Below are 230,686 nucleotides of genomic sequence, written 5' to 3' on the forward strand. Positions count from 1 at the left end.
CACGACCCAGATAGTCCACCAACTGGCGGGCGGCACCCTCCTCCAGCTCATAGGCCGCGCCGATGCGGGCGATGGCCGGTTCCGGTGGCTCGTCGGTGCCGGGCAGCAGCGGTTCGAGTTCCGCCCGCAGCCGCGCCAGGCCCGCCGACAACTCGTCGCTGCGCCCCGGCGCCTCACCGTGCCAGAAGGGAATGTTGGGCGGCTGCCCCTTGGCGTCTTCCACCCGCACCTTGCTGCCTTCGATCTTGATGATGCGGTAAGCAGTGTTGCCAAGCTGAAAGACGTCGCCTACCAGGCTTTCGAAGGCGAAATCCTCGTTGACGCTGCCCACCGTATGGCCCTGGGGCTCCAACAGCACGCTGAAATCACCACTCTCGGGGATGGTGCCGCCGCTCATCACCGCCGTGGCCTTGCCGCCGCGCCGACCGCGTAGCAGGCCATTGACCGCATCCCGGTGCACATAGGCGGCACGCGGCCCGCGGCGATCCGTATAGCCCTGGCTGAGCATCTCCACGACCGCGGTATAGTCCGCCTCTTCGAGAGCGGCATAGGGTTCGGCCTGGCGTAGCACGGCCAGCAGCGCTGTCTCCGACCACTCCTGGCAGGCCACCTCGGCCACCAGTTGCTGGGCCAGGACATCCAGCGGTGCCTGGGGGATGTGCAGGGTGTCCAGTTCGCCCCGGCGCACGCAATCAAGCAGCGCGACGCATTCCACCAGATCGTCGCGCGAGGTGGGAAACAGTCGTCCCTTGGGCAGGCCGCCGACCTGGTGATTGGCGCGCCCGACCCGCTGCAGAAAGGCGGCGATGGAGCCTGGCGAGCCGATCTGGCAGACCAGGTCGACATCACCGATGTCGATGCCCAGTTCCAGGGAAGCGGTCGCCAGCAGCAGGCGCAATTCGCCGCGCTTGAGGCGCTGCTCCGCATCCAGCCGCTGCTCCTTGGCCAGGCTGCCATGGTGGGCGGCGACCTGGCCATTACCGAGGCGATCCGAGAGCTGACGCGCCATGCGCTCGGCCAGGCGCCGCGTGTTGACGAACACCAGGGTGGTGCGGTGTGCCTCGGCCAGTTCGGCGAGGCGGTCGTAGACCAGCTCCCAGGCGTGGGTGGAGAGCATCGCCTCCAGGGGAACGGGGGGCACCTCCAGGGCCAGATCGCGAGCACGCTGGTGGCCGATGTCGACCACCGTACAGGGTCGTGCCTGCCCCTTGGCATCGCGCCCGACCAGAAAGGCGGCGACGGCGGCCAGGGGTTTCTGGGTAGCGGACAAGCCGATGCGTTGCAGTGGACGCCCCGCCAAGGCCTCCAGTCGCGCCAGGCTCAGCGTCAGGTGACTGCCGCGCTTGCCGTCGGCAATGGCGTGGATCTCGTCGACGATCACACCGCGGACGCTACCCAGCATCCGCCGCCCGGAATCCGAGCCGAGCAGCACATAGAGGGACTCGGGCGTGGTGACCAGGAGGTGCGGCGGCCGCCGACGCATCGCCGCCCGCTCCTTTTGTGGCGTATCCCCCGTCCGCACCGCCGTGCGTAACCCCAAGGGCGGTAAATCCCGCGCCTCCAGCGCTGCACTGATGCCGGCCAGGGGTTCTTCGAGATTGAGACGGATGTCGTTGGACAGAGCCTTGAGCGGTGACACATAGAGCCAGAGGCAGGTCTCGGGCAGGCCGCCTTCCCGCAACGCCTCCTGCACCAGGCCATCCAGCACGGCGAAGAAGGCGGTCAGCGTCTTGCCCGAGCCGGTGGGGGCCGCCACCAGCACCGAGGCGCCGGCGCGAATGGCCGGCCAGGCCTGCAGCTGCGCCTCGGTCGGAGCGGGAAAGCGCGTCGTGAACCAGCTGCGCGGCGCGTCGTGAAAGTCCGCCAGGACGGCGGCAGGCGATATCGAGGTCATGAGCCAAATATGGGAGTGGCCATCAGGGGCCACAACCCAAGCCGACCGGCGGCGAATAAGAGCCTGTTTAAAGTCTAGTGAGCTAGAGCCAAACAAGGCGAAGAGACCTGAGGAAGCGGACCGGGCTCGCGTGCGAGTTTACGAGTGGTAAATGAGCATTCCGACCGGGCTGGCGATCCAGGGTGTATTCAACGCCGTTTGGCCGACGCGCAGCAGACTTTTAACAGGCTCTCAGGCGATGCGATTGCGCAACTCGCCCCCCTCCAGCATGGCTTCGAGGTTGGCCAGCATCACCTGTTGCTGGGCCTGTTGGGCCGAAGCCGCATTGGCCGCGACATGGGGGCTGAGCACCAGGTTGGGCTGCTGGCGCAGGCGCTCGGGCACCTCGGGTTCGCGGGCGAAGACATCCAGCGCCGCGCCGGCGATCACCCCCTGCTCCAAGGCGTCGGCCAGGGCCTCTTCGTCGACCACGCTGCCACGAGAGATATTGACCAGGTGGCCTTCGGCGCCGAGTGCGACCAGGACCTCGGTATCCACCGCGCCCACAGTCTCGGCGCTGGCGCGGACCGCTACCACCAGCACATCGCTCCAGCGCGCCAGCTCCAATAGGCTGCCGTGGTAGGCATAGTCCAGCCCCGTGCGTGGCGAGCGATTGAAGTAGCCGATCTCCATGTCGAAAGCCTCGCCGCGGCGGGCGATGCGCCGACCGATCTCGCCCAGGCCATAGATGCCCAGTCGGCGCCCGGCCAGGCCCGGAACCTGGGGCATGCGCTCGACGGCGTTGCCCTGCCAGCGGCCGCTGCGGACGAAGGCATCGCCCTGCAACAGGCGGCGAGCGCTGGCCAGGATCAGGCCAAAGGTGAATTCAGCCACGGCGGTGGCATTGGCGTCACCGGCGGTGGTCACGGCGATGCCACGTTCGCGACAGGCTGCCAGCTCCACGCCCTCGTAGCCGGTGCCATAGCAGGCTACCAGGCGCAGTGCCGGAAGCGCGTCCAGCAAAGCCGCGCGGGTCGGCAGGCCGCCAATGGTCAGCAGGGCCACCGCCTCCTGGGCGCCGGCAGGCAAAGCGGCGGGATCCGCGGAAGGAAAGGGGCCCAGTACCCGGTAGCGGGCTTCGAGCTGGGTAACCAGTCCCTGGGGCAATTGCGGGGCCATCAGCAGCGTCGGTTTCATCTTGTAATACTTTACCTGGCCAAAAAACCCAGCGTCGCCAGCGGAGGGCATGGTCGTCAACCATTCTCTTTAGGCCGCCGCTTTCAGCCTGGCCCACCATGGCATCGACGCTACTCCAAGTCCTTGATAGGAGTAGCTTTTCGCGCAACTTGTCGACCTGACGCCAGGTCCGATCGGCGTTCGCCAACCACAGAGGGATTTTTTGGGATGAGTAGAGTTCTCCGCCAGGCCGGCACCGCCTCCTGCCTTGCCTTGCTTGCCAGCAGCCTGCCGCTGACCGCCATGGCGCTGGAATTCAACGGCTACGGACGGGTAGGCGTCGGTGGCGCCGACACGGGCGGCAAGCAGAGCTGCTTCCAACTGCCCGGCGCACCGGCCAAGTACCGTTTGGGTAACGAATGCGAGACCTACTGGGAACTCGAACTGCACCAGACGCTGTACAAGGGCGTCGATGGCACCGAACTCAAGGTGCACGGCATGGCCAGCCTCTACAACGTCTACGACCAGACGCCCACCTTCAGCGGCGACAACGGCAACGTGCGCCTGCCGCAGATCTGGACCAGCCTCAGCCTGCCGGCGCTCAACGGTGGCGGCGTCTGGGCCGGCCGGCGCTACTACAAGCGCCACGACATCCATATCAACGACTTCTACTACTGGAATCCGAGTGGCACCGGCTTCGGCATCGAGGACTACGGCCTGGGCGACAGCGGTGTGCGGTTGAGCTACGCCTTCAGTCGGGAAGACAACATCAACCAGCCGGACAAGGCCAACCGCCATGACCTCAACCTCGGCGGCATCAAGACCAACCCTGGCGGCGAAATCGAACTGGGGTTGTCCTATATCCAGCGCGCCGGCCAGGTAGAGGGCGCTCACAGCGGCCGGTCAGCCACCGCCGAGCACAAGCAGGCGCAATTCTTCGGTGGGGTCAACGTCTTCACCGTGCAGTATGGTCGTGGCCCCGGAACCGGGCTGGGCGCCACCGGTAGCCTGACCGCGGATCAGGAATATGAAAGCCTGCGTATCCTCGAATCGCCGCGCTGGCAGATCACGCCACGCTTCGGCGGCCAATTGCTGGCGCTCTACCAGCGCGACCGGGCGCCGGGCGACGGTGGCCAGACCTGGTATTCCTTCGGCGTGCGCCCCAGCTATGCCTTCACCCGGCTGTTCAAGCTGCAGGTGGAATTCGGCCATGACCAGATCCATCCGGACAGCGGCGCCACCCGTACCCTGAACAAGGTCACCGTCGCGCCGACGCTGGCCCTGGGCGGCATGGGCCTGATGGACCGCCCGGAGATCCGCCTCTACTGGACCTATGCCAGCTGGAACCGTGGCGCCCAGGACGCTGCGGTAGCCGGCACGGCACTATCCGACAGCGGTGCCTTCGGCGATGCCCGCCACGGCAACAACTTCGGCGTGCAGCTGGAAACCTGGTGGTAGAGACCGGCAAGCGAGACCGCCCGTCATAACCGGGCGAACTAAACTTATGCCGCCCGGTCGGTTTCCTGACCACAGGAAGACCGATCAGGGAGACCGTCATGAATCCTCTCGCCCGCGAACTGCCCGCCGCGAGCCATACCGCTGCCACCCCGCTGGAGCGTTTTCGGCGGGTCCGGGCCGCCAGCGAGGCGCTCTGTGCGCCCCTGACCACCGAAGACTACGTGATCCAGAGCATGGCCGACGTCAGCCCGCCGAAATGGCATCTGGCGCACGTTACCTGGTTCTTCGAGGCCTTTATCCTCAAGCCCTTCCTGAAGGGCTACCAGACGCTCAATCCCGCCTACGACTACCTGTTCAACTCCTACTACGAAACCCACGGCAAGCCCTTTCCCCGGGCGGCTCGTGGGCATCTGTCACGCCCAGGCGTGGACGACGTCTATCGCTTCCGCGCGGCCGTGGACGAGGCCATGGCCGAGCTGCTCAGCGCCCCGCCGGCCGAACACGCCGCCGAGATCGCGCGGCGCCTGGAACTGGGGCTGCACCACGAGCAGCAGCACCAGGAACTGCTGCTCATGGACATCAAGCACATCCTGGCGCAGAACCCGTTGCATCCGGTCTATCGCGCCGACCTGGCCGAGGGCAGCACGCGCCAGGTCACGTCCCTGGGCTGGGAGACGCACCCGGGTGGCGTCCGTCATGTCGGCCATGGCGGCGAAGGCTTCGCCTTCGATTGCGAGACCCCGGTCCACCGGCAGTTCGTCGATGACTTCCAGCTGGCCGATCGCCTGGTCACCAATGCCGAATACCTGGCGTTCATCGAAGACAACGGCTATGGCCGCAGCGACCTCTGGCTGTCCGACGGCGCGGCGGCCATCCGCAGCCTCGGCTGGCAGGCGCCGCTGTACTGGCAGAAGCTGGATGGTGTCTGGCACCACTTCACCCTGGGCGGCCTGACCCCCGTCGACCCCGCGGCGCCGGTCTGCCACCTGAGTTTCTACGAAGCCGATGCCTATGCCAGTTGGGCCGGTGCCCGCCTGCCCACCGAGGCGGAGTGGGAAACCGTGGCAGCCCGCCAGCCGATCCTGGGCAATTTCGTCGAGCAGGACCGTCTGCAACCGGTCGCCAGCGAAGGCCAGGGCATGCGCCAACTGTTCGGCGATGTCTGGGAATGGACCGGCAGCGCCTTCCGCCCCTACCCCGGCTTTAAGCCACTTCCAGGTAGCCTGGGCGAATACAACGGCAAGTTCATGTCCGGTCAGATGGTGCTGCGCGGTGGCTGTTGCGCCACCCCACAGGACCATGTGCGTGCCACCTACCGCAACTTCTTCTATCCCACCATGCGCTGGCAGTTCTCCGGCCTGCGTCTGGCCAGAGAGGTCTGACCCATGGCCCTTGCCGTGCGCTTCTTCGATCAGCAGCCGGTGGCCAGCGCCGGCACCTCGCTGCGGGACGATGTGCTCCAGGGCTTCGCCCAGACCCCCAAGGCGTTGTCGCCCAAGTACTTCTACGATCAGCGCGGCTCGGAGCTGTTCGAGGCAATCACCCAGCAGCCCGAGTACTACCCTACCCGTACCGAAGAGAAAATCCTCGCCACGGCGGCCGGCGAGATCGCTCGGCTGGCCGGCCGGGACGCCGCGCTGGTCGAGCTGGGCAGTGGCGCCAGTCGCAAGGTGCGCCTGCTGCTGGAAGCCATGCGCCCGGCGGGTTACCTGGGCATCGACATCTCGCGGGAATTCCTGCTCAGCAGCACGCAGCGCCTGGCTGCTGACTATCCCTGGCTGGATGTGAGTGCCGCTTGCGCCGATTTCAGTCGGCCGATGACCCTGCCCGACAGCCTCGACGGCCTGCGGCCCATCGCTTTTTTTCCGGGTTCGAGCATCGGCAATTTCACCCCCGAGGAAGCCGGCGTTTTCCTCGGCAATCTGCACCGGATGCTGCCGGCTACTGGCGGCCTGCTGATCGGGGTGGACCTGATCAAGGACCGGGCCCGACTGGATGCGGCCTACAACGACGCCGCCGGAGTCACCGCGGACTTCAATCTCAACCTGCTGCGGCGCATCCGCCGTGAACTGGATACCGACCTGGATCCGGCACGCTTTCGCCATCTGGCCTTCTTCGAGCCCATCGCCTCGCGCATCGAGATGCATCTGGTCAGTACCCGCGACCAGACCGTGCGTCTGGAAGGCGAGAGCTTCACCTTCCACGAAGGCGAACGGCTCCATACCGAAAACTCCTACAAATACAGCCTGGAAAGCTTTCGCGCCCTCGCCGAAAACGCCGGCTTCAGACAGATACAGGTATGGACCGACCCGGCCCGGTTGTTCGCCGTTTTCTACTTCGCCGCCTAGACCGCTGGAGGTACCGGCGGTCGTGATGCAACCAACAAGGGAACTCTCGATCCGATCACGCTCTAAGTAGCAATCTGCTACTACAGCGCACCGAGACGTTGCTATGGAGCCTGCTCCACTCACTGCGGCCAATGAACGCCAGCGTCTTGCACTGCTGCGTGATCTTGCCTTGATCGATCGTCCCTCCGACCGTGCCTTCCAGGATCTCACCGACCTCTGCGCACGACTGTTCGACGTCCCCTACGCCATGATCTGCTTTCTCGATGGCCAGCAGGTCCACTGCCGGGCCACGGTGGGCTGCATGCCCTTTACCGTGCCGCGCTCCCAGTCGTTCTGCCAGCACCTGCAGGAAACCTCCCTGCCGCTGCAGGTGGAAGACGCCCGCAGCGATGCGCGCTTCGCCGATCTGAAGGTGGTCAAGGAGGAGCCGAACATCCGTTTCTATCTGGGCGCACCGCTACGCACGGCCGAAGGCCTGATGCTGGGCAGCCTGTGCCTGTTCGATTCGGCACCCCGGGCCGCCCTGCCTCAGGACCGCCTGCTGGCACTGCAGCAACTGGCGGCGCTGGCGGCCCAGCACATCGAGCTGCTGCGTACCGAGGCCTTCTGGGACCCGGTCACCCAGCTGCCCAATGGCCAGCGCTTCATCGAGGACGCCGAAGCCCTGACCCGCCAGGGCACCCGGGTGGTCGCGGTGGCGGCCGACCTGTTCGCCCAGAGCTATCTCAACGACTTCATCAAGGCCATGGGCCAGGCGCACTTCGATGGCCTGCAGCGCGCCATCAAGCAGCACCTGCGCCGCCTGCTGCCGTCCGACCAGCCGCTGTATCGGCTGGGCGCCGCGCGCTTCGGCTTTCTCCTGCACGACGCCGACGAGGCCGCCCAACGGGACCTGCTCGAACGTCTGCAGCACGAGCTGACCGGGGTGCTGGATTACAACGGCATTCCTATCCAGAGCCGCCTCGGTCTGGGGGTGATGTCCCTGACCGACGACCATCCTACCGACTGGCTACGCGCCCTGATCGCCACCGCGGATGACGCCCGCGCCGAAATGCGCGGCTGCCGGCACTTCGATCCGCAACACGACGCCAGCTACCGCCGCGCCTTCGCCCTGCTCAGCGCCCTGCCCCAGGCCCTGCGTGCGGATGACCAGTTGAGCCTGGTCTATCAGCCGCGTATCGACCTGTCCACGGGGCGCTGCCAGAGCGTCGAGGCCCTGCTGCGCTGGGAGCATCCGCACCTGGGACCGATCAGCCCAGCGGAATTCATTCCCCTGGCGGAAAAGACCGCGCTGATCACCGCCTTGAGTCGCTGGGTGATGCAGAACGCCATCAGCCAGGCCTATGCCTGGCAGCGCGAGGGTCGCGGCCTGGGTGTGGCGATCAACATCTCCGCCCATGACCTCAACGATCCGGACTTCACCGACCAGACCACCGCGCTGTTGCGGCGCTATCCGGTCAATGCTCGGCGTCTGGAGCTGGAGGTCACCGAGAATGCCCTGCTGGGCGATGCGGCGCTGATCCACCGCCAACTGGCCGCCTTGCGCGAGCTGGGCATAGGGATCGCCATCGATGACTTCGGCACCGGCTACAACAACCTCTCGCACCTGCGTGAACTGCCGGCCGATACCATCAAGATCGACCGCAGCTTCATCCGCGAGCTAACCCATCGCACCAAGGACCGGCTGATCGTGAGTTCCCTGATCGAGCTGTCCCATCAGCTGGGCTTTCGCATCACCGCCGAAGGGATCGAGACCGCAGAAGCGCTGGCCAGCCTGCTGGCCATGGGCTGCGACGAGGGCCAGGGCTTCTGGATCGGCAAACCCATGCCAGAACCGGAGCTACAGGCCTGGCTGCTGGTCCAGCAACCGGATCTGCAGCGGCCGACCCGTCGCGCGACGGTCTTCCAGCTGTTCGACAACACCGCCAAGCACTAGCCTGCCCTGCCGTGCGTGAGCGGTACCCGCCTCACGCACGGCGCCGGATCACTCCTGGGTGCGCTTGCGCGGCGGCGCGAAGCCGTCGGCCGAGGTCGGCACCAGGGCACCGGGACGACGCTCGGACTTGGGTTTGGCCTTGGTCTTGGCCTTGCCGTCCTTCTTGCCCTCGGTCTTTTTCTTCTTGACGCCAGCGGCCTTGCCCGAGGCCTTGAGCTTTTTCGGACCGTTGTAGCTGGCCTTGAGGCCTGGCAGCTGACGACGCTCGAATCTCAGCTTGAGATAGCGCTCGATGCTGGACATCAGGTTCCAGTCGCCATGGGTGACGAAGGAGATCGCCGTACCCGCCTCGCCCGCGCGACCAGTACGGCCGATGCGGTGGACGTATTCGTCGCCACTGCGCGGCAGGTCGTAGTTGATCACCAGGTCGAGGCCTTCGACGTCCAGGCCGCGGGCGGCCACGTCGGTGGCGATCAGCACCTTGACCGCACCGCTCTGCAGCCGCTCGACGGCCAGCTTGCGGTCCTTGGTGTCCTTGTCGCCATGCAGCACGAAGACCTTGAGGCCCTCGGCCACCAGGCGGCCGGTCAGGCGATCGGCCTGCACCTTGGTGTTGGTGAAGACGATGGCCTTGCGGTAGGTCTCGTTGGCCAGCAGCCACTGCAGCAGGCGCTCCTTGTGCGGCGGCTCGTCGGCCAGGATCACCTGTTGCACCACGGCTTCGTTCAGTTCGCCGGTACGGTCCAGCATGAGATTCTGCGGCTCGCGCAGGACCTGCTCGACCACCTGGCGCAGACTGTTGCCGCCGCTGGTAGCGGAGAACAGCAGGGTCTGGCGACCCTCGCGCTCGCAGCTCGCGGCGATCTGCAGCACGTCCTCGGAGAAGCCCATGTCGAGCATGCGGTCGGCTTCGTCGAGCACCAGCATCTCGATGTCTTTCAGGTTCACGTTGCCGGCGTTGCGCTGCTCCAGCAGGCGACCGGGGGTGGCCACCAGGATCTCCGGATTCTTGCGCAGGCCGGCGGCCTGGACGCGGAAGTCCTCGCCGCCGATCACCACGCCGGCCTTGAGAAAGGTGAACTGGCCGAAGCGTTCGATTTCCTTGGCGGTCTGCTGGGCCAGCTCGCGGGTCGGCAGCAGGATCAGCGCACGGGCCCCCGACCGGGGTTGGGGATCCTTGAGCAGGCGATCCAGCAGCGGCAACAGAAAGGCCGCGGTCTTGCCGCTGCCGGTCCGGGCGGTGACACGCAGGTCGTGACCTTCCAGGGCCGGGCCGACGGCAGCGGCCTGGACCGGAGTGGGCGTCTTGAAGCCCAGGGTATCGAGGGCCTTGAGCAGGCGCTCGTGCAGAGCGAGTTCGGTAAACACGGGTAGACCTCGGTAAAGAAAGGGCGGCCGCCGCGGGGCGACCGCGGGTGATCAGGGGACCAGACGGCTGCGGAACAGCGCCTGGTGCTCGCGGCATTGGGCGGCGGCGAGCAGGAAGACGCCATGGCCGCCGCGCTCGAATTCGAGCCAGGTGAAATCGACTTCCGGATAGAGCGCCTCGACGTGGACCTGGCTGTTGCCCACCTCCACGATCAGGATGCCCTGCTCGGTGAGGTGATCGGCCGCTTCGGCCAGCATGCGTCGCACCAGGTCCAGGCCGTCGTCGCCACAGGCCAGGCCCAGCGCGGGTTCGTGCTGGTACTCGGCCGGCATGTCGGCGAAGTCCTCGGCATCCACATAGGGCGGGTTGCTGACGATCAGGTCGAAGCGCTGCCCCGGCAGGCCGGCGAAGCCATCGCCCTGCACGGTATAGACGCGTTCCTCCAGCCCGTGCCGCTCGATGTTCTGCCAGGCCACTTCCAGGGCGTCGTAGGACAGATCACCCAAGGCCACCTCGGCCTCGGGGAAGGCATAGGCGCAGGCGATGCCGATGCAGCCCGAGCCGGTGCAGAGATCGAGGATGCGCGCCGGCGTGGCTGGTAGCCAGGGCGCGAATTGCGCTTCGATCAGCTCGCCGATGGGCGAGCGCGGCACCAACACCCGCTCGTCGACGGTGAACGGCAAGCCGCAGAACCAGGCCTCGCCAAGCAGATAGGCGGTGGGCACCCGCTCCTGGATGCGCTTGTGCAGCAGCACGCCCAGTTCGTAGCGCTCGTCGTCTTCCAGGGCGCAGTCCAGGTAGCGGTCGGCGGTGTCCCAGGGCAGATGCACGGCGCCCAGCACCAGGGCGCGGGCCTCGTCCCAGGCGTTGTCATGGCCATGGCCGAAGAACAGCTCTTCGGCATGGAAGCGGCTGACGGCCCAGCGGATGTGGTCGCGCAAGGTGCGCAGGCGGGATTCGCTCATGAAAGGCTCCGGATGATCAGCCGCGCATTCTAACCCGCGCCCGGTCCGGCTGCAGGAACTTAACGTCCGGGCCCTTCTTCCTAAGCCTAGACCTTCAACGAGGAGAACGACATGAGCAAGACCGTAGCCGACCATCTCTGGGAACGTCTCGGCCAGTGGAACGTCGAGCGCATCTTTGGTTATCCCGGCGATGGCATCAACGGCATCATGGGCGCCCTGGGCCGGGTGGCCGACCAGTTCGACTATGTGCGGGTACGCCATGAAGAGATGGCCGCCTTCATGGCCTGTGCCCATGCCAAGTTCACCGGCGAGGTGGGCGTCTGCCTGGCCACCTCAGGCCCCGGCGCCATCCACCTGCTCAACGGCCTGTACGATGCCAAGATGGACCACATGCCGGTGGTTGCCCTGGTGGGCCAGCAGGCCGCCTCTTCGCTTGGCAGCGACTACCAGCAGGAAGTCGACCTGCATACCCTGTTCAAGGACGTCTCCGCCTATGTGGAGACGGTGGTGCACCCGGCGCAACTGCGACATGTCATCGACCGCGCCTTCCGCGTGGCCATCGCCGAGCGCCAGGTGGCCACGGTGATCATCCCCAACGACATCCAGCAGCTGCCGGCAGTGGAAAGCCCACCACACCAGCACGCCAATGTGCTGTCTGGCGCAGGGGCCATTCCACCCCGGCCCTATGCCCAGGAAGACGATCTGCAGTCTGCCGCCGATATCCTCAATGCCGGCAAGAAGGTCGCCATGCTGGTAGGCGCTGGCGCCCTGCAGGCACGTAGCGAGGTCATGGCGGTAGCGGAAAAGCTCAGCGCCGGGGTGGCCAAGGCGCTGCTGGGCAAGGGCGTGGTCTCCGACGAACTGCCCTACGTCACCGGCTCCATCGGCCTGCTCGGGACCGAGGCCAGCGATGTGCTGATGAAGGAATGCGACACCCTGCTGATCGTTGGCTCGACCTTTCCCTATACCGAATTCCTGCCCAAGGAAGGCCAGGCGCGGGCGGTACAGATCGATCTGCATGCGCGCAACATCAGCATGAGGTATCCCATCGAGCAGCCGCTGCTGGGCGATGCCGCGGAAACCCTGCGCCGACTGCTGCCGCTGCTGGAGAGCAAGCCCCACGATGGTTGGCGCACGCGCATCGAAAAGAGCGTCGCGGAATCCTGGCACTCGATCAAGCAGCGCGCCCTGGCGCCGGCTGATCCGATCAATCCGCAGCGGGTGTTCTTCGAGCTGTCCAGCCAGTTGCCACGCGACGCCATCCTTTGCGGCGACAGCGGCTCCCACACCAACTGGTACGCCCGCGACATCCGCATGAGCGGCCAGATGATGGGCTCGCTGTCGGGCAAGCTGGCGACCATGGGCTGCGGCATTCCCTACGCCATCGCCGCCAAGTTCGCCCACCCGGATCGCCCGGTGATCGCCCTGGTGGGTGATGGCGCCATGCAGATGAACGGCAACGCCGAGCTGGTTACCCTGCAGCAGTACTGGAAGAGATTCAGCAACCCGACCTTCATCGTCATGGTGCTCAACAATGGCGACCTCAACCAGGTGACCTGGGAGCAGCGCGCCCTGGCTGGTGATCCCAAGTTCGCGCCGGCCCAGGACGTGCTCGACTTCCCCTATGCGCGCTATGGCGAGCTGCTGGGCTTCAAGGGCCTGCGCATCCATCGACCGGACGAGGTGGCGGATGCCTGGCAGCAGGCCTTCGAGGCGGATCGCCCGGTCGTGCTGGAGTTCGTCACCGATCCCAGCGTGCCGCCGTTGCCGCCACATATCAGCTTCGAACAGGCGCGGGCCTTCCTTGGCTCCATCGCCAGCGGCGATCCGAACGGCTGGGACATGCTCAAGCAGGGTGCGCGGCAGTTGCTGCGCTAGCCCGGGCTTTTCAGGCTCGCCAAGGCACGTCGAGGCGTATAACCTCGGCGGCCTGATAAAAAGCCTGGGGTATGAGCATGCAGTTGCCCGAGCACGACCATTTCGATCCGCCGCCACTGCGCTTGCGGCGGCCCTTTCTGACCTCCCTGACCGCTGGCGTGGGGACGCTCTCCGCACTCACTGGCCTCGCCGCGTTGCTTGTCGGCACCGTGGCCTGGTTGCAGTTGCCGCAGGTGACGCCTTACCTGCCAATGGCACGCGAGACGGCCCAGGGTTTCCTGGGCGGGGGTATCCTGTCTTTGTTGATCGGGCTCTGGCTCCGCCGACGCAGCCAGCACCGTGGGCGCTATCGCAACGCCCTGAGCCTGGCCCCGGAACTCAAGCGGCGGCGCTGATCAGCGCTGGCGCAGACGCGCCAGCGCACCGCCCAGCAAGCCGGTAAGGCAGCCCAGCACCAGGCCGCCGACATGGGCGCCATTGGCGATGGAGCCGAAACCGAGCAGGTCGAAGACCCCGGTGAGGCAGATCAACAGCCAGATCAGCATCATGGCCACCACGCCGCGCGGCATGCGATAGGCCGGATTGGGTGACAGCCACTGGAACAGCCAGCAATGGCCGAGCAGGCCATAGAGCACGCCGGACAGGCCGCCGAACAGCGCCGGCCCGGTCCAGGCGTACTGCACGAGGTTGGAGCTGGTGGCGAAGACCAGGGTCAGGAGCAGCAGCATCAGGCCGCCCTGACGGAATTCGATGCGCCGGCCCAGTTCCCAGAACCAGAGGGCGTTCATCGCCAGGTGCAGCAGGCCGAAGTGCAGGAAGATCGGCGTGACCAGGCGCCACCATTGCCCTCGGGACAGGCTGACGTCGAGATCGAGAAAGGCGATGTGCTCGGCATCGATCAGGCGGAATTCCTGCAGCGTCAGGTAATGGATCAGCGCCAGGTTGTCGCCCAGTTCGGTGACCAGGCCCAGGACCAGGGTGACAATGAGGAAAACCGCGGAGACCGGGCTGGCCTTGAGCTGCGCCAGCAGGCCGAAGCCGCGTGGCCGACGGGTGATCTGGACTTCGCCCTGGGGATCGCCATCGGGATAGCGCTCATAGAGGCTGCGGGTTTCCTCGACGCGCAGAGGGTCCAGCACCCAGACCACCTGGCTGTCGCCCTCTTCCACCACGCGATGGCGGATCTGCAGCCGGCGCAGCAGGCGGGTGAAGCCCAGCAGATCGCGGCCCAGCGGCACGCGTAGCACGGGTTGCGGCTGGTTCATCGGCCCTCCTCGCGCTGCACGTCGATCCAGACGAACTTGTCCGGGTCGATCTGGCGCTCGTCATCGAGGCGATAGGCGACCAGCTTGCCGTACTTGACCGCGCTGTAGTCCAGACAGGCCAGGTTGGGCCGCAGGGGTTCGGGATGACCATCGCGCCAATAGTGACCGACGAACAGCAGCGGCTCACCTTCGCCATAGCAGAGCAGCCCGGCCTTTTCCTCGTCGCTCAGACGCTCACAGGCGATTTCCGCCGGCAAGGCATCGGGCTGGAAGACCACGTCGCCGTAGGTCTGGGGATCGCTCTCCCAGAACTTGGTGCGAAAGCGCGCTCGCACATAGCCATCGCTGCCGGTGAGGCGCAGACCATGGGGCAAGGGCAGTGACACACCGTTGAGCAGTCGCGAAGCGACCCGACTTGGCAGGCTGCCGGCGATGATGGACTGGCGCACGAAATCCTCGTCGATGCAGGCATCGGGATAGTGATGCAGGAATTCGTCGATCAGCGGCTGATCCCAGCAGGCGTGGACGATGCGGAAGTGGCCGAAGTCCTTGCACAGCGGCAGGGTGTACAGCCAGCGCAGGTGGTCCTGCCACTCCTGGGGATGATCGGCGAAGGCGGCCAGGGTCTCCTGGATCAGCTGGCGGTGCCGGGGCGTGTGTTCACGCACCCAGGTCTGGCCGGTACCGGGACTGGCCGGGGTGTGCCAGGCCAGGGCGTTGAGTTCGTGGTTGCCGAGGATGCAGTGGGCATGACCGCCCTCGACCATGGCGCGCACTCGGCGCAGGGAGCCGCGGATGCGCGGCCCGCGGTCGACCAGGTCGCCGAGAAAGATCGCCTGGCGCTCGGGATGCTGCCAGACGCCGTCCACCTGCCGGTAGTCGAGGCGCTCCAGCAGCAGGTCCAGGGTATGGGCGCAGCCATGGATGTCGCCGATCAGATCGTAGCCCAGGGGCATCAGTCGTCTCCCAGCCGACTGCCCCAGCCGAGCTTGGTCCGGCAGATCTCGTAGTAGTTGTGATCCAGCGGATGGATCAGCCTGAGCTTGTGGGGCTTCTTCTGAATGGTCACGGTATCGCCGGGTGCGCAGGTGAAATGATTCTGGCCATCACATGAGACCTGCGGATAGATCGTCATGTTCGGCGATACCAGGATCGACAGGGTGCTGTCGCCGGACACCACGATGGGCCGGCTGGACAGGGTGTGGGGGTACATGGGCACCACCACGATGGCATCCAGCTTGGGATGCATGATGGGGCCGCCGGCCGACAGCGAGTAGGCGGTGGAGCCGGTGGGCGTGGCGACGATCAGGCCATCGGCGCGCTGGCTGCAGACGAATTGCCCATCGATGTACAGCTCGAACTCGATCATCCGGGTGGACTTGCCGGGGTGCAGCACCACGTCGTTGAGCGCATCGCCCTGGCCGATCATCTCGCCGCCGCGCTCGACGAAGGCGTCGAGCAGAAAGCGCGTCTCCATCAGGTACTGGCCGTCGAGCACCTCGGCGACCTTGGTCTCCAGCTCGTCGGGACGGATGTCGGTGAGAAACCCCAGCTTGCCACGGTTGATGCCCAGCACCGGCACCCGTGGACGGACCAGGGCGCGGGCGGCGCCGAGCAGGCTGCCGTCGCCGCCGACCACGATCACCAGGTCGCAGATCTCGCCCATGAGCTTGCGCGACACCGTCTGCAGACCATGCCCGGGCAGCACCTCGGCAATGGTGTTTTCCAGGATGACGTTGCACCCGCGTTGCAGCAGAAAGGTCTTGAGCCGGCGGATGGTATCCAGCACCTGGGTGCTGCCGAGTCGACCGATGATGCCGATGTTACGAAAGGAGTCCATGACGCGCCGGCGGCCCCGTTGACTGGATTGGGCGGAAAGTATGGGCGAAAGCCCGTGGCAGCGGCAAACCGCCTCCATCCGACCACGGGTCGCCCGAGGTGATCCGCAGGGGCCTCGCCTGGCCTATGCTGGCACCATGACGCCCTTCGCCGAGCTGCACGCCCTGCCCCGCCGCCTGAGCCAGCCCCAGGTGCGTGCGCTCGCCTGGACCCTGGTCGCTCCGCCGCTGCTGACGACCACCGATACCCGTCATCCGCTGCGCGCCAGCGACTGGGCGCGCGAGCCGGCACGACTGGCCGACTGGCTGCGGCAACAGGACGCGGCGCCCGCCGAGCTGGCCGCATGGCTCGCCCAGGGCAGCGACCGCCGCCTGGGCCGGCAGTATGAAAGACTCTGGCAATTCGCCCTGGCGCGCGCACCTGGCGTACGGCTGCGCGCGGCCAACCTGCCCTTGCGCGAAGGCGAGCGCACCCTGGGTGAACTGGATCTCCTGGTGGAGGATGCCGAGGGCGTTCATCACCTGGAGCTGGCAGTGAAGTTCTACCTGGGTGAAGGCCCACCGGACGCGCCGCGCTGGTTGGGTCCCGGCGGCGAGGACCAGCTGGCGCGCAAGCTCGCCCATCTGCGCCAGCGCCAGCTGCCGCTGTCGGCCACGCCCCTGGCCCAGGCCAGTCTGGCGGCGCTGGACATAGCGCCCCCACGGGCAGCGCTGTGGATGGGTGGGTATCTGTTCCAGCCACTCGCCAATCCCCTCCCCTGGCCGACCGGCGCCCTGCCACCCCCACAGCCCCAGCTATGGTGCGAGCGAAGGCTGATGCCTGAGGGGCACTGGGAGGTGCTGCCCAAGGGACATTGGTTGGCGCCAGCGGTGGCCGACACCCCCTGCCTGCCGGTGCCGGAGGACGAACCGATCTGGCCGCAGCTGCTGGTGCGCCGCGACCTCGCGGGTGAGGAGGAAGCCCGCCTGTTCCTGGTGCCCGAAGGTTGGCCAACTCAGTCTGCCGCCAGCCTGGCCAGCTGAGCCTCCAGCGCACGGCGACCCTGGAGGCCGCCGCTGTGGATCAGCACCAGGCGACTGCCCGCCGCCACCGCGCCGCGCTCGATCTCCTGCCACAGGGCGAGCCAGAGCTTGCCGGTATAGAGCGGATCCAGAGGGATGCCCGTCTGGTCCTCGAACGCCGCCATGGCCCTGGCCAATTCGGCGTCGATCCGACCGAAGCCGCCGCGACTGGCATCCACCAGGCGCCAGTTCGAGGCGGCCTGCCCAGCCAGTAGCGTGTCGAGAGTGCCCTCGACGCCATGCCCGGGTGGCACCGCCAGGCCACCTACCACCCGCCAGCCGGCAGCGGCGGCGCGGATCACCCCGGCCAGGGTGGTGCCGGTGCCGGCGGCCAGCCAGAGTTGCTGGCAATCGGGCCAGCCCAGCACGGCGAGGCCCCGGCGCACGTCCGCGACGATTCCCGCGCAGGCCTGGGCGGCTCGCTCATCGCAACCGCCCTCGGGAATGGGCAGCAGGTGTGGATAGCGCACCTGCCAGGGCTGCCAGAAGTCGGCGTCGTGGCGACGACGATAACCACCATAGCCTAGCCAGTGCAGGGTCATGCCACTGTCCTGGAGATCCTGGACGGTAGGCGTCAGGCAGGCTTCGCCGCGCAAGAGGCCGACGGTCACGAAGCCCTCCTCCCGTCCAGCCGCCGCCAGGGCGTGCAAATGGTTGGAATGGGCGCCGCCCAGGCTGATCAGGCCACGGCCCTCACCCCGCGCCAGGCATTCGCGCCAGGGCCGCAGCTTGTAACCCTTGTTGCCGTTCTGGCCGGCCGGGCGCTGATCCAGGCGCAACACGGCGAGACGCAGGCCACGCGCGGCCAGGGGTGCAAGATGCACCTCCTGAAGCACGGCGGGTGAAGGACAGGTCATCGGAAGAGCCGTAGGGATCAGAGCGCGACCGCGTCGCCACCGCTGTCATCGCCGCGATGCTCGGCGCAACGGGTCGAGCGCAGGGGATCGAACTGGGCGGGATGCTCCACGCGGACCACTGGCCGGCCGCAGCGCTCGCCGTCCACCTCGGCCTGGCACACCGGCTGCTGGTGATGCTCCAGCCAGCGCTGGTACTGCTCCCGGCTGACCTTGCAGTGGTCGGCGACGAAACCCAGCGGATCGGCGCTGAAGCGCGGAACGTCCTGGCGGCTGAGGATGAGGTGCCCGGCACCCGGCTGGAAGGTGACGAAGAGGATGCCCTGGCGAGCCAGGCGCTCCAGCTGACCCTCGTTGCTGTCGCCGACCAGTTGGGCGCAGCGTTCGCGCAGCTGGCGGATGTCGTCCTGCAACTGGCCGTCCAGCTCGTCGCGGTACTTGAGCTCTACCTCGCGGATGGTCAGCTGGTTCTTCAGCTCGCCTACCGCGGCGGCTACCCGGGCCTCGCTTTCGGCCTCGGCCTGGATGCGCAGCGCCTCGATCTTGTAGAGGGCGTTTCTTTCCAGGGTGTGCATCTGTTCGTTGAGTTCTTCGCGCTGCTGACGAGCCAGCTCGTGCTGCTGCTCCAGGTGCTGGGCCAGGGCCGCGTAGCGCACCTCCAGCTCGGCCTTGGCGGTGCGCAACTCGTCGGCGTCGCGTTGCAGGCGCGCCAGGTCTTCCTGGTGCTGACGGGTCAGGGTGAGCAGGCGGGTGCGCTGGCCGGCGATCAGCTTGTCCAGCGCCTCCTGATGCTCCTGGGCGAGGATGCGGCGGACCCGTTCGAGACGGGCCTCGACGTCGATGCCGTCAGCGGCGCTGGGATGGTATTCGCCGGCCAGCTCGACCTCGCCATCGCGGGGCGCGACCAGCCCAAGGCAGTCACGGATCGCCTGCCAGTCGTCGTGTTCGGCATCGCTGCGTGGATCCCAGAGATCGCCCTGGTGCCAGGAAAGGGGACATTGGCTGCGGCTGGCCAGCCGGATTGGTCCGGCGCCCAGATCGGGACCAACGCCGCCGCGCTCGGCCAGCTCCCCCAGCGGCAGGTCCCATTCCGGCAGCGGACTGCCCTGGGCATCGAAGGCCAGCAGAAAGAACACCGCGGCCTTGACCCGGCGATGGTCATCCAGCAGCAGATAGACGAAGCGATGGCGCCGTCCGGCACAGTCGAGCAGTCCCTGCTCGCCCTGCCAGAGCGCCTGGAAATCGGGAAACAACAGGGCGCGGTTCACGCCCTGGTCGCCGAACCCCAGCACCACCGGGGTCAGTACCGCCTCTTCGTTCAACGTCTCTGCCATCTGTAGCCGCGTGCTCTGTCGATCCCACATGAATTCCGAGGCTGGCGCCAGGTGCCCGCTTGGGCATGGGCATGCCAGGGTCGAAGCGACCGGACAGGCCCCTACCGCCAACCTCCAGGCGACGACGCGCTCGTGCTGCGTCCCGCCCGACGTCTCCGAAACGCCAGGCCCCCACCCGGCGCATCAGGACGGCAGCTTAGCCAATCCTGGTCGACGGGATGGAAGAGAGACCGGACATTGGGACGAGGGTCGGCCCAGAGAAGATGTTATGCGGAGCGCGTCACAGAAATCATCCCTGATTGCAACGAAGAGTTACAGCTGAGCGGCAAGTCGGGTGGCCTGGTCGATGGCGCGCTTGGCATCGAGCTCGGCCGCGACATCCGCGCCACCAACCCGGTGCACCGCCATGCCAGCGCCAACCAGCTCGTCTTCCAGCTCACGCAGGGATTCCTGACCGGCGCAGAGCACCACGTTATCCACCTCAAGCAGCTGCTCGGTGCCATCGGGCAGGCGCAGGTGCAGGCCGGCATCGTCGATGCGCAGATACTCCACGCCGCCCACCGCCTGGACGCCGCGCTGCTGTAGCCGCGCGCGATGGATCCAGCCGGTGGTCTTGCCGAGGCCCTTGCCGGGCTTGCCGGGCTTGCGCTGCAACAGCCAGACCTCACGCGGCACTGCCGGCGGCGCGGCCGGGGCCAGGCCACCGCGGTTGCTGAAGCTGGGATCTATGCCCCACTCCTGGTAGAAGGCGGTGATGGGGTCGGCGTCCTGGTGCCCATGGGTAAGGAAATCCGCCACGTCGAAGCCGATGCCGCCGGCACCGATCAGGGCCACCCGCCGCCCTACCGGCTTGCGTTCCAGCAGCACGTCCAGATAGCCCAGCACCTTGGGATGGTCGACGCCGGGGATGGGTGGAACGCGCGGGGTCACCCCGGTGGCCAGCAGCACGGCCTCGAAGTCACCGGCTTGCAGCTCGGCGGCGGTGACCCGGTGATTGAGACGGATTTCGACGCCGAGCCGCTCCAGGCGGCGCTGGAAATACCTCAGGGTCTCGCCGAACTCCTCCTTGCCGGGGATGCGCTTGGCGACATTGAACTGGCCTCCAATGCGCTCGCTTGACTCGAACAGCACCACGCCATGGCCCCGCTCGGCCAGGGTGCAGGCGGCGGCCAGGCCAGCCGGTCCGGCACCGACCACGGCGAAGGTGCGAGGCTGAGCCGTGGGCAGGATCTGCAATTCGGTTTCGTGGCAGGCACGCGGATTGACCAGGCAGCTGGTCAGCTTGCCGGCGAAGGTATGGTCCAGGCAGGCCTGGTTGCAGGCGATGCAGGTATTGATCTCGTCGGCCCGGCCGGCGGCGGCCTTGGCGACGAACTCAGGATCGGCCAGCAGCGGGCGCGCCATGGACACCAGGTCGGCCTGGCCGGCGGCAAGGATGGCCTCGGCCACCTCCGGGGTATTGATGCGGTTGGTGGCGATCAGCGGCACCCTGACGTGGCCCTTGAGCTGGGCGGTGACCGCAGCGAAGGCACCACGCGGCACCAGGGTCGCGATGGTGGGAATGCGCGCCTCGTGCCAGCCGATACCGGTATTGATCAGGCTCACCCCGGCGGCCTCCAGCCAGCGCGCCAGCTGCAGGCATTCCTCGGGCGTGCTGCCCTGCTCCACCAGATCCAGCAGCGAGAGGCGGAAGATGATGAGGAAGTCCGGACCGGTGGCCGCACGGATGCCCTCGACGATGGCCAGCGCCAGGCGGCAGCGACTGGCGAAATCGCCACCCCAGCGATCCGTGCGGTGGTTGGTCCGTGCGGCGATGAACTGGTTGATGAAATAGCCTTCGGAGCCCATCACCTCGACGCCATCGTAGCCGGCCTGCTGCGCCAGCTGGGCACACCGGATGAAGGCGGCGATCTGCGCCTCGACCTCGGCATCCTGCAACTCACGCGGGGTGAAGGGATTGATCGGCGCCTGCAACGCCGAGGGCGCCACCAGCAGTGGGTTATAGGCATAGCGACCGGCATGCAGGATCTGCAGGCAGATGCGACCACCCGCGGCGTGTACGGCCTCGGTCACCGGGCGGTGGTGCTCGGCTTCCTCGGCGGTGGTCAGCTTGGCCGCGCCCTTGGCCACGGCGCCTTCCTCATTGGGCGCGATGCCACCGGTGACGATCAGGCCCACGCCACCGCGGGCCCGCTCGGCGAAAAAGGCCGCCATTCGTGCGAAACCACCCGGCCGCTCTTCCAGCCCGGTATGCATGGAGCCCATCACCACGCGATTGCGCAACGTGATCGCTCCCACTGGCAGGGGTTCGAGCAGATGCGGATAGCTGTTCACAGGGGTGGTATTACGAGGGGCAAGCTCAATCATGGCGGTCTCCGGTCATTGGCCTTTCTAGGAAAGCCTGGCGCCACGATAGGAGCAGCAGGGCCGGGCCTCAATCACCAGAAATGACAACCTCTTTACCCAAATGCACAGCCACCCCTTGGCAGTGACGGCGCGGTCTCCTACCCTGAGCACCTTTATTCCGCCCGGCCAAGGGGGCCGGGACCGCTCTGGAGTGCCGATGCGCAAGCTCGTGTTCCTGGTGCTGATCGCCCTGTTCGCCGTGCTGGCGGGCTGGGTGGCCCAGCGGCCAGCCTTCCATTACCTGTCTGATCTGCGCAGCAGCCTGGCGGTGGATCTGACCACCACGCCGGCCGCGGCTGCCACCGGCAACCTGCTGGGAATCGAACCCGAGCTGGTGGCCTTGGACTATGGCAATCCCGAGCGGCTGCGTCTCAAGCTCGACGCCTACCTGGCCAATGCCCGCCGGCTGGGCCTGATCGGCGCCCAGACCATCGTGGTGCTGCCCGAGCACCTGGGCACGCCCCTGGCGCTGATGGGCGAAAAGCCCGAGGTCTACGCCGCCGCTCAGAGCAAGGAAGCCATCGAATGGCTGGTCCTGGGCAACCCGCTGCGGGTCGCCCGGGCCTGGTTCCAGAGCGCAGGGGATCGCCGCCTGGCCGATAGCTTGCTGCGCATGAAGGCCTGGGACATGGCGAGTGCCTATCAGCAGCTCTTCGCCGGCCTCGCCCGCGAGTACGGCGTCACCCTGGTGGCCGGCTCCATCGTCCTGCCCGGTCCGGCGCTAGTCGACGGCGAATTGCAGGTGGGCAGCGGACCGCTACGCAATGTCACCCTTGTGTTTGGCCCTGATGGCAAACCACTGGGCGAGCCGCTGGTGCGACCGCTGACGGCCAGCGAGGTAGGCGATGACCTCAGTCCGCCGCTGCTGCGGCTGGATACGCCGCTGGGCCGCCTGGGCGTCATCCAGGGTAGTGATACCGGACGCACTGGCGTGCTGGACGCCCCCCAGGTCGATCTACTGGCCATTCCCGCCCTTGCCTCGGAGGCCACCCCGGCACCCGCGCCCTTCGATCCTCAGCGTCTGCGCGCCGCCGGTATCCGCGCCGCGCTGGAAGTTCACCTGCGGGGACGCCTCTGGGAATGGCAGGCCAGCGGCCCCAGTCAGGCCTTCACGCCGGACGGAGAATCGGCGACCGACCCCGCCCGCAGCGGCAGCAAGCTGCTCAATCTGCGGCTATGAGCGCACCCGCGCTGCGCCTGGGCGACCTCTCCACCGGTTTCGTGCTGGCGCTGGCCGCCGCGGTGGCCACTCGCGGGGCGGACGCCACGGGTCTGCTCGATCGCTTTGGCCTGACGGCGGCGCGGCTGGCCGAACCCGGTGGACGGCTGTCGATCCCCCACTACATGCGTCTTGGTCATGCCGCCCTGGAGCTGACCGGCGATCCGGCGCTGGGTCTGGCCATGGGCCAGGCGATGCGTCCGGCCTTCCTCGGGCTCGCGGGGGTGACGGTGGCCCAGGCACCGGATGTCCGCCATGCCGCGGAAACGCTGCTGGCGCTGGAGCCGCTCTATGGCCGTAACTACCGTGGCCAGTCGCGCTATGCGGCCCAGGGGCGCGACGCCTGGCTGCACTTCTATAGCATCAGCCCCTACAACGCCTACAACAGCTTCGTGGTCGACGTGGTGCTCAGCGCCTGGCTGGCGTTGCTGGGCACCGTGGCCGGTGGTCCCCTGCAGCCCCGCCGTGTGCTCATCGAATACCCGGCGCCGGCGGACCTGGCGCCCTACGAGGCCGCCTTCGGTTGCCCGGTGGAATTCGGCGCCGCCGAGAACGCCCTCTTGCTCGACGCCCGCGCCCTGAGCCTGACCGGCCCCGAGCACTGCCCCGCCACCTGGCGCCAGTTGCTGGCGCTTAGCGAAGCCGAGCGTGCCCGCCTGACGCGTACCCGTGGCCTCAGCGAGCGGGTGATCGAGGTCATGGGGCCCTTGCTGCGCCATGGCGAGCCGACCCTGGAGCAGATCGCCGTACGGTTGCGCCTGCCCTCCTGGACCCTCAGGCGCAAGCTCGCCGAGGAAGGCACCCAGTACCGCACCCTGCTCAATCTCACCCGCCGCGACCTGGCGTTGGCCTATATCCGCGATACCGAGGCCAGTTTCGGCGAGATCGCCTATCTCCTGGGTTTTGCCTCGCCGGCTGCCTTCCAGCGCGCGTTCAAGCGCTGGACCGAGCAGACGCCCGGCGACTGGCGCCGCCTGCAGCGGCAGACGATCGCAGGTTGAAGGGAGCATAGGCGGCGATAGAAGGTCCTAACTGGCTGACTCCTGGCCATGACCGCTGCCCTGCCCATGCCGACTCTCCTGCTCTCCCTGTTGCTGCTGTTCCTCGCCCTACCCCTGCGGGCTGCCGAAACCCCTGCCAACGCCCCTGCCGGACTCGACCCGCAGCAGGCGCGCCAGGTCGCGGCCCTGTTGCAGGATCCGCAACGTCGCCAGGAGCTGATCCTGACGCTTCAGGCCATCGCCAGCCAGCCGGCGAGCGCCAGCGGAACGCCTGCCGCCGCGGCGCCGGCCACGGCGGCTGCCCCAGCCCCCGCTCCGGCAGCCAGCGAGGAAAAGGCGCTGGTACCCCTGGAGGCCAACGGCCTTATCGCCCAGACGCTCAATCGCGTCGGTCGCTGGGCCGACCACCTGGGCGCCGAGCTGAATCAGGTGCAGCGGGCGATACGCACCTTGCCGGACTGGTCACGTGCCAGCTTTACCTCCGAAGCGGGCCGCCGCGCCCTGTTGCAGGCCCTGCTGACCCTTGGCACCCTTTTCGCCGCCGGCCTGCTCGGCGAATGGCTGGTGCACCGGCTACTCCAACGCCCGCGGCAAAACCTGCAGCGTCATGCCGATCAGGCCGACAGCCACGCTCGGCACCAGGCCCAGCAGGCGGCCACTCAGCAGCCTTCCCCCGCTGCCACCGCCGCCGATGAAGAAGCCGCTACCCGTCCAGCCGAATCTGCCGTGGCGCTGGTCAAGATCCAGCGCGATGGGGTGGACCAGCTGGAAGAGGTGCCCATCGCGCCAGCCGACAGCGCCGCGCCGCCACAGAGCGAGCCTGTCGCCGAGTCCGCCAGCCCCGACGCCAGCGCTGCCGCGCGCGCCCGGCCCAGCGCCGAGGAACACTGGACCACGCTGCGTCACCTGCCCTTCGCCCTGGGCCTGCTGCTGCTGGAACTGCTACCGCTGCTGGTGTTCTGGACGGTCGCGGCACTGCTCATCCACTACCTGGTGGGGACGGACGCCAGCCAGCGCGAACTGGTCGGAGGCTTCATCGGTGCCTATCTCACCACCCGCCTCGCGCTGATCGTCGTCCGCCTGTTGATCGATCCCGCCGCCCACGGCATCCGCCTGCTCAAGGTACGGACGGGACTGGCCTGCACGCTGCTGCGCTGGCTGCATGCCTTCGTCGCCCTGGTCACCTTTGGCCTGGCGCTGGCGCAGGCGGCGGACATCCTCGGCGCCAGCGAGGCTGGGCGCGAAGCCATCGTCAAACTGGTTTCGCTGCTCGCGCATCTGCTGGTGGTCGGCCTGATCTTTCACGTCCGCCGACCGGTGGCCATGCGCATCGCCGGGCGCCAGGACGGCAATGGCGCCCTGACCGTGCTGCGCGCCTGGCTGGGTCAGGTGTGGGCCCTGTTCGCCGCGGTCTTCGTGCTGGGCGGCTGGACCATGTGGGCGCTCGACATCGAAGACGGCCTGCCACGGCTGATGAATTTCGTCGCCCTTTCGGCCGGCATCGTCATCCTTGGCCGCCTGGCGGCGGTTTTCCTGCTCGGCCTGCTCGGCCGCCTGTTCCAGCCTGCGCCGAGCGAAGGCGCCAGCAGCATCGATCTGCACCTGCAGCGCTACTATCCGCTGGCCCGCTGGCTGGTGGGGGTGATCGTCACCCTGGTCACGGTCCTGGCGCTGTTCCAGTCCTGGGGCTGGAGCGTGCTGGACTGGTTCGGTGACGGCAGCATCGGGCGCAGCCTGCTGTCCGCCTTCCTCACCATCCTCATTGCCGCCATCATCGCCGTGGTGGTCTGGGAAGGCGCCAATGTCACGGTGAATCGGCGCCTAAGCAGCTGGACCGAGCGTGGTGACACGGTACGCGCGGCCCGTCTGCGCACCCTGCTGCCCATGTTGCGCACCGGCCTGTTCATCCTGGTCGCACTCATCGTCGGCCTGACCGCCCTGAGCGAACTGGGCATCAACACCACGCCCCTGCTGGCCAGCGCCAGCATCATCGGCGTGGCCCTGGGCTTCGGCTCGCAGAAGCTGGTGCAGGACTTCATCACCGGCATCTTTCTGCTGCTGGAAAATGCCATGCAGGTCGGCGACTGGGTCACCGTGGCCGGGGTCTCGGGCACCGTGGAATACCTGTCGATTCGCACCGTGCGCCTGCGCGCCGGGGACGGCTCCCTGCACATCGTGCCCTTCAGCTCGGTGTCGGCGGTCAACAACATCAACCGCGGCCTGGGCAACGCCGCCTTGCGCATCAGCGTGGGCTACGCCGAAGACATCGAGCGTGCCATCGCCGAACTCAAGGATATCGGTGCCGGCATGCGCGCCGACGACGCCTTCAAGGACCTGATCCTCGCCGATCTGGAAATCTGGGGCGTGGATGCCGTCGATGGCTCCATGGTGACCATCGCCGGCCAGATGAGATGCATCGACAAGGGCCGCTGGGGTGTGCAGCGCGAACTCAACCGCCGCATCCTCGAACGCTTCCGCGAGCGCGGCATCGAGATCGCCAACCCGCGTGCCAGCCTGTTGCTGCCCAGCGAAGCCGGTATCGTACCCTCCACGCCCATCCAGCCACGTCCCGCGGAGTAGACCTCGTGCAGTTTCGCCAAGATGCCTTCAATGGCCTGATCATCGACGCCGCCTCGCTGCCCACCACCCGCGAGGCCTTCGCCCCAGCCCTGGCGGAGCTGCTCGACGGGGCCCGGCGCGAAGGTCGCAACCTGATCTGGCTGACCCTGCCCCTGGCCCTGGGCGAACTGGTCGGCGTGGCGACCGCTGCCGGCTTCGTCTTTCACAACTGTCTCGAACAGGAACTGACCCTGGTCTGGCGCGGCACGCCCACGGCCTTCGCGCCCTTCGTGCCGACCCACAGCCTGGGTGTGGGCGGACTGGTACTGAACGGCCACGGCGAACTCCTGGCGATCCGCGAACGCGGCAGCCAGGGCTACAAGCTACCGGGTGGCCACGTCGAGCTGGGTGAGGACCTGGGTCCTGCGGTGATCCGCGAGGTCTGGGAAGAAACCGGCATCCACAGCGCCTTTCGCAGCATCGCCGGCCTGGTGACCACCCATCCCTACCGTTTCGGCAAGTCCAATCTCTATGTGGTCTGCCGCCTCGACCCGCTGGATGTCGACATCGCCATCCAGGATCCCGAGGAGATTGAGGACGCCCGCTGGCTACCGCTGCCCGACTACCTGGCCGATCCGGGCAACAGCGCCTTCAATCGCGAGCTGGTGCGCAGCCTGGTCCAGGCCGAGGGCCTGCTGCCCAGCGCCCTGAACAGCGAGCGCTATCCCAAGGCAGAAGTCTTTCTGGCTCAGCCGTCGAAGGACTGATCCATGCTCTCGGCCGGATGGGCGTCGCGCGGGCGGCCCACCGGCCGGGCGGGAATGCCCACCACCGTGGTATGGGGCGCCACGGGGCGCAGCACCACGCTGTTGGCACCGATCTTGGCGCCTTCGCCGATCTCCAGATTGCCAAGGATCTTGACCCCGGCGCCGATCATCACGCCGCGACGCACCTTGGGATGACGATCGCCCTGCTCCTTGCCGGTACCGCCCAGGGTCACCTGCTGCAGGATGGACACTTCATCCTCCACCACCGCGGTCTCACCAATGACGATGCCGGTGCCGTGGTCGAGCATGATGCCGCAGCCCAGCCGTGCGGCCGGGTGGATGTCGATGGCCAGCAGGCGATTGCAGCGCGCCTGCAGGTGCAGCGCCAGCAGACGCTCGTCGTGGGCCCAGAGGGCATGTCCCAGGCGATGGGCCTGCAGCGCCAGGAAGCCCTTAGAAAAGAGAAATATCTCCAGCAGGCTGGCATAGGCCGGATCCCGTGCCAGCACCGCCTCTAGGTCCGCGCAGGCGGACGCGACCAGCGCCGGACGCTCGGCATGCAGGGCGGCGAAGCGCTGGGCGAGTCGGTCGGCCTGTTGCGGATCTTCGGCCAGGGCCTCGGCGCAGCGCCGGCCTAGGGCCGCAGCCAGGTCCTCCGGTTCGAGCAGCGCACGCGTCAGCCCAGCGGCCAGGGCAGGCGCCTCACGGCACCCGGCCTCGGCCTGGGCGCGCAGGAGTTGCCAGAGTTGGGTAGCGGAGCGAAGGCGCATGGCGAGGGGTGTCTTTCAGCGAGGGGCGCCAAGCTTAGCGGGCCTGGCGGACAGCGTCTTGTACATCAGGGTGGTGCTGTCACGGCGCTCGGGTTGCCGGGCATCCAGGGCGTAGCCAGGAATCCTGCCGACCACCTGATAGCCGAGGGACAGATAGAGCGGCTCGGCATGGTCATCACTGCGGGTATCCAGGGTCAGCAACTCACGCCTCTGGGCCTGGGCGGCCGCTTCCACCGCCTGCATCAGCCGACGGGCCAGGCCCTGCCGGCGGTACGCCGGATGCACCAGCAGCTTGACCACTTCCGCGCGGTGCGGCTGATTGGCCGGGGTATCCAGCACCAGTTGCACGCTGCCGACCACACGCCCGGCCTGGAGGGCGGCGAACAGCAGGCGATCGCCGCGGGCCAGGCCCGGCGCGACTCCTTCGGTCCAGAAGCGATGATTCACGGCGTCGGTGAGCGGCAGGATGAAGCCGATGCTCGCCCCCTCCAGCACACAGGCGGCCAGCAGCTGCTGGAATTCGTCCAGGTGCGCCTTGAGGTCGGCGACCTCCAGCCGTTCGATGCGACAAGCAGTGGTCATGGCAGCTCCTCAGATCATGAACAAGAGATAGCGAGCGCCGGCAGCGCCGCTGAGAAAACGACTGCTGCCCCACAGGCGATAGCGCAGGCAATCGCCACTGCTCAGCCGATAGGGCTGCTCCTCGATCCAGAGCTGCAACTCGCCCTCCAGCATCAGCAGATGGTGTTCGAGGCCTGGTCGAGGGGAGGCCTCATAGCGGATATCGACGCCGGGGCCCAACTGACTCTCGATCACCTCACCCGCCAGCGCCTGGGCCGGCGGTGACACGGAGCGGCGGCTAAAGGCCTGCGCGGGATCCGTCCAGACCTGCTGGGCCTGGCGCTGGACCTGTGCCGGAAAAGACTGCTCCACGCTATGCAGCAGGCGCGTCAGGGTCAGGCCGTAGGCCGAACAGAGCTGGCCAAGCACCGCCGTCGTCGGGCTGACCTCGGCATTTTCCAGCCGTGACAGGGTTGCGCGACTCACTCCGCTGAGGGTCGCCAGCTGTTCGAGTGACAGACCACTTTCGAGGCGCAAGGCCTTGAGTCTGAGTGCCAGGCGTTCATCGAGCATCGTCCACCTCCCATTTTCGGGATTTTTTCTCACAAAAGAGAAAATCGAGCAACCCGTTTTTTGGGAAACTTGCTATCCAGTCTATAACTATCGCATTAAACTTTATCGGAAAACCCTTCAACCCCTGGCTATCATATTAGGGACCCGGCGTCCGTTAATAAGGCAACCAGAGGCTCTGGAAAGAGTGCCTGAACAATTTTGCTTATTGAGAGGCCACTAAACCACCGCGCTAAATACGGAACCTTGGAATGACATCTTCCATGTCCAAAAAGAACGCGACGGCAGAATAGACGTCTCAGTTATTGACCGCGCCGGACACCAGCCTGGGCGCGCCTTTCTGCGATCTATTTCAAAAAATGTCGGCACTCCAGGGTTATTGCCCAGACATTGGCAGTAAAACCGCTGAAATCCTTTACAACCCCTGTACAACTTTCTTTTCAGGGGCTCTAGCCCGGCCAGTAGAAACTCAAGCCTTGTATTCAAATTAAACGTCGTCCAATAAAACGCCCTCCTATCAGCCTGCTCGAACTCGCTCGTTAAACTCCTACTCTCAATAAGCGAACCGCCTGGCCTTTGGGGGGCACGGCGCTCGACTCGTGAGTAACCTGAAGTGGGAGAAGTTCTTATGGCTAACAAGAGCAGCAATCCAGGCAACTTCGCCAACAATCGCGAACGTGCCGCCGATGCCGGACGCAAGGGTGGACGAGCCAGTGGTGGAAACTTCGCCAACAATCCCGCGCGAGCCTCTGAAGCCGGGCGCAAGGGTGGCCAGAACAGCCACGGTACCCGTAAGACCGAGGCTGAAAGCGACGCTGTCTCCTCCTGACAACCGCCCATCGGGCCGGCAGCCGCCTGGTAGTCGCTACCCTTGGCAGGCTGCCCTTGGCGTTGAGCCTGGGCACCCCTCCGCCCCACTTTACTCAGCCTGTCCAGAACTGAGCTTCAACTCACATAAATGTATGGCCGTGCTACTTTTAGCGGACAGCCCGAGTGGCCCGCAGGGCTCACTCCCCCAGCCCTCGTCCGCCAGCACCGGTGCCCATGCTCAACAACATTCGCATCCAGAACAAACTCTTCGCCGGCTTCGCCGCCATCATTGCCCTGGTGGTCCTGCTGCTCTGGTTGACCTATGCGTCGTTGCAGAGCCTGGTCGATGCCAATCGCTGGGACCGGCATACCGCCGAGGTACTGCTGTCCGTCACGGCGCTGGACAACAACCTCCTCGAAGCCCGTGCCAAGGTGCGCAACTACTGGTATTCCGGAGCCGCCGCCGACGCCGAGGTTGCCCGCCAGGCGCTGCCTCTGCTGATGGCAGCGGTGCGCGTGCCCCAGCGGCTGACCCAGGACAATCCCGAGCAACAGCAGCGCCTCGCGCGGCTGACCGCGGATCTCGACAGTTGGCGGCAACAGACTTTCGAACCCCTGCTGCGGCTGCGTGACACCGGCAATCTCTCTCCAGCGCAGTTGGCCAACGAGCCGCTGATCACCGCCTTGATCAGCCAGGTCGCAGCCATGCGCCAGCAGATCCAGAGCATCGCCGATGACGAGCGCCACCTGTCCGCCCAGCGCGCCGACCATACCGAAGAGGTACGTAGCCAGCTGACCTGGACCCTGGTCGCGGGCGGCTCCTTCTGCGTACTGTTGGCCGCGCTCATCGCCTGGTTGCTCTCCCATCACCTGCTGCGCTCGATTCGTGCCCTGACCGACACGGTGGCACGGATCTCCGCGGGCGAAAGCAGCGCCCGGGTGAAGGTGCAGGGCCGGGACGAACTGGGCCAGGTAGGGCTGGCCTTCAATCAGATGGCCCAGCAGATCCAGGACGACCATGCCCGCGAGCAGGCATTGATGCAGCGTCTGCGTGCTGACGTCGACGACCTGCTCGGGGTGGTCAACAAGGCCGCAGCGGGAGACCTCACCGGGCGCACCGCGGTCAGTGGCGACGATGCCATCGGCCAACTGGCCCGCGGCCTGGGCAAGATGATCGAGGACCTGCGCGGCATGATCGCCAAGGTCCAGCGCGCCGGCATCCAGGTGACCTCTTCCACGACGGAAATTGCCGCGTCCTCGCGCCAGCAGGAAGCCACCAGCATCGAACAGGCCCAGACCAGCGTGGAGGTGCTGAGCACCACACGGGAAATCGCCGCCAACGCCAATGCCCTGGTCCGCACCATGGAAGAAGCCGTGCAGGTGGCGGACGAGACCACCAATGGCGCGGTACAGGCGCGCACCAGCCTGACGAGCATGGATGGCACCATGCAGCGCATGGTGGCGGCGACCGACTCCATCAACGCCAAGCTCGCCGCCCTGTCGGAGAAATCCAGCCACATCAACAAGGTGCTGACCACCATCACCAAAGTGGCCGACCAGACCAATCTGCTGTCGCTCAACGCCGCCATCGAGGCGGAAAAGGCCGGTGAGGCGGGTCGCGGCTTCTCGGTGGTGGCGACCGAGATCCGCCGCCTGTCGGACCAGACCACCGCCGCGACCGACGATATCGAGCAGATGCTCAAGGACATGAATTCCGCGGTATCCGCCAGCGTCATGGGCATGGACAAGTTCTCCGAGGAAATCCGCCGCAGCGTGCAGGAAGTGGCAAGCGTCAGCGATCAGCTGGCCGAGGTGATCGAAGACGTACAGAAATTGCCGGCGCGCTTCGACATCGTCCTGGAAGGCATGCAGTCCCAGGCGATAGGCGCTGGCCAGATCGCCGAGACCATCACCCAGCTCAACGACAGCACCCAGCAGACCACCGAGGCGCTCAAGGCCACCAGTGAGGCCGTCCAGTATCTCCAGCAGGCGGCGCAGGACCTGCAGAGCAGCGTCGCTACCTTCTCGGTCACCCGTTGAGCATGCAGATCCTGGTCTTTCAACTGGCCGATACCGCCGCGGCCCTGCCCACGGCGGTCATCCGCCAGGTGCTGCCCTTTCTCCAGCTCTCCCGGTTTCCCGCCGCGCCGCCCGGGGTCGCCGGCCTGATGAACCTGCACGGTGAAGCGATCCCGGTGGTGGACGTCGCCGCCATGAGCGGTGCCCCGGGCGCTCGGGCGCGGCAGGACACGCGCATCCTGCTGGTGGACTATCCCCTGCCCACCAGTGGCCATCGGCCGCTCGGCCTGGTGGTGGAAGGCGTCGCTGGCGTACACCGGATCAGCGCCACCTCGCGGCGTCCGGCCGGTATCCGCCTGCCCGACTATCCCTGGCTCGGCGACGTGCTGGAAACACCCGAAGGCCTCTGGTTGTGGCTGGACCTGGACCGGCTGCTCTCGCCGGCCCTGGCCGCCCTGCTGTTCCAGGAGGCCGCGTGACGCTCGATCCCCGTCTTGCCCCCCTGGTGCGGGCGCGCACCGGCCTGGCCATCGCCGACGACATGCTGGCCCGCGCCATCCGCCAGCGGCTGCGCGAGCGCCAGGAAAACGACGCGGAGTCCTATGTCGCGCGTATCCTCGAAGACGAGGCCGAATTCGCCGATCTGCTGGACCTGCTGGTCATTCCCGAGACCTGGTTCTTTCGCGATCCCCAGGCGATCGCCCACGCCGCCCGCTTTGCCCAGGAGCGCCATGCCCGGACCGGTTTGCCGGTACGCCTGCTCAGCCTGCCCTGCTCCACCGGCGAAGAGCCCTACACCCTGGCGATGGCCCTGTTCGATACCGGGCTGCCAGCCACCGCGTTCCAGGTCACTGCGGTGGATATCAACGAACCGTCGCTGGAGCGTGCCCGCCGTGGGCTCTATGGGCGCAACTCCTTTCGCGCGCGGGATCTCGCCTTTCGCGAGCGCTACTTCGACCCCGAAGGCGATCGCCACCGCCTGGCCGAGGCGGTGCGCAACCAGGTGCGCTTTCGCCAGGGCAATATCCTTCAGCTGGGCAGCCTGCGCGACGGCGCCGCCTTCGACGTGGTGCTCTGCCGCAATCTGCTGATCTACTTCGATGACCAGACCCAGGGCCGTGCGCTTAGCCACCTGGCCGCGCTGATGCACGACGACGGCCTGCTCTGCGTTGGCAGTTCGGAAATGGTGAGCGCCATGCGCCATGGCTTCGCCAGCCTGGGCGTCGCCCACGCCTCGGCGCTGATCAAGCGGCAGGCGGCCACGCCCGAGCTGGTGCGGTCTCCAGCCACGGTGCCGGCGCCTCGCCGCAAGACCACCACCCGCTCGCCCTGGCCCAGCCACCCGCTGCCTGCGCGCCTGCGGTCCAGAAGCGCGCCAGCGTCCGAGCCGGCCGCGCCCGTCGCCCCCCAACGCCCGGCACTGGAGGAGGCCCAGCGCCTCGCCGATGCGGGGCGCGGCGCCGAAGCCGAAGCCCTGCTGCGCCGCCTGTTGGAGGCAGACCGCGGCCAGGCGGGCGCCCACTTCCTGCTGGCGCTCATCCTGCCCGACGACCGCGCCGCCGAGGCCGAGCGGGCGCTGCGCCAGGCACTCTATCTGGAGCCCGGCCACTATCCGGCGCTCTGTCGCCTGGCGTTGATCTGCGAAAGAGCCGGTCGCCTGGACGAAGCCGGTCGCCTGCGCGAACGCGCCGCCCGCATCCAGACCCGCGGAGGTGAGGACGCATGAGTCTGACGCGCGACCTCACCTCTGCGGAGCGCCTCGACTGGGCCGAACGCTATGCCCAGCCACCGGATGATCGTCAGGCCCGCTCGGCCAGCGCCCTGGTCTTCCGCCTCGGTGCGGAATGGCTGGGTCTGCCCGGCAGTTGCCTGGTCACGGCCAGCGAACCCACCGTGGCGCACCGCATCCCCCACCGACGCTCGCCGCTGCTGCGCGGCATCGTGCCGGTGCGCGGCCAGCTGCATCCCTGTATCGCCCTGGATCTCCTCTTGGCGGTGGCCCCGGCAGGCCAGACCGGCGGCTTTCCACGCCTGTTGCTGCTGCGCGTCGGTCGCCGTGACTGGGCCGTGCAGGTGGACGAGGTCCTGGGCCTGCAGCGCTATGCGCCGAGCGACGTGCAGCCGCCGCCGGCCACCTTGGGCGGCGAACTGCTCAGCTATCTCGGCGGCGTCTATCGCGAAGGTCCGCATCAGGTCGGCCTGATCGATCTGGCGCGGCTGGAGCGGGCCCTGGAAGAGGCGCTGCGATGAGCCAGCCACCGCGCGATGTGCGCGAGATGTCGCTCTATGATCTCTTCGCCAGCGAGGTGCAGAGTCATCTGCAGGCGCTGGATGCCGGCCTGCTGCGGCTGGAGCGTGATCCCACCGATACCTCGGTGATCGAACCCATGATGCGTGCGGCCCATTCCATCAAGGGCGCGGCGCGTATCGTCGACCTGGACGGACTGGTCGAACTCACCCACGCCATGGAGGATTGTCTGGTGGCGGTGCAGACCGGGCGCCGTCAGCTCGGCGCCGGGGATCTGGATCAGCTGTTTCGCTGCGTCGATTTCCTCGGCGAGGTCAGCCGCCTGGACGAAGCCGCCAGCCAGCGCTGGCAGGTCGAACAGCGCGATGCCCAGCGCGCACTGGCGCAAGCCCTCAGCGCCGGTGACAGCGCCCCGGCCTCGCCCGCCCCGGTGGTCCCGCGCGATCCGCCGCCCGCACCGACCGCGCCGGAAGAACCCGCTGCCGACGCCGAACGCACTCGTGACCTTCTGCGGGTCGATAGCGGCCGCTTCAACCAGATTCTCGCCCTGACCAGCGAGGCCCGCGTGATGGGCCTTGGGCTGCACGGCCTGGTCCAGGGTTTCCAGGGTTATCGCGGGGAGCTGCAGGGCCTGTTCGGTCAGGCATCGGCGGCCAGCAGCGAACTGCGCCAGCGCCAGGAGAGCCTGCTCGATCGCTATCAGCAGCAGCTGCAGGCCCTGGAAGCCTATGAACGACGCCTGCTGGGAGTCTGCCAGGGCCTGCTGGACGAGGTGCTCGGGGTACGGATGCGCCCGCTGCGCGACGCGGTCCAGGGTTTTCCCCGCTTGGTACGGGATCTGGCCCGCGGCCTGGACAAGGAAGCGGTGCTGCAGGTGGACGGCGCCGATACCCTGATCGACCGCGAGGTGCTCACGCGCCTGGAGAGTCCGCTCAACCATCTGTTGCGCAATGCCGTGGACCACGGTCTGGAGTTACCTGCCGAACGCCGCGCCCTGGGCAAGCCCGACTGCGGTCAGATCCGTCTCGAGGCCCGCCATGTCGCCGGCCGCCTGCAGGTCAGCCTGCACGACGATGGTCGCGGCCTGGACCTGGAGCGCATTCGCGCCGCGGTCATCGCCCGGCGGCTGAGTCCACCCCAGGTCGCCGCCGAGTTGAGCCCGGCCGAACTGCTGGAATTCCTGCTGCTGCCAGGCTTCAGCCTCAAGGAAACGGTTACCGAGTTGTCCGGGCGCGGCGTGGGGCTCGACGTGGTAGCCGACGCCATCCGCGCCCTGGATGGCGAGGTGCGCCTGGAAACCCGTCCCGGTGAAGGCTTCAGCACCCATCTGCTGGTGCCGGTCAGCCGCTCCATCGTCCGCGCCCTCATCGTCGACATTGCCGGCGAGGCCTATGCCCTGCCGGTCAATCGCATCGAACGAGTGCTGCGCCTGGAAGCGGCCGAGGTCCATTCGCTGGAGGGCAAGGCCTTCTTCCTGCTGGGCGACGATCGCCTGGGCCTGGTCGCCGCCCACCAGCTGCTGGAACTGGAGGGCGCTCCGCCCAGCGGTGATCTGGCGGTGCTAGTGATCGGCGGCGGCGAGCGGCGTTATGGCCTGGTGGTGGATCGCCTGCGTGGCGAGCAGGGCCTGGCGCTCAAGCCGCTCGACGAGATCTTCGGCAAGCTGCGCTCGGTCACCGCGGGCGCCCTGCTCGACGATGGCAGCCCGGTGCTCCTGCTGGACGTCGCCGACCTGCTGACGGGTATCGAGCGTCTGCTCGGCGAAGGCCGCCTGCGCCAGGTGCAGGGTGGTACCGTCGCCGCCAGTCGCCGAGTCAAGCGAATCCTGGTGGTGGACGATTCCCTTACCGTGCGCGAGATGGAGCGCAAGCTGCTGGAAGGCCAGGGTTACGAGGTAGAGGTCGCGGTCGATGGCATGGACGGCTGGAACGCGGTGCGCGCCGGCGAATTCGACATGCTGCTGTCGGACATCGACATGCCGCGCATGAACGGCATCGAACTGGTGGAGCTGGTACGCCGCGATCCGCGGCTGCATGCCCTGCCGGTCATGATCGTGTCCTACAAGGACCGTCCGGAGGATCGGCTCAAGGGCATGCAGGCTGGTGCCGACTACTATCTGACCAAGGGCAGTTTCCACGACGACGCCCTCATCACCGCCGTGCAGGACCTCATCGGAGCGCCATGAGAATCGCCATCGTCAACGATCTGCTGCTGGCCACCGAAGCCCTGCGCCGCCTGCTGGCGAGCGACGGGCGCCATACGGTCGCCTGGATCGCCCACGACGGCGAGGAAGCCGTGGCACGCTGCGCCGAAGACCGCCCCGACCTCATCCTCATGGATCTGCAGATGCCGCGTCTGGATGGCATCGAGGCGACGCGCCGGATCATGGCCCGATCGCCTTGCGCCATCCTCATGGTGACCGCCACCCCCGACGATTGCGAAGGGGTGTTTCGCGCCATGGGCGCGGGCGCCCTGGACGTGACCGCCACCCCGGCACTGAGCGGCGGCGCCGATGGCGGCGCCCTGCTGCGCAAGATCGCCCGGATCGAGCCGCTGGTGCGCCTGCCAGAGCGCGCCGCCCGCCCCGCGCCCTTCACCGCGCCGGCGCCCGCCGGCACGGTTTCCTCACCCACGGACACCCTGGTCGCCATCGGTGCCTCCACCGGCGGCCCGGCGGCCCTGGTGAGTCTGTTCGACGCCTGGACGCCAACGCCCCAGGCGAGTGTGGTGCTGGTGCAGCACATCGACCGGCGCTTCGCCCCCAGCTTCATTGGCTGGCTCGGTACGCAACTCGCCTGGCCGGTCACGGCGGCCATGCCCGGCGCCCTGCCGCAGCCTGGCCAGGTCTGCGTGGCCCTGGGCGATGACCACCTGCTGCTGGACGAACAGGGACGCTTCGCCTACACCGCCGAACCGCTCGACTATCCCTATCGTCCCTCGGTGGATGTGTTCTTCACCCACCTCGCCAGCCACCCGCTAAGGTCGGGCAAGGCGCTGGGTATCCTGCTGACCGGCATGGGACGCGACGGTGCCAGCGGCCTCTATGCCCTGCGCCAGAGCGGCTCTCCGACGCTGGCCCAGGATGAAGCCAGTTGCGCCGTATACGGCATGCCCGCGGCTGCGGTTAGAATGGGCGCCGCGGAGCGCGTCCTCAGCCCCACCCAGATCGGTGCCTGGCTGCAAAGGCGCTTCGGCGCAGGCTCACGGAGCTCGACATGACAGGTCGCCAACAGGAGCGTTGGACGATGCAGCGGCAGGGACTGGCCAAGATGAGACTCGGGACGCCCGACCCCGCTCGCAGAAGGACTCGCAGTAATGGCCACAGACGAGGGTAACGCCCTGGACAGCCTGACCGCCCCCAAGGTGCGCCTGCTGCTGGTGGATGATCAGCTGATCATCATCGAAGCCCTGCGCCGGATGGTCGCGGATCAGCCCGACATCGAACTGCATTACTGCCTGGATGCCAACCAGGCGGTCAACATGGCCCTGCAACTCAAGCCCACGGTGGTCTTGCAGGACCTGATCATGCCCGAGATCGACGGCCTGGAAACGGTCAAGCGCTTCCGTGCCGAGCCGGCGCTGCGCGATGTCCCCATCGTGGTGCTCTCGTCCAAGGAAGACCCCCAGGTCAAGGCGCAGAGCTTCGCCACGGGCGCCAACGACTACCTGGTCAAGCTGCCCGACAAGCTGGAACTGCTGGCGCGGGTGCGCTACCACTCCGAGGCCCATGTATTGCGGGCCCAGCGCGACGAAGCGTTCCGCTTCCTGCGCGAAAGCCAACGCCAGCTCGCCGAGGCCAACATCCAGCTGCAAAAGCTGGTGGCCATCGACAGCCTCACCGGCATCAACAACCGTCGTCACTTCGACCAGACCTACGAAGGCGAATGGCTGCGTGCCCGGCGCAATCGCCAGCCGCTGGCCCTGCTGCTGTGCGACGTCGACCACTTCAAGCGCTACAACGACACCTATGGCCATCTCAGCGGCGACCTCTGCCTGAAGAAGGTGGCCGCGGTGCTGACCGAGCAACTCAAGCGCCCGGCGGATCTGGTAGCCCGCTACGGTGGCGAGGAATTCGCCATGGTGCTGCCGGAGACCGACGCCGAAGGTGCGCGCAAGGTTGCCGAAGCCTGCCGCGCGGGCGTCGAGCGACTGCAGGTCGCCCACTCCGGCAGTGACCTGGGCTTCGTCACCATTTCCATCGGCGTTGGCAGCATCCAGCCGCAAAGCGGCGATGACCACGAAGCCTTCATCGAACAGACCGACCAGGCGCTGTATCAGGCCAAGGCCGAAGGCCGTAACCGGGTGCATCTGCTGCCAAGCCCCGGCAAGGACGCCTAGCCAGCCCTTCGGCAGGACTAGAAGCTGCGACTGACCAGGCGATCGCGACCTTCCGCCTTGGCCTGATAGAGCAGGTTGTCGGCGGCCTTGAGCATCTCTTCCGGGGTCTGCTCGGGCGTCGGATTGCAGCACGCCAGACCCATGCTCATGGTCAGCCAGAGGCGGTCCTCCGCCAGCGGGTGAGCGATGCGCAATTCGGCGATGCCCTGGCGGCAGCGCTCCAGCACCGCTTCGGCCGCGGTACGCGAGGCGCCCGGCAGCAACAGCACGAACTCCTCCCCACCATAACGCGCCAGGCAGTCCCGCTCACGGATGCGCTGTTCCAGCACCTGGGCCACCCGCGCCAGCGCCTGATCGCCCGCACCATGGCCGTGGGTATCGTTGTACTGCTTGAAGTAGTCGATATCGAGCATGGCGATAGCCAGGGAACCACGGCGGGAGACCGCCAGCTGCCATTCGATCGCCAGTTGCTCATCGAAGCGGCGGCGGTTGCCCACCGCCGTCAGCGGATCCATGTGCGCCAGCTCTTCCAGCAGCCGGCGCTGCCGGGCCAGTTGCAGGTGCAGCCGTACCCGCGCCAGCACGGCGAGCGGATTGAAGGGCTTCTGGATGAAATCGCTGGCGCCCAGCTCGAAACACTCGACCTCGCGGTGCAGGTCGTTGGCGGCGGTGATGAAGATCACCGGGATGGCACTGGTCTCGGCGCGGCGCTTGAACAGCTGGATCAGCTGCAGGCCGTCGATGCCTGGCATCACCACGTCCAGCAGGATCAGATCGGGATGCTCGCGGGCCGCTTTGGTCAGCGCCTGGACGCCACTCTTGGCCAGCATGATGCGCGCCTCGTTGCGCAGCAGATCACCGAGGACACGCAGGTTGCTCTTCTGATCGTCGACGATGAGGATCAACGGCAATTCGGGACGACGCCCCTCCATCGGCCGCTATCCCGACCGTTGTCCGGCCTGACGCACCCGCCGCAGCAGATCCGCGGTGGCATCGGCGGCATGCTCGAACTCGACGTCGTTCACCCACTCCCGGATCCGCGCCACGTCGGCGCCATGGGTGTTACTTACGCAGGCCCGCAGCAGGGTATCGAGCAGCTCTTCAGCGGCGAAGTCCGAGGTCTGCAGAAGCCCGACCAGCCGTTCGAGCAAGACCTCGAAGGCTTCCGTGGAGGCCTCCACATCCTGGTCGACCGGCAGCAGGATCTCGTCGAGCGCCGTCAGGCAGCGCTCGGCTTCCACCTGTAGCCGGCGCACGTCGTCACCGATGGGCTGAGCCAGACGAATCCGCTGGGTGAGACGCTGGGCGGCCTCCTGCAAGGCGCTGGCCCCGACATAGGCCGCCGTGGCCTGCAGACTGTGGGCACACTCGAAGAGGGCGGTGACATCGTCCGCCGCGCGCCAGGCGGCGACCTTCTCGGGCAATTCGGCCTGCTGCAGGCGGAAATCCCGGAGCAGCTGTTCATAGAGCTCGGCACTGCCGCGCAGCAGGTGCAACGCTGGCTCGGGTTCGAGTACCGCACTGGCGCGGGCCCGGGCCAGCACGCCGACGTCCTTGCTCTCCTCGACCTCTTCCACCGCCTTGCGCTCGGCACGCTGCAGTTGTTCGAGGTTGGCCCAGGCGGCGATGATGCGGAACAATTCGGCGGGATCGAGCGGCTTCACCAGGTGATCGTTCATGCCCGCGTCCAGGCAGCGTTCCCGATCCCCTGGGAGGCCATTGGCGGTCATGGCGATGACCGGCAGCCCTGCCAGCGCCGGGCGGGTACGCAGCTCGCGGGTCGCCGACAGGCCATCCAGTCGCGGCATGTGCACATCCATCAGCACCAGGTCGTAGCGCTCGCGCTCCAGCTGATCCAGCGCCGCCTGGCCGTCCTCGGCCACGTCGATGAGAATGCCGCTGCCCTGCAGGAAGCCGATGACCACCTGACGATTGATGGCATTGTCGTCCACCAGCAGCAGGCGGATGCCCTGCAGGTCCACCACGCTCTGGCCCATGGTCGGCGAGGCGACGGGCGCCATGCCCAGGCCGGCCAGCAGGCGCTGCAAGGCCGGCCCGGTGACCGGCTTGTCCAGCAACTCCAGCCCTGGCAGATCCTCGCCCAGGCTGCGCACCTCCTCCGCCTCATAGGGTGAGGCCAGCAGGGTCAGCGCCAGCTGCGGCTGGCATTCGCGCAGACGCCGTGCCAGCACCAGGCCATCCTCGGCGCCGAGACGCCAGTCGACGATGGCCAGTTCGAAGGCCGCGGCGTGATCGATCATCGCCCCCAAGGCCTGCTCGCCGGACTCCGCTTCCACCACCTGCATGCCCAGTTCGCGCAGGCGCTGGCCGAGGGTACGCCGGGCCAGGCCATGATCGTCCACCAGCAGCACTTGACGCGGGGTCTGGCTGGGCAGCCGCTCGGGCTCGCCGACCATTGGCAACGTCAGGCGCAGGGTGAAGCAGGAGCCCCGTCCCGCCTCGCTGTGAACCTCCAAGGTGCCGCCCATGAGCTCGGTGAGCTGGCGCGAGATCGCCAGGCCCAGGCCGGTGCCACCATAGCGGCGACTGATGGAGCCATCGGCCTGGGTAAAGGGCTGGAAGAGCTGCGCCTGCTGTGCCTCGGTCAGGCCGATACCGGTGTCTTCCACCGCCAGGCTGAAATGCGCGCGACCCTCTTCGCAGACGGCGCCGACGCGAATCAGCACATGGCCCCGCTCGGTGAACTTGACCGCGTTGCTCAACAGATTGACCAGCACCTGCTGCAGCCGCAGCGGATCCCCTTCCAGCGCCAGGGGAATGTCCGGGCTGCAATCCAGGATCAGTTCGACCCCCTTCTCGTGGGCCTTGAGCGCGCAGAGATTGAGCGTGCGTTCGAGTACCTTGGCCAGGTTGAAGCCCAACCGTTCGAGCTGGGTACCACCAGCTTCGTTACGCGAGTAGTCGAGCACGTCGTTGATCACGCCCAGCAGGGTCTCGCCGGAATCGAGGATCTTGCCGACATGGCCGCGCTGCTCGCCGGACAGCCGGGTACCCAGCGTCAGGCGACTCAGACCGATCACCGCATTGAGTGGCGTGCGGATCTCGTGGCTCATGGTCGCCAGGAACAGCGACTTCGCCGCCGCCGCTTCCTCGGCGCGGATCCGCGCCTGGTCCAGCTCGAGGGTCCGTTCGGCGACGCGATGCTCCAGGGTCTCGTAGATCTGCGCGTGTTCCAGGGAAATGGCCGCCTGCGTGGCCAGGATGCCCAGCACCTGCAGGCGACCCGGGGTAAAGGCCTGGGCCAGCAGGTTGTTTTCCAGATAGAGGATGCCGATCAAGCGCCCCTGGCGCAGCACCGGCAGGCAGCAGATCGAGCGCGGACGGCGCGCACGGATATAGGCATCGCGGACGAAACGCCCGGCACGGGCGGCATCGTCGAGAATCACCGGCTCCCGATGACGGATGACGTGGGCCACCAGGGTCAGGGGCACCAGCCCTTCGCCGGCGTCCTGCTCGTTCAGCGCCAGGGGCAGGCCCTGCAGCACCCTGGGCTCCGTCGCGCCGCTGCTCACCGAGGCCTGGACCAGCCAGCGCCCGCCTTCGGGCAGCAGCAACAGGCCCTGCTGGGCCCCGCCCTCCTCCAGGATGATGCGCATCATCCGCGCCAGCAGCTGATCCAGCGCCAGTTCGTTGGAGATGGTCTGTAGCGACTTCAGCACCGACAGCCAGTCCAGGCGCATCATCTCGCTGGTGGACTGGCCCTGGGTACGCTGCATCGTCAGGGCGCTGGTCTCGGCCACGCGCAGCCAGTGTGGGAATTCGTCTTCCAGCGCCTGGGCCTTGGCCGCCGCGCCCCAGTGCAGGTAGCTGCGCTGGGCATCCTGCAGATAGGTCCGGGCCAGACGCGGTCGCTGCCGCTCCAGCCAGAAGCGGCCATAGAGCTCTTCGGCCAGCGCCGCGCCCTGCCGGAAACCGTGCAGGCGAGCGGACTCCAGCGCCTGCTCATAGAGATCCATGGCAGCCTCGACGCGTCCGTCGCGCCGGGCCAGCTCGGCGTCCACCAGGTCACGCTTGTGCGCGAAGTTCTCCGGGCAGTGCTCCGCCCACCCGGCCAGACGCTCGCGGGCGCTCTGGACCTTTGCCAGGTCCTCGTCCACCAGTTCGCCTTCCGCGAGCAGGATCAGCGCCTGATAGAAGGCATGTTCGGCGATGCTGAACCAGCCGAAGCTCGCCGCCAGCGATGCCTCCATGGCTTCGGCATGGTGCCGAGCCTGGGGTAGCCGGCGGAACAGCAGCGCCGCCTGCATCTTGTTGAAGTCGTAGTAGTTCAGGCAGAGGACATGACCACTGTCCTGCATCTGCTGCACCAGTGCCGCCTCGTCCTGTCCCTCTTCGTCCCAGCGCTCCTGCCCCGGCGTGAGGCCCTGCAGCAGGCGCAGTGACTGACGCAGAATGGTGAAGACCTCGAGGGTGTTGGGATCGCCGATCCCCAGCAGGATCCGCTCGATCTCCTCGGTTTCGGCCAGGATGTCGTCCAGCGGTGCGCCGGCATGCTGCAGGTGCTTGAGGATGTGGAAGGCACTATAGGCGGTAAAGATGATCTCGCCGGTGCGTTGCCCGGCTGCCAGGGCTTCGCGCAGCAGGGTGACGTTGTCCGCGATGGGGCTCGACCAGGGACTGTTGGTCACCGCGAACATGGTGTAGACCTTGCACTTGAGCGGCAGATTGCCGGTGCGGTCCACCAGGTCGACGGCCAGTCGGCCGATCTGATAACCCAGTTCGTAGCGGCCATGAAAGGCCGACAGCACAGAGCCGTAGTTGGCGTAGCCGAAAGGCGACAGATCGCCGTTGCCGTACCGGATCGACAGTTTGACGATGCGCATGATCGCCAGCAGGCTCATGGCCAGGTCGACGTTGGTGGCCGGTCCCCAGAGCAGGCCCAGCAAGCGGATCAGCAACTGGGCGCGGGGATCTTCCATGCGCGGTAGGTCGAGCAGTGCCGCCGGGGTGTGCTCGGCCAGCCAGGCCTCGACCTCGGCACTGTCGCTGCCGATGGCCTGGTTGATCGCCTCTGGCGCCTCCGGCCAGGGTTCGTCCAGCGCCTGGATACCGGCCACCGCGACGGCCACGGCCTCGGTGAAGCGACCCAGGCCGCTGTACAGGTCGATCTGCAGGGCCCGGACCCCGGCCTCTTCGAAGGTGGTAAGGGCTCGCGGCAGCAAGAGTTCGCAGATGCGCAACGCTTCGCTGGCATCGCCACAGAGATGGGCCACTTCGGCCCATTCCCGATGCACCTGGAACAGCAGCGCGTGGCGGCTGCCCCAGGCCGCCTCGTCGATCAGCTCGACGGCCGTGCGCAGGAAGTCCAGCGCAGCGGGATAGGCATTGGCCTGACGCGCCTTGCGTGCGGCCTCCAGGTTGAGTTCCAGCAGTTGCAGGCGCTCGGCGGGCGATTCGATCAATGCCAGCGCCAGATTGAGATGACTCACGGCGTCCAGCCGCTGGCCGCTGCCCTCGGCGAGGTACAGCTGACCGGCGCGCAGATGGACCCGCTCGCGTTCGGCGGGCGCCAGCAGCGAGTAGGCGGCGTGCCGCACCTGATCGTGGGGGAAGCTGTAGCGGGTGGGCGTCGCCTCGCCCGTCTGGCCGCCGTCGGTTTCGGTGAGCAGGCCTTCCTGCACCAGCGATTGGCAGAGCCGGCGGATATCCGCCGGTGATTCGGCCATCAGCGCGGCGAGACGGTCGCTGGAGAAATGCGTGCCCAGGCAGGCCGCCCATTGCAGCAGCTGCGAGGTCGCCGCTGGCAGTTCCTTGAGCTTGCCGACCATGAAGTCGACGACATTGTCATAGACGTCCAGTGCCTGAAGACGCTGCAGCTCCCAGTGCCACTGCCCGCGTTCACCATCGAATTCCAGCAGGCCATCCTGCTGCAGGCTACGCAGCAGCTGTTCGATGAAGAAGGGATTGCCGAGGGTCTTGTCCAGGCACAGGCCAGCCAGGGCCGCCTGGTCCGCAGCCGGGGCCGGCAGCAGTTCGGCGATCAGCCGCTCGATCTCCACCCGCGACAGCGGGCCCAGCGAGAGGGTGCGGATCAACCCCGCGCTCAGCAGTCTTTCCAGGCTACTACCGGCCAACTGCTCTTCGCGATGGGTGGCCACCAGCAGCAGCGAGCCGTGGTCGCCCCGCGCCAGCAGCCGTTCGATCAGTCGCAACGAGGCGCTGTCGGCCCATTGCAGGTCATCCAACCAAAGCAACAGCGGGCGGGTGTCCGTGGCAAAGGCCCGCAACAAGGTGATCACGGTTTCGTCGAAGCGCTGTTCGGCCTGCTGCGGCGGTAGCTCGGCCACCGGAGGCTGGGGCCCGAGCCAGGTGGCCAGCTCAGGAGAGACCTCGGTCAGCACACCCGCGTTGCCAGCCAGGGCGCCTACCAGGCGTTCGGCGAACGCCTCGCCCAGGGTCTGGCCGATCTCGACCAGCTCACGCACGGCCTGGCGCAGGGCGCCATAGGGCACGCCGCTGCCGAGCGTCTCGAACTTGCCATGGGCCAGGATCACCCGTTCGCCCTGGCGGCGAACGAAGGCCTGTACCAGTGCCGACTTGCCCACCCCGGAGCTGCCGCTGACGAAGACCGCCTCGATCCGGCCCAGGGTCGCCCGGGCCAGGGCCTCTTCCAGCATCCGCAAGGGCACGCCGCGCCCCTGCAGGGTGCGCACCGGCATCAGCCGGGCCGGTGGATCCTGTTCACCCAGGGTAAAGTCTGACGAATCGCCCCCTTGATAGGCTGCCTGGCAACGCGTCAGATCACTCAGGATGCCGAAACAGCCCTGGTAACGTTCCTCGGCGGCCTTGGCCATGAGCTTGTCCACCAGCGCCGCCAGCATGGGCGGTACCGTCGGCACGCGCTCGACCAGCGACGGCGGCCGCATCGCCAGGTGCGCGTGCATCAATTCCAGGGGATCCTGGGCGCGAAAGGGCGGCTCACCGGCGAGCATCTCGTAGAAGGTCACGCCCAAGGCGTAAAAATCGCTGCGATAGTCCTGGTGACGCCCGGTTCGCCCGCTCTGCTCGGGAGCCAGATAGGTGAGGGAGCCTTCCAGACGGACATCGTTGCCATTGACGGCGCCAAAGGCCGTGGCGATTCCCAGGTCGGTGAGGCGTAGCGTGCCGGTGGCGCAGTTGCAGACGATGTTGCGCGGATTGAGATCGTTGTGGGCGATACGCAGCCGGTGCAGTCGCGCCAGGGCGCGAACGATGGACAGTGCCCAGTCGAAGAAGTCCTCCAGGGCCAGAGGGCCCGCCGCGAGCAGTTCGCCCAGATCGGTACCGCCGATGTCTTCGAGTACCAGGACCAGGCTGCCCTCGTGGTCCAGCAGGTCCAGGGCCGCGCTCACAGCGCCACTGGCGCTGGCCCGGCGGGTCAACTCGAACTCCTGGCGTAGCGCAGCCTGGGCCTGGGGCGTGGGGTAGTCGGTGGCCAGCAGCTTGAGGATCACCGGCTGACCATCGTCCAGCCGGGTTCCTCGATAGATCAGCGCATGGCGGCTTTCACTCACCCGCGTCGTGCAGCTGTAGCCTGGAATATTCAACAACGCCTTCGCCTCAATCCTCGTCTGACCAGGCGCAATGCCAGGTCAGCGCCTCCACTATTTTCGTTGCCTTGCTAAAGCTTCAAGGGAACCTTTCGATAAAGTGATATTACCTTAGCCATCACTTGGCATTCGTCCACTCACGCAACAATTTGCACACTCCGGAGCAATAGGCATGGAAGCGTTACCCTCTGTCCGCAAGATCGCCATTCTGGGTGGAGGAGTGTCCGCCGTCACCGCCGCCTTTCGTCTTACTAGTGAGCCCAACTGGCGTGAGCGTTACCAGATCACCCTGTATCAACAGGGTTGGCGCCTGGGGGGCAAGGGGGCCAGCGGACGCAACGCCGCCGATCACCAGCGGATCGAGGAGCACGGCATCCATGTCTGGTTCGGCTTCTACTACAACGCCTTCCATAACCTGAGGCAGTGCTACGAAGAACTGGCTCGACCAGCGGGAGCGCCCCTGGCCACGCTCGACGAGGCCTTCTTCCCCCACTCCCATACCGCCTTCGCCGACGAGTTCCAGGGCCACTGGACCACCTGGCCCATCGATACCCTGGCGTTGCCCGGCAAGCCCGGCGAAGGCTGGAATCCCAAACCCTTCATGGCCGCCCTCGGCGACCTGCTGGAGTGGCTCTTGCGCCTGGGCGAAGTGGACGACACCCCGGTCACTGCCGAGCCGGCCGGCCTGTTCGCCCGGTTGCGCGCCCATTGTCGCGAGGAGTTGCAGGAGCTGGCGCTGGATGAGGCGGAGCGACACCTGCAGCGGGCCCGCACGGCACTGCCCGATGGCGTCGATCATCCGCTACTGCTGTGGCTGCTGCGCGAAGCACGCGGCCTGCTGGGCAAGGTGCTGCACGAGCGCAGCCAGACCCGCCTCAGCGCCCACCGGCTGTGGCTGCTGATGGACTTCGGTCTCACGGTGCTCATCGGCATGCTCGCCGACGAGGTCTACTCCAAGGGCTTCGAGGCGCTCAACGCGGAAACCTTCCTGGCCTGGCTCGAACGCCATGGCGCCAGCACCGCGACCCTGGACGGTGCGGTGCTCAAGTCGTTGCACGGCGGCATCTTCGCCTATCGCGACGGCGATCTCGGCCAACCCGATGTCGAGGCCGGCACCGTGCTGCGCGCCGCCCTGCTGGCCCTGACCACCGCCAAGGGTTCCTTTATCTGGCGCATGCAGGCCGGCATGGGCGACGTGGTCTTTGCGCCCTACTACGAGGTGCTGGCCCGCCGCGGGGTGGAGTTCCGCTTCTTCCACCAGGTCACCGGCATCGAAGCCGCCGACGATGGCCAGGGTCCACGGGTGACCCGCCTGCAGATTCAGCGCCAGGTGCCCCTCAAGGGTGACGTCTACCAGCCGCTGGTGGACGTCAAGGGCCTGCCCTGCTGGCCTTCGACGCCGCTATACGAGCAGATCGACGACCAGGTCGCCAAGGACCTGCAAGATGGCCAGATCAACCTGGAATCCAACTGGAGTGGCTGGCAGGGCGTCGAGCAGCTGGAGTTGCAGGTCGAGCGGGACTTCGACGAGGTGGTGCTGGGCATCTCCGTGGCTGGCCTCGCCGCTCTCTCCCCCAGCCTATGTACCCTGGACCCGGCCTTCGCCCGGATGACCCAGGCAGTGGCGACCGTTGCCACCCAGGCCGTGCAGCTCTGGCAGAACCGTGATGCCTGGCAACTGGGCTGGACCGGTTCGCCTCAGGGCGGCCAGGCGCCGGAGCTGCTGGGCTTCGCCGCCCAGGCGATGGATTCCTGGGCCGACGTCAGCTATCTGGTGGAGCGTGAAGACTGGTCGAACGGTACGCCGCCGGCGGACATCAGCTATTTCTGCGGCGTACTCGAGGCTCCGCCCGCCCCTCCTATCGGCAAGCGAGACGACTATCCGCAAAAACAGGCCGCCCAGGTAAGAGCAGATTTCATCGACCTCATGAACGCCAAACTGGGTGCCTACTGGCCGGAGGCCGTGACCACGGCGGGCTACCGCTGGGACTGTCTGCTGGCGCCCGACGATGTCCAGGGACCGGCACGCTTCGACTATCAGTACTGGCGCGCCAACGTCGACCCCAGTGAGCGCTATGTACAGAGCGTGGCCGGCAGCAGTCGCTATCGGCTGCCCACCGACGGCACGGTCTGTCGCAACCTCTATCTGACCGGGGATTGGATCCGCAACGGCTTCAACATGGGCTGCGTGGAGTCGGCGACCCTATCCGGCCTGCAGACCGCTCGCGCCCTGCTCGGCCACACCGAGGTCCTGCCCGGCGAGGACGCCTTCCAGTAGCGCCACCGTTTCGGCCGCGGCGCGCTCGGCGCAACGGTCCGCGGCGGGCGGATAGGCTGGCTCGTCGCCATTCAGGTACGCCAGCAGTTCGGGAGCCTGGTTCCATTCGGCGGCCTCGGCATAGAGCCGAGGCAGCTCCATGCGGATCCAGCCGTCCATGAGCCGCACGCCCAACTCGCCGATGCCCAGGCCATGCCCCTCGATCACCTCGCGATCCGCCTCGGTGAGCGGATAGTGCGGCGGATAGAAATCGGCCAGGCTGACCAACAACTTGACCGAAAAGCCGCGCGGATCGGCCAGCAGCGCGCCCAGCTCGGCGAACAGCGTCGCTTCCTCGACCAGCGCCTGGGCGAACATCAGCCGATACAGGGTGATGTTGAGAAACAGCTGGCCTACGGCGTTTTCCGCGCGGGCATCCTGATGATAGCGGGCAAAACCGGCAAGGATGGAAGCGTTGTGCGCCCGGTACCAGTGCCGCGGGCTAGGATCGGCGATGAAGGTCAGCCAGCAGCGGGTTGGATACGGCGCCTGGTCATCCGGCAGGCCATGGTGCGCCAGGCACCCGGCCAGCTCGGCCAGATAGATGAAGTGCAGATTGACGTTGCGCCACCAGGGGCTGCCGGTCACCGGCTCCAGGACACCGGCCTGGAGTTCCCAATCGAGAAAGGCCAGCTCCGAATCACCGTAGCTCAGGCCATCGTTATCGGTATCGCCGAAGCGCTGATAGAAGGCTTCACGGACCGCTCGCCGCCGCGTGGGGCAATTCTCGATCTGGCGACAGAGCTCGGTAGTCGCGGCAACCGCCTCTTCGTAGCTGTACATGACTTCCCTGCCTCCGCTGTCGAAATTCCGCACAATCATGGCGCAATGCTATCACCAGGCTCCACGCGCAATAGGCTGAACGTACTAGAAGAGAGGTCCAACGGGCCTCCCTCATGGCGCCAGTCGCCCTTGAGCGGATCGCCGCCGCGAGCGACGACCACCACGGGCCGCACCTGACGATGAGCGGACAGCCGCCGGCTGGGCAACATGGCGTCGCCATCGTCCAGATGTACCCGCCGTGGCAGATCGGCAGCCCGCAGACGCCGAACCGCCAGCGGCGGTCCCGGCTCGTCCACCGCCAGCGCCAGCACGAAGACGCTGTCCTCGGGCCTTACCCGTTGCGCCACGGCGGGTGCCAGACTGACCTCCACCTCCAGTCCAGGCCGCGCAAGCGCCTGGCCAGCGGCTCGGGCCGCCTTTTCTGCCCGGGCGACCCCGTCGGCAAGGGTGCGACGCAGAGGATCCGCGGGCGGTAGAACGGCGACCAGTCTCTGCCAGTAGTTGGCCGCGCCGGCATAGTCGCCACGCTCGTAGGCGGCCATGCCCAGCAGGCCCAGGGTGGTGGGCTCGCCGGCATCCGCCGCCAGGGCCTCATCGGCCAGCGCCTGGGTCTGCGCATCCAGGGTGCGGCCGGCGGCGAAGAAACGTGCCTGAGCCAGTTGCCCCAACACCTCAGGTCGCCGGCCATCGCGCGGCAGGACCTGCTCGAAGGCCGCCACCGCGTCCTGGTAGCGGCCCAGGCCGGCATAGGCGCGGGCAAGCAGGTACCAGTTGTCGGCCGCCTGGGGTTGCAGGCGGGTGGCCGCTTCCAGGTTGGCCAGCAGCGCCTGGGGAGAGCGCGATGGCGCGGCAAGCTGCTGACTCAGCTGTAGCGCCGGCCAGGCGCCGAGCAGCAGGTAGAGGCCCAGGGCCAAGGCCGGTACCGCCAGGGCAGCGCCAACACCCAGACGCCGGCCACGTCGCAGGGGGGATGCCGCCCGGGCCGGGCTGTCGGCGAGCAGGCTCCGACCTGCCTCCGCTTCAGCCAGCGCCAGCGCCTCGGCATCCAGCTCACCCCGCTCGGCACGCGCCCGTAGCTCGGTCAGGCGCTCCTGATAGAGGGTGCGATTGAGGATCGCGCGCTGATCAGCTGCTGCCCGTCCGCCGCGCAGCAGCGGAACCAGCAGGATCAGGACCGCGAGGATCAGCAGCAGTCCGGCCAAGCCCCAGAACGTCAGCATCAGGACTCCTCCTCCGCCTGCAGCGCCGCCAGCCGTTGCCGCTCCGCCTCGCTCAGCCCTGGCGCCGGACGGCGCCGCCGCGTCAGGGCGATGAGCAGTCCGGCGCCACCCAGCAGGCCCAGGCCAGGCAGCAGCCAGAGCAGCAGGGTGCGGCCTTCAAAAGGCGGCCGATAACGGATGAATTCGCCGTAGCGCTGTTCCAGGTGGGTGATGATCTCGTCGTCGCTCTGCCCGGCCGCCATCAGCCGCTGGATCTCGCGACGCAGATCGCCGGCGATGGGCGCATTGGAGTCGGCCAGGTCCTGATTCTGGCACTTGGGACAGCGCAACTCGCGGGTGAGGGCCTGGAAGCGATCACGCTCGGCCTCGTCGTGAAAGCCATAGGGATCGATGGCGGCACCGGCCAGGGCCGGCCAGACCAGCAGGACCAGCGCCAACCACCTCATGGCGCCGCCACCAGGGCGTGATAGCGCGGGCCGAGCTCTTCAGCCCAGACCCGCTGATCGACCACGCCGACATGGCGATAGCGCACCACGCCCTGGGCGTCGATCAGGAAGGTTTCCGGCGCGCCATAGACGCCCAGGTCCAGCCCCAGGCGACCGGCGTCGTCGCGGAGATCGAGCTGATAGGGATCGTGGAATTCCGCCAGCCAGCGGCGGGCGCTGGCGTTGTCGTCCTTGTAGTTGATGCCGTGGATCACCACACCCTGGGCCTTGAGCTGGTTCAGCACGGGGTGCTCTTCGCGGCAGGCCACGCACCAGGTGCCCCAGACATTGACCAGCGCCGGGCGGCCAAGCAGGTCCTGGCGGCTGAACAGTTGGTCATCCTTCACGCCCGGCAGCGAAAAGGCGGGAAACGGCTGCCCCACCAGCGCCGAGGGCAGGGCCTGAGGATCGCGATGGAGCCCGCGAAAGAGAAAACCGGCCAGGACCAGAAAGGCCAGCAGTGGCAGACAGAGCAACAGGCGACGACGCATCATGGGGACTCCATGGGCAAGGAGGCGCCTGCCCGGCGGCGGCGATAGCGAGGATCGGCCAGCGCCACCAGGCCACCCAGGGCGGTGAGCAGGCCACCCAGCCAGATCAGCCTGACGAAGGGCTTGATCTGCAGGCGCACGGCCCAGGCGCCCTCCCCCAGTGACTCACCGAGCGCCACATAGAGATCGCGGGTCAGGCCGGCGTCGATGGCGGCTTCGGTCATGACCGCGCCGCTGGCCAGGTAGCGGCGTTTTTCCGGTGTCAGCAAAGCGACGACCCGACCGTCACGCTCGACCTGCAACAAGGCACGTTCGGCGGTGAAGTTCGGCCCCTCGTAGTGCTGGGTGCCCGCGAAGCCGAAGCGATAGCCGCCAAGCTCGACGTGCTCACCCGGCGCCAGGCGCAGATCGCGCTGCATATCCAGCTGGCTGGCCAGCACCACGCCCAGGGCCAGCACCGCCAGGCCCAGATGCGCCAGCTGCATGCCCCAGTAGCTGCGTGGTTGGCCGCGCAGGCCGCGCCGCCAACCCAGGGCCGCGACCTTGCCCAGCAGATCGCGCAGCGCGGTGAGGACGATCCAGGCGGCCAGCGCCAGCACCGCGAGGATCGCTGCCTTGGGCTGGGCCAGCCAGAAGGCCGCAAGGCCGGCCAGGGCGGCGCAGGCCAGCAGCAGGGGCGCCAGCAAGCGGGCCAGCCAGCGACCCGGACTGCTTTTCCAGCGCACCAGCACCCCGACACCCAGGGCCAGCATCAGCAGCGCCATCAGCGGCACGAACAGCAGGTCGAAATAGGGCGGGCCGACCGACAGCTTGGCCCCGGTGAGGCTGTCGATGATCAACGGATAGAGGGTACCCAGCAGGACCGTGGCGGCGGCGGTCACCAGGATCAGGTTGTTGACCAGCAGCAGCGCCTCGCGCGAGGCCAGGCTGAAGGATGCCGTCCCCGTGAGCGCGGGCGCTCGCCAGGCGAACAGCGTCAGGGAGCCGCCAACCACCAACAGCAGGAAGGCCAGGATGAAGACGCCGCGGGTGGGATCGCTGGCGAAGGCGTGGACCGAGGTCAGCACTCCCGAGCGCACCAGGAAGGTCCCCAGCAGGCTGAGGGAAAAGGCGGCGATCGCCAGGAGCACCGTCCAGCCCTTGAACAGGCCGCGTTTCTCGGTCACTGCCAGGGAGTGCAGTAGGGCTGTCCCTACCAGCCAGGGCATGAAGGAAGCGTTCTCCACCGGATCCCAGAACCACCAGCCCCCCCAGCCCAGTTCGTAGTAGGCCCACCAGGAGCCCAGTACGATGCCGCAGCCGAGAAAGGCCCAGGCCAGCAGGGTCCAGGGTCGTGCCCAGCGCGCCCAGGCGGCGTCCAGCCGTCCTTCCAGCAGAGCCGCGAGGGCGAAGGCGAAGGCCACCGAAAAGCCGACATAGCCCATGTAGAGCATGGGCGGATGCAGGATGAGACCGGGGTCCTGCAGCAGCGGATTGAGGTCGTTGCCCTCGCGCGGGAACTGCGGCAGTAGTCGGGCGAAGGGATTGGAGGTGGCGACCGTGAAGGCCAGAAAGCCCGTGGCCACCAATCCGAGAATCCCCAGCACCCGCGCCAGCAGCGCCTCGGGCAGTTGCCGCGAACGGACCGCCACCGCCAGGCTCCAGGCCGAAAGCGTCAACGCCCAGAGCAGCAGGGACCCCTCGTGGGCACCCCAGGTGGCACTGATCTTGTAGTACCAGGGCAGGCGACTGTTGGAATTGGCGGCCACATAGGCCACCGAGAAGTCGTCCTGCAGGAAGGCCCAGGTCAGGGCAGTGAAGGCCAGCACCAAAAACAGGCACTGGCCGAAGGCGGCCGGACGTGCCAGCCGCATCCAGTCGACCTGACCGCGCCAGGCGCCCAGCAGCGGCAAGGTGCCCTGCACCAGGGCCATGACGAGTGCCAGCAGCAGACAGAGTTGCCCCAGTTCAGGAATCATGGCGCCGGCCTCGCGCCGTCCAGCGGCCGCCCAGCCTGGCGCAACGCCTGGCTGACCTCCGGTGGCATGTACTTCTCGTCGTGCTTGGCGAGAATCTGGTCGGCGACCAACTGCCCCTGGTCATCCAGCCGACCCAGGGCCACCACGCCCTGCCCTTCTCGGAACAGGTCCGGCAGGATGCCGGCATAGCTCACCCGCACCTCACGCTGGAAGTCGGTGATGACGAAGCTCACCGCCAGCGAATCCGCGGCGCGCACCAGGCTGCCCTTTTCCACCATGCCACCGGCGCGGATACGGGTATCCCGCGGTGCCTCGCCCTGGGCGATCTGGCTGGGGGTATAGAAGAGGTTGATGTTCTGCTGCAGCGCGCTGAGGGCCAGCGCCGCCGCGCCGCCTACGCCAAGCAGCAGCAACAGGATCCACAACAGCCGTCGGCGCCGGATCGGATTCATGGACGCCGCTCCCGGCGCCAGCGCTGGCGCAATTCCCGTTCCAGACGTCGACGCGCCAGCCAACCCTGCAACAGCAGACCGCCGAGGATCGCCAGGGTCAGACCAAAGGCGGGCCAGACATAGAGGCCATGGCGTCCCATGCTCAGGGCTTGAGTCCAGTCCATCCCGGTCATGCCCGCGCCTCGCCCAGTTCCGCCTGCACCCACCGACTGCGCCACTCGCGCCGCAGCAGCTCCAGACGCATCCGCTGCAACAGCACGCCAGCGAAGAACAGATAGAAACCCAGCACCATCACCAGCAGCGGCAGCCACATGGCTGGCGGCATCGGCGGGCGCTCCACCAGGCTGAAGGTCGCCGGCTGGTGCAGGGTGCTCCACCACTCCACCGAGTACTTGATGATCGGCAGATTCACCGAACCCACCAGCGCCAGGATGGCGCAGGCTCGGGCAGCGCTTTCACGCTGGCCGATGGCCTGCCCGAGGGCGATGACGCCCAGGTAGAGGAACAGCAACACCAGCATCGAGGTGAGGCGGGCATCCCAGATCCACCAGGTGCCCCAGGTGGGGATGCCCCACAGCGACCCCGTGGCCAGGGCGATCACCGTCATCCAGGCGCCCAGGGGCGCGGCTGCGCGCAGGGCCACATCCGCCAGCTTGAGCCGCCAGATCAGGCCGACGGCGCCGGCGATGGCGAGCAGCAGATAGCAGGACTGCGACAGGAAGGCGGCCGGCACGTGCACATAGATGATACGAAAGCTGTCGCCCTGCTGGTAGTCCGGCGGCGCCAAGAACAGCCCCCAGACCAGCCCGACCGCCAGCAGCAGGCCGGCCAGTGCCAGGCAGGGTCCCTGCAGGCGGCCGGCCAGCCGGTAGAAGATCGCCGGCGAGCCCAGGCGATGCAGCCAGGTCCAGTTCATATCGTCCTCGTCATTGGGCGGCGCCGATGCGCAGGCTGGCGGCCACCGCCAGGGGTGCCAGGGTCAGGGCCAGCAGGGTCAGGCAACCCAGCCAGAGCAGTAGCCCCGTCACCGGCAGGCCCAACCGGGCAGCATCCAGGGTGCTGGCGCCAAGAATGAGCACTGGGATCTGCAACGGCAGGTTGAGCAGCGCCAGCAGCAGGCCACCGCGCGCCAGGCCCACGGTGAGCGCCGCGCCGATGGCACCGATCAGGGTCAGCGCCAGGCTGCCGAGGGTCAAGGCCGCCAGGGTCGCTGGCAGGGCCGCGGCCGGCAGCCCCAGCATCAGCGCCAGCAGCGGGGTCAGGGCCACCAGCGCCAGGCCGGCGAAGCACCAGTGCACCAGCAGCTTGAGCAGCACCAGCAGCGCGAGGGGCTGGGGCGCCAGTAGCCAGTGTTCGAGGGAACCGTCCTGCCACTCGCTGCGAAACAGGGCCTCCTGGCCCAGCAACAGGGCCAGCAGCAGCGCGATCCACAAGAGCCCGGGTGCCAACACGGCAAGTTGCCGGCTGTCCGGGCCCAGGGCCAGGGGAAACAGGGTCACCACCAGGGCATGGAACGCCAGCGGCGTAAGCCACAGCGCCGGGCGGCGGCAGGCCAGGCGCCATTCGCGGCGCAGGATGGCCCGGCAGGCGCCGCTCACCGGCCACCGTCCAGTTGCAGACGACGATGACCGGCAGGCAGGTCATCCAGCTCGCGATGGCTGGTCAGCGCCACGGCGCCGCCGGTGGCGCAATGCTCGTGCAGGCGCTGCTCCAGGTGCTGGCAGGTGCCGGCATCCAGGGCCGTGAAGGGTTCGTCCAGCAGCCAAAGCCGCGGAGGATGGGGCAGATACAGACGTGCCAGGGCGACGCGGCGTCGCTGGCCGGCGGACAGCTGTGCGCAGGGTTCGTCCGCCCACTCGACCAGACCGACCACCGCCAAGGCGGCGACGCAGACCTCGGTCGTGGCCGGTCGCCACAGATTCGCCAGGACCTGGAGATTTTCCACCGCTGTCAGGGCCTCGCTGACGCCGGGCGCATGCCCCAGCCAGAGCAGCTCGGCCGCCGGTGGCCGGCGCACGTCACCGCCATCGGCTGGCAGCAGCCCCGCCAGGATACGCAGCAGGCTGGTCTTGCCGCTGCCATTGACGCCCCCGATCTGCAGCAGCTCACCCGCCTGCACGCTCAGGCTCAGATCGTCGAACAGCAGGCGGCCGCCCCGTTCGCAACGGAGCGCGACGGCGTCGAGCAGGGGCTGATTCAAGACAGGAGATCTCACGGCACTAAAGTCGGTCGGGCAATGGCCGTTAACCCGGCACACGCCTTTGAAGGCGCGCCATTATACACAGGCGACTCTTCCGGACCTGCCCGATGAACTCCTTCTCCGCGATCCCACCCAGCGTCGGCGTCACGCCCGCCCTGCCCGTCCGGGCCGCGGCGGCGCAGGCGTCGGATGCCGGCGCGCAGATCCTGCAGGCCCTGCAGTCCCTCGACGACCTGATTCCGCCCGGCAGCACGGCCACTGCCGAGGTGCTCGCCACGCGGCCGGCCGGCCAGAATTTCCAGTTCCTGCTGCAACTGCAGCTCGCCCAGGGTGGCAGCGTCCTGCTCACCACCCAGAGCCCGACCAATAATTTGCCGGTGGGCAGCCAGCTGCTGGTGAGCACCCTGGGCTCCACCCAGCTGGCGGTGCTGCTGCAAAGCCTAGAGGGCGACGCGCCGCCGCCGCCCTTGCAGCAACTGGATCTGCGCCAGTTGCCGGTAGGCACCACGCTGCAACTACGGGTGCTGAGCAACCTGCTGCAACAGTCCCCGGGAACGACGCCTACCTACGAGGTGATCGCCAAGGCGCTGAGCTCCAACCTCGAAGGCCGCCAGCTCAAGCTGGAATCAGCTCGTCCGGTGCCGGTGGGCAGCCTGTTGACCGTGGTGATCAAGGACAGCCAGGAGGTCACGGTGCTGCCCATGGCACAGCGCCTCGACCAGCTCGACATCGATCGGCAACTGCAGGGCCAGGGACAGCGGCAGCTGTCGATGAACGCCCTGCTGCAATGGCTGGAGGACGTCCCCGAGGCAGACCTGCCGCCCTCGGTCGGCGCGGCCCTCAAGTCGCTGCTGGCCAACCTGGAACACACCGAGGCCCTCACCACGGCCCAGGGCTGGACCCGCGCCCTGGCCCGCAGCGGACTGCAACTCGAGCAGCAGTTGCTGGATCGCAGCGGTCCCGACCTTCAGGAAGATTTCAAGGCCAATCTCTTGCGCCTGGTGGATCGCCTGCTGGCCAGCGTACCGGGCGATGCGCTGCGCAATCCCCAGGTCGCGGTTCAGACCGCCCAGCAGAATCTGCCCGATGCCCTGCGTCGGGCCCTGGGCGACGCCGCCACCGCCAATCGCCAACCCACCGCCCTGGACTTTCCGCTGGGCGAGCGCGATGGCCGTGGCCTCAGCGCCGCCAATGCCGAGCTCGACGAATTGCTGCAACTGGCCACGGGTGTCATCGCCCGGCTGCAGACCCATCAGCTGGCCAGCCTGGCCCAGACCCAGGTACTGCCGGACGGCTACTACCTGTCCACCTGGCAGACCGAGATCCCTTGGCGCGACGGCGAGCGCCTTGGCGCGGTGCAGGTCCGCTTCCAGGAAGAACGGCCTCCGCCGGATAGCCGCGGCGAGGCCCGCGACAGCCTGTGGAAGGTGGAGCTGGCCTTCGACCTAGCGCCGCTCGGCCCGCTGCAGGTCAGGGCCCAACTCGCCAGCGGCCGGCTATCGAGCGAATTCTGGGCGGAAAAAGGTGCCACCGCGACCCTGATCGATACCGAATTGCCCCACCTGCGCGACCGTCTGCTGGCCGCCGGCTTCGTGGTCGGCGACCTCAGCAGCCGCCAGGGCCGCCCCGCACGCAATCCGCGTACCTCCCTCGAACAACGCTGGATCGACGACACCGCATGAGCACGCCCTCCCCCCGCCAGGCCATCGCCCTGTCCTATGACGGCAGCAGCGCTCCGATCCTCTCCGCGAAGGGTGATGCCGAACTGGCCGAGCTCATCCTGGCCACGGCCCGCGAGCACGAGGTGCCCATCTACGAGAACGCCGACCTGGTGCGCATCCTGGCACGCCTGGAATTGGGCTCGGAAATTCCCGAGGCGCTCTATCGCACCCTGGCGGAAATCATCGCCTTCGCCTGGCACCTCAAGGGCAAGTGCCCAGCGCACCTGGCCGACCAACCGGACCTGTCGTACGGCTGGGAGCGGATGCCGTAAGTTGCGGTTGAGCGCAGCGAAGCCCAACGGCCAGGCTTGGACGACACGTCGAAACCGGCCCAGATCTCGGCAGCGTTGGGCTTCGCTACGCTCAGCACCAACCTACGCCCGGTTTCAGCGGCCCTGCAACGAATGCCCGACGACGCCCTTCTCTTCCACCTTGGCGGCGTCCCAGAACGCGTCCATCTCCTCCAGGCTGGCTTCCTGCGGCGTGCGTCCCTGGGCTTTCAGCGCCTCTTCGATATAGCGAAAGCGTCGTTCGAACTTGGCATTGGCCTGGCGCAGGGCGTCTTCGGCATCGACGTGCAGGTGGCGCGCCAGGTTGACCATCACGAACAGCAGATCGCCCACCTCCTCCGCCACCTGGGCGGCCTGGCCGTTGGCCATGGCGTCGCGCACCTCGTCCAGCTCTTCCTGGATCTTGGCCACCACCGGGGTCGCATCGGCCCAGTCGAAGCCCACGTTGGCGGCGCGCTTCTGCAGCTTGGCCGCGCGGCTCAGGGCCGGCAACGCGGCTGGCACGTCGTCCAGCAGCGACAGCTGCTCGGGCGCCATGGCCTTTTCCGCGCGCTCCTCGGCCTTGATCTCCTCCCAGCGCCGCTTGATGGTGGCCTCGTCGAGGCGCGGCAGGTCCAGGGGGCCGTGCAGGTCGCCGTCGGGAAAGACATGGGGATGACGGCGCACCAGCTTGCGGGTAATGCCGTCCACCACCTGGGCAAAGTCGAAATGGCCGTCCTCGCGGCCCAGCTGGCTGTAGTAGACGACCTGGAACAGCAAGTCGCCCAGCTCGTCGCGCACCTGGGGGAAGTCCTGCTTGGCAATGGCATCGGCGACCTCATAGGCCTCTTCCAGGGTATGCGGCACGATGCTGGCGTAGTCCTGCCGCAGATCCCAGGGGCAGCCGTGCTGGGGATCGCGCAGCCGGGCCATGAGGTGCAGCAGGTCGTCGAGCTGGTACATGGGTAAATCCTGTGACTGGAAAAAGAACGAGGCGCCAGAGGCGCCTCGTGGGGTCGTCACCACACCACTCAGGCGGCGCGGTTACGACGGGCTTCGATGATGTTGGGCAGCTGCGAGATGCGCCCCAGCAAGCGCCCCAGGGCGTCCAGGCCAGGGATCTCGATGGTCAGCAGCATGTTGGCGGTGTTCTCCTCGCGATTGGAGCGGGTGTTCACCGCCAGCACGTTGATCCGCTCGTTGAGCAGGATCTGCGAAACGTCACGCAAGAGGCCGGAGCGGTCGAAGGCCTTGATGAGGATGTCGACCGGATAGGTCTGCACCGGCACCGGTCCCCAGCTCACCTGGATGGTCCGCTCCGGTTCGCGACTGGCCAGCTGCAGGGCATTGGCGCAGTCCTGCCGGTGGATGGTCACGCCGCGCCCCAGGGTGATGTAGCCGACGATGGCATCACCCGGTACCGGCTGGCAGCACCCGGCGATCTGCGTGAGCAGGTTGCCGACGCCCTGGATCTGCACGTCACCGCGCTTGCCCGGCTTGTTGGTGGGCTTGCGCGGAAGCAGATCGAGGGTATCGACGCCCTTGTCCGGCTCCACCAGCTGCTGGGCCGCATGCATCACGTGGGCCAGGCGCAGATCCCCGGCACCCAGGGCCGCGAGCATGTCCTCGGCGCCCTTGTAGTTGACCTTTTCGGCGAGGGTGTTGAAGTCCACCGGCGGCAGGGCCAGGCGCGACAGCTCGCGCTCGACCATGGCCTTGCCGGCGGCGACGTTCTGATCCCGCGCCTGGAACTTGAACCAGTGGACGATCTTGGCCCGCGCCCGCGAGGTGTTGACGTAGCCGAGGTTAGGGTTGAGCCAGTCACGACTGGGCGAGCCCTGCTTGCCGGTGATGATCTCCACCTGCTCGCCGGTCTGCAGCTGGTAGTTCAGCGGCACGATGCGGCCATTGATCTTGGCGCCGCGGCAGTTGTGACCGATCTCGGTGTGTACCCGATAGGCGAAGTCCAGCGGGGTCGCGCCCTTGGGCAGATCGATGGCGTGGCCGTCGGGCGTGAAGACATAGACCCGGTCCGGCTCGATGTCGACGCGCAACTGATCGGCCAGACCGCCGATGTCGCCCAGCTCCTCGTGCCACTCCAGCACCTGGCGCAGCCAGGAGATCTTCTCTTCGTAGTGATTGGAGGCCGATTTGACGTCGGTGCCCTTGTAGCGCCAATGCGCGCAAACCCCCAGCTCGGCCTCCTCATGCATGGCGTGGGTGCGGATCTGCACCTCCAGCACCTTGCCTTCCGGGCCGATCACCGCCGTGTGCAGGGAACGGTAGCCGTTCTCCTTGGGGTTGGCGATATAGTCGTCGAACTCGCGGGGAATGTGCCGCCAGAGGGTGTGCACGATGCCCAGCGCGGTATAGCAGTCACGCACCTCGGGCACCAGCACGCGCACCGCGCGCACGTCATAGATCTGGCTGAACTCCAGGCCCTTGCGCTGCATCTTCCGCCAGATGGAATAGATGTGCTTGGCCCGGCCACTGAGGTCGGACTTGATCCCGGTGGCAGTGAGTTCGTCGCGCAACTGCCGCATGACGTCGGCGATGTACTGTTCACGATCCAGCCGCCGCTCGTGCAGCAAGGTGGCGATCTGCTTGTACTGCTGCGGCTCCAGGTAGCGGAAGGACAGGTCCTCCAGCTCCCACTTGATATGGCCGATGCCCAGGCGATGGGCCAGCGGCGCATAGATGTCGGCGACCTCACGGGCCACCCGGTTGCGGCGTTCTTCGGTGGCGTTCTTGACCGCGCGGATGGCGCAGGTGCGTTCGGCCAGCTTGATCAGGGCGACGCGAACGTCGTCGACCATGGCCACCAGCATGCGCCGCAGGTTGTCGACCTGGGTCTGGCTACCCAGCACCATGGACTTGCGCGGATTGAGACTCTCGCTGATCGCCGCCATGCGCAGCACGCCTTCGATCAGCTTGGCCACCACCGGCCCGAAATGCTCGGCCGCGGACTCCAGGGTCGCCTTGCCCTCGCGCACCGCCCGATAGACGACGGCGGCGATCAGGCTGTCCTGATCCAGCTTGAGGTCGGCGAGGATCTCGGCCATCTCCAGGCCGGTACGGAAACTGGACGTGCCCTCCGCCCAGGTATGCTCGACCTGCCCGGAGTTCTCTTCCGCCGTGCGGGCGAAGCCGCAGGCATCCAGCAAGGCCTCGCGATCGAGATTTGGATCCACGCTCTGGATATGATCCAGCCAGGCGTGAAGGTTGATGCTGCCATCGACATTGACTGGCTGATGCGCTCTGACCTGTACCATCTACCCCTTCCTCACGGCGCAGCGTTCTCGCCGGATTGGCTCGCATCGGTTGGCGAGCCGTCGTTACCCGGGCATCCCGCCCGCTTCGAACAACACCATGGCTTCCACATGGGCGGTCTGCGGAAACATGTCGAGAATGCCCGCTCGTGTCATGCGATAGCCCTGTCGCACCAGCTCTCCCGCATCCCGTGCCAGGGTGGACGGATTGCAGGACACATAGACCAGCCGCCCTATGCCCAGGCCCCTGAGCTGCCGGACCACCTCCAGCGCACCGTCGCGCGGTGGATCCAGCAGGGCCAGCGAATGGGTACCCAGATCGGCGGGTAGCGGGTTCGACAGGTCCACCTGTAGAAAGTGCGCGTTGCCGATGCCGTTGTCACGTGCATTTTGTATTGCCCGGGATGTCATCGCCGCGACACCTTCGATGCCGGTGACCGCAGCCGCCTGTCGCGCCAGCGGCAAGGCGAAGTTGCCCAGGCCGGAGAACAGGTCGAGCACCCGGTCGTCAGCCGTTGGCGCCAGCCAGTCCAGGGCCTGGGCCACCATGGCCTCGTTGATGGGCGCATTGACCTGAACGAAATCCCCTGGCCGATAGGCAAGGGTCAACGCCCACGGCGCCAGCTGGTAACCCAGAACGGCATCGACCTGATCCGGCTCGGGCTCACCCTTGCCCTGCCACCAGAGCTGTACCTGCGCAGCGGCGCAGAACTCGCGCAGACGAACCTGATCGCCCGGCAGCAGCGCCTGGGTATGGCGGACCAGCAGCGCCGTCGCCGTGCCCTGGAAAAGCTCGACATGGCCGATGGCCTGGGGCCGTTCCAGGCTCCCCAGCACGCCCGGCAGCGCCCGTAAGAGGACCTGCAGCTCGGGCACCAGCACCAGGCAGTCGTCGGGCGTGACGATGTCCTGACTGGCTTCGGCGCGAAACCCCACTTCCAGCCGATTCTGCCGCTCATCCCAGCGCACCGCGACCCGGGCGCGCCGGCGATAGCCGAATTCGGGGCCCACCAAAGGCGCAGCCCAGACCAGCGGCTGGACCCCCGCCAGGCGCTGGAACTGCTCTGCCAGCGCCTGCTGCTTGAGGGTCAGCTGATCGGCATGGGGCAGGTGCTGCAAGGTGCAACCGCCACAACGGTCGGCCACGGTACAGGGCGGGGTGCGCCGCAACGGGCTGGCGTCCAGCACCTTCAGGGTACGGGCCTCGACCACCTGGCTGCGGGCACCGAGCACCCGTGCCTCGACGCGCTCGCCCGGCAGGGCACCGGCGACGAACCAGGTCCGCCCGCCTTCGTGACCGATGCCACGGCCGTCATTGGACAGACGATCGATGCCCAGCACCTGGCGCTTGCCGGTGGGTACCGCGACCGAACGCGCTCCGCCGGCCGGCTGGAAACGCAGGCCGCCACCGCCTCGCTTAGCGCGGGTCATAGACGCCGGTCGACAGGTAGCGATCGCCTCGGTCACAGATGATCGCGACGATCACCGCATTGTCCACTTCCCGAGCGATACGCAGGGCGCCCGCCACCGAACCGCCGGAAGACACGCCGCAGAAGATGCCTTCTTCCCGCGCCAGTCGGCGCATGGTGTCTTCGGCTTCCTGCTGGCCCATGTCGATGATGCGATCCACGCGGCTGGATTCGTAGATCTTGGGCAGATAGGCCTCCGGCCAGCGGCGGATGCCGGGAATGGCCGCACCCTCCTCCGGCTGCAGCCCGACGATCTGCACCTTGGGATTCTGCTCCTTGAGGTAGCGCGAGGTGCCCATGATGGTCCCGGTGGTGCCCATGGAGCTGACGAAGTGGGTGATGCTGCCATGGGTCTGGCGCCAGATCTCCGGACCGGTACCCAGGTAGTGGGCAACGGGGTTGTCGCCATTACCGAACTGGTCGAGCACCTTGCCGCGGCCTTCGGCCTGCATGCGGGTAGCCAGATCCCGCGCGCCTTCCATGCCGTCTTCCTTGCTGACCAGGATCAGCTCGGCGCCATAGGCGGTCATGGCCGCCTTGCGTTCGGCACTGGAGTTGTCGGGCATGATCAGGATCATGCGATAGCCCATGATGGCGGCGGCCATGGCCAGGGCGATCCCGGTGTTGCCGGAGGTGGCCTCAATGAGGGTATCCCCCGGCTGGATATCGCCGCGGGACTCGGCCTGCCGGATCATCGACAGCGCCGGGCGATCCTTGACCGAGCCGGCAGGGTTGTTGCCTTCCAGCTTGAGCAGCACGGTACTGCGGGTGTCGCCGGCCAGGCGCTGCAGGCGCACCAGCGGCGTGTTACCGATGCAATCGGCGATGGTGGGATAGTGCAGACTCATGAATCAGCTCGTTCCGCCAGGGGTGAAAGCCTTCCATGATACCCCCAAACCCGCGTCGACCCTACCCACCCGACGCAGGGCTAGGGTCGCGGTGCAGCGGCACCGTCGCTGGCCAGCTCAAGGGCGGCCGGCAGGCTCAGCGACAGGATGGCTTCCGGCCCCAAGTTGGGCCGCAGCTGGGGCGTCACTTCCAGCCCGGGCAGCCCCGCCAGCCGTTCGGCCAGTCGTTTGGCGGCCTCGGGCGCGACCTTGCGGGTCATGTCCTCGGTGCCGGAAAACAGCGAGAGTTGCACGGGACGGGCACCACCCACCCCCTGGAACTCCTGGGCCCGCTTGAGGATGTAGCCCTGCTGCCAGCCATAGGCCACGTCGCTCGCGACATAACGCTGGAAGGCCTGGGGTTGCCTGAAGAGCGTATCGAGCACGAACAGGCCACCATAGCCATGCCCCCAGAGGGTCTGGCGATTGGGATCGAACGGCACGCTCTGGGTCAGCAACGGCTTGATGCGCTGTTCGATCAGATCAAGAAAGGCCCGCGAGCCGCCGGTTGGCCACTCCTTGCGTGCATCGTCACGATTGCGCCCGCCATTGACCGCCGGGGTGTAGTCGTAGGTGCGCTCCTGCATGGCATCCGCCGCGTCGGCATAGCCAATGGCGACCAGAACCGGGGGACTCTTCAGTTTATGCGGCGACAGCCAGACATCCTGGAGCTGCGCCAGGGCCGTCTCGCCGTCGAGCAGGAACAGCGCGGGATAGCCCATCATGGGTGCCGGTTGCTTGGGGATGCCGATATAGACCCGATAGCGCCGCTTGCCGTCCGCCGACTCGAGCAGGTGCGTCTCGAAGCTGTAGTACATCGACCCCCGCTCCACCAGGGTGGCCTGCTTCGTTTCCTGGGCCTGGGTCGGTGCCATCCAGCCGGCCCCCAGCAACAGGGCACCCGCCAGCATCAGACTGCAACTCTTCTTCAAAGGATCTCCTCGAACATAACCGTACCGGAACGACCGGCAATCCCTACCAGACCGCCGATGGCGCCAATGGTTGTCCACCCCGGCCAGGGACCGTGGCAGCCTTCGCGCATTTTCGCGGATCAATGTCGCGAGGGGGTGCGACCCCTTTCGCAAAGACTCTCTTTACATTTGGTAAAGAGGTTAGACTCGCCAATTTCCTCGGGGGACGCGTAGTGCTGGACGAATTGGGACTCAAGGGACGCATTCTGCTGTTGAGCGTCCTCCCGACCTGCTGCATGGCGGCCCTGCTCGGGGTCTACTTCAGCTGGGTCCAGCTGTCGGACATGCGCAGCCAGCTCATCGAGCACGGCCAGCTGGTCGCTCAGCAGATGGCGCCTCTCATCGCGCCGGCCATGCGCACCGGTGACAACGATCAGCTCAATCGCATCGCCCAACGGGCCCTCGATCAGGCCGACGTCCGGGCGATCAGCTTCCTCGATGCCGATGGCAACGTCCTCGCCCATGCCGGCCCCTCCATGACCGTGGAGCTGACCGGGCGCGATTTCCAGACCATCAGCATGAGATCCGGCCTCGACATCACCCACTTCAATCTGCCGGTACAGACCCACGATCTGCGCCTGACCCGCAGCGACGGCAGTCCGGCCTCGCCCCAGACCCTGGGCTGGATCCAGCTCGAACTCTCCCACCACGCCACCCTGCTGCGCGGTTATCGCAATCTGGTCGCCGGCCTGCTGCTGATCCTGCTGGGCCTGGCCTTCACCGCCTTCATCGCGGTGCGCATGGGCCGGCGGATCAATCGTCCGCTGCAGGTGATCGCCCAGGGCGTCAGCCAGCTGCAGGAAGGCCGCCTGGAAACGCGCTTGCCCACCCAGCTCGGCAGCCCCGAATTCGACGAACTGGCGACCGGTATCAATCGCATGGCCGAAGCCATGGAAAACGCCCAGTTCGAGATGCAGAACAACATCGATCAGGCCACCGAAGACGTACGCCAGAATCTGGAAACCATCGAAATCCAGAACATCGAACTGGACCTGGCACGCAAGGCCGCCCTGGAGGCCAGTCGCATCAAGTCGGAATTCCTGGCCAACATGAGCCATGAGATCCGCACCCCGCTCAACGGCATCATCGGCTTCACCAACCTGATGCAGAAAAGCGAGCTGACTCCCCGCCAGCAGGACTACCTGAGCACCATCCAGAACTCCGCGGAAAGCCTGCTGGGCATCATCAACGAGATCCTGGACTTCTCGAAGATCGAGGCCGGCAAGCTCGTGCTGGAAAACCTGCCGTTCAATCTGCGCGACATGATCCAGGACACCCTGACCATCCTCGCGCCCTCGGCCCACGAAAAGCACCTCGAACTGGTCTGCCTGGTGTATCGCGACACCCCGACCCATCTGGTCGGCGATCCGCAGCGCCTGCGCCAGGTGCTCACCAACCTGGTGAGCAACGCCATCAAGTTCACCCACTCCGGCACCATCGCCGTACGGGCCATGGTCGAGGAAGAAACCGACGACCATGCCCAGCTGCGCATCAGCGTGCAGGACACCGGGGTCGGGCTGACCGACGAAGACCGGCAGATGCTGTTCCAGGCCTTTTCCCAGGCCGACAACTCCCTGACCCGCCAGGCGGGCGGCACCGGGCTGGGCCTGGTCATCTCCAAGCGCCTGATCGAGCAGATGGGCGGCGAGATCGGCCTGGAAAGCATTCCCGGCGAAGGCTCGGAATTCTGGATCACCCTTACCCTGCCCAAGGCCCATGGCAGCGTCGAAAACCACAAGCGCATCGCCCTGGCCGGCCGTCGCGTTGGCCTGGTGGAACCGCACCCCCTCACCCGCCAGGCGCTGCAGCACCAGCTCGAGGAGTGCGGCCTGAGCGTCGAAGTCTTCGAGACCCTTGAACAGCTGAGTGACGCCGTCGCCCATCCGGCGTCCGGCAAGCTGCCGGTCAGCCTGGCGGTGCTTGGCGTCAGCGCGCGTACCATTCCCCCGGATCTGCTCACCGAGCGCATCTGGGAGCTGGGTCGCCAGGACTGCAACACCCTGGTCTATTGCCCGACCACCGACCAGGCGGTGTTCCACGCCTCCCTGCCGGACGTCCACTGCCAGCTGCACGCCAAACCGGCCTGCAGCCGCAAGCTCGAACAGGCCGTGGCCGAACTGCTCAACCAGCGCCCGCAGCGCAACGAAAGCGGCGGGATGGGCATCACCGACCGTCCGCCCCGCCTGCTCTGCGTGGATGACAATCCAGCCAACCTGCTGCTGGTAGAAACCCTGCTGACCGATCTCGGTGCCCAGGTCACCGCGGTGGACAGCGGCTATGCCGCGGTGGAGGCGGTTCAGCAGGAGCGCTTCGACCTGGTATTCATGGATGTGCAGATGCCCGGCATGGACGGTCGCCAGGCCACCGAGGCCATTCGCGACTGGGAAGCCAGCGAGGGCGGCACCCCGGTGCCTATCGTTGCGCTCACCGCCCATGCCATGGCCAACGAGAAGCGCGCCCTGTTGCAGAGCGGCATGGACGACTACCTGACCAAGCCCATCAGCGATCGGCAACTGGCCCAGGTCATTCTCAAGTGGACGGGCTTGCGCCTGCTGCACAGCTCGGCACCCGAGGTCACCAGCCTCAACAGCGGCGGTCAGGACATTTCCACCCTACCGGTGATGGACGCGGACGAAGGCCTGCGCCTCGCCGCCAACAAGCCCGACCTGGCCAAGGACCTGCTGAGCATGCTGCTCGCCTCCCTGGCGGCGGATCGCCAGGCCATCCGCCAGGCCCGCGAGGACGGTGATCGCATTGCGCTCATCGAGCGCGTCCACCGTCTGCATGGCGCTACTCGCTATTGCGGCGTGCCCCAGTTGCGCGCCGCCTGCCAGCACAGCGAAACCTTGCTCAAGCAGGGCGCTCCGACCTCCAGTCCAGCGCTGGAAGAACTGGACGCCGCCATCGTCAACCTCTCCGCCCAGGCCAAGAGCCCGCTCTAGTGGGCGCTAGTCCTCGAACAGCCTGAGCTGCAGCGCGGCTTCGCGCAGATCCAGCAGGCGCACGCCGACGCCCAGCAACCGGACCGGCCGATTGCCACGGCGATAGGCCTGCTCCAGCAGGCGCCGATAGCTGTCGAGATCCCGACCGGCGCCCTGCTGCTCCAGGGTGGTCTGGGTGAAGTCGTGGAACTTGACCTTGATGAAGGGCCGTTCCGGGCGATAGCGATCGGCCAGCCGCACCAGCCGCTCTTCGAGCTTGGCCAGCAATTCCGGCAACTCCTTCACACAGGCAGCGGCGTCGGGCAGGTCCTGGTCATAGGTGCGCTCCACGCTGGCTGATTGCCGCTGACTGTCCACCTTGACCTGGCGCTCGTCGATACCATGGGCCAACGACCAGAGTCGCTCCCCGAAGCTGCCGAATTCTCGCAACAGATCGAAGCGCGACCAGGTCTGCAGATCGCTGCACAGGACGATGCCGCGCCGCTTGAGCTTGTCCGCGGTGACCTTGCCGACGCCGTGCAGCTTGGCCACCGGCAGCATGGCCACGAAATCATCCACCTCGTGCGGCGCGATGACGAACAGGCCGTTGGGCTTTTTCCAGTCGCTGGCGATCTTGGCAAGAAACTTGTTGGGTGCCACCCCCGCTGACACCGTGATGTTCAGCTCCTGCCACACCCGACGGCGGATGTCGCGCGCGATCAGGGTGGCGCTGCCGTTGAACAGGTCGCACTGGGTGACATCCAGGTAGGCTTCATCGAGGGACAGCGGCTCGATCAGCTCGGTGTAGTCCTGGAAGATCCCATGGATCTGCCGCGACACGTCCTTATAGACATCGAAGCGCGGCTTGACGAAGACCAGGTCGGGACAGAGCTTCTGCGCCTGATGGGACGACATGGCGGAGCGCACACCGAAGGCGCGGGCCTCGTAGTTGCAGGTGGCGACCACCCCACGCCGATCAGGGGTACCGCCTACCGCCAGGGGCTTGCCGCCCAGACGCGGATCGTCGCGCATCTCGATGGACGCATAGAAGCAGTCGCAATCGACATGAATGATCTTGCGCTGACGCTTGGGGGGAAGTTGAGCGGTGGAGTTGTCCGGAGCCATGGAGAGAGATGCCGGGCCGGGCACTGCGGCTGATTATCCGTACAGTAAGCCAAGCCCGTCCGCATTTGTCCATGGCGAACGACGAATCGACCGTTAACCGACGTCCTGCAACAGGCGTTGGCGATGAACGACCTCTTCACGTAGCTCATCGACCACGGCCTTGAGGTCATGGGCGTGATGCAACTGATCATAATAGAGGTGACGCTCGGCGATTACCCCATCCGGCGTGGTGACCATCAGTCGCGCGAAATGGTCGCTGCGCTCGAAGAACTCGATGCGTCCCAGACCCTGAAGATGATGAAGCAAGGTTTCCAGCAGGAGATTCATGGCGGCCCCTTGGACTTTCCTGGTCAAACGGCTCAGTCGCGCTGCCCATCGTCGAAAGGTGCACTCTCGTCGCCGGCGATGACGATCCGATCTTCTAATTGGCCGGATCGAACATGGCGAGACGGGGTATCCAGCAGCGCTTGTGCTGCGGTACGAAGCGTCTTCATGTCGTCGACGAGCAATTCGACTTTCTGCACGACTTGAAGTGCCATCTCGCCAGCACCGTTGATACTGCTGCCGGTCAGGGCAAGGGAAAGATTGCACAGCTGGGCGACGAGCGTCGCTACATCCTGTTCCATCATGCGCATGATGCGCTGATCCAGACAACTCGAATCCTGGGAAGGGTGCATGGGGTTCTCCGCGAGACACCTCGAGGATAGCATATGGCCACCACCGGCCCTGGTGGTGATGCGGCGTTTTGCTATCACCGTCTCACTTGCTCGCGCGCTCTCATCGGATTCGTGGACCCTTTGCCACGCACACGGGTCGACTGATGACGTGCAACCAGGAGATCCCCCATGAAACGCCCCCTACTGCTTTCTTCCGCCCTGTTGATCACCCTGGCACTCAGCGGCTGCTTCGACCGTGATCAGTCGGATCAGCAAAATCGCTCCAGCGGTGAAAAGGCCTCGGTGCAGATGCAGAAAAGCGATACCGACAAGTGACCTTCCCTCGCCTCCTTAAATAAGCCTTTGAAGAATATTAAATTTTTCCTTGACGTTTTTGTTCTTGGCCCTATACTGAGCCACATCGGACGCGGGATGGAGCAGTCTGGTAGCTCGTCGGGCTCATAACCCGAAGGTCGTTGGTTCAAATCCAGCTCCCGCAACCAAATTCGAAAAAACCACTCTTCTGAGTGGTTTTTTTTTGCGCTGAATTTGACCTGGGCCAGATCCCAGCGGTGCGAACTCTGGAGCTACAAGAGCTACAAAGGTTGGTATAGAGCTTTTTTATCTGTACAAGGCTTGGCAAACCGCGCGCGAGCAGTAATCTGACGCGCGTTTCCTGTCTAGAGGAGTTTGCATGACTGCACCTGATCCAGCCAAAGAGGTCTCCTCGAAGCCGGTATCCCCTGCGGATCATCCCGTTTCGCCCCCTCCCGCCCTACCCTGGCGCCTGCTGGAACGGCTGACCGCCTACCGGCAACCCATCGAGCTGGGTCTCACGCTGGTGTTGTTCGCCGTCGCACTGGTGGTGTGCTGGCACCTGCTGAGCAGCATCGATGGCGAAGCCCTGCACGATGCCCTGCATGACATCCCGCACTCGTCACTGATCGGCGCCCTCCTGGCGGCGGCAGCCGGCTTCACCATCCTGTTGGGCTACGAGTGGTCGGCCATGCACTTCGCCGACGTCAAGCTGCCGGCGCGGACCTGGACCCTGGGTGGTTTCACTGCCTTCGCCATCGGCAACGCGGTGGGTCTGTCCATGCTGTCCGGTGGTTCGGTGCGCTATCGCCTCTATGCGCGCAAGGGCCTCAGTGCCCTGGAAGTGGCGCAGATGACGGTGTTTTCCAGCCTGGCGCTGGGAACCGCACTGCCACCGCTGGCCGCTATCGCCGCCTTGACCAATCTGCAGGCCTCCACCCAGGCCCTGCGGGTACCGGAGGCGGTGATCATCACCGTGGCCGGGCTGATCCTGGTCGGCTATGCGGTGGGTATCCTGGCATTGCGTCGCTGGCGCGCCCCCGAACAGCCCTCCGCCCATGCCCTGCATTTCCGCATCGGCAAGAGAGCGCTGCGGCTGCCGACCCTGCGCCTGTCCGCCCTGCAGCTGGCGATCACCATCCTCGACGTCGTCGCCGCGTCCATGGTGCTCTACCTGCTGCTGCCGACCGCACCACCCTTCGGTGCCTTCCTGCTCGTTTATCTGCTGGCGCTGGCCGCCGGGGTACTCAGCCACGTCCCGGGTGGCGTCGGGGTCTTCGAAGCCGTACTGCTGGCAGCCTTCGCCAACGAGCTGGGCGCTGCCCAGCTGGCTGCCGCCCTGGTGGTCTATCGGCTGTTCTATGTGCTGCTGCCCTTCGTGCTCGCCTGCCTGGTGCTGCTGTTCAGCGAAGGCCGCCGCCTGCTGTCGAACAGTCCGGCAGTTCGCGTGGCGTCCGGCCTGGCCGCGCCCATCCTGGCTATCCTGGTGTTCTTTTCCGGGGTAGTCCTGCTTTTTTCTGGGGTCACCCCTGAAATAGACACCCGTCTGGAAGGCATGGATTTCCTGCTGCCCCAGCGGTTGATCGACGCCTCCCACCTGGGCGCGAGCCTGATTGGCGTCGTCTGTCTATTGCTGGCGCAGGGATTGCGCCGGCGCCTGTCCGCGGCTTGGGCGGTGACCTTGGTTTTGCTGTTGCTGGGCTCTCTGCTGTCCCTGTTGAAAGGTTTCGACTGGGAGGAAGCCTCCATCCTGGCGCTGACGGCCGCGCTGCTCGCCATCTTTCGCAAATCCTTCTATCGCCGTAGCCGGCTGATGGAACAGCCCTTCTCGCCGCTGTACGTGACCGCCAGCATCTGCGTGGTCGCGGCCTCGGTCTGGCTGCTGCTGTTCGCCTATCAGGACGTTCCCTACGATACGCGCCTGTGGTGGCAATTCGCGCTGGACGCCGATGCCCCCCGCGGTCTGCGCGCGGCCCTGGGCAGTTCGGTACTGCTGCTGATCATTGCCCTGGGCTGGCTGCTGCGCGCCGCGCCGCCACCCATCGAAGCGCCCGATACGGCAGAGCTCGAACGGGCCTTCGGCATCGTGCGCAAATCCAGTCAGCCGGATGGCGGCCTGGTGATGACCGGGGACAAGGCCCTGCTCTTCCACGAGAGTGACGACGCCTTCCTGATGTACGGTCGCCGCGGGCGCAGCCTGATCGCCTTGTTCGACCCCATCGGTCGGGCACAACCCCGCGCCGAGCTGATCTGGAAATTCCGCGACCTGTGCGATCTGCACCATGCGCGTCCGGTGTTCTATCAGGTACGCGCCGAGAACCTGCCGTTCTACATGGACATCGGCCTGACAGCCCTGAAGCTGGGTGAGGAGGCGCGGGTCGATCTGCACGCCTTCGATCTCGACAGCAAAGGCAAGAAGGACCTGCGCTATACCTGGAACCGGGGCCAGCGCGATGGTCTGTCCATCGAATTCCATGCACCCGGCGAAGCGCCCTTCGACGAACTCAAGGCCATCTCCGACGTCTGGCTGGAGAGCAAGCAGGTGCGGGAGAAAGGCTTCTCTCTGGGCCGTTTCGATCAGGCTTACCTCAAGCACTTCCGCATCGCCGTGGTGCGCTTCCAGGACCGAGCGGTGGCCTTTGCCAATCTGCTGGAAACCGAACGGCCTGACCTGGCCAGCATCGATCTGATGCGTGTCACCGCCGATGCGCCCAAGCAGACCATGGAATTCCTCATGCTCGGCCTGATCCTGCATTTCAAGGCCGCCGGTTTCGCCCGCTTCTCGCTGGGCATGGTGCCACTGGCAGGACTACACCCCCGTCGCGGCGCACCCATTACCCAGCGCCTGGGCGCCATGGTGTTCAGGCGCGGGGAACAGTTCTATAACTTCCAGGGACTGCGTCGCTTCAAGGACAAGTTCGATCCGGAATGGGAGCCGCGCTACATGGCCGTGCCTGCCGGCCTGGATCCCCTGGTAGCCTTCGCAGACACCGCCGCCCTAATCGCCGGGGGTTATACCGGCCTGGTCAAACGTTGAGAGTCCTATGCTGAAACGTGCACTCGTCGTACTGCTCGTCCTTCTGCTGATCGCCGCGGGCCTGGGCTGGTGGTGGTTTCATCGCTGGCCATCGGCTCCCCAGGTCAAGGTCCTGGCGCAGCCGGACGGCCGTCTGCTGACCATGGCCGCGCCCAAGGGCGAGCCGCATGCCCGCGTCGTGCTGGCGACCCCGCCCGATCTGCAGCTGGCGGATGCCGACCTGCTGAGCCTGGCAACCGACACCGGCGCCGAGATCGTTCAGTACGAAATCAAGGTGCTCAACAGCTGCCAGGCCCAGGGTGACGATTTCGCCACTGCGGCCAAGGAACTGAGCGGTGCTCCAACCTTCGTCGGCGGTATCGGCCCAGGCGCGGCCCGGGCATGGCGCTGGCTGGCCACTCAGGACAACGCCAAGGCTGCGGCCCTGAGCGTCGGCTTCAACGTGGAGTCCCTGGATTGCCCGGATGCACTGCCGGCCAAGGCGGCGAACGGCCACTGGCATATCGCCTGGAACGATCATCCCACCGATGACTCCGCCATCTTCGTGCGCCAGCAGAGCAATGCCGATCTGACCATCGCCGACTATGGCACCGCCCTGCCGGTGGTACTGCGCGAGCAGCTCAAGACCCGGCTGCTGGGCGAGCACAACGATATCCCCACCATCGAGATGCCGGCCGATCCAGACGTCAAGCCCGGCCACCCCGACGTAGTGACCATCTTCTACTCCGGTGACGGCGGCTGGCGCGACATCGATCGTCTCTCGGCTCAGGCCATGAACGAAGCAGGTTATCCGGTGATCGGCGTGGATTCGCTGCGCTACTTCTGGCAGCACAAGAGCCCGGAACAGGTGGCTGCCGACCTAGCCAACCTGATGCAGGAGTACCGCGAGAAGTGGAACGCCAAGCACTTCGTGCTGGCAGGCTACTCCTTTGGTGCCGACATCCTGCCGGCGGTCTACAACCGTCTGCCCAAGGCGGATCAGGACCAGGTGTCCTCGCTGCTGCTGCTGGCCTTCAGCCGCAAGAGCAACTTCGAGATCGCCGTGGAAGGCTGGCTGGGCAAACCGGGCGACGAAGCCGACACCCTGCCGGAAACCAGCAAGATTCCCGCTGCCAAGCAATTCTGCGTCTATGGCGAGGAAGAGAAGGACGACAGTGGTTGCACTCAACCCGGTCAGCCGGGCGAGAAGCTGGGTCGCCCGGGCGGTCACCACTTCGACGAGAACTACGACAGGCTGGCTGACTTCATGGTCAAGGCTATCGAGGCCCGTACGCCGCAGTAGCCGCTACGTAGAGCGGGCGTGAAGCCCGCTCTACGTCTCCTGAGTTGGAGACAGGCAAGGCCTGCAAGGTCCCGTGAAACCCGCTGAAGACGGTACCGGAGTCGCCCGAATTTAAGACGGGCAAGGGAGCATCCTTCCAGGCCATGTCCAACGCAGCCTGACCAGCGCCTGGCAGAGACTGGACAGTCACTCGGGGCCCGGACGAACGGCTGGAACAACAGGGCGGTCTCCCGCGGTCTATCGCTCCATCAGCCCCGGAGACCTTCGCCATGACTACACCGCTTTCTGCCGACGCCGCCAGCAAGATCCTGGTCGACGCCTTCCAGCCTCTGGGTTGCGTGGTGTCCTCTGGCGCCGATGGCCATGACCTGGCATTAGGTGTAGTCGATGCGCAAGGTAAGACGCTCTACGCGGAAGAGCAGCTCGGCGAAGCCGACTACAGCGATCCGCTACGCCTGGCCGGCTACATAGGTACCGTGCGCAGCGAACTGGAAGGCCGCGGTCAGACCCTCGATAGCTGGCAGATGCCCTTCATCACCGATCCTGACGCCCTGCCCCCGCCGGTATTCAACTAGGCAAAGAAAAGGCCCCTGCTGGGGCCTTCTTTCTGCGCTCGGTCAGATCTCGACCTGGGTGCCCAGTTCGATCACCCGATTCACCGGCAGCTTGAAGAATCTCAGGTTGCCGTTGGCGTTCTTCATCAGGAAGACGAAGAGATTTTCTCGCCAGGGCGCCATGCCCAGGCGCTTGGAGGCGATCACCGTTTCCCGGCTGAGGAAGTAGGTGGTGCGCATCGGGGTGAAATCCAGACCTGGATAGGGGCAATGGCTGAGCGCCAGGGGGATGTCCGGCTCGTCCATGAAACCGTAGTGCAGTACCACCCGATAGAAGCCGTCACCAAAGTCCTCGACCTCCATGCGCTCCCCACGCGATACCCGCGGCCGGTCCTCATAGCGCACCGTGAGCAGCACCACCTGCTCATGCAGCACCTGGTTGTGCAGCAGGTTGTGCAGCATGGCATGGGGGACCACATCGGTCCGCGCCGTGAGGAACACCGCGGTGCCCTTGGCGCGGAATGGCGGCTGGGCGCGGATGCTGCTGATAAAGATCGGCAGCGGCAGCGCCCCGTCGTCCAGGCGCTCCACCACCAGCTGCCGGCCACGCTTCCAGGTGGTCAGCAGGATGAAGATGATGATACCGGCGATCACCGGGAAGGAGCCGCCGGAGAAGATCTTCGGCGCGTTGGCGGAGAAGTACAGGACATCCACCATCAGGAAGCCGATCAGCAGCGGCACCATGATCCAGCGTGGCCACTTCCACAGCAGCAGGATCACCGCCGACACCAGGCAGCTGGTGATCAGCATGGTACCGGTCACGGCGACGCCATAGGCTTCGGCCAGGTTGGCGGAAGACTGGAAGGTGAGGATCAGGAAGATCACGCCCAGCATCAGCGCCCAATTCATCAGCGGGATGTAGATCTGCCCCTGCTCCTGGCTTGAGGTGTGCTGGATCTGCATGCGCGGGATGTAGCCCAGCTGGATGGCCTGGCGAGTCATGGAGAAGGCACCGGTGATCACCGCTTGGGAAGCGATGACGGTGGCCAGGGTCGCCAGGCCGATCATCGGCAACAGCAGCCATTCCGGCGCCAGCAGATAGAAGGGATTGCGCACGGCCGCGGGATCGGCGAGCAACAGCGCACCCTGACCGAAATAGTTGAGCACCAGCCCCGGCAACACCAGCATCAGCCAAGCGCGGGCGATGGGCTTGCGGCCGAAGTGGCCCATGTCGGCATAGAGCGCTTCGGCGCCGGTAAGCGCCAGCACGGCGGCGCCCAGGACGATGAAGCCCTTCACCGGGTTGGCGGCAAAGAACTCCACCGCCCAGTAGGGATTGAAGGCCTTGAGCACCTCGGGCTGCTGGACGATGCCATAGACACCCAGGGCGCCCAGGGTGGTGAACCAAAGCACCATCACCGGCCCGAAGAACTTGCCGATGGTGGCCGTGCCACGCTTCTGAATGGCGAAGATGCCGACCAGGATCACCAGGGCGATGGGTACCACCCAGGCTTCCAGCCCATCGAAGGCCAGTTCCAGGCCTTCCACCGCCGACAGCACCGAGACCGCCGGGGTGATCATGCTGTCGCCATAGAAGAGCGCCGCACCGAACAGGCCCAGCAGCACCAGGGTGGTGGCCAGCCGGGGCGAGCCTTGCGCCGCGCGACGGGCCAGCGCGGTCAGGGCCATGATGCCGCCCTCGCCCTGGTTGTCGGCGCGCATGACGAAGGTGATGTACTTGAGGGTGACGACCCAGATGAGCGACCAGAAGATCAGCGACAGGATGCCGAGTACGCTGTCGTGATTCAGCGGCAGGCCGTAGTGCGGGGAAAAGACTTCCTTGAGCGTATAGAGAGGGCTGGTGCCGATGTCGCCGTAGACCACGCCGGTGGCGAGCACGATCATTCCCAAGGCCGAAGGGGCTTTACCACCGTGCTCGTGTTCCGGACGGCTCATGCGGGGCTCCTAGAGTCGAAAATCGGCGCATCCTGCGCCGAAGCGGCGCCGGGATCAAGCTGAAAAGGCCAGGGGCGTGGTGCCGGCAACCTCTCAGCGCCGCGCTTCACGCACCCTAGACTCTCTCGTCGGCAAAAAGCTCCGTGCTGTCGACAGGGCTTGCATGCCCCTTCCAAGCAGTGACAGAGATGGCTAGAATCGCGCGTTTTTTGATCAAGGCGCCTCCTGAGCGCCCGCCGAGGTTAGCCCATGTCCATCCAAACGTCCGCCCCCAAGGTCGGTTTCGTCAGCCTCGGCTGCCCCAAGGCCACCGTCGATTCCGAACGCATCCTCACCCAGCTGCGCATGGAAGGCTACGAGATCGTACCGACCTATGAAGACGCCGACGTGGTGGTGGTCAACACCTGTGGCTTCATCGACAGCGCCAAGGCCGAGTCCCTGGATGCCATTGGCGAGGCCATCGCCGAGAACGGCAAGGTGATCGTCACCGGGTGCATGGGCGTGGACGAGGGCAATATCCGCGGCGTCCATCCCAGTGTGCTGGCAGTGACCGGTCCGCAGCAGTACGAGCAGGTGGTCAGCGCCGTGCACGAGGTGGTGCCGCCACAGCTGGAGCACAATCCGCTGATCGATCTGGTGCCGCCCCAGGGCATCAAGCTGACCCCGCGCCACTACGCCTACCTGAAGATTTCCGAAGGCTGCAACCACAGCTGCAGCTTCTGCATCATCCCCTCCATGCGCGGCAAGCTGGTCAGCCGCCCGGTGGGCGATGTGCTGTCCGAGGCCGAGCGGCTGGTCAAGGCGGGCGTGAAGGAGCTGCTGGTGATCTCCCAGGACACCAGCGCCTACGGCGTCGACCTCAAGTACCGGCTGGACTTCTGGAACGGCCAGCCGGTCAAGACGCGCATGCTGGAACTCTGCGAGGCGCTGTCGGGCATGGGGGTCTGGGTGCGCCTGCATTATGTCTACCCCTACCCCAATGTCGACGACGTCATCCCGCTGATGGCCGCCGGCAAGCTGCTGCCCTACCTGGACATCCCCTTCCAGCACGCCAGCCCCAAGGTACTCAAGTCCATGAAGCGCCCGGCCTTCGAGGACAAGACCCTGGCGCGCATCAAGCGCTGGCGGGAGATCTGCCCGGAGCTGACCATCCGCTCTACCTTCATCGTCGGCTTTCCCGGCGAGACCGAGGAAGACTTCCAGTACCTGCTGGATTGGCTGACCGAAGCCCAGCTGGATCGCGTCGGCTGCTTCCAGTATTCGCCCGTTGAGGGCGCACCGGCCAACGAGCTGGGCCTGGAGCCTGTTCCGGACGAGATCAAGCAGGATCGTTGGGAACGCTTCATGGCGCATCAGCAGGCCATTTCCGCGGCGCGGCTACAACTCAAGGTAGGTCGTGAGATCGAGGTGCTGATCGACGAGGTGGACGATCAGGGCGCGATCGGCCGCTCCTATGCCGATGCCCCGGAAATCGACGGCAACGTCTATGTCGACAGCGCGACTCCGCTCAAGCCGGGCGACAAGGTCTGGGTGCGGGTCACCGACGCCGATGAATACGATCTCTGGGCGGAAGTGATCTAATCCTGCAAGCGGTGAGTGCCGGGCACATGGGCATGCCCGGCCGCACTGCAACTGGCGGTGGTCGATGACGGCGCCGCCGGCTGGCCGAGTTCGCGCAGGATCCCGCAGCGATCTCCTTCGCCTTCCCCCTGGCACTGGCGCCTCAGGGTCACCAGTTGCTCGCGTAGCTGATCCAGCTCGCGGATGCGCACCTCGACATGGTGCAGATGAGCACCGATCAGGGCATCCACCTGGGCACAGCCGGGTTCGCTGGTATCGCGCAGGGCCAGCAACGCGCGGATCTCTTCCAGGGTCATGTCAAGAGAGCGGCAATGACGTACGAAGACCAGTCGCTCGACGTGGCTCTCGTCGTAACTACGGTAATTGCTGCTGCTGCGGGCGGCAGGACTCAGCAGCCCCTCACGCTCATAGTATCTGATGGTCTCGACCGCGCAGTCGGTACGCTTGGCCAATTCGCCGATCTTCATCGCCCCCACCTCAACGCTCTGTCAGCCATACAGACTGCCGCGCCAGAGGCTCTGGAGCAAGGGTTATCGGCGCAGGAGGGAGGTACTGGTTCGGGAGCGTTCGTGGGCGGGGGATGGAGCCAGCCGCGACGGCGGCGCGGTGGAGAAAAGCCGACGCCCCGGCGATGAGTGGATCGCCAGGGCGTCGTGACAGCGACCAACCTAGTTGGCGTTGTTCTGGTAGAGCGCGGAGGCGCGCGCCGGATGTTCCGACTGGAACTGGGTCTGGGAATTGGCGCGAATGGACTTGCTGGACACATCACGGCTGGCAGCCGATGCGGTGCCTGACAGTAGACCCAGGAACAGAACGGTAACGATGGCTTGGACACCCAGGACTTTCATAGCGAATACCTCTTGGTTGTGCTGTTTCAATAGACACAGCGTACCTCCAGTACCAATCCGCTAAAAAGTAGCCTTTTAGAGAGTGATCATTACCTAAAAGGCAAATATCGTAGGAGAACTCTTGCCGCTCTCCGGTCGTCCCTTGCCTGATCGTCCAGCGGCTAGCGCAGCTCTACCAGATGCTTTTTCAGCCCCATGGCGTCATCAGCACCCAGACTGGTCATGTGGAAGAAGCCATAGTCCTCCAGATAGCTCCAGTGACTCAGGGGCCCCTTGCTCGCCTTGCCATGCCGACACTCCAGCGTCTTGGCTCGTCCGCTCAAGGACGCCAGTAGCTGGCGGGCCTCGCCCTCGGCTACCACCTTGCAGGACACCTGGATCTCCCGCTGCTCGCGACCCTGCCGATTGCCGGTCAAAGTCTGCTGCGCCTGATAACCGACCTGACTGCCCACGGCCAGTGCCCGCCAGTCACCATTGAACGTCAGGTGTGTCAGGCTGGCCGATTCTTCGACCGGCAACCCACCGTTGTCGACCTCCGTGCGCCGTACCAGATCGATCAGGCCACGCCAGCTGAGCGCATCCATCCGTGCTGCCTTGCCCTGTGCAGTGAACCTGAACAGGCCTGGCAAGGGGCCGGCACTGACCTGCAGGGCCTGGCGATAGGGATGAGACTGGCCGGCGTAGCGACTCTCGCCCTCCTCCACCACGGTCTGAATGGCGGCACGGGGCGCGGGTAGCGCCAGCGCCTGGAGGGCCTGCAATGGCTGAGGCTGGGCCACAGGCAATTCGGTCGGAGATGCCATGGTCGAGGCTGGGACCGCGGCGGCCGGAGTGGTCGCCACCGCAGGCATTCGCGGTGCGGCCAGCAGAGCGTCACGATGATCGCATACGGCTTCCAGCACATGCCGACGTTCGACCGGAGCGGTGGTGAAGGCCTCCTGGGTCAACCTGGCCGGTTCGCTATCGGTGATGCGACCGCTGTCATCGAGGCCATAGCGCGCCAGCAGGAGGTAGCGGCGCGCCGTGCAATCCGCGGCCAGGGATTCACGCCACTGGCGCACGGGGGCGCCATAGCGCGGTGTCTTGACCGTAACGCCCAGTTGCTGCCCGCCCCAAAAACGACGGACGCCCTGACCGTCCACCAGGCTGTTGCGGTCGATGACCAGAGTATCGCCACCGGCGGAACTGGCCAGGACGCGCCAATCCGTGTTCGCCGGCTGGGCGCAAAGTGCCGCGATATCGGCACGCTGCCTGAGCGCGGCGCTCTTGGCGGTGCTCAGGGGCAGCGGTGCGGCATAGGCATTCACCTGCCCCGGATAGACTCGCTGGGCGCCATCGAGATAGAGCAGCTCCGCCTTGTCGGCGGCGCAGTCCAGAGCGACCAGCGCCGACCCCTCTTCCGGCAAGGCCAGCGCGAATTGGAGCCGAGAGCCGTCTCGTAGCACGCTTTCTGGCATGAGAGGACGAGTGAAGAGGTCTTCGGCCTGGGGAGCAGGCTCGGTCGACTGCTGCTGAAGGGTGCAGCCGGCCAGGATCGATAGCAGGCAGAGGGCGGAAAGACGACTGGGAATCATGGATCCTCTCGGCAGCAAATCGCGATGGATATCGCGAACAACGAACTGGACCTGAACGAAATGCGTCTGGTGCGGATCAATAAGGGAAGCATGTCGTTTGGCATGACCTCCCCCGTTCCCACAACACGAGGTGCATTTATGAATACCGATCAGATCATAGGCAATGCCAAGGACGCTACCGGCAAGGTCCAGGATAGCTTTGGTGCCGCCACCGGCAACACCGACTGGCAAGCCGAGGGCAAGTCCCGTCAGCTGGAGGGCAAACTGCAGGAGCAGTATGGCCAGGCTGTCGATTGCGCACGCAACGTGACGGCCGACAAACCCTTTACCGCACTGGCCGTGGCCGGTGGCATCGGTTTCGTCCTCGGCGTACTGCTGTCGCGCTCCTGATCGGAGACGCGGGGCTGGCCGTGATGCCAGCCCCAAAACAAAAAGGCCTGCTCAGACAGGCCTTTTTGTTTTGGGGCTTTTCACTGATTGAGGGTGAGGAGATGCTTGCGTACCGTCTCCACGATGTCGCCGATATTGAAGGGCTTCTGGAAGACGGCGTCGAACAGCTCGGAACTCTCCTGCGCCAGATGCGCCTGAGCGCCACTCATCAGGATGATGGGAAGGTGCTGCAGGCCCTGACGTTCACGTAGCGCTTCTGCGAGCTCGCGGCCATTCATCACCGGCATCATGAAATCGGTGATGACCAGCGACGGTAGTTCGCGATCGAATACGTCTAGCGCTCGGCGACCGTTGCTCGCCTTGACCACCATGTAGCCTTCGTCTTCAAGAGCGAAGGCCAGGATGTCCGCTATCAGAAATTCGTCATCGACTACCAGTATCGTCGTCATGTGGAAGCTCTCCCAGCCGACGCGATCATGGTTGTATTGAGGGCATGGCTGAACCTGAAAGCACCTTCACCATGTCTTTGAACGCCTTTTTCAGTTCGATTCCCGAATCGTCTATCACCATCTCACGTAGCGAGGGGTCATAAAGGCTATCCCGCACCTTGAGGATGGACAGGACTCTTTTGATCTCCGCCTCAGCCTCGACGAATCGCAGCAAGATCAGATTGTCCACCATGCTGGAAAGTTCGGGGGCCGGCGCTGCTATATCCGCGCCGAACACGTCCCGTAATTCCCAGGTGGCTAGAACTGTGACGCCCTGGGTACGCAGCTCGTTCAGTAACGCGCTGAAGTATTCGATGAGCCGCCCCTGTGGCAGGGCGAAGCGGGCAATGGCGCCCAGACTGTCGATCACCAGCCGCTTGATGCCATGCTGCTTGACCAGCGCGAGCAGCTTCAGACCTACCTCATCAAGGCGCAATTCGGTCGTGGGCTGCCAGTGCATATGCAGCGCGCCCTCGTCGATACGGCCGGCCAGATCGAGCCCTAGGGCATTGGCCTTGAGCTGCAGCCGCTCCGGCGGCTCATAGAAGCTGAACATCAGACCGGGTGCCTCGGGCGTGCAGGCGGCCAGGAAGTTCAGGCAGATGGACGTCTTGCCGGCCCCCGAAGGCCCCATGAGCAGCGTGGTCGAACTTTCCGGCAACCCGTTTTCGATCATCGCATCCAGCGAGGCCACGCCGCTGGTCACCCGCTGGTGACCGACGCGGTAGGTTGCCCCGGCCGAGGGATCTCGATACAGGGTTTCCAGCCGTGGAAACACCGTGATGCCGGCATTGGAGATGGTGAATTCGTGAAAACCCGACAGGGCTCCGCTACCGCGGGTCTTGCGCAGCGCCATACGGCGGATACTGCGACTGCCGATGTCCTCTTCGTGCAGATCCAGCACGCCATCGACCATGGTGTGTTCCGGACTGCCGTCTTCGAGGCGAGCGCTGGTGAGAAAGATTACCGTACAGCCGGCGAAGGCCGCGTGCCCCTGCAGTTCGGCGATGAACTTCTTGGTGTCGATGGGCGTTTCCGCGCGCGAGCGGGCATTGAGCAGGCCGTCCACCACCAAAAGACTGGCCTTCTGCCGGCTGATTTCTCGCCGCAAGAGCCGCACGACCTCATCCAGCCCTTCGCCTTCCATGGTATCGAAGGCACTCAGGTACTGGACCTGATCCCCGATGCAGGAACGATCGAAGAAATCCAGTGTGGAAAAGAACTGGAACATCCGCTCGTGAGTTTCCGACAGCATGGTCGCGAACAGCACCCGGCCACCGCCACGCACATGATTGAAGGCGATCTGATTGGCCATGATCGATTTGCCGGAACCCGGACGACCCTGGATGACATAGGACGCACCTGCAACCAGGCCTCCCTTCAAGATCTCATCCAGCCCCTGGATACCGGTTACGACGCGCTCGAGTCGATTCAAGAACGATGCCTCAAACTAATGATGTGTCTGGGACGCCTTTGGACAGGCGCCCGGTGCTTCGCAGGCAAGAGGGTATAAGCCTGGTGCGCAAATAGCCAGCTAGAGCGCGCGCGTTCAGCCGCGTTTGCGAATCAGGCCTTCCTGGGCCACCGAGGCCACCAGCTGGCCCGCGCGGTTGTAGATGCTGCCGCGGCACAGGCCACGCGCGCCGCCAGCCCAGGGGCTGTCGATGGCGTACAGCAGCCAGTCGTCCAGGCGGAAATCGCGATGAAACCAGACCGCGTGGTCGAGACTGGCGATCTGCAGCGAGCGATCCCAGAAACTGGTGCCATGGGGCAGTAGCGAACTGGGCAGCAGGTTGAAGTCCGACGCATAGGCCAGCAGGTAGCGGTGCAGCGCCGGCTGATCCGGCAGATCGCCGGTGGCGCGGAACCAGACGTGGCGGACCGGCTCGGTGGGCTCCGGATTGAAGGGATCGGTAAAGACCACTGGGCGCATTTCGATGGGGCGTGGTCCCAGTAGCTTGTCGCGCAGCGGCGCCGGAATCAGCTCGGCATACCGCTGGGCATGGGCAATCTCCGATTGCAGGGTCTCGGGCGCAGGCACTTCGGGCATGGTGGTCTGATGCTCGAAACCCGGCTCTTCTATATGGAAGGAGGCGCTGCAGAAGAAGATCGGTTGCTCACCCTGGAAGGCGGTGACCCGGCGCGTGGAAAAGCTGCCGCCATCGCGAATGCGATCCACCTGATAGGTCACCGCCTCCACCGCCGAGCCGGCGCGCAGGAAATAGCCATGCAGGGAATGCACGCGGCGCTCCGCCGGGACGGTCTGACTGGCCGCCGACAGGGCCTGCCCCAGTACCTGGCCACCAAAGAGCTGGGGAAAGCCAAGGTCCTGACTGCCGCCGCGATACAGGTCGGGAGCCAGGGAGTCGAGGCTCAGGAGATCGACCAGGTTGTCCAGCACCTTGCTCATGGGTAGGGTTCCTTGACAGAGAGCGGTCATCATACGCAAAACCGGTCAAATCCTGTGCGTTCGCCGTGCATCTGCCCACGTTACTCATCGTATGACGACAATTGGTGGAGCTTGTGGCTGCAATAGTGGTCACAATGGGGGTATTCGCTGTTCGCTCGCAGGCTTTCTCTCCATGACCGAAACCTCAACCGCTTCGTCTCCTGCACCCTCCGCGCCTCAGATTGCGGAGCTGGGCAAGCGTCTCGGGCACAACGACGTCTTCTTCGCGGCCGTGAAGAAGACGCGTATGCCGATGATCGTGACGGACCCGCATCAGCCGGACAATCCGATCATCTTCGCCAACGAGGCCTTCTTGCGCACCACCGGCTACGAGCTGGATGAAGTGATGGGCCGCAACTGCCGTTTCCTGCAGGGGCCTGATACCCGTCCGGAACACATCGCCGAAATCCGCAACGCCCTGCGCGAACACCGCGATTGCAATGTCGAGTTGCTGAACTACCGCAAGGATGGCACCACCTTCTGGAATGCCCTCTTCATATCGCCGGTCCTCGACGCGGAAGGCACGCTCATCTACTACTTTGCCTCGCAATTGGATGTGTCCCGCCGCCGCGATGCCGAGGACGCCTTGCGCCAGTCGCAGAAGATGGAGGCGCTGGGCCAACTCACAGGCGGTATCGCCCACGATTTCAACAACCTGCTACAGGTGATGGTTGGCTACCTGGACATCCTGCGAATCAATCTGAATCGTCCCGAATTGGACCGCGACAAGGCCAAGCGGCATGTCGACAACACCCGCGATGCGGTGAATCGAGCCGCGACCCTGACGCAGCAGTTGCTGGCCTTCGCCCGCAAGCAGCGCCTGACCGGGCGTGCGGTGGACCTGAACAAGCTCATCGAAGCCGGCCAGGGACGTTTCTCGCAGGCGTTGGGCGCCCCCTTCCGCTTCATCTTCCGTCCCGCCCACAGTCTGTGGAATTGTCGCCTCGATCCAATCCAGCTGGAAACAGCGCTGCTCAACATCATCGACAACGCCCGCCTGGCCATGCTGGAGCGTGGTACCGGCACCCTGACCCTGGAAACCCTCAATGTAGAGGTCAATGGGCAGGATCTGGCCCATGGTGGACTTTCCCAGGGACACTATGTCTGCATCGCCCTTACCGACACCGGATGTGGCATGTCCACCGATGTGCTCGGGCGTGCGCTGGATCCCTTCTTCACTACCCGTGACGAGGGCCAGGGCAGCGGCCTGGGCCTGTCCATGGTCTATGGCTTTCTCAAGCAGTCGGGCGGTCTGGTCCGACTCTATTCCGAAGTTGGGATAGGGACTTCGGTACGTCTCTACTTCCCGGTCTCGGAGGAGGAGGCACGCGAGCATCCGGCGCCGCTCCCTAGCCTGCACGAGGATGGCGGTGGCTCCGAAACGATTCTGGTGGTGGACGACCGCCCGGACGTGGCAGCCCTGGCCCAGGCCATCCTGGAAGAAACCGGCTATCAGGTGCTGGTCGCGCACAACGGGCAACAGGCTCTGGATATCCTCGCCCGTGAGCCTTCCATCGATCTGCTGTTCAGTGATCTGATCATGCCCGGCGGTATGAACGGCGTCATGCTGGCCAAGGAGGCGCAAAAGCGGCAACCGAACCTGCGTATCCTGCTCACCACCGGCTATGCCAACAATGCCCTGGACGTCGAAGAAGGCAATGGCGAGCGTTTTCCCATCCTCAACAAGCCCTATGGTCGCCAGGATTTGACCCGTTGGATTCGCCGCATGCTGGACGCCGAGCAGCCATGAGTGACGAAGCCCTGGAGCGCGAGCCAGCCAGCTGTGACGCCGGGCAGGATGGCCCGGTGGATCTCCAGAGCTTCCTGGCCTGTCTCGAACGGGTGGGCAACAGTCCCGAGCAGGTGTCGGTCCAGCATCTGATCGATGCCATCGGCAGTCGCTCCTTCGGCCCCATGATCCTCTTGCCAGGCGTGCTGGCGATCTCGCCGCTGACCGGCATTCCCGGCATCGCCACGGCCATCGCCGTCTTCGTGATGCTGGTGAGTGCCCAGTTGCTGCTGGGACGCGACCATTTCTGGCTGCCGCGCTGGGTCCTGCAGCGCAATGTCTCGCGCGGCAAGCTGCGCAAATCGCTGCGGCTGCTGCAGAAACCGGCGCGGTGGGTGGACAAGGTGGTCAGGTCACGCCTGCGGGTGCTCACCTCGCGACCGGCGCACTTCGTCACTGCCCTGCTCTGCATCCTCATCGCCGCGACCATGCCGGTGCTGGATCTGGTGCCCTTCGCCAACACCACGGCCGGTCTGGCCCTGACCTCCTTCGCCCTGTCGCTGATCGCCCGCGACGGACTGCTATTCCTCCTGGCGCTGGGCTTCTGCACCGGGATCGTCTGGTTCATCCTGGAGCTGTTGGTGTTTTGAGCGCTCGCCTGCCGCTGGTCTATCACGAGGACTACAGTCCGCCCTTCCCCGCCAGCCATCGCTTTCCGATGGATAAATTTCGCCTGCTGCACGAGCACCTGAGCGCGACCGGCATACTGGGCGCGGACAATTGGCAGCGCCCCGAGCCATGCCCAGACGCGCTGCTGGCCCTGGCACACGCGCCCGACTACATCCAGGCCTTCCAGGCCGGCGAACTGGCACCACCGCTGCAGCGCCAGCTGGGCCTGCCCTGGAGCGAAGCCCTGGTGCGCCGCACCGTCCGCGCGGTGGGCGGCTCCTTGCTCACACTGGAGCTGGCGCTGCGGCATGGCCTGGCCTGCCACCTCGCCGGCGGCACTCACCATGCCCACCATGACTATCCAGCCGGCTTCTGCATCTTCAATGACCTGGCGATCCTGGCGCTGTCACTGCTGGAAAGTGGTCGGGCCGGGCGGGTACTGATCCTGGATTGCGACGTCCACCAGGGCGATGGCACGGCGCGCATTCTCGCCGAGGTCCCTGACGCCATCACCGTCTCGCTGCACTGCGCCACCAACTATCCGGCACGCAAGGCGCAAAGCGACTGGGATATCCCGTTGCCACGCGGCCTGGACGACGCTGGCTATCTGCGGGTCCTCGACGACGCCCTGGGCTATCTGCTGCCCCTCCACCAGCCCGACGTGGTGCTCTACGACGCCGGGGTGGATGTGCATCGCGACGATGCCCTGGGGTATCTGGCGCTCACCGACGCCGGCCTCGCGGCTCGTGATGGCCTGGTCTTGCGACGCTGCCTGGCGGCGGATATACCGGTGGCAGGGGTGATCGGCGGCGGCTACTCGGCCGATCGCACCGCCCTGGCCCGCCGCCACGGGATCCTGCACCACACGGCGACCCAGGTCTGGCATGAGCTGGGCCTGAACTGAACGGGAGTTTTCATGAGCAAGACCGCCAAGACATCCGAATCCAGCCAGGCACGCCTGGCCGTGCTGATCGACGCTGACAACGCACCCGCCGCCATCGTCGACGGGCTCATGGCCGAGATCGCCCGCTTCGGCGTGGCCAGCGTCAAGCGCATCTATGGCGACTGGACCCAGCCGCAACTGAACAGCTGGAAGAAGGTGCTGCTCGACCATTCCATCCAGCCGGTGCAGCAATTCGGCTACACCAAGGGCAAGAACGCTACCGACAGCGCCCTGATCATCGACGCCATGGACTTGCTCTACACCCGGCGCTTCGATGGTTTCTGCCTGGTCTCCAGCGACAGCGACTTCACCCGCCTGGCCGCGCGACTGCGCGAGGAAGGGCTGACGGTCTATGGCTTCGGCGAGGAGAAGACGCCGGATCCCTTCGTCTCGGCGTGCGACAGATTCATCTACACCGAAATCCTCAGGTCCAAGCCACGCGAGGAAAATCGCGAGACGACGCCTGCCGACAAGCCCGCCAGCAGCAACCGCGGCAAGCCCAAGTTGAGCGCCATCCTCAAGCTCATCGAACAGGCGGTGGAAGATGCCTCCGACGAAGGCGGCTGGGCGAATTTGGGGCTGGTCGGTACCAACCTGGGCAAGGTGCGTCCGGACTTCGATGCCCGCCTCTATGGGCATCGCAAGTTCAGCGGCCTGGTAAAGGCCCATGGCGATCGATTCGAGGTTCAGGAACGGGATCCCGCCGATGGCAGCGCCGGCAAGGCCGTCTACATCCGCAACCGCTGACGCCGTCCCGCTTGCCCGGCTCTGGACCGGGCAATGGCAGCGAAAGCCGGTGATCGGTCGCCATCAAGGTGCCATACCATCGGTCTGACGTTGCGGAACCGCTCGGCTGGCGGCGGCCTCCACCTCTAGGTAAACGCTACCAACGGAGACCGCCATGCGAGCCTTGACCTACCACGGTGCCCACGATGTCCGTGTCGATACCGTACCTGATCCGACCATCCAGGATGCCGACGACATCGTCCTGCGGGTAACCGCCACGGCCATCTGCGGCTCGGACCTGCACCTGTATCGCGGCAAGATTCCCACGGTCGAGCATGGCGATATCTTCGGCCACGAGTTCATGGGCGTCGTCGAGGAAACCGGGCCGGCCGTCACCGCGGTCCAGAAGGGCGACCGGGTGGTGATTCCCTTCGTCATCGCCTGCGGCAGCTGCTTCTTCTGCAACCAGGATCTCTACGCGGCCTGCGAGACCACCAATACCGGACGCGGCGCCATTCTCAACAAGAAGCAGATCCCGCCGGGCGCGGCGCTGTTCGGCTTCAGCCATCTCTACGGTGGCGTACCGGGTGGCCAGGCCGAATACGTGCGCGTACCCAAGGCCAATACCGGCCCCTTCAAGGTGCCCGGCACCCTCGCTGACGAAAAGGTGCTGTTCCTTTCCGATATCCTGCCCACCGCCTGGCAGGCCGTGCTCAACACCGGCATTGGCCAGGGTTCGAGCATCGCCATCTATGGCGCCGGACCGGTCGGCCTGCTGTCGGCCGCCTGCGCGCGGATGCTGGGTGCCGACCGTATCTTCATGGTCGACCACCACCCCTACCGCCTGGCCTATGCCCAGCAGACCTATGGCGTGATCCCGATCAATTTCGACGAGGACGACGATCCGGCGGCCACCATCATCGAGCAGACCCCCGGCAAGCGGGGCGTGGACGGAGTCGTGGATGCCGTGGGCTTCGAGGCCAAGGGCAGCACCACCGAGACCATTCTCGCCAACCTCAAGCTGGAAGGCAGCAGTGGTAAGGCCCTGCGCCAGTGCATCGCGGCCGTACGACGCGGTGGCACCGTAAGTGTCCCCGGGGTCTATGCCGGCTTCATCCATGGCTTTCTGTTCGGCGACGCCTTCGACAAGGGCCTGACCTTCAAGATGGGTCAGACCCACGTCCAGCGCTATCTGCCGGAATTGCTGGAACATATCGAGCGCGGCGATCTCGCCCCCGAGGCGATCATCACCCACCGGATGTCCCTGGAGCAGGCGGTCGAAGGCTACAAGATCTTCGACAAGAAGCAGGAAGACTGTCGCAAGGTGATCCTCACGCCCGGCCGGACCGAGCCACTGGTGCCCGAGCGCCTGGAGGAGCCCTTGGCAGCGCCACTGGGCCAAGCCGGCGTGGTCTAAGAGACTAGCACCTCGCGTACAATGGCGGCCTTTCCGTAGTCTCCTGGATGCCGCCATGCCGCTCTCCCCTTCCACCCCTGCCGTCGCTGTCATCGGGGGTGGCCCCGCCGGTCTGATGGCGGCCGAGACCCTGGCCGCAGCCGGCATGCCTGTCGACCTCTTCGATGCCATGCCCTCCGTCGGCCGCAAGTTCCTGCTGGCAGGCGTGGGCGGTATGAACATCACCCATGCTGAAGAGCAGGCAGCGTTCCGTCAGCGATACCGTGAGCGCAAAAGCCAGGTAGGCGTCTGGCTCGATACCTTCGACAGCGACGCCTTGCGCGCCTGGATCCATGAGCTGGGCATCGAGACCTTCGTCGGCACCTCGGGGCGGGTGTTTCCCGCCGACATGAAGGCCGCGCCCCTGCTGCGCGCCTGGCTACATCGCCTGCGTGACCAAGGGGTGCGGATCCATACCCGCAGCCGTTGGCTCGGCTGGGACACCGAAGGCCGGCTACGCCTCGCCACTCCAGAAGGTGAACGGCTGTTGCAACCACAAGCCTGCGTCTTGGCGCTGGGCGGCGGCAGTTGGCCACGCCTGGGCTCGGATGGCGCCTGGCAAACCCTGCTGGCCTCGCGCGGCATCGAATTGCGCCTACTGGAACCGGCCAACTGCGGTTTCGAGGTAAAGGGCTGGAGCGATTTTCTCAAGACCCGCCATGCCGGCGCGCCGATCAAGCCCGCCGCCCTGGCCTTGCCCGGCCAGCCAGCGCGCCAGGGCGAATTCGTCCTGACCGATGCCGGGATCGAAGGCAGCCTGGTCTACGCGCTAGCTGCCGAGATCCGTACGGCCATCGACCGCGACGGCCAGGCGACCCTGAGCCTGGATCTGGCACCCCAGCGCAACCTGGCCGAACTGGACCGGGCCCTTTGCAGACCCCGTGGCAGCCAGTCCCTTGCCAACCATCTGCGGCGCCATGCCGGAATCGACGGCGCCCGAGCCGCCCTGCTTCGCGAGCTGGCTCCGGCCGAGGCCTTCCAGGACATGACCCGGCTGGCCCAGGCCTGCAAGGCCGTGCCCCTCACCGTGGTCCGACCGCGCCCCCTGGCGGAAGCCATCAGCAGCGCTGGCGGCGTGCCCCTGGAGGCGCTGGACGACGGCCTGATGCTACGGCAATTGCCGGGGGTCTTCTGTGCCGGCGAGATGCTTGATTGGGAAGCTCCCACGGGCGGCTATCTGCTCACCGCCTGCTTCGCCAGTGGTCGGGCAGCGGGCCAGGGCGTGTTGCGCTGGCTGGCCGGCCGCTAGCGTCAGGCCGGGCGCTCGACGAACTCGGTGGCTGGGGAGCCATTGGCATTGTGCTGGCGGATCACCGCCGGGCGCCCTTCCTCATCCAGTAGCACCTGGCCGATACCGGCCCCGTTCCACAGGCGCTCGCCAGCCTCGCGGCGGTCCGGCAGACGCGGCTGCAACTCCCAGCGCCGTCGCTTGGTGAAGCCGTTGAGGGGCGACCAGGGCGCATAGAGCCAGCGATTGAGCCTGTCCAGGGTCGCCAGCAGACGCGGCGGAAACTCGTTCTTGATACCGCTGCTGGTGATCTGCCACAGCCGTGGCTCGCCGCGCCTGTCGCGAATACGGATGTCGTAGGCGAAGGAATAGTGGACATCGCCCGAGAGCACCACATAGTTGCCCGGGGTACGGCGATGGCGAAAGATATTGAGCATGGTCTTGGCGGCACCGGGGTGGGCCATCCAGTTCTCGGCATCCACCATCAGCGGCTGGCCGAACCAGGTGAAGATCCGCTGCACCGCCTCGATCAGCTTGACGCCGAACATGGGCGCGGCCGAGACGATCACCGCCGAGGGATGATCCAGCAGCTCCTGCTGCAGTTCGCACAGGGCTTCCCAATCCATCAGCCCCGAGGGGTGCCCCAGACGCCGCTCGCTGCGCCAGCGGCGGGTACGGGTGTCCAGCACGATCAGTGGCGGTTCGGTCTTGAGCACATAGTGCCAGCCCTGGAAACGCAAGAGGTCGTCGATGCAGGCATTCTGCGTCTGGCAATCCAGCCAGCCGTCTTCGGCGGCCGTGGCCAGTAGCCGATCGGCCGCCGCCAGGGGTTTGGCCACCGACTCGGGCGCGTTGCCCCAGGCTTGGCAGAGGAGATAGGCCAGCAGGGCATTGCCGATGATCCGGCGGGAGAACGGATGACCATAGGCGGTCTCCTCCCAGCGCGCCGATAGATTCCAGTCGTCGGTGACATCGTGATCATCGAAGATCATCAAGGTCGGCACTCCGGCCAGGGCCCGCGCCGCCTGGGGCAGCGTCGCGACGAAAGCCCTTATGCACTCCGATTCGGCCGCGTACCGCTCGCGGTCCTTGTCGTCGAGCACGGGTGGCACGACCTCGATCAGGGTCCAGGGCGTCGGCGACCAGCTGAGCAGGTACAGCGCCAGCACCTCGCTCAGGGTCACCAGATGATTGTGGGCATTGGTGGAGGTGAAGATCGGCTTTTCCACCCCACCGAAGAAGCGCTCGCGCAGCGCCCGATTGGACTTGAAGGCCGGCAGCAGGTCTTCGCGGTGATAGAGGTTGGCGGCATGGGCCATCAGCGCATCGCTGTCTGCCACCACGGCGCCTTCGAGACATTCGCCATAAAGGCCGAGGCGCCGGATCAGCGCCTGTACGGCCAGCAGCATGGGGCCGGCCACGTCGTCGGCATAGACCTGGTCACCGGTGAGCAACAGCGCCGCCGGCCGCTCCTCGGGCGTCGCACAGTCCTGCAGCAGGCGATCGACCGCGACCAAGCCATCGGCCGAGGAGTGATGGGGCTTGCGACAGGATCCGTGGAGCAGATGATCGAAGCGGGCGCGCAGGACCAGGCGTGGCAGGTCGCCGTTGGCCGAAAGCAGATGCGGCGCCCAGTCGCGGATCCCGCCCGCGCTTAATTGCAGGTCGTATTGGATGAAGGTATCCAGCGGCAGCTCGATCTCGGGCCTGACGTCCAGCAACTGCAGATAGGCCTGCTCACCCAGGCGCAGGCACTGAACCTCGCTCTGTATCCCCCACTCGGCTTCACCCTGCCAAAGCCGCGGCACAGGTGTCTCGGTGGTGGTGGTCACCAGCCAGAGCAGCAACCGGGACGACTCGACCCGGCGCAACAGCGGACCGGCCAGTACCGGGGGCAAGGCAGAGGTATCGCTCATGGGCTCTCCTGTGGACGCAGAACTGACCACTATGCCGCGTCCGGATTCAGCCCGCAGCCGCCGCCTGGCTACAAAGTTTGAGCCCGCATCACAGTCGGCCTAGAATTCGCTCCCTTTTCGTCGCCATCCGGGCCTGTCATGACCTTTGCCGACCTCGGCCTCATCGATCCGCTGCTGCAGGCGCTCGCCGCCCTGGAGCACAGCTCCCCCACTCCCATCCAGCGCCAGGCCATCCCGGCGGTGCTGGCCGGACGCGATCTGCTGGCCGCGGCCCAGACCGGTACCGGCAAGACCGGCGCCTTCGGGCTGCCGCTCTTGCAGCGACTGGTGCAGGAAGGTCCGGCGGTGACGCCCAACCATATCCGTGCGCTGATCCTCACACCTACCCGCGAACTGGCCGAGCAGGTCCATGCCAGCCTGCATGACTATGCCCGGCACCTGCCGCTGCGCACCGCGGTGGCCTATGGTGGCGTGAGCATCAATCCGCAGATGATGAAACTGCGCAAGGGTGTCGATGTACTGGTGGCGACCCCGGGTCGCCTGCTCGACCTGTTCAGCCAGAACGCCGTGCGCTTCGATCAGGTGCAGCTGCTGGTGCTGGATGAAGCCGATCGCATGCTCGACCTCGGCTTTTCCCGCCAACTGGGCGAGCTGTTCGTCATGCTGCCGCGCAAGCGCCAGACCCTGCTGTTCTCGGCGACCTTCTCCGACGCCGTGCGCCAATTGGCCGCTCCGGTACTGCGCGATCCCCAGACCATCGACGTCAGCCCGCGCAACACGGCTGCCGTGACCGTCAAGCAGTGGGTCGTGCCGGTGGACAAGAAGCGCAAGACCGAACTCTTCCTGCACCTCTATCGCAGCGGTCCTCGCCAGCAGGTGCTGGTGTTCGCCAAGACGCGCAAGGGCGTGGAACAACTGGTGGAGGTGCTGCAGGCCGAAGGCCTGGCGGCGGAGTCCATCCATGGTGACAAGCCCCAGCCGGCGCGGCTGCGCGCCCTCGCCCGCTTCAAGGCTGGCGAGGCGGATATCCTGGTCGCCACCGACGTGGCCGCCCGCGGCCTGGACATCCAGGACCTACCCCTGGTGGTCAACCTGGACCTGCCCATCGTCGCCGAGGATTACGTGCATCGCATTGGCCGGACCGGCCGCGCGGGCAACCAGGGCCAGGCGGTTTCGCTGGTCTGCGCCGATGAAGTGGACCAACTGGCGGCCATCGAGACCCTCATCGGCCAGGTCCTGCCGCGCCGCGACGAACCGGACTTCATCCCCGATCACCGTGTTCCGGAAACCCGGCCCAACGGGCTGGTGGTGAAAAAGCCCAAGAAGCCGAAAAAGCCCAAGGTCGGCGCACCGGTGTCCGACAAGCCGCTGGGGCGCTGGGTGGAAGATGGCAAGCCCAAGGTCAAGTCGGTGCGTAAGTCACCCGGCTTCGGCAAGGCGCGCAAGAAGCCCTGAGGATTGGGGTGGCGGACAAGGCTGCGCCGTTGTCCACCCTATGGGATTGGCGGTGGAGCGGCGGTAGAGGGTGATCGCGGCCATGGGCCGCTCCTACAAGAGAATCCGTACCGATAGCCTGGAAAACCGCGCAGCGTTTTCCAGGGATGGGATCGAAGTGTCTTGCACCGGGTGAAGGAGGCGAAGCCGTCATTCACCCGGCCCTGCCCCCTACTCCGCCAGGCGCCAGGTGGTGCCGCCCTTGCCGTCTTCCAGCACCACGCCCAGGGCGGTGAGCTGGTCGCGAATGCGGTCGGATTCCGCCCAGTTCTTTTCGGCACGCGCGCTCAGGCGCGCCTGGATCAGTGCCTCGACCTCGGCCGCATCCACCCGGCCCGCCGCATCGGCGCGCAGGAAGGCTTCCGGCTCCAGCTGCAGCACACCCAGCACATCAGCCAGCTCGCGCAGACGCCCGGCCAGACCGGCCGCGGCGGCGGGATCGCTCTCGCGCAGGCGATTGATCTCACGCGCCAGTTCGAACAGCACGCCGCAGGCACCGGCGGTGTTGAAGTCGTCGTCCATGCACTGGGCGAAGCGCTCGGCGTAGCTTTCGCCGCCTTGCGCCGGAGCCTGGGGCAAACCCTTGAGCGAGTGGTAGAAGCGCTCCAGGGCGCCCTTGGCTTCGCGCAGGTTGTCTTCCGAGTAGTTGATCGGGCTGCGGTAGTGGCTGGCGATCAGCAGGTAGCGCACCACTTCCGGGTGATACTTCTCCAGCACCTCGCGCAGGGTGAAGAAGTTGCCCAGGGACTTGGACATCTTCTCGCCATTGATGGTGATCATCCCGCAGTGCAGCCAGGCGTTGGCGTAGGGCTTGCCAGTGGCCGCCTCGCTCTGGGCGATCTCGTTCTCGTGGTGCGGGAATTCCAGGTCGTTGCCGCCACCGTGGATGTCGAAGGTGTCGCCCAGGCAGCAGGTGGACATCACCGAGCACTCGATGTGCCAGCCCGGACGCCCGGCGCCCCAGGGCGACGGCCAGCTCGGCTCACCCGGCTTGGCAGCCTTCCACAGGACGAAGTCCAGGGGATCTTCCTTGGCCTCGCCCGGCTCGATGCGGGCGCCGATGCGCAGGTCCTCGACGCGCCGCCGCGACAGCTTGCCGTAGCCGGCGAAGCGGTTGACCCGGTAGTAGACGTCGCCATTGCCCGGGGCATAGGCGTAGCCCTTGTCGATCAGGGTCTGGATCATGGCGTGCATGCCATCGATGTGATCGGTGGCGCGCGGCTCCTGGTCCGGCTTCTTGATATTCAGCCGTGCCTCGTCCTCGTGCATCGCCTCGATCATCCGCGCCACCAGGTCGGTGAAGGGCTCACCGTTGGCGTTGGCGCGGTTGATGATCTTGTCGTCGATGTCGGTGATGTTGCGCACGTAGGTCAGGTCGTAGCCGCTATGGCGCAGCCAGCGGGTGATGACGTCGAAGGCCACCATGCTGCGACCATGACCCAGGTGGCAGTAGTCGTAGACGGTCATGCCGCAGACGTACATGCGCACTTGCCCCGGCACCAACGGCGTGAAGGCTTCCTTGGTCTTGGTCAGGGTGTTGTAGAGGTGCAGCGCCATCATTGCCCCCAGGAATCGCGCAGGGTCACGGTGCGGTTGAATACCGGCTTGCCCGGCGCCGAATCCTTCAGATCGACGCAGAAGTAGCCTTCGCGCTCGAACTGGAAGCGGTCTTCCGGCTGGGCCTGGGCCAGCGACGGCTCGGCACGGCAGCCCTTGAGCACCACCAGGGAATCAGGATTGATGTTGTCGAGGAAGCTGCCGCCCTCTTCGCTCTTCTCCGGCTGCGCCGAACGGAACAGGCGATCGTAGAGGCGCACCTCGCACTCCACGCTGCCCTCGGTCGGCACCCAGTGGATCACGCCCTTGACCTTGCGCCCTTCCGGGTTCTTGCCCAGGGTGTCCGGATCGTAGCTGCAACGCAGCTCGACCACGTTGCCGTCGGCATCCTTGATGGCCTCGTCGGCGCGGATCACGTAGCTGCCGCGCAGGCGCACCTCGCCACCCGGCTCCAGGCGCTTGTAGCCCTTGGGCGGATTCTCTTCGTAGTCACCCTGGTCGATGTACAGCTCGCGGGCAAAGGGCAGCTGACGCAGCCCCAGATCCTGCTTGGGATGCCGCGCCAGCTCCAGGTTTTCCACCTGGCCCTCGGGGTAGTTGGTGATCACCACCTTGAGCGGCTTGAGCACGCACATGGCACGCGGCGCGTTCTGGTCCAGGTCCTCGCGAATGGCGAATTCCAGCATGGCCACGTCGACCACGCCATTGGAGCGGGTCACGCCGATCATCTCGCAGAAGTTGCGGATGGCGGCCGGGGTGTAGCCACGACGGCGATAGCCCGACAGGGTCGACATGCGCGGATCGTCCCAACCCTGCACATGGGCCTCGTCCACCAGTTGCTTGAGCTTGCGCTTGCTGGTGACGGTGTAGTTCAGGTTGAGGCGGGCGAATTCGTACTGGCGCGGCTGGGCCGGCACCGGCAGCTTGGCCAGGAACCACTCGTACAGCGGACGATGGTCCTCGAACTCCAGGGTGCAGATGGAGTGGGTCACGCCTTCCAGGGCATCGGACTGACCATGGGTGAAGTCATAGCTCGGGTAGATGCACCAGGCGTCACCGGTCTGGTGGTGATGGGCGTGGCGGATGCGATAGAGGATGGGATCGCGCAGGTTCATGTTGGGCGAGGCCATGTCGATCTTGGCGCGCAGCACCTTTTCGCCGTCCTTGAACTCGCCGGCCTTCATGCGGGCGAAGAGGTCCAGGTTCTCGGCCACCGAGCGGTCGCGGAAAGGACTGTTGCGACCCGGCTCGGTGAGGCTGCCGCGGTATTCGCGAGCCTGCTCGGGAGTCAGGTCGCAGACATAGGCCAGGCCCTGCTCGATCAGGTTCACCGCCCAGGCATAGAGCTGGTCGAAATAGGCGGAGGCGTAGCGCACCTCGCCGGCCCAGTCGAAGCCCAGCCAGTGCACGTCGCTCTTGATGGCGTCGATGTATTCCTGGTCTTCCTTGGCCGGGTTGGTGTCGTCGAAGCGCAGATGGCAGTCGCCGCCGAATTCCCTGGCCAGACCGAAGTTCACGCAGATCGACTTGGCGTGGCCGATGTGCAGGTAGCCATTGGGCTCGGGGGGAAAGCGGGTGACGATCTTGGCCTGCTTGCCGGCGTCCAGGTCAGCCTGGACGATCTGCCGCAGGAAATGCGCGGGGGCGGCTTTGGCGGCGGTGGACGAGTCGGAAGTCGGCTTGCTCATGGGATCCTTAACTGGGCAGGCGCACGGCCAGGGTAGGCCGAGCAAAGGTAAACCCGTATCATAGCCCAACCCGTCAAGTCCCGGCGAAACCCTTGAGGCCCTCGCCGGGTCTGGATGCTGTCCCCCTTAGCTACGGATTCGCTGCCATGATCAAGCTGCACACCAACCACGGCGTCATCACCCTGGAACTGTTCGAGGACAAGGCGCCCGAAACCGCGGCCAACTTCAAGGAATACGTCAAGAGCGGTCACTACGACGGCACCATCTTCCACCGTGTGATCAGCAACTTCATGGTCCAGGGCGGTGGTTTCGAGCCGGGCATGAAGCAGAAGCCGACCCGCGCCCCGATCAAGAACGAGGCCAACAACGGCGTTTCCAACGAGATCGGCACCGTCGCCATGGCTCGTACCATGGATCCGCATTCCGCCTCGGCGCAGTTCTTCATCAACGTGTCCGACAACACCTTCCTCAACCACACCGCACCCACCAGCCAGGGCTGGGGCTATGCAGTGTTCGGCAAGGTCGTCGAGGGCATGGACGTGGTCAACGCCATCAAGGCCGTCGCCACCACCAGCAAGGCCGGTCACCAGGACGTGCCGAGCGAAGACGTGATCATCGAGAAGGCCGAGATCGTCGAGTGATTTTACTGGTCTCAGACCTGCATCTCGAACCGCAACGCCCGGACCTGGTCCGGGCGTTTTTGCATTTCCTCCAGAACCGCGCCCGCGGTGTCGAGGCGCTGTACATCCTTGGGGATCTGTTCGAGGCCTGGATCGGCGATGACGCCATGGGCCCCTTCGAGCAGGAGATCGCCACCGCCCTGCGTCAGCTGGCGGACAGCGGTACGGCCATCTATCTGATGCATGGCAATCGCGATTTCCTCATTGGCAAGGCGTTCTGCCGCCAGGCAGGCTGCCAGCTGCTGCCGGATCGCCATATCGCTGACTTCCAGGGTCGCCGGGTGCTGCTGATGCATGGCGATACCCTCTGCACCCGTGACGAGGGCTACCAGAAGCTGCGCCGCATCCTGCGCAACCCCCTCACCCTCTTCGTGCTGCGCCACCTGCCCCTGGCCAGCCGCCAGAAGCTGGCGCGCAAGCTGCGCAACGAGAGTCGCCAGCAGACCCGCGCCAAGGCCATGGACATCACAGATGTCACCGAGGCCGAGGTCGAGCGAGAGATGCGCGCTGCCCAGGTGACGACGCTGATCCACGGCCATACCCACAGACCCGCTCGCCATGAGCTGCTGCTCAATGGCCAGCCGGCCGAGCGCATCGTGCTGGGGGACTGGGACCGCCGAGGCTGGGTGCTGGAAGCCAGCGAAGCGGGCCTGACCCAGGTCGATTTCGCTCTCGACGAACGGTAATGGCGCGGCCAGGCATGCCTGGCTTTCTTGCAGCAATTACCTGATCAGTAAAGCAATTTTGCTTGGCTACCCGGTCGTGGCCACTCCGGCTGCGACCGATCGTCACAGGACCGCTACAGAAATCCGCGCAGGCGACCGATGACGAGGGTGTAAGGAGATGTAACCCTTTTCGCGGAGACGCCCATGCAACTCGATACCCTCTTTGCCCAGCTGCACAACCTGCCCAACGTCCCCGAAGTGGCGCAGGTCCTGATCCAGCAGTTCGACGACCCCAACACCAGCATCGAAACCCTGTCGCGCACCGTGGCGCGTGACCCGGTCATTGCCGCCAAGGTACTGCGCCTGGCCAACTCGGCGCGTTTCCGTGGCGCCCGCGAATCTACCAGTATCGAAGACGCTGCCCTGCGCCTGGGCTTCAACACCCTGCGCACCCTGGTGCTGGCCTCGGCCTTCGCCAGCGGCTTCAAGGCCGCGCCTGGCTTCGACCTGCAGGCCTTCTGGTACAACAGTTTTCTGGTCGCAAGCCTGTGCAAGCCACTGGCCAAGCAGGCCGGCCTGGACCAGGAAACCGCCTTCACCTGCGGCATGCTGCATGACATCGGCGAATTGCTGATTCAGAGCGGCGCGCCCGAACTGGCACCGAGCCTGGCCGGTCGCGCGACCGCCAGCAGCCACCGCGCCGCCGACGAGACTCTGCAACTGGGCTTCGGCTATCCGGAAGTCGGTGCGGAACTGGCCCGCCGCTGGCAGCTGCCCCAGGTACTGCGCGACGCCATCGCCTTCCAGGCGCGTCCGCTGCAGGCGCCCGAGGGCAAGGGCTATGCACTGATCGTGGCCCAGGCAGTGGCCGTGGCCGAGGTCCTTCAAGAGAACGCCGGTGACAGCAAGGTGCAGGACCTGGGCGGCCCGCTGTTCGCCAGCATCGACCTGGAACAGCTCACCGCCGTACTGCCAAGCGCCCGGGATACCGCGGCAAGCTTCAGTCAGGCCGCCTGAATTCCTGGCGCCTGGCCGAATCGCAGGCAAGAAAAAACCCCTGGAGCTTGGCTCTCAGGGGTTCTCTCAGATCTGGCGGTGAGGGAGGGATTCGAACCCTCGATAAGATTTCTCCTATACACACTTTCCAGGCGTGCTCCTTCAACCGCTCGGACACCTCACCAGATTTACTCGGCATCTGCATCTGCATCACCGAGGCGCGCAACTATAGGCAAAGACGATTTCAATGGCAAGCTTTTTCTTCAATCTATTCATGCATTTGCACGACGCACTGGCGCGAGGGGGTCGTAAGCACCGTTCACAGGATGACCGGCCGGTCGCTGTTGCTAGTCCGCCCGCCTGTCAGGCGTCCGACCAATGGTAGCGTCGTAACCAATTCACTAATTGCCTGAAAGCAAAGGAGAAATATTGCAAGACGACACTTTTGATAACCAGTTGGTCGTTACCTGCCACAAAACTGAAATTTATGTTCTATAGCTACTGGATAGTGCTTAAGTCCGCGGGAATCAGTAGCTACATGCCGCTGTTGCGCAAGCGCTACGCGCTGAAGACGTAAAGGCTCTAAACAGCTAACAATAAAGGCCCCGAGTCATGTTCAAGAATCCCGTCCCCAAGTGGCGTCAGGCGAGCTTCGTATTTATCGTTACCACCGTGGTGTTGGTCATACCCAACCTCTCGCGGTTCTTTGGCTGATCTCCCAGGATCACCGTTCGCGGGTGCGTCCTTTCGCCCAGCCCTTGCATGAGGCTTGGACGCCGGGTTCATTGCATCCCCAAAGCGCCGGCTGCTGACCTGCATCCGAATGAATCGTGGCCGGACCATCGGTACCAGCGGCAGCCCTAACGGCACGTCGCTGCGGATGACGGTATCGAAGGAAGGCCGCGCGCCGCGCACGCCATCGCTAGCAGGCAATCGAGCATTGGCTTGCCTTACCTGTTCACACCGATCTGGCGAGCAGACCTATCGTGGACGACACCTGTGCCATTGCCGTAAGGCTGCTCTATGGCAGCGCAACAGACGAAGGTGGACCCTGGCCGCCTCCGCGTCTGTTGCAGGCACCTTTGATCATTGCTGTTGCTGCACCTGCTGCAGCGGCTCGACCAGCACCCTGGCTTCCATCTGCTCTACCCCACCACCCCGGCGCATGCCCCGTACCGGACAGGCATCGAGGTAGTCCAGGCCTATGGCCAGGCGCAGGTGGCGCTCAGGCCGGATCAGGCGATTGGTGACGTCATAGCTGTACCAGGCACCTTCATGCCAGGCTTCGGCCCAGGCATGGCTGGAGAGGTGTGCGCTGTCGTCGGTGCATAGATAGCCGGACACGTAGCGCGCCGGAATGCCCAGACTGCGGGCGCAGGCCAGGAAGGCATGGGCATGGTCCTGGCAGACGCCAGCGCCCTTGGCGAAAGCCTGGGCGGCGTTGCCGTCAACCTCGGTGGAACCGGGTAGATAGGTCATGCGCTCGTGTAGCCTCTCCATGAGCTGGATCAGCGTGGCGCGATCCCGGCGACCGTCGCAGATGTCACGGGCGAAGGCCGTCAGGGCCTCGTCGGCGTCCGTCAGGCGGGTCTGACGCAGGAAGGGAAAGGGTGAGGCCTGGCAGGGCTCGGATTCGAAGCCCTCGTCGATTTCCACCTGACCACTGGCGGTGATGGTGATGGCGTCATGCGGGGTGTCCAGGGTCAGGACATGCAGGATGTTGCCGAAGGGATCGCGCTGTGCCCGCGCCGGGCGCGGCAACGACAGTTCCCAGCCGAGGATTCGCTGACGCGCGTCATCCTGGGGCGTGAGCCGCAGGTACTGGATGCTGGCGCGAACCTGGTCGGCGTAGCGATACAGCGTTTCGTGATGGATCGCGAGCCTCATACGGCCTCCAGATAAGCGGTGTTGATGGCGCTGGCGAGCTGGCGGACATGGACGATGAAGCCGCCGATCCAGGCATGCAGCCCTTCGTCCAGCACCTCGTCGATGCTGGTATAGCGCAGCCGCGCCTCCAGGCCGGCGGCCAGGCGCTTGGCCTCGCGGCCGTTCTCGCCGGGCAGGCTGGCCAGCACCCGGTGCAGTTCGATCACGCAGGCCAGCAGCGAGCGTGGCAGGTCTTCCTGCAACAACAGCAACTCGGCACCGTTGCGCACATTGAGGGCATCGCGATAGAGCTCGGTGTAGGCCTCGAAGGCGCTCAGGGCGCGCAAGAGCGCACTCCACTGATAGAAGCCGCGGGCGGAGGCGTCGCTGATGGCTTCGGCCTCCTCCTCGCCCAGTACCTGGTAGCGGGCGTCGAGCATGCGCAGAGTGTTGTCGGCGCGCTCGACGAAGGTGCCCAGGCGGATGAAACGATAGGCGTCGTTTCTCATGATGGTGCCGACGGTGGCCCCACGGAACAGGTGGGATCTCTCCTTGACCCATTCGCAGAAGCGGCTGATGCCGAAACGGATCAGGCCGGTGACGGCGATCTCGCGCATCTCCAGCCACGTGGCGTTGACGTTCTCCCACATGTCGGCGGTGATGCGTCCACGCACCGCGTGGGCATTGCTGCGCGCGGCCTGCAGGCAGCAATAGATGCTGCCGGGATTGCGCTCGTCCAGGGCGAAGAAGTGCAGCAGGCGCTCGGGGTGCAGGGCCCCGTGCTTTTCCCGGTAGTCATCCAGGGTGCCGGTGATGAGCAGCGGCATGGCCAGTTCATCCAGGCCTCCGCCCTGCCCGCTCTGCGGCATCATCGACAGCGAATAGCTCACGTCCAGCATCCGCGCGAGATTCTCGGCGCGCTCAAGGTTGCGGGACATCCAGTACAGATCGGCAGCGGTACGACTCAACATGGTGGGGTCGCCTTTCAAAGGTCCTTGCGGGGCCGCCGTGGCGGCCACTGTTCTGTGGCGATCTAGTCCTGGACCACCCAGGTGTCCTTGGTGCCGCCGCCTTGGGAGGAATTCACCACCAGCGAGCCTTCCCGCAGCGCGACCCGGGTCAGGCCGCCGGGCACCAGACGCGTCTTGCGCCCGGACAGCACGAAGGGCCGCAGGTCGATGTGCCGCGGCGCGATGCCGCTTTCGACGAAGGTCGGACAGGTGGACAGCGACAGGGTCGGTTGGGCGATGTAGGCGCTGGGATTGGCCTTGAGCCGCGCGCGAAAGGCTTCGATCTCCATGCTGCTGGCGGTGGGGCCGACCAGCATGCCGTAGCCGCCGGAGCCATGGACTTCCTTGACGACCAGCTCGGGCAGATTGGCCAGCACATGGGACAGCTCGTCCGGCTTGCGGCACTGCCAGGTGGGCACGTTGTAGAGGATGGGTTCCTCACTGAGATAGAAGCGGATCATCTCCGGCACATAGGGATAGATCGACTTGTCGTCAGCGACCCCGGTGCCGATGGCATTGGCCAGGATGACGTTACCGGCGCGATAGGCGGCCAGCAGGCCCGGCACGCCGAGCATGGAGTCCGGATTGAAGGCCAGGGGATCGAGGAAGGCATCGTCGAGACGTCGGTAGATGACATCGACCTTTCGGAAGCCCGACGTGGTACGCATGAACACCTGTTCGTCGCGCACCAGCAAGTCGGCCCCCTCCACCAGTTCCACGCCCATCTCACGAGCCAGGAAGGCATGTTCGAAGTAGGCGCTGTTGAAACGGCCTGGTGTGAGGACCACCACCGTGGGGTTATTGACCGGGGTGGAGCTGCGCAAGGTATCGAGCAGGATGTTCGGATAGTGGTCGATGGGCGCGATGCGCTCCAGGGTGAACAGCTCGGGAAACAACCGCATCATCATCTTGCGGTTCTCGAGCATGTAGGACACCCCGCTCGGAGTGCGCAGGTTGTCTTCCAGCACGTAGTAGGCACCATCGCCGTCGCGGACCAGATCGACACCGGCGATATGGGCATAGATGCCGTTGGGCAAATCCAGCCCCTGCATGGCCAGCTGGTACTGGTCGTTGGCCAGCACCTGCTCGGCCGGAATGACCCCTGCCTTGATGATGCGCTGGTCATGATAGAGGTCATGGAGAAACATGTTCAGCGCCTGGACCCGCTGAATGCAGCCGCGCTCGATGATCTGCCACTCGCTGGCAGGAATCGCCCGCGGCAGGGCGTCGAAGGGAATCAGACGTTCCGTGCCCTGCTCGTCGCCATAAAGGGTGAAGGTGATACCCGCGCGATGGAACAGCAAGTCGGCTTCGCGGCGGCGCTGGGCCAGGAGTTCAGGGGGTGTTTCCTTCAGCCACTGGGCATAGCGACCATAGTGCGGTCGGCATTGCGCCTGGACGTCATACATCTCGTTATACAGTTGGCGGCTCATGCCGATCTCCTTGTCACCCACGGTGCAGCGTCGCAAGCCGCGTGCCACCGTAAGGGCCCTCAAGATCAGGCCCTCGCGTAGCTGCGAGGCGCGCGGTGCACCAAAGCCAGGCACGTAAGCGTGCGCATGCACCGCAACGTTTCCGTCATGAGCCTAAGACGGTGCGCCAAGCGGAAAGTGCGATGATTGAGGGGCGCGACGGTTACCGGAGATGAGACGGGCATCCCGTCCGGGATGCCGCCTCGCAACGCGTGGGATCAGGCAGGGCTGCGGTTGACTTCCTGGGTGACGCCCCAGCCATCAAGCTGCCCGCCGAGGGGTACCACCACGGCCTCGAGATCGCTTTCGAAATCATCGATGGTGGCGTGGGTGGCGAACATCACCTTGCTGACCTGCAGGTGCCAACCGCCCTCTTCGTGGGGCACCACCTGGGCGTTGAGGGACTCGCCGTGAAATTGGTCCGCAGCGATGCGGGCCTTGCCTTCATCGGCGAAGATGGCGAAGAAGTCGATGGGATGAAAGCGGGCGAAATCGAAGCCGCCCTCTTTCATCCGCTGCAGCAGGTTCAAGCTCACATCATCGGCAAACGACAAGGACATAGGACTTCCCTCCTCTGGTTCGGATGATCGTCTCGCTGGCCATCGCTACCGACGCCAGCGAGTCGCGGCTGAGAACTCGAACGGTGCCGCGACCGCCAGGGCTTACGCCTTGCCGATGGCCTCCAGCACGTATCGAGGTAGAGCAAAGGCAGCGGCATGCAGCTCCGGGGTGTAATAACGGGTCTGGATGCCTGTATCACTGTAGCGTTGCGCCAGGGTTTCGGCACTCTGCCGACGCAAGGTCGGGTCCTTGCTACCCCAGGCCAGGGTCATGACGCCCCCTATGTAGGTAGGCACCGCCGACAGATAAAAGTGCCAATCGGCGAACAGCCCGGACAGGCGGCTGGCGGTGGTCTTGACCTCGTCCAGCTGCAGGAACGGGGTACCGTTCTGCGCGACCATCACACCGTTGTCGTTCAGGCAGCGGTGGCAGGCCTCATAGAAATTCTCGGAAAAGAGCACCTCGGCCGGGCCGATGGGGTCGGTGGAATCGGAGATGATGACGTCGTAGCGCTCGGTGGTGTTGGCGACGAAATTCATGCCGTCGTCGATCACCAGATTCAGGCGCGGATCGTCGAAGGCGCCCGCCGAATGACCGGGGAAGTATTCCTTGCACATCTCCACCACCGAGCCGTCGATCTCGACCATGGTGATGTGCTCGACGCCCTGATGCTTGGCCACTTCACGCAGGATGCCGCCGTCACCACCGCCGATGATGAGCACCCGCCGCGGGGCCGGATGGGCAAGCAGGGGCACCTGGGTCAGCATCTCGTGATAGATGAATTCATCGGCCTCGGTGGTCTGGATGACGCCATCCAGGGCCATGACCTTGCCCAGCACCGCGTTCTCGAAGATCACCAGATGCTGATGCTCGGTCCGCACCTCGTGGAGCAGGCGTTCGACGGTGAACCGCTGACCGTAGCCGTCGTAGAGGGTTTCCAGGTAGTCGCTCATGTCGATCTCCGCAGGTAGCTGGCCGAGACAGACAATGCCCGACCAAAAGCCGGGCATTGTAAGAGCTGGATGTGACAGGCTCCAGCGTTGCGCTGACTAGCCTTTATGGGTAGGCGCGGTGGCCGATCGATTGCCGCGCGGACCGGCGGCGGCCCAGGCGATCAGGCCGATCACCGGCAGTACGATGATGAGCACCGTCCAAACGATCTTGGCGTTGCTGGTGCTATCACTGCGGATCACATTGACGATTGCCCAGATGTCGAGCAGGAAGACGATGAAGCCCAGTACACCGCCGATGGTGGAATTGATCATGTCGCGACTCCCGTTGCGAGGACAAAGGTCTCGTCAATTGGGACTGGCGATGAGGGCGTGGAGTTCGGCCGGCTCGCTTGGCAGCGGCGCCAGCCGTGGGCCTCAACCGAAAGCGGTGAGATCGATGTCGGCGAAGGACGTAACGCAAGGATGATCGCCCAGCTGGCCGCCGGCACGCACCAGGCCACAGGTGGGCAGACCGGCCTGCCGCGCGGCATCCAGCTCTTCCACCACGTCGGATAGGAACAGCAGTTCCGCCGGCACGTGGGTGGTAGCCGAGGCAATGCGCGCATAGGACTCGGCCTCGCGCTTGCCGCCGGTCAGGGTATCGAAATACCCGGAAAACAGCGGAGTGAGATCACCATGCTCGGAGCAGCCGAAGATCAGCTTCTGCGCCTGCACCGAGCCCGAGGAATAGACATACAGTGGAATACCGGCAGCGTGCCACTGGCGCAGGGCCTGGACGGCGTCGGGATAGACATGCCCCTGGAGCGTGCCAGCGCGATAGCCCTCCTCCCACACCTGCCCCTGCAGCGCCTTGAGCGGCGTGGCCTTGCGGTCGCTGGCGAGCCACTCCAGCAGGATGGCGATCACTCGCTCCACATCGGCATCCAGCTCGCCGGCTTCGGCGCGCACGGCGTCGAGCTGTTCGGCTACTGCCGGCTCCCCGGCATGAGCACGGACATGGGCCGGCAGATGCTCGCGGGCATAGGGAAAGAGCACGTCGAAGACGAAGCTGACGGCGCTGGTGGTGCCTTCGATATCGGTCAGAATGCCCTTGATGGTCACGCCTCGACCTCCAGGCGCGGGAAGCGCTGGGCGATGTCCACACCGGTGAAGTGGGCGACCCAGCCGTCGGGATTGTCGAACAGGCGGATGGCGACGAAGGACGGCGACTCGCTCATGTCGAACCAGTGCGGCGTGCCGGCCGGCACCGAGATGAGGTCATCCTTCTCGCAGAGTACGGCATAGACCTGGTCGTCGATGTGCAGGGTGAAGAGGCCCTGACCGGCGACGAAGAAGCGCACCTCGTCCTCGTTGTGCCGGTGCTCTTCGAGGAACTTGGCACGCAATGCCTCCTTCTGCGGGTGCTCCGGGCTCATGCTGATGACGTCGACGGTCTGGTAGCCGCGCTCCTGGATCAGGCGGTCGATCTCCGGCCGGTAGGCGGCGATCACCTCCTCCTGGCTGGCACCGGGCGCCACCGGTGCGCTGGCCTGCCAGCGCTCGAAACGCACCCCGACCTCGGCCAGGGTGGCGGCGATGTGTTCGCCATCGCTGATCACCTTCAGCGGCTGGCGGGGTTCGGCATCATGGTAGACGGTCAGTCGGCTCATGGGCGCAGGCTCCGGGTCTTGAGTTCGCATTCGAAGAGGAATTCGAAGGCTTCCACGTGGCGCAAGGCATCGGCCATGCGCGGGCCCCAAGTATAGAGGCCGTGTCCGCGGATCAGGTACCCCACGCAGTCGGGGTGCACGTCCAGCCAGGTCTGCACCTGGTCGGCCAGGCGCGGGATGTCCTGGTCGTTATCGAACACCGGGATCTCCACCCTGACGTCATGGGTGGTGACGCCGTGCAGGGCTTTTTGCAGCTCATAGCCATCCAGCAGCAGACGATCGCCTTGGAGCTGGCGCGAGAGCACCGTCGAGTTCACCGAATGGGTATGCAGCACCGCGCCGATCTCCGGCTGCCAGCGGTAGAGCTGGGTATGCAGCGCCGTCTCCGCGGAAGGCTTCTTGTCCTCCAGCGGGGTACCGTCGAGATCCGTGGCGAGGATGTCGTCCAGCTCAAGTTGACCCTTGTGCTTGCCGGAGACGGTCAGCAGCAAGCGGCTGTCGGACAGCCGTACCGAGTAGTTGCTACTGGTGGCCGGCGACCAGCCGCGGCCATAGAGGAAGCGACCGGCGTCGATGATTTCCTGGGCCAGTTGCTCACGCTGCTGGATCATGGAGGGTTCTCCTAGGTTCTGTACGAAAAGTCGCCGAGCGACGGTCAGGCGAGGCGCAACGACCAACGGGAGTAACAGCCAACGGCTGGCCCAGAGGGTGAGCGCCAGCGAATCAAAACGCTGAGGAAGCGGAGTTTACGAGAGGTAAATGAGCATTGCGACCGGGCTGGCGATCCAGGTGTTTTTCAACGAAGCATCACCGAGCGCAGGCACTTTTCGTACTGGACCTAACGGACAAGAGGATGAGGAAGGCCCCTGCCAATGCCGCCAAGGAGGCACCGGCAAAGGCGGCAAGGGCGCCGGATACCTGCCAGGCATAGCCAGCATACAGCGCGCCCAGCGCACCGCCAGCCCCGGAAAGTGCCGCGTAGAGCGATTGGGCCTGGCCCTGGCGGCGGCGGTCGAAATGGGATTGGACGAACTGAATGGCGGCGGCGTGAAAGCAGGCGAAGGTGGCCGCATGCAGGAGCTGGGCGAACAATAGCACTGGCAACTGGTCCGCGAGGGCGCCCAGCAGCAGCCAGCGTCCGGCAGCGATCAGGAAGGCGCCGACCAGCAGGGTGGTCAGGGCGATCCGCGCCAGCAGCTGGGGCATGAACAGGAAGATCAGCACCTCGGTGATCACGCCCAGGGACCAGAGCTGGCCAATGACGCCGCGGCCATAGCCAAGGGCTTCCAGGTGCAGGGTGAAGACCGTGTAGTAGGGGCCGTGGGACAGCTGCATCAGCGCCGCGGCAGAGAAGAAGGCCAGTACCCGCGGTTGCCGCAGGGTGGTCAGGAAGGGCTCGGCCGGCGCCTCGGGGCGCTGGCCGGGATCCACCGCCACCCCTGGCACCGCCAGCGAGGCGAGCAGGATGATCGCCATCACTAGCAGCAGATAGGCCGGATAGAGATTCAGGCTGACGTATTCGAAGGCCCAGCCGAGTCCGGCCACCGCGGCGATGAAACCCACCGAGCCCCAGAGGCGGATACGCGCATAGCGCTGGGGCTGGTCACGCAGATGGGCCAGGGTGATGGCTTCGAACTGGGGCAGCACGGCATGCCAGAAGAAGGCATGGCCCGCCATGATCAGCGCCAGCCAGGCGAACCCCTGGCCCAGGTAGATGCCGGAGAAACACAGCAGGGTGCAGGCGGCGCCCAGGCGGACGATGCTCAACCGGCGCCCGGTACGATCGGCCAGCCAGCCCCAGAGATTAGGCGCCAGCACCCGCATCAGCATGGGAATGGCCACCAATTGGCCGATGGCGGTGCCGGAAAAGCCCAGGTGGTGGAAGTACAGCCCCAGGTAGGGCGCCGTGGCACCCAGCAAGGCGAAGTAGGCAAAGTAGAAGCCTGACAGTCGCCAATAGGGAACCGGCATCGTCTGCCCGGTGCCTGGCGCGCGTTCAGGATCTCGCGAGCTAGAGGCAAACAAGGCGAAAATGCCTGAGGAAGCGGAGTTTACAAAAGGTAAATGAGCATTCCGAAGGCATTTTCAACGCCGTTTGGCCGACGCGCAGCTGATCATGAACAGGTGCTCAGAGCTGGGGCAGGACGGGTGTGGAGACCCGCACCTCGGCGTTCTGCGCGCGATGGCGCAGGAGGTGATCCATCAACACCAGGGCCATCATGGCTTCGGCGATCGGAGTGGCGCGGATGCCCACACAGGGATCGTGGCGACCCTTGGTGATGAGTTCGACCGGATTGCCGTGGACGTCGATGGAGCGTCCTGAAGTGGTGATACTGGAGGTGGGCTTGAGCGCCAGATGGGCAACGATGGGCTGGCCGGATGAGATGCCGCCCAGCACGCCACCGGCGTTGTTGGACAGGAAGCCTTCCGGGGTCAGCTCGTCACGGTGCTCGGTACCGCGTTGGGCGACGCTGGCGAAGCCGGCGCCGATTTCCACGCCCTTGACCGCGTTGACGCTCATCAGCGCATAGGCCAGTTCGGCGTCGAGGCGGTCGAAGATGGGCTCGCCCAGACCGGGTGGCACGCCGTCGGCGACCACGGTGATGCGCGCACCCACCGAGTCCTGGTCGCGGCGCAGCTGATCCATGTAGGCCTCCAGCTCCGGCACCTTGGCGGGGTCGGGGCTGAAGAAAGCGTTCTCTTCCACGCTATCCCAGGTCTTGAAAGGGATCTCGATCGGACCCAGCTGGCTCATGTAGCCGCGCACCCGGATGCCCTGGGTCGCCAGGTACTTCTTGGCGATGGCACCGGCCGCCACACGCATGGCGGTTTCCCGCGCCGAGCTGCGACCGCCGCCGCGGTAGTCGCGCAGGCCATATTTATGGTGGTAGGCGTAATCGGCGTGGGCTGGGCGGAACAGGTCCTTGATCGCCGAGTAGTCCTTGGACTTCTGGTCGGTGTTGCGGATCAGCAGACCAATCGGCGTGCCGGTAGTGACCCCTTCGAAGACCCCGGACAGGATCTCCACCTCGTCCGCTTCCTGGCGCTGGGTGGTGTGGCGGCTGGTGCCGGGCTTGCGCCGATCCAGGTCGCGCTGCAGGTCGGCGATGTCCAGGGGCAGTCCGGGTGGGCAACCGTCGACGATGGCGACCAGCGCCGGGCCATGGCTTTCGCCGGCGGTGGTGACGGTAAACAGCGTGCCGAGGGTATTGCCGGACATGCGAGGGCTCCGCGCTACGGGTGAAAGGTATAGATTCAAAATGGGAATGGGCGATTTTACACGCGCCGTGGTCTTTTACACGGATTGTGTGCGGGATAGGCCCCCACACCCCAGCCTCGGTGCCCTCCTCGTCATGCGTCTGCTGTTCTCCCTGCTGCTGTGCCTCGCCCTGCCCGCCCTGGCCAAGGCCGCCGATCCCGTGCTCTTTCGTCCCCTCCAGCTCGACACCGGCAGCGGCGTGCTCAAGGGCAGCCTGATCCTGCCCCGCAGCGAGCGTCCGCAACCGGTGGTGCTCTTCGTTTCCGGCTCGGGCCCCCTCGACCGCAATGGCAACGCCCCCGGCGCCCGCAATGCCGCCCTGCAACGCCTGGCCGAGGCCCTCGGCAAGCGGCGGATCGCCAGCGTGCGCTTCGACAAGCGCGGCGTGGCGGAAAGCCGCAGCGCCGAGCCGGACGAGAGCCATTTGAGCGTAGAGCGCTATGTCGACGATCTGGTCGGCTGGATCCGGCTGCTGCGCGCCGATCCGCGCTTTTCCGAGGTGATCCTGCTCGGTCACAGCGAAGGCGCCCTGATCGCCAGCTTGGCCGCCGACCGGGTGCCGGTCGCGGGCGTGGTGACCCTGGCCGGCAGCGGCCGCCCGATCGACGTGGTGCTGCGCGAGCAGCTGGCGGGCAAGCTGTCGCCCGCGGCCCTGGCCAGCGCCCAGTGGATCATCGACCAGTTGCTGCGTGGCACGCCGGTACCCGAGGTGCCGAAGGAGCTGCTGGTGCTGTTCCGACCCAGCGTCCAGCCCTATCTGATCTCGCTGTTCCGCCAGGATCCGGCCAAGGCCTTTGCCGGCATCCAGGCACCGGCGCTGATCATCCAGGGCACCCACGATGTCCAGGTGGAGGTCGATGACGCCCGGGCGCTGCACCGGGCCAAGCCAGATGCCGAACTGGCGATCATTCCCGGGATGAACCACGTGCTGCGCATCGCCCCTGCGGACTTCCAGGCGCAACTGCCCACCTACGACAATCCCAACCTGCCCCTGGCCCGCGAGTTGATCGAGCGCGTAGCCGCCTTTGTCCAGCGCTCAGGTTCCCCGCACACCGGCCGATAAGCCGTAAAGGCGCCCAGGAGGCGCGCCAGCTGGAGCCTGCCCGTGGAAACCCCTGACCAAGAATCGCCGGCCGTCGAGGCTGCCCCCCATGAGCCCCATCCCTGGGCCAGCCTGCCGCCCGAGCGTTTCCAGCTGCTGCGGCTGATGCCCCAGCCGGCGGATCGCCGAGTCGGTGCACGCCCTCTGCGCTTCGTGCAACTCGGCCTCGTCGAGCGCCATGGCGAGGAGGAAAGCCTGCTGCGACTGACGGTGCAAATTCCCGGGCAACTGTTGCACCGGGAGGTCAACGTGCTGGAGGTCTGGGTCGACCATCGCCTCGGCGAAATCCGCCTGGGCCCCGAGCGGGGTCTGCAAGTCGAACCGGAAGAACGCGGCCTGGGACGCTTCCTGCTGGCCCGAGCGGCCGCCTGGGCGCGCCTGCGCTGGAACCACTACCGGGTACAGGACCTGCCCCTGGCGCGCCGCGACGCCCTCGACGAAGACAGCCGCAAGCGCCGTGACCACGTGCTCAGTGCCCAGGGCTTCACCGTCGAGACGGCCGCGGACGACGAGCGCCAGCAGCTCTGCCGGGCGGCACGGGTCAGCCAGCTGCGCGAGGACTGGAATGCCGACAAGGTGCAGCTGCTGTCGCTGCTGGACGGTGCCACCCTGCTGGAACAGTGCGATCGGGTAATCGACGAGCGTGACTCCAGCCTGAGGCAGCTGGAGGACCGCATCGCCCTCTATCGCCGCGACGACATCTCACTGCGTTTCGCCATCGGCTGCCTGGCGGTGTTCTGCCTGTTCCAGGCCGCACTGCTGATCTGGATGGCCCTGCGCTAGGTGGCAGGCCCGGACGACCTGTCGGCAGCGCTCAGGCGCCACCCCTCGCCAGAGGCTTGCTCCCCCCGTGGACCCTGCTAACGTAGCCACCCGTTCGCATCCATCCGCTCGGAGTGCCCGCTGTTCATGGTCTCGCCTCTTTCCTTTCGCCGGCGCGCGCCTCTGCGCCTCGCTACCCTCGGCCTGTTGACGACCCTCGCCGGTTGCCAGTACTTCGCCGAGGAGCAGCCGACTCGCAATCAGCCGCAACTCAAGGGCAGCCTGCCCCTGCGTGGCCTGGCGCAGACCGCTTCGGTGCGCCGTAACGCCGATGGCCAGCCGTTGATCGAGACCACCACCTTCCACGACGCCCTCTTCGCCCTCGGCTACGTTCACGCCAGCGAACGCCTGGCGCAGATGGTCGAGCTGCGCCTGCTGGCCCAGGGTCGGCTGGCCGAAGCCTATGGTGACAGCCGGCTGGATACCGACCGTTTCATGCGCGCGGTCGATCTGCGCAAGGCTGCCCAGGTGGCTTACAGCAACGCCTCGCCGCGCATGAAGACCTTTTTCGAGGTCTATGCCCGGGGCGTCAATGCCTACCTCTATCGCGCCGGCGAGCGAGTCGAGTTGGATGGCCACGAGTACCGCGCCGAGTACTGGAAGCCGGAAGACAGTGCCCTGCTCTTCGAACTGCTGAACTTCGCCCAGGCAGTGGACCTGCGCAAGGAGACCGCCGCGCTGGCACTGGCCGCCCAGGTCGGCCCCGAGCGCCTCGCCTGGCTGCTGCCCACCTATCCGGACGAACCCCTGCCCGAGGAGGAGACGGCCAAGCTGCGCGGCTTGAATCTGCGGGGCCAGTTGCCCGGCCTCGACGCCCTGCTGGACGTCCAGCGCCAGCTGGCGCAACTGGCGCCCTTCGGTGGCCCGACCGGTACCGCCTGGGCGGCCACTCCGGGCCACACCCGCAGCGGCCGCAGCCTGCTCGGGGTGGACAAGGTCAGCGCCTTCAATGGCCAGTCGCCCTTCACCCTGGTGACCCTGAGAGCGCCCCGTTTCGAAGCCGTGGGCACCACCCTGCCCGGCCTGCCGCTGCTGCTCGATGGCTACAACGGCAAGCTGGCCTGGGGCGCCGCGACCCTGATGGGCGACAGCCAGGACCTCTACCTCGAGCGCCTGCAACGCCAGGGCGGTCGCCTGCAGGTGCAGAGCGGCGGCCAGTGGCAACCCGCCGGCGAACGGGTGGAAACCTTCTTCGTGCGCGGCGAGAAACCGCGTCGCGAAACCCTTTACACCAGCCCGCGCGGCCCCCTGCTGAATCTGGCGCTGGCGCCGGACGCCAACGGCTATGGCCTGGCCTTGCGCAGCAGCCGTCTGGAAGCCGACAAGAGCCTGGACGCGCTCTTCGACCTGTCCCGCGCCAAGGACGTGGAACGCGCCTTCGAACTGGCCCGCGAGCTACGCGCCAGTGACTGGAACCTGGTGTTCGCCGATGCCGAGCACGTCGGCTGGCAGGTGACCGGGCGCTATCCCAATCGCCGCAGCGGTTTGGGGCTGCTGCCCTCGCCCGGCTGGGACGAGCGTTACGCCTGGGACGGCTACGCCGATCCCATGCTGCACCCCTATGATCAGGACCCGGCCCAGGGCTGGCTGGGCGCCGCCAACCAGCGTGTGGTGCCGCGCGGCTACGGCATGCAGCTGTCCAGCAACTGGTCGGGCCCCGAGCGCCAGGAGCGCCTGGCGCAACTGGCCGGGCGCTCGGCGCGCCTGGACAGCCGCGACGCCATGGCGCTACAGCAGGACCAGACCACCACCCTCGCCGCCAAGCTGAAGACGCAACTCGACGCCCCCGGCTTCGCCGCCCCGCTGCGCCAGGCCATCGCGGCGCTACCCGCTGCCCAGCGCCAGGCGGCGGAAGAAGCCCTGCGGCGTCTGCAGAACTTCGACGGTCGCCTGGCCGCCGGCTCAGCCGATGCGGCGCTCTACGAGGCCTTCTTGCAGGTTTTGGCCGAACAGACCTTCGCCGATGAACTGGGTGGCACCAGGAGCAAGGCCTGGCAGGCCTTCACCACCCTTAGCGACACCGGCTACAACGCCATCGTCGATCACCTCCTGGCCCGCGACGACAGCCCCTATTGGGATGACGTCAGCACGGCCACCCGCGAAGACAAGCCGGCGATCTTCGCCCGCTCCCTGGCCGGGGCCATTGCGACCTGCGAGGCCAAGCTGAGCAGCGATCGCGCCGCCTGGCAGTGGGGCCGCCTGCATCGTCTGGACGGCAATGCGAGCGGTGGTGACGGCTCGACCCTGGACCTGACCGCCAGCCACTGGGGCGGTAACGATCAGGTCTGGCTGGCACCCGCACTTCGCCTAGTGGTGGACTTCGGCCTGGCCGAACCCCTGCAGGCGAGTCAGGCCGGCACCCCGGGCAAGGGGTGGGCCCAAGGGCAGTATCGGAGCCTGCCGCTGCAGCCACAGAATCTGGAGCGCGTCTATGGGCGCGACCGCCTGCTGTTGATCCCGCAGAAGTAGACTTCTCCTCCGGCAACCCGCGACTTGGCGCGGGTTTTGCCCCTGCCCTGGCAGACCTCAGCCGGCGTCGTCTCCTTTCACCGCGCCGCGGACCGCTGTAGAGGCGCGGTCCCGCAGGTGCCTGGCAATGGAAGCGCCCGGTGATGGTGCCGTGCCTGTCACCACAATGGTGCAGGCCCTAGTCGAGACGTCCATAGCGGTGCACAGAGAGGCGCCCTGGCGTCCGTCAGCCGCCGGAGACACCATGCCTGCCCAGTTTCCTCCTCACGCCGCGCATCTCTGGGTCGCGGGTTCGGATGCCCCGGAAAAGCCCGAGCTCAATCTGGGCTTCCTGCCCCTGAGCGACGCCGCCTCGCTAATCGTGGCGGCGACCCAGGGCTTTGGCGAGCCACACGGCCTGACCCTGAACCTGCACCGCCAGCCATCCTGGTCGGCCCTGCGCGACAACCTGCTCAACGGCCACCTCGACGCCGCCCACTGCCTCTATGGCCTGGTCTATGGCATGCACCTGGGGCTGGGCGGCACTCCCGCCACCGACATGGCGGTGCTTATGGGTCTCGCGCAGAATGGCCAGAGCCTCAACCTGGCGCGCAGCCTGACCCGGGAAGGGGTTCAGGACACGGCCTCGCTGGTCGAGCGGATCCGCCAGCCGGGCACCAGCCCCCTGACCCTGGCGCACACCTTTCCCACCGGCACCCACATTTTCTGGCTCTACTACTGGCTGGCCGCCCAGGGCATTCATCCGCTACGGGACGTGCGCACCGCGCTGGTACCACCACCGCAGATGCCCGAGCACCTGGCCGCCGGCCGGGTCGATGGCTTCTGCGTCGGCGAACCCTGGGGCGCCGCCGCCGTCGCCCGCGGCCAGGGTTTCACCCTGACCACCACCCAGGCGATCTGGCCGGACCATCCGGAAAAGGTGCTGGCCTGCACCGGCCGCTTCGCCGAGCGCTATCCCAATACGGCCCGGGCGTTAATCCGCACCCTGCTCGATGCCAGCCGCTTCATCGAGGAAAGTCGTGAGAACCGCCTCGGCACCGCCCAGCTGATCAGCGATGCCGCCTACGTGAACGCCGATCCGGCGCTGCTGGCCGGACGCTTCCTCGGCCACTACGAAGATGGCCTCGACCACCGCTGGGAGGACGAACATCCCCTGGCCTTCCATCGCCAGGGCGCGGTCAACCCGCCCTATCTCTCCGACGGCCTCTGGTTCCTTACCCAGTTCCGCCGCTGGGGCCTGCTGCGCGAGGACCCGGACTACTTGGCCATCGCCGAGGCCGTGCAATGCACCGAGCTGTACCGCGAGGCTGCCACCGAGCTCGGTCTGGCGGTACCGCCGCCCCGGCGCAGCAGCACCCTGTTCGACGGTCGCACCTGGGACGGCAGTGATCCAGCCGGTTACGCCCGCAGCTTCGCCATCCACGCGCTCAGCGATCACTAGGGAGAACGACCTTGCGCATTCTGCTCATCGACGACACCCCCAAGCAGGTCGGCCGCCTGAAGAGCGCGCTGATCGAAGCCGGTTTCGAGGTCATCGAGGAATCCGGCCTGACCATCGACCTGCCGGCGCGCATCGAGACGCTACGGCCGGACGTCATCCTGTTCGACACCCAGTCACCCGGTCGCGACGTCATGGAACAGGTCTGTCTGGTGACCCGCGACCAGCCGCGCCCCATCGTCATGTTCACCGACGAACACGACCCGGCGGTGATGCGCCGGGCCATCCAGTCCGGCGTAAGCGCCTATATCGTGGAGGGCATCCAGACCAGTCGCCTGCAGGCCATCATCGACGTCGCCCGCGCCCGCTTCGAGACCGACCAGGCGCTGCGCGCCGAACTCCAGGCCCGCGAGCAGCAGTTGCTGGAGCGCAAGAAGGTCGACCAGGCCAAGGGCCTGCTGATGAAGATGCGTGGTTGCAGCGAGGACGAGGCCTACACCCTGATGCGCCGCCAGGCCATGAGCAAGCAACAGAAGCTGATCCAGGTGGCCGACCAGATCATCGCCATGAGCGAATTGCTGGGCTGAACCGGCGCCAGGGGCAGAACTCTGGAAATAGTCTGGCACCGATTTGTGTGGCAATATCCGCGCCCCCTGGATATCCACGCTCGAAAAGGACTTCTGTCATGAGCTCGCTGCAAGCTGAAATGCTGGTCGAACAAAAGGTCGCCAATGCGCGCAAATCCACCGGCGCCGCCTACCTGATCTGGTTTTTTCTCGGCATGCTCGGCGGTCATCGCTTTTACCTCGGCCGCACCGGCACCGCCGCCATCATGCTGGTGCTCTCGCTGCTCGGCTGGGTCACCTTCTTCATCCCCTGGATCATCCTGGGTATCTGGTGCCTGATCGACGCCTTCCTCATCCCTGGCATGATCCAGCAGCATCAGGACAAGGCACGCCAGCAGGCGCGGCTGGAAGTGGCGGCGCTGCAGACGAGCCACGCGCTCTGAGCCGTTCCGGGGCGCTTCGCCACCCGACAGCACCCCGCTGATTTTTTCCTCGACAAGCGCAGCGGCCTGCGGCTACTGTCCGCTGCAGGTCACCTCCTGTGACCCACGTCGCTCGGACGGTTCCGGGCGCTTACGTACTTCGAGGAACGCATGACTGATTCCAGTCCCGTGCGCCGCTTTGCGCGCATCGATCGCCTGCCCCCCTACGTCTTCAACATCACCGCCGAACTCAAGATGGCCGCGCGCCGTCGGGGTGAGGACATCATCGATCTGTCCATGGGCAATCCCGACGGCCCTACCCCGCCGCACATCGTCGAGAAGCTCTGCCAAGTCGCCCAGCGCGAAGACACTCACGGCTATTCCAGCTCCAAGGGCATTCCCCGCCTGCGTCGCGCCATCTCCCACTGGTATCGCGACCGCTATCAGGTGGAAATCGACGCCGACAGCGAAGCCATCGTCACCATTGGCTCCAAGGAAGGCCTGGCGCACCTGATGCTGGCGACCCTGGATGCCGGCGACACCGTACTGGTGCCCAACCCCAGCTACCCGATCCACATCTATGGCGCGGTGATCGCCGGGGCACAGGTGCGCTCGGTGCCCCTGGTGCAGGGCATGGACTTCTTCGCCGAACTGGAAAGAGCCATCCGCGAGAGCATTCCCAAGCCGAAGATGATGATCCTCGGTTTCCCTTCCAACCCCACCGCCCAATGCGTGGAGCTGGACTTCTTCGAGCGCGTGGTGGAATTGGCCAAGCGCTACAACGTGCTGGTGGTGCACGACCTGGCCTATGCCGACATCGTCTTCGACGGCTGGCAGGCGCCCTCCATCATGCAGGTGCCCGGGGCCAAGGACATCGCGGTGGAATTCTTCACCCTGTCCAAGAGCTACAACATGGCCGGCTGGCGGATCGGCTTCATGGTCGGCAATCCCGAGCTGGTCGCCGCCCTGGCGCGGATCAAGAGCTACCACGACTATGGCACCTTCACCCCACTGCAGGTGGCGGCCATCGCCGCCCTGGAAGGCGACCAGCAGTGCGTGCGCGACATCGCCCAGCAGTACCAGCAGCGTCGTGACGTGCTGGTGCGTGGCCTGCACGAAGCCGGCTGGATGGTGGAGATCCCCAAGGCCTCCATGTACGTCTGGGCCAAGATTCCCGAGCCCTACGCCCAGCTGGGCTCGCTGGAATTCGCCAAGAAGCTGCTCGCCGAGGCCAAGGTCTGCGTCTCGCCAGGTCTGGGCTTCGGGGACTATGGCGACGACCACGTGCGCTTCGCGCTGATCGAGAACCAGGACCGCATCCGCCAGGCGGTGCGCGGTATCAAGCAGATGTTCCGCGCCGATGGCCTGCTGCCCAAGGTTGCCTCGCGTAAAACGGGGGTCGAACCGGCCTGAGTCATCGCCGCGCCGTCGACCGGCGGCGCGGCGAATCCTTGCCGGTTCTGGTGTTCCAAGCTATAAGCGCCTAGTGCACCCTCGGGATATCGTCATGCTGAAAGGCCTGTTCAACCTGCTCAAATCGCCCTCCGCGGACGACCTCAAGCTGGCCGCGAGCATCAACAACTCCTACAAGTCCATGCGCGTGGTCGGCCGCGGCACCCTGCGCATCGACCCGGCGGAGGTCTTCGACTCCCCCGAATTCAAGGAAGACCTGGACCGCGCCCGGCGGCTCATCAACCGCTGATGTTCCTGCTGCTGCTCCTGCCGATCCTGGTCAGCGGTTTTCTCGTCTGCCACAAGCATCCGCTGTACTTCTATCGCCTGCATCGCTACGAGGGCCAGTACCTCTATCTGCAGAGCGCCCGCTTCGGTCTGTTCTGCACCCTGCTCGCCGTGAGCCTGCACCTGGGCATCGCCCAATTGCTGCAGGGGCGCAGCTGGTCATGGGGTGAGCGGACCTTTTCCCTCGACTATTTCGCGGGTCTCGCCGAGTTGTTGCGCCGCACTGGTACCCTGGACGATCCGCTGCAGGCCGCCTGGATCCTGCTGGTGACGGTGACCGCCTTGCTGATCCCCACGGCCTGGGCAGCACTGGCTCGCTCGACCATCAAGCGCAAGTACGGCCTGACCGAGGACAACTACCGCACCTTTATCCTGGCCGGCATCCTCAAGGACAGTCCGCTGGACGATCTGCTGATGACCGCCTCGATCAACCGGGAGACGCTGATGCTGACCCTGGAAGAGCGCAAGGTGTATGTCGGTCGCATTACCACCCTGGGCGAGCCGAGCGAAACGGAAGGGGCCGACCAGGACGTCTGCATCAAGCCGATCATGAGTGGCTACCGCGACAAGGACAAACTCTGGGTGACCTTCACCACCCATTATGCGGACAAGGGCAAGGACATCTACCTGACGCTGAAACAGAGCCAGATCGTCTCGGCGACGCGCTTCGATTTCGACGCCTATGAAGCGTTTCGCTCAAGCGTCAGCCGCAATTGATAGGGTTTGGCGACGCTTTCGCAGGGAACGTATGACTTTTTAGGCAGGTCCCATTTTGCAGGCGCATTCACTGCCACGCGGTGACGCCCTTTCCTAACTGCCTAAGAAATCAGGAGCACGTCCATGACGCCCATGCTGAAGAAAGCCTCCAGCCTGTCCCTCGCCATCCTGCTGGCTGCCGGTGCCGGTCTGGCCCAGGCCGCTGACAAGCTGTCTCCGGCCGAATTCGTCGACGACGCCTCGGCCAAGGGCATCGCTGAGATCGAAGCAGGCAAGCTGGCCCTGGAAAAGAGCAAGTCCCAGGACATCAAGACCTTCGCCCAGAGCATGATCGACGACCACACCAAGGCCAACGAGCAGCTCAAGAGCCTGGCCCAGGAGAAGAAGCTGAAAGTCTCCACAGACGCAGAGCTGATGGACAAGGCCAAGGCCATGATCCTGCAGGTGCGTGACGATTCCTTCGATCGCTCCTACGCCAACAACCAGGTCGTAGCCCACGAGCAGACCATCGAGATCTTCCGCACCGAAGCCAAGAACAGCGATGACGCCGCGCTGAAGGCTTTCGCCGAGAAGACTCTGCCGAAGCTGGAACACCACCTGCAGGAAGCCAAGGCGCTGCAGACCAAGTACGCCAAGTAATAGGGTTATCCCGATAGAAAAGGCCGTGGCGAGTGATCGCCACGGCCTTTTCTTTTAGCCTATCGCGGCCGCTCCCACAGGGCGCCAATAGAGGGCGACTTTTTGTAGCTACGCCCAATCCTTGGGCGGTGGCTTGCCCCGATACCCATTCCGAATCCCGCCAAGGCCCGTGACTACCGGGCTCGCACGACTTGGCGTCGCTCTTGCAAAGACCTGGGCAGCGGTGGCCAACGGCGGTCACCCCAATCGACAAAGGCGTCAGTTCACCTCCCGGCAACGGGTCAGGGTGACTGGCGCCTTTTTCATGCCCGTGACGTGCCCGAGGTGCCTCCATGAGTCCCAGTTTCTGGAAAGCCGGCCATGCGCCGACCCTGTTCGCCGCCTTCCTGTACTTCGACCTCAGCTTCATGGTCTGGTACGTGCTCGGCCCCATGGCCGTGCAGATCGCCACCGACCTGCAATTGACCACCCAGCAGCGCAGCCTGATGGTGGCGACGCCCATCCTCGCCGGGGCGGTCCTGCGCCTGATCCTGGGCTTCGTCGCTGATCGACTGTCGCCGAAGACCGCCGGCATCATCGGCCAGGTGGTGGTGATCCTGGCGCTGCTGGTGGCCTGGCAGCACGGCGTGCACAGCTATGAGCAAACCCTGGTGCTGGGCCTGTTCCTCGGCTTCGCCGGGGCCTCCTTCGCCGTGGCCCTGCCGCTGGCCTCCCAGTGGTATCCGCCGCAGCACCAGGGCAAGGCCCTGGGCATCGCCGGCGCCGGCAATTCCGGCACCGTGTTAGCCGCTCTCTTCGCCCCGGCGCTGGCCAAGGCCTTTGGCTGGACCAACGTGTTCGGCTTCGCGCTGATCCCGTTGATCCTGACCCTGGTGGTCTTCGTGCTCTGTGCGCGCAACGCACCGGAACGCCCGGCCCCGAAGAAGCTGGCGGACTACGCCCGTGCCCTGGGCGACCAGGACAGCTGGTGGTTCATGTTCTTCTACAGCGTGACCTTTGGTGGCTTCCTGGGTCTGGCCAGCACCCTGCCCGGCTACTTCCATGACCAGTACGCCCTGGAACCGGTGATCGCCGGCTACTACACCGCCGCCTGCGTCTTCGCTGGCAGCCTGATGCGGCCCCTGGGCGGCGCCCTGGCCGACCGCATCGGTGGCATCCGTGCCTTGCTGGGCATGTACACCGTGGCGGCCATCTGCATCGCCGCCGTGGGCTTCCACCTGCCCAGCGCCATGGCCGCCCTGGCGCTGTTCGTGGTCGCCATGCTCAGCCTGGGCGCCGGCAACGGCGCGGTGTTCCAGCTGGTGCCCCAGCGCTTTCGCAAGGAGATCGGCGTCATGACCGGACTGATCGGCATGGCGGGCGGCATCGGCGGCTTCGCCCTCACCGCGGGCCTGGGCACGATCAAGCAGGCCACCGGTGACTACCAGCTCGGCCTCTGGCTGTTCGCGGGCCTGGGCGTACTCGCCTGGTTCGGCCTGCTGAGCGTCAAGCGCCGCTGGCGCACCACGTGGGGCTCGGCTGCGGTCACGGCGGCACGCGTCTGAGCCAGGACCCGGCGGATCAACCTCGCCGGGTTTCGTCCTTCAAGGGGCGGGACGAACGTAGCTGGTCAGCACATGGTCCCGCCAGACGCCGTCGATTTGCAGATAACGGCGGGCTAGGCCCTCGCGTTCGAAGCCCAGGCTCTGGAGCAGATGAGCGCTGCGCAGGTTGTCCGGCAGATGGTTGGCCATGATGCGATTGAGGCCCAACTCGCCGATGACGAAATCGCGGCCCAACCGTACGGCATTGCACATCAGGCCGCGCCCCTGCCAGGCCTCGTCCAGGCCATAGCCCAGGAAGCAAGCCTGGAAGCCGCCGCGAAAGATCTGGCTGAAATTCACCGTGCCGATGACCAATGGCCCCGCTCGCAGCACCAGGCGCACTTCGCTCACGCCCGGTCCGCCCGCCCGATAGGCCGCTACCTGCCCTTGCCATTGGGCCTGGGTGTAGAAGGCGTCGGAGCGCCGCGGCATCGACTGCGCCAGATGCTGGCGATTGCGCCGATAGTAGTCGGCCACCGCGGCGGGATCGGCCAGGGTCAGGTCGATCAGTTCCACCGCCTCGGTCACGGTGAAGCGGGGTGGATACTGCAGCGGAATGGTCAGAGCGGTCATCGCTTCGTCTCCGGCGGCAATTCGTAGACCCAGGTGGCGCAGCGTCCGCCCTCGGGTCCCTCACGATCGTTCTCCAGCACCCGGATGCGGCGAAAGCCGACCCGCTCGGCCAGCCGCTGGCTGGCGGCATTGGCCGCCGAGGTGGTGAGATAGAGCCCCGCGGCGCCGCGCCCTTCGACGAAGTGGCGCAGCGCCGCGGTCATATGGCCCTGCCCCGCGTGACGGCTGTGCGTCCAGTAGCCGATCTCGTAGCGGCGGCCGCCCTCCAGCGGCGTGAGTCCCAGGCAGCCGAGCATCTCGTCACCGCGCACCAGGAAGTAGCGCTTCTCGCCCTGGGCCAGGGTGAAGGCGCCGCGGGCCGCGAGCAGGCTGTCGCGCGCCTGGGCGACCGTGGTGTGCTCCCGGGCCCAGCCGAGGAAGCGGCGATGCTCGGCATAGCTCCAGTTAAGCGCCTCGGCGAAGGCCTCTGCCAGGCGCGGTTGCGGCCACACCAGCTCGAAGTCGGCCAGGGCGATACGGGGCGGAAAGTTCATGGCGTGGGTCCGAAATCCAGCCGTGGCACCGCGGCCAGCAGGCGTTGGGTCATGGCGTGAGCGGGCGCGCGCAGCACCTGCTCGGCGCTGCCCTGTTCGACGATACGGCCGCCGTCCATGACCGCGATGCGATCGGCCAGGTACTCGACCACGCCGAAGTTGTGGGTGATGAAGAGATAGGCCAGGCCCATCTCCGCCTGCAGTTCGCGCAAGAGATCGAGGATCTGCGCCTGCACCGAGACGTCCAGCGCCGAGGTGGGTTCGTCGCAGACCAGTACCTGAGGTTCGACGATCAGCGCCCGGGCGATGGCGATGCGCTGGCGCTGGCCGCCGGAAAACTCGTGGGGGAAACGCTGCAGGGTATCGCCGGGCAGGCCGACCCGCTTCACCAGGGCCGCGGCGCGGCCCTGGCGCTCGGCAGCGTCCAGCTCCGGCCGCAGGGCCAGCAGCCCCTGCTCCAGGGTGGCGCCGATGCGCATGCGTGGATCCAGAGAGGCGAAGGGATCCTGGAAGACGATCTGGATCTGCCGGCGCAGCCGTTGCAGGGTACGTCTGTCGGCGGTGAGCAGGTCTTCGCCGCCCAAGCGCGCGCTACCTCGGATGCGTGGGCCGTCGAGCAGCCGCAGCAGGGCCTTGCCGGTAGTGGTCTTGCCGCAGCCGGATTCGCCCAGCAATGCCAGGGTCTCGCCGGCGTGCAGGTCGAAGGTCACGCCGTCCACCGCCTTGACCCAGTCGCGGGTGCGGCCCCAGGCACCGCGGCGGATTTGATAGTGCACGGCCAGGTCCTGCACCTCCAGCAGTCGCTCACCTGGGTGGCGCGCGGGCAAGGCCCGAGGTGTGCCCGCCAGGGTCTGACCGCGTTTGGCGAAGGTGGGGATGGCGGCGAACAGCTCGCGAGCATAGGGATGCCGGGGCGCCTGGAAGAAGTCCTCCGCCGGGGCGCTTTCGACGATCTCGCCGTGGCGCATCAGGGCCACGTGATGGGCCACCTGGCGCACCACCGCCAGGTCATGGGTGATGAGCAGGATGGCCATGCCCAGCTCACGCTGGATATCGGCCAGCAGGGTCAGGATCTGCGCCTGGACGGTGACGTCCAGCGCCGTGGTGGGCTCGTCGGCGATCAGCAGGTCGGGCTCGGCCGCCAGCGCCAGGGCGATCATGATGCGCTGCTTCTGGCCACCGGAGAATTGGAAGGGATAGTCGTCGATCCGCCGCTCCGGCTCGGGAATGCCGACCCGGCGCAGCCAGTCCACCACCCGGGCTCTCGCGGCAGCGCCGCGCAGCGGGGTATGGGCGCGCAGGGTTTCCTCGATCTGCTCGCCGATGCGCATCACCGGATTCAGGCTGGTGGCGGGTTCCTGGAAGATGGTGCCGATGCGCCCGCCGCGCAATTCGCGCAGGCGGCGCTCCGGGAGGCGATGCAGGTCGGTACCGGCCAGCAGCGCCGCGCCGCAGGTGATACCCAGCGAGGGGGGCAGCAACCGCAGCAGGGAGAGCGCCGTGACGCTCTTGCCGCTGCCGGACTCGCCCACCAGGGCAAAGGTCTGGCCACGGGCGATGGCCAGCCCCAGCTGCTTGACCGCCTGGCGCGTGCCCTCCTCGCCTTCGATCAGGATCTCCAGGTCACGAATTTCCAGCACTGGATTCATGGCTGCACCTCACCCTGGCCAGGCCTTCTTCTGAGCCAGGCGGACCTCAATCGGCGACTGCGCGGATCGAAGGCGTCGCGCACGGCATCGGCGAAGAGATTGGCAGCCAGCACCAGCGTCAGCATGAAGGCGAAGGCGCTCAGCAGATTCCACCAGATCATGGGGCTGCGGGACATCTCGGTGCGGGCGTCATTGATCATGGAGCCGAAGGAATTCATGGTCGGATCGACCCCGATACCCAGGTACGACAGCACCGCCTCGTAGAGCACCAGGCTGGAGAACTCCAGGGTCAGGGTGATGAGCACCAGGTAGAAGACATTGGGCAGCAGGTGCCGGCGCAGGATGGTGAAGTGGGAGACGCCAAAGGCGCGCGCCGCCTGGACGTATTCCAGCTCGCGCAGCTTGAGCGCCTCGGCGCGCAGCAGACGGCACAGCCCGGCCCAGCCGGTGAGGCCGAGGATCAGGCAGAGCATGAACAACCGCAGGTCGGCGCGCGCCGCGCCGGTGTCGAACAGCTCCGGGTGACGGTCGATGAACACCTGCATCATCAGCACGCAGGCCGCCACCAGCAGCACCCCGGGGATGGAGGTCAGGGTGGTGTAGAGATAGGTGATGATGTCGTCCACCCGGCCCTTGAAATAGCCGGCGGCCAGGCCGAAACCGATGGCCGGCGGCAGCATGGCCAGGGTGGTCAGACTGCCGATCACGAAGGCGGTGCGGATGCTCTTGAGCGACTGGTAGAGGACATCGTTGCCGGTGCTGTCGGTCCCCAGCACGTGATAGCCGCTGGCCAGGGCGGTCACGCTGCCGGCCACCAGGCAGACGCCCAGCCAGGTTAGCAGGATGGCGCGCCAGGGGGTGGTGGTATGACCGCGAAGGATCAGCAGGCAGCGCGCACCCAGGCCACCCGCCTCGCGCAACCGCGCCGCCGCCAGCACAGCGGCCACCAAGGCCACTGCCAGACCGCCGAGAAGCCCCACCAGCAACCGCTGGAACACATCGCCGCGCCACTCTCTAGCAGGATCGGCCAAGGTCGTACCGGCATGCTTGAGACGTGGAAAGTCGCGTAGCGGCTGGCCATCGGCGGTGGTGCCCAGGGTCTCCTTGGAGAACTGGTGGGTGGCCAGCGGTGCGGAGTAGGTTTTCTCGCGCTGGGTGAGACTGGTCCCGGCCAGCAGGCCGTCGAGGGCCGAGAGCACCGTGGGTGAATAGATAGGCGCCGTCGCGCCAGGCGCGGCCGGCAGTTGCGGACGGTAGTGCACGGAATCCAGCAGGGCGATGGCGACGAAGCTGGCCAGCACCACGGCCGCGCTCATCGCTGGCGCGTCCTGCAGCACCCGTCGCCAACTGGCGCGCAGGGCCGGCTGACGACGGGCACGCCAGGCGTAAAACAGGCTACCGGCCACCAGCAGGTAGAGGGCGATATCGGTCCAGAGCAAGACGAATTTCGGCATGGCGGCTACCTGAAGCGAACGCGCGGATCAGCGAGGGTGTAGGACAGGTCCGCCAGGATCAGCCCGACGATGTAGAGCACCGAACCCAGGAACACCATGGTGCGGACCACGGCGAAGTCCTGGCCGTTGATGGCGTCGATGGTGTAGCTGCCCAGGCCCGGGATGCCAAAGAAGGACTCGGCGATCAGGCTGCCCATGATCAGCAGCGGGATGGCCGAGACCACGCCGGTGAGAATCGGCAGCGCCGCATTGCGCAGCACGTGGCGCAGCAGTACCTGGCGCTCGGCCAGGCCCTTGGCGCGGGCGGTGCGCACATAGTCCTTGCCGATCTCTTCGAGAAACAGCGCACGGTAGAAACGCGCCTGGCTGCCGAGGCCGGAGATCACCGCCACCACCACCGGCAGCAGCAGGAAGCGCAGCAGATTCCAGCCTTCCTCGTAGCCCGAATAGGGCACCAGCCGCAGGATCTTCGCGAACAGCCACTGACCGGCGATGATGTAGAACAGCGAGGAGATCGACAGCAGCACCACACAGAGCACCACGCCCCAGAAGTCCAGGCGGGTGGCGCGAAAGAACACCAGCAGCAGGGCGAAGCCCACGCTGGCGACCAGGCCGAGCACGAAAGTCGGCAGCGCCAGCGCCAGGCTGGGCCCGGCGCGCTCGCCGATCTCCCGGGCGATACTGCGACCGCTGTCGGAGGTGCCGAAATCGAAGGCCAGCAGCTTCACCGAGCGCTCGAAGAAGAGCGTATCGGTGAAGCGCCCCACCCCTTCACGGGTGGTATTAATAAGCAGCGGCTTGTCGTAGCCGTGCTCCGCCTTCCAGTCCTCGATGGCGTCGGCGGTGACGTACTTGCCGCCAATCGCCAGGCGCGCCATGTCGTCCGGGGTGTTGACGGCAAAGAACAGCACGAAGGTGAGCAGGTTCACCCCGATGAGGATGAGCACGCCATAGGCCAGGCGCCGCAGCAGATAGCCGATCATGGCCGCTTCTCCCCTGCCGAATCGCCAAAGGCAGTCTGGCGTTCACGGCGCCGGAGGATGCGCCAGGCCGGCCACACCAGCAGCAGCGCGAGCCCCAGCAGCAGCCACAGTGGCCAGAGCACCGGTTGGTTCCACTCCTGGACCTTGCGCTCACGCAGGGCCGGATCCAGGCGCAGGTAGCGCAGTTGGTCGCGCACCATCTGGGTCGGCTTGGCGTTGTACACCCACTGCTGATAGGCACCCGCCGACAGGGGATTCCAGCCGAACAGCCAAGGCGCATCCTGTTGCACGATGGCGACCATGCGCCGGATCAGCGCCACCTTTTCGGGACCGTCGTCGAGACTCTTCATCTGCTCGAACAGCCGGTCGTACTCGGGGTTGCTGTAGTTGCCGGCATTCTCGCCACCATGCTTGGCCTTGCCCTGGGGGCCGTAGAAAAGGAACAGGAAGTTCTCGGCATCGGGATAGTCGGCGTTCCAGCCCCAGAAGAAGATCTGCGCCGCGCCCTTGCGCATCTTGTCCTGGAATCGGTTGTAGTCCGAGCCGCGCAGTTCCAGCTGGATACCCAGCTTGGCGGTCTGCTGGCGCATCCAGTCGAACATGGCGCTGTCGCCACTGCTCTGGGCGTCGTACTGCAGGATCAGCGGCCGCCCGCTCTTGGCATCGCGGCCATCGGGATAGCCGGCCTCGGCCAGCAGCTGCCGCGCGTCTTCGATGGGCCGCCGTTCGGGCTTGCCGTCCACCAACCGGTAGACCACCGGGTTGGCACCGGCCGGCGACGCCTCATAGCCCAGCACACCGGGCGGCAGCGGGCCATTGGCGACCAGGCCGTTGCCGTTGAGGAAGACGGTGATGTAGCTCTCCCAGTCGAAGGCGATGGACAGCGCCTGGCGCAGCTTGCGATTACGCACCTGCTGCTCGGGGGTCGCGCCCTGCCCTACCACCGGATCCAGCCAGTTGAAGCCCAGGTACCAGTTGGAGGCCTCCACCGCGGTGGGTAACTTGAGGCCGCGCTCGCGATAGAGTTCGGCGGAGTCGGCCGAGTCGCCCGCCTTGGTGCGCAGCGCCACGCCATACTCGCCGCGCTCGACCTGCGGGGTGTCGTAGTAGCCCTGGATGAACTTGCCCATCAGCGGCACCCCTTCCTTTTCCAGGCTGAACACCGCGCGGTCGATCAGCGGCATGGGCTTGCCGCAGTCGTCCAGCCGACCCTCCTCGCGATCAACAGGCTCACCTTCGCAGGGATAGGGATCGGCGCGGTAGTTGGGATTGCGCTCCAGCACATGGCGGCGATTGGGAATGGATTCGGCCAGGCGATAGGGCCCGGTACCCACCGGCCAGCTGTTGAAGCTGAGGTTGTGCTCGGCCATACCCGGCTGGCTGTAGAAGCGATCCGCCTCCCAGGGCACCGGCGCGGCGAAGGTCGTGGCCAGCCAGTAGCTGAACTGGGGGTATTTGCCGATCACCCGCAACCTCAGGGTGTGGTCATCCAGCACCTCTATCCCGGGCAACTCGCCCTGGCGCAGGTCCAGCCAGGGCAGCGGCGCGCCCTTGGGCAAGCCGGCGCGCAGGGTCTTGTCGGCGGCGCGCAGGCCATCGCCAAACGCCTGCATGCCCACCAGGTGCTCGGCGAAGATGGCGTAGCTGGGCGAGACCAGCCGCGGACTGGCCAGGCGGCGCAGGCCGTAGGCATAGTCGGCGGCGGTCAGGGCGCGGCTGCCGGGCTCGGGGAAGTCGGGGATCTGGTAGCGATCGGCCAGATCGTCCGGCTTGATCGGGAAGTAACGGTAATTGCCCTGGACATCGCGGGCAAAGGCCGGATGCGGCGCATAGCGGGCATCACGGCGGATGGGAATGTCGTAGACGCTCTCGGCGATCTGCGCCGGCGGCGCATCGTCCGGCAGGCGCCGGCCCTGGGCGTCCAGGTAATAGGGTGCGACCACTCGCTCCGCGCCGCGGGCGATCAGCTCATAGGGCCGCTTGAGATAGTGATAGCCATAGAGCGGCTCATAGATGTTGTAGGTGAAGTTGGTCTCGTCGCCGGAATAGGAACTGGCCGGATCCAGGTACTTCGGCGAACGGGTGGTAAAGGCGGTATAGAGGGTATTCTGGCCTTCGGCTCCTGCGCGGTAGGGGCTGTTGATCGGCGTATCGTCGGGTGAACAGCCACCGAGCAGCACCAGGGTCAGCAGTGCGAGGAATTGTCTGGACAGTCTGGGCATCGCGTTCCTGCACCGAAAGAGACCTGAGGCGGCAGCGCCGGCCTAAACGACTAAGCTTGAGCTATTTTCCCGCGAGGCGCAGCACCCCATGCAATCCCGGAAAGATTTCGACAAGATCGTCCACTGGTCCCAGCTCCAGGCCCCGGATGGCCCCGGCTATCCCGACAGTGACGAGCGCTTTTCCCTGGGCGCTGCCTTCGGCCGCCACTTCGGCTTCGCCCGCCTGGGCATCCACCATGAATGGCTGCCACCTGGCCGGCGTACCTCAAGGCCCCATGCCGAGGCCACCGAGGACGAATTCATCTATGTGATCGCGGGCCACCCCACGGCCTGGATCGACGGCCACGCCCACCGACTCGATCCGGGCGATGGCGTAGGCTTCAAGGCCGGCGATGGCGTCACCCACACCTTCATCAACGAGACCACGGAGCCGGTGGAGCTGCTGGTGGTGGGCGATACCAGCCGGGCGGACAATCGGCTGCACTATCCGCTGCATCCGGAATACACCGCAGGTCTTGGGGACAAGCAGTGGCGGGAGTGTCCCAAGCGAGAATTGGGGCCGCATTCGGGTAAGGCACTGTCGCCACGAGAGGACGACGAATGCCCGTGAATCCGTTGCGACTCCCCGCCTCCATTCGCGCCAACGCAGGCCTTCTCACCCAGCTGCAATTGGCGCCCGATACCCGCCTGACCTACGGTGAGCATGAGATGGCGATCCGCACACCGGACTGCCCCGACTACTACTTCGGCAACTACCTGCTGCTGGATCAGCGCCCGACCGCCCAGCAGGTGTTGGCCTGGTCCGCGGCCTTCGAGCAGCTGCTCGACAGCCCACAGCCCCTGGGGCATCGTGCTTTCGTCTGGCCAGAGCCGCAGGGCAAGGCGCCACCGGCGGACCTGCCTTGCGGCTACGATTATCAGCGCCTAGTCTGGATGCGTCTGGCCGCCGATGCCCTGCAGCCCGCCCCGGTCCTGCCTGAAGGACTTCACGTCAGAACCTTCCAACACCCCACCGACTGGCAACAGTGGCGTGAGCTCCAGGCAGAGGTGACTCCGGGCGCGGAGGATCCTGAAGCGCACCGGCGCTATCTGGATTATCAGGCGCGACGCTATCGATCACTGAGCGACAGCGGCCTGGGCGACTGGTGGGGTGTATTCGATGGCGAGGAGCGGCTGCTGGCCTATCTTGGCCTCTATCGCCTGGGCCGACTGGGCCGTTTCCAAGCGGTTACCACGCGGGTGGACTGGCGTCGGCGCGGACTCTGCCAGGCCTTGCTCGGCACGGTGCTTCGGCACCAACGACATCGCGTGGACGCCTTCGTGATCGTGGCGGAAAGCGAACATCACGCCCAACGGCTCTATGCCAAGGCGGGGTTCGCCGTAGAGGGCGGCATAGGAACCCTGCTGTGGGCAGGTGCCGGCAGAGGATAGCAATCTAGCTCTCATGCCGAGGTAAGCGTGTGCTTCCCTACCCTGATCTATCGCGGCCATGGGCCGCTCCTACAGTGTAGGAGCGGCCCATGGCCGCGATGGCCTACGCACGACTTCTTACCCGGCCGTTGGGCTTCGGCGATGGAGCCGCCTCAACCCAACCTACGAAACCCTACCGTAGGTTGGGTTGAGCGCAGCGAAGCCCAACATGACCTCGGCCAACACCTTTGCGCGTGGAAAACGCTGCGCGGTTTTCCACTCTACACGGGATCTGTGGGAGCACCCCCTCTCCATTTGGGAGAGGGTCGGGGTGAGGGGCGGCGGCTCAGGCCCTTCGCGCCTGGGCCGCGCTCACTGCCGCGCGTAGCGCTAGCAAATAGCTGTCCACGCCGAAGCCGGCGATCTGCCCCAGCACGATCTCGGCGAACACCGAATGATGGCGGAAGCCTTCACGGGCATGGATGTTGGACATGTGCAGCTCCACCACCGGCACGGTGAGGATCGCCAAGGCGTCGCGGATGCCGTAGCTGTAGTGGGTCCAGGCGCCAGCGTTGATCAGTACCGCGTCGACGCCCTCCTCATAGCCACGATGGATGCGCTCCACCATCGCCCCTTCGTGGTTGCTCTGGAAGCTTTCCACCTCGACGCCCAGTTCAGCACCCAGGGCCGTTAGCCTGGCGTCGATCTCGGCCAGGGTCACGGTGCCGTACTGCACCGGGTCGCGCTTGCCAAACATATTGTGGTTGATACCGTGCAACATCAGGATCTTCATGGGTTTGCTCACTGCAGCGGAATGGTCAGCTGGTCGATGACCGCCCGGGTCTCGGGGCGCACGCCGCGCCACCAGGCGAAGGCTTCGGCAGCCTGCTCCACCAGCATGCCCACGCCGTCCGCCAACTGAGGCACGCCCTGCTCCCGAGCCAGACGCAGGAAGGGGGTCAGACCCTTGCCATAGGCCAGTTCGTAGGCCAGCGCGGCCTGGGCGAAGACGCCTGCCGGCACCGGCGGCAATTCGCCGACCAGACTGGCCGAGGTGGCATTGATCACCAGATCGAATGTCTCCCCTTCCAACGCCGCGTAGCTCTTTAGGCTGAGCAGCTGATGGTCGATCTCCTGGGCGAGCGCCGTCGCCTTTTGCCCGTCGCGATTGACCAGCACCAGCTCCGTCGGCTTCGCCGCGAGCAAGGGCAACAGGGCGCCGCGCACCGCACCACCGGCACCCAGCAACAGCACCCGCTTGCCGGCCAGGGGTTGGCCGAGATTGACCTCGAGGTCGCGCAGCAGGCCGATGCCGTCGAAGTTCTCCGCCAGCACCCGCTCGCCCTCGAACTTCAGGGCGTTGGCCGCCCGGGCTAGACGTGCCCTTTCGCTGGACTCGGTGGCCAACTGGAAGGCCTGCAGCTTGAACGGCGCGGTCACATTCAGGCCCTGCCCGCCCTGGGCGCGAAAGCGCTGCACGTCGCCGGCGAAGTCCTCCGGCGAGCCCTCGATGGCGCCATATTCCAAGTCTTGATCGGCAGCCGCCGCGAATAGCCCATGGATCAGCGGCGACTTGGTGTGGTTGATCGGGCGGCCAATCACCGCGTAGTGGTCGGTCATGCGCAGGGCTCCTGGCTGAAGAGCACGCCATCGGCCTGCAGCCGGGCAATCTCTTCCGCGCTGTAGCCCAGGCTCTGGGCCACCACGGCATTGTGCTCGCCGAGATCCGGCGCCACTTGCTGGATGGTGGTGTCGCACCCGGAAAAGCGGAATGGCAGATTGGGCATACGCAAGGTGCCGAAGCGTGGGTGCTGTTGCTCCTGGATCATGCCGCGCGCCTTGATCTGAGGATCCTCGATCACCTCGTCGATGCGCTGCACCTTGGCACAGGGCACGTCGATCTCATCGAGCAGCGCCAACAGCCGCGCCACCGGATTGGCTGCCACCCAGGCCTTGACGACGGGTAGGATGGCTTCGCGATGGGCGTTGCGGCCGGTAGAGGTGTGGAAGCGAACGTCACTGCCAAAACCCGGCTGGCCCGCGTCCTGCTCCACCAGGGCGGCGAAGCGCTTCCAGGATTCGTCCACCTGGGCGGCGATGACCAGGTCGCCGTCCTGGGCGCGAAACACGCCATAGAGGGTCGAGGTGGGCATGTCATGACCGGTCTGCTGCGGCAGGATCTCGCCGCCGGACAGGGTATAGCACTGCACCGCGTATTCGTGCATCGATACCAGGGTGTCGTACAACGCCATGTCGATGTGCTGGCCGCGCCCGCTGGTGACCCGTCCCAGCAGCGCCGCGTTGATGGCGGCCACCGCGTGGGCGCCGGTGTACATGTCGCCCAGGGAGATGCGCAGCAGCGGCGGCGCCTCGCCCGGCGTGCCGACCATTTGCATGATGCCGCTCTTGGCCTCGGCGATCAGCCCGAAGCCGGCGCGGTGCGCGTCGGGCCCGGTATGGCCATAGGCCGAAATCGAGCAATACACCAGTCGCGGATTGCGCGCGGACAACTCCGCATAGCCCAGGCCGAGCCTGTCCAGGGCGCCGGGCCGGTAGTTCTCGATGAAGACGTCGGCGCTGTCGCAGAGCTGCTGCATGAAGGCCTTGCCGCGCGGGTCCTTCATGTTGACGCTGACGCCCTGCTTGCCCATGTTGAGTTGCAGGAAGTAGCCGCTCTGCTGGTCATCCAGGACGAAGGCGTGCTGGCGACCGGCATCGCCGCTGCCGGGCCGCTCCACCTTGATCACCTCGGCGCCCAAGGCCGCCAGGCAGCGCCCCACATAGGGGCCGGCGAGGAAGTGGCTGTAATCGATGACCCTCAGGCCCTGCAGCGGCAGTGGCTGGCTCATATCGCACCCTCCCGCCGCGGCACCATCAGCCGGTGCTCGCCGCGCTGGACGACCTCGCCCTTCTGGTTGATCAGCTCGGACGGCAGCACCACGATGCCCCAGCCCGGCTTGCTCTTGCTCAGGCGCATGGACCCCACGCGCAGCCTGACGTGCAATTCGTCGCCGACGCGGATCGGCAGGAGGAAGTCCCAGGTCCAGCCCAGCGACATCCCTGGCAGGAAGCGGTAGTCGCACTGGGTCTTGAGGCCGTCGGCGATGGACAACCCCATCAGGCCATGGGCGACCAGGCCGCCGAAGTGACTGGCGTTGGCATAGGCCTCGTCGACATGGACCGGGGTGTGGTCGCCGGTGAGGTCGGCATAGGCCAGGATGCGCTCCCTGGTGACCTGGTAAGTCGGCGTGAGCGCCTCGTCGCCTTCGTGGGCATCCTCGAAGTATTTTTCTTGTACGGTCATGGTCGCTGTCACTCGGCTTGACGGGCGTTGACGGCCAGGGCGTCGTGCACGGCGCGGGCCGGCACGGCCTGGATGAATTCCAGCGCCAGGCCATCGGGCAGGCGCAACCAGTTGGGGCCCTGGGGCAACTGCTCCACCCCCTCGAAGCGCCGGGCGGCGGCCAGGGCGGCGTCGAGGTCCTCGCACATCAGCCCCAGGTGGCCCAGGCGCCCTTCCGGGCCTTCGAAATCCGGCTGGCTCATGAACTGCATGCCACCCAGCGTCCAGTACTGGCAGGGCTCCTCTACCGTGCCCTGCACCTCGCGCAGGGTCATGCCGAACACCTCGTGGAAGAAGCGGATGTGCCAGTGGATGTCCTTGACCCAGATGGCCACGTGTTCCAGATAGGCCTTGGGAATGCTCATGCTGTCGCGTCCTCTCGTTGTCGGTCGGCCAGGGCGCGCTCGATGCCCTTGATGCAGGCGACCAGGGTGGCGTTGACCGGTGTGGGCACGCGGTACTGCTGGCCGAGCCGCACCACCGCGCCGTTGATGAAGTCGATTTCGGTGATGGAGCCCTTCTGCAAGCTCTGCAGCAGGGAGGTCTTGAACGACGGCGGCAACCCTTCGCGTGCCAGCTCCCAGGCAGCCTGCGGCTCCCGCAGGCCAAGCTCGACGCCGGCCGCGCGCGCCACCGCGATGGCCTCGCCCACCGCCTGTAGCGCCACGTCGCGCAGCAGCGGCTCGCTGTAAAGCTGGCCATAGGTGAGCTGGGTGATGCCGGTGAGGGCGCCGGTGGCGACGTTGACCAGCAGCTTGTCCCAGAGGGTGCCGAGGATGTTGCCGCTGACGGTAGTGGCCAGTCCCGCATTGTCGAAGACCGCGGCAACGGCCTGGACGCGCGCCGAGAGCTGACCATCGAGCTCACCGATGATCGTGCGCTTGCCCACGACCCCGCTGCGGATCTGACCGGGCCCGAGCAGCACGCCGCCGACATAGGTCTTGCCGGCGATCACCCGCTCCTGCCCGACGATCTCCGCCAACAGTTCTTCGTGACCGAGACCGTTCTGCAGCGACAGCACCAGGGTATGGGGACCGACCAGCGCCCGGGCCTGGCTCATGGCCGCGGTGGTGGCGAAGGACTTGACCAGCACCACCACCAGATCGACCACGCCGACCGCTTCGGCATCCACTGCGGTCCGCACCTGAAGCCGGCGCGTGCCGTCGGCAGTCGTGACTTCCAGGCCGTCGTGCGCTATCACGTCGAGATGGGCATTGGGCCGGTTGAGCAGCCAGGTGTCATGCCCGGCCTCGCTCAGCCAGGCACCAAAGGTGCTGCCCAGGGCACCAGCCCCGAGGATGCAGATTTTCATGGCAGAGGCTCCTGATTAGCGCCCTACCCTAGGCCTGGGGATCCTATTGAGCTATACAAAGACCTCAATCCGCCTATCAGGAAAGCTGATAATGCTCCCCACGGACGGCCTGCCCGAACCCAAGTTGCTGATGCTGTTCGAGGTGCTCTATCGCACCGGCAGCGTCACCCGCGCCGCCGAGCAACTGGGCCAGAGCCAGCCCACCATCAGCCTCTGGCTCGGCAAGCTGCGCCGCCAGCTGCGCGACCCGCTGTTCGTGCGCACCCCGGGTGGCATGAAGCCCACGCCCCAGGCCGAAGCCCTGATCACGCCCTGTCGCGAAGTCCTCGAATCCCTGCGCCGCCTGGTCGCCTGGGAGGTCGCCTTCGAGCCCGCCACCGCCCAGCGGCTGTTTCGCCTCTGCCTGAGCGATGCCAGCCACATCACCCTGCTGCCACGGATACTGGCGCACCTGCGCGAGGTGGCGCCCGGCGTACGCCTGGAGGTCGCGCGGATCGATGGCAATACCGAACAGGCGCTGGAGATCGGCGAAGCCGACCTGGCAATCGGCTTCATCCCCTGGCTGGGTGGCAGTCTCTATCAGCAGCTGCTCTTTCCCCAGGATTGGGTCTGCCTGGTCAGCGCCAGCCATCCCCGGCTTGGAGCGCGCCTGACGGCGGCGGCCTATGCCCGGGAGGGTCATGTACTGGTGAGTGCCGGAACCGGCCAGAAGCTATTGGAAGCCGGCCTGGTCAGAGCCGAGGTGCAGCGCCGGATCGTGCTGGAGTTACCCGGCTTTCTCGGCGTCGGCGCGGTGGTGGGTAGCTCCGATCTCATCGTCACCCTGCCCCGGCATATCGGCACCACCCTCGCGGCCACCTATGGTCTCAAGGTCCATGAGTGCCCGGTGCCGATCGAGGGCTTCGCGGTCAGGCAGCACTGGCATGCGCGCTATCACCAGGATGCCGGCAATCGCTGGCTACGTGGGGTGCTGATGGAGCTCTTCGGCCACGGGCGTTAGCGCAGCGGCCGGAAACGAAAAAGCCCCAGCTCAGGGCTGGGGCTTTGGGGCAGGACGCCTGGACGATCAGTTGTCCAGGGCCGGGCGCTGGCCGGAGATGGCGATGCGCTTGGGCTTGGCTTCTTCCGGGATCACCCGCACCAGCTCGATGCTCAGCAGGCCATGCTTGAGATCGGCGCCCTGCACCTCGATATGGTCGGCGAGGCGGAAGGACAGCTTGAAGGCGCGTTGGGCGATGCCCTGATGCAGGAATGTCACGCTCTCGGCGCTGTTTTCGCGCCGGCCGCCCTTGACGGTGAGAACGCCACGCTCGACTTCGATTTCCAGGTCATCTTCCTGGAGACCGGCGGCGGCGATCACGATGCGATACTGGTCGTCACCGTGCTTCTCGACGTTGTAGGGCGGATAGGAACTGCCAGCGTCGTTGCGCAAGGCGGATTCGAACAGGTCGTTGAACCGGTCGAAGCCAACGGAATGACGGAAGAGCGGGGCCAGGGACAGTACGTTGCTCATGGTGAATCTCCTGATAGGTTCAGCAAGTTTCGGTATTGCCTGCGGGACCCGACTTCGGCATCCCGCACGAACCTAGATAGGAATTCCCCAACAAATTTCAAGGCCCAATCCCGACGAACGGTAGTGACGCTATTTCTTCTTCGGCTTGCGCTTTTTCTTCTTGGCTGCAGCCAGCGGCAGCGCCTGCTCGAAGGCCGAGCGCACCTCCTGCAGGCGACGCTCCTTGAGGTCGTGGATGCGCTTGCCGCGCTCGGTAGTGAAGTCGATGAGGTTGCTGTCGTCGCTCATGTGGCTATCCGGCGAAAGGTGAGATTCAGCCGTACCCCGCTGGCTTTGCGGGTCTTGGCGATCTGGTGCTGCCAATGATGCTGGGTCGCGCCGCCCATGACCAGCAGGCTGCCGTGACCGAGTTCCAGGGAATGGCCGATGCGGCTGCTGCCCTTGCGGCGGAAATCGAAACGTCGCGCAGCACCCAGGTTGAGCGAGGCGATCAGCGGATTGGGGCCGAGACTGGCCTCGTCATCGCTGTGCCAGCCCATGGAGTCCTGGCCGTCGCGATAGCGGTTGAGCAGCACGCCATTGAAGCCGTGGCCACAAGCCGCCTCGACGGCTTCGCGGATCCGCTGCAGCAGTGGCGTCCAGGGCAAGGCGGCATGATCCAGGCCGGCATAGCCGTAGACGACCCCTGCATCGGCGTACCAGGCGACCTGTCGCGGCACCGGATGCCAGCGGCCGAACACCCGCACCTGCGGTTGGCTCCAGGGCGTCTCGGCGTCGAGTTGCCGCAGCCAGGCGTCGGCGGTGTCCGCCGGCAGCCAGTGCGGATGAAAATCCAGCTCGGCATCGGCCAGGTGCAGGACATCGGCCATGGCTAGACGCGCAAATCCACCTGGACGCCCACCTGCTCCGGCTCCTCCAGGACCTGGGCCCGTTCGGCGCCGAGCCCCTGGCGCAGGGCTTCGCGCCGACGGCGCCGGCGGCGGGCTTCGCGATCCAGGGTGGCCTCGTCTTCCAAGGGGGTCTGCCCGGTCTGCGCGGCCGATTCCACCGGCGCCACGGGGGCGACCGGCGGTCGTAACGGCGCCGGGTCCAGCTGGTTGGGCGGGGTTACGCCCACAGGCGGAACGATGGGAATCATGACGGGGACCTCGAATTTGGAGCGGCGCCTGACGGACTGCGGCAAAGAGCACCGCCCTGGGGTTGGGCTTATGACTCCGCTTTCGCTAAAATAGCCGGCTTTTTGATAGCTGGGGAGAAGCTTCTACATGGCGTCACATCAACCGGGACAACGCTGGATCAGTGACAGCGAGGCCGAACTGGGCCTGGGAACCATCCTGGCCCTGGACGGCCGCCTGCTCACGGTGCTCTATCCAGCCACCGGTGAGACGCGCCAGTATGCCCAGCGCAATGCGCCCCTGACCCGGGTGCGCTTCGCCCCGGGCGACGAGGTGACGCATTTCGAGGGCTGGAAGCTCACCGTGCGGGAGGTCTCCGAAGAGGATGGCCTGCTGACCTATCACGGCTTCACGGCGGAGCGCGAGGCACGCAGCGTGCCCGAGGCCCAGCTGTCGAACTTCATCCAGTTCCGCCTGGCCAGCGATCGCCTGTTCGCCGGGCAGATCGATCCCCTGCCCTGGTTCGGCCTGCGCTATCACACCCACGAGCACCGCAACCGCCTGCTGCAGTCCAGCCTCTGGGGCCTGGGCGGCGTCCGCGCCCAGCCGATCCCGCACCAGCTGCACATCGCCCGTAGCGTGGCCGACCGGGTCGCGCCACGCGTCCTGCTGGCCGACGAAGTGGGCCTGGGCAAGACCATCGAGGCCGGTCTGGTGATCCATCGCCAGCTCCTCAGCGGTCGCGCCAGCCGGGTGCTGATCCTGGTCCCGGAAAATCTCCAGCACCAGTGGCTGGTGGAGATGCGCCGCCGCTTCAACCTGGAAGTCGCGCTGTTCGACGCCGAGCGCTTCATGGCCAGCGAAGACGGCAATCCCTTCGAGGATGCCCAGCTCGCCCTGGTCTCCCTGGACTGGCTGGTGCGCGACGAAAAGGCCCAGGATGCCGCCTTCGCCGCCGGTTGGGACCTGCTGGTGGTCGACGAGGCCCACCACCTGGTCTGGCACCCCGAGGGCGCCAGCCGCGAATACAGCCTGGTCGAACAACTGGGTGAGGTCATCCCCGGAGTACTGCTGCTCACCGCGACCCCCGAGCAGCTGGGCCAGGACAGCCACTTCGCTCGTCTGCGCCTGCTCGATCCCAGCCGCTTCCATGACTTCGCCGCCTTCCAGCAGGAGTCCCAGCACTACCGCCCGGTCGCCGAAGCCGTGCAGGAACTGCTCGATGCCGGCGCCCTGAGCCCGGCGGCCCAGGACGCCATCGGTGGCTTCCTCGGCCAGGAAGGCGAGACCCTGCTGGCCGCTGCGGCCGCCGGTGATGCCGATGCCCGTGCCCGCCTGGTCCGCGAACTGCTGGATCGCCACGGCACCGGCCGCGTGCTGTTCCGCAACACCCGCGCCGCGGTCAAGGGCTTTCCCGAGCGCGAATTGCATGCCCATGCCCTGCCCTTCCCGGATGCCTATCTGGACGAAGGCGTCATGCCCGGCCAGTCACTGCAACCGGAAACCGAATTCGCGCCGGAAGACGACAACGATCGCTGGTGGCGCCACGACGGCCGCGTCGAATGGCTGATCGACACCCTCAAGGCGATCAAGCCGCACAAGGTGCTGGTCATCTGCGCGCGCATGGAAACCGCCCTGGACCTGGAAGATGCCCTGCGGCTGAAGTCCGGCATCCCGACCACGGTGTTCCACGAGGGCATGAGCATCCTCGAACGCGACCGCGCCGCCGCCTACTTCGCCGATGAGGAATTCGGCGCCCAGGTGCTGATCTGTTCCGAGATCGGCAGTGAAGGCCGCAACTTCCAGTTCGCCCACCACCTGGTGCTGTTCGACCTGCCGGCCCACCCGGACCTGCTGGAGCAGCGCATCGGCCGTCTGGACCGGATCGGCCAGCGCCACACCATCCAGCTGCACGTGCCCTACCTCGAAGGCAGCCGCCAGGAGCGGCAGTTCCAGTGGTACCACCAGGCGCTCAACGCCTTCCTGGCCACCTCGCCCACCGGCAGCGCCCTGCAGGCGCGCTTCGCCGGCGAGCTGGACGAGCAACTGGCCGGTGGCGACGACGCCGCCTGGCAGACCCTGCTGGAACAGGGCGCCGAAGCCCGTGCCACCCTGGAAACCGAGCTGCACAACGGCCGTGACCGCTTGCTGGAACTCAACTCCTCTGGCGCCGGTGCCGGCGAGCAACTGGTCGAGGACATCCTCGAACAGGACGACCAGTTCGCCCTGCCGATGTACATGGAAGAGCTGTTCAATGCCTTTGGCATCGACAGCGAGGACCATTCCGACAACGCCCTGATCCTCAAGCCCAGCGAGAAGATGCTCGACGCCGGCTTCCCCCTCGGCGACGACGAAGGCGTGACCATCACCTACGACCGTAACGTGGCCCTGGTCCGCGAGGACATGCAGTTCCTGACCTGGGAACACCCCATGGCCCAGGGCGGCATGGACCTGGTGATGTCCGGCTCCATGGGCAACACCGCCGTGGCGCTGATCAAGAACAAGGCGCTCAAGCCGGGCACCGTGCTGCTGGAACTGATCTACATCAGCGAGGCGGTGGCGCCGCGCGCCCTGCAGCTGGGTCGCTACCTGCCACCGCTGGCGATTCGCTGCCTGCTGGACGCCAACGGCAACGACCTGGCCGCCCGGGTGGCCTTCGAGACCCTCAACGATCAATTGGAAAGCGTGCCGCGCACCAGCGCCAACAAGTTCGTCCAGGCCCAGCGCGACTCCCTGGCCAAGCTGATCGGCGGCGGCGAAGGCAAGGCCCTGCCCCGCCACGAGGAACGCGTCGCCAAGGCGCGCCAGGCGTACCTCTCGGGCATGGACGAGGAAATCGCCCGCCTGGAGGCCCTGCGCGCGGTCAACTCCAGCGTCCGCCAGGACGAGATCGACCGGCTGCGCCAGCAGCGCGAAGAAGGCCTGACCTACCTGGACAAGGCTTCGCTGCGCCTGGAAGCCATTCGGGTGCTGGTGGCGGGTTGAGTGGAAGGGCTTCGTTAACGAAGCCCTTTAGCGATACCTATCGCGGCCATGGGCCGCTCCTACAGTTCTGCAGGAGCGGCCCATGGCCGCGAGTGCTTTAACTGGGAATCAATGCTGGGCTTCGCTGGCGCTCAACCCAACCTACGGAACCGCTCAGTCCCGTAGCGTGGAAAACGGCGTAGCCTTTTCCACTGGGCGTCCAAGCCAAGGGCGCCCTCACCCCAACCCTCTCCCAAGGGGGGAGGGAGCTATACGAGCAGGCGTTCAGCTGCATCAGCTCCGGCAAGCTCGTGATCGGTCGCCGCGCCTAGCCGTAGGTTGGGCTGAGACGGCCCCACCGTCGAAGCCCAACACACCGCGATCGCCGGATAACTCCCGTTGGGCTTCGCTAGCGCTCAACCCAACCTACAGAAATCCCTCACGCCGCCAGGGTCGCGCCGCCGTCCACCACGATGTCCTGCATGGTGATATGGCTGGCCAGGTCCGAGGCGAGGAACAGCACGGTGTTGGCGATCTCGTCGGGCTGGGCGATCTTGCGCAGCGGGATGCCGAGCTTGAAGTCTTCCGGCAGGCCGTCCACCAAGCGCTGATAGCCTTCGGGCGAACCGAGCATGCCGGCCAGCATGGGGGTCGCCGTGGAGCCGGGCGAAACCACGTTGCAGCGCACGCCCGAGCCCGCCAGTTCCAGGGCCACGCAGTGGCTCAGGGACACCAGCGCCGCCTTGGAGGTGCAATAGCCGGCCATCTGCAGGCGCGGCACATGGGCGGCGTTGGAGGCGATGTTGACGATGGCGCCGCGGCCCTGGGCCTTGAACAGCGGCACCAGCTGGCGGAACAGGTAGAAGGGGCCGGAGACGTTAACGTCCAGCAGCGCCTGCCAGTCGTCCAGGCTCAGGCTGTCGCTGGTGCCCAGGCGCAGCACACCGGCGCCATTGACCAGCACGTCCAGGCGCCGCTCTTCGGCCAGCAGGGCCTGGCAGACGTCCTCGACCTGGGCCGCGTCGGCAACATCCAGCAGTTGGGTGCGAAAGGGATAGCTGCTCTCGGCGAATTGCCGGTCAAGGCCGATTACCTCGGCGCCGGCCGCCTGGAAGCGGCGTGCCACCTGCAGGCCGATGCCCTGCCCTGCGCCGGTCACCCAGACGCGCTTGCCGGTGAAATCCAGTTGCGTCATCAAGGGCTCCCTAGGCGCGAGCGCGCAGCAGGTCCAGCCAGCCCTGCAGGGTCGGCTGGGCGGCGAGATCGGCAAAGGTGACCGGCAGGCCGCGCTTCTGCCATTCCCCCACCAGGGTCATGACCTGCACCGAATCCAGACCGAAGTCGGTGAGGTTGTCGTCCAGCGCCGGCTCCTCGTCGTCGGCGTCCAGCAGCGGCTGGACCTGGGCACGCAGCCAGGCTTCGTCGAGCACCGCCGCGCCCGCGCCGGTGACCTGGGCGGTGCTGAGGGTGCTGCCGCAGCGAGTAGCCACGTAGCGCAGCGCCATGCGGTGCTCTTCTTCGCTGAAGTCGGCCACGGCGTCGCCGATCAGGAAGGCCTGGATGTCCCGCATGAAGGCGTCGGTGCAGGTGGTCAGGCAGCCGATGTGGGCATAGACGCCGCAGACGATCAGCTGGTCGCGGCGCCACTCGGTCATCAGGTCCTGCAGGTTGGATCTATGGAAGGCGCTGTAGCGCCACTTGGTCAGGACCACGTCATCGCCCTTGGGAGCCAACTCCTCTACCACTTGCTGCAGCGCAGGATCGGCCTGGGTCAGGCCAGGGCCCCACATGTCGTTGAGCAGGGCACGGTCGGCTGGCGGCTGGTCCGTGGGCTGGGCGGTATAGACCACCGGCATGCCCTGGGCATCGGCCCAGGCACGCAGCGCGGCGATGTTGGCCACCACCTGGGCGATCAGCGGGCTGTTGTCGCCATAGAACTCGACGAAATAGCGCTGCATGTCGTGGATCAGCAGCACGGCGCGATCGGCCACAGGCGTCCAGGCGACCTTGTTGGCGGGAAAGCCGGCGGGCTGGGGCAAGGGATAGGACGCAAGACGGGGAATAGCCATGAGAAACCTTAAAGACGTTCGGTGGAGGGGGTCTGCAGCTGCTCGCGCAGGCGGCGCTTGTCGATCTTGCCGACGGCGGTGAGCGGCAGCTGGTCGAGGAACTGGAAACGGTCAGGCAGCTTGTACTCGGCCACGCCCTGCTCGCGGAGGTAGCGACGCAGGACCACCGGCTTGAGCGCTGGATCGCTGACCACCAAACAAGCGCAGCTCTTCTCACCCATCAGCTCATCGGCGATGGCCACCAGGGCCGCGTGGGTGATACCGGGATGACGCAGCAGCAGACCCTCGATCTCGGCCGCGGCGATCTTTTCGCCCCCGCGGTTGATCTGGTCCTTCACCCGGCCGACCACCTTGAGGTAGCCGTCGGCATCGCGCTGGACCACGTCGCCGGAGAAGTAGAAACCCTCGGCGTCGAACACCTGGGTATTGTGCTCGGGGCTGCGGTAGTAGCCGCGGAAGGTATAGGGGCCACGGGTGGACAGCAGACCGGGTTGGCCATCGGGCACCGGCTGGCCGTCTTCGTCGGTGATGCGCACCTCGTCATCCGAGCTCATGGGGCAGCCCTGGGTGGTGAAGATGCGCTCGGGTTCGTCGTCCAGGCGGGTGTAGTTGACCAGGCCCTCGGCCATGCCGAATACCTGCTGCAGCTGGCAACCCAGCTCCGCCGGCACCCGTCGGGCCTGGGCCTCGGCGAAGCTGGCACCGCCCACCTGCACCATCCGCAGGCTGGCCAGGCGAGCGCGTTGCTCGGGTGCGGCAGCGGCCTGCAGCCAGAGCGCCACCGCCGGCGGCACCAGGGCCACCCAGTCCACCTGATGGCGCTCGATCAGTTCGAAGCAGCGCAGCGGCTCAGGATCGCGGGCCATGACCACGCAGCCGCCAGCGATGAACACGCCCAGGGCGCCAGGCGAGCTGAGGGTATAGTTGTGCCCCGCCGGCAGGGCGCAGAGAAAGCGCGTCGCGGGGGTCAGCTGGCAGATTTCGACGCTGCGTCTGAGGCTGTAGTAGTAGTCGTTGTGGGTACGCGGGATCAGCTTGGGCGTACCGGTGCTGCCACCGGAGAGCTGGAAGAAGGCCACCTCGCCACCCGCGGTGGGCGTCAGCTGATAGCCGGCCAGCGGGGTGTCCAGGCGTTGCTGCAAGCTGCGCGCGTCGTCCGCGCCATCCAGCAGCACCTCGCCGAGGCCCGGTGCCACGTCGCGCAGCTCACCGAGGAAGTTGTCGTCGCGGAACAGGTTGTGCTCGCGGGAAGCGATCACCAACCTGGGCTGGATCTGCTGCGCATAGGCCAGCAGTTCCAGCTTCTGGTGACTGAACAGGGCGTTGACCGGCGCGATGCCGGCCTTGAGCAGGGCGAAGAAGACCACATAGAACTCGGCCACGTTGGGCAGCTGCACCAGCGCCGTGTCGTGGCGGCGCAGACCGGCGGCCTGCAGGTGGGCGGCCAGGCGGCTGGAGCGCTCGTCCAGCTCGGCGTAGCTCAATTGCCGCTCGCCGCAGAGGATCGCCGGCGCCTCGGGCAGCGTCGCGCGGCTGCGGGCCAGGATCTCGGTCATGGGCAGGTCGAGCCAGTAGCCGAGGGCGCGATAGCGGGCGGCCAGATCGTCCGGCCAGGGGGTGAATTCCAGACTCACGTAGGGCTCTCCTCGTCGAGCAAACCACAGGCGGCACGCATGGTGCCCAGTTTGGCGGTGACCTCGGCCCATTCCGCTGCGGGGTCGGATGCCTCGACGATGCCGGCGCCGGCGAACAGCCGCAGCCAGTCGTCCTGCACCGTACCGCAGCGGATGGTGACCACCCACTCGCCATTGCCCTGGGCATCGCACCACCCCACCATGCCGGTGAACAGGCCGCGGTCGAAGGGCTCGATGCGCTCGATCAGCTGGCGCGCCGCGGCCGTGGGATAGCCGCAGACGGCCGGCGTCGGATGCAGGCGGCAGGCGAGTTGCAGCGCCGAGGTGCGACTGTCGGCCAGTTCGCCGTCGATGGCGGTGGACAGGTGCCACATGGCATTGGTGCTGAGCAGCGACGGCGCTTCGGGGACGTCCAGCCGGCTGCACAACGGCGCCAGCTGCTGGCGGATGTCCTCGATCACCAGTCGGTGCTCGTAGTGGTCCTTGCTGGAATCCAGCAGGTCGCGGGCCACCCGCTGGTCTTCCACCGGATCGGCCTGGCGCTTGGCGGAGCCCGCCAGGGGATTGGTGTATACCCGGGCGCCCTGCTTGCGCACCAGCAACTCGGGGCTGACCCCGACCAGCTCACCGCCCTCGGCGGTCGGGATGCGGAATTGATAGCCAGTGGGATTCTGCCGCGCCAGGTTCGCCAGGATGACGTCCACATCGGCGGGTTCGGCCAGACGAATCTCCTGAATCCGCGACAGCACCGCCTTGCTCAGTTCACCGCGACGGAAGGCCTCGATGGCCTCCTCCACCGCCAGGCAGAAGCCGTCCGCGCTGGGCAGGTTGCGCACCTCACGCACCTGCGCCGGTGTGATCGGCGCACGGCTGACCGGCGCCGAGCGGGCCACCCAGGCATGCTCCCGAGGGACATAGAGGCAGGAGGGCCTGGTGGTATCGAAGGGAATGGCGCCCATGATCACCGGCTCGGCGATGCCGGCCTGGCGGGCACGGGCGAAGGCCTCTTCCACGGCGTGCAGGAACAGGCTATCTCGGTGCGCGCCGCCGCTGGCCGGTGTCTCGACCCGGGCGCAGATGCCCTGTCCCTGCAGGACGCGATCACCCGACTGGAACAGGAACGCGGCCTGTTCCCGACGATCGGCAGCTACCTGCTCGACCCTCTCAGCCCTCTTGCTCGTCATTTCGATGAACCTCTACACGAATGATAATGCTTATCAATAATCGGAAGCTAACTTTTGTCTGACGAAAAGTCAATTCGTTAGGGACCAAACGATTTTCTCGATGGGCATGCAAGCCCTTGATATAGCTCGTTTATCGCCATCCGGCGGCGACTACACAAGCCAGATCCAGTCCGATGGCGGCTGCCCTCTCGATACCTGATCACTGGAATGGCTTGCCGGCTCCGGGTGCTTCTTTGAAAATGAGAGTGATTATCTTACAACTGGAAGGCGTTCATGTTCAGCTTGTCGTCATTGTTTCGCATTCTCACCACCCTGGCTGTCGCCACCCTGGCGCTGGGTGGTACCGCCCAGGCGGCGGACTGGCCGCGAGAGATCAACGCCGATGGCAGCCAGGTGACCCTGCACGCCAAGCCACAGCGCATCGTCTCCACCAGTGTCACCCTTACCGGTTCCCTGCTGGCCATCGGCGCTCCGGTGGTAGCCAGTGGCGCCACCTCGCCCAACAACAGATTCGCCGATGACCAGGGCTTCCTCCGCCAATGGGGCGAGGTCGCCAAGGAGCGCGACGTGAAGCGGCTGTACATCGGCGAAGCCAATGCCGAGGCAGTGGCCGCCGAGGCCCCTGATCTGATCTTGGTCAGCGCCGCCGGCAACGACTCGGCCCTGCGTCTGGTCGATCAACTAAAGGCCATCGCTCCGGTGCTGGTGGTGGGTTACGACAATCGCAGCTGGCAACAGGTGGTGGAGCTGCTGGGCCAGGCTACCGGTCGCGAGGACGCCGCCGCCAAGGTGGTCAACGACTTCGCCGGGCGCGTCACCGACCTCAAGGCGCGCCTGCAACTGCCGCCGCAACCGGTATCCGCCTTCGTCTACAGCCCGGCGACGCGGCAGGCCAATCTCTGGACCGCCGCCTCCTCCCAGGGTCAGTTGCTGGAAAGCCTGGGCTTCAAACTCGCCGCGCTGCCAGTCGGTCTCGCCACGGGCCACAGCCAGGGTCAGCGCCATGACATCCTGCAGCTGGCCGGCGAGAACGTCGCCACCGGTCTCAACGGCCAGACCTTCCTGCTGTTCGCTGCGGACGCCAAGGAGGCCGAGGCGGTGCGCAGCAATCCGCTGCTGGCACACCTGCCGGCGGTCAAGGAGAACCGCGTGGAGGCGCTGGGCGCCGAGACCTTCCGCCTCGATCCCTACAGCGCCAACCTGCTGCTGGATCGACTGGAAAAGCGCTACGCCAAGCCCTGAACCGGGCAATCGCGGAAAACGCTACGCCAAACCTTTAGCTATCCGTAGGGTGGACAACGGCGCAGCCTTGTCCACCACTCCCTGCCGTGAACCCCAGTGGAAAACGCTGCGCGGTTTTCCACGCTACGCCAGGCGCACCGGAGCGGATCAGGCGCCGAGGCTTTCAGCTCGACGCAGACCGCTGGCCAGCGCCCAGCACAGGGCAGCCACCAGCATGGCGACCAGACCGAAGACGAACGCTGCCTGCGCCGGCAACATCAGGCTGGCCAGGCCGCCGAACAGCGCCGCGCCGATGGCCTCGCCACCAATATTTTGTGCCGTCCACAGGGCATTGATCCGCCCCAGCAGGCGATCCGGGGTCAGGCGCTGGATCAGCGCGTACTGCACCAGCGAATTGAGGGCGCCCAGGTAGCCGAACAGCACCAGGCACAGCGCGGATAGCCAGAAGCCAGGTAACAGCGCGAAGAACGCTACCGCCAGAAAGGTGGCCACCGCGCTCATCAGCAGGGTACGCCCAGGGCGTGGCGCCTGGTTCAGTCGACCACTGGTGAGGGCGCCGAGGGCAGCACCCAGGGGGGCGGCGGCATAGAGCCAGCCCAGGTGTCCGGTATCCAGCCCCCAGCTCTCCCCCAGCGCGGGATAGAGCACCCGCACCGCATTGGCCATGGTCACCAGGGCGCCGACCAGGGCCACGGCACCCAGCAGCCGGTTCTCGAACAGAAAGGCAATGCCGCCACCCAGGGCCTGCCAGGGCGATTCGCGCGGCTGCTCCGGCGGCGGCAGCGGCGGTAAGCGCAGCAGCACCAGCAGGGTGATCAGGGTACCGAAGGCCGTCAGCCCGTAATTCCAGACGACACCGCTCTGGGCGATCAGCAGCGTTCCCAGTGGCGGCGCGATGATGGCCGCCACCCGCACGCTGAGCATGTTCAAGGCGCCGGCCTGCACCATGGATTCCCGACCGACCAGGATCGGTGTCACCGCCAGCAGCGCGGTGACGCCCAGGGCGCCGAAGAAGCCATCCCACAGCGCCAGCAGGTAGATAGCCGTCAACGATGGCTCGGGCAGGCTGGCGTTGATGGCCAGGCCGATGAAGCCCAGGCCGCAAATGGAGCGGGCGGCGAGGATCAGCCGGCGCCGCTCCAGGCGGTCGGCCAGCACCCCGCCGGTGAGCAGGCCGACGAACATGCCGATGCCGGCCATGCTCAGTGCCAGGCCTACCTTGAGCGGCGAGTCGGTCAGGGCCTGGACCTGGATGGGCACCGCCACGGCGAGCAGCCCGAGAGAGAGTACGGACACCAGACGGGCGATGAACAGGGTACGAAAGGCGGCGTGGGACCTGAGCAGGCCGAAGTCGAGCAGGAAGGACGTCTTGGACATGAATCACCGGAAAAACACAGGGGACGCTATCGAGCCGCCGAGGCAAGGCTGTTAGCATGTAATACAGACTATCATGTGTTAATACGCCTTGTTCTCATCCACTCCCTCTCCTGCCTGCCGTCGCGGATGATCATGCGCCGCTTCCTTATCCTCGGCTGTGCGGGTCTGTCGCTGCTCCTGGTGATGGCCGCGAGCCTGGCGCTCGGCTCCACCGCCATACCGCTGGCCGACGTCTGGCAGGCACTGGGCCACGGCTGCAGCGATCCCGCCTGCCTCATCGTGCGCGAGGCGCGCCTGCCGCGAACGCTTGCCGGCCTGCTCGCCGGCGCGGCGCTGGGCGTGGCCGGCACCCTGATGCAGGCGCTGACGCGCAACCCCCTCGCCGACCCGGGCATCCTCGGCGTCAATGCCGGTGCCAGTTTCGCCGTGGTGCTGGGCATCGCCCTGTTCGGCGCCAGCGGTCCCGAGCATTACCTGGGCTATGCCTTCGGCGGCGCCCTGCTGGCCAGCCTGGTGGTGCTGCTGGCCGGCATCGCCGGTGGCGGCGGCTTCAACCCCATGCGCCTGGTGCTGGTGGGGGTGGCCCTAGGGGCCATGCTCGAAGGCGTCAGCTCCGGTATCGCCCTGCTCGATCCGCTGGTGTACGACCAACTGAGATTCTGGCAATTCGGCTCCCTGGACGTGCGCCAGTTCAAGCTGCTGCGCAGCGCCAGCCTGCCGGTGCTGGGTGGGGTGGCTATCGCCCTGCTGCTGGCTCCGGCACTGAATGCCCTGAGTTTGGGCACCGATCTGGCCGTAGCCCTCGGCACCCGGGTCCGCCAGACCCAACTGCTCGGCCTGCTGGCCATCACCCTGCTCTGCGGCGCGGCAGCCGCGGCAGTGGGGCCCATCGCCTTCGTCGGCCTGATGGTGCCGCACCTGGGCCGCTGGGCCATCGGCGAAGACCATCGCTGGCTGCTGCCCTTCGTCCTGCTGTTCACCCCCAGCCTGCTGCTGACCGCCGACATCGTTGGTCGCCTGCTGGTGACCAATGAGCTGCGCGTCTCGGTGGTGACCGCCTTCCTCGGCGCACCGCTGCTGATCTGGCTGGCGCGCCGCCAGCGCCAGGGAGGTCGGGCATGAACCGCCCTGATCGCCTGCGCCTGCCCGGGGTGCTGCTCGCCCTGTTTGGCGGCGCCCTGCTGCTGGCGACGTTCGCCCTGGGCAGCGGCAGCCTGACCCTGAGTCCTTCCCAGGTACTGGCCGCCCTGTTCGGCGAGGCTCCGCGCGGCATCGAGCTGGTGGTCACCCAGTGGCGCCTGCCGCGGGTGGCCCTGGCGCTGCTGATCGGCGTCGCCCTGGGCCTGAGCGGCGCGCTGTTCCAGTCGCTGCTGCGCAATCCCCTGGGCAGCCCGGACATCATGGGCTTCAACACCGGCGCCTACAGCGGGGTACTGGTCGCGCTGGTGCTGTTCCAGGCCAGCATCCTCTGGAGCACCACCGCCGCCCTGATCGGCGGCCTGGCCAGCGCCGCCCTGGTCTATGCCCTCACCTGGCGCGGCAGCGGCGTGGATACCCTGAGACTCATCATCGTCGGCATCGGCGTGCGCGCCTTGCTGATGGCGCTCAACACCTGGCTGATCGTGCATGCCTCCCTGGAAGCCGCCTTCAGCGCGGGCCTGTGGAGCGCCGGCTCACTCAACGGGGTGACCTGGGCCAAGGCCTGGCCGGCGGTGATCTTCATCCTGCTGGCGGGTGCGGCCAGCCTGGCGCTGAGTCGCCGGCTGTTCCTGCTGGAGATGGGCGACGACACCGCCTGCGCCTTGGGCGTCCCGGTGGAGCGCACCCGGCTGTCGCTGCTGGGCCTCGGCGTGGTGCTCACCGCCGCCGGCACCGCCGTGGCCGGGCCGATCTCCTTCGTCGCCCTGGCCGCGCCGCAGATCGCCCGCCGCCTGACCGGCACCCAGCGCCTGGCGCTGCCTGCCGCCGCACTCACCGGCGCGGTCCTGTTGCTGGGCGCGGATCTCATCGCCCAGAGCCTGTTCCTGCCCTATGTCCTGCCGGTGGGCCTGGTCACGGTGAGCCTGGGTGGGCTCTACCTGATCGGCCTGCTTATCTGGGAGTCCCGCCGCTCATGAACGACGCCCCTTCCTCGCGCCTGCACGCCGAGCGCCTGACCCTGGGCTATGGCCGCAAGCTGATCGCCGAGGACCTCTCACTGACCATTCCCGATGGCGAACTGACGGTCATCATCGGTCCCAACGGCTGCGGCAAGTCGACCCTGCTGCGCACCCTGAGCCGGCTACTGGCGCCCAGCCAGGGCCAGGTCTGGCTGGACGGCCAGGCGATCCAGAGCTATCGCACCAAGGAGGTCGCGCGCCGCCTGGGCCTTCTGCCACAGAGCTCCCAGGCGCCGGGCGACATCTCGGTGCGCGACCTGGTGGCCCGCGGACGCTATCCGCACCAGACACTGTTCGGTGGCGTGCGCGCCGACGACGAGCGCGCCGTTACGCACGCCATGCAGGCCACCGGCGTCTTCGAACTGGCCGACCGGGCGGTGGACACCCTGTCCGGCGGCCAACGCCAGCGGGTGTGGATCGCCATGGCTCTGGCCCAGGAGACCCCACTGCTGCTGCTCGACGAGCCCACCACCTGGCTCGACATCACCCACCAGATCGACCTCCTGGAATTGCTGGAAGACCTCAATCGCCAACAGGGCCATACCCTGGTGATGGTGCTGCACGACCTCAACCACGCCTGTCGCTACGCCACCCACCTGGTGGCCATGCGCGACGGCAAGGTACTGGCCACCGGCCGCCCGCGCGACGTGGTCACCCCCGAATTGATCAAGGCGGTCTATGACCTGGACTGCCTGATCATCGACGACCCAGTGGCCGGGACGCCCATGGTGGTACCCCTGGCGCGGCGTTCGGCCGGCTAGAGCCCTTTCAGCGCCCGATTGAGCACCGGACCGATCTGCGCCAGCTGGGCCGGGGCGATGATGTCGACGTGGGCGCAGTCCACCTCGTGGGCCTGCAGGCGGGTGATCCAGGGCGCCCAGGTAGCCTTGACGTCCATTCCCACCGGCAGGGTACGCCGGGCGACGAACATCAGCGCCTCGCCGTCGAAGCGAGCGCTGTGCGCCGTGGCCAGCAGCCGTACCGAATCGGCGTAGTTGCCCTCGATGGTGGCGAACAGCTCCGCCCCCTCCCCCAGCGCCGGATCGGCCAGGCCCTGCTGGGCGGCGAGGAAGGCCTCGCGCTCGCGATTGACCTCGGCCAGCACTTCCGGGTCCAGCTCGCGCTGGCCCTCACGCTCATGCCAGTTCTGGGTTTCCGGCGGATAGGTGTCGAGCAGGCCCAGGAAGGCGACCTCCTCTCCGGCCGCCTGCAGTCGCGCCGCCAGCCCCTGGGCCAGGGTGCCGCCCAGGGAGTAGCCGAGCAGATGATAAGGCCCCTGCGGCTGCACCTCGCGCAGGGTGTCCAGATGGCGCTGGATGACGGCGTCCAGATCGGCGCCCTGGGCCAGGGCGCCGTCCGGACGCGGCGACTGGATGCCGAGCAGCGACCAGCGCGGATCCAGATGCCGCTGCAGCACGCTGAATTGCCAGGCGAAGCCCGAGGCCGGATGGAAGCAGAACAAGGTGGGACCGTCGCCCGGGCGCAGCGGCAGCAGGGTCTCGAAGCCGGCACGGGTTTCGCGGGCCGCGTCCTGCTCCAGCTGGCGCGCCAGGCGGGCGACGCTGGAGGCCACCATGATCTGGCCGATGGACACCGGTTGCGCCAGACGTCGCCGCAGGTTGGCCGCCAGGGTCATGGCCAGCAAAGAATGGCCGCCAAGGGCAAAGAAGTCGTCATCCGCGCCCACGATGGCGCAACCGAGCACCTCGGAGAAGGCCGCCGCCAGCTCGCTTTCCAACCCCAGCGCCAGCGGTCGACTCGCGGCCCTGGCCACGCCCTGGGGCGCCGGTAGCGCCTTGCGATCCAGCTTGCCGGTGGCACCCAGGGGGAATTCCTCCAGCTCCACCAGGGCCACGGGCACCAGATGTGGCGGCAGCTGATCCGCGAGGCGGGCGCGCAGGCGCTCCAGGTCCAGCACCGCACCCGGCTGGGCGAGCAGATAGCCCACCAGTTGGCGGGCATCGCCCCCGGCGCCATTGGCCGCCTCGCCCAGCACTCGGGCATGGGTGACGGCCTGGCCGACGCCCGGCAGCGCGAGCAGGGCATGATCGATTTCCGCCAGTTCGATGCGCTGGCCACGGATCTTGACCTGGTCATCGCTACGGCCCAGGTAGTCGACCACGCCTTCGGGCAGCCAGCGGGCGACGTCGCCGGTGCGATAGAGGCGCTCGCCCTGTCCGTCGGGCGCGGCAATGAAGCGTGCGGCGGTCAGATCCGGGCGCCCCAGGTAGCCATCGGCGAGCTGCACCCCGCTCAGATAGAGCTCGCCGGCTACGCCCGGCGGTACCGGCCGCAAGCGTTCGTCGAGGATATGCAGCCCGGTGTTCCACACCGGCTTGCCGATGGGCACGCTGCTGCCGGTGACGGCCGCCAGGGCAGCACCATGGGCCGGATGGTAGGAAACGTCCACCGCCGCCTCGGTGGGGCCATAGAGATTGTGCAGGGGCGCGCCGACCCGGCGCTCCCAGGTGCGGGCCAACTCGGTGGGCAGGGCCTCGCCGCTGCAGAAGACCTGGCGCAGGCTGGCGCAACGGGCGACGGTCGCGGGCTCATCCAGGGCGGCGACGAAGGCCGCCAGCATCGAGGGCACGAAGTGCACCGTGGTCACCCGCTCCCGGGCGAACAGCTCCTGCAGCGCCTCGGGATCGCGGTGGGCCTCGGGCGGGGCCAGGTACAGGCGAGCCCCCACCAAGAGCGGCCAGAAGAATTCCCAGACCGAGACATCGAAGCTGCTTGGCGTCTTCTGCAAGACGGTGTCGCCAGCGCCGATCGGATAGCTGTCCTGCATCCACAGCAGGCGATTGACGATGGCGGCATGACCTACCACTACGCCCTTGGGGCGGCCCGTGGAACCGGAGGTGTAGAGCACATAGGCCGGATCGCTGGGCCGCGGCCCCTCGAACACCGGATCTCGATCAAGCACCTCCAGGGGCGCGTCGAGGATCAGCACCTGGCCCTCACTCAGCATCGGGAAGCGCCCGCGCTGGCTGGCATCGGTCACCAGCACCCGTGGTCGGGCGTCATCGAGCATCAGTTGCAGGCGTTCATCAGGATAGCCGCTATCGAGTGGCAAATAGGCGGCGCCCAGTTCGACGGTGGCCAGCAGCGCCAGGGACAGGAACACCGAGCGCGGCAGCGCCACCGCGACGATGTCGCCCCGCCCGACCCCGGCCGCGCTCAGGCGCTGGGCCAGGGCCAGCACCTGCTGGCGGGTCTCGGCATAGCTGAAGGCATACTGCAGATCGGCCAACGCCGGTGCCAGGGGGGTTCGCGCGGCCTGGTCGGCCAGCAGGGTCGCCAGGGTGACCGCTGGCAGCGGGCGTTCGGTGGCGTTGATCTCGGCCAGCCAACTGCGGTCCATCGGCGCCAGCAGGTCGGCATCGCCCAGAGGGAGCCCGGGCTGCCCGGCGAATTGCTCCGCCAGCAGCCCGAAGCGGTCGGCGTGGCCCTGCAGCAGGTTGGCGGCGTAGCGCTCGGCGTTGCCGAGCAGCTTGATGTCCAGCGCGCCGCTGGCCTCCAGGTAGAGGGCGATCTCCATGTCGCGCACCGGCCCCGAGGCCAGTTCGTGGGTGATGCCCGGCACCCCGGCGAAATCCAGGGCGAAATCGAACAACTTGAGGTTGATGACCGGCCCGGTCAGGGGCTCGGCATCGCCCGGCCGGCCGAGATCGCGGGCGATCTGCTCGGCGTCGTAGCGCTGGTGACGACGTACTTTCTTGAGCTCGGCGGCCAGCACCGTGGCCAGCTCCGGCAGCGTCTGGCCGGTGGCCGTGCGCACGCCCAGGGGCAGGACGTTGAGCGTCGCCCCACCTGACTTGAGCGCCACTGACCCCATGCGACGCATGAAGATGAAACCGGCGCTGAAGGCCGGCTGGCCACTGAGGCGGGCGAACCAGGTGGCGGTCAGGGCCACCGCCAGATCGGCCGGCGTCACCCCTTGGGCCTTGCCATGCTCGGCCAACCTGGCGAACACCTCGGCAGGTACCCGGGCACGGGCTTCCACCACCCGCGGCGTGGGCACCTGCCCGGCCAGCCCCCCGGGCGCCAGGGACGCGGCCGGCGGCAGCGCAGCCCCCCGCTCGCGCCAGAAGGCTTCGTCGCGCTCGCGGACGGCCGACTGCTGATAGTCCTGGTATTCACGCACCACCTCGGCAAAGGAGACGAAGGGCGAGGCCTCGGCCGTCTCACCGCGCACCGCGGCGCTGTACAGGGCGGCCACCCGCTTGGCCAGGGCGGCGAAGCCATAGCCATCGATCAGCAGGTGGTGATAGCGCTGGTACCAGAACAGGTGATCGTCACCCAGCTGGTAAATCCGATTGAGCCACAGCGGACCGCCGCTGGTAGCCCTCAGGTCGCCGTCGAGATCGGCGCGAATGGATGCCCGCGCGGTACCTTCCGGATCGGCTGCCCCGCGCAGGTCCAGCCACTCGGGTGTGGGGATGGCAGCGTCGGTATCTATCCACTGCACCAGCTCGCCCTCGCGTTCAGCGAAGTTGAGCCGCAGGCTATCCAGCTCGCCCAGGCCCTGGACGATGGCCGCCACCAGCGCCTCGGCCTTGAGCGGCCCGCGCAGTTCGACCAGATGGGCCACGGCGAAGGCATTGGCATGGGGCGACAGCTGATCGGCCAGCCAGATGCCGGGTTGGGCGGCGACCAGGGGCAGTTCGGAAAAGGCGCAAGAGGGCGTAGAGGACACAGGAACTCCAGTCAGAAAAGCAGAGAGGCGGCCGGGCGGATATCGCGCCAGTGGCTGGCCAGCCAATCGTCACAAGCCGCGCGCAGCGCGGGCCCGAACACCGGCTCCCAGCCGGAGGGAACGGTCATGGCCTCCGGCCAGAGGCTGCACTGGCCCCGGGCATTGCGCAGAATCAGCAGCACCTGCGCGGGATCGTCGAAGGGATTGAGAGCGTCCATCGGACCTCCTGGCAGTAGGGATTAGCGGTGGGCGTCGGCTGCGACCAGGGGTTGCCAGAGCCGGACCAGGCCATCGAGCAGGCCCCCGCGCCACCAGAGGGCATCATGGCCCCCATCGATCTCGCGATAGTCGAGGTCATGACCCTGCTCGCGCAGGCGCTCGACCAAGGCACGGGAAGCTTCGAGGATGGCCGGTTCGCGCAGTCCCGCCTCGATGAACAGCCGCAAGGGATGCCTGCTTCCCTGCCCGCTTTCCAGCGCCTCGAACAGCCGTCCCGGCGCGCCGCGCAGCGGCCACCAGAAGGAGCCGGACTGGCTCAGGGCGCAACCGAAGCGCTCCGGCCAGTGCAGCGCCGCATAGAGCGCGGCCAATCCGCCAAAACTTTGCCCGGCGACGACAGTGGAGGGCGCTGACTGGGCATGAGGCGCCCAGTCGCGCACCTGAGGCAGCAACTCTTCCTGCACCGCCCGCCAGAACGCGGGATTGCAGGGCAGCTCGCTGCCGCGTAGGGCACGGTCACTGTTGTCGATCAGCAAATAGACCGCCTCCGGGAGCTGGCCGGCATCGGTGAGCTGCTGCAGCGGCGTGCCTATGGGCATTGCCTCCGCCCAAAACTGACCATCCAGCAGGATGGCCAGCGGTCGCTCCATAGGGGTGGTATTGCCAGTCGTGAAGACCCAGACCGGGCGACTGTTACCCAACTGGATGCTGTCCCACTGATACTGCTGCATTCTTGATGGGGCAGCCGGAGACAGACTGCGGTCATCGAAGGACGCCCAGGCTGGCTGCGCTGGTGCGCCTGGCAGATGCACGCCAGATACCGCCAGTCCTCGGCCACCCTGCCAGGCACGGCGGGGATTGAGCCGGTCGGCCTGGGCCAGGGGAAAGACGCTGCGCCACCACAGACGGATACCCTGGAGGTCAGGTTGGGACTCGTCTTCGAAAGCGGCCGGCTGCCCGGTAGGGATGAGGCAGTAGCTGCCACGCCAGCCTCCGTCCAGCTCGGTCTCCCAGGCCCAGACATCGGTGCCCGGCAAGCGGGTGAGGCTCTGCGGCAAGCCCGGCTGGTGATGGTCGGTGACGCCAGTAATGTTGAGCCAGACCCGCTGGGTATTAGAGTGTTCGGCCGTGCCCTGGGGATCACGCCAGAGAAAGGTCAGGCGATAGCGCCTGCCCACGGTGGGTTCGATCAGCGGCGTGCCGCGGCAGGCGACGGCCTGCCACCAGGACTCGCTGCCCACATCGTCCCGCTGGAAGAGTGAATCTTTCATCGCATCTCAGTGCATCGTGGAAGAGATCTTCATGGCCTGCATCGCGCCGACCGACCCGAGCTTGGCCCGGTCGGCTTAAACCTCAGAAGTCGTAACGCGCCCCGACCATCACGCTGCGCGAGGGGCCCTGGAAGTTGAAGGTGGAGACCGAACCTACGCGCGACCAGTATTCCTTGTCGAGAAGGTTGTTCACGTCCAGGGTCGCGGTGAGCTGCTTGGTCACGGGATAGGAGAACTTGGCATCCACCGTGGCATAGCCGGGGGCGGACACGGTGACTCCAGAGGTCTGGTTGGTCTGGGAGAAATCGCTCATCGCGGTCACCCCGCCGCCGATGCTCAGACCGGTCAGCGGGCCACCCGCCAGGGTGTACTTGGTCCACAGCGAGGCCATGTGCTTGGGCATGGCTTCGAACAGGGTATTGCCATCACCGCTGAGGTTCTGGGTATCCATGTAGGTGTAGCCAGCAAGCATTTCCCACTGCTCGGTGAGCTTGCCGCTGACCTCGATCTCGGCACCCTTCACCCGCGTCTTGCCGGAGCTGTCGGAATAGGTGGTGATGGCCACGCCGTTGGCGTCGAAGGGCCGGGCTGCCCGGTTCTCGTCGGTCAGCTGGAAGATCGACAGCCGTGCGTTCATGTCGCCGTTGAAGTAGCTGCCCTTGATCCCGAGCTCGTACTGGTCACCCTCGCGCGGATCCAGCGCCTTGCCCTGGTCATCCAGCTCGCTCTGCGGTTTGTAGACCTTGGAATAGCTGGCATAGAGGGAGTGATAGTCGTCCAGGTCGTAGACGGTGCCCAGATAGGGAGTGACGAAGCCGCTGTGCTTCTGGCTCTCCCCCGCCTCGGCGCCGCTGGCCAGGGTGGTGGTATAAGCCTCGCCCTTGTACCAGGAGACGCGCGCACCGCCGATCAGCGCCAGGCGCTCGATGGGCCGGAAGGTGACCTTGGAATAAAGACCGAACTCGCGATCCTCGCCACTGAAATCGGTCTGATAGGCACGGGCCGGCTTGGCGAAGCGTGTCGGCGAATAGCTGTTCACATTGACCGTACCCAGGACGCTGTTGCCGTTCTGGTAGTCGGTGTCGTAGTGCTTGTAGTCCGTCCCGACGACGAATTCGCTGACCTGCCCTAGCGCCTCGAACGGCTGGCTGTAGCTGGCGTCGAGGGAGTAGGCATCCTGCTCGAAGTCCCGGGTACTGGCGCGAATGCTCGTGTTGCCGTTGGCCTGCACCGCCCCACCGGTGAAGGCATAGAGGTAATCCGCCTCCCGGTGCGAGGCTCGGGCGGCGATGCGCCCATAGCCGCCGTTATCGAACCTGTGGGTCAGCTCGAAGATGCCGTCGGTGGTCTTGCCATCGAAGTAGTTCCAGTCCGCCCCTAGGAAGCGCGACTGGCTGAAGTCCAGCAGATTGCCTTGGGCGTCTGTGGGATAGCCATTGTGCGGGGTGAGGTTCTTGACCTGATGGATCAGACCGAAGGAAAGCTGGGTGGCGTCCGACAGATCGATGTCCAGGTCGCCGTAGTAGCTCTGGTCAGTATTGGCGTTGTAGTCCACCTCGCCATTGCTGTCGGCACGCGAGGCGACGAAACGACCGCGAACGTTCTTGCTCGCGGTGAGCGGGCCGGCCAGGTCGATTTCCTGGTAGTTGGTGTCCCAGGAGCCGTAGCGCCCGGTGATATGGCCCTGAAAATCCTCGGTGCCGCGCTTGCGCACCATGTTGACGATACCGCCCAGCTCGCTGGTGCTGTTGAACAGCCCCGAGGGGCCACGCATGATCTCGACTCGGTCGAAGGGCGACAGGATGGGCACGGTGCCGAAGATGCTGGTCATAGGCGCCGGCAGCCCGTCGACGTTGTATTCGTCGTATTCGTAACCACGCGAATAGATGGAGGAACGCCCGCTGTCGTTGGTGAGCACCCGCAGCCCGGCGGTGGACTTGGCCAGCTCGTCCAGGGTGTTGAAGTTGCGATCCTTGATGTACTCGCTGGTGTAGGAGGTGATCGACTGGGGAATGTCGCGCAGTGCCGCCGGCGTCTTGGTGCCCACGGTCGCCGAATCCACGGTATAGCCACCGGTCTGCTCCGAGGGCGCCATGTCATAGAGGCGATTGCCTTCGATGGTCAGGGTGTCCAGCTCCGTGGCGCTCTGCTCCGCGACCGAGGCGGCGAGCACCGTCAGGGGAAAGGGAATCAGGGCGCCGATCAGGAGTAGCTGACGAAGCGCTCCACGTGGCTGGCGGACGGGCTGGCAGAGGGTTCCTTGGGTGTTCATGGTGATCCTTGTGACCGTGGCGTTGCAGCCGACGCCGTGCACTTGAAGGCTGCTCTTCGCGGCATCGCGCGAGGGCCAGCACTTTAAATGATAAAAACTCTCATTATCAAATGTTACGTTAAGCAATAGTCGTTTGCATCGCAGCGCACAGGCAGCCGCGATCCGCGCCCAGAGGCCGGGGCGGAATCAGGAAGAAGACTAGGAACTTATCGAGCGGACCAGATCGGTCCGGCGGAAAGGGGTCAGGCGACGTCCCGACAGGGCGCGCCGCAGCCGACTGGTGGCGCGTTACTGGTGGCGCGTTAGAGACCGGAAACCGCGGGCGTCTTGGCGGCCACCTGGCCAATCACCGGGCTGGGCAGCCGGCAGACGATCTCGCCGATGGCATTCATCCGTGCGAGGCCACCATCACCCTTGCAGGCGTGGTAGTCGGCAAGGTGTTCGGAAGGCGAATTGCGCAGCCCCTGATCGACCGCGACTACCAGGGCGATGATCCCCAGGCCTAGAGCAACGATTTCGAGCGTGCTGCGGGTACGATACCAATGGATCGGTCGCGAAAGGCTCATGGTGGCTCCAGGAAGGGGACGAGCGTCGGCTGCAGGGCTTCCTACTCTAATCGCCCTGCCATGAATGTAAACAGCCATTACTCGGTGGAGGCCTGAGCGTCGCGGTTCACCTGCTGGCGCTTACATCCGCGCTTGGTGGAAACAAACCCTGCGCCCAATCGCCCTGCCCTATTGGACAAGCCAGAGCGCGGGCTTTCAGACCCGAGCATCCTTGGGCAGAAAGGCGCGATCAAGCTCTGCGCTACGGTCATCCCGCGCCCAGCCGATCTGCCTGGTCGCTATCCAGGAGCTCAGACCGGCAGTCGCCTCTCCTCAGGGATTTTCCTTGGCAGGGGTCTTGATGTAGCCGGGTACCGCGGAATCTGGCGGCGTATGGCGCCCTTCGGTAGCCGCAGCCCCATTGGCCTGGGCGCGATCCTCCGCCGCCTTGGCCTGCTCCTGGGAGGCACGGTCGACCTTGCCCTCGGCGGCCTTTTCCTGGGCATGCTGGGCATGCGTCTGGGCGTCCCGGGCATGGTCTTCGGAGGTCTTGTCACAGGCCGCCAGGGTGACGGCGCTGACCAGTACGAGGGACGACAACAGAGCTTTCGACATTGGGTATTCCTGACAATGGAGACTTCTCAGAGACCCGGCCGGGTGCACGTTGGTTTCTGGTCGGCCCTGCCCGCCTTGTGACTTGAGGTGTGCCTCTCAGGTCGAGCCTGCCGCACACCGCTGTCTTGGCGTTCAGCCAAGAACTCCATCCAGGCAATTCGTCTTCCTGCGCAGTAGGCGCACGTCACACCACAGGTGCACCTTTGAGACGAAGGTCCCCCCTACCGCCACCGCCATCGGCTCCACACCAAAGGTCAGGAAACCCGCCCGCTCATACAGCGCCCGGGCAGCCTGATTACCCTCGGTCACCGTCAGCTGAACGACCTTGAGCGTGGCAATATCCTTCGCATACGTCAGCAGCTCGGCCAGCAAGGCTCCGCCTATTCCCAGCCGTCTATGCCGATCAGGCACGTACAGACCAAACAGCGTCGCCTTGTGCCGCACCTTCTCCCGCGTTTCGAGCCGGAGCCCGGCCACGCCCAGCAAGGCCTTTCCTTCCGTCGCTCCCCAGACCAGCTCCCGCACCTGATCGCCGACCTGCAGCCGCCGCTCCCACCAATCGAGTGGCAGTCCTTCTCGTTCCTGCACGCTGGACGTAAAGGCCTCCGGGTACCTGGCATAGGCTTCCAGCATCAGTTGCCTATAGGCCGGCGCGAATTCAGGTCCCAGACGGTGAATCTTCATCGTGCCTCGATCGTGAGGGAAAGTCGGATAAGCATCCATCGATCACCGGCTCAGGTAAGGGATCAAGGCATTCAGCCTTCGTCATGCTATCAAAGGAGTCCTGGCGCCCTACCCCATTGCAACCGCAGGACCGGCCCGCTCACCGAACGAAACCGATGATTAGGACCGTCTGACACCGCCAGGCTCTCCAACTCAACCGCCGGTCATTCCGGGTGAATCCTGAGGCGGTTGGCAGGTCACTAAGTGCCATTATATTGATACTACAACGTCAGTCGTCAGACGTTGATATCCACCCTGTCAGCAGTCTGGGCCCCCTATGAAAACCTCTCCAGAGCTTGGTCGGCTTGTCGATCAGACGCTTGCCGTGCCCGTGGGGCCCTTTTCCTTCGCACCGGTGCTGGAGCGCCTGTTTCATCAGGACATCCATGAACAGCGCAGCCGCCATCTCACCCGCTGCCTCCTCATCGGGACCTTGAGCTACAACAGCTTCCTGCTCTGGTGGTGGCTGCTGATGGAAGATGCCCTGCCGTGGGCAGCCGGCCAGATGCTGGGAATAGCCACCCCCTTCACGCTGCTGGTCATCTGCCTGCTGCGGGTGGCCCCCATTCGTTGGCGCGAAGCCCTGGCCCTGCTGCCGTTCTACGTCGGCCTGCTGGTGGTCTACAACCTGGTGATCAATGGCCCGGCCGGCAAGGAAATGAACCAGACGCTGTTCATTTTCACCTGGCCGCTGATGCTCACCTTCGTCAACACCTGCATGAAGAGCGCTCTGCCGCCTGCCCTTGCGTTCAACGGCTTCGCGCTAACAGTCATCTGCATCGCCGTTCACGAGGCCCCCGTGTCGACCATCGTGGGCGGTTTGATGATCACCAATGCCGTCGTGATGGCGTTCTTTTCCCTCCTGGCCAGTTACTGGCTCAATGTCGAGGGTCGTCGCACCTATCTGTACAAGTTGCGCGAAGAAGTCCGCCTGGCGTCCTTGAATTCGGCCAACCAGGACCTGCAGATCCTCTCGGAAACGGACTCGCTCACTGGCCTCGCCAATCGCCGTCAGCTGCGTCCGCTGCTCGAAGCCTTCTGGCAATCGCGCCTGGCAGGTGAGCAAGGCGCCGTGCTCCTGATCGATGTGGATCATTTCAAGCGCTACAACGATCACTATGGCCACCTCGCCGGCGACGAATGCCTACGCACCGTGGCTACCACCTTGGCGGTCGGCCTGGGCGCTGGCGACCTGGTTGGCCGTTACGGTGGCGAAGAGTTTGTCGTCATCCTCAGGCACGTCGGTCCGGCCCAGGCACTCGCTGCGGCGGAAACCATCCTGCAACGCATTCGTGACCTGCAGATTCCGCATCAGGGGCGTCAGGACGACAAGACCTATGTCACCGTCAGCATAGGCATCGCGCGCAGCGGCATCGTCGGCTTGAGTACTGCGGACGATCTGCTGGATTGCGCGGATCGAGCCCTCTACCGCGCCAAACGCGATGGCCGTGATCGGGTGTTCGAAGGTGGGGTCGAGGCCGTCCTGGGTGCGCCTCTGGAGCATGCGGATCTGCTCACGCCGGACGATGTCCGCAAGGGACTCGCCAGTAATGAATTCCTGTTGCACTACCAACCCATCTACCGCGTTCAGCCGCAGCAGGTGATCGGCTACGAGGCGCTGCTGCGCTGGAAGCACCCTACCCTCGGCATGGTATCGCCGGACATCTTCATTCCGCTGGCCGAACAGGGCAACTTCATCATCGCCCTGGGCGAATGGGTGGTGAAGGAGGCCTGCCTGGCAGCCAGCCAGTGGCCGCCTCACCTGAGCGTCTCCATCAATCTTTCACCGTTGCAGTTTGCCGACCCCATGCTGCACGAACGGGTATCCGCGGCGCTCAGGCTCTCCCGTCTCGCGCCTAGTCGGCTGGTCCTGGAAGTCACCGAAGGTGTGGAACTGGTCATTGATACCAAGACCCGCCAGTCCTTTGCCCTCCTCCAGCTGCTGGGCATCCGCATGGCCCTGGATGATTTCGGCAGTGGCTATGCCGGGCTGGGCCCCATCCTGGAGCTACCCTTCCAGCTGATCAAGCTTGATCGCCGGATTCTGGCCATCCAGGACGAGGAGCAACGCGGGCAGGTCCTGACCTCGTTGCTGTTATTGGGCCAGGCGATGAAGCTGGAAGTACTTTGCGAAGGCGTGGAAAACGCGGCGCAGCTGGCGCTGCTGCAACAGCTGGGCGTTCGGCTCGCACAGGGCTACCTGCTCGGCAGACCCGAGGCAGATCCCGTTTCCCAGGAGAGATTGCCCCTGGAAATCGAGAATTACTAAGGCACTTGCCTTTCGTTCTAGGTACGTCCCGAAAGTGCTCAGACAGGGCCCGACTAGAGGCCGGCCAATCCGTCCAGCACCGCTGTGCAGATAGCGGTGCCATAGGTCAGTACGCCCAGCGGTACCCCAACCGCTGCGCCCAGGATCAAGGCGCACCCTAAGACGGCCAAGAGCGGTACCCCGAACACCCGCTGTCCCAGAAAAGAGCCAGATCCGTTGTCCTCAAGCACGTCGGTCCGGGAGGTATTCGAAGGACTCCCGGTATCAGCCTTGGCGCGCGGGGATTGAATGTCCTGACCACGCGAGGGCGTGGCCCTGCCTTCCATCTCGATGAGGCCGGCGATGTCGGCGAGAGTGCCGCTGTTGCGGGTGATCTGCTCATGAGCAGCGCGGAGCGAATCGGGCTTAGCGGTGCGGCCTGCGCCGCGAGGAGGTCTTCGTGAGGCAGTCATACGGGTGGAGAATGGCCGAGATAAGACGAGAGTGGCAGAAAGCTTATTAACATTACCTGTATAGCTAGCTAATTGCCATTACCTCTCCAAGACGGGACGTCCAAGCGCCCAAACCGGGGCCATCCAGGTGTCATCAGGCGCGATAGGCGCCCCCTTCTTCTGCAGGCCTATCGCGTTTCAGTTGCCCCGCCCTTCTGCGTTCCTTGGGTGCCATACCAAACACGCGTTTGACACACCCGACCTTCATCCGTGGCGAAGCGACCAGCAGTCGCCTCCAGGCTAGCTGTGTTTATACCGAGCCCGCCTGTCGCAACCTGCGGCCTGCGCTCTCCACGCTATCGACGCCTGCATCCGGGGCAGAACCAGCTGACGTCCCCAACGTTCTCCCGCGGCGCCGCCATCGTCGGAGAGCCGAGTGTCGCACTGCGCTCGATTGATACGTCTAGATACGGAAACCATTTACCAGCCGCTGTAGGCGACCGGCTTCGGCTTCCAACGCCACACAGGCCACAAGCGTGGTCTGGAGGTTGTCCACACTCTGCTGATTGAACAGGTTGATTTTGCTTATGTCCTTGTTCAAGGTCTCGGCCACCGAACTCTGCTCCTCGGTGGCTGTAGCCACGGATTGATTCTGGCTGTCGATATCAACGATATGCTCCGTCACGCGCCCTAACCGCACGCCAGCGGGCTTGGCTACATGCATGCTGTGGTCGCTATGTCGCTGGCGCTCATGCATGAGCGCCACGGTCTTCTGAGATCCGTTTTGCAACTCCTCAATCATCTGCTGAGCCAACCCCTGTGTCCGGCTGGCCAAGGAGCGAATTTCGTCTGCTACCACCGCGAAACCACGACCGGCCTGGCCGGCGCGCGCCGCTTCGATAGCGGCGTTGAGCGCCAGCAGATTGGTCTGGTCGAAAATACTCCGGATGATCGGCGAGGGCGGCTACCAACCGACCGAGTTCATCAAGCGCTACCTCCCGGACGGCTACTTCGAACTGCTGGTGGTGGACGAGGGACACGAGTACAAGAACAGCGGTTCGGCCCAGGGCCAGGCCATGGGAGTGCTGGCAGCAAAAGCGCGCAAGACGCTGCTGCTGACGGGCACACTCATGGGCGGCTACGCCGACGACCTGTTCTACCTCCTGTTCCGGATCCTCTCCCGGCGCATGATCGAGGACGGCTACCGACCGAACGCGCGCGGCAGCATGGCCCCTGCGGCCATGTCGTTCATGCGCGACCACGGCGTGCTCAAGGACATCTACACCGAGCGCAACAGCCAATCGCACAAGACGGCCCGGGGCAAGAAGCTCTCGGTACGGACGGTGAAGGCCCCAGGCTTCGGCCCCAAAGGCATCCATCGCTTCGTGCTGCCCTTCACCGTGTTCCTCAAGCTCAAGGACATCGGCGGCAATGTGCTGCCGGCGTACCAAGAGGAGTTCGTCGACATCCCGATGGAGGCGCACCAGGACGCGGCCTATCGGCAGCTGGCCAGCAAACTGACCGCGGAGCTCCGCCAGGCCCTGGCACGGCGAGACACAACCCTTCTCGGGGTGGTGCTCAATGTGCTGCTGGCCTGGCCGGACTGCTGTTTCCGGCCGGAGGTGGTGAAACACCCTCGGACCCGGGACACCTTGGCCAGGGTTGATGCGATCTTCGACGAAGACCAGGCGAGCCCCAAGGAGGAGGCGCTGATCGAGCTGTGCCGTCAGGAGAAGGCGCTGAGCCGCAAGGTGCTGGCCTACACCGTCTACAGCGGCACCCGGGACACGACTAGCCGACTCAAGCGCTTGCTCGAGCAAGCCGGTCTGAAGGTGGCGGTACTGCGTGCTTCGGTGGACACGGCCCGGCGCGAGGATTGGATCCTCGACCAGGTTGACCGCGGCGTCGACGTGCTGGTCACCAACCCGGAGCTAGTGAAGACCGGTCTAGATCTCTTGGATTTCCCGACAATCGTCTTCCTGCAGACGGGCTACAACGTCTACACCCTGCAACAGGCAGCGCGACGTTCGTGGCGGATCGGGCAGAAGCAGGCGGTACGTGTGCTGTTCTTCGGCTATGCCGGCAGTTCGCAGATCACCTGCCTGCAGCTGATGGCCAAGAAGATCGCGATGGCTCAGAGCTCGTCGGGAGACGTTCTGGAATCAGGGCTCGATGCGTTGAACCAAGATGGTGATTCGGTCGAGATGGCGTTGGCTAGGCAATTGGTCAATGGATGACAACAGCTCCGCTTCGGCGGGGCTTTCTATTTCCGATAGCCCAGGGAAGCACCTGCCAGCATCCCGTTAAATACGCCAGACCAACGCATAAGTCGCGTATTTATTTACGTACAATTTTGTGTATCATGAGCGTGCGCGTGCCATACCTATGACTAAGCTAACTACTTTGATCGCACCGGCACGACAATCGAATTGACTTAGACGATCACACCTACCTACCGCTATCTAATGACTTTGAGGCCACAGCGCATGAGTGCACTCCTAGACCGGGCTGAACAGGCAGTGTCCGCTACAGCAATGGTTCGGGGCTTTAGCGCGAAATTGAAAGAGGTCACCAGTGGTGAGGTCACTCACCTAGTTATTTTCAAGGACAACGAGCCGGCTGCAGTGTTAGTAGGCGTAGAGGCCTACCAAGCTCTGCAGGACGAACTCGAAGACCTCCGTGCTGAGCGGCTCGCCATTGAGCGCCTTTCCACCTTGGATAAACAGAAGACAGTGAGCCTTGAGGACATGGAGGCTCGCTTCGAATAGGCGAAGGTTGATGAAATGGAGCGTTCGGTTTCACCCTGATGTCGAGCACGATCTCGCCCAGCTAGGCAAAGCTGAGGCGAAAAGGGTACTCAAAGTTATCCGGGAACGGATCGCTGAAAGTGAACCTGAAAAAATTGGCAAGCCACTCCGCGGCGCCCTCGCAGGGCATCGCGGGATCAGGACGGGCGATGTACGCATCGTTTACAGGATCGAAGGCACGGAAATCATACTGGTCCTATGTGTAGGGGCCAGACGTGATGACGAGGCTGCCAATAGAAGAGTCTGACGAGATCCCCCGCTTCGGCGGGGTTTCTTTTGCCTATTGCTCATCGACCACACGCCGCTTGTCACGCAAGACGGCCGCTAGCTGCCAAAATCTTCGAAAGAGACGGTTATCAGCTAGGAGAAACGTCTCGAAAACGACAGCTCTCGACCCAAAGCTGCCGTTGGCGGAGGGCAGCTAACGGCCAGCAGCGCGAAGAAGCTCCACCCGGGCACTGGCAATGGCAATGGCAATGGCAATGGCAACTCCTAAGAGGTCCTCCAACTGACGGTGTGCGCCGTACCTCACAAACCGCCATCAAGGCCCGACGCTATGTGTGCCAGCAGACAGACGCCGCACATCCAGACTTCCACACTGAATGGGCACCCCCTCAAAGGTGTCGTGCCCGCGGCAATAGCGTGAAAGGCATCTCCGCGTCGTTGTCTACGTATCGCGTTGAATGCTAAGGAAAACATGGATAGGCAGTGGCTTCGAGCAATCCAGCGGTTGCGGCATCCCGCGCCGCGCACCTTCCAGTACGAGCCGGCCTTGCGCGCGGAACTGTTCAGTCTGGAGCAGATGGCCGCCCACGGCGCTCATCTCGCCCGACAACATCGGCTGAGCTCCCATACCACCTCGGACGCCCTACTTCATCGCCTTGCTGAGAACGCCGCCGTACTGGCCAGCAGTGGCCAGGCGATGACCATGGCCGCGCTGTCTAATCAACGCGCCACGCCAGCGGCCACCTGGCTACTCGACAATTTCTATCTAGTCGAAGAGCAGATACGCACCGCCCAGAAACACCTGCCCAAAGGCTACTGCCGTGAGCTGCCTGGTCTGGAAGACGGGCCCTCTCGCACCTTTCCACGGGTGTATGACATCGCGCTGGAAACCATCTCCCACGGCGACGGCCGCGTCGACAGCGATAATCTGAGCCGTTTCGTCACCGCTTATCAAGCGGTAACGCCCTTGACCCTGGGCGAGCTGTGGGCCATTCCCATCATGTTGCGCCTGGCGTTGATCGAAAATCTTCGGCGTGTCGCATCACAGGTGATGGCTAGCTGGACCGACCGCAACCTCGCCAACGACTGGGCCGACCGTTTCATTTCCACCGCAGAGCACGACGCCAAGAGCGTAGTGCTGCTGGTGGCCGACCTCGCACGCTCTGCGCCGCCGATGACCAGCGCCTTCGTTGCGGAGCTCTCGCGACGTTTGCAGGGCCAGAGTACCTCACTGGTTCTGCCGATGACCTGGGTCGAACAGGCCCTGGCGGAGTCCGGTCAAAGTGTCGAACGCCTTATTCATCTCGATGGCCAACTGCAGGCCACGGAGCAGGTGTCGATCAGTAACAGCATCAACAGCTTGCGGCTGCTATCGGCAGCGGACTGGCGCGAGTTCGTCGAACGCATGAGCGGCGTTGAACAAGCGCTGGCCAAAGACCCGGCTGACATCTACCGTCGCATGGATTTCGCCACTCGCGATCACTACCGCCACGCCATCGAGCGCCTGGCGCGCAGCTGCTCGCATTCCGAGATCGACATCGCGCAGGCGGCCATCGGGCTCTGCGACGCCGCTGCCGAGCAGGATCCGCTAAAGAGGCACGTCGGTTTCTACCTGGTGGGCGCGGGACTGGCCACACTGGAAATACAGCTGGGTGCCCGGCGCTCCCTGGTGGAGCGCTGCCGCAGGATACTGCGCGGCGCGCCTATGGCGTTCTTCGTCGTGCCCGTCATAGCGCTCAGCGTGCTGTTGGCCTGGCCTTTCTTCACCTGGTCTAGAGCGGACGGATGGGGGCTCTGGACGATAGTGCTGCTTGGCGGGCCGATCATGGTAATGACCAGCCAGCTGGCTATCGCGCTAGTAAACCGCCTGGTGACCCTAACGCTGCTGCCGGACATTCTGCCCCGCATGGATCTCAGCGCCGGCATTCCCCCCGAGGCACGCACACTGGTCGTGGTGCCAACGCTGATCGGTAGCGTTCAGGATGTGGAAGAACTGATCGATGGCATGGAGGTACGCTTTCTCGCCAATCGGGACGCTAACCTGCACTTCGCCTTGCTCACCGATTTCATGGATGCCCAGAGCGAAGTCCTCGAGAGTGACGCGTCGATACTGCACTACGCGAGCCAGGCGGTCGAAGCCCTGAACCTGAAGTATCTGGAAACCGGCCCGGCCCGGTTCTTCCTGCTGCATCGCCCGCGGCGGTGGAATCCCACCGAACAGCGCTGGATAGGCCACGAGCGCAAGCGCGGCAAGATAGCGGACCTCAATGCGCTACTACGCGGGCATGGCGCTGGACGCTTCTCCCTGGTCGTCGGCAACTTTTCTGCTCTGCCGAGGATCAGCTACGTCATCACGCTGGATACCGACACCCAACTGCCGCGCGAGGTGGCGCGGCAGCTTCTGGGTGCGATCTGCCACCCGCTCAACCAACCGCGCTTTGATGGGCGCCAGAAACGCATCACGAGCGGCTACGCGATTCTGCAACCTCGTATCGGCATCAGCCTGCCGAGCATCGCCCGCTCCGCGTACGCTCAGCTGTTCGGCAGCGACGCTGGCGTGGATCCCTATACGCGCTCCGTTTCCGACGTCTACCAGGACTTGTTCGGCAACGGTTCATTCATCGGCAAAGGGATCTATGCCGTGGATGCCTTCGAACATGCCCTGCAGGACCGCTTTCCCGAAAACCGTATTCTCAGCCACGACCTGATCGAGGGCTGTTATGCCCATTCCGGCCTGATCAGTGATGTACAACTCTATGAAGAGCATCCGGCGCGCTACAGCACCGACGCCAAACGCCGTCATCGCTGGATACGCGGAGACTGGCAGTTATTGCCGTGGCTGATGCCCTGGACACCGAAATCCGACGGTAGCCTGGAGCCGAATCGCCTGACGCACCTGGCCTACTGGAAGATCATCGACAACCTGCGTCGTAGCCTGGAGCCAGCCGCCTTTCTCGGGGTATTGCTATGGGGTTGGTTTGCCAGCTCTCACCCGCTGGCGTGGAGCCTTGGCGTATTGCTGCTGGTGATCACCCACCCCCTGACCAGCGCCTCGCTGGAGCTGCTGCACAAAGCCCCGGACATCCAGCTCGGTCAGCACCTGAAGGTGGTCCTTCGCAGTGCCACCCAGCAGATCACGCGTGCGTTGCTGAGCCTGGTGTGGCTACCCTTCGAAGCCTTCAGCAGCCTGGACGCCATCGGCCGCACGCTGTGGCGCCTAACCATCAGTCGCCGCCATCTACTGCAATGGAATTCGTCGCGCGAAGTGGAGCGCAGCAGCCGCAACGACCTACCGAGCCTGTATCGGCTGATGTGGGTGGCACCCCTGCTGGCCATCGTCGTGGCCGCCGCCTTGCTGCTGGGTGACGCCCCCTGGGTATCGGCAATCGCCGCGCCTTTCCTGCTGGCCTGGCTGCTGGCACCGGCCGTCGCCTATCGGTTGAGCCAGCCAAGTGGCCCATCGATGTTCACGCCTTCTCCCGCGGAGCAGCAATTTCTGCGCGGCCTGACGCGCAAGACCTGGGCCTTCTTCGACGATCATGTGGGCCCTGGCGATAACTGGCTGCCACCGGACAACATTCAGGAGCAGCCAACGGCGGTGACCGCCCACCGAACCTCGCCAACCAACATGGGCATGGCGCTACTGTCCCACCTGGCGGCCCATGACTTCGCCTACCTGAGCGGGGGCCGCCTGCTCACACGATTGGATAAGACACTGGCCAGCATGTCGCGGCTGGAGCGTCATCGCCGCCACTTCTACAACTGGTACGACACCCAGACCCTGCAACCGCTGCCGCCGCGCTACGTGTCCACGGTGGACAGCGGCAATCTGGCTGGCCTGCTACTGACGCTGCGCTCCGGGCTTTATGAATTGCCGCACGCGCCACTGCTCAGCCCTGACTGGTGCAGTGGCATGGCGGACTGCCTTGCCGTGCTGCGAGGGGCAATACAGGCGAGCGAACTGGATGAGCGCCTGCTCGACGGCGCGCACAGCGAATTGGCGTCCGCCCATACGCTTGAAGGTCTGAAAGAGATCAGTACCGTCCTGCAGCGCCTGATCGTTTGGGCCGAGGCTCTGAAACCCGCGCTAGAAGTGGCTCCCGAAGCCGACTACTGGCGTCTGGCATTGCTCGCTCAATGCGAGGATCTCCACGGCGAGTTGGCCAGCCTGATCCTGCCCGGCTCCCCCCTGGCGTCGGCCAGCTGGCATGAGCTGGCGCAGCTGGAGGTTACGCAGTGGCCTGTGGCCGAGCAGCCTCAGGTACGGGCGGTAATCGCCCAGGCCAAGGAGCGCATCGTCACCGCGCTGCGCCTGGCGGATCTCACTGCCGACCTGGCCGACATGGACTTCACCTTCCTCTACAACTCGCAACGCGAGCTGCTGACCATTGGCTACAACGTCGAGGAACAACGCCTGGACGGCGGCTACTATGATCTCCTGGCGTCGGAAGCACGTCTGACCAGTTTCCTGGCCATCGCGCAGGGACAACTGCCACAGGAAAGTTGGTTCACCCTCGGCCGGCTGTTGACGAGCAACGGCGGCAATCCCGTATTGCTGTCCTGGACCGGCTCGATGTTCGAGTACCTGATGCCGATGCTGGTCATGCCCAACCATGCCGGCACCCTGCTCGACCAGACCTGCCGCGCGGCCGTGGCGAGACAGATCGAATACGGCCAGCAACTGGGCCTGCCATGGGGCGTATCCGAGTCCGGCTACAGCACCCTGGACGCGCATCTCAACTACCAGTACCGGGCCTTCGGCGTACCCGGGCTCGGTCTCAAGCGCGGGCTTGGCGAAGACCTGGTGATGGCACCCTATGCCTCGGTGCTGGCGCTGATGGTAGCGCCAGAAGCCGCGTGCAAGAATCTCCAACGCCTGGCCGGCATGGGCATGGCTGGCCGCTATGGCCTGTATGAAGCGATCGACTTCACCAGCGCCCGCTTGCCTCCAGGGCAGAGCGCCGGACTCATTCAGTCGTTCATGGCGCACCATCAGGGCATGAGCCTGCTGTCATTGACCCATGTCTTGCTCGATCGGCCTATGCAGCGCCGCTTCGAAGCCAATCCGCAGTTCCAGGCCACGTCCCTGCTGCTGCAGGAGCGGGCGCCGAAAAGCGCCGCGCAGTACCTGCACACTGCCAATGCCTCGCTGGAAGGCCAGGTCTCCCGTGCCAATGAGAACAAGCTACGGGTCTACACCGATCCTTGCCGCCGGCACCCGGCGGTGCAGTTGCTTTCCAACGGCCGATATCATGTGATGATCAGTAATGCCGGCGGCGGCTATAGCCGCCGCGATGATCTTGCCGTCACGCGCTGGCAGGAAGACATCACTTGCGATAACACCGGCACCTTCTGTTACCTCCGCGATGTGGACAACGGCGACTTCTGGTCGTCGGCGCACCAGCCGACCTTACGCAAGACGGAGGGCTTCGAGGCGATCTTCACCGATGCCAGGGCCGAATTTCGGGTCCGCGAACGTGATTTCGATGTCCATACCGAAATCGTCGTCTCGCCGGAAGACGACATCGAATTACGGCGCCTGCACATCAGCAATCGCAGTGGACGGCGCCGAACCCTGGAGCTTACCAGCTACGCGGAAGTGGTCCTGGCCCCTGCCTTGAGCGACGCCTTGCACCCAGCATTCAGCAAGCTGTTCGTGCAAAGCGAACTGCTCACACCACTGCAGGCCATCCTGTGTAGCCGGCGGCCACGCTCCAGTGATGAAAAGGTGCCGTGGTTGTGTCACCTACTGGCGGTCCACGATGCGGACATCGCGGCAATCTCCTACGAAACCGATCGAGCCCGCTTCATCGGACGTGGGCGGAACCTGACGTACCCCGCCGCCATGGATGCTGAGGCACTTTCCGGTACCGCCGGCGCGGTGCTCGATCCCATCGTGGCCATCCGCTGCCGGATCACCTTCGACCCAGGCCAGATCGCCACCATCGACCTGGTGACCGGCGTGAGCGACAACCGTGAGGGTTGCCTCCAGCTGATCAACAAATACCGCGACCGCCGCCTTGCTGACCGCGTCTTCGACCTGAGCTGGACCCACAGCCAGGTGCTTTTGCGCCAGCTCAACACCTCCCACGCCGAGGCGCGGATGTTCGAGCAGATGGCTGCGTCCATCATCTATACCAATCCCTCACTGCGGGCCGCACCGAGTATCCTCGCGGCCAATCAGCGCAATCAAAGCGGCCTCTGGGGCCAGGCGATCTCGGGCGACCGACCCATAGTGCTGCTGCAGATTTCCACGGCTATCCATATCGATCTAGTGCGCAAGCTGGTGCAGGCTCACGCCTACTGGCGACACAAAGGGCTTAGTGTCGATCTGGTGATCTGGAACGAAGACCAAGCGGGCTATCGGCAGGAACTGCAGGACTCGATCATGGAGCTGGTCACCTCGGGCAGCGAGGCGCACTTGATCGATCGGCCAGGTGGCATCTTCGTCCGCCCGGCGCAACAGCTCTCCCATGAGGATCGTGTGCTGATGCTGGCGGTCGCTCACCTGGTGTTCAGCGACGAGCGCGGCAGTCTCGCCGAACAGGTCCACCGGCGCCGCGCGGAACCGAGGCTACCTGCTTTCGATGCCAAGCTATTGCCCAGCGTCGTTCCGACCGCTGCGACTCCGCTGGCCGATGCGTCCCTGATCCTCGGCAACCCCCATGGCGGCTTCAGCGCCGATGGCAAGGAATACGTCATTCACTCGCATGGTGGACAGCGCACGCCAGCGCCCTGGGTGAACGTGCTGGCAAACCCCAACTTCGGCAGCGTGATTTCGGAAAGTGGCAACGCCTACACCTGGTATGAAAATGCCCACGAATTCCGCCTGACCCCGTGGCGCAATGATCCGGTCAGTGACCCAGGCGACGAGACCTTCTACCTACGCGACGAGGACAGCGGCCACTACTGGTCGCCCACACCCTTGCCCCGCCCTGGCAAGGGTACTTACGTGACCCGGCACGGCTTCGGCTACAGCGTCTTCGAACACGAGGAAGACGGTATTCGCAGCGAGCTGTGGGTCTATGTATCGCTTCAGGATCCGGTCAAGTTCTCGCACCTGAAAATCCATAACGCTACAGATCGACCTCGGCGGCTATCGATCACCGGCTACGTGGCCTGGGTACTCGGAGATCTTCGCGAGAAATCCTGCATGCACGTGGTCAGCGAGGCCGACCCGAACAGCGGCGCGCTCCTGGCACGCAACAGCTACTCCATCGAGTTCCCAGGCCGGGTGGCCTTCTTCGATGTCGATATGCCGATCGCCAGCAGTACCGCCGGCCGCTGTGACTTCATCGGCCGCAACGGACATCTCGCGGCGCCGGCAGCGATGGCACAGCCCAACCTGTCCGGGCGCAGCGGCCCAGGGCTCGATCCTTGCGCTGCCCTACGGGTGGATATGCAACTGGTGCCTGGCGAGAAGCGCAGCGTCACCTTTCGGCTCGGCGCGGCGCAGGATGCCACCTCGGCATCGCATCTGGTGCTACGCATGCGGGGCAACGTCACCGCAGAAGCGGAATTGCAATGCGTCCGCGAGCACTGGCACGACACGCTCGGCAAGCTGCAGATCAATACGCCAGAGCCGGCCGTGGACGTACTGGTCAATGGCTGGCTGATGTATCAGGTGATCGCTTGCCGCTTCTGGGCCCGCAGTGGCTATTACCAATCCGGCGGGGCGTTCGGTTTCCGCGATCAGTTGCAGGACAGCATGGCCATGCTGCATGCCGATCCGACCGCGGTTCGTCGGCACCTCCTGCTGTGCGCTGCTCATCAATTCATCGAAGGTGATGTGCAGCATTGGTGGCACCCGCCCTTGGATCGCGGTGTGCGTACCCGCTGCTCCGACGACTATCTCTGGCTGGCCTGGGCGACCAGCCGCTACGTCAAGGTCACGGGAGATGCCAGCGTACTCTCGGAAACCGTGGGCTACCTGGAAGGACGCGCGCTGAACGCTGGTGAACAGTCCTATTACGACCTGCCGACCCACTCCCCCTTACGAGAGACGCTATACCAGCATTGCGTGAGGGCCATTGAGCACAGCCTGGCGCGTGGCGCTCACGGCTTGCCGCTGATGGGTGACGGCGACTGGAACGATGGCATGAACCGCGTCGGCGAAGGGGGCAAGGGCGAAAGCGTCTGGCTCGGTTTCTTTGGCTACGACGTGCTCCGCCGCTTCGCCACCACCGCCCTGCTCCATGACGATGCCGCCTTTGCCAAGCGCTGCGAAGAAGAGGCCGAGACCTTGCGCCTCAGCCTCGATGCGCACGCGTGGGACGGAGACTGGTATCGCCGCGCCTACTTCGACGATGGTACGCCCCTGGGTTCGGCTGGCAATGATGAATGCCGCATCGACTCCATCGCTCAGAGCTGGTCGGTGCTGTCGGGCGCAGCGCCGGAGCCGCGCCAACGCGCGGCCATGGCGTCTCTGGAGCAGCACCTCATGCGTCGTGATATCGGCCTGGTGCAGCTGCTTGATCCGCCCTTCGACCAGGGTGTATTTGATCCTGGCTACATCAAGGGCTATGTACCCGGTGTTCGCGAGAACGGTGGGCAGTACACCCATGCGGCGGTGTGGGCGGGCATGGCGTTTGCCGAGTTGGGAGACAGTGCCCGGGCATGGGAGCTACTGCGGATGATCAATCCAGTCGGCCACGGGAACGATGCCACCGCCATCTACAAAGTCGAGCCCTATGTCGTGGCTGCCGATGTCTATGGCATGCCGCCCCACGAAGGACGGGGTGGTTGGAGCTGGTACACCGGCTCCGCCGGCTGGATGTATCAGCTGATCGTCGAGTCGCTCCTCGGCGTGCAACGCAGCGGCAGCCAGTTGCGCATCCGCCCGGTGCTACCGGCAGAGTGGGCGACCTTCAGCCTGGAGTATCGGTTCGGCACCACCCTCTACCGCATTGCACTTTCCCGCGGCGACCTGCCCCAGCCGACCATTCAAATGGACGGCACGATGGTGCAAGGCGACAGCATCGATTTGATCGACGATGGCCTGGAGCATCAGGTCGATGTGCGCTGGCCGGACAACTAGAGCTGCGCAATGCCAGCGCGCTCCGAGCCCTTCGCAGCAGCGCGCGAGACAGAGGGACAGGACTTGACGACGCAGGACCGGCGAAAAGCCGCATCATGCAAGGATATCCCTGATATTCACGACTGGGACAGGGCCATCTGAACGAACTGCTGGTCTGGTCTACGAACAAAAGCACAGCGACCTGCCTCGCGAACTCCCAGAAGGGCACTACACAGCAACATCGCTCATACACCCATGAGGAAGCCGTTATGCTTGCTTACTTCGTCGTTTCAAAAAGTTCGGGAAACATCATTCGGGTCACCAGGCGCGACGTCAGGCCAGCGGACTCCGCAACCGTCACCTTCCTCGAGGCGTTGCCCAGCGAACTGGCTAGCTACGAGTCTGCACACGCACGCGGCCAGGACCTGATCAACATCGCCGATACGGCGAGCCATCTCAGCAGCACCTGACACCAAGGGAGCATTCGTGGGTGACGCCAGGCGTATAGAACCGCCACCATTCGATAGACCAGCAGCTGTGTCGTTGGCTGTTATTATCGCTGGATCGTCTGCCTGGCGATCAGCTGAACATGACCCCGGAATTGATCGCCAACATGCTCGGCGTACGTCGCGAAGGGGTCACCGAGGCCGCGGGCAAACTGCAGCGCTAGGGCGTTATCGAATACAGCCGCGGCCACATCACGGTACTCGACCGTAAGCAACTCGAACAATTGAGTTGCGAATGCTATGCCGTAGTGAAAAAGGAAACCGATCACCTGCTGTCATATCTGCCGATACGCAGTTAAGACACGTGCACACGAAGCTAGAGGCGGGTACTAGCTCAGCATGAAAAAGGCGCCCATCGAGCTGATTGACTCCCTGAAACAAAAAGCCCGGCGCTATAGCCAGGCTAAATTTCATCTCCCACGAATCACCGAGGGGCTGGCTCTTGATCGTCATTCTCACCTGTCACTGGTTCATCGAAAGCGTCTGAATCTTCTTTAGGCAGGCTGACCGAATCTATCTCATCAGGACGCAACTCCTCGGCTGGGTCAGGTTCAGCTGCGTGTGCGCTCAGGAATTCGGAGGGCATCACGTATGGTCCGTGCAATGCTCTTGCGAGCAGGGCTGAGGCGTTCGGCGAACTGAATCTTTGCCACCTACTAGTTGGGACAATCATTTACCACCTCACAGGGAGACCGTGAATGGCCTCAATAGATTCGAGGTAGAAAACTATGAGATGTTCAGTAGCCACTACTACCGGTAGTCTTTATTATTGTGGAACTAGCTTTTTTCCCTATCCGCTCCTAGAGAGCGAGATAAAAGAAAATGCTGACGAAGTTTTTCGGCTTTTTGCCTGCGTACCTCAGCTTTTCGATACTGCCTCTCTTCTGGGGTAGACGGCAGACAGCCTGAACGCGCGCCACTACCCACTACACCTCTAACATCTTCAGCCATTTTGATTCTCATTTTGCTAAGTTTGCTCGATATTGGAAACGTCCTTGAGCTTTCTGTTCAGTGGCCACTATTACCAGCCATCTGAAGCTTGACCGATCATCCGCACACCACGTCGCGCTAACGGGGGCTAGTCTTTATAAAGCGTTTACTTTACCGCTTATGCTTGAGCGATCCGTATTATAGCGTTTAATTATCCAGTGGCGTCATGGTCCATCGAAGGAAAGAGTAATGAAAGGCGACCCACAGAAGTGGACTACTTCTTCCTACGCTCGGGGATTTCGCGCGGCTCTTGTTTTAGAGCAGGCATAAAAAAGCCCGCCTCAGTGGGCGGGCTTCAAAGTCGTCTGCATCTTCTATACGCACAAAATTGGCAAGATAGGGAAATAATTGCTCAAACGCTCGCTACCGTCGAGCGGCAATATGACCCAGTAGCCCTTCTTCTGTTACCACGGTGTTAGTACGACTAAGCGCCTGGGTCACTAGATCCTCGCAGCGCTTACCGATGCCACCGCACCACCGGCGGCACGTCTGCTCGGGGCGTGCATCCGGGTCCCAGCTGTTCATGTAGTAGCATGCTTTGAGCGAGACGACTATGTCTGTGGATCGGTGCCATTCTACCCGCGTAGCTCAGGGATCGGCCAGGCAGTGGCCGCCTTCCATACAAACAGCCGTGGCGCTGGTTACTCAGGGCGCGGGATCAGGAATCCATGGCATCGACCTTGCGTGCCTTGCCCGTGCTGTACTTGGCCACCAGTCCAGTCCAGTCCAGTGACGATAGCTGATGGTGTAGCGGAGCGTGCAGCAGGTAGTCCAAGTCGCGCTGCTCCTGCGGGCTAAGGCCGCTGCCAGATTGCACTTCCAGGTGGCCGGCGTCATAGAGCTTCTGTCAGGCCTGCTTGCTGGTGTTGTCGATGATCTGGGCGGACAGGCAGCGGACGACTGCACTTAGGATGTCACGGTAATGCTTATGGTGAGTCTCCGGTGCGATGCGTGCCGTGCGGGCCGCGGCGGTTGCTCGATTCGTCGTGCTGCATCCACTGCAGGGTGGCCAGCAGCTGTTCCAAGTGCAGGAGGCGGTGGCTCAGGGTGAAGACCAGATCCTCTACGGGCAGCGCCTGGCCAGGGGTGTAGTCGACCCAGCTGGTACCAGCACAGGCGTCGCACGCCCTCTCGTAGATGACGCCTTTGGTGACGCCTCCCCTGTGACCTATCACGCAACGCGAAATCAGCTTCACCTTCCGGGTGAGGTCAGGGCCGTGCTACTTGCGCATTAGTCCTTCGGTCGATCTCCTCAATGATCAGGACCTTCTCGCTCTGGGCGCGTGACATGTCACGCTGGTTTTTTTCCTGCGCCGCTCTGTCGATGGTGCTGCTGTCTTTCCAAGACAGGAACCGGTCATCCTGACCTCGACCAGAGCGCAGACCCTGGGCGGTAGATATACGGACGAAGCATTGGCTGCGCTGCTCCTCCAATACGCGGCACCTTCGGCGCAGCTCATCGTCCGTAGCAGTACCCATGCGAAGCGCAGCAATAGCGTGTATTTCGTCGACAAGCTCCTGAGCGTTATCAGGAGCAGCTACGTGTGCCTTGTCGAGGTGGCTTGGCAGAACGACTAGGGACCGCCCCAAGATCTGGGCGGCTATGTCGTGGATCGTGTGCTGCATAGTGATCACTGGATGACCTCGATTCTGGGTAGGCGCAAATAAGCGGTGATGGCTAGGCGCATCCTCAAAGCCAACGCAGACCCAAGCCAAGAAACCTGCTTCGCTCAGATGGTCCAGGGTCTCACGCTGCACCGGGGAAACAGTGCTCTTGTGCACACGGTTCAGCTTGAACCCAATCCGCGTACCGAAATAGCCGCAGCGCGCTAGATCGATGCAGATGTCAGGGATGCCAACCGTTACGCCCTGCCCCTGTAACTTCTTAGCCGTAGTCGCGTCGCGTTTGCCGCCTTTAGGGACGTGGTAGATCACTTTCGGGTACTGCAGGTCGAGCCAGTCGAACAGTTGCTTTTGCTCAATGGCTTCCCTGTCATTCCGGCGGGTCTTTGGGCGCGAATAGCGCGGCGGGGCTCAGGGCATGAGGGCGGCGGTCATGCAGCACCCGCTTTGGCCAGCAGCCCATGGCAGCGCTGCAGCAGCTTGTCTTGGGCATCGTAACGGTTCTCGAATCGGCGCTTCCAAGGGTGGATGGCAATCAGGCCGGGCATGCCGGTTCCATCCTGATGGCGGCTAGCGCGCAGCGGTAGCAGGCGCAGGTGGGCGCCGGACCAGGCGCGACCTTCGATGTGGTGGATGCTCACGAGTAGGTTCAGGCGGCCATCCAGCCGACGTGCGATGCAGCCCAGGCTGGACACAGCATTATGGAAGCGCTTTTCCGCGGCGCTAAGTGTCTTACCCTTCATCGCCATCGACCAGGAGGTTACCGATCGCGCGGCGTGGTGCCGGGGCCGGCGCATTGCGCTCGCGCTCCACCGACTGGGCAAGCTCCTGCTCGCGGAAGTGGATATGGGCCTCGGTCTGCTGGATCTAGGGGTCCGTGACGGAGCCGCGATTGAATCCCTGGTCATAGGCCAGGCGGCGGGCTTCGGTCATCTTTTGCTTGGTGAACATCATGCTACGTCGGCCTCCGGCCAGATGATGCGAGCCGAGGTCAGCGCATCGTCGCGGGTTACTTGGGCGCCGACCATTGCGAACGGCGGTCGGCCAGGGAATAGAACGAACCAGCAGGGCTTCATGCGGCACTTCGACGAGTGCTTTCCCACTCGAACAGGACGAAGCCGCCACCCTCGCGGAGCCGGTCAGCAGTGCGTTCGCCTACGCTCGCCTCGAACTTGGCAGCCGAGAGGGACGGTCGGCTTCATCTCCTCGTAGCGCTTGTACACCACTTCAACGATGCTCATGCGCTCGAAGTCGTTGTCACGACTGGCGCCTAAATCATCGATAACCAGTAGGACTGGCCTGGGGCGGCAGGACTTCTACATCGAGGAGCGTGTACTCCCGATCTGGAACTTGCATAAGGCATAGCCAGCGCGAAGACAGCGTCCATAGTTCTCGGTCTGCATCCACGGACGACTTTGCTGCTGACTAGCGTAACCGTCATCTTGGCGCTGATTGCTAAGCCAGGCGCGAGGCCCACCGGTCGGGCATGGAAGGAAAAAAACGATAATGAGCAGTCTAAGGAAAAGCCAGAAGTGAAATCCGTGGAGACGGTGAGTTGTGGCACGGAAAATTTTGAGGTCGAGAAAAAGCGTCGCCTACGTTGGTATCCTGCTGTTCATCGCAGTTGCAGGAACGGTCGTCATTGTAGTTTTGCCGTTCTTCCTATTTGATTATTGGTAGAGCGCACACCCGCGGAGGCGCTGCCCGGACATGCTGAATCCCACAGCTATCACTGGCGCTAGAGCGGTTTCTTGCGGGATACTCACTACCCTATTGGAATAGAAGCACAGGAGGTGCTCATGGTCCTTACGGTACGGTTTCAGCTCAGGCTCACCAACTTGGAAGCGGATTTGGTCAATCGTTTTGCTGAAACGCTTCAAAATCGCTCACGCCGCTGACCTCAAGCTCTAGGTTCAAACCGATCTTGAGCAAGCCCTCACTGACGCAGGCAAACTCAGCAAAGAACAGGAGTTTTGTCTTGCATGGGCTCGTACCAACTGTCCAGACCTATATACCAAGGAGTGAATGAAGATGACGGACTCTCTCGTCGGGCGTGACCCCTATAAAGCGCTTCCTATCGTAGACGGCCCTGTTCAAGGCCAAACCCATGCTTGGCCACACCGCTCATTCCAAGTGGACTCATCTCCAGGAAGCCTTGGATCACTTCCCTCTATCGTTACCTATCACCTAAATCAGCATCAACACCTCGGCTGGGTTTGGTCGCTAGCGCAGCCATCCTGACACCACTTGAACAGGGGCGTACTGGTACAGATATAAATGGCGATTAGGCATCCTTTGAGGCAATCCTCCAGTGGGTCGAGGCCTGAAAAGTGGATTTCCTTGCAGTAGTGCTTAACGGGCCCTGAAAGATGCTGAGCGAAGGCATCGGTCGTATCTCACTTCGCCTTTTGCGAGCCACACAGCAAGATCGCTGAAACAGGCACGAGGAAGCCGTTATGCTCGCCTATTTCGTCGTTTCACAAAGTTCGGGCAATATCATCCAGGTCACCCGGCGCGACGTCAGGCCGGCGGACTCCGCAACCGTCACCATCCTTAAGGCGTCGCCCAGCGAGCTGGATCGCTACGAGTCTGCACACGCCCGCGGTCAAAACCTGATCAACATCGCCGATACGAGTCGTCCCAGCAGCACCTGAGGCCAAGGGAGCATGCGTGGGTGACGCCAGGCGTATAGTGACGGCTCAATCCGACCGCACTGCCGAAGAGAAGCTATGCCCGAAGACTCCAAGCCGCAACGCAATAGCTTGTTGGCTGCTCTACCTGACGACGTCCAGCAACGGCTCTCTTCGCACCTGGAGCTCGTCCATCTGGCGCTGGGTCAGGTGCTCTATGAATCTGGTGAGTCCGTACGCTACGTCTACTTCCCCACCGACTCGATCGTTTCGCTGCTCAACGTGATGGAAAACGGCGCCACGGCGGAAATCGCCGTGGTGGGTAATGAAGGCTTGGTGGGTATCTCGCTGTTCATGGGCGGAGAGAGCACACCTAGCCGCGCCGTGGTACAGAGCGGCGGCTATGCGTATCGGCTGCAAGGTCAGCGCCTAACGGAAGAATTCGATCGACATGGTGACATGCTGGTGCTGATGCTGCGATATACCCAGGCACTGATCACCCAGATGTCGCAGACCGCTGTCTGCAACCGCCACCATTCGATAGACCAGCAGCTGTGCCGTTGGCTGTTATTGTCGCTGGATCGTCTGCCTGGCGATCAGCTGAACATGACCCAGGAATTGATCGCCAACATGCTCGGCGTACGTCGCGAAGGGGTCACCGAGGCCGCGGGCAAACTGCAGCGCCAGGGCATTATCGAATACAGCCGCGGCCACATCACGGTACTCGACCGTAAGCAACTCGAACAGCTGAGTTGCGAATGCTATGCCGTAGTGAAAAAGGAAACCGATCGCCTGCTGTCATATCTGCCGATACGCAGTTAAGACACGTACAGCCCTTGCAGCGTGAATGGATCGTCAACATGCCTGTAGGCAAAAACGCCCATCACACATCCAGTCTGACTGTCCGAGCCGGTGCCACGACCCAGCGCATTATGCCCAGAGCATTTCTGGAGAGATCACGCTGTAGACAAGCGCTGCTGGCTAAGAAAGTAGGACATATCCATGGCCTCCAAGGGTTTACTGAAAAAAAACCCTTGGGCCTGATCGCATCCGCTATTCATAAAAAAATCTGCTTCGGCAGAGGTTTCTATGCCTTCAGCTATCACCGTGAGGCCTAGGCTTTTCGCCATTGAGAGCATGGCACCGACCACCGCCTCCCTGCCGCTATCCAATTCGATATCATGAACAAATGACCTGTCTATTTTTAGAAAATCAAAGGGCATACGGGTCAAGTATGAAAAGCTCGAATAACCGGTACCAAAATCATCGAGTGCAAGCAAAACGCCCGCCTCTTTCAGCACCTCCAACCTTATCAAGCATTCGCTCAAATCCTTTATAAAAATCGTCTCCGTTACTTCTAGCTGCAGTAGACCCGGATCCAGCTTACAATCGCGCAAAACCGTAGAAACGTAGTCTGCGTAGGAGTCGTCTTCCAACTCCAACGCCGACACATTGACGGCGATTTTGATCTCCCCTAAACCCAGCGACTTCCATTGGCCTATTTGGGTACAGGCTTCCTTTATCGCCCACCGACCTAACGCCACCACCAATCTCGTCGCCTCAGCGACGGGAATAAAACTATTTGGCGCAACTTCTCCCAAAGCGTCATTGCGCCATCTCATCAACGCTTCAACACCTACAACCGCACCGTTCGAAAGATCGATCTTAGGCTGGTAGACAAGCCTGATCTCGTTAAGATCGATGCACTGACGTAGACCCTCCTCGATTTTCTGCCGCTCCTGGGCCTGAGCGCCTATTTCATTACTAAAGAAGGTATACCCGTTTCGGCCGTTCTGTTTCGTCCGGTACATGGCAGTGTCAGCTTGCGCAATGAGCGAATCTATATCGACATGTTCTTGCGGAGAAAACCCTATACCCATACTGATCGTAATATGAATTTCTTGATGATCTATCAAATAAGGTTCATTGCAACTAGATATGATTTTTTTCGCGACTTTCTCGGCAGCTTCGCGACTCTTGAGTCCTGCGAGCAATACTAAAAACTCATCGCCTCCCTGTCTGCTTACCGTATCTTCCTCCCGCACACATCCCGACAGTCGAGCAGCAACCGAAACCAGAAGCTTATCGCCCACCGAGTGGCCAAAGGAATCGTTTATCCCTTTGAAGTTATCCAAGTCTAGAAAGAGTATCGCGACGTTTGAATGGTTCCTAACGGCGGATCGCAATGATTGTGCTGCCCTGTCACGGAACAACAGGCGATTGGGCAGATGGGTCAACTGATCATGCTCCGCCAGATAAGTCATCTTGGCCTTCATGGCGCGCTCCATCGAGACATCATGGAATACGATGACAGCCCCCGTTACAGCCCCCTTCTCATCGATCATTGGCGCGGTGGAGTCCTCGATGTCTATTGATCCACCGTTACGCCTCAGGAGGACAGCGCCTGCACTCAATCCTGTAGGTGCTAGCTTACTCAGCGCCAGTTCTACCGGATGAGGTATATCGCCAAATGCCCCATCAAGCTTGACTTTCATGACGTCGCTAACGGGCTTCCCTTTTGCCAACTCTTTCGGCCATCCCGTCAGCTTCTCAGCGGCGGGATTGATATATTCAACCTTTCCTTCACCGTCAGTACCTATGACTCCGTCACTGATGGAATCCAGGGTGATCTTTGCTCTCGACAGAGCGCTATTGCGTACGCGGTATCCTTCAGAACCTGTCCAAACGTCTTGTAACACCTGTATCAGGAGGCGAGGATGGGATAACTCATCACCTATATAGATATGCGCGCCTTCTTGAAGGGCGAAATCTACACGTGCGCGGAATGACTCCGACCCTAAAAGCAGAACAGGAATAGGAGAGCTTTTTTTGGCGGCGGCGCTCAAGAGCTCTAGGATTTTAACGGGCTTCAGGACGCTCTTTGTCAGTACCAGGACAATAACATCTGGCTTCTCTTCACCCTTGAGCGCCTCGAGCGCAGAGCCAACACTATTAAATTGGGAAACACCAAAGACAGTAGACGTAGAACCAAGGCTTTTTATGAATCCAGTGGCTCGTGCCTTCGTAGAAACAACCATCAGATTGACGTCCATCACCACCTCTGTCTGGCCAGCCTGTTTTAATATATCCACCGCACAATGAAGCCATGAATCACGTAGCGCGTTCGACTGAATCTATCTATAAAATAACGATCATCAAATTATATTAAACCAAACAAACCCCTAATATCTGCAATACATCCAGGACCTCACGCGCATCCTGGCACGGAGTCAAGAGCACCATTGTGTGGAGCACCCACTAAAACCCTGCAGTCTACTTTTTTAAAAATCGGATTTTTTTAAAAAAATCAAAGACACTGCTACTAGGAGGCCGTCGAAACGAAATAATAACCTAGGTATCCCCTTCGCAATCTAAAGCCGCTCAGAACCCTTTAGGGACTTCGATTATCGCCAACAGGAGGGAGAGCTACTTTTCTATTATCAGAGAGATACTCAGGTCATCCAAAACGGTCCTCTACCAAGAATCAAAAACAAGACTGGACAACAGTACCAGCAAGACCACGCCGATCAGCAAAAAATACAATATACCTTCTGTAGACGTTGAATCTTTTAGCATATCTTCCTTATCAACCTATACGCGTGCCACACGCAACGCGTGAAGTCACAAAACAACCAAATGCAACAAATACTGCAACCATTGGCATTCGCATTTAATTCATAGCGGCGCAAATACCCAGCCACGAATACGGCTAGAAAATCGCATCTACAGCAATGCTGTCGACCACTACCATTGGCAGGAACAGCTAAATCTTCCAGACAGGATCAGCCCTGCATCCAATCGTATTCTTACAAAAGCACACCAAGCATTCCAAGTGAAGGACACTTGGCTGCCACACGCCTTCATGGGCCATTTTTAATTATTGATCCGCCCTCTACATCAAGAGCGGAATGCCTATGAGCGCCCTATCCATTACGCCGCGCCGATAAAACTAGGCAATAAGAGGGAATCCCTTCCCACCCTTGACAGCGCCATCTAATTCCAGCCAACGAAGCCATTCACCGACGCCTTGGACCTGTTATGCCCAAGCCTTCGTGCCAATTACAGACTCGCTATAATCAAATTCTGCACCCAAGGGCATGCGTTCAGTACTCACGGTATATCTTAAGCTGCATTATAAGTGCAAAAAAGGGAGTTTTCCGCTACTCATATTTCCCTGCTTTCAGTGACGCAAGCGGCAAACTTGAATGCAGCGTTCGGCATCTGGACCTTGGATATCTGACCCACCAGACCCTGGTCATTACGACAGCTATGAGAATGATGCGCCCCACGGCAAGGCTTGTCGGTGAACAGCTGAGAGTCAGACAGCCGTAGCCCGCCCGTCTCGCTATCCGTGGTAGTGCTTGAGCTCGAGGAGTCGACGTCCTTTGAGGGGATTCAGGGAGATCAAAGCTTCGGAAAGAGCTAGATGCCATTACCGAATAGGTCAATCGCCTGGCACGCCTACCAAAGCCTATCGGTAAAACGCCCACTCCCCAAAAATCAACCAGCGCATCGACAGGATGAGCAGTAAAGAAAAGCGGCTCTTTATTACCAAAAAAAGTGACTGATTCAGTTCGCCACGCTAGGGAACCAACTTGTCGTTCCTGTCAGCTGTTATTGAACGGTCCGACAGTTCTCGTTGGCGCCGCTTCGCCATTTTCTCTAAACGTAATTCAGCATTCCTGGTTTGCGTTTCTTCCAGGGTAGGTCGTAAATCTTCCGGTCGCGCTCCGGCGTTTGTCCGAGTGTTGGATTTATCATCCATCTATGTTCTCCTGTAAGCGGCATTCGCCTACATCAGAAGTGTTACGATGCTCGCCGTTCAGTGGCCACTATTACCAGCGGTCTAAAGCCACACAGTGACTGGGGACCGGATGCCTTTCGGCACACGCTCTCGCGTCCGGATCCCGCGGGTCAGCGAGCCCTGGCAAGAGCCAGGCATTACCTAGACGGCCGAGGGGATGCACAGCTTGCAGTACCCCTGCAGATCGACTGCCCACAACGACCTCCCCACTCCAGATCTGCCTTAACGGTATCGATCACATCAGCAATTGGGCCAAGCACGCCATTAGGCCAGTCAGAGCAATGCCGCCGATCACGGGTAAGAGGATCCAGAACGGGTTCTTCTGTTGCCTACGAAATCGCATCGACTTGGCGAGTACGGCACTCACCTTGGCCTGGGAGGCATCGATGCGACGGCGCGACTCAGCGCGGGCTTGAGCATGAGTATTCACGATCGACTCCTTTAGCGGCAGCGGCCTCCGCAGTCTTTTTGAAGAACGGAGACCGGTTGATAGTGCCTCCCGCCAAAATTGACTATTAGCCGGGAGATCCAACGCTTACGCCGGTGTCGACTTGACGATCTCTATCGGAGAACTGACCGCCTACTCGCGGTCTGCTAGCCAACAAGCTGGCACTTGAGCACATCCTGTTCCGGTGCCATGCGACACATTATCCAATCGCGGGTGGCGGCGCGCGGGCTACACTACGTGTAGACCCGCCAGTTCCACGGTTTCAGCACTGAACGCTGTCGGATGGCGATTTACGATAGCTTCGAAGATACTCCGCATCACCGCATCGGACTCGAAATCGGTGCGACACCGAAGCAGACCGGAATGGGAGACGCTGCGCTGCACTGCGGCAATTAGCCCACCAGCGCAGAGGCTCTTGATGATGTTATGCGGTAAACGCCCCGAGCGGCGCAACGTCGTTACGGCCTCGGCGAGGACATCGAGAATCTCCTCCTCCGCGGCTGAGAAGGGTCCCGTACCAAGCCTGCCTTTTTTCAGCAAGTAGCGGCGGGCCAGATTAAGCGCATGATGATCCAACTCGGCCTGGACCCTTGTGTTCATAACGCCACGCGCTTTAAGGCTGCTTTCCAGTGCGATGAGATAATCCCAGTTGAGGGACTGAGAAATCTGTGCGACGACACGATCCATAGTGACTGTCCATGCAAGAGCTAGCCTCAATGGCAGTCTGATAGCATCCGATAAGTATCGTTCCCGACCGTCCGTCTCGACACACGGAGGCCGTCATAACCCTGGAGCGTACTGACCTCTCGCTCCGCCTCCGAGCCAGATCTTTCGATCTCTCCGCTCCCAACACGGATTAGTTTAGCGAAGCACCGGGATTGAAGCGGGCGGACCTACGTCGTAGTAATGTCATGAACCGCCATCTCGGATTGCACAAGGACGAAGCTTAAAGATGCGTTTATAGAAAATTATGGAATGAAGATGTGTCTAGCTCATACGCGGTTGCCAAAAAACTATTTATTAGCAATTGGCTGGAATGCCAGAGTTTAAGGCGAGTACGCAATCATTCCAGGTAATGGCCATAGAAGATCGTATCAGCTTAGAGCACATTGGTAGACGTTCGGACGTCGGGGGTTCGACACGCTGATCAGGACAGCGATCCATCGCACCAAACTATACTTAATCTATCGAAGCCTACCGCTGATCAGCAACACCGCCATCTATTAAAACACGGGAAAAATTATTTCATCTTTGCTATAGCCATTTACAGATGAAAAAAGCTATAACGGCAGCTACTGACTAATCTGGAGGAGATCACAATGTCCTTGATCCAAGAGTACCGTCAAACCGAAGCTGCCATTGAAGAATTGAAGCAACGCTTGGAACAGTTGAACACTGATGAGCGTCTGCAGAAAGAGCTCGAGTTCGAAAAACAGCTACGTGCCCTGCTAGGCGAACACAACAAGTCGCTTCGCGACGTCATTGCCGTTCTGGACACAGAAGCCGGCATCAAAAGCACCGATCGCAGGAGTAACTCTGCCGCTGCAGCACAGCAGCGGCGGCCCCGCTCGTTGAAACGCTATAAGCACCCAGAAACTGGCGAAGTCATCGAAACTAAGGGTGGCAACCACAAGATACTGAAAGCCTGGAAAGCTGAGCACGGCGCCGACGTAGTCGAAGGCTGGCTTCAGAGCGAGTAATCACCTCCCAGCGCCGCATCAAGCATGCGACTCATACCAAGGTTGAGTCGCTGCACTATCAGTACTTCTGATGTTCCCGTAGGGAAAGCTCAACGCATCAGTAGTCGCCGCTTCGCTTCTACCGTTCGTCGGTGTCAAGCTTGCTGGGAACCCTTTCGCTGATTACTGTCTATCCATACAGTACCCTGAAAGGAGGTTTTCCCCATGTCCATTTCGCGCCCCATCCCTCGTCTCTGCCACGGTTGTCCCGGTCGTTCTGTCGAGTACCAGAAGGTCATGGCTTCAGGGATTGAGCAGGTGGGCCGCTATGGACATGCTTGGTGATGAGCAGGACACCTTCGAACAGCAGCAGTCCCTCTTCCGTCCTACGGAGCTGATGTACTGCCGCAACCTTGTTGATCTGCTGACTGAAGAACTGGACCAGGTGCGTCAGTGCTTGGGGCAAGCCCAGCGCGCCAATCGGATTTTGGTCGCTGAGCGGGATGTCCTGACGGCGGAGGTACAGCGCCACCGACTGCGCTACGTCCAGTTCGTACAGGAAGAGAACCAACGCCACGTGCCACGGGGTGACCGGCTCATTCCGGACGACCGCGGCGACCCACTCTCGCGTGCCCAGTGTCATATCCTGCGGCTGGAGTCGATGAACTCCATCCTGCACGCAGACCTCTTCAAGGTACGCGCGCAGCTGCAGATCCTGCTTACCGAACGAGACAGCACGCCGTCGGCGCCGACGGGGGTGCAGCATGGATAACGCCGCCACCAATGTCGTTGCGCTTGACTCCCTGCTAGACAGTCGCCGCGTATGGCGCGGGCAGAGTCCTCACGTCGACGATGCCAGCACCCAGCCAACCGGGCACGCCTCGCTCGACGCCCAACTGCCCCTTGGTGGTTGGCCTGATGCAGCGCTCACCGAAATCCTGAGCGAGCGACCGGGCCTGGGTGAGCTGACCCTCGTGTGGCCAACACTGGCGCGCCTTACTACCGCCGGCGAACGCGTCGTGCTGATCGCCCCTCCCTACCTGCTCTACCCGCATGCGTGGCTGCAGGCCGGCGTTGATCTTAGCCGGCTGAGCGTCATTCAGGTCCAGGGCAAGGACGTGCTGTGGGCGGCAGAGCAGTGCCTGCGCTCCGGTAGCTGCGGAGCAGTGCTCTGCTGGCCAAGCCGGGCGGACGATCGCGCGCTGCGCCGACTGCAGGTTGCTGCAGAGACGGGGCAGACCCTTGCCTTTGCGTTCCGCCACCAGCGGGAAGCCGTCAATGCCTCACCTGCAGCGCTTCGCCTGGTGCTCGAGGGTTCGCCTCAGCAGCTGCGGGTGCTCAAGTGCCGCGGCGGCAACCCACCGGCGACTGCGCTGGCGTATCAGGTCTGGCATTGAGGGACGACCGCCATGAAATGGGCCTGCATTTTTTTCCCGCAGTTCGCGTTGGACGGTGTGCTGCGCAACTGTCCTGACCCAGACGAACCCCTGGTACTGCTCCACGGGCCTATCCAGCGCAGGATCATCAAGGCGGCGAACCCGGCGGCGTTGGCGCTGGGGGTCCGGCCGGATATGACCTACACCGCTGCCCAAGCAATCTGCCCGCGGTTTGCGACGGTGGAGTACGACGAGGCGGCGTTGCGGCGCCAGCACGAGCTGCTCGCAGCCTGGGCCTATGGCTTCAGCTCCCAGGTCAGCCTGCACTTTGCCGACGCCTTGGTGCTTGAGGTGCAGTCGAGCCTGCCGCTCTTCGGCCCATGGCCCAGGTTTGAATCGCGCCTGCGCCAGGAGCTCACGGCGCTCGGCTTCGGCCATCGGATCACCCTGGCACCCAACCCGGTCGCTGCCCGGGTGTTGGCCAACGCCGGCGACAGCCTGGCAGTTCGGGACGACGCAGGCCTAGCCAGCGCGATGCGGACGCTGCCGGTGGCGCTCTTGGGCTTCGAGCCAGAGATCGTGCAGACCCTGAGTCGCATGGGGCTACGTCAGCTCAGCCAGGTGCTGGCGCTGCCCCGGGCGCAGCTTGCCCGACGCTTCCCCCTGAGCCTGCTCAACCACCTCGATCAGATGCTCGGCAGCAAGGTCCTGCCCATGGAGTTTTTTCTGCCACCGACCACCTTCACGCTCCGCATCGAGCTCAACTTCGATGTCGAGTCGACCCAGGCGCTGCTGTTCCCGCTGCGTCGCCTGACCTCGGATCTGGCCACATACCTCGCCGGCCGGGATATGGGGGCGCAACGCTTCACCCTGCGCCTAGAACATCGCGAGGCGCCGACAACCGAGATCGTTGTGGGTCTGCTGGCACCCGAGCGTGACCCGGCGCTGTTGTTCGAATTTGCCCGGGGCCGTCTGGAGCCCACCCAGGTGGTTGAGCCAGTGCTTGCCATCGGCCTGGTCGCCGACGAGCTACCCTCGTTCGTCCCTCAGCACCGCGGCCTCTTCGATGAGCGTCCGCAACAGACCATGAGCTGGGAGCAGCTGCGCGAGCGACTTCGGTCGCGCCTGGGCGACGACGCGGTCTATGCGATCGGCGCCCAGGGCGATCACCGGCCGGAGCGGTCCTGGCGGCGCGATACGCCTTCGCTTGCACTCCAAGCATTAGGACCGAATCGGCGGCCTGGCTGGCTGCTGCCGGCGCCGGAGCCTCTGGATGTCGATCAGCCACGCGTCCTAAGCGGGCCGGAGCGTATCGAGAGTGGCTGGTGGGACGGTGAGGATGCCCGTCGGGACTACTACGTGTTGGAGCTCGCCGACGGACGCACGGCCTGGGCCTTCCAATCGCCAGCCGAAGGGCCGGGCTGGTGGGTGCAGGGGTGGTTTGCGTGACACCCGGCTATGCGGAGCTGCACTGCCTGTCGAACTTCAGCTTCCAGCGCGGTGCCTCCAGCGTCGATCAGCTGTTCGAACGGGCCAAAGCCATGGGCTATGAGGCGCTGGCCATCACAGACGAGTGCACCCTCGCCGGCATCGTGCGCGCCTGGCAGGCGTCGGAGAAGCACGACGTCCGGCTGATCCTGGGCGCGGAGTTTCAAGTGGCTCAGGGCCCCAAGCTGGTGCTGCTGGTAGAAGACCTGCAGGGGTACCAGCAGCTGTGCCGGCTGATTACCCTCGCCCGCCGGCGTGCGGATAAGGGCAGCTACCGGCTGCTGCGCGAGGACCTCGGCCAGGTCGCCGGCCTCGTCGCGCTTTGGGTACCGGAGCGGGGAGCGGAGGCGGAGGCAACGCGCTGGCTCTTGGAGGTGTTTCCCGACCGGCTATGGATCGCTACGGGGCTGCACTTCGATCAGGACGACCAGGTGCGGCTGCAGCAGCTTCAAGGGCTGGGGGCGGCCTTGGGCCTACCGCTGGTAGCCGCTGGCGACGTGCACATGCACTGCCGCGGGCGCCGGGCCCTGCAGGACACCATCACCGCGATCCGCCATCACGTCCCGGTAGCTGAAGCCGGCCAGCTGCTCTTTCCGAACGGGGAGCGTCACCTGCGCACTCGTGAAGCCTTGGCGAGGTGCTATCCGCCCGAGCTACTGGCGGAGACCCTGCGCGTCGCCGAGCGCTGCACCTTCAGTCTGGCCGAGCTGCGCTATCAATACCCCAGCGAGGTGGTACCGGAGGGTCATACGGCCACCAGCTGGCTGCGTGTGCTCACTGAGGAGGGCTGTGCATGGCGCTGGCCCGAGGGCGTCTCGGATCGACTGCGCGTCCAGATTGAGAAAGAGCTGCAGCTGATCGCCGTCAAGGCATACGAGAGTTACTTCCTGACGGTGCACGACATCGTACGCTTCGCACGGCAGAAGGGAATCCTCTGCCAGGGTCGGGGCTCGGCCGCCAACTCGGCGGTCTGCTTTGCACTGGGCATTACCGAACTAGATCCAACCCGGATCAATCTCCTGTTCGAGCGTTTCATCAGCCATGAACGCGATGAGCCGCCGGACATCGACGTGGACTTCGAGCATGACCGGCGGGAAGAGGTCATCCAGTACATCTTCCGCCGTTACGGCCGGCAGCGCGCCGCGCTCACCGCAGTGGTATCCACCTATCACGCTGCCGGCGCCGTCCGAGACGTGGCCAAAGCCCTGGGTCTTCCCCCGGATCAGATCACAGCGCTTGCAGACTGCTGTGGCCGCTGGACCGACAATCTGCCGCCACCGGCGCGCCTGCGTGAGTCGGGGTTCGATCCTGATAGTCCCCTCATTCACCGGATCCTAGTGCTCACCGGTGAATTGATCGGATTCCCGCGCCACCTCTCCCAACACCCGGGCGGTTTCGTCATCGCCGACCAGACGCTGGATACCCTGGTGCCGGTCGAGAACGCGGCCATGGAGGGTAGGACGGTCATCCAATGGGACAAGGACGATCTCGATGCGATGGGCCTGCTCAAGGTCGACATCCTCGCCCTGGGCATGCTCAGCGCGCTGCGCCGGTGCTTCGACCTGGTCAAAGCTTACCGGGGCAAGGAACTGACCCTGGTGACCGTGCCTCAAGAGGACAAGCCGACCTACGCGATGATCAGCCGGGCGGACACGCTTGGCGTGTTCCAGATCGAGTCGCGTGCGCAGATGGCCATGCTGCCGCGGCTGAAGCCGCAGACCTTTTACGACCTGGTGATCGAGGTGGCTATCGTCCGGCCGGGCCCCATCCAGGGAGGGATGGTTCACCCGTACCTGCGCCGGCGGACGGGCCAGGAAGAGATCAGCTACCCGCCGGAGCTGGAGCGCGTCTTCGGCCGGACCCTGGGTGTGCCCCTGTTCCAGGAACAAGTGATGGAGCTTGCCATCCTTGCCGCCGACTACACCCCGGGGGAAGCCGATCAGCTGCGGCGCAGCATGGCGGCGTGGAAGCGTCATGGCGGACTGGAGCCACACCGGGAGCGGCTCACCTCACGCATGCGCGCTAACGGCTACACCGCCGAGTACGCCGCGGACATCTTCCGGCAAATCGAGGGGTTCGGCAGCTACGGTTTTCCCGAATCCCATGCGGCCAGCTTCGCCCTGCTGACCTACGCGAGCTGCTGGCTCAAATGCCACGAACCGGCAGCTTTTGCTGCGGCGCTGATTAACTCCTACCCCATGGGTTTCTACAGCCCAGACCAGATCCTGCAGGACGCCCGGCGCCACCGGTTGCAAACCCTGCCGGTGGACGTGACCTGCAGCGACTGGGATTGCAGCCTCGAGGCTGTCGCGGATAGCCGGCAACCCGCCATCAGGATGGGGCTGCGCATGGTGCGAGGCCTGGCCGAGAAACACGGCCGCGCGGTCGAACAGGCTCGCAGGCAGCAACCGTTTCGAGATATCACAGATCTGTGCCTACGTGCCGGTCTTGATGCCAAAGCACGCGAGCACCTCGCCGATGCAGGAGCGCTTAAGGGGTTGGCTGGTCATCGCTTCCAAGCACGATGGGCAATGGCCGCAATCGAGCCACAGCTTCCGCTTTTCGCTGAGGGCGCAGTCGTTGTAGAGGAGATCCAGGAACTGGTCGCTCCCACCACGGGTGAAGACCTCCATTCCGACTATGCCTCGTTGGGTACTACCCTAGGCCCCCATCCTCTTACCCTGCTCCGCCCCGAATTCATGGCTCAGCGTCTTATGAGCTCTCGTGACCTCAAGGAGCGACGCCACGGTCAGCCAGCGCGGATCGCCGGACTGGTTGTCGGTCGGCAACGCCCAGGCACTGCCAGCGGTGTGACCTTCGTAACGCTGGAAGATGAATTCGGGATGGTGAATGTGGTGGTCTGGCGCACCCTGGCGGAGCGTCAGCGACGGGAGCTGGTCGCGTCTCAGCTGATGCGTGTGGATGGCACCATTGAGACGCGAGATGGGGTGCTGCATGTGGTGGCGGGTAGGCTGCAGGACATTAGTGAGCTATTACAGGGGCTGGATACACGCAGCCGCGATTTCCACTAGGGACTTTACCCTTGTTATAACCAGGCCAAGTGACCGTGCTGGCTATTTCTTACGTGCCAGCCTATCAGCAGCTTGGTCTAAACATCCGCTTTCCCCACCCAATGCTCTCGTGGCCTTTGCAGATGCCCGGAGCAACAATTCGCTTGCATGAACCACTTGCTTATCTGCGAGGCGATCAACAGGCCCCGACAGGGTCAGAGCACCTTGCAAAAGTTGGCCGGGCCCAAAGACAGGGACGGATACCGCGGCGATTTCCGGGTCTCGCTCGCCCGAGGAGGATGCCCAATAGCACTCAGCAACGTCAGGCAGGTCACTAGCGGCCTTGTGCCCAAACACTCTAAGCACCTTTCCGGATGCACCTACGGCTAACGGAAAGCGATCGCCCTCGTGTACCGATACCTTGATGGCGCGCTTGGGCTCAACGCGAAAAAGCACGACTCTGCTCTCTCCTTCCTCGACGTAGAAGGAGGAGGTTTCTCCTGTTTCGTCCGAGAGATCCTGCAACAGAGGATAGAGGATGTCGCGTAGACGAAAGGACGTCTGGTAAAGGTTGGCCAACCGTGACGGCTCATGACCGATGGTGAACTGTCCATCTGCCAATCGCCGGATAAATCCTGCTTTTTCGATGGAGCTAACCAGGCGCAGGATCGTGCTCTTGTACAGCCCCGTGCGCCGGGCAAGCTCCGCCAGCGTTAGGACAGGATGATCGGCGTCGAACGCGCCCAGTATCGCGAAAGCGCGGTCGACGGCAGCGACGCCTTCGGAACTGCCACGGGCAGAGGAATCGGTTTGTTCGAGATCGGCAGGGGTCATAGGCTCTATCGGGAGCAATCGTTCAAGGGCGCGGAGCAATGCTCCAGATTCGCTCCAGTGTAGCCGCTGGAGCGAATCGGCAGCCAGAACGACGTTCTACCCTCAATCTTCGCGAAGGAATAATTTCAGTGACCCCGCCAACAGGGCCGCAGCGAAAAGAATGCAGCCCATGACCATCAAGCCTGCGGTAAAGGATTGAGTTTGCTCCTTCAGGTAGCCCATAAGGTAGGGGCCAACAAATCCACCAAATGCACCGATCGAGTTAATGAGTGCGATACCGCCCGCAGCTGCCTGACCAGTTAGGAATTTGGCAGGCAAGGTATAGAAGATCGTCTTGGCTGAGATGGTGCCGACCATCGCCAGGGTGATGCCGATAAGCGCCGGTACCAAGGCATTCATGTTCAGCGCGAAGATCAGCGCCAGGCCGCCGAGTACGAGTGCTACGACAAGGTTGAAAATCCCCTTGCCGGTACGATCAACGTGTTTGGCCCAAATCAACAGCCCCAAGGTAGAGAAAAAATAGGGGATGGCTGCGATCCAACCAATCATTCCGAACTCGACCCCCTGGCTCTTGAGCATCTGTGGCAACCAGATACCAATACCGTAAGTGCCAAGGGTGAAGCTGAAGGTGATCAGACTGAGAATCCAGACCCGAGGATCTTTCAGCGCATCGCGAAAACCGTGGTTCTTCTCAGACTTGGTTCCTTCGCTAGCAACCATTTCCTTCAAGGCTTCCCGCTCTTCAATCGACAGCCATTTTGCTTCGTCTGGGCGATTGGCTAGTAGACGCAGGGTGATGAAGCCGAGCACGCAGGCTGGCAGCCCTTCAATGATGAACATCCATTGCCATCCTTCCAGGCCCCAAACACCGTGCATCTGCAGCAGCCAGATGGAAAGCGGCCCGCCTACCAAGAAGGAAACAGGCGTGGCTACCGTGAACCAGGCGAGCACCCGCGTGCGATAGCGGGCAGGAAACCACAGGGTGAGGAAGAAGATCACGCCGGGGAAGAAGCCAGCTTCGGCCACGCCCAATAGGAAGCGCACCACATAAAAGCTATAGGGGCCGACCACAAAAGCCGTAGCCGCGGCGGCCACCCCCCAGGTGATCATGATGCGCGCCATCCAGAGTCGGGCGCCGAAACGATACATCGCAAGGTTGCTGGGTACTTCACAGAGGCAGTAGCCGACGAACATGATGCCTGCCCCGAGTCCGAACTGGGCAGCCGTAAGGCCCAATGAACCCGTCATTTGCAAGGCGGCATAACCCACGCTGGTGCGATCTAGGTAGTTGAAGAAGTAAGCAAGCGCCAGCAGTGGAATCAGACGCCACGCAGCCTTGCGCATGGCACGACTCTGTAACTCTGTAGAAGCCTCTACCTGAACTTTAGAAGTCAGGTGGGCCGGTGCGGTGGTATTCACCATGACGATACCTCGTTGTTGTTCTTATAGGGTCTGTGGCTCATGAAGGGAGAGCGACGACAGACCGCGTTGCTGCCCCAGAGCTCACTCAGTCACCCCGGATAGTGCCGCCCCGCTCCAATCTTTCGATGTCTGCGGCGGTATACCCCAACTGCTCTAAAAGGCTTCTCGAATGGCTACCTAGCTCAGGAACGTCCAATCGGGTCCCGAAGCGTTCCCCATTCATTTCAATGGGCAGCATCGGCACTTTCACGGCCTCCCCACTAGGTAGCGAAACGTCAGCCATGCCTCCCGAGGCCAAGAGATGAGGATCGTCGACCAGATCCTGCGGTCGTTGAATGGGAGAGAACGGCAGACCAGCCTTTTCGCAAAGGGTCATGACGGTCTGCTTGTCGAGGCCATTGAGTCGCTCACGGATCCTGGGCAACAAAACATCACGCGCTTGAACACGCTGATTGTTGCGAGCCAATTCGGGATCCTGAGCCCACTCTGGGAAGTCGAAAGCCTCGCAGAAGGCCTGCCACTGGGTGTCACTCACAACACCCATGAATACTTGGGCATCCTCTTCACTGGTTTCGAACACGTCGTAAACTGCCCACGCGGAGATACGACTGGGCATTGGTGCTGCCGCTTTGCCGGTAACGGCCTTCTGCATCATGTGCTGGGCAACGAGGAACGCTGAGTTCTCAAACAGGCCCGTCTGAACAAACTGACCACGGCCGGTAGTACCGCGCTGTAGTAACGCTGCCAAAATGGAAATGGCGCTAAACATACCGCCCATGACGTCGTTGACCGAAGCGCCCGCACGCAATGGGCGACCTACCGGCCCCGTCATGTAGGCCAGGCCCGTCATCATCTGCACCACCTCGTCGAGCGCGGTACGGTTCTGGTAAGGGCCAGGGAGGAAGCCTTTCATCGAGCTGTAGATAATGTCCGGCTTGATCGCCTTTACCTGCTCGTAGCCAAGGCCCAGCTTTTCCATGGCGCCTGCCCGGAAGTTCTCCGTCACGACGTCAGCAGTAGCAATGAGCTTCTTCACCGCCTCCAGGCCTTCTGGAGACTTCATATCAACCGCAAAGCTCTTTTTGTTGCGGTTGTAGGTCATCCAGTAGCCGGCGCCAGACCCCATCAGCCGACGGGTGTTATCGCCCTCAGGTACGGGTTCGACCTTGATGACTTCTGCGCCCAAGTCCGCCAGAACCAAACCGCAGGTGGGGCCCATCACCATGTGAACAAACTCGATGACCCGAATGCCGGCGAGCGGCAGCGCTTTTTCCTCAAAATTGTTCATACAGCCTCCTGCGCATAGGTGAAATTCTTACCCACACCTGCGTCAGGGATGAAACCGTAAAGCGCCTCGCCAGGCAGTCCTTTAACCAACCATTCGCGCGCCGCTACCAGACGATCGATGTCGATGCCTGTGCGCAGCCCCATGGCTTCCAGGAGATACACCAGATCCTCGGTCACGATGTTGCCCGATGCGCCGGGAGCGTAAGGGCAACCACCCAGACCGCCTTGAGACCCGTCGAAGACAGTCACTCCGGCTTCCAGCGCCGCCACGACGTTCGCCAGTCCCTGACCTCGGGTGTTGTGGAAATGAGCGCTGCCGGCGCGTTGGCCGACTTCAATCCGAAGCTGATTGAACAACCGACGAACCTGGACGGGGGTGGCATACCCGACGGTGTCCGACAGGCCGATCTCGTCGACTCCGAGTTCGGCCATACGCGTGGCCATGCGCAGGCATTCGTCATCCGTGACCACGCCTTGGATCGTGCAACCGAAGGCCGTGGATAGACCGGCCTCGATCTGAATGTCGGGGTAATGCTCATCACGCAATGCAACAACGTCGCGAACCTCATCGAAGACCTGAGCGTGGGTCTTCCGAATATTGGCCAGGGAATGCGGCTCGCTCACGGAAATGGGGAGCGTGACTTTGTGTACGCCGGCAGAGAAGGCTGCTTGAGCGCCTTTGAGATTCGGAACGAGAGCCGTGACATAAAGGCCCGGCAGAGTCAGGGCATGGGCAACCACGTCAGCACAGTCCGCCATTTGCGGCAGCAGTTTCGGAGAAACGAAGGAACCTACTTCGATCTCTCTGATACCCGAAGCCGCAAGTGCGCTGATCCACTCACACTTGAGGTGGGTCGGCATCGTCGCCTTTACACTCTGCAAGCCGTCCCGAGGGCCGACTTCGCTCACGAGAATGTCATTTGGGTACAGATCGCTCACGGTGATTCTCCCTTGCGGTTGGGGAGCCCGAAGAACAGGACAGCAATCGAAACGACTCGAATTTTTATGCTTGTTCTGTCAGGCAGAATATCGTTCTGTTTAAAGTATCTTCACTTTTGATCTGCCCTGTCAACGGCACGAAAGGTCGTTCAGCGGTAGATGCCGGGCCTATCCGGCGGGGGTTGACAGCAGAGACGAATAGCGCATCATTGTTCTGTCCAAAGAAATACCGTTCTATTAGACAGAACAATTAATTTGACTAGATCCAGTGATTGATCCGCTCGGGCGCTACGAGTTGGAGACAAGCACGCTGGTCAGGAGAACTGTTATGAGCCTGTTTGCGCCGCCCAAAGAACGCTCTACCGAAGTGTTCACCCGTATGCCCGAAGAGTTTTGGCGTGACGGTGACTCCGACTGGGTTAGGGCCAACAAACCTGGCCAGCGGGTAGCAAACTTCTTGGAAGGGCCATCCTTTGATCGAGATGGGAATCTCTATGTGACGGACATTCCCTATGGCCGGATCTTCCGCATCTCTGCCAGCGGTGAGTGGGAACTGATCGTCGAATACGATGGCTGGCCGAACGGCTTGAAGATCCACCAGGACGGTCGGCTGTTCGTGGCGGACTACCGGAAAGGCGTCTTGGTCGTGGATCCTGTGAATGGTCGGATTGAGCCCTTTCTCACCCATAGGCGAAGTGAGAGTTTCAAAGGCGTCAATGACCTCTTCTTCGATGCTGACGGGTGCCTCTACTTCACCGACCAGGGGCAGACCGGTATGCACGACCCTAGTGGCAGAGTGTTTCGGTACGATCCCACCAGCACTCGTCTCGATTGCCTGCTGGACAACGGCCCTAGCCCAAACGGGCTGGTTCTAGATCTCGAAGAGAAGGCACTGCTCGTGGCCATGACACGCGGTAATGCCATTTGGCGGCTGCCGTTACAGGGCGATAGCCAGACATCGAAGGTCGGTGTGTTCGCCGCCATGGCGGGCGGCGTGAGTGGGGCTGACGGTCTAGCACTAGATAAGGCTGGCAGCCTTTATGTCTGCGACGCGGGCCACGGCTGCGTCTGGAGCTTCGACCGATTCGGTGTACCCCTCTACTGCTATCGCACGTGCACGAGCGGTCGCACGCTGACCAATCTGGCCTTTGGCGGGACTGACGGGCGCGAACTCTACATAACGGATTCGTCCACCGGCACCGTGCTCAGAACGGTCACAGAGCAAGCCGGCAAACCCTTGTTCTCCCACCGCGAAATCTAACTAGCCATCGCATCCGACGCTAGACCCTCCTGCCGTCCGCAATCCGCAGGCCGCTAGGTATCACCCTACAAATAAGAACCAATAAGAAGAGGGATCCATGCTGACCATCCTGAGCTACACCATGATCGTCTGTTTCATGTACCTGATCATGAGCAAACGGCTATCGCCCCTGGTCGCCCTGATTTTGGTGCCCATCGTGTTCGCCTGCCTGGGCGGTTTCGCCAATGGGCTTGGCCCCATGATGCTCAATGGCGTGAAGATGCTGGCACCCACCGGCATCATGCTGACCTTCGCCATTCTCTACTTCTGCATGATGACTGATGCTGGGCTGTTCAATCCTCTCATCAAGGTCATCCTGAAAATCGTGAAGGGCGATCCGCAACGGATCGTGCTCGGCACTGCGGTCTTGGGTACCTGCGTTGGCCTGGATGGCGATGGCGCGACTACCTACATCATCACCACCGCAGCGCTACTCCCGCTGTACAGGCGGACCGGTATCAGTCTGCAAGTCATGGCGACGGTGTTGCTGCTCACGATCGGGGTGATGAACATCCTGCCGTGGGCCGGCCCCTTCTCCCGGGCAGCAAGCGCCATGCATGTGGACATCACAGATCTCTTTATCGAGATGATTCCCATCATGGTGGCCGGGCTGGCCTGGGTCTGGTTCGTAGCCTTTTATCTGGGTCGCGCCGAGCGCAGTCGCCTAGGCACCATTAGTCTCGAAGACGGGGAAGGCCTAGAAAACTTTGTCGAGCAACGACTGAGTGATTGGCGCTTCCTGTTCAATGCCGTATTAACCATCACTCTGATTGCCCTGATGATGCTCAACGTGATGCCGTTGCCCATCCTCTTCATGGTCGCCTTTGCGCTTGGTCTGGTGGTCAACTTCCCAAGCATGAAGGCCCAAAAGGACGTCATCGGTACGCATGCGGCCAATGTGCTGGCAGTGACACTACTTATCTTTGCGGCTGGGATCTTCGTTGGGATTATGTCGGGTACCGGTATGGTGCAGGCGATCTCTGAAAGCTTGGTTGCCGTCATACCCGAAGCGGCAGGCCGCTACATGTCGACCTTCACCGCCTTCATCAGCATGCCTTTTACCTATGTATTGACGAACGACGCCTTCTACTTCGGCATCCTGCCCATCCTTGCGGAAACCGCGAACCACTATGGGCTGACTCCTCAAGAGATGGCTATTGCCTCGCTCATCGGTCAACCGGTGCACCTGCTTAGCCCGCTAGTGGCTTCGACCTATCTGCTTTGTGGCCTCCTGAACATAGACTACGGCGACAATCAGCGAGCTTCGATCGGTTGGAGCGTTGGGACGTGTCTAATCATGTTCGTTGTTGCCGTAGCGCTGGGTAAGATCAGCCTTATCTACTGAAAATTCGTAACCTATTCAGAGCTTAGATGGCGATGCTGCGAAGGCTGCGACCTCAGACCTTTTGCGATCTAGTGATCGAGGTGGTCGTCGTCCGGCCCGGCCCAGGGGGTATGGTGCATCCCTACCTCCGGCGCCGAAACGGTCAGGAGGAGATCAACTATCGACCCGAATTGGAGCGCGTCTTTGGCCGGACATTGGGTGTGCCCCTGTCTCAGGAGCAGGTAATGGAGCTTGCCATTCTGGCTGCCAACTACACCTCAAGCGAAGCCGATTAGTTGCGCCGCAGTATGCCGGCGTGGAAGCGCCATGAGGGCTTGGAGCCGCATCGAGAGCAGCTCACCTCGCGCATGCTCGCCAATGGTTACACCGTCGAGTATGCCGCGGAGCATCGCAGGACCTGCCACGCTAGAAGAGTTCGATCAGCTCGCAGAATGGATCAGCAACGGGGCGCGACCGCTTACAGCGGTAGTAAGACGTGGATAGCTGAGCAGCGGAATACAAAGCGAAATGGCGCCCAGACCAATTCGTGCCAGGCTCCGGGCGCCAGTTGATTCAGTTTGACATCATCAAACTGCGGGGCTAGATTCCGCCACAGACGGCTGCTTGTCTGAGCTGAGGGAACGCAAAAACCCTCCATTGCGGAGGGTTTCTGGTGAAGATGGTGGGTCGTGTGGGATTCGAACCTACGACCAATTGGTTAAAAGCCAACTGCTCTACCGACTGAGCTAACGACCCGTTAGTGGCCGCCATTCTAGCGATTTTCTCTGGATAATCAACACCCTAGATAAATTTTTTTTACTGGTAGCGGGTAGGGTCTGAAATTCCGGCTGCCTTGAAGCCGTCGGCACGCAGGCGGCAGCTGTCGCAACGGCCGCAGGCCTCCCCTTCGCTGTTGGCCTGATAGCAGGACACGGTCAGCCCGTAGTCCACACCCAGGTCGGTGCCGGCCTGGACGATCTGCGCCTTGGACAGGAACTGCAACGGGGCTTCGATCTTGAAGGTATCCCCTTCCACGCCGGCCTTGGTGGCGAGATTGGCCAGGCGTTCGAAGGCCTCGACGAACTCCGGTCGGCAATCCGGATAGCCGGAATAGTCCACCGCGTTCACCCCAATGAAGAGATGACGAGCACCAAGCACCTCGGCCCACCCCAGGGCCAGCGACAGGAACACTGTGTTGCGCGCCGGCACATAGGTGACGGGAATGCCCTCGCCAGGCGTTTCCGGCACGGCGATGTCCGGATCGGTGAGCGCTGAGCCGCCGATGCCATTGAGGTCCAGGCCGATCACCTTGTGTTCGACCACGCCAAGCTGGCGAGCTACGCGCTCGGCCGCCTGCAGTTCGGCTCTATGCCGCTGGCCGTAGTCGAAGCTCATGGTGTAGCAGGCGAAGCCTTGAGCCTTGGCCATGGCGACGATGGTGGCGGAATCGAGGCCGCCGGAGAGAAGGATGACCGCTTTAGGCTGACTCATGCTTAGTGTCCCGGCTCGTCGTTCCAGAGAATCTTGTGCAGTTGCAATTGAAAACGCACGGGAAGGTTATCCGCCACGATCCACTCCGCCAGTTCGCGGGGCACCACCTGGCCGTGGCTGGGCGAAAACCATACTTCTCCCACTCGCTGGTCCAGGCGGTACTCGATCAGCTTGGAAACGGCCCAGTCGTAGTCTTCACGCGAGCAGATGACGAATTTCACCTGATCGTTCGGTGTGAGCTGAGCGATGTTGGCGTAAAGGTTGCGCCCGACTTCGCCCGATGCCGGGGTCTTGAGGTCCATCACCTTGCTGACGCGGACGTCTACCCCGCTGACATCCAGGGCACCGCTGGTTTCCAGGGACACCTCGTAGCCTGCATCGCAGAGTTGCTCAAGTAGTTTGAGGCAATTGGGCTGGGCCAGTGGCTCGCCGCCCGTTACGCAGATATGTCGCGGGCGGTAGCTGGCGACCTGCTCGAGGATGGCATCGAGGTGATGGATCTCGCCACCGGTGAACGCATAAGCCGTGTCGCAGTACTGACAGCGCAGTGGGCAGCCGGTGAGGCGGACGAAGACCGTGGGAAGGCCGGCAGTGCGGGCTTCACCCTGGAGCGAATAGAAGATTTCGGTAAGACGTAAGGTATCTTTTTGCATAGAAGCCACGGGCGTGACGGCTACACAGGCCATCCGCCTCCGTTGCGGTAGATAGAAGAAAAAAGCCTGCGCTAGGGCAGGCTTTTCAGGTCCCGCTGCGCCAGCTGCGCAGCGGAGGTTCCGGGATACTGGCTGATGACCTGCTGGTACATGCCCTTGGCCCGGTCGGTGCGGCCGAGCTTCTGCTCGACGCCACCCAGTTTGTACAGCGAATCCGGCACCTTGTTACTGGTGGGATAGGCCTGGCTGACCTTGGCGAAGGCCTGACCCGCAGCCTGCAGATCACCCTTGGCCAGATTCACCTCACCCAGCCAGTACTGGGCGTTGCCCGCGTACTGGCTGTTGGGATACTTGCGCAGAAACGCATTGAACGCCTGGCTGGCCTTGTCGAAATCCTTGGCTTTGATCAGATCGAAGGCAGCGTCGTAGTACAGCTTTTCCTTCGCCGGATCGCCCGGTTCGCTACTGGCAGCCGGTGCACCTGCGGAGGCAGGCGGAGTCGGCGTGTTGTTGGCCGCGATGGCACCACCCTGGGCGGCACCTCCAGCGGCTCCGGCACCTGCGTTGGCAGGGGCGGAAGAAAGCTGGGAAATTCGGCCATCCAGATCCTGGTAACGATCCAATCCTTCCTGCTTGAGCTGGCGGATCTCGTTTTCCTGAACCTCGACCTGGCCACGCAGGCGAGCGATATCGTCCTGCATCTGTTGCAACTGCATGAACAGTTGACCCATACCGGAAACGGGAGCCCCGTTTCCGGCACTGGTCGCGCCTGCACCGCCATAAGCCTGCCCAGCGGACTGGGCAGTGCCATAGCTACCATCCTGTACGGGAACCTGAGCCCCGGCGACAACCGGTACACCGAGGGTCAGGGCGATCAAGAACTGCAGGCGCTTGGACATCGTTTATTACTTCTTCAGCTCAACGCGACGGTTCTGAGCCCAGGAAGCTTCGTCGTGACCGACGGCAACCGGACGCTCTTTACCGTAGGAAACCAGTTCCAGCTGAGCCGGGGACACGCCCTGCAGTACCAGGTAGCGCTGAACGGCCTTGGCACGACGCTCGCCCAGTGCCAGGTTGTACTCGCGGGTACCGCGCTCGTCGGTGTGACCTTCCAGAACGACGCGCTGGCCGCTGGCCTTCAGGTCGCGAGCGTGAACGTCCAGAGCGCGCATGGCTTCCGGCTTCAGGTCGGAGCTGTCGTACTCGAAGTAGAAGGTGGTGATGGCGCGCAGAGCGGCTTCGTCGCCCATGCTGCCGTCAACGGCACCGGCGTTGGCGCCGTAGCCAGCGTTCGGGTCGACAGCACCGGCGCCAGCGCCAGCACCAGCGCCTTCACCGGAGGCGTCGCCGCCCTTGGAGGAACAGCCCACGGCGACGGCCATGGCCAGAGCCAGTGCAGCGAACTTGCCGAATTTCAGCATTTCCATCATGTAACTCCTAAAAGAACCGCAATGTTGGTGTATCTAAGGACTTTTCTAATTAGCCGTCAGTTCAGGTAAGGAGACCAGGAAGGCTCGCGCACATCACCCTGGGCGGTGGGAAGAGGAATCCGGACGCGACCATTGATGGATACAAGCATCAGTACGCCTCGGTCCTGCTGGCGGGTGGCGTAGATTAGCATGGTGCCATTGGGCGCAACAGTGGGCGAGTCGTTCAGGCTGGTGTTGGAAAGTACCCGAACAGAGCCGCGTTGAAGGTCCTGAGCAGCGATCTGGAAGTTAGTGAAACCTTCCTGACGATGCACCATGACCAGGGTCTTTTCGTCCGCCGAAAGTTTCGGGTTGGCGTTGTAGTTGCCGACGAAAGTCACGCGCTCAGCGCCTCCGCCATTAACGCCGGTTTTGTAAATCTGCGGCTTGCCGGAGCGGTCGGAGGTGAAGTAGATGGTCTGACCATCCTTGCCCCAGAACGGCTCGGTATCAATGGAGGAGTCATTCGTCACACGACGGATGGCACGGGATCCCAGGTCCATCACGTAGATCTCGGGGTTGCCGTCCTTGGACAGCACGAATGCCAGGCGATTGCCATCAGGCGAAAACGCCGGGGCACCGTTGAGGCCTTCGAAGTTGGTCAGCTGCTCGCGACGACCCGTATCGATGTATTGCATGAAGATGCGCGGACGCTGCTGCTCGAAGGAGACATAGGCGATGCGCTTGCCATCCGGCGCGAAGCGCGGCGACAGGATCGGCTCGCGAGACTGCAGCAGGGTTACCGAGCGAGCACCGTCGTAGTCGGCGCGCTGCAGGGTGTAGCGGGTATTGGTCGCGGAGAAGCGCTCGGCGGTGACATAGAGGATGCGCGTCGAGAAGGCACCCTTCACGCCGGTCAGCTTTTCATAGGCCTGGTCGGAGATGAAATGCGCCATGTCGCGCAGCTGATCGGTGCTGCCGCCGACATTGCCAGTGAGGACCTGCTGCTCGGTGGAGACGTTGAACAGCGCGTACTGGATCTGCAGCCGACCACCATTGGGCACGACGCTGCCGACCAGCACGTAGTTGGCGCCCAGGGCTTTCCAGTCACGGAAGATGACTTCGCTGGCCTGGGTCGGTTGACTCAGCATGTTCTGGCGCGGAATCGGCGAGAACACGCCCGAATTGCGCATGTCATCGCTGACGATGTTGGCCAGGTCTTCGGGCAGCGGCTGACCACCCTGCCACCCGAAGGGCACGACGGCGATCGGGATGGCGCGATCACTACCGCTGGAAATCACCAGCGGATCGGCCGCCTGGGCGGAGCCCACCACCAGGACCAGGCCCAGCAGAATGTAACGGATCAGGGTGTTCACAGACTCAGGTCCTCCGGTTTGAAGATCATGCGGCGCTGGCGGTACAGCTGGTCGAAGGTCTTGCGATCCAGCTGCTGCAGCTCACGGATACGACCGACGTTACGCACGGCCGACACCGCTGAATTATCGAATTCCTTGTTGCCACTGGAGCGGGTCACCGTCGCGCTGGTAATGGTGCCATCCGGCAGCATGTTGATCTGCACCTCGACGCTCATGCCATTGCGCGCCGACTGCGGACGCGTCCACTGCTCGCTGACCAGACGCACGATCAGATCATCGAAGCTCGATGCCACTTCGTCGCCCTGCTCTTCGGCCAGTGCCTGCTGCCGCTGGGTATCATCGGACAACAGCTCGGCCAGTGCCTGCGCCTTCTTGTCTTCCGCTGCCTTGCGAGCAGCCGCCTGGGCGGCCTTCTTCTTGGCGTCGTCAGCCGCTTTCTTCTTCGCCGCTTCCGCTGCCGCTTCCTTCTTGGCAGCTTCGGCCGCAGCTTTCTGTTTGGCTTCTTCCGCCGACTTCTGCTTGGCCGCTTCTGCTGCGGCTTTCTTCGCCGCTTCCTCGGCTGCCTTCTGTTTGGCAGCTTCGTCGGCCTTCTTCTTGGCGATGTCCGCCTGCTTCTTCTGCTCGGCGGCCTGCTTGGCTTCTGCGGCCGCCTTGGCGGCTTCGGACTGTTTCTCAGCCTCAGCCTTGGCTTCGGCGGCCTTGGCCGCCGCTTCCGCTTGCTGCGCCTTTCGAGCGTCGTCGGCTTTCTTTTGTTCCGCGGCCTGTTGCTGGGCTTCCTTCTGTTGCTGAGCCGCCTTGGCCGCCGCCGCTTCACGCTGGGCTTCCTGTTGCTGGCGACGCTGCTCCAGTTGTTCCTGCTCGTACTGTTTGGCCGCGGTCTTCTTCGCCTCACCGGCCAGCTTCTGCTCCGTCTGGACCTGGGCCGAGCTCTTGGATTTGAGCTGGACCAGGGTCGCCTGGACGACCGGGCGCGACTGGGGCAATTCAGGCGTGAAGGCGAAGCTGACGAACAGCAGGCCGAAGATCAGCACATGCAGGGCGACTGCCCAGATGGCCGGCCAGAAATAACTTTCGGACGACGAACGCTCGCGGTGTCGCATCAAGGCGCCTCGGTAATCAACCCGACGTTGGGCACGCCGGCCTGCTGCAAGGCACCCATGGCGCCAGCGACGACGCCGTAGTTGGCGGCCTTGTCACCCCGAATGAACACCTGGGTGTCCGCACGCTGACGCATGATGGCACCGACCTGCTGACTCAGTTGTGGGAGGGACACCGCCGTAGAGGACTTGGCTTTCTGATCGGTATCCACCTCGGAACCGACGTTCCAGTAGTAGGTGCCGTCGGCCTTCACCGAGACGGTGAGGATCTGCTTGTCGTTGTCCTGCGGCAGGGCTTGGCTGTCGACCTTGGGCAGGTCGACCTTGACGCCCTGGTTGAGCATGGGCGCCGTCACCATGAAGATGACGAGGAGCACCAACATCACGTCGATGTAGGGCACCACGTTCATCTCGGCGACGGGCTTGCGTTTCTTGCGGCGAGGGACCATGGGATACCTCTTTATTCGTCGCTGGTGTGGACTTTGCGGTGCAGGATGGCCTGGAATTCGTCCGCAAAGGTGTAGTAGCGGTTGATCAGCATTTCCGAACGGGCGGCGAAGCGGTTGTAGGCCACGACAGCGGGAATGGCGGCGAACAGACCGATGGCGGTGGCGATCAGGGCTTCGGCGATGCCGGGCGCTACGGTGGCCAGGGTCGCCTGCTGCGCCGTGGACAGGCCGCGGAAGGAGTTCATGATGCCCCAGACGGTACCGAACAGACCGACATAGGGGCTGGTGGAACCGACGGTGGCCAGGAACGGCAGGGCTTGCTCGAGCTTTTCTTCCTCACGGGAGATGGCCACGCGCATGGCGCGCGAGACGCCTTCCATCACGGCATCGGGATCCACACCGGGCTGCTGACGCAGACGGGAGAACTCCTTGAAACCGGCGCGGAAGATCTGCTCGACGCCGGAATCCGGATCGGGGTTGCTGCCGGCCTGGCGGTACAGCTTGGACAGATCGATGCCCGACCAGAATTTCTCTTCGAAGGTATCCAGGGAACGCTTGGCGGCGCGCATGGCATTGCTACGCTGGATGATCATGATCCAGGACGTGACAGAGGCTGCGACCAGGATGAGCATCACCAATTGCACCACCAGACTGGCGTTGGCGATGAGGCTCCACATGGACGTATGGTCGACGTTGGGTTGCACGCTTAATCTCCTGATTGAATTGACGCCGGATTTCCGGCAAGAACCGTTCGCATGGTTTCGGGCATGGCCCTGGGCCTGAAGCTGTCGGCACGCACACAGGCGACCGTCACCCACCCTTCACAGAGCAGGACATCATCCTTAGCTCGCCGAACCTCTTGGTGAAACCTGAGGCTGGCACGCTTCGCTTCGACCACCTCGGCACCGATCAACAATTCGTCATCCAGGCGCGCGGGCGCATGGTAGCGCGCTTCGCTGCTGTGGACGACGAAGAGCAGATTGTCCCGAGCGAGTTCGGACTGGGCATAGCCCAGCGCGCGCAGTCGCTCGGTGCGGGCGCGTTCCATGAACTTGAGGTAGTTGACGTAGTAGACGATGCCGCCGGCATCGGTATCTTCGTAGTAGACACGACACCTGAGGACGGACGGCGACGGGCTCCGCGATTGCGCGTGCATACTCTAGAACCTAGCCTCGCCGTTGCCAATCAGAAATGTTCGCAACTGCATTTAGTTACCATTGACCTCGAACAGATCGGGCGTACCACCCTGGACCAGACGAGAGGGCAGATTGAGCCCGAAATGCAGATAGGCATGTCGGGTCACTACCCGCCCGCGCGGCGTGCGCATGATATAGCCTTGCTGGATCAGATAGGGTTCCAACACGTCTTCGATGGTGTGACGCTCTTCGCTGATGGCAGCGGCAAGGCTGTCGACCCCGACCGGACCGCCATCGAACTTGTCGATCATCGTCAGCAGCAGGCGGCGATCCTGGTGGTCGAAGCCTTGGGCATCAACGTCCAGCAAGTCGAGGGCGCGACTGGCGATGTCGTGGCTGATATGGCCCTGCCCGCGTACTTCGGCGAAGTCCCGCACCCGGCGCAGCAGACGGTTGGCGATCCGTGGCGTACCGCGCGCGCGGCGGGCGATTTCCAGGGCGCCTTCGGCTTCGATGGCGAGACCGAGGATGCCGGCCGAACGGCTAACGATGGTAGCCAGGTCCGCCGTGCCGTAGAACTCCAGGCGCTGGACGATCCCGAAGCGGTCACGCAGGGGATTGGTCAGCATCCCGGCGCGGGTGGTCGCGCCCACCAGGGTGAAAGGCGGCAGATCCAGCTTGATGGAGCGCGCGGCCGGGCCCTCGCCGATCATGATGTCGAGCTGGTAGTCCTCCATCGCCGGATAGAGTACCTCCTCGACGATGGGCGACAGCCGATGGATCTCGTCGATGAACAGCACGTCGCCCGCTTCCAGATTGGTCAGCAAGGCGGCGAGATCGCCCGGGCGCTCCAGCACGGGACCAGAGGTACTTTTTAGGGAAACGCCCATTTCCTGGGCGATGATATTGGCCAGGGTGGTCTTGCCCAGACCGGGCGGACCAAAGATCAGGGTGTGGTCGAGTGCCTCTCCCCTGCCCTTCGCCGCCTGGATGAACAGGCCCATCTGGTCGCGCACCACGGGCTGGCCGATATAGTCCGCCAGGCGCACCGGGCGAATGGCGCGATCCTGGACCTCCTCGCGGTCGCGGCCGCCGGCCGAGATGATTCGATCGGTTTCTATCATGGGATCAGACCATGCCCTTCAGGGCGCGACGGATGAGTTCCTCGCTGGAAAGGTCTTCCCCTTCCACGGCGGCAACGGCGCGACTGGCTTCCTGCGGCTTGAAGCCCAGGGAGACCAGGGCGCTGACCGCATCGGCCTCGGCGCTGGCCGCGACGGTGGCCTGGTTCGGCAACACCAGGGGAGCGATCGCGGGCAGATTTTCCCAGGCCTTGAAACGGTCCTTCAGCTCGACCAGCAGGCGCTCGGCGGTCTTCTTACCCACTCCGGGCACCTTGACCAGGGCGGCCGTGTCCTGGGCTTGCACACAGCGAACCAATTCATCCACCTCGAGACTGGACATCAACGCCAGGGCCAGCTTGGGACCGACACCGTTGAGCCGGATCAGCTCGCGAAACAGCTCACGCTCGCGTTTTTCACCGAACCCGTACAGCAGGTGCGCATCTTCCCGTACCACGAGGTGGGTATGCAATGTGACGACCTCGCCCTGGGCCGGCAGCCGATAAAGGGTCGTCATGGGCACTTCGACCTCGTAGCCGACTCCGCCCACGTCGAGTAGGAGATGGGGCGGCTGCTTTTCCGCCAGGGTGCCACGTAGACGACCGATCACAGGGATACCTTCCTACTTCTGGAGCGAGATGTTTGAACGGATGAAGCTAGAGACGCAGCCGGCCGCCGCGTCGACGGGTCGCCAACAGGCCATGGGGCACCAGACTCTGCCGTGTATGGGCATGGCACAGGGCGATGGCCAGGGCGTCGGAGGCGTCGATCTGCGGCTTTTCGGTCAGCCGCAGCAGGTGCATGACCATCAGCATCACCTGCTGCTTGTCCGCCCCGCCGTTGCCAACCACGGCCTGCTTGACCTGGCTCGCGGTGTACTCGGAGATCTCCAGGCCACCCTCGGCGCCGGCCACGATGGCCGCGCCGCGGGCCTGACCCAGCTTGAGCGCCGAATCGGCGTTGCGTGCCATGAACACCTGCTCGATGCCCATGGTGACCGGCCCGTACTGGGCGATGACGTCGCGCACCCCGCGATAGACGATCTGCAACCGTTCCGGCAACGGACCGTTACCGGTACGGATGCAGCCCGAGGCCACGTATTCGCAGCCGCGCCCGGTGTCGCGCACCACGCCAAAGCCGGTCAGCCGGGAGCCCGGATCGATACCCAGGACCAGGGTGCCCGGAGCATCTGGCGGCAGGCGCTCGTAGAGGGACATCAGCCGAGCTGCGCCATGACGTCGTCGGGGATTTCGGCGTTGGAATAGACGTTCTGCACGTCGTCCAGGTCTTCGAGCATGTCGATCAGCTTGAGCACCTTTTGCGCGGTGTCCAGGTCCAGGGTCGCGGAAGTCGAGGGGATCATGGTCACCTCGGCTTCGTCGGCCTTGTAGCCGGCAGCGGTCAGGGCTTCGTTGACGGCGATGAAGTCGGCGAAGCTGGTGAAGACGTCGATGGAGCCATCATCGTTGGCCACCACGTCATCGGCACCCGCTTCCAGGGCGGCTTCCATCAGGGCGTCTTCGTCCAGGCCGGGGGCGTAGCTGATCTGGCCCTTGCGCTCGAACAGATAGGCGACCGAACCATCGGTGCCCAGGTTGCCACCGCACTTGTTGAAGGCATGCCGGACTTCGGCCGCGGTGCGGTTGCGGTTGTCGGTCATGGCTTCGACGATGATGGCGACGCCGCTCGGAGCGTAACCCTCATAGGTCAGTTCCTCGACGTTCTCGCCTTCACCGGCGCCCACACCACGGGCGATGGCCCGGTCGATGGTGTCGCGGGTCATGTTGGCGGTGAGCGCCTTGTCCACCGCCAGACGCAGGCGAGGGTTGTCGGCCGGAATGCCACCGCCCTGGCGCGCGGCCACGGTCAGCTCACGGATGATCTTGGTGAAGATCTTGCCTTTCTTGGCATCCTGGCGTTCTTTGCGATGCTTGATGTTGGCCCATTTGGAATGACCGGCCATAAGCTACTCCAATGTCTTGACGAAGACTGCGCCGGCCGCGATGGCCGCGACGCAATGAAAAAAGGGAAACGGAGGGCGCCGACTTGGGCGCCCTCCTCCGGTAAGGCTTATTCCGCCTTGGGCTGCTCGCGCAGGCGGATGTGCAGCTCGCGCAGGGCCTTGCCGTCGACGGCGCCGGGCGCCTGGGTCATGACGTCGGCCGCGCTCTGGGTCTTCGGGAAGGCGATGACTTCACGAATCGACGAGGCGCCGGTCATCAGCATCACCAGGCGATCCAGGCCGAAGGCCAGGCCACCATGGGGCGGCGCGCCAAACTTCAGGGCGTCCAACAGGAAGCCGAACTTCTCTTCCTGTTCCTCTTCGCTGATACCCAATACCTCGAAGACGGCTTGCTGCATCTTCTTGTCATGGATACGGATGGAGCCGCCGCCCAGTTCGGTGCCGTTAAGCACCATGTCGTAGGCGCGCGACAGCGCGGCACCGGGATTGGCCTGGAGCTCCTGGGGACTGCACTTGGGCGACGTGAAAGGGTGGTGCATGGCGGTCAGGCTGCCATCGTCGTTTTCCTCGAACATCGGGAAGTCGACCACCCACAGCGGCGCCCACTGACAGGTCAGCAGGTTCAGGTCGTGACCGAGCTTGATGCGCAGGGCACCCAGGGCTTCGGAGACGATCTTGGCCTTGTCCGCGCCAAAGAACACGATGTCGCCATCCACCGCGCCGACGCGGTCCAGGATGACATTGATGTTATCCAGCGGGATGTTCTTGACGATGGGCGACTGCAGGCCTTCGACGCCAGCGGCGCGCTCGTTGACCTTGATGTAGGCCAGGCCCTTGGCGCCGTAGATGCCGACGAACTTGGTGTAGTCGTCGATCTGCTTGCGCGGCATGCTCGCCCCGCCCGGTACGCGCAGGGCAGTGACGCGGCACTTGGGATCGTTGGCCGGGCCGGCGAAGACCTTGAAGTCGACGGCCTTGAGCTGGTCTTCCACGTCCACCAGTTCCAGCGGAATGCGCAGGTCCGGCTTGTCCGAACCGAAGCGACGCATGGCCTCGGCCAGGGTCATGTGCGGAAGCGTACCGAATTCGACGTCCAGCACTTCCTTGAACAGGTTGCGCACCATGGTCTCGGTGATGTCCATGATGTCTTTTTCATCGAGGAAGCTGGTCTCGATGTCGATCTGGGTGAATTCCGGCTGGCGGTCGGCGCGCAGGTCTTCGTCACGGAAGCACTTGGCGATCTGGTAGTAGCGGTCGAAGCCAGCGACCATCAGCAGCTGCTTGAACAGCTGGGGCGACTGCGGCAAGGCGAAGAAGCTGCCGGGATGGGTGCGGCTGGGCACCAGATAGTCGCGGGCACCCTCGGGGGTGGCACGGGTCAGGATCGGGGTTTCCACGTCGAGGAAACCGTTTTCGTCCAGGTAGCGGCGGATGCTGGAGGTGATGCGCGAACGCAGCTTCAGCTTCTCGGCCATCTCCGGACGACGCAGGTCGATGAACCGATAGCGCAGGCGAGTCTCTTCACCCACATCGGTGTACTCGTTGAGCGGGAACGGCGGGGTTTCCGCTTCGTTGAGCACTTCCAGCTCATAGCCCAGCACCTCGATGGCACCGGAGGCCATGTTGGCATTGCGGGCGCCTTCAGGACGCAAGCGCACCTTGCCGGTGAGCTTGACCACGTATTCGCTGCGCACGCGGTCGGCCTTGGCGAAGGTTTCGGCGCGATCCGGATCGAACACCACCTGGGCCAGGCCTTCGCGATCGCGGATGTCGAGGAAGATGACCCCGCCGTGGTCACGGCGGCGGTGGACCCAACCGCAGAGGGTGATTTCCTGGCCGTCCAGGCTCTCGTTCAACTGGCCGCAATAGTGGCTGCGCATCATGGTCGTGTTTTCGCTTCTCTAGAACAGGCTGAATGCGTGGAGGCGCCGGGCCAGCAGGACCGGGCGCTCGACTGAACGGGAGATTCTATATCATCCGTCACGATTTTACCGTAGCCGGGCACGCAGCTCGACATGCCAATACTGGCTAAACGGCCAGCGGTTCTGTGATAGCCTCGAAGCCCTTCGCAACCGACGCACAGGAGCCGTCAGCATGGAAATCAACATCGGAATCGCCGAACAGGATCGCGCCGAGATCGCCGAGGGCCTGTCGCGCCTCCTGGCCGACACCTACACCCTCTATCTGAAGACCCACAACTTCCACTGGAACGTCACCGGGCCGATGTTCAACACCCTGCACCTGATGTTCGAGACCCAGTACACCGAGCTGGCGGTCGCGGTGGACGACATCGCCGAGCGTATCCGCGCCCTGGGCTTCCCGGCACCGGGCACCTACGCTGCCTATGCGCGCCTGTCGAGCATCAAGGAGGAAGCAGGGGTACCGGACGCCCAGGAGATGATCCGCTTGCTGGTGCAGGGTCAGGAAGCCGTGGTGCGTACTGCGCGGGGCATCTTCCCGCTGCTGGACAAGGTCAATGACGAGCCCACCGCCGATCTGCTGACCCAGCGCATGCAGACCCACGAGAAGACCGCCTGGATGCTGCGCAGCCTGCTCGCCGCCTGAGTCAGAGCACCGTCGCCGGCCACGACCGGCGACGGTGCCACGATTGAGCAGCCCTCACCTTTTGGGTTTAATAAGGATGCGCGTTTTGCGCCGGGTCACTCCGCTGTCGGGCAACGTACCGGCAGTTTCGGCAGACCCGTGTTCTTGAACCCAAGGTGATTTCACATTGAACACGTTATCTACTGTCCATGTCGTGGTGGGCGCTGCCGCGCTCCTGTTATCGGCTATTCCCGGACTACAGTCCGACACCTCGTCCTTCGATCAACCCGAGTCCATCCATCTGGCCCTGCTGGGTCTTGCCACCCTTCTCTTCACGCCCTTCTCCCGCAGCCGCAGCAGTGGCGCCCAGAAACTCGCCAGCGCCCTGCTGGTGATCGCCGTCGTGGCCCAGACCTTCATCCTGCTGGCGCCCCTCGAGCAGATCGGCGGCCTGCCGGCTGAACTGCTGCCGCTGGGGCTGACCCTGGTCGCCGCCCTGGCCAGCCTGCCGGAAAAGTTTCGTGGGCCGGCCAGCAGCGCCCCCACGGCCGATGCCGAGGCGCGCCCACGCCCGGTGGCGCGCACGGCTGCAGCCCCTGCCCCGGCACGTCCGCTGGCCGATGACCGCGAGCGCGGCACGGTGAAGTGGTTCAACACTTCCAAGGGCTTCGGCTTCATCTCCCGCGATACCGGCGACGACATCTTCGTGCACTTCCGCGCAATCCGTGGCGAAGGTCATCGGGTGCTGATGGAAGGCCAACGCGTGGAGTTCTCGGTGATCCAGCGGGACAAGGGCCTGCAAGCCGAGGACGTGGTCATCGCGGCCTGATTCTTGCCAGCAAAAAGAAAGGCCGCCTTCGGGCGGCCTTTCTTTTTAGACCAGCGTCACTGCCGCTGGGCGGCGGCGGCCTTGCTGTCGTTCATGCCAGTGGTGTTGCCGAGCAGGCTGGCCGTGGCGGTCTGGATAAAGGCCTCCAGGCGTTTCTGCAACTCGGGCGCATTGGCGTCACCCTTGATCACCTCGCCGCCGGCCTGGGTACCCAGGTGATAGCGATAGAGCACGGCGTCCCGGTCACGCGGCTTGACCAAGATGTGATCGCCGGTCACCAGCGCCACGGTCTGGTCGCTGCCCGACGGTTTGATCACTGCCACGCCCTGATCGCCCTGGGGCAGGCCCAGCAGGTCACGGCCCCAGCACTGGTGCTGAGTCGACTTGCCGAAGCGCGCCAGCACGGTGGGCACCACGTCGATCTGGCTGCCCACGGTATCGCGACGGGCGCCAAAGGTTTCCTGCACGCCCGGACCGATCAGCAGCAGCGGCACGTTGAAGCGCGACAGGTCCATCTCGGTGATCTGCTCGTTGTTACCGAAGCCGTGGTCGCCGAGGATCACGAACAGGGTGTCCTGGTACCAGGGCTCGTGCTTGACCTTGGCGAAGAACTGGCCCAGCGACCAGTCGGCGTAGCGCATGGCGGTGAGGTGCTCGTCGAGCGAGCCATGGCCGGTGACCGGCGCGACCGGCAGGTCCTTGGGCAGCGCATAGGGGGTATGGTTGGACAGGGTCTGCAAGAGCGCATAGAAGGGCTTGCCGTCCGGCGCCTTGGCCAGTTTGTCCAGTTCCTGCACCGAGCGGTCGAACATGTCCTGGTCGGACACGCCCCAGGTCGGATCCATGAACACCGGATTCACGAAGTCTTCGCGACCAACGAAGCTGGTCATGCCCTGGTTGCTGAAGAAGCCGGACTGGTTGTCCCACTGGAAGTTGCCGTTGTAGACATAGACGTCGTCGAAGCCACGGGTGCTGAGCAGCTGCGGCAGGCCGGAGAACTGGTGGGCGCCCTCGGGCATGCGCATCAGGTACTCGAAGGCCGGCAGGTTGGGGAAGCAGGCCATGGTGGCGAACATGCCCTGGTGGGTATGGGTGCCGTTGGAGAAGAAGCGCGTGAACAGGGTGCCCTGCTCGGCCAGGGCGTCGAAATTCGGCGTGATACTGTCTTCGTTGCCCAGGGCGCCGATATAGCGCCCGGCCATGCTTTCCATGAGGATGACCACCACGTTGCGCACCTTGGGCAACTGGCCGTCGGCAGGCGGGGTATAGATCCGGCGGATGGCGGCCTTGTCGGCGTCGATCAGCTTATCGCGCGGGGTCAGCAGCATCTGCCGGGTAACCGCCAGCGCATCGACGGCGGGCATGGTTGCCTTCCAGCTGTTGTCGCGGTGATCGGAGAAGCTGTTTTCGGCCGCGTCGATCAGAGTCAGGGTGCCGTTCAGGCCGAGGTGGTTGGCGAACATGGAGTCCGTGGTATAGGCGTCGCCCCAGCGCAGCGGCGGACCGGATCTCAGGGTGCCCCGAGCGGCGATGATGGCCACTACCAGGCAGAGCATGAATACCGCCCCCCGGCGATACCAGGCCGCAGGCTTTGGCGCGGCATGGCGGCGGGTAGCCCGCTCGATACCAAAGAACACCAGTCCCAGCAACAGGGTCGTCACGGCCCAGGCCAGCAGCAGGCGTACCACCGGGAAGCCGTTCCAGATCATGCTGGTGACGGTGTGCAGGTCTTCCTGCAGGTACTGGAAGACCAGGCTGTTCAACCGCTGGTGGAATTCCCGATAGAAATTCAGCTCGCCGACGCCCAGCAACAGACAAAGGCTGGCGGCCAGGGTGAACCAGCTGGCCTGCAGCCGGCGTGCGGCCATGGCTCTCAGGCTGAACAGGCAGAACAGCGAGGGCGCGCAGATATAGACCACCAGGCGCAGGTCGAAGCGGGCGCCGTTGAAGAAGGCTTCGGCAAAGGTCGCGAAGGGCGACTCACCGATCAGATCGGTGTTGTAGCCCAGCATCGCCAGGCGCAGCAGGGTGAACATGACCATCAGCGCCAGGCCGCAGCCCAGGACGAAACTCAGGTGGCTGCCCAGCGTCGGCACCGGCCGGACGCCAGCGGCGCGTGGGGATTGGGGGACTTCCGTTTGCGACATGAAAACACCTTGTCAAAAGCAGCAGGGATTCGCGGCGAATGGCCAGCGGCACGAGATCGGCCACGCAGAGGCCTCGAGCGCGGTCGGCAGGCGTGGGAGTTTAACCCTCCGGCGCGATCACGCCAGTCTTGGCACGCACTGGTTGAGCGAAGCGAGACCTTGGCCGCGCCGACAGCCGCCCAGCCTGACCAGACCCGCGTCAAAATTTCGTCAAAAACTGCTCTGAATGCGACGCCAGCGCAGGCATGGGCGGCAGCCGCCGCTTGCAGTAAAATTGCGCACCTTTGACCGCTCCAGCGCCGTATTCAGGATGCCCCATGGCTCACCGTGACGCTCTGCAGGTGCTTCGCACCTACCTGACCAGCCAGATCCTTGGCCAGGAAACCCTGGTGGAGCGCCTGCTCATCGCCGTGCTGGCGGATGGTCACCTGCTGGTGGAAGGCGCCCCGGGGCTGGCCAAGACCAAGGCCATCAAGGACCTGGCCGAAGGCCTGGAGGCAGACTTCCACCGCATCCAGTTCACCCCCGACCTGCTGCCCGCCGACATCACCGGCACCGAGATCTATCGCCCGGACACGGCGACCTTCTCCTTCCAGCAAGGGCCGATCTTCCACAACCTGGTCCTGGCCGACGAGATCAACCGGGCACCGGCCAAGGTGCAGTCCGCGCTACTGGAGGCCATGGCCGAGCGCCAGGTGAGCATCGGCCGCACCTCCTATCCCCTGCCCGACCTCTTCCTGGTGATGGCCACCCAGAATCCCATCGAGCAGGAAGGCACCTATCCCCTGCCCGAGGCCCAGCTCGACCGTTTCCTGATGCACGTCAAGATCGGCTATCCGGACGCCTCGGTGGAGCGCCGCATCCTGGCGCAGGCCCGTGGCGAGGCCCTGGACGGCGAGACCCTGCCGACCGAGCGCGTCACCCAGGCGGCCATCAACGCCGCGCGCCGCGAGGTGCTCGGGCTGTACATGGCCGACGCCGTGGAGGAGTACCTGGTCCAGCTGATCATGGCGACCCGTACCCCGGGCCGTTTCGACCAAGACCTGGCGCACTGGATCACCTATGGCGCCAGTCCGCGCGGCTCCATCGCCCTGGATCGCTGCGCTCGCGCCCATGCCTGGCTGGCGGGGCGGGACTTCGTCAGCCCGGAAGACATCCAGGCGGTGGTCTTCGACGTCCTCCGTCATCGCGTCATCCTGTCCTTCGAGGCGGAGGCCGCCGGTATCGACCATGACCGGGTGGTGCAGCGCATCCTCGATCTGGTGGCCGTGGCCTGAGATGGCCGAGCGCGACGGCGTGACCCTGGGCCTGGCCGAGCTCATCGAGATGCGCCACCGGGTGGTCGAGGTGCAGCTGTTTTCCGCCGCCGGACGGCGCAGCCCGCTGATCGGCCTGCACCATTCGCGCCTGCGCGGTCGCGGCGTGGACTTCGACCAAGTACGGGCCTATCAGCCCGGTGACGACGTACGGGCCATCGACTGGCGCGTCACCGCCCGCACCCGCGAGCCCCACACCAAGCTGTTCCACGAAGAACGCGAACGGCCGGTCTATCTGCTGCTGGAGCAGAGTCCGCGCACCTTCATCGGCACCTGCCAGCAATTCAAGTCGGTGCTGGCCGGACGCCTGGCCGCGCTGATCGGCTGGGCGGTGCTGGAGCACAACGACCGCATCGGCGGCATGATCTTTGGTGGCGAGCGCCTGCACGAGGTGCGGCCGCGGCGCAGCAAGCAGAATCTGCTGCGCTTCTTCGATCACCTGGTCAATGCCAACCGGGCGCTGCGGGATCCGGCATTGGCCCAGGTGCCGCGTATCAGCTTCAACCAGGTATTGCGCCGCGCCCGCGAAGTGCTGCGTCCGGGCAGCCTGGCGCTGGTGATCTGCGACGAGCGCAGTCTGGACGTGGCCACCGAACAGCACCTCACGCTGCTCTCGCGGCACAGCGACCTGGTCCTGCTACCGCTTTCCGATCCGCTCGATCACGAATTGCCCCAGGCCGGCCTGTTGCGCTTCACCAGCGGCCAGGCCGAAGTGGAACTGGATACCGACCGCAGCGACGTGCGTCAGGGCTATGCCGAGCAGGCCGCGCAGCGCCGCGAGCGCTGGACGGAGCTCAGCCTGCGCCTGGGCATTCCACTGCTGCCGCTGTCCACGGCGGACGACCTGGTCGAGCAGTTGCGGCATCTCTTGCGGCAACATCGCCCGGGGTATGCCTCGTGAGCCCAGGCGCACCCAACCTGGAGCTGCTGCGGCTGCCCCCGGAACCCGTCTGGTGGCCGCCGGCGCCGGGCTGGTGGCTGCTGGCGCTGATCCTGGTGGCGCTGGCCTTCTTTCTCCGTCATCGCCGCGGCCGGCGACCGCTGACCCGCATCACCGTGGCGGAACCGACCACCGAAGAGGATCTGCGCACCACCGCGCTGGCCGAACTGGCCCAGCTGCCCCGCCCCTACGGCGGCCCGGCCGGTCCCTGGCTGCAGGCGCTGAACGCCTTGCTCAAGCGGCTCAGCCGCGCCAGCTATCCGGATCAGCTCAGCCAGATCCTGAGCGGGCGGGACTGGCTGGCCTTTCTCGATTCCCGCTGCCCTGCCGCCGGCCTGACGCGCTACATGATCCTGGTCGACGGCGGCTATCGCCCGGACTGTCGGCTGGACGACCGCACCATCGACGGCCTGCAGGATGCCGTCGCCACCTGGATCCGCAAGCATGTTTGAATTCGCCTGGCCCTGGCTGTGGCTGCTGGCGCCCCTGCCCTGGCTGCTGCGCCTGCTGCTGCCGGCCGCCGACAGCGGCCAGGCAGCCCTGCGGGTCGACTTCCTCAGCGAACTCGAACACCTGGGCGGACGCACCAGTCGCGCCGGCGGCCTGGTCGGGGCCCGACGCCTGCTGCCCTATCTGCTGGGTTGGTTGCTGCTGCTGGCCGCCGCCGCCCGCCCGCAGTGGGTGGGGCCGCCCCAGCCATTGGACGTGAGCGGGCGCGACCTGCTGCTGGCGGTGGACGTCTCCGGCTCCATGGATACCCAGGACATGCAGCTGGGCGACGAAAGCGTCAGCCGCCTGACCCTGGTCAAGCAGCTGCTGGGGCGCTTCATCGACAGCCGCCAGGGTGATCGCGTCGGGCTGATCCTGTTCGGCTCCCAGGCCTATCTCCAGGCGCCCCTGACCGCCGACCGGCGTACCGTGCATGCCCTGCTGGAGGAAGCCCAGATTGGCCTGGCCGGGCGCAATACGGCGGTGGGTGACGCGGTGGGCCTGGCGGTCAAGCACCTGCGCAAGCGCCCGGACAACAGTCGGACCCTGATCCTGGTCACCGATGGTGCCAGCAATGGCGGCGTGGTGACACCCGAGGTCGCGGCGACCCTGGCCGCGAGTGAGCGGGTGCGCGTCTATACCTTGGGGATCGGCGCCGAACCGGATGCCCTGGGTGTCGGCGCAACGCCCAGCGATCTCGATGAACCCATGCTGCGGCATCTCGCCGACCTCACCAACGGCGCCTACTTCCGGGTGAGATCCAGCGCCGAACTGGCGGCCGTGTCGCGGCAACTCGACCGCCTCGAACCCATCCGTCAGCAACCCGACCAGGCCCGTCCCACTCGCGAGCTCTATGCCTGGCCCCTGGCCGCGGCGCTGCTGCTCGGCCTGACCCTGGCGCTCGGGCGCCTGCCGTGGCCCCGCCGCTGGCGGCGCGGAGGCAAGGCCACATGAGCGATTGGCTACCGCTGTTCCTGCGTCCCTACTGGCTGCTGGCCCTGCTGCCAGTCGCCCTGGTGATCTGGTCGTTGCGCCAGCGTCGCCATCGTCACGGTCGCTGGGAGGCGCTGCTGCCGCCAGCGCTGCATCCCTGGCTGCTCGCCGACAGCGAACGCCAGCGCTCCCCCCTCGGACTGATCCTGCTGGGCCTGGCGGGCTTGCTGGCCTGCCTGGCCCTGGCCGGCCCCAGCTGGCAGCAGGGCGAACCCCAGAACTTCCGGCGCAACGATCCCCTGGTGGTGGTACTGGCCCTGACGCCGGACCTGCTCGCCACCGATGTCGTCCCCAACCGCCTGCTGGCCGTGCAGCGCAAGCTGCAGGACCTGCTCAAGGCGCGCCAGGACGGTGAGACCGCCATCGTCGTCTATGCCGGTAGCGCCCATACCCTGGTGCCCCTGACCGACGACCTGCCGACCATGGACAACCTGCTCAAGGCGCTGCGCCCCTCGATCATGCCGGTGCCCGGCCAGCGCGCCGATCTGGGGATCGCCAAGGCGCTGGAGCTGCTCGGGCCTGCGCCCAGCGCCAGCGCCCGGCTGCTGCTCATCACCAGCGAACTGGACGACCGTGAGCGCCTGGGTATCGAACGTCAGCTGGAAGGCCGTCTGCGTCAACTGGCCATCCTCGGACCAGGTACGCCCCAGGGTGCCCCGGTGGCCGCCGAGACAGGCAATTATCTGAGCGATGCCGCAGGCGGCATCCGCATCGCGCGACTGGACGAGGGTCGCCTGCAAGGCATCGCCCGCGAACTGGGCGGACGCTATCAGCGTCTGCAGCGCGATGACGGCGATCTGCGCCGGCTCGGACTGCTGGAGCGGCCCGACGATGTCCGCGCCAGCGCTGGCCAGGGGCCTTCCGACTGGCGCGACCAGGGTTACCTGCTGCTCCTGCCCCTGTTGGTGCTGGTGGCCTGCGGCGCACGCCGCGGCTGGCTGCTGTGCCTGCCCTTCTGCCTGCTGTTGACGCCACCTCCGGTCCACGCGGGTAGCTGGGACGATCTCTGGCTACGCCGTGACCAGCAGGGCTTGCAGCTGCTCAGCGACGACCAGGCCGGTGCGGCCGCCGAGCGGTTTACCGACGAGCGCTGGCGCGGTGTGGCGCTCTACCGGGCCGGTGACTTCACTGTCGCCGCCGCGGCTTTCGCCCGGGATCCCTCGGCGGACGGCCACTACAATCGCGGTAATGCGCTGGCCATGGCCGGTCGCCTGGAAGAAGCCCTGCTCGCCTATCGTGCGGCATTGGTGCTGCGTCCGGATCTGACCGCGGCGCTGCGCAATCGCAACCGCCTCGAGCGTCTGCTTGCCCAGCGCGCCGCCGCGGCGCAGGCCGACGCCGCCGCGCGTAGCCGCAAGGCCCAGGCCGCCAACCAGAGCAGCGCCCAAGCCGACGAACCTGCCAGCGCCAGTACCGCTACCCCGGACGCCACTGCTGCGGCCAACCCGCAGCAGCAGGCCCAGGCCGGTGCGGACTGGCTCGTCAGCCCGTCCGTGCCTGACGACTCCCTGGCGGAAGAACAGCACCAGGCCGCCGAACAGTGGCTGCGGGAAATCCCCGACAACCCGGCCGAACTGCTGCGCCGCAAGTTCTGGTATCAGCAGCAACAACGCGAGGAGAACGCGCTGCAATGAAGTCCTATCCATTGCTGCTGCCCTTGGCACTGATCGCGCCCCTCGTCCACGCGGCGGATCTCAGCGCTCGCCTGGAACGCAGTCAGCTCAGCCAGAACGAGACCCTGGAACTCATTCTCGAGACCACCGATCCCGCCCAGTTCGGCAAACCCGATCTCGCCCCGCTGGAGCAGGACTTCAAGGTGCTCGGGGTGCGCCAGAACAGCCTGCCGCCGGGCGAGCAGGTAACCACCCGCTGGAACGTGACCCTGCAACCCAAGGCCAGCGGCGCCCTCATCATTCCCGCACTCAGCCTGGGCGGTGCCCACAGTCAGCCGCTGACCGTCACCGTGGCGGCCCCAGCCGCCAAGCGCCAGACGCGGGAGCCAGTCTATCTGGAAGCCGCGGTGGATCGCCCCAGGCTCTATGTGCAGGCGGAAACCATCCTGACCATCCGCCTCTACCACGCGGTAGCGCTCTACGACGACCATGTGCTCACCCCACCCAATCCCAGCGACGCGCGGGTCGACCTGCTGGGTACGCCAAACGTCTATGAGCGCGACGTCGACGGCGTCCGTCACGGCGTGATCGAATGGCGCTACGCCATCCATCCGTTGCAGAGCGGCACCCTGGTCCTGCCGCCCCAGACCTTCAGCGCCACCCTCGCCGGTGGCCTCGACGACAGCTCGCGCGCTGGCCAGCCGATCCAGCTGCGCACTCCGGCGGTGACCCTGGAGGTTCTGCCACAACCGGCCAGTTATCCGCCGCAGACCCCCTGGGTCCCGGCGCGCAGCCTGACCCTGACGCAGCAGTGGAATCCCGCCCCGGAAAACGCCCGGGAAGGCAGTGCCCTGACCCGTACCCTGCAGGTACGTGCCGAAGGCCTGGCACCGGGTCAGCTGCCGCCGCTGGTATTGCCCGAGATCGAAGGCGTGAAACGCTATGCCGAGCAGCCGCGGCTGTCCCTGCAGACCCAGGCGCGTGGCCTGGTCGGGCAACGCGAAGAACGCGTGGCCCTGATTCCCACCAGCAGCGGCGACAAGTTGCTACCACCGGTGGAAGTGGTCTGGTGGAATACCGAAACCGATACCCTGGAACGCGCTACCCTGCCCGCCCAGCCCCTGGTGGTGGCCGAAGATCCGACCCTGCAGCCGACAGCCACGCCGACGGTAGTCAAGGTCACCACGGGCGATCGCGGACTCTGGCGCTGGCAGCTGGCGACCGCCTTCTTCGCGCTCACCACGCTGCTTGGCTTCGGCCTCTGGTGGCGCGCCCGGCGCCAACCGGCGGTACTCCCGGCCGTGCCGGACGTGGACAGCCGCGTGCAGCGCGAAGAGCTGCGCCGCGCCTGCCAGAGCAATGATCCCCATGCGACGCGCCACGCCCTGGATGCCTGGGCCCGGCAACAACCGGAAACCCTGGCAGCCATGGGCGCCCGCTTCGAACCCCTGGCGGCCGCCCTCGACGACCTCAACGGCGCCCTGTACAGCGAAGCCGGTCAGCGCTGGCAGGGCGAGACCCTGTGGCAGGCGATCAACGCCCTGCCGCCGCTGACACCGGCGGCGGTACACGACACCCTGCCGCCGCTCTATCCGCGCTGAGCACTCTCTTCCAAGCGCGCCAGGCGCTCTTCGAGGGCGGCGATCCGGGCTTCCAGGACCTCCAGCCGGCCTTCGCGTCCGCCCACGGACGGACTGCCATCGGAGGTACTGCCGAGTTGCGCGACCTGGGCATCGCGTTCAGCCGCGTTGCCGAACAGATGCAGGTAGCGTTCTTCCCGCTGGCCCGGCTGGCGCCCAAGCCCGGTGGCCAGGCCGCGAGCGATCAGCCGCTCCAGGTGATGGCGCACCTGCTCGGTATCGTCGAAGGCATGCATCCGGGTACTGCGCGCGAGCAATTCGCCCAGGGTCTGGGGACCGCGCAGGAACAGCAGGGCGCAGAGGACCCACTGCGGCGGCGGCAGCTCCAGTGCCTTGTCGAGGCGCTGTTCCCAGCGGTCCGCACGACTGCCCATGACCAGACGCGCCAGGCCACGCTCCTCCAACCGTCGCAGCCCCTGCCCCACTTCGCCTGGGGTGAGGTTCAGTACCGGTTCGCGACTGGTCTTCTGGTTGCAGGCCAGCACCAGCGCGTTAAGGGTCAGGGGATAGCTTTCCGGCGTGGTCAGCTGCTTTTCGATCAGACTGCCGAGGACACGGATCTCGGTGGCTTCGAGCGGCTCTTCGGCGAAGGCGGGGGTGACTGCTTGGCTCATGGCGAACTCCGCTTGGATGACGCGCCAGCCTAGCCTGCCGTCAGCGACGTCGCCACTGCGGCAAGCCGATCAGCACCACCGCGCCCACGATGACCAGCATGGCCAGCATTTCCGCCGGACCGATCCGTTCACCGACGAACAGGGTACCCAGCAGCACCGCCACCACCGGATTCACATAGGCATAGCTGGTAGCCGCCGCCGGCCGTACCCGGCCCAGCAGGTAGAGATAAGCGCTGAAGGCGATCAGGGAGCCGAACACCACCAGATAGCCCAGCGCCAACCAACCGCCCAGGGCTGGCCAATGCTGCAGCCGCTCGCCACTGAGGTAGCTGGCGCTGAGCAATACAGCGCCAGCTACCAACATTTCCACTGCACTGGCCATAGCCCCGCGTGGCAACGGCAGGTAGCGACTCCAGATCGAGCCGAAGGCCCAGGCCGCCGCGGCGAGCAGGATCACCGCAGCCCCGAGCGGCGTGGCGCTCATGGTGTCGCCCAGATTGAGCAGCGCGATCCCTACCAGCCCCAAGGCGATACCGGCCCATTCCAACAGGGTATTGCGCTGCCCCCAGAGCAGGCCGAACAACAGGGTGAACAGCGGGACCGTGGCGATCGACAAGGCCGCGATGCCGGAGGTCACACCCCAATGCTCGGCCAGGGTCACGCCGCCATTGCCGACGCCCAGCAACAGAATGCCGATCACCGCGGCAGCCGCGGTCTCGCGCACCGTCGGCCAGGGCGCTCCCCGCAGGCGCAGCCAGCCGAGCAGCAGACTCCCGGCGATGAGGAATCGCAGCCCCGCCATCAGCAGCGGTGGCCAATGGGCCACGCCGATACGGATCACCAGATAGGTGGAACCCCAGACCACATAGAGGGCGAAAAAGGCCGCTAACAGTGGCAGCCAACTGGGCAGGCGCGGCGCGATGCAGGGCGAGGCGGAGGTGTCCATGCGCGAGAGATTCCTGGTAGGTCAGGCTGACATTGTAGGAGCGAGTGCCAGGACGGCTAAGATACAGTCGGGAGAGAAAGGGCCTGAGCAGGCTTTGATTCGGCAGACTTTAAGGACAAGGACCTTCGATTCGAAGGCAGGGAATGGGACATGGACCATATCGATCGACGCCTCATCGACCTGCTGCTGGTGGAGGGCCGCGCCAGCTACGCCGAACTGGGCCGCCGCCTGGGTCTCTCCGCGCCGGCCATCGCCGAGCGCATCGCCAAGCTTGAGGACGCCGGCGTCATCACCGGCTATGGCGCCCGTATCGACCGCCGCGCCCTGGGCTACGGCACCGAATGCCTGATCTCGCTGCGCTTGCACAGCACCAGCCAGGGGCCGTTGCTGAAGAAGCTGGAAGCTCTGCCCCAGCTCCTCGCCTGTCACCGGGTCACGGGCGAGGACTGCCTGATGCTGCGCGCCGCCGTGCGCGACATGGCCGAGCTGGAAGCCCTCATCGACACCCTTACCACATTCGGCATGAGCCGTACCGTGGTGGTGCTATCGACGCCCTTCGAGCGGCCGCTGCCGCTCATCTCCACCTAAAGCCGCGCACAAAAAAGCCCTGGAGCCTTGCGGCGCCAGGGCTGGCTGGGCGCGACGACCTAGATAAAAGAGTCGTCGTCGCCACCGTCGTCGAAGAAGCCACCACCGCTGGTATCGCCATAGTCGGCGGCATCCTGGAAGCCTCCGTTATCCTGATAGCCCCCGGCGTCCTGGAAACCGCCGCCATTGTCGTAGCTGGCGTTATCCGCCCAGCCACCCTGGGAGCCGGCGTCGGCCAGGCCCTGGTCGGTCGCTGGTGTCTCATTGATGACGTTGACGATCTCCTCGGGCTGCGAATGATGGAACAACCCCGAGATCGCCTGGGCGGCGAGCATCCCCCCGGCTACCCCGGCGGCAGTCTGCAAGGCGCCGCCCATGAAACCACCCATGCGCGACGGTGCGGCCTGAGGCGCACCATAGCCCGGTGCAGGCTGGGCGTAGCCCGGATTGGGCTGACCGTAGCCCTGACGTGGCGCCGCCGGACCGGGATCGTTCCAGCCGCGAGAAGGCGCCGCATTGGCAGGTGCCGGGCCACTGGCTGGCTGATTGCTGCTGCCGCCGAACAGGCTGGAGAGAAAGCCGCCACTGCCAGGGCGATTCTGCTGAACCTGGGCCATCTGGCTTTCCAGCTCCTTGACGCGCTGGTCCAGCCGCTTGATGGCGGCTTCCTGGATCAACATCGCCTGAGCCATGTAATAGGGCGCCGCGGGCTGGTCGCGCAGACGCTGCTGGATCAGCGCCTCGGCTTCCCGGTCGCGGGGCGCGGTTTGCGCTTCGGTGGTCTTGAGACGGTCGAACAGACCCTCGATCAGCTGGCTTTCTTCGCGTTGCATGATGACCCTCCCGCAGACGGTCTACTGACGGCGTTCCCCCGGGAACGGCCTGGATACTGAAAGGCGCAAGCGATGCGCTACTAGCCAGATAATGACGAAGGGTCGCCATTTCAAGATGGATCCGCACGGTGTTCAGCGTAGATTCAGCCAGACACCGCACGTCATCCCCCTATCTGAAGAGACGTCTCGCCATCGAGTTCCGAACCGCTGCCCACAACTGGACAATCGGCGGGTGCTACGGGAGTCTGGTCGTTTTTCAAAGAGACTCGGTCATGACTCCACTGCTCATTTTGATCGACCAGCAACAGGGCATCCGCGCCCCGCACCTGGGGCCACGCAACCATCCCGATGCCGAGCGGCGGATAGCTGAACTGCTGGCGGCCTGGCGCCAGGCCCGGGCCCCGTTGTTACATGTCCGCCATCTGTCGCGCGATCCGCGCTCGGTGTTCTGGCCAGGGCAGCCCGGGGTGGAGTTCCAGCCGGCCCTGGCGCCGCTGCACGGCGAGCCGGTATTCGACAAGCAGGTCCCGGACGCCTTCGCCAACAGTGGCCTGGAACGCTGGCTGCACCAGCGCGGTATCCACTCACTGCTGATCTGTGGCGTGGCCAGTGAGAATTCGGTGGAAGCTACAGCGCGCAGCGCCGGCAATCTGGATTTCACCACTTGGGTCGCCGAAGACGCCTGCTACACCTTCGCCAAGACCGACTTCTCCGGTCGGCCGCGCAGCGCCGAGGAGGTCCATGCGATGGCCATGGCCAATCTGCACGGCGAATACGCCACCGTCACCTCCAGCGCAGCCATGCTCGAACGTCTGCGGACGAACGGGTCGCCCTGCTAGACTGCCCTCCTGCCCGCCTGGAAGAGCTGCATGAACCCTGTCGATATCCTGCGCGACTCGCTGTCTTTCTTTGCCCGCAACCTGCGGCCCCTGGCCGTCCTCACCCTGCCCTGGCTGCTGCTCGAAGCCCTGCTGCGCTATCAGGTACTAGAGCGGTTCGGCGTGACCAATGGGCTGTGGGACATGCTGGTCAGCCTGCTCTGCTATCCGCTGTACACCGCCGCCCTGCTGATCTTTCTGGAGGCACGTACGCAGGGCACCACACCGCGCCTGAGCGGTGCCTGGGGCGCGGCGCTGCTGCTCTGGCCACGCTTCGCCCTCCTCGCGGCCTTGACCTCGGGGCTGGTGATGCTGGGCTTTTCGCTGCTGATCGTGCCGGGCTTTCTGATCATGGCCAAGCTGGCCTTCGCCGAGAACCTGCTGGTGCTGGAGGGACGGGCGCCGCTGGATGCGCTGCGTGGCAGCCTGCGCCTGAGCCGTGGGCACTTCTTCACCCTGCTGGCATGCATCCTGGCCACGGTGCTGCCGGCCTGGCTGCTCGACGCCTGGATCACCCGGCATTTCGCCGAGGACGCAGCGCTGGAGATCGTACTGCAGACCCTTTCAGGCTTCCTGCAGCTGATCCCCAGCATCGCCGTCTACCGCATCTACATGCTGGTCAGGCAGGACGCCTGACCAGGCACTTCACCACATCAGGTCGTCCGGCACCTGGTAGGCGGCATAGGGATCGTCCGGATCCGGCTCGCCGCTCTGCACGTTGAGCAGTACCACCCGCTTGGGATCGCGCTCCTGGATACGTTCGGCGGTGGCGCGCGGCACTACCTCGTAGCGACCCTCGTAGCGCACGATGGCCAGACTGCCCTTGCTGAGCTTGTCTCTCATCATGACGTTGACCGACAGGCGCTTGACCTTCTTGTCGTCGACGAAGTTGTAGTAGTCCTCGGTGGTCAGCTTGGGCAGGCGGCTCGTTTCGATCAGCTGCTTGATCTGCGCCTGCTCGGCCTTGCGCCGCTTCTTGTCTTCCTGAGCACGATTGAGCTCCTGGTCCTTGGCCAGTTTTTCCGCCTGGGCCTGCTGGACGGCCAGCTCCTGGGAGCGGTCCTTTTCCGTCTGCCCGCGATGCTCCATGCGGCTCTGTTTCTGCTTCTGCTTGACGGCCTGCTTGGCCTGCTTTTCATTGACCAATCCGGCTTTCAGCAGCTGGTCGCGTAGGGACATGCTCATCGATACGACTCGTCTAGATCATCCAAGGGGGCACGGCTCGGGAGCGGCCGCGCGCCAGGGTGTCCATCCTGCGCAGCCGACGAAGCGAGTGCAAGCCTTTCCCGGGGGTGAAATAATGCAGTCATGACCTATCCGCCCCTGGTTCGGGCGCTGCCGATCAGAATTTGTCCATGATTACCTTCGCGATCGTCCTGCTCTTCGTCGCCAGCGTGCTCTTCGTCCACCTTCGCGGACGCGCTCGCCTGCCCTTCCTGCGCCAACTGGTCAACCACTCGGCCGTGTTCGCCCCCTACAACGCCCTGATGTACCTGTTCTCCAGCGTCCCGTCCAAGCCCTACCTCGATCGCAGCCGCTTCCCGGAGCTGGACGTACTCAAGGACAATTGGCAGGAGATTCGCGTCGAGGCCTTGCGGCTGTTCGACGAGGGCTACATTCGCGCCGCGGAAAAGGACAACGACGCCGGCTTCGGCTCCTTCTTCAAGAAGGGCTGGAAGCGCTTCTACCTGACCTGGTACGGCGAACCGCTGCCCTCCGCCCAGACCCTTTGCCCGCGCACCGTCGAACTGGTGCGGCAAATCCCCAACGTCAAGGGCGCCATGTTCGCCCTGCTACCAGGCGGCAGCCATCTGAATCCGCATCGCGATCCTTTCGGCGGCTCGCTGCGCTATCACCTGGGTCTGGCCACGCCCAACTCGGATGCCTGCCGCATCTATGTCGACGGCCAGCCCTATGCCTGGCGCGATGGCGAGGATGTGATGTTCGACGAAACCTATGTGCACTGGGTGAAGAACGAGACCGACCAGACCCGGGTCATCCTGTTCTGCGATGTGGAACGGCCATTGCGCAACCGTCTGCTGACGCGCATCAACCAGGCAGTCAGCCGCTTCCTGGGTAGTGCCACAGCGCCGCAGAACGTCGAAGGCGAACGCGTAGGCGGCATCAACCAGGCCTATGCCTTCAGCAAGAGATTCGGTGATCGTATCGGTGGCGGCGTGAAGAAATTCAAGCGGCGCCATCCCAAGGCCTATCGCATCGCCAAACCGGTGCTGGCCGTGCTGGTAGTGATCGCGCTCTACCACTGGATCGTCAGCTA

The 230,686-nt window shown here is 64.8% G+C and carries 193 protein-coding genes, 3 tRNA genes and 6 pseudogenes (2 of these 202 only partly in view); 89 read left to right on the forward strand and 113 right to left on the reverse strand.

Annotated features, from left to right (window positions below):
- A protein-coding gene (locus APT59_RS13635; protein WP_059315350.1) for a DEAD/DEAH box helicase crosses the window boundary here: on the reverse strand, positions 1 to 1,894 show its beginning. 2,450 nt of this gene lie to the left of the window's left edge; only the first 1,894 of its 4,344 coding nucleotides appear in the window; the start codon lies at positions 1,892 to 1,894; the stop codon falls past the left edge of the window.
- Positions 1,895 to 2,125: 231 nt separating this feature from the next.
- Positions 2,126 to 3,070, reverse strand: coding sequence for an NAD(P)-dependent oxidoreductase (locus tag APT59_RS13640; RefSeq protein WP_059316904.1), 945 nt, complete (start codon positions 3,068 to 3,070; stop codon positions 2,126 to 2,128).
- A 207-nt stretch (positions 3,071 to 3,277) separates the two neighbouring features.
- On the opposite strand from APT59_RS13640, the gene APT59_RS13645 reads away from it, so the two are divergent.
- The 4 genes from APT59_RS13645 (at position 3,278) to APT59_RS13660 (ending at position 8,791) form a co-directional block, all read left to right on the forward strand.
- Positions 3,278 to 4,507, forward strand: a complete 1,230-nt coding sequence (locus tag APT59_RS13645) for a maltoporin (RefSeq protein ID WP_059315351.1) — start codon at positions 3,278 to 3,280, stop codon at positions 4,505 to 4,507.
- A 98-nt stretch (positions 4,508 to 4,605) separates the two neighbouring features.
- On the forward strand, positions 4,606 to 5,889 hold the full coding sequence (egtB, locus tag APT59_RS13650; protein ID WP_059315352.1) for an ergothioneine biosynthesis protein EgtB: 1,284 nt from the start codon (positions 4,606 to 4,608) through the stop codon (positions 5,887 to 5,889).
- 3 nt (positions 5,890 to 5,892) lie between these two features.
- On the forward strand, positions 5,893 to 6,855 hold the full coding sequence (gene egtD, locus APT59_RS13655; protein ID WP_059315353.1) for an L-histidine N(alpha)-methyltransferase: 963 nt from the start codon (positions 5,893 to 5,895) through the stop codon (positions 6,853 to 6,855).
- Positions 6,856 to 6,958: 103 nt separating this feature from the next.
- Positions 6,959 to 8,791, forward strand: a complete 1,833-nt coding sequence (locus tag APT59_RS13660) for a GGDEF and EAL domain-containing protein (protein WP_059315354.1) — start codon at positions 6,959 to 6,961, stop codon at positions 8,789 to 8,791.
- A gap of 48 nt (positions 8,792 to 8,839) precedes the next feature.
- On the opposite strand, the gene APT59_RS13665 is transcribed toward APT59_RS13660, so the two are convergent.
- Positions 8,840 to 10,159 carry a DEAD/DEAH box helicase gene (locus APT59_RS13665; RefSeq protein ID WP_059315355.1) on the reverse strand — a complete coding sequence of 440 codons (1,320 nt, stop codon included), beginning with the start codon at positions 10,157 to 10,159 and terminating at the stop codon, positions 8,840 to 8,842.
- Between the two features lie 51 nt (positions 10,160 to 10,210).
- Positions 10,211 to 11,125: a 50S ribosomal protein L3 N(5)-glutamine methyltransferase gene (gene prmB / locus APT59_RS13670; protein ID WP_059315356.1), complete on the reverse strand. Its 915-nt coding sequence runs from the start codon at positions 11,123 to 11,125 to the stop codon at positions 10,211 to 10,213.
- Between the two features lie 111 nt (positions 11,126 to 11,236).
- Between prmB and APT59_RS13675 the strand changes: the two genes are divergently transcribed.
- On the forward strand, positions 11,237 to 13,003 hold the full coding sequence (locus APT59_RS13675) for a thiamine pyrophosphate-requiring protein (RefSeq protein ID WP_059315357.1): 1,767 nt from the start codon (positions 11,237 to 11,239) through the stop codon (positions 13,001 to 13,003).
- Between the two features lie 77 nt (positions 13,004 to 13,080).
- The gene (locus tag APT59_RS13680; protein WP_237140518.1) at positions 13,081 to 13,398 is read left to right on the forward strand and encodes a hypothetical protein; all 318 of its coding nucleotides are present in this window, start codon (positions 13,081 to 13,083) and stop codon (positions 13,396 to 13,398) included.
- On the opposite strand, the gene APT59_RS13685 is transcribed toward APT59_RS13680, so the two are convergent.
- The 3 genes from APT59_RS13685 to APT59_RS13695 are packed head-to-tail and all read right to left on the reverse strand — an operon-like array spanning position 13,399 to position 16,108.
- On the reverse strand, positions 13,399 to 14,268 hold the full coding sequence (locus APT59_RS13685; protein ID WP_059315359.1) for a rhomboid family intramembrane serine protease: 870 nt from the start codon (positions 14,266 to 14,268) through the stop codon (positions 13,399 to 13,401).
- A complete protein-coding gene (locus APT59_RS13690) occupies positions 14,265 to 15,224 on the reverse strand; it encodes a metallophosphoesterase (protein WP_059315360.1) in 960 nt (319 codons plus the stop codon). The genes APT59_RS13685 and APT59_RS13690 overlap by 4 nt, the downstream gene beginning before the upstream one ends.
- On the reverse strand, positions 15,224 to 16,108 hold the full coding sequence (locus tag APT59_RS13695; RefSeq protein ID WP_059315361.1) for an NAD(+) kinase: 885 nt from the start codon (positions 16,106 to 16,108) through the stop codon (positions 15,224 to 15,226). The genes APT59_RS13690 and APT59_RS13695 overlap by 1 nt, the downstream gene beginning before the upstream one ends.
- Positions 16,109 to 16,148: 40 nt before the next feature.
- Here APT59_RS13695 and APT59_RS13700 point away from each other — a divergent pair, with 40 nt between their 5' ends.
- The gene (locus APT59_RS13700; RefSeq protein WP_082696357.1) at positions 16,149 to 17,129 is read left to right on the forward strand and encodes a DUF1853 family protein; all 981 of its coding nucleotides are present in this window, start codon (positions 16,149 to 16,151) and stop codon (positions 17,127 to 17,129) included.
- Here the strand turns inward: APT59_RS13700 and APT59_RS13705 are convergent.
- The 3 genes from APT59_RS13705 to APT59_RS13715 all read right to left on the reverse strand — a co-directional run bounded on the left by APT59_RS13705 (position 17,102) and on the right by APT59_RS13715 (position 21,723).
- The gene (locus APT59_RS13705; protein WP_059315362.1) at positions 17,102 to 18,025 is read right to left on the reverse strand and encodes a 1-aminocyclopropane-1-carboxylate deaminase/D-cysteine desulfhydrase; all 924 of its coding nucleotides are present in this window, start codon (positions 18,023 to 18,025) and stop codon (positions 17,102 to 17,104) included. The two genes, APT59_RS13700 and APT59_RS13705, sit on opposite strands and share 28 nt — an antisense overlap.
- Before the next feature lie 17 nt (positions 18,026 to 18,042).
- On the reverse strand, positions 18,043 to 19,356 hold the full coding sequence (locus APT59_RS13710) for a chromosome partitioning protein ParA (RefSeq protein ID WP_174523139.1): 1,314 nt from the start codon (positions 19,354 to 19,356) through the stop codon (positions 18,043 to 18,045).
- A 312-nt stretch (positions 19,357 to 19,668) separates the two neighbouring features.
- Complete coding sequence (locus APT59_RS13715; protein WP_059315364.1) at positions 19,669 to 21,723, reverse strand: NADPH-dependent 2,4-dienoyl-CoA reductase; 2,055 nt, start codon at positions 21,721 to 21,723, stop codon at positions 19,669 to 19,671.
- 196 nt (positions 21,724 to 21,919) lie between these two features.
- Between APT59_RS13715 and APT59_RS13720 the strand changes: the two genes are divergently transcribed.
- From APT59_RS13720 to APT59_RS13735, 4 genes are read left to right on the forward strand one after another with little or no spacing between them, the layout of a single operon-like run.
- Positions 21,920 to 22,942: a hypothetical protein gene (locus APT59_RS13720; RefSeq protein WP_059315365.1), complete on the forward strand. Its 1,023-nt coding sequence runs from the start codon at positions 21,920 to 21,922 to the stop codon at positions 22,940 to 22,942.
- Entirely contained in the window at positions 22,939 to 23,982 is a 1,044-nt protein-coding gene (locus APT59_RS13725; protein ID WP_059315366.1) for an AraC family transcriptional regulator, read from the forward strand. The genes APT59_RS13720 and APT59_RS13725 overlap by 4 nt, the downstream gene beginning before the upstream one ends.
- A gap of 48 nt (positions 23,983 to 24,030) precedes the next feature.
- Positions 24,031 to 26,562, forward strand: a complete 2,532-nt coding sequence (locus tag APT59_RS13730) for a mechanosensitive ion channel domain-containing protein (protein ID WP_237140519.1) — start codon at positions 24,031 to 24,033, stop codon at positions 26,560 to 26,562.
- A 5-nt stretch (positions 26,563 to 26,567) separates the two neighbouring features.
- Complete coding sequence (locus APT59_RS13735; protein WP_059315367.1) at positions 26,568 to 27,308, forward strand: NUDIX hydrolase; 741 nt, start codon at positions 26,568 to 26,570, stop codon at positions 27,306 to 27,308.
- Here the strand turns inward: APT59_RS13735 and cysE are convergent.
- The 3 genes from cysE to APT59_RS13750 are packed head-to-tail and all read right to left on the reverse strand — an operon-like array spanning position 27,290 to position 29,212.
- Positions 27,290 to 28,078 carry a serine O-acetyltransferase gene (gene cysE, locus APT59_RS13740; RefSeq protein ID WP_059315368.1) on the reverse strand — a complete coding sequence of 263 codons (789 nt, stop codon included), beginning with the start codon at positions 28,076 to 28,078 and terminating at the stop codon, positions 27,290 to 27,292. The genes APT59_RS13735 and cysE overlap by 19 nt on opposite strands.
- 15 nt (positions 28,079 to 28,093) lie before the next feature.
- A complete protein-coding gene (locus APT59_RS13745) occupies positions 28,094 to 28,660 on the reverse strand; it encodes a GNAT family N-acetyltransferase (protein ID WP_059315369.1) in 567 nt (188 codons plus the stop codon).
- 9 nt (positions 28,661 to 28,669) lie between these two features.
- Entirely contained in the window at positions 28,670 to 29,212 is a 543-nt protein-coding gene (locus APT59_RS13750) for a helix-turn-helix domain-containing protein (RefSeq protein ID WP_059315370.1), read from the reverse strand.
- 649 nt (positions 29,213 to 29,861) lie between these two features.
- On the opposite strand from APT59_RS13750, the pseudogene APT59_RS13755 reads away from it, so the two are divergent.
- The 8 genes and pseudogenes from APT59_RS13755 to APT59_RS13790 form a co-directional block, all read left to right on the forward strand.
- Positions 29,862 to 30,038: pseudogene (locus APT59_RS13755) on the forward strand (general stress protein); the annotation flags it as partial.
- 215 nt (positions 30,039 to 30,253) lie between these two features.
- On the forward strand, positions 30,254 to 32,059 hold the full coding sequence (locus APT59_RS13760) for a methyl-accepting chemotaxis protein (RefSeq protein ID WP_059315372.1): 1,806 nt from the start codon (positions 30,254 to 30,256) through the stop codon (positions 32,057 to 32,059).
- Positions 32,060 to 32,061: 2 nt separating this feature from the next.
- The gene (locus APT59_RS13765; RefSeq protein WP_059315373.1) at positions 32,062 to 32,517 is read left to right on the forward strand and encodes a chemotaxis protein CheW; all 456 of its coding nucleotides are present in this window, start codon (positions 32,062 to 32,064) and stop codon (positions 32,515 to 32,517) included.
- Positions 32,514 to 33,764: a CheR family methyltransferase gene (locus tag APT59_RS13770; protein WP_059315374.1), complete on the forward strand. Its 1,251-nt coding sequence runs from the start codon at positions 32,514 to 32,516 to the stop codon at positions 33,762 to 33,764. The genes APT59_RS13765 and APT59_RS13770 overlap by 4 nt, the downstream gene beginning before the upstream one ends.
- Positions 33,761 to 34,288: a chemotaxis protein CheW gene (locus APT59_RS13775; protein WP_059315375.1), complete on the forward strand. Its 528-nt coding sequence runs from the start codon at positions 33,761 to 33,763 to the stop codon at positions 34,286 to 34,288. The genes APT59_RS13770 and APT59_RS13775 overlap by 4 nt, the downstream gene beginning before the upstream one ends.
- Positions 34,285 to 36,471 carry a hybrid sensor histidine kinase/response regulator gene (locus APT59_RS13780; RefSeq protein WP_059315376.1) on the forward strand — a complete coding sequence of 729 codons (2,187 nt, stop codon included), beginning with the start codon at positions 34,285 to 34,287 and terminating at the stop codon, positions 36,469 to 36,471. The genes APT59_RS13775 and APT59_RS13780 overlap by 4 nt, the downstream gene beginning before the upstream one ends.
- Positions 36,468 to 37,505, forward strand: a complete 1,038-nt coding sequence (gene cheB / locus APT59_RS13785) for a chemotaxis-specific protein-glutamate methyltransferase CheB (RefSeq protein ID WP_059315377.1) — start codon at positions 36,468 to 36,470, stop codon at positions 37,503 to 37,505. Before APT59_RS13780 ends, cheB begins: the two co-directional genes overlap by 4 nt.
- 96 nt (positions 37,506 to 37,601) lie before the next feature.
- Positions 37,602 to 38,624, forward strand: a complete 1,023-nt coding sequence (locus APT59_RS13790) for a diguanylate cyclase domain-containing protein (protein ID WP_059315378.1) — start codon at positions 37,602 to 37,604, stop codon at positions 38,622 to 38,624.
- Positions 38,625 to 38,641: 17 nt separating this feature from the next.
- Here APT59_RS13790 and APT59_RS13795 read toward each other — a convergent pair whose 3' ends face one another.
- A complete protein-coding gene (locus APT59_RS13795) occupies positions 38,642 to 39,556 on the reverse strand; it encodes a diguanylate cyclase domain-containing protein (RefSeq protein WP_059315379.1) in 915 nt (304 codons plus the stop codon).
- A gap of 6 nt (positions 39,557 to 39,562) precedes the next feature.
- Complete coding sequence (locus APT59_RS13800; RefSeq protein ID WP_059315380.1) at positions 39,563 to 46,174, reverse strand: response regulator; 6,612 nt, start codon at positions 46,172 to 46,174, stop codon at positions 39,563 to 39,565.
- A gap of 172 nt (positions 46,175 to 46,346) precedes the next feature.
- Between APT59_RS13800 and APT59_RS13805 the strand changes: the two genes are divergently transcribed.
- A complete protein-coding gene (locus APT59_RS13805; protein ID WP_059315381.1) occupies positions 46,347 to 48,452 on the forward strand; it encodes an NAD(P)/FAD-dependent oxidoreductase in 2,106 nt (701 codons plus the stop codon).
- On the opposite strand, the gene APT59_RS13810 is transcribed toward APT59_RS13805, so the two are convergent.
- Genes APT59_RS13810 through ccmA form a run of 10 tightly spaced genes read right to left on the reverse strand, consistent with a single transcriptional unit; the run spans position 48,378 to position 56,080 of the window.
- A complete protein-coding gene (locus APT59_RS13810) occupies positions 48,378 to 49,274 on the reverse strand; it encodes a hypothetical protein (RefSeq protein WP_082696358.1) in 897 nt (298 codons plus the stop codon). The genes APT59_RS13805 and APT59_RS13810 overlap by 75 nt on opposite strands.
- 35 nt (positions 49,275 to 49,309) lie before the next feature.
- Positions 49,310 to 50,494 carry a c-type cytochrome biogenesis protein CcmI gene (ccmI, locus tag APT59_RS13815; RefSeq protein WP_059315383.1) on the reverse strand — a complete coding sequence of 395 codons (1,185 nt, stop codon included), beginning with the start codon at positions 50,492 to 50,494 and terminating at the stop codon, positions 49,310 to 49,312.
- Entirely contained in the window at positions 50,494 to 50,940 is a 447-nt protein-coding gene (locus APT59_RS13820; RefSeq protein ID WP_059315384.1) for a cytochrome c-type biogenesis protein, read from the reverse strand. The genes ccmI and APT59_RS13820 overlap by 1 nt, the downstream gene beginning before the upstream one ends.
- Entirely contained in the window at positions 50,937 to 51,470 is a 534-nt protein-coding gene (locus APT59_RS13825; RefSeq protein WP_059316907.1) for a DsbE family thiol:disulfide interchange protein, read from the reverse strand. The genes APT59_RS13820 and APT59_RS13825 overlap by 4 nt, the downstream gene beginning before the upstream one ends.
- The gene (locus tag APT59_RS13830) at positions 51,470 to 53,428 is read right to left on the reverse strand and encodes a heme lyase CcmF/NrfE family subunit (protein ID WP_059315385.1); all 1,959 of its coding nucleotides are present in this window, start codon (positions 53,426 to 53,428) and stop codon (positions 51,470 to 51,472) included. The genes APT59_RS13825 and APT59_RS13830 overlap by 1 nt, the downstream gene beginning before the upstream one ends.
- Complete coding sequence (gene ccmE / locus APT59_RS13835) at positions 53,425 to 53,880, reverse strand: cytochrome c maturation protein CcmE (protein WP_059315386.1); 456 nt, start codon at positions 53,878 to 53,880, stop codon at positions 53,425 to 53,427. The genes APT59_RS13830 and ccmE overlap by 4 nt, the downstream gene beginning before the upstream one ends.
- Positions 53,877 to 54,053, reverse strand: a complete 177-nt coding sequence (gene ccmD / locus APT59_RS22210; RefSeq protein WP_082696359.1) for a heme exporter protein CcmD — start codon at positions 54,051 to 54,053, stop codon at positions 53,877 to 53,879. Before ccmD ends, ccmE begins: the two co-directional genes overlap by 4 nt.
- Positions 54,050 to 54,796, reverse strand: coding sequence for a heme ABC transporter permease (locus tag APT59_RS13840; RefSeq protein WP_059315387.1), 747 nt, complete (start codon positions 54,794 to 54,796; stop codon positions 54,050 to 54,052). Before APT59_RS13840 ends, ccmD begins: the two co-directional genes overlap by 4 nt.
- Positions 54,797 to 54,806: 10 nt before the next feature.
- Positions 54,807 to 55,478 carry a heme exporter protein CcmB gene (gene ccmB / locus APT59_RS13845; RefSeq protein WP_059315388.1) on the reverse strand — a complete coding sequence of 224 codons (672 nt, stop codon included), beginning with the start codon at positions 55,476 to 55,478 and terminating at the stop codon, positions 54,807 to 54,809.
- Positions 55,475 to 56,080, reverse strand: coding sequence for a cytochrome c biogenesis heme-transporting ATPase CcmA (gene ccmA, locus APT59_RS13850; RefSeq protein WP_059315389.1), 606 nt, complete (start codon positions 56,078 to 56,080; stop codon positions 55,475 to 55,477). The genes ccmB and ccmA overlap by 4 nt, the downstream gene beginning before the upstream one ends.
- A gap of 107 nt (positions 56,081 to 56,187) precedes the next feature.
- Between ccmA and APT59_RS13855 the strand changes: the two genes are divergently transcribed.
- A complete protein-coding gene (locus APT59_RS13855) occupies positions 56,188 to 57,762 on the forward strand; it encodes a flagellar hook-length control protein FliK (protein ID WP_059315390.1) in 1,575 nt (524 codons plus the stop codon).
- Positions 57,759 to 58,073 carry an EscU/YscU/HrcU family type III secretion system export apparatus switch protein gene (locus APT59_RS13860; RefSeq protein WP_059315391.1) on the forward strand — a complete coding sequence of 105 codons (315 nt, stop codon included), beginning with the start codon at positions 57,759 to 57,761 and terminating at the stop codon, positions 58,071 to 58,073. Before APT59_RS13855 ends, APT59_RS13860 begins: the two co-directional genes overlap by 4 nt.
- A gap of 114 nt (positions 58,074 to 58,187) precedes the next feature.
- Here APT59_RS13860 and mazG read toward each other — a convergent pair whose 3' ends face one another.
- The 5 genes from mazG to APT59_RS13885 all read right to left on the reverse strand — a co-directional run bounded on the left by mazG (position 58,188) and on the right by APT59_RS13885 (position 64,627).
- Complete coding sequence (gene mazG, locus APT59_RS13865; RefSeq protein WP_059315392.1) at positions 58,188 to 59,033, reverse strand: nucleoside triphosphate pyrophosphohydrolase; 846 nt, start codon at positions 59,031 to 59,033, stop codon at positions 58,188 to 58,190.
- A gap of 68 nt (positions 59,034 to 59,101) precedes the next feature.
- The gene (relA, locus tag APT59_RS13870; RefSeq protein WP_059315393.1) at positions 59,102 to 61,342 is read right to left on the reverse strand and encodes a GTP diphosphokinase; all 2,241 of its coding nucleotides are present in this window, start codon (positions 61,340 to 61,342) and stop codon (positions 59,102 to 59,104) included.
- A 63-nt stretch (positions 61,343 to 61,405) separates the two neighbouring features.
- The gene (rlmD, locus tag APT59_RS13875; RefSeq protein ID WP_059315394.1) at positions 61,406 to 62,770 is read right to left on the reverse strand and encodes a 23S rRNA (uracil(1939)-C(5))-methyltransferase RlmD; all 1,365 of its coding nucleotides are present in this window, start codon (positions 62,768 to 62,770) and stop codon (positions 61,406 to 61,408) included.
- Positions 62,757 to 63,656 carry a cysteine synthase CysM gene (cysM, locus tag APT59_RS13880; protein WP_059315395.1) on the reverse strand — a complete coding sequence of 300 codons (900 nt, stop codon included), beginning with the start codon at positions 63,654 to 63,656 and terminating at the stop codon, positions 62,757 to 62,759. The genes rlmD and cysM overlap by 14 nt, the downstream gene beginning before the upstream one ends.
- 80 nt (positions 63,657 to 63,736) lie before the next feature.
- A complete protein-coding gene (locus tag APT59_RS13885) occupies positions 63,737 to 64,627 on the reverse strand; it encodes an alpha/beta hydrolase (RefSeq protein ID WP_174523141.1) in 891 nt (296 codons plus the stop codon).
- A 212-nt stretch (positions 64,628 to 64,839) separates the two neighbouring features.
- Between APT59_RS13885 and APT59_RS13890 the strand changes: the two genes are divergently transcribed.
- Positions 64,840 to 67,608, forward strand: a complete 2,769-nt coding sequence (locus APT59_RS13890; protein ID WP_059315397.1) for a response regulator — start codon at positions 64,840 to 64,842, stop codon at positions 67,606 to 67,608.
- 6 nt (positions 67,609 to 67,614) lie between these two features.
- On the opposite strand, the gene dinB is transcribed toward APT59_RS13890, so the two are convergent.
- The 3 genes from dinB to APT59_RS13905 form a co-directional block, all read right to left on the reverse strand.
- Complete coding sequence (gene dinB / locus APT59_RS13895) at positions 67,615 to 68,712, reverse strand: DNA polymerase IV (RefSeq protein WP_059315398.1); 1,098 nt, start codon at positions 68,710 to 68,712, stop codon at positions 67,615 to 67,617.
- A 93-nt stretch (positions 68,713 to 68,805) separates the two neighbouring features.
- The gene (locus APT59_RS13900) at positions 68,806 to 69,039 is read right to left on the reverse strand and encodes a hypothetical protein (RefSeq protein WP_059315399.1); all 234 of its coding nucleotides are present in this window, start codon (positions 69,037 to 69,039) and stop codon (positions 68,806 to 68,808) included.
- Between the two features lie 32 nt (positions 69,040 to 69,071).
- Complete coding sequence (locus APT59_RS13905; protein WP_059315400.1) at positions 69,072 to 69,389, reverse strand: hypothetical protein; 318 nt, start codon at positions 69,387 to 69,389, stop codon at positions 69,072 to 69,074.
- A 168-nt stretch (positions 69,390 to 69,557) separates the two neighbouring features.
- Here APT59_RS13905 and APT59_RS22570 point away from each other — a divergent pair, with 168 nt between their 5' ends.
- The 5 genes from APT59_RS22570 to APT59_RS13925 all read left to right on the forward strand — a co-directional run bounded on the left by APT59_RS22570 (position 69,558) and on the right by APT59_RS13925 (position 74,577).
- The gene (locus APT59_RS22570) at positions 69,558 to 69,704 is read left to right on the forward strand and encodes a hypothetical protein (protein ID WP_167348565.1); all 147 of its coding nucleotides are present in this window, start codon (positions 69,558 to 69,560) and stop codon (positions 69,702 to 69,704) included.
- A 90-nt stretch (positions 69,705 to 69,794) separates the two neighbouring features.
- Positions 69,795 to 69,871 (forward strand) — tRNA-Met (locus APT59_RS13910).
- Between the two features lie 191 nt (positions 69,872 to 70,062).
- A complete protein-coding gene (gene mprF / locus APT59_RS13915; RefSeq protein ID WP_059315401.1) occupies positions 70,063 to 72,720 on the forward strand; it encodes a bifunctional lysylphosphatidylglycerol flippase/synthetase MprF in 2,658 nt (885 codons plus the stop codon).
- Positions 72,721 to 72,727: 7 nt separating this feature from the next.
- Positions 72,728 to 74,002: a virulence factor family protein gene (locus APT59_RS13920; protein ID WP_059315402.1), complete on the forward strand. Its 1,275-nt coding sequence runs from the start codon at positions 72,728 to 72,730 to the stop codon at positions 74,000 to 74,002.
- Positions 74,003 to 74,271: 269 nt separating this feature from the next.
- Positions 74,272 to 74,577 (forward strand): hypothetical protein, encoded by a 306-nt coding sequence (locus APT59_RS13925; protein WP_059315403.1) that lies wholly within the window; start codon positions 74,272 to 74,274, stop codon positions 74,575 to 74,577.
- A 42-nt stretch (positions 74,578 to 74,619) separates the two neighbouring features.
- On the opposite strand, the gene APT59_RS13930 is transcribed toward APT59_RS13925, so the two are convergent.
- Entirely contained in the window at positions 74,620 to 76,461 is a 1,842-nt protein-coding gene (locus APT59_RS13930) for a potassium transporter Kup (protein ID WP_059315404.1), read from the reverse strand.
- Positions 76,462 to 76,767: 306 nt separating this feature from the next.
- Here APT59_RS13930 and rimO point away from each other — a divergent pair, with 306 nt between their 5' ends.
- On the forward strand, positions 76,768 to 78,093 hold the full coding sequence (rimO, locus tag APT59_RS13935; protein WP_059316908.1) for a 30S ribosomal protein S12 methylthiotransferase RimO: 1,326 nt from the start codon (positions 76,768 to 76,770) through the stop codon (positions 78,091 to 78,093).
- On the opposite strand, the gene cadR is transcribed toward rimO, so the two are convergent.
- From cadR to APT59_RS13950, 3 genes are all read right to left on the reverse strand, one after another.
- A complete protein-coding gene (cadR, locus tag APT59_RS13940) occupies positions 78,090 to 78,560 on the reverse strand; it encodes a Cd(II)/Pb(II)-responsive transcriptional regulator (RefSeq protein ID WP_059315405.1) in 471 nt (156 codons plus the stop codon). The genes rimO and cadR overlap by 4 nt on opposite strands.
- Positions 78,561 to 78,761: 201 nt before the next feature.
- Positions 78,762 to 78,941, reverse strand: a complete 180-nt coding sequence (locus tag APT59_RS13945; protein ID WP_059315406.1) for a hypothetical protein — start codon at positions 78,939 to 78,941, stop codon at positions 78,762 to 78,764.
- A gap of 161 nt (positions 78,942 to 79,102) precedes the next feature.
- Complete coding sequence (locus APT59_RS13950) at positions 79,103 to 80,515, reverse strand: hypothetical protein (protein ID WP_059315407.1); 1,413 nt, start codon at positions 80,513 to 80,515, stop codon at positions 79,103 to 79,105.
- Between the two features lie 138 nt (positions 80,516 to 80,653).
- On the opposite strand from APT59_RS13950, the gene APT59_RS13955 reads away from it, so the two are divergent.
- Positions 80,654 to 80,905 (forward strand): CsbD family protein, encoded by a 252-nt coding sequence (locus tag APT59_RS13955; protein ID WP_059315408.1) that lies wholly within the window; start codon positions 80,654 to 80,656, stop codon positions 80,903 to 80,905.
- Positions 80,906 to 80,985: 80 nt separating this feature from the next.
- Here the strand turns inward: APT59_RS13955 and APT59_RS13960 are convergent, their stop codons facing one another.
- The 3 genes from APT59_RS13960 to tesB all read right to left on the reverse strand — a co-directional run bounded on the left by APT59_RS13960 (position 80,986) and on the right by tesB (position 83,803).
- Positions 80,986 to 81,354 (reverse strand): response regulator, encoded by a 369-nt coding sequence (locus APT59_RS13960; protein WP_059315409.1) that lies wholly within the window; start codon positions 81,352 to 81,354, stop codon positions 80,986 to 80,988.
- Positions 81,355 to 81,379: 25 nt separating this feature from the next.
- Positions 81,380 to 82,828 carry an ATPase domain-containing protein gene (locus APT59_RS13965; protein WP_059315410.1) on the reverse strand — a complete coding sequence of 483 codons (1,449 nt, stop codon included), beginning with the start codon at positions 82,826 to 82,828 and terminating at the stop codon, positions 81,380 to 81,382.
- A gap of 114 nt (positions 82,829 to 82,942) precedes the next feature.
- Positions 82,943 to 83,803: an acyl-CoA thioesterase II gene (gene tesB, locus APT59_RS13970; RefSeq protein ID WP_059315411.1), complete on the reverse strand. Its 861-nt coding sequence runs from the start codon at positions 83,801 to 83,803 to the stop codon at positions 82,943 to 82,945.
- Between the two features lie 172 nt (positions 83,804 to 83,975).
- Between tesB and APT59_RS13975 the strand changes: the two genes are divergently transcribed.
- The 6 genes from APT59_RS13975 to APT59_RS14000 all read left to right on the forward strand — a co-directional run bounded on the left by APT59_RS13975 (position 83,976) and on the right by APT59_RS14000 (position 90,614).
- Entirely contained in the window at positions 83,976 to 85,592 is a 1,617-nt protein-coding gene (locus tag APT59_RS13975) for a histidine kinase famiy protein (protein ID WP_059315412.1), read from the forward strand.
- The gene (locus APT59_RS13980) at positions 85,589 to 86,221 is read left to right on the forward strand and encodes an exopolysaccharide biosynthesis protein (RefSeq protein WP_059315413.1); all 633 of its coding nucleotides are present in this window, start codon (positions 85,589 to 85,591) and stop codon (positions 86,219 to 86,221) included. Before APT59_RS13975 ends, APT59_RS13980 begins: the two co-directional genes overlap by 4 nt.
- The gene (locus tag APT59_RS13985; RefSeq protein ID WP_059315414.1) at positions 86,218 to 87,144 is read left to right on the forward strand and encodes a histone deacetylase; all 927 of its coding nucleotides are present in this window, start codon (positions 86,218 to 86,220) and stop codon (positions 87,142 to 87,144) included. The genes APT59_RS13980 and APT59_RS13985 overlap by 4 nt, the downstream gene beginning before the upstream one ends.
- A gap of 12 nt (positions 87,145 to 87,156) precedes the next feature.
- A complete protein-coding gene (locus APT59_RS13990; protein ID WP_059315415.1) occupies positions 87,157 to 87,930 on the forward strand; it encodes an NYN domain-containing protein in 774 nt (257 codons plus the stop codon).
- Between the two features lie 154 nt (positions 87,931 to 88,084).
- Positions 88,085 to 89,326, forward strand: coding sequence for a zinc-dependent alcohol dehydrogenase (locus APT59_RS13995; RefSeq protein ID WP_059315416.1), 1,242 nt, complete (start codon positions 88,085 to 88,087; stop codon positions 89,324 to 89,326).
- Positions 89,327 to 89,381: 55 nt separating this feature from the next.
- Entirely contained in the window at positions 89,382 to 90,614 is a 1,233-nt protein-coding gene (locus APT59_RS14000; RefSeq protein ID WP_059315417.1) for a TIGR03862 family flavoprotein, read from the forward strand.
- A gap of 2 nt (positions 90,615 to 90,616) precedes the next feature.
- Here APT59_RS14000 and APT59_RS14005 read toward each other — a convergent pair whose 3' ends face one another.
- A complete protein-coding gene (locus APT59_RS14005) occupies positions 90,617 to 92,509 on the reverse strand; it encodes a hypothetical protein (RefSeq protein ID WP_059315418.1) in 1,893 nt (630 codons plus the stop codon).
- 138 nt (positions 92,510 to 92,647) lie between these two features.
- On the opposite strand from APT59_RS14005, the gene APT59_RS14010 reads away from it, so the two are divergent.
- Positions 92,648 to 93,964, forward strand: coding sequence for a DEAD/DEAH box helicase (locus APT59_RS14010; protein ID WP_059315419.1), 1,317 nt, complete (start codon positions 92,648 to 92,650; stop codon positions 93,962 to 93,964).
- Positions 93,965 to 94,174: 210 nt separating this feature from the next.
- Here APT59_RS14010 and cysS read toward each other — a convergent pair whose 3' ends face one another.
- Together cysS and APT59_RS14020 are read right to left on the reverse strand one after the other, a co-directional pair.
- On the reverse strand, positions 94,175 to 95,560 hold the full coding sequence (gene cysS, locus APT59_RS14015) for a cysteine--tRNA ligase (protein WP_059315420.1): 1,386 nt from the start codon (positions 95,558 to 95,560) through the stop codon (positions 94,175 to 94,177).
- Positions 95,560 to 97,248, reverse strand: a complete 1,689-nt coding sequence (locus APT59_RS14020) for a glutamine--tRNA ligase/YqeY domain fusion protein (protein WP_059315421.1) — start codon at positions 97,246 to 97,248, stop codon at positions 95,560 to 95,562. Before APT59_RS14020 ends, cysS begins: the two co-directional genes overlap by 1 nt.
- 146 nt (positions 97,249 to 97,394) lie before the next feature.
- On the opposite strand from APT59_RS14020, the gene APT59_RS14025 reads away from it, so the two are divergent.
- The 3 genes from APT59_RS14025 (at position 97,395) to APT59_RS14035 (ending at position 99,610) form a co-directional block, all read left to right on the forward strand.
- Positions 97,395 to 97,889, forward strand: a complete 495-nt coding sequence (locus APT59_RS14025; RefSeq protein ID WP_059315422.1) for a peptidylprolyl isomerase — start codon at positions 97,395 to 97,397, stop codon at positions 97,887 to 97,889.
- A complete protein-coding gene (lpxH, locus tag APT59_RS14030) occupies positions 97,886 to 98,614 on the forward strand; it encodes a UDP-2,3-diacylglucosamine diphosphatase (RefSeq protein WP_059315423.1) in 729 nt (242 codons plus the stop codon). The genes APT59_RS14025 and lpxH overlap by 4 nt, the downstream gene beginning before the upstream one ends.
- Before the next feature lie 183 nt (positions 98,615 to 98,797).
- On the forward strand, positions 98,798 to 99,610 hold the full coding sequence (locus tag APT59_RS14035; RefSeq protein ID WP_059315424.1) for an HDOD domain-containing protein: 813 nt from the start codon (positions 98,798 to 98,800) through the stop codon (positions 99,608 to 99,610).
- Between the two features lie 73 nt (positions 99,611 to 99,683).
- On the opposite strand, the gene APT59_RS14040 is transcribed toward APT59_RS14035, so the two are convergent.
- The 12 genes from APT59_RS14040 to aroC all read right to left on the reverse strand — a co-directional run bounded on the left by APT59_RS14040 (position 99,684) and on the right by aroC (position 110,320).
- Positions 99,684 to 99,773 (reverse strand) — tRNA-Ser (locus APT59_RS14040).
- A 902-nt stretch (positions 99,774 to 100,675) separates the two neighbouring features.
- Positions 100,676 to 101,476, reverse strand: coding sequence for a transglutaminase family protein (locus APT59_RS14045; protein WP_059315425.1), 801 nt, complete (start codon positions 101,474 to 101,476; stop codon positions 100,676 to 100,678).
- Positions 101,473 to 102,426: an alpha-E domain-containing protein gene (locus tag APT59_RS14050; RefSeq protein ID WP_059315426.1), complete on the reverse strand. Its 954-nt coding sequence runs from the start codon at positions 102,424 to 102,426 to the stop codon at positions 101,473 to 101,475. Before APT59_RS14050 ends, APT59_RS14045 begins: the two co-directional genes overlap by 4 nt.
- Positions 102,427 to 102,488: 62 nt before the next feature.
- Complete coding sequence (locus APT59_RS14055; RefSeq protein ID WP_059315427.1) at positions 102,489 to 103,898, reverse strand: circularly permuted type 2 ATP-grasp protein; 1,410 nt, start codon at positions 103,896 to 103,898, stop codon at positions 102,489 to 102,491.
- 257 nt (positions 103,899 to 104,155) lie between these two features.
- Positions 104,156 to 104,497 carry a ribonuclease E inhibitor RraB gene (locus APT59_RS14060; protein WP_059315428.1) on the reverse strand — a complete coding sequence of 114 codons (342 nt, stop codon included), beginning with the start codon at positions 104,495 to 104,497 and terminating at the stop codon, positions 104,156 to 104,158.
- A 102-nt stretch (positions 104,498 to 104,599) separates the two neighbouring features.
- Positions 104,600 to 105,451 carry a polyamine aminopropyltransferase gene (speE, locus tag APT59_RS14065; protein ID WP_059315429.1) on the reverse strand — a complete coding sequence of 284 codons (852 nt, stop codon included), beginning with the start codon at positions 105,449 to 105,451 and terminating at the stop codon, positions 104,600 to 104,602.
- 96 nt (positions 105,452 to 105,547) lie between these two features.
- Complete coding sequence (locus tag APT59_RS14070; RefSeq protein ID WP_420480519.1) at positions 105,548 to 105,760, reverse strand: PLD nuclease N-terminal domain-containing protein; 213 nt, start codon at positions 105,758 to 105,760, stop codon at positions 105,548 to 105,550.
- Positions 105,761 to 105,865: 105 nt separating this feature from the next.
- A complete protein-coding gene (mtnC, locus tag APT59_RS14075; RefSeq protein ID WP_059315431.1) occupies positions 105,866 to 106,552 on the reverse strand; it encodes an acireductone synthase in 687 nt (228 codons plus the stop codon).
- On the reverse strand, positions 106,549 to 107,100 hold the full coding sequence (locus APT59_RS14080) for a 1,2-dihydroxy-3-keto-5-methylthiopentene dioxygenase (protein WP_059315432.1): 552 nt from the start codon (positions 107,098 to 107,100) through the stop codon (positions 106,549 to 106,551). Before APT59_RS14080 ends, mtnC begins: the two co-directional genes overlap by 4 nt.
- Entirely contained in the window at positions 107,097 to 107,711 is a 615-nt protein-coding gene (locus APT59_RS14085) for a methylthioribulose 1-phosphate dehydratase (protein WP_059315433.1), read from the reverse strand. Before APT59_RS14085 ends, APT59_RS14080 begins: the two co-directional genes overlap by 4 nt.
- Before the next feature lie 196 nt (positions 107,712 to 107,907).
- On the reverse strand, positions 107,908 to 109,071 hold the full coding sequence (locus tag APT59_RS14090; RefSeq protein ID WP_059315434.1) for an MFS transporter: 1,164 nt from the start codon (positions 109,069 to 109,071) through the stop codon (positions 107,908 to 107,910).
- A 157-nt stretch (positions 109,072 to 109,228) separates the two neighbouring features.
- Complete coding sequence (gene aroC, locus APT59_RS14095) at positions 109,229 to 110,320, reverse strand: chorismate synthase (RefSeq protein WP_059315435.1); 1,092 nt, start codon at positions 110,318 to 110,320, stop codon at positions 109,229 to 109,231.
- 133 nt (positions 110,321 to 110,453) lie between these two features.
- On the opposite strand from aroC, the gene APT59_RS14100 reads away from it, so the two are divergent.
- From APT59_RS14100 to APT59_RS14150, 11 genes are all read left to right on the forward strand, one after another.
- Positions 110,454 to 111,422 (forward strand): alpha/beta hydrolase, encoded by a 969-nt coding sequence (locus APT59_RS14100; RefSeq protein WP_059315436.1) that lies wholly within the window; start codon positions 110,454 to 110,456, stop codon positions 111,420 to 111,422.
- Between the two features lie 42 nt (positions 111,423 to 111,464).
- Complete coding sequence (locus tag APT59_RS14105) at positions 111,465 to 112,244, forward strand: hypothetical protein (RefSeq protein WP_059315437.1); 780 nt, start codon at positions 111,465 to 111,467, stop codon at positions 112,242 to 112,244.
- Between the two features lie 126 nt (positions 112,245 to 112,370).
- Entirely contained in the window at positions 112,371 to 114,752 is a 2,382-nt protein-coding gene (locus APT59_RS14110) for a penicillin acylase family protein (protein ID WP_059315438.1), read from the forward strand.
- Positions 114,753 to 114,996: 244 nt separating this feature from the next.
- On the forward strand, positions 114,997 to 116,193 hold the full coding sequence (locus APT59_RS14115; RefSeq protein ID WP_082696360.1) for a CmpA/NrtA family ABC transporter substrate-binding protein: 1,197 nt from the start codon (positions 114,997 to 114,999) through the stop codon (positions 116,191 to 116,193).
- Between the two features lie 11 nt (positions 116,194 to 116,204).
- The gene (locus APT59_RS14120) at positions 116,205 to 116,777 is read left to right on the forward strand and encodes an ANTAR domain-containing response regulator (RefSeq protein WP_059315440.1); all 573 of its coding nucleotides are present in this window, start codon (positions 116,205 to 116,207) and stop codon (positions 116,775 to 116,777) included.
- A gap of 98 nt (positions 116,778 to 116,875) precedes the next feature.
- On the forward strand, positions 116,876 to 117,199 hold the full coding sequence (locus APT59_RS14125) for a TM2 domain-containing protein (RefSeq protein WP_237140520.1): 324 nt from the start codon (positions 116,876 to 116,878) through the stop codon (positions 117,197 to 117,199).
- A 150-nt stretch (positions 117,200 to 117,349) separates the two neighbouring features.
- Entirely contained in the window at positions 117,350 to 118,591 is a 1,242-nt protein-coding gene (gene alaC / locus APT59_RS14130) for an alanine transaminase (protein WP_059315441.1), read from the forward strand.
- 94 nt (positions 118,592 to 118,685) lie between these two features.
- Positions 118,686 to 118,880: a hypothetical protein gene (locus tag APT59_RS14135; RefSeq protein ID WP_017642174.1), complete on the forward strand. Its 195-nt coding sequence runs from the start codon at positions 118,686 to 118,688 to the stop codon at positions 118,878 to 118,880.
- The gene (locus tag APT59_RS14140; RefSeq protein WP_059315442.1) at positions 118,880 to 119,635 is read left to right on the forward strand and encodes a hypothetical protein; all 756 of its coding nucleotides are present in this window, start codon (positions 118,880 to 118,882) and stop codon (positions 119,633 to 119,635) included. The genes APT59_RS14135 and APT59_RS14140 overlap by 1 nt, the downstream gene beginning before the upstream one ends.
- 123 nt (positions 119,636 to 119,758) lie before the next feature.
- Positions 119,759 to 120,274, forward strand: a complete 516-nt coding sequence (locus APT59_RS14145) for a DUF4142 domain-containing protein (protein WP_059315443.1) — start codon at positions 119,759 to 119,761, stop codon at positions 120,272 to 120,274.
- A gap of 332 nt (positions 120,275 to 120,606) precedes the next feature.
- Complete coding sequence (locus APT59_RS14150; protein ID WP_059315444.1) at positions 120,607 to 121,818, forward strand: nitrate/nitrite transporter; 1,212 nt, start codon at positions 120,607 to 120,609, stop codon at positions 121,816 to 121,818.
- A 39-nt stretch (positions 121,819 to 121,857) separates the two neighbouring features.
- On the opposite strand, the gene APT59_RS14155 is transcribed toward APT59_RS14150, so the two are convergent.
- Genes APT59_RS14155 through APT59_RS14180 form a run of 6 tightly spaced genes read right to left on the reverse strand, consistent with a single transcriptional unit; the run spans position 121,858 to position 129,271 of the window.
- Positions 121,858 to 122,430, reverse strand: a complete 573-nt coding sequence (locus tag APT59_RS14155) for a GNAT family N-acetyltransferase (RefSeq protein WP_082696361.1) — start codon at positions 122,428 to 122,430, stop codon at positions 121,858 to 121,860.
- Positions 122,427 to 122,963, reverse strand: coding sequence for a GNAT family N-acetyltransferase (locus APT59_RS14160; RefSeq protein ID WP_059315445.1), 537 nt, complete (start codon positions 122,961 to 122,963; stop codon positions 122,427 to 122,429). Before APT59_RS14160 ends, APT59_RS14155 begins: the two co-directional genes overlap by 4 nt.
- Positions 122,960 to 124,612: an ABC transporter ATP-binding protein gene (locus tag APT59_RS14165; protein ID WP_059315446.1), complete on the reverse strand. Its 1,653-nt coding sequence runs from the start codon at positions 124,610 to 124,612 to the stop codon at positions 122,960 to 122,962. Before APT59_RS14165 ends, APT59_RS14160 begins: the two co-directional genes overlap by 4 nt.
- Complete coding sequence (locus APT59_RS14170; RefSeq protein ID WP_059315447.1) at positions 124,609 to 126,066, reverse strand: ABC transporter permease; 1,458 nt, start codon at positions 126,064 to 126,066, stop codon at positions 124,609 to 124,611. Before APT59_RS14170 ends, APT59_RS14165 begins: the two co-directional genes overlap by 4 nt.
- Positions 126,067 to 126,071: 5 nt before the next feature.
- Entirely contained in the window at positions 126,072 to 127,049 is a 978-nt protein-coding gene (locus APT59_RS14175; protein ID WP_059315448.1) for an ABC transporter permease, read from the reverse strand.
- Positions 127,046 to 129,271, reverse strand: coding sequence for an ABC transporter substrate-binding protein (locus APT59_RS14180; protein WP_059315449.1), 2,226 nt, complete (start codon positions 129,269 to 129,271; stop codon positions 127,046 to 127,048). Before APT59_RS14180 ends, APT59_RS14175 begins: the two co-directional genes overlap by 4 nt.
- Positions 129,272 to 129,359: 88 nt before the next feature.
- Between APT59_RS14180 and APT59_RS14185 the strand changes: the two genes are divergently transcribed.
- Both APT59_RS14185 and APT59_RS14190 read left to right on the forward strand, forming a co-directional pair.
- Positions 129,360 to 129,881: a cupin domain-containing protein gene (locus APT59_RS14185; protein ID WP_059315450.1), complete on the forward strand. Its 522-nt coding sequence runs from the start codon at positions 129,360 to 129,362 to the stop codon at positions 129,879 to 129,881.
- A complete protein-coding gene (locus tag APT59_RS14190) occupies positions 129,872 to 130,702 on the forward strand; it encodes a GNAT family N-acetyltransferase (RefSeq protein WP_059315451.1) in 831 nt (276 codons plus the stop codon). The genes APT59_RS14185 and APT59_RS14190 overlap by 10 nt, the downstream gene beginning before the upstream one ends.
- Before the next feature lie 325 nt (positions 130,703 to 131,027).
- Here the strand turns inward: APT59_RS14190 and aroQ are convergent, their stop codons facing one another.
- From aroQ to APT59_RS14220, 6 genes are read right to left on the reverse strand one after another with little or no spacing between them, the layout of a single operon-like run.
- Positions 131,028 to 131,474 (reverse strand): type II 3-dehydroquinate dehydratase, encoded by a 447-nt coding sequence (gene aroQ / locus APT59_RS14195; RefSeq protein ID WP_059315452.1) that lies wholly within the window; start codon positions 131,472 to 131,474, stop codon positions 131,028 to 131,030.
- Between the two features lie 8 nt (positions 131,475 to 131,482).
- Complete coding sequence (aroE, locus tag APT59_RS14200) at positions 131,483 to 132,301, reverse strand: shikimate dehydrogenase (protein ID WP_059315453.1); 819 nt, start codon at positions 132,299 to 132,301, stop codon at positions 131,483 to 131,485.
- Entirely contained in the window at positions 132,298 to 133,530 is a 1,233-nt protein-coding gene (locus APT59_RS14205; RefSeq protein ID WP_059315454.1) for a CaiB/BaiF CoA transferase family protein, read from the reverse strand. The genes aroE and APT59_RS14205 overlap by 4 nt, the downstream gene beginning before the upstream one ends.
- Complete coding sequence (locus APT59_RS14210) at positions 133,527 to 133,985, reverse strand: MaoC family dehydratase (protein ID WP_059315455.1); 459 nt, start codon at positions 133,983 to 133,985, stop codon at positions 133,527 to 133,529. The genes APT59_RS14205 and APT59_RS14210 overlap by 4 nt, the downstream gene beginning before the upstream one ends.
- An 8-nt stretch (positions 133,986 to 133,993) precedes the next feature.
- Positions 133,994 to 134,389 carry a VOC family protein gene (locus APT59_RS14215; RefSeq protein ID WP_059315456.1) on the reverse strand — a complete coding sequence of 132 codons (396 nt, stop codon included), beginning with the start codon at positions 134,387 to 134,389 and terminating at the stop codon, positions 133,994 to 133,996.
- Positions 134,386 to 135,336, reverse strand: coding sequence for a ketopantoate reductase family protein (locus APT59_RS14220; RefSeq protein ID WP_059315457.1), 951 nt, complete (start codon positions 135,334 to 135,336; stop codon positions 134,386 to 134,388). Before APT59_RS14220 ends, APT59_RS14215 begins: the two co-directional genes overlap by 4 nt.
- 91 nt (positions 135,337 to 135,427) lie before the next feature.
- Here APT59_RS14220 and APT59_RS14225 point away from each other — a divergent pair, with 91 nt between their 5' ends.
- Positions 135,428 to 136,336: a LysR family transcriptional regulator gene (locus APT59_RS14225; RefSeq protein WP_059315458.1), complete on the forward strand. Its 909-nt coding sequence runs from the start codon at positions 135,428 to 135,430 to the stop codon at positions 136,334 to 136,336.
- A 66-nt stretch (positions 136,337 to 136,402) separates the two neighbouring features.
- Here APT59_RS14225 and APT59_RS14230 read toward each other — a convergent pair whose 3' ends face one another.
- From APT59_RS14230 to APT59_RS14240, 4 genes are all read right to left on the reverse strand, one after another.
- Positions 136,403 to 136,849 (reverse strand): Hsp20 family protein, encoded by a 447-nt coding sequence (locus APT59_RS14230; protein WP_059315459.1) that lies wholly within the window; start codon positions 136,847 to 136,849, stop codon positions 136,403 to 136,405.
- A gap of 129 nt (positions 136,850 to 136,978) precedes the next feature.
- A complete protein-coding gene (locus APT59_RS22575; protein ID WP_017642154.1) occupies positions 136,979 to 137,137 on the reverse strand; it encodes a hypothetical protein in 159 nt (52 codons plus the stop codon).
- Complete coding sequence (locus tag APT59_RS14235; RefSeq protein WP_059315460.1) at positions 137,134 to 137,718, reverse strand: alpha-ketoglutarate-dependent dioxygenase AlkB family protein; 585 nt, start codon at positions 137,716 to 137,718, stop codon at positions 137,134 to 137,136. The genes APT59_RS22575 and APT59_RS14235 overlap by 4 nt, the downstream gene beginning before the upstream one ends.
- Positions 137,719 to 137,720: 2 nt before the next feature.
- A complete protein-coding gene (locus tag APT59_RS14240) occupies positions 137,721 to 137,987 on the reverse strand; it encodes a hypothetical protein (RefSeq protein ID WP_059315461.1) in 267 nt (88 codons plus the stop codon).
- A gap of 127 nt (positions 137,988 to 138,114) precedes the next feature.
- On the opposite strand from APT59_RS14240, the gene rapA reads away from it, so the two are divergent.
- A complete protein-coding gene (rapA, locus tag APT59_RS14245; RefSeq protein WP_059315462.1) occupies positions 138,115 to 140,949 on the forward strand; it encodes an RNA polymerase-associated protein RapA in 2,835 nt (944 codons plus the stop codon).
- Between the two features lie 418 nt (positions 140,950 to 141,367).
- On the opposite strand, the gene dhbA is transcribed toward rapA, so the two are convergent.
- The 4 genes from dhbA to APT59_RS14265 are packed head-to-tail and all read right to left on the reverse strand — an operon-like array spanning position 141,368 to position 145,815.
- Positions 141,368 to 142,123 (reverse strand): 2,3-dihydro-2,3-dihydroxybenzoate dehydrogenase, encoded by a 756-nt coding sequence (gene dhbA, locus APT59_RS14250; RefSeq protein ID WP_059315463.1) that lies wholly within the window; start codon positions 142,121 to 142,123, stop codon positions 141,368 to 141,370.
- A 10-nt stretch (positions 142,124 to 142,133) separates the two neighbouring features.
- Entirely contained in the window at positions 142,134 to 142,997 is an 864-nt protein-coding gene (locus tag APT59_RS14255; protein ID WP_059315464.1) for an isochorismatase family protein, read from the reverse strand.
- A gap of 8 nt (positions 142,998 to 143,005) precedes the next feature.
- Entirely contained in the window at positions 143,006 to 144,631 is a 1,626-nt protein-coding gene (locus tag APT59_RS14260) for a (2,3-dihydroxybenzoyl)adenylate synthase (protein ID WP_059315465.1), read from the reverse strand.
- On the reverse strand, positions 144,628 to 145,815 hold the full coding sequence (locus tag APT59_RS14265; RefSeq protein ID WP_059315466.1) for an isochorismate synthase: 1,188 nt from the start codon (positions 145,813 to 145,815) through the stop codon (positions 144,628 to 144,630). The genes APT59_RS14260 and APT59_RS14265 overlap by 4 nt, the downstream gene beginning before the upstream one ends.
- Positions 145,816 to 146,088: 273 nt before the next feature.
- On the opposite strand from APT59_RS14265, the gene fepB reads away from it, so the two are divergent.
- Positions 146,089 to 147,057: a Fe2+-enterobactin ABC transporter substrate-binding protein gene (gene fepB / locus APT59_RS14270; protein WP_059315467.1), complete on the forward strand. Its 969-nt coding sequence runs from the start codon at positions 146,089 to 146,091 to the stop codon at positions 147,055 to 147,057.
- 147 nt (positions 147,058 to 147,204) lie between these two features.
- On the opposite strand, the gene entS is transcribed toward fepB, so the two are convergent.
- Positions 147,205 to 148,434 carry an enterobactin transporter EntS gene (gene entS / locus APT59_RS14275; protein ID WP_059315468.1) on the reverse strand — a complete coding sequence of 410 codons (1,230 nt, stop codon included), beginning with the start codon at positions 148,432 to 148,434 and terminating at the stop codon, positions 147,205 to 147,207.
- Between the two features lie 126 nt (positions 148,435 to 148,560).
- Here entS and fepD point away from each other — a divergent pair, with 126 nt between their 5' ends.
- Genes fepD through APT59_RS14290 form a run of 3 tightly spaced genes read left to right on the forward strand, consistent with a single transcriptional unit; the run spans position 148,561 to position 151,354 of the window.
- The gene (gene fepD, locus APT59_RS14280) at positions 148,561 to 149,556 is read left to right on the forward strand and encodes a Fe(3+)-siderophore ABC transporter permease (RefSeq protein ID WP_059315469.1); all 996 of its coding nucleotides are present in this window, start codon (positions 148,561 to 148,563) and stop codon (positions 149,554 to 149,556) included.
- Complete coding sequence (gene fepG, locus APT59_RS14285) at positions 149,553 to 150,551, forward strand: iron-enterobactin ABC transporter permease (RefSeq protein WP_059315470.1); 999 nt, start codon at positions 149,553 to 149,555, stop codon at positions 150,549 to 150,551. Before fepD ends, fepG begins: the two co-directional genes overlap by 4 nt.
- Positions 150,548 to 151,354, forward strand: coding sequence for an ATP-binding cassette domain-containing protein (locus tag APT59_RS14290; protein ID WP_059315471.1), 807 nt, complete (start codon positions 150,548 to 150,550; stop codon positions 151,352 to 151,354). Before fepG ends, APT59_RS14290 begins: the two co-directional genes overlap by 4 nt.
- Here APT59_RS14290 and APT59_RS14295 read toward each other — a convergent pair.
- The 7 genes from APT59_RS14295 to APT59_RS14325 form a co-directional block, all read right to left on the reverse strand.
- Positions 151,351 to 155,289 carry an enterobactin synthase subunit F gene (locus APT59_RS14295; RefSeq protein ID WP_059315472.1) on the reverse strand — a complete coding sequence of 1,313 codons (3,939 nt, stop codon included), beginning with the start codon at positions 155,287 to 155,289 and terminating at the stop codon, positions 151,351 to 151,353. The genes APT59_RS14290 and APT59_RS14295 overlap by 4 nt on opposite strands.
- A gap of 11 nt (positions 155,290 to 155,300) precedes the next feature.
- Positions 155,301 to 155,507: an MbtH family protein gene (locus APT59_RS14300; protein ID WP_059315473.1), complete on the reverse strand. Its 207-nt coding sequence runs from the start codon at positions 155,505 to 155,507 to the stop codon at positions 155,301 to 155,303.
- 21 nt (positions 155,508 to 155,528) lie between these two features.
- Positions 155,529 to 156,779 (reverse strand): enterochelin esterase, encoded by a 1,251-nt coding sequence (fes, locus tag APT59_RS14305; RefSeq protein WP_059315474.1) that lies wholly within the window; start codon positions 156,777 to 156,779, stop codon positions 155,529 to 155,531.
- A gap of 82 nt (positions 156,780 to 156,861) precedes the next feature.
- The gene (locus APT59_RS14310) at positions 156,862 to 159,051 is read right to left on the reverse strand and encodes a TonB-dependent siderophore receptor (protein WP_059315475.1); all 2,190 of its coding nucleotides are present in this window, start codon (positions 159,049 to 159,051) and stop codon (positions 156,862 to 156,864) included.
- Between the two features lie 302 nt (positions 159,052 to 159,353).
- A complete protein-coding gene (locus tag APT59_RS14315) occupies positions 159,354 to 159,617 on the reverse strand; it encodes a hypothetical protein (RefSeq protein ID WP_059315476.1) in 264 nt (87 codons plus the stop codon).
- A gap of 312 nt (positions 159,618 to 159,929) precedes the next feature.
- Entirely contained in the window at positions 159,930 to 160,211 is a 282-nt protein-coding gene (locus tag APT59_RS14320) for a hypothetical protein (protein ID WP_059315477.1), read from the reverse strand.
- A gap of 132 nt (positions 160,212 to 160,343) precedes the next feature.
- Positions 160,344 to 160,895, reverse strand: coding sequence for a GNAT family N-acetyltransferase (locus tag APT59_RS14325; protein ID WP_059315478.1), 552 nt, complete (start codon positions 160,893 to 160,895; stop codon positions 160,344 to 160,346).
- A 364-nt stretch (positions 160,896 to 161,259) separates the two neighbouring features.
- Here APT59_RS14325 and APT59_RS14330 point away from each other — a divergent pair, with 364 nt between their 5' ends.
- Entirely contained in the window at positions 161,260 to 163,203 is a 1,944-nt protein-coding gene (locus APT59_RS14330) for a putative bifunctional diguanylate cyclase/phosphodiesterase (RefSeq protein WP_237140521.1), read from the forward strand.
- A gap of 894 nt (positions 163,204 to 164,097) precedes the next feature.
- Here APT59_RS14330 and APT59_RS14335 read toward each other — a convergent pair.
- Positions 164,098 to 164,583 (reverse strand): annotated as a pseudogene (locus tag APT59_RS14335) (methyl-accepting chemotaxis protein); the annotation flags it as partial.
- Between the two features lie 4 nt (positions 164,584 to 164,587).
- Here APT59_RS14335 and APT59_RS14340 point away from each other — a divergent pair.
- From APT59_RS14340 to APT59_RS22225, 6 genes and pseudogenes are all read left to right on the forward strand, one after another.
- A pseudogene (locus APT59_RS14340) lies at positions 164,588 to 165,871 on the forward strand (helicase-related protein); the annotation flags it as partial.
- A 297-nt stretch (positions 165,872 to 166,168) separates the two neighbouring features.
- A complete protein-coding gene (locus APT59_RS14345) occupies positions 166,169 to 166,402 on the forward strand; it encodes a type II toxin-antitoxin system Phd/YefM family antitoxin (RefSeq protein ID WP_174523164.1) in 234 nt (77 codons plus the stop codon).
- Between the two features lie 10 nt (positions 166,403 to 166,412).
- Positions 166,413 to 166,688, forward strand: a complete 276-nt coding sequence (locus tag APT59_RS22220) for a type II toxin-antitoxin system RelE family toxin (RefSeq protein WP_082696364.1) — start codon at positions 166,413 to 166,415, stop codon at positions 166,686 to 166,688.
- A gap of 450 nt (positions 166,689 to 167,138) precedes the next feature.
- Positions 167,139 to 175,703 carry a GH36-type glycosyl hydrolase domain-containing protein gene (locus APT59_RS14350; RefSeq protein WP_059315482.1) on the forward strand — a complete coding sequence of 2,855 codons (8,565 nt, stop codon included), beginning with the start codon at positions 167,139 to 167,141 and terminating at the stop codon, positions 175,701 to 175,703.
- 248 nt (positions 175,704 to 175,951) lie between these two features.
- Complete coding sequence (locus APT59_RS14355) at positions 175,952 to 176,152, forward strand: hypothetical protein (protein WP_059315483.1); 201 nt, start codon at positions 175,952 to 175,954, stop codon at positions 176,150 to 176,152.
- 38 nt (positions 176,153 to 176,190) lie between these two features.
- Positions 176,191 to 176,487 (forward strand): annotated as a pseudogene (locus tag APT59_RS22225) (Crp/Fnr family transcriptional regulator); the annotation flags it as partial.
- 1,900 nt (positions 176,488 to 178,387) lie between these two features.
- Here the strand turns inward: APT59_RS22225 and APT59_RS22740 are convergent.
- Entirely contained in the window at positions 178,388 to 179,113 is a 726-nt protein-coding gene (locus APT59_RS22740) for a hypothetical protein (RefSeq protein WP_059315486.1), read from the reverse strand.
- A 119-nt stretch (positions 179,114 to 179,232) separates the two neighbouring features.
- Complete coding sequence (locus APT59_RS14375) at positions 179,233 to 179,598, reverse strand: Ref family recombination enhancement nuclease (protein ID WP_237140522.1); 366 nt, start codon at positions 179,596 to 179,598, stop codon at positions 179,233 to 179,235.
- Positions 179,599 to 181,257: 1,659 nt separating this feature from the next.
- On the opposite strand from APT59_RS14375, the gene APT59_RS14380 reads away from it, so the two are divergent.
- Positions 181,258 to 181,455 carry a hypothetical protein gene (locus APT59_RS14380; RefSeq protein WP_059315488.1) on the forward strand — a complete coding sequence of 66 codons (198 nt, stop codon included), beginning with the start codon at positions 181,258 to 181,260 and terminating at the stop codon, positions 181,453 to 181,455.
- Between the two features lie 75 nt (positions 181,456 to 181,530).
- Positions 181,531 to 182,253 (forward strand): Crp/Fnr family transcriptional regulator, encoded by a 723-nt coding sequence (locus APT59_RS14385; RefSeq protein ID WP_059315489.1) that lies wholly within the window; start codon positions 181,531 to 181,533, stop codon positions 182,251 to 182,253.
- A 134-nt stretch (positions 182,254 to 182,387) separates the two neighbouring features.
- Here the strand turns inward: APT59_RS14385 and APT59_RS14390 are convergent, their stop codons facing one another.
- The 3 genes from APT59_RS14390 to APT59_RS14400 form a co-directional block, all read right to left on the reverse strand.
- Positions 182,388 to 184,484, reverse strand: coding sequence for a putative bifunctional diguanylate cyclase/phosphodiesterase (locus APT59_RS14390; RefSeq protein WP_059315490.1), 2,097 nt, complete (start codon positions 184,482 to 184,484; stop codon positions 182,388 to 182,390).
- Positions 184,485 to 186,470: 1,986 nt separating this feature from the next.
- Positions 186,471 to 186,665, reverse strand: a complete 195-nt coding sequence (locus tag APT59_RS14395) for a hypothetical protein (protein ID WP_059315491.1) — start codon at positions 186,663 to 186,665, stop codon at positions 186,471 to 186,473.
- Positions 186,666 to 186,911: 246 nt separating this feature from the next.
- A complete protein-coding gene (locus tag APT59_RS14400; protein WP_059315492.1) occupies positions 186,912 to 187,370 on the reverse strand; it encodes a hypothetical protein in 459 nt (152 codons plus the stop codon).
- Between the two features lie 632 nt (positions 187,371 to 188,002).
- Here APT59_RS14400 and APT59_RS14405 point away from each other — a divergent pair.
- The 5 genes from APT59_RS14405 to APT59_RS14425 all read left to right on the forward strand — a co-directional run bounded on the left by APT59_RS14405 (position 188,003) and on the right by APT59_RS14425 (position 194,258).
- Positions 188,003 to 188,383, forward strand: coding sequence for a histone-like nucleoid-structuring protein, MvaT/MvaU family (locus APT59_RS14405; protein WP_059315493.1), 381 nt, complete (start codon positions 188,003 to 188,005; stop codon positions 188,381 to 188,383).
- A 307-nt stretch (positions 188,384 to 188,690) separates the two neighbouring features.
- On the forward strand, positions 188,691 to 189,134 hold the full coding sequence (locus APT59_RS14410; RefSeq protein WP_059315494.1) for a hypothetical protein: 444 nt from the start codon (positions 188,691 to 188,693) through the stop codon (positions 189,132 to 189,134).
- Positions 189,127 to 189,759 (forward strand): translesion DNA synthesis-associated protein ImuA, encoded by a 633-nt coding sequence (gene imuA, locus APT59_RS14415; RefSeq protein ID WP_059315495.1) that lies wholly within the window; start codon positions 189,127 to 189,129, stop codon positions 189,757 to 189,759. The genes APT59_RS14410 and imuA overlap by 8 nt, the downstream gene beginning before the upstream one ends.
- A gap of 12 nt (positions 189,760 to 189,771) precedes the next feature.
- On the forward strand, positions 189,772 to 191,187 hold the full coding sequence (locus tag APT59_RS14420; RefSeq protein ID WP_059315496.1) for a Y-family DNA polymerase: 1,416 nt from the start codon (positions 189,772 to 189,774) through the stop codon (positions 191,185 to 191,187).
- Positions 191,184 to 194,258: an error-prone DNA polymerase gene (locus tag APT59_RS14425; protein WP_059316911.1), complete on the forward strand. Its 3,075-nt coding sequence runs from the start codon at positions 191,184 to 191,186 to the stop codon at positions 194,256 to 194,258. The genes APT59_RS14420 and APT59_RS14425 overlap by 4 nt, the downstream gene beginning before the upstream one ends.
- A 42-nt stretch (positions 194,259 to 194,300) precedes the next feature.
- On the opposite strand, the gene APT59_RS14430 is transcribed toward APT59_RS14425, so the two are convergent.
- The 4 genes from APT59_RS14430 to APT59_RS14445 form a co-directional block, all read right to left on the reverse strand.
- Positions 194,301 to 195,071 (reverse strand): IclR family transcriptional regulator, encoded by a 771-nt coding sequence (locus APT59_RS14430; protein WP_059315497.1) that lies wholly within the window; start codon positions 195,069 to 195,071, stop codon positions 194,301 to 194,303.
- Positions 195,072 to 195,173: 102 nt separating this feature from the next.
- Complete coding sequence (locus tag APT59_RS14435) at positions 195,174 to 196,493, reverse strand: MFS transporter (protein WP_082696366.1); 1,320 nt, start codon at positions 196,491 to 196,493, stop codon at positions 195,174 to 195,176.
- An 85-nt stretch (positions 196,494 to 196,578) separates the two neighbouring features.
- Complete coding sequence (locus APT59_RS14440) at positions 196,579 to 197,781, reverse strand: CaiB/BaiF CoA transferase family protein (protein WP_059315498.1); 1,203 nt, start codon at positions 197,779 to 197,781, stop codon at positions 196,579 to 196,581.
- On the reverse strand, positions 197,778 to 198,719 hold the full coding sequence (locus APT59_RS14445; protein WP_059315499.1) for a hydroxymethylglutaryl-CoA lyase: 942 nt from the start codon (positions 198,717 to 198,719) through the stop codon (positions 197,778 to 197,780). The genes APT59_RS14440 and APT59_RS14445 overlap by 4 nt, the downstream gene beginning before the upstream one ends.
- 328 nt (positions 198,720 to 199,047) lie before the next feature.
- Between APT59_RS14445 and APT59_RS14450 the strand changes: the two genes are divergently transcribed.
- The 3 genes and pseudogenes from APT59_RS14450 to dnaE2 all read left to right on the forward strand — a co-directional run.
- A complete protein-coding gene (locus APT59_RS14450; protein WP_059315500.1) occupies positions 199,048 to 199,980 on the forward strand; it encodes an SMP-30/gluconolactonase/LRE family protein in 933 nt (310 codons plus the stop codon).
- A gap of 97 nt (positions 199,981 to 200,077) precedes the next feature.
- A complete protein-coding gene (locus APT59_RS14455) occupies positions 200,078 to 201,364 on the forward strand; it encodes a CitMHS family transporter (protein ID WP_059315501.1) in 1,287 nt (428 codons plus the stop codon).
- Positions 201,365 to 201,390: 26 nt separating this feature from the next.
- Positions 201,391 to 201,747, forward strand: a pseudogene (gene dnaE2, locus APT59_RS22240) (error-prone DNA polymerase); the annotation flags it as partial.
- Between the two features lie 276 nt (positions 201,748 to 202,023).
- Here dnaE2 and APT59_RS14465 read toward each other — a convergent pair.
- From APT59_RS14465 to aspS, 15 genes are all read right to left on the reverse strand, one after another.
- Positions 202,024 to 202,099: transfer RNA gene (locus tag APT59_RS14465), tRNA-Lys, on the reverse strand.
- 60 nt (positions 202,100 to 202,159) lie between these two features.
- Positions 202,160 to 202,834 (reverse strand): 7-cyano-7-deazaguanine synthase QueC, encoded by a 675-nt coding sequence (gene queC, locus APT59_RS14470; protein WP_059315503.1) that lies wholly within the window; start codon positions 202,832 to 202,834, stop codon positions 202,160 to 202,162.
- Positions 202,835 to 202,836: 2 nt separating this feature from the next.
- On the reverse strand, positions 202,837 to 203,487 hold the full coding sequence (gene queE, locus APT59_RS14475; protein ID WP_174523142.1) for a 7-carboxy-7-deazaguanine synthase QueE: 651 nt from the start codon (positions 203,485 to 203,487) through the stop codon (positions 202,837 to 202,839).
- A 71-nt stretch (positions 203,488 to 203,558) separates the two neighbouring features.
- A complete protein-coding gene (ybgF, locus tag APT59_RS14480) occupies positions 203,559 to 204,386 on the reverse strand; it encodes a tol-pal system protein YbgF (RefSeq protein ID WP_059315505.1) in 828 nt (275 codons plus the stop codon).
- 6 nt (positions 204,387 to 204,392) lie between these two features.
- Complete coding sequence (gene pal, locus APT59_RS14485; protein ID WP_058791633.1) at positions 204,393 to 204,914, reverse strand: peptidoglycan-associated lipoprotein Pal; 522 nt, start codon at positions 204,912 to 204,914, stop codon at positions 204,393 to 204,395.
- A 59-nt stretch (positions 204,915 to 204,973) separates the two neighbouring features.
- Positions 204,974 to 206,272 carry a Tol-Pal system beta propeller repeat protein TolB gene (tolB, locus tag APT59_RS14490; protein ID WP_059315506.1) on the reverse strand — a complete coding sequence of 433 codons (1,299 nt, stop codon included), beginning with the start codon at positions 206,270 to 206,272 and terminating at the stop codon, positions 204,974 to 204,976.
- A complete protein-coding gene (gene tolA, locus APT59_RS14495) occupies positions 206,269 to 207,372 on the reverse strand; it encodes a cell envelope integrity protein TolA (protein ID WP_059315507.1) in 1,104 nt (367 codons plus the stop codon). Before tolA ends, tolB begins: the two co-directional genes overlap by 4 nt.
- Positions 207,372 to 207,818 carry a protein TolR gene (gene tolR / locus APT59_RS14500; RefSeq protein ID WP_059315508.1) on the reverse strand — a complete coding sequence of 149 codons (447 nt, stop codon included), beginning with the start codon at positions 207,816 to 207,818 and terminating at the stop codon, positions 207,372 to 207,374. Before tolR ends, tolA begins: the two co-directional genes overlap by 1 nt.
- A gap of 11 nt (positions 207,819 to 207,829) precedes the next feature.
- Complete coding sequence (gene tolQ / locus APT59_RS14505) at positions 207,830 to 208,522, reverse strand: protein TolQ (RefSeq protein ID WP_059315509.1); 693 nt, start codon at positions 208,520 to 208,522, stop codon at positions 207,830 to 207,832.
- Between the two features lie 2 nt (positions 208,523 to 208,524).
- On the reverse strand, positions 208,525 to 208,974 hold the full coding sequence (gene ybgC / locus APT59_RS14510; protein ID WP_059315510.1) for a tol-pal system-associated acyl-CoA thioesterase: 450 nt from the start codon (positions 208,972 to 208,974) through the stop codon (positions 208,525 to 208,527).
- 51 nt (positions 208,975 to 209,025) lie between these two features.
- Positions 209,026 to 210,078 carry a Holliday junction branch migration DNA helicase RuvB gene (ruvB, locus tag APT59_RS14515; protein ID WP_059315511.1) on the reverse strand — a complete coding sequence of 351 codons (1,053 nt, stop codon included), beginning with the start codon at positions 210,076 to 210,078 and terminating at the stop codon, positions 209,026 to 209,028.
- Between the two features lie 4 nt (positions 210,079 to 210,082).
- On the reverse strand, positions 210,083 to 210,685 hold the full coding sequence (gene ruvA, locus APT59_RS14520) for a Holliday junction branch migration protein RuvA (protein WP_059315512.1): 603 nt from the start codon (positions 210,683 to 210,685) through the stop codon (positions 210,083 to 210,085).
- A 46-nt stretch (positions 210,686 to 210,731) separates the two neighbouring features.
- A complete protein-coding gene (ruvC, locus tag APT59_RS14525) occupies positions 210,732 to 211,292 on the reverse strand; it encodes a crossover junction endodeoxyribonuclease RuvC (protein ID WP_007160336.1) in 561 nt (186 codons plus the stop codon).
- A complete protein-coding gene (locus tag APT59_RS14530) occupies positions 211,292 to 212,038 on the reverse strand; it encodes a YebC/PmpR family DNA-binding transcriptional regulator (RefSeq protein WP_059315513.1) in 747 nt (248 codons plus the stop codon). The genes ruvC and APT59_RS14530 overlap by 1 nt, the downstream gene beginning before the upstream one ends.
- A 107-nt stretch (positions 212,039 to 212,145) precedes the next feature.
- A complete protein-coding gene (aspS, locus tag APT59_RS14535; protein ID WP_059315514.1) occupies positions 212,146 to 213,921 on the reverse strand; it encodes an aspartate--tRNA ligase in 1,776 nt (591 codons plus the stop codon).
- Between the two features lie 211 nt (positions 213,922 to 214,132).
- Here aspS and APT59_RS14540 point away from each other — a divergent pair, with 211 nt between their 5' ends.
- From APT59_RS14540 to APT59_RS22745, 3 genes and pseudogenes are all read left to right on the forward strand, one after another.
- Positions 214,133 to 214,603, forward strand: coding sequence for a Dps family protein (locus APT59_RS14540; protein WP_059315515.1), 471 nt, complete (start codon positions 214,133 to 214,135; stop codon positions 214,601 to 214,603).
- A gap of 196 nt (positions 214,604 to 214,799) precedes the next feature.
- Positions 214,800 to 215,030, forward strand: a pseudogene (locus APT59_RS22830) (cold shock domain-containing protein membrane protein); the annotation flags it as partial.
- A 165-nt stretch (positions 215,031 to 215,195) separates the two neighbouring features.
- Complete coding sequence (locus APT59_RS22745; protein ID WP_160923550.1) at positions 215,196 to 215,411, forward strand: cold shock domain-containing protein; 216 nt, start codon at positions 215,196 to 215,198, stop codon at positions 215,409 to 215,411.
- Between the two features lie 56 nt (positions 215,412 to 215,467).
- Here the strand turns inward: APT59_RS22745 and APT59_RS14550 are convergent, their stop codons facing one another.
- On the reverse strand, positions 215,468 to 217,558 hold the full coding sequence (locus tag APT59_RS14550; protein WP_059315517.1) for an LTA synthase family protein: 2,091 nt from the start codon (positions 217,556 to 217,558) through the stop codon (positions 215,468 to 215,470).
- A gap of 317 nt (positions 217,559 to 217,875) precedes the next feature.
- Between APT59_RS14550 and APT59_RS14555 the strand changes: the two genes are divergently transcribed.
- Genes APT59_RS14555 through APT59_RS14580 form a run of 6 tightly spaced genes read left to right on the forward strand, consistent with a single transcriptional unit; the run spans position 217,876 to position 224,510 of the window.
- On the forward strand, positions 217,876 to 218,835 hold the full coding sequence (locus APT59_RS14555) for an AAA family ATPase (RefSeq protein ID WP_059315518.1): 960 nt from the start codon (positions 217,876 to 217,878) through the stop codon (positions 218,833 to 218,835).
- Between the two features lies 1 nt (position 218,836).
- A complete protein-coding gene (locus APT59_RS14560) occupies positions 218,837 to 219,775 on the forward strand; it encodes a DUF58 domain-containing protein (RefSeq protein ID WP_059315519.1) in 939 nt (312 codons plus the stop codon).
- Positions 219,772 to 220,266, forward strand: a complete 495-nt coding sequence (locus APT59_RS14565) for a DUF4381 domain-containing protein (protein ID WP_059315520.1) — start codon at positions 219,772 to 219,774, stop codon at positions 220,264 to 220,266. The genes APT59_RS14560 and APT59_RS14565 overlap by 4 nt, the downstream gene beginning before the upstream one ends.
- On the forward strand, positions 220,259 to 221,257 hold the full coding sequence (locus APT59_RS14570) for a VWA domain-containing protein (RefSeq protein WP_059315521.1): 999 nt from the start codon (positions 220,259 to 220,261) through the stop codon (positions 221,255 to 221,257). The genes APT59_RS14565 and APT59_RS14570 overlap by 8 nt, the downstream gene beginning before the upstream one ends.
- A complete protein-coding gene (locus APT59_RS14575; RefSeq protein ID WP_059315522.1) occupies positions 221,254 to 222,930 on the forward strand; it encodes a tetratricopeptide repeat protein in 1,677 nt (558 codons plus the stop codon). Before APT59_RS14570 ends, APT59_RS14575 begins: the two co-directional genes overlap by 4 nt.
- Positions 222,927 to 224,510 carry a BatD family protein gene (locus APT59_RS14580; RefSeq protein ID WP_059315523.1) on the forward strand — a complete coding sequence of 528 codons (1,584 nt, stop codon included), beginning with the start codon at positions 222,927 to 222,929 and terminating at the stop codon, positions 224,508 to 224,510. The genes APT59_RS14575 and APT59_RS14580 overlap by 4 nt, the downstream gene beginning before the upstream one ends.
- Here APT59_RS14580 and APT59_RS14585 read toward each other — a convergent pair.
- Together APT59_RS14585 and yedA are read right to left on the reverse strand one after the other, a co-directional pair.
- Positions 224,498 to 225,163 (reverse strand): YceH family protein, encoded by a 666-nt coding sequence (locus APT59_RS14585; protein WP_059315524.1) that lies wholly within the window; start codon positions 225,161 to 225,163, stop codon positions 224,498 to 224,500. The genes APT59_RS14580 and APT59_RS14585 overlap by 13 nt on opposite strands.
- Positions 225,164 to 225,203: 40 nt before the next feature.
- On the reverse strand, positions 225,204 to 226,109 hold the full coding sequence (gene yedA, locus APT59_RS14590) for a drug/metabolite exporter YedA (RefSeq protein ID WP_059315525.1): 906 nt from the start codon (positions 226,107 to 226,109) through the stop codon (positions 225,204 to 225,206).
- A gap of 150 nt (positions 226,110 to 226,259) precedes the next feature.
- Between yedA and APT59_RS14595 the strand changes: the two genes are divergently transcribed.
- Entirely contained in the window at positions 226,260 to 226,697 is a 438-nt protein-coding gene (locus APT59_RS14595; protein ID WP_059315526.1) for an Lrp/AsnC family transcriptional regulator, read from the forward strand.
- Positions 226,698 to 226,756: 59 nt separating this feature from the next.
- On the opposite strand, the gene APT59_RS14600 is transcribed toward APT59_RS14595, so the two are convergent.
- Positions 226,757 to 227,530 (reverse strand): DUF2076 domain-containing protein, encoded by a 774-nt coding sequence (locus APT59_RS14600; RefSeq protein ID WP_059315527.1) that lies wholly within the window; start codon positions 227,528 to 227,530, stop codon positions 226,757 to 226,759.
- Positions 227,531 to 227,802: 272 nt separating this feature from the next.
- Between APT59_RS14600 and APT59_RS14605 the strand changes: the two genes are divergently transcribed.
- Together APT59_RS14605 and APT59_RS14610 are read left to right on the forward strand one after the other, a co-directional pair.
- Complete coding sequence (locus tag APT59_RS14605; RefSeq protein ID WP_059315528.1) at positions 227,803 to 228,369, forward strand: cysteine hydrolase family protein; 567 nt, start codon at positions 227,803 to 227,805, stop codon at positions 228,367 to 228,369.
- A 30-nt stretch (positions 228,370 to 228,399) separates the two neighbouring features.
- Complete coding sequence (locus tag APT59_RS14610; protein WP_059315529.1) at positions 228,400 to 229,044, forward strand: YciC family protein; 645 nt, start codon at positions 228,400 to 228,402, stop codon at positions 229,042 to 229,044.
- A 9-nt stretch (positions 229,045 to 229,053) separates the two neighbouring features.
- On the opposite strand, the gene APT59_RS14615 is transcribed toward APT59_RS14610, so the two are convergent.
- Positions 229,054 to 229,593 carry a DUF2058 domain-containing protein gene (locus APT59_RS14615; protein ID WP_059315530.1) on the reverse strand — a complete coding sequence of 180 codons (540 nt, stop codon included), beginning with the start codon at positions 229,591 to 229,593 and terminating at the stop codon, positions 229,054 to 229,056.
- Positions 229,594 to 229,763: 170 nt separating this feature from the next.
- Between APT59_RS14615 and APT59_RS14620 the strand changes: the two genes are divergently transcribed.
- Positions 229,764 to 230,686, forward strand: the 5' portion of a protein-coding gene (locus tag APT59_RS14620) for an aspartyl/asparaginyl beta-hydroxylase domain-containing protein (protein WP_059315531.1). Its footprint extends 1 nt past the window's final position; the window shows 923 of its 924 coding nt (coding positions 1-923); its start codon is at positions 229,764 to 229,766; the stop codon is cut by the window's right edge — 2 of its three bases fall inside, at positions 230,685 to 230,686.

The organism is Pseudomonas oryzihabitans (genome assembly GCF_001518815.1).
GTDB classification, from domain to species: Bacteria; Pseudomonadota; Gammaproteobacteria; order Pseudomonadales; family Pseudomonadaceae; genus Chryseomonas; species Chryseomonas oryzihabitans_E.

Excerpts from the sequence above, each read along its gene's own strand:
- APT59_RS13640 (WP_059316904.1), bottom strand. The coding sequence starts at position 3,070 with ATGAAACCGACGCTGCTGATGGCCCCGCAATTGCCCCAGGGACTGGTT.
- APT59_RS13645 (WP_059315351.1), top strand. The coding sequence starts at position 3,278 with ATGAGTAGAGTTCTCCGCCAGGCCGGCACCGCCTCCTGCCTTGCCTTG.
- egtB (WP_059315352.1), top strand. The coding sequence starts at position 4,606 with ATGAATCCTCTCGCCCGCGAACTGCCCGCCGCGAGCCATACCGCTGCC.
- egtD (WP_059315353.1), top strand. The coding sequence starts at position 5,893 with ATGGCCCTTGCCGTGCGCTTCTTCGATCAGCAGCCGGTGGCCAGCGCC.
- APT59_RS13660 (WP_059315354.1), top strand. The coding sequence starts at position 6,959 with ATGGAGCCTGCTCCACTCACTGCGGCCAATGAACGCCAGCGTCTTGCA.
- prmB (WP_059315356.1), bottom strand. The coding sequence starts at position 11,125 with ATGAGCGAATCCCGCCTGCGCACCTTGCGCGACCACATCCGCTGGGCC.
- APT59_RS13675 (WP_059315357.1), top strand. The coding sequence starts at position 11,237 with ATGAGCAAGACCGTAGCCGACCATCTCTGGGAACGTCTCGGCCAGTGG.
- APT59_RS13680 (WP_237140518.1), top strand. The coding sequence starts at position 13,081 with ATGCAGTTGCCCGAGCACGACCATTTCGATCCGCCGCCACTGCGCTTG.
- APT59_RS13685 (WP_059315359.1), bottom strand. The coding sequence starts at position 14,268 with ATGAACCAGCCGCAACCCGTGCTACGCGTGCCGCTGGGCCGCGATCTG.
- APT59_RS13690 (WP_059315360.1), bottom strand. The coding sequence starts at position 15,224 with ATGCCCCTGGGCTACGATCTGATCGGCGACATCCATGGCTGCGCCCAT.
- APT59_RS13695 (WP_059315361.1), bottom strand. The coding sequence starts at position 16,108 with ATGGACTCCTTTCGTAACATCGGCATCATCGGTCGACTCGGCAGCACC.
- APT59_RS13700 (WP_082696357.1), top strand. The coding sequence starts at position 16,149 with ATGGGCGAAAGCCCGTGGCAGCGGCAAACCGCCTCCATCCGACCACGG.
- APT59_RS13705 (WP_059315362.1), bottom strand. The coding sequence starts at position 18,025 with ATGACCTGTCCTTCACCCGCCGTGCTTCAGGAGGTGCATCTTGCACCC.
- APT59_RS13710 (WP_174523139.1), bottom strand. The coding sequence starts at position 19,356 with ATGGCAGAGACGTTGAACGAAGAGGCGGTACTGACCCCGGTGGTGCTG.
- APT59_RS13715 (WP_059315364.1), bottom strand. The coding sequence starts at position 21,723 with ATGATTGAGCTTGCCCCTCGTAATACCACCCCTGTGAACAGCTATCCG.
- APT59_RS13720 (WP_059315365.1), top strand. The coding sequence starts at position 21,920 with ATGCGCAAGCTCGTGTTCCTGGTGCTGATCGCCCTGTTCGCCGTGCTG.
- APT59_RS13725 (WP_059315366.1), top strand. The coding sequence starts at position 22,939 with ATGAGCGCACCCGCGCTGCGCCTGGGCGACCTCTCCACCGGTTTCGTG.
- APT59_RS13730 (WP_237140519.1), top strand. The coding sequence starts at position 24,031 with ATGACCGCTGCCCTGCCCATGCCGACTCTCCTGCTCTCCCTGTTGCTG.
- cysE (WP_059315368.1), bottom strand. The coding sequence starts at position 28,078 with ATGCGCCTTCGCTCCGCTACCCAACTCTGGCAACTCCTGCGCGCCCAG.
- APT59_RS13745 (WP_059315369.1), bottom strand. The coding sequence starts at position 28,660 with ATGACCACTGCTTGTCGCATCGAACGGCTGGAGGTCGCCGACCTCAAG.
- APT59_RS13750 (WP_059315370.1), bottom strand. The coding sequence starts at position 29,212 with ATGCTCGATGAACGCCTGGCACTCAGACTCAAGGCCTTGCGCCTCGAA.
- APT59_RS13760 (WP_059315372.1), top strand. The coding sequence starts at position 30,254 with ATGCTCAACAACATTCGCATCCAGAACAAACTCTTCGCCGGCTTCGCC.
- APT59_RS13765 (WP_059315373.1), top strand. The coding sequence starts at position 32,062 with ATGCAGATCCTGGTCTTTCAACTGGCCGATACCGCCGCGGCCCTGCCC.
- APT59_RS13775 (WP_059315375.1), top strand. The coding sequence starts at position 33,761 with ATGAGTCTGACGCGCGACCTCACCTCTGCGGAGCGCCTCGACTGGGCC.
- APT59_RS13780 (WP_059315376.1), top strand. The coding sequence starts at position 34,285 with ATGAGCCAGCCACCGCGCGATGTGCGCGAGATGTCGCTCTATGATCTC.
- cheB (WP_059315377.1), top strand. The coding sequence starts at position 36,468 with ATGAGAATCGCCATCGTCAACGATCTGCTGCTGGCCACCGAAGCCCTG.
- APT59_RS13790 (WP_059315378.1), top strand. The coding sequence starts at position 37,602 with ATGGCCACAGACGAGGGTAACGCCCTGGACAGCCTGACCGCCCCCAAG.
- APT59_RS13795 (WP_059315379.1), bottom strand. The coding sequence starts at position 39,556 with ATGGAGGGGCGTCGTCCCGAATTGCCGTTGATCCTCATCGTCGACGAT.
- APT59_RS13805 (WP_059315381.1), top strand. The coding sequence starts at position 46,347 with ATGGAAGCGTTACCCTCTGTCCGCAAGATCGCCATTCTGGGTGGAGGA.
- APT59_RS13810 (WP_082696358.1), bottom strand. The coding sequence starts at position 49,274 with ATGTACAGCTACGAAGAGGCGGTTGCCGCGACTACCGAGCTCTGTCGC.
- ccmI (WP_059315383.1), bottom strand. The coding sequence starts at position 50,494 with ATGCTGACGTTCTGGGGCTTGGCCGGACTGCTGCTGATCCTCGCGGTC.
- APT59_RS13820 (WP_059315384.1), bottom strand. The coding sequence starts at position 50,940 with ATGAGGTGGTTGGCGCTGGTCCTGCTGGTCTGGCCGGCCCTGGCCGGT.
- APT59_RS13825 (WP_059316907.1), bottom strand. The coding sequence starts at position 51,470 with ATGCGTCGTCGCCTGTTGCTCTGTCTGCCACTGCTGGCCTTTCTGGTC.
- APT59_RS13830 (WP_059315385.1), bottom strand. The coding sequence starts at position 53,428 with ATGATTCCTGAACTGGGGCAACTCTGTCTGCTGCTGGCACTCGTCATG.
- ccmE (WP_059315386.1), bottom strand. The coding sequence starts at position 53,880 with ATGAATCCGATCCGGCGCCGACGGCTGTTGTGGATCCTGTTGCTGCTG.
- ccmD (WP_082696359.1), bottom strand. The coding sequence starts at position 54,053 with ATGACCGGGATGGACTGGACTCAAGCCCTGAGCATGGGACGCCATGGC.
- APT59_RS13840 (WP_059315387.1), bottom strand. The coding sequence starts at position 54,796 with ATGAACTGGACCTGGCTGCATCGCCTGGGCTCGCCGGCGATCTTCTAC.
- APT59_RS13855 (WP_059315390.1), top strand. The coding sequence starts at position 56,188 with ATGAACTCCTTCTCCGCGATCCCACCCAGCGTCGGCGTCACGCCCGCC.
- APT59_RS13860 (WP_059315391.1), top strand. The coding sequence starts at position 57,759 with ATGAGCACGCCCTCCCCCCGCCAGGCCATCGCCCTGTCCTATGACGGC.
- mazG (WP_059315392.1), bottom strand. The coding sequence starts at position 59,033 with ATGTACCAGCTCGACGACCTGCTGCACCTCATGGCCCGGCTGCGCGAT.
- relA (WP_059315393.1), bottom strand. The coding sequence starts at position 61,342 with ATGGTACAGGTCAGAGCGCATCAGCCAGTCAATGTCGATGGCAGCATC.
- rlmD (WP_059315394.1), bottom strand. The coding sequence starts at position 62,770 with ATGACCCGCGCTAAGCGAGGCGGTGGCGGCCTGCGTTTCCAGCCGGCC.
- cysM (WP_059315395.1), bottom strand. The coding sequence starts at position 63,656 with ATGAGTCTGCACTATCCCACCATCGCCGATTGCATCGGTAACACGCCG.
- dinB (WP_059315398.1), bottom strand. The coding sequence starts at position 68,712 with ATGGCTCCGGACAACTCCACCGCTCAACTTCCCCCCAAGCGTCAGCGC.
- APT59_RS13900 (WP_059315399.1), bottom strand. The coding sequence starts at position 69,039 with ATGAATCTCCTGCTGGAAACCTTGCTTCATCATCTTCAGGGTCTGGGA.
- APT59_RS13905 (WP_059315400.1), bottom strand. The coding sequence starts at position 69,389 with ATGCACCCTTCCCAGGATTCGAGTTGTCTGGATCAGCGCATCATGCGC.
- APT59_RS22570 (WP_167348565.1), top strand. The coding sequence starts at position 69,558 with ATGAAACGCCCCCTACTGCTTTCTTCCGCCCTGTTGATCACCCTGGCA.
- mprF (WP_059315401.1), top strand. The coding sequence starts at position 70,063 with ATGACTGCACCTGATCCAGCCAAAGAGGTCTCCTCGAAGCCGGTATCC.
- APT59_RS13920 (WP_059315402.1), top strand. The coding sequence starts at position 72,728 with ATGCTGAAACGTGCACTCGTCGTACTGCTCGTCCTTCTGCTGATCGCC.
- APT59_RS13925 (WP_059315403.1), top strand. The coding sequence starts at position 74,272 with ATGACTACACCGCTTTCTGCCGACGCCGCCAGCAAGATCCTGGTCGAC.
- APT59_RS13930 (WP_059315404.1), bottom strand. The coding sequence starts at position 76,461 with ATGATCGTGCTCGCCACCGGCGTGGTCTACGGCGACATCGGCACCAGC.
- cadR (WP_059315405.1), bottom strand. The coding sequence starts at position 78,560 with ATGAAGATCGGCGAATTGGCCAAGCGTACCGACTGCGCGGTCGAGACC.
- APT59_RS13945 (WP_059315406.1), bottom strand. The coding sequence starts at position 78,941 with ATGAAAGTCCTGGGTGTCCAAGCCATCGTTACCGTTCTGTTCCTGGGT.
- APT59_RS13950 (WP_059315407.1), bottom strand. The coding sequence starts at position 80,515 with ATGATTCCCAGTCGTCTTTCCGCCCTCTGCCTGCTATCGATCCTGGCC.
- APT59_RS13955 (WP_059315408.1), top strand. The coding sequence starts at position 80,654 with ATGAATACCGATCAGATCATAGGCAATGCCAAGGACGCTACCGGCAAG.
- APT59_RS13960 (WP_059315409.1), bottom strand. The coding sequence starts at position 81,354 with ATGACGACGATACTGGTAGTCGATGACGAATTTCTGATAGCGGACATC.
- tesB (WP_059315411.1), bottom strand. The coding sequence starts at position 83,803 with ATGAGCAAGGTGCTGGACAACCTGGTCGATCTCCTGAGCCTCGACTCC.
- APT59_RS13975 (WP_059315412.1), top strand. The coding sequence starts at position 83,976 with ATGACCGAAACCTCAACCGCTTCGTCTCCTGCACCCTCCGCGCCTCAG.
- APT59_RS13980 (WP_059315413.1), top strand. The coding sequence starts at position 85,589 with ATGAGTGACGAAGCCCTGGAGCGCGAGCCAGCCAGCTGTGACGCCGGG.
- APT59_RS13990 (WP_059315415.1), top strand. The coding sequence starts at position 87,157 with ATGAGCAAGACCGCCAAGACATCCGAATCCAGCCAGGCACGCCTGGCC.
- APT59_RS13995 (WP_059315416.1), top strand. The coding sequence starts at position 88,085 with ATGCGAGCCTTGACCTACCACGGTGCCCACGATGTCCGTGTCGATACC.
- APT59_RS14000 (WP_059315417.1), top strand. The coding sequence starts at position 89,382 with ATGCCGCTCTCCCCTTCCACCCCTGCCGTCGCTGTCATCGGGGGTGGC.
- APT59_RS14005 (WP_059315418.1), bottom strand. The coding sequence starts at position 92,509 with ATGAGCGATACCTCTGCCTTGCCCCCGGTACTGGCCGGTCCGCTGTTG.
- APT59_RS14010 (WP_059315419.1), top strand. The coding sequence starts at position 92,648 with ATGACCTTTGCCGACCTCGGCCTCATCGATCCGCTGCTGCAGGCGCTC.
- cysS (WP_059315420.1), bottom strand. The coding sequence starts at position 95,560 with ATGGCGCTGCACCTCTACAACACCCTGACCAAGACCAAGGAAGCCTTC.
- APT59_RS14020 (WP_059315421.1), bottom strand. The coding sequence starts at position 97,248 with ATGAGCAAGCCGACTTCCGACTCGTCCACCGCCGCCAAAGCCGCCCCC.
- APT59_RS14025 (WP_059315422.1), top strand. The coding sequence starts at position 97,395 with ATGATCAAGCTGCACACCAACCACGGCGTCATCACCCTGGAACTGTTC.
- APT59_RS14035 (WP_059315424.1), top strand. The coding sequence starts at position 98,798 with ATGCAACTCGATACCCTCTTTGCCCAGCTGCACAACCTGCCCAACGTC.
- APT59_RS14045 (WP_059315425.1), bottom strand. The coding sequence starts at position 101,476 with ATGAGGCTCGCGATCCATCACGAAACGCTGTATCGCTACGCCGACCAG.
- APT59_RS14050 (WP_059315426.1), bottom strand. The coding sequence starts at position 102,426 with ATGTTGAGTCGTACCGCTGCCGATCTGTACTGGATGTCCCGCAACCTT.
- APT59_RS14055 (WP_059315427.1), bottom strand. The coding sequence starts at position 103,898 with ATGAGCCGCCAACTGTATAACGAGATGTATGACGTCCAGGCGCAATGC.
- APT59_RS14060 (WP_059315428.1), bottom strand. The coding sequence starts at position 104,497 with ATGTCCTTGTCGTTTGCCGATGATGTGAGCTTGAACCTGCTGCAGCGG.
- speE (WP_059315429.1), bottom strand. The coding sequence starts at position 105,451 with ATGAGCGACTACCTGGAAACCCTCTACGACGGCTACGGTCAGCGGTTC.
- APT59_RS14080 (WP_059315432.1), bottom strand. The coding sequence starts at position 107,100 with ATGAGCCGACTGACCGTCTACCATGATGCCGAACCCCGCCAGCCGCTG.
- APT59_RS14085 (WP_059315433.1), bottom strand. The coding sequence starts at position 107,711 with ATGATCCAGCAGCGTGAGCAACTGGCCCAGGAAATCATCGACGCCGGT.
- APT59_RS14090 (WP_059315434.1), bottom strand. The coding sequence starts at position 109,071 with ATGCCGGTTCCCTATTGGCGACTGTCAGGCTTCTACTTTGCCTACTTC.
- aroC (WP_059315435.1), bottom strand. The coding sequence starts at position 110,320 with ATGTCCGGCAATACCCTCGGCACGCTGTTTACCGTCACCACCGCCGGC.
- APT59_RS14100 (WP_059315436.1), top strand. The coding sequence starts at position 110,454 with ATGCGTCTGCTGTTCTCCCTGCTGCTGTGCCTCGCCCTGCCCGCCCTG.
- APT59_RS14110 (WP_059315438.1), top strand. The coding sequence starts at position 112,371 with ATGGTCTCGCCTCTTTCCTTTCGCCGGCGCGCGCCTCTGCGCCTCGCT.
- APT59_RS14115 (WP_082696360.1), top strand. The coding sequence starts at position 114,997 with ATGCCTGCCCAGTTTCCTCCTCACGCCGCGCATCTCTGGGTCGCGGGT.
- APT59_RS14125 (WP_237140520.1), top strand. The coding sequence starts at position 116,876 with ATGAGCTCGCTGCAAGCTGAAATGCTGGTCGAACAAAAGGTCGCCAAT.
- alaC (WP_059315441.1), top strand. The coding sequence starts at position 117,350 with ATGACTGATTCCAGTCCCGTGCGCCGCTTTGCGCGCATCGATCGCCTG.
- APT59_RS14135 (WP_017642174.1), top strand. The coding sequence starts at position 118,686 with ATGCTGAAAGGCCTGTTCAACCTGCTCAAATCGCCCTCCGCGGACGAC.
- APT59_RS14140 (WP_059315442.1), top strand. The coding sequence starts at position 118,880 with ATGTTCCTGCTGCTGCTCCTGCCGATCCTGGTCAGCGGTTTTCTCGTC.
- APT59_RS14145 (WP_059315443.1), top strand. The coding sequence starts at position 119,759 with ATGACGCCCATGCTGAAGAAAGCCTCCAGCCTGTCCCTCGCCATCCTG.
- APT59_RS14150 (WP_059315444.1), top strand. The coding sequence starts at position 120,607 with ATGAGTCCCAGTTTCTGGAAAGCCGGCCATGCGCCGACCCTGTTCGCC.
- APT59_RS14155 (WP_082696361.1), bottom strand. The coding sequence starts at position 122,430 with ATGACCGCTCTGACCATTCCGCTGCAGTATCCACCCCGCTTCACCGTG.
- APT59_RS14160 (WP_059315445.1), bottom strand. The coding sequence starts at position 122,963 with ATGAACTTTCCGCCCCGTATCGCCCTGGCCGACTTCGAGCTGGTGTGG.
- APT59_RS14165 (WP_059315446.1), bottom strand. The coding sequence starts at position 124,612 with ATGAATCCAGTGCTGGAAATTCGTGACCTGGAGATCCTGATCGAAGGC.
- APT59_RS14170 (WP_059315447.1), bottom strand. The coding sequence starts at position 126,066 with ATGCCGAAATTCGTCTTGCTCTGGACCGATATCGCCCTCTACCTGCTG.
- APT59_RS14175 (WP_059315448.1), bottom strand. The coding sequence starts at position 127,049 with ATGATCGGCTATCTGCTGCGGCGCCTGGCCTATGGCGTGCTCATCCTC.
- APT59_RS14180 (WP_059315449.1), bottom strand. The coding sequence starts at position 129,271 with ATGCCCAGACTGTCCAGACAATTCCTCGCACTGCTGACCCTGGTGCTG.
- APT59_RS14185 (WP_059315450.1), top strand. The coding sequence starts at position 129,360 with ATGCAATCCCGGAAAGATTTCGACAAGATCGTCCACTGGTCCCAGCTC.
- APT59_RS14190 (WP_059315451.1), top strand. The coding sequence starts at position 129,872 with ATGCCCGTGAATCCGTTGCGACTCCCCGCCTCCATTCGCGCCAACGCA.
- aroQ (WP_059315452.1), bottom strand. The coding sequence starts at position 131,474 with ATGAAGATCCTGATGTTGCACGGTATCAACCACAATATGTTTGGCAAG.
- aroE (WP_059315453.1), bottom strand. The coding sequence starts at position 132,301 with ATGACCGACCACTACGCGGTGATTGGCCGCCCGATCAACCACACCAAG.
- APT59_RS14205 (WP_059315454.1), bottom strand. The coding sequence starts at position 133,530 with ATGAGCCAGCCACTGCCGCTGCAGGGCCTGAGGGTCATCGATTACAGC.
- APT59_RS14210 (WP_059315455.1), bottom strand. The coding sequence starts at position 133,985 with ATGACCGTACAAGAAAAATACTTCGAGGATGCCCACGAAGGCGACGAG.
- APT59_RS14215 (WP_059315456.1), bottom strand. The coding sequence starts at position 134,389 with ATGAGCATTCCCAAGGCCTATCTGGAACACGTGGCCATCTGGGTCAAG.
- APT59_RS14220 (WP_059315457.1), bottom strand. The coding sequence starts at position 135,336 with ATGAAAATCTGCATCCTCGGGGCTGGTGCCCTGGGCAGCACCTTTGGT.
- APT59_RS14225 (WP_059315458.1), top strand. The coding sequence starts at position 135,428 with ATGCTCCCCACGGACGGCCTGCCCGAACCCAAGTTGCTGATGCTGTTC.
- APT59_RS14230 (WP_059315459.1), bottom strand. The coding sequence starts at position 136,849 with ATGAGCAACGTACTGTCCCTGGCCCCGCTCTTCCGTCATTCCGTTGGC.
- APT59_RS22575 (WP_017642154.1), bottom strand. The coding sequence starts at position 137,137 with ATGAGCGACGACAGCAACCTCATCGACTTCACTACCGAGCGCGGCAAG.
- APT59_RS14235 (WP_059315460.1), bottom strand. The coding sequence starts at position 137,718 with ATGGCCGATGTCCTGCACCTGGCCGATGCCGAGCTGGATTTTCATCCG.
- APT59_RS14240 (WP_059315461.1), bottom strand. The coding sequence starts at position 137,987 with ATGATTCCCATCGTTCCGCCTGTGGGCGTAACCCCGCCCAACCAGCTG.
- rapA (WP_059315462.1), top strand. The coding sequence starts at position 138,115 with ATGGCGTCACATCAACCGGGACAACGCTGGATCAGTGACAGCGAGGCC.
- dhbA (WP_059315463.1), bottom strand. The coding sequence starts at position 142,123 with ATGACGCAACTGGATTTCACCGGCAAGCGCGTCTGGGTGACCGGCGCA.
- APT59_RS14255 (WP_059315464.1), bottom strand. The coding sequence starts at position 142,997 with ATGGCTATTCCCCGTCTTGCGTCCTATCCCTTGCCCCAGCCCGCCGGC.
- APT59_RS14265 (WP_059315466.1), bottom strand. The coding sequence starts at position 145,815 with ATGACGAGCAAGAGGGCTGAGAGGGTCGAGCAGGTAGCTGCCGATCGT.
- fepB (WP_059315467.1), top strand. The coding sequence starts at position 146,089 with ATGTTCAGCTTGTCGTCATTGTTTCGCATTCTCACCACCCTGGCTGTC.
- entS (WP_059315468.1), bottom strand. The coding sequence starts at position 148,434 with ATGTCCAAGACGTCCTTCCTGCTCGACTTCGGCCTGCTCAGGTCCCAC.
- fepD (WP_059315469.1), top strand. The coding sequence starts at position 148,561 with ATGATCATGCGCCGCTTCCTTATCCTCGGCTGTGCGGGTCTGTCGCTG.
- fepG (WP_059315470.1), top strand. The coding sequence starts at position 149,553 with ATGAACCGCCCTGATCGCCTGCGCCTGCCCGGGGTGCTGCTCGCCCTG.
- APT59_RS14290 (WP_059315471.1), top strand. The coding sequence starts at position 150,548 with ATGAACGACGCCCCTTCCTCGCGCCTGCACGCCGAGCGCCTGACCCTG.
- APT59_RS14300 (WP_059315473.1), bottom strand. The coding sequence starts at position 155,507 with ATGGACGCTCTCAATCCCTTCGACGATCCCGCGCAGGTGCTGCTGATT.
- fes (WP_059315474.1), bottom strand. The coding sequence starts at position 156,779 with ATGAAAGATTCACTCTTCCAGCGGGACGATGTGGGCAGCGAGTCCTGG.
- APT59_RS14310 (WP_059315475.1), bottom strand. The coding sequence starts at position 159,051 with ATGAACACCCAAGGAACCCTCTGCCAGCCCGTCCGCCAGCCACGTGGA.
- APT59_RS14315 (WP_059315476.1), bottom strand. The coding sequence starts at position 159,617 with ATGAGCCTTTCGCGACCGATCCATTGGTATCGTACCCGCAGCACGCTC.
- APT59_RS14320 (WP_059315477.1), bottom strand. The coding sequence starts at position 160,211 with ATGTCGAAAGCTCTGTTGTCGTCCCTCGTACTGGTCAGCGCCGTCACC.
- APT59_RS14325 (WP_059315478.1), bottom strand. The coding sequence starts at position 160,895 with ATGAAGATTCACCGTCTGGGACCTGAATTCGCGCCGGCCTATAGGCAA.
- APT59_RS14345 (WP_174523164.1), top strand. The coding sequence starts at position 166,169 with ATGGTTCGGGGCTTTAGCGCGAAATTGAAAGAGGTCACCAGTGGTGAG.
- APT59_RS22220 (WP_082696364.1), top strand. The coding sequence starts at position 166,413 with ATGAAATGGAGCGTTCGGTTTCACCCTGATGTCGAGCACGATCTCGCC.
- APT59_RS14350 (WP_059315482.1), top strand. The coding sequence starts at position 167,139 with ATGGATAGGCAGTGGCTTCGAGCAATCCAGCGGTTGCGGCATCCCGCG.
- APT59_RS14355 (WP_059315483.1), top strand. The coding sequence starts at position 175,952 with ATGCTTGCTTACTTCGTCGTTTCAAAAAGTTCGGGAAACATCATTCGG.
- APT59_RS14375 (WP_237140522.1), bottom strand. The coding sequence starts at position 179,598 with ATGCGCCGGCCCCGGCACCACGCCGCGCGATCGGTAACCTCCTGGTCG.
- APT59_RS14380 (WP_059315488.1), top strand. The coding sequence starts at position 181,258 with ATGCTCGCCTATTTCGTCGTTTCACAAAGTTCGGGCAATATCATCCAG.
- APT59_RS14385 (WP_059315489.1), top strand. The coding sequence starts at position 181,531 with ATGCCCGAAGACTCCAAGCCGCAACGCAATAGCTTGTTGGCTGCTCTA.
- APT59_RS14390 (WP_059315490.1), bottom strand. The coding sequence starts at position 184,484 with ATGGACGTCAATCTGATGGTTGTTTCTACGAAGGCACGAGCCACTGGA.
- APT59_RS14400 (WP_059315492.1), bottom strand. The coding sequence starts at position 187,370 with ATGGATCGTGTCGTCGCACAGATTTCTCAGTCCCTCAACTGGGATTAT.
- APT59_RS14405 (WP_059315493.1), top strand. The coding sequence starts at position 188,003 with ATGTCCTTGATCCAAGAGTACCGTCAAACCGAAGCTGCCATTGAAGAA.
- APT59_RS14410 (WP_059315494.1), top strand. The coding sequence starts at position 188,691 with ATGGACATGCTTGGTGATGAGCAGGACACCTTCGAACAGCAGCAGTCC.
- imuA (WP_059315495.1), top strand. The coding sequence starts at position 189,127 with ATGGATAACGCCGCCACCAATGTCGTTGCGCTTGACTCCCTGCTAGAC.
- APT59_RS14420 (WP_059315496.1), top strand. The coding sequence starts at position 189,772 with ATGAAATGGGCCTGCATTTTTTTCCCGCAGTTCGCGTTGGACGGTGTG.
- APT59_RS14430 (WP_059315497.1), bottom strand. The coding sequence starts at position 195,071 with ATGACCCCTGCCGATCTCGAACAAACCGATTCCTCTGCCCGTGGCAGT.
- APT59_RS14435 (WP_082696366.1), bottom strand. The coding sequence starts at position 196,493 with ATGGTGAATACCACCGCACCGGCCCACCTGACTTCTAAAGTTCAGGTA.
- APT59_RS14440 (WP_059315498.1), bottom strand. The coding sequence starts at position 197,781 with ATGAACAATTTTGAGGAAAAAGCGCTGCCGCTCGCCGGCATTCGGGTC.
- APT59_RS14450 (WP_059315500.1), top strand. The coding sequence starts at position 199,048 with ATGAGCCTGTTTGCGCCGCCCAAAGAACGCTCTACCGAAGTGTTCACC.
- APT59_RS14455 (WP_059315501.1), top strand. The coding sequence starts at position 200,078 with ATGCTGACCATCCTGAGCTACACCATGATCGTCTGTTTCATGTACCTG.
- queC (WP_059315503.1), bottom strand. The coding sequence starts at position 202,834 with ATGAGTCAGCCTAAAGCGGTCATCCTTCTCTCCGGCGGCCTCGATTCC.
- queE (WP_174523142.1), bottom strand. The coding sequence starts at position 203,487 with ATGCAAAAAGATACCTTACGTCTTACCGAAATCTTCTATTCGCTCCAG.
- ybgF (WP_059315505.1), bottom strand. The coding sequence starts at position 204,386 with ATGTCCAAGCGCCTGCAGTTCTTGATCGCCCTGACCCTCGGTGTACCG.
- pal (WP_058791633.1), bottom strand. The coding sequence starts at position 204,914 with ATGGAAATGCTGAAATTCGGCAAGTTCGCTGCACTGGCTCTGGCCATG.
- tolA (WP_059315507.1), bottom strand. The coding sequence starts at position 207,372 with ATGCGACACCGCGAGCGTTCGTCGTCCGAAAGTTATTTCTGGCCGGCC.
- tolR (WP_059315508.1), bottom strand. The coding sequence starts at position 207,818 with ATGGTCCCTCGCCGCAAGAAACGCAAGCCCGTCGCCGAGATGAACGTG.
- ybgC (WP_059315510.1), bottom strand. The coding sequence starts at position 208,974 with ATGCACGCGCAATCGCGGAGCCCGTCGCCGTCCGTCCTCAGGTGTCGT.
- ruvB (WP_059315511.1), bottom strand. The coding sequence starts at position 210,078 with ATGATAGAAACCGATCGAATCATCTCGGCCGGCGGCCGCGACCGCGAG.
- ruvC (WP_007160336.1), bottom strand. The coding sequence starts at position 211,292 with ATGTCCCTCTACGAGCGCCTGCCGCCAGATGCTCCGGGCACCCTGGTC.
- APT59_RS14530 (WP_059315513.1), bottom strand. The coding sequence starts at position 212,038 with ATGGCCGGTCATTCCAAATGGGCCAACATCAAGCATCGCAAAGAACGC.
- aspS (WP_059315514.1), bottom strand. The coding sequence starts at position 213,921 with ATGATGCGCAGCCACTATTGCGGCCAGTTGAACGAGAGCCTGGACGGC.
- APT59_RS14540 (WP_059315515.1), top strand. The coding sequence starts at position 214,133 with ATGGAAATCAACATCGGAATCGCCGAACAGGATCGCGCCGAGATCGCC.
- APT59_RS14550 (WP_059315517.1), bottom strand. The coding sequence starts at position 217,558 with ATGTCGCAAACGGAAGTCCCCCAATCCCCACGCGCCGCTGGCGTCCGG.
- APT59_RS14555 (WP_059315518.1), top strand. The coding sequence starts at position 217,876 with ATGGCTCACCGTGACGCTCTGCAGGTGCTTCGCACCTACCTGACCAGC.
- APT59_RS14560 (WP_059315519.1), top strand. The coding sequence starts at position 218,837 with ATGGCCGAGCGCGACGGCGTGACCCTGGGCCTGGCCGAGCTCATCGAG.
- APT59_RS14570 (WP_059315521.1), top strand. The coding sequence starts at position 220,259 with ATGTTTGAATTCGCCTGGCCCTGGCTGTGGCTGCTGGCGCCCCTGCCC.
- APT59_RS14575 (WP_059315522.1), top strand. The coding sequence starts at position 221,254 with ATGAGCGATTGGCTACCGCTGTTCCTGCGTCCCTACTGGCTGCTGGCC.
- APT59_RS14580 (WP_059315523.1), top strand. The coding sequence starts at position 222,927 with ATGAAGTCCTATCCATTGCTGCTGCCCTTGGCACTGATCGCGCCCCTC.
- APT59_RS14585 (WP_059315524.1), bottom strand. The coding sequence starts at position 225,163 with ATGAGCCAAGCAGTCACCCCCGCCTTCGCCGAAGAGCCGCTCGAAGCC.
- yedA (WP_059315525.1), bottom strand. The coding sequence starts at position 226,109 with ATGGACACCTCCGCCTCGCCCTGCATCGCGCCGCGCCTGCCCAGTTGG.
- APT59_RS14595 (WP_059315526.1), top strand. The coding sequence starts at position 226,260 with ATGGACCATATCGATCGACGCCTCATCGACCTGCTGCTGGTGGAGGGC.
- APT59_RS14600 (WP_059315527.1), bottom strand. The coding sequence starts at position 227,530 with ATGCAACGCGAAGAAAGCCAGCTGATCGAGGGTCTGTTCGACCGTCTC.
- APT59_RS14605 (WP_059315528.1), top strand. The coding sequence starts at position 227,803 with ATGACTCCACTGCTCATTTTGATCGACCAGCAACAGGGCATCCGCGCC.
- APT59_RS14610 (WP_059315529.1), top strand. The coding sequence starts at position 228,400 with ATGAACCCTGTCGATATCCTGCGCGACTCGCTGTCTTTCTTTGCCCGC.
- APT59_RS14615 (WP_059315530.1), bottom strand. The coding sequence starts at position 229,593 with ATGAGCATGTCCCTACGCGACCAGCTGCTGAAAGCCGGATTGGTCAAT.